The organism is Psychromonas sp. MME2 (assembly GCF_040566515.1).
Classification (GTDB): domain Bacteria; phylum Pseudomonadota; class Gammaproteobacteria; order Enterobacterales; family Psychromonadaceae; genus Psychromonas.
Map to the genome: position 1 here is coordinate 1 of NZ_JBEWXI010000010.1, position 220,165 is coordinate 220,165.

Genomic DNA, 220,165 nt, shown 5'->3' on the forward strand with positions numbered 1-220,165 from the left:
GCGTTAAAAGAAATCGTTGAATGGAAGCTTCGCGATGCTGAGTCTGATTACTTTAACTTAACCGAAGTTAAGATAGCCAAGTCGTTAAAAACTCACCAATCACCTTTAGTATTTCCCTCTCAAGAAGACTCCTCAATCCCTGATTCATACTTACGTCACTTTGAAAAATTGATGCAAGTTCAAGTTGAATTAGATGGATTTTTATCACGTTGTGTTACTCCATTTTGCTTTGAAGATGAGTGTGAATATTATTTAGACGGTGAACGCTTAGAAATGCGTAAATACACGTTTGTAGAACAACGAGCGTGGGAGCTTAATGGTAAAAAACAAAACTTAATTGATGGTTATTGGGTTATGCGAGGAGGTTTAGAATTCAAAGATAGGGGGTTGGATAAACAGTTAATCGGCTCAGTAGAAAACCATGAAGATAACCAAATTGCTTATATAAAATCACTTGGTGCATACCTTCAGCTATCAGATGTATACGGTATTGATAACGTTATTCAAACGGATAATGGCTTAAAGGTAGATGTACACCAGGTGTTGCTATCACTAGAGCTAATGATTGCATTTTATAACAAAGACTTTATTTTAGTGTTTGCTAAAAACTTACATGAAACAGGGGACTGGAAAACTTCTTTAGGGTTGTTAGCTCTCAGTGGATTAATAGACCCTAACAACCCGCAAGGTAGATTCCCTATTACGTTCTGTAATTGGAAACAAAAAGCGAAAAATATTGTTGGATGGACTGTCAGTAAAGATTTTCCTAAAGGCAATATTAACGCGGCAGAAGCAATACTCGATTTTTGGTCTCTTGATTGTAAAAAATGGTCTGCTCAACTAAAAGCCAATAATAATGACAACATACCGCAACTGACTGAAAGGCCAATCTTTAAGCTTGGTAATTACTGTGTTCAATTACCTTGGATGATGGCAGGGCAATTAACCAGCGTAAATGTGATAAATACCTTACGTCGTTTTGCAAATAAGCGTCCAGAAATTAGAAGTGAAACTCAAAGGATCGAGACTAACCTAGGTATTCAATTTAAAAAACGTGGTTTTACCGTTATCGTAGGCTATGAGCCTGATAAAAGCGATGATTTTAACCCTGGTGAGATTGATCTGATTTGTGCTCTAGATAACACAGTGATAGTGGTTGAAGTTAAATCTACATATCGAAGGACCAGTAAAAGAGAAGCGATACGTTATAAACATGCAACATTAAGAAAAGCGGGCAAGCAAATCCAACGTAAAACCGAAGCGGTGAAATACCTTTTAGTAGCTAATGAAACCTTTCGGAAACAACTAGGTATTAACAAAACAGAGTTATCTAACGTAGTAGGGTGGATAGCAGATACAAGTTTAGAATATGACCATGAGTACTTTAATGGGTATTTGAAGATCTCAGTCGAAGAGTTGCATGTCGCATTAAGAGATGAAGCTAACATGCTGGTGGATTTTATTGAATCTAAAACGCAAAGCAAAGAACACAATGCCACCGAAACAACATTATACCCAAAAGGGTTTAGTGTCGGAGCCTTACTTCGTGCAATACAAGAATCCAAAATTTGGCCAATTTAGCGTTAGAACCTCAATAAAGAACTCTGTGTAACTGTTTATTTATCATAGTTAAACTGTCCAATCGTCAAGTTTAGGGAGTTGAGGAACCAATATCATATTGGGGAAAAGCTAACCAAAAAGTATCATGATTTATGCTAAAGTGAGTTACACGATTTACTATATTTATACAAAATACTACGCCACAAGACTCTACACTTTAATCTCAACTTATTGAAAATTTTGAAATAAATACTATTCTTATAAATAAATATTTTATTTGAGGTGTGAAATGTATAAGAATAGTATGAAGCGGATAAAAAATTACAGTGAATCATTAATTGAAGGCTCTGATAATGGCCTAGAAAATTGGCTCAAAGCTATTGAAGGTAAGTTAACAAACATTTCACCTTTAATAGTGACTGAAGTATTAATTGCATTTTTAAGTGCTATTAAAGGAAATAAAAATATCAAACTACGGCTTAGTGATTCAACTGAGAGGATTTCTTTTCACATTGGAGTTCCAGTAAAAAAAGCTAACCCTGAGAGTAAAATCAAAGCAAATCCTGGACGAATATCGATTTATTTTGCAAAAGATAAAATATTATTTGGTTATCGTGTCGCTAAAACAAAAAGAAATAAGTTTCATAAAATAATGGAATCCCATAAATTGATGAAGCTCAACAAGGAAATGAAACCAAATGTATTCTCTAAGAGATCGGGGGGGAGTGATGATAGCGAAAATCACACCACTTTAATTCCGAAAGGTGTAAATACTATTGGAGATTTGTGTGATGTTTTAGATAAGCTTAAACATTCCATTTTCTTTAAAAATACAGTAACTCAAAATATCATTAACAATAGACTTATGGTTTCTCTTCGAAATATAGCAAAAGAAGCTGATAAAGAGTACTCCTGTCCAATATTGTCCAAGAAACTAACAAGTGTAATTCGTTCTGAATATGAAAGGGAAGAAAAAGAGAGAGCTCTCGTAGAAGAGTTTCATGTTTGGATAGAAGGTGAGACTAAAAGTGCCATTAATTTAGTGAAAGAGAAAAAGATAAGTTTACCCTCCAAACAACCTGTTCGTGCTGATATCGTGTTCAATAATGAATATATCATTGAAGCTAAACATTCTGGCGGTGATGGCTCTTTTTGTTCACGAGAACTTATAAGAAAAGCGTTAGGGCAAATAATTGAGTATAACTATTACGCAGTTGATAGTGATTTATCAAGGTACAAAAAGATGGGAATCCTTCTAGATTTTCCTTTAGATGCTGATGACGAAAAATATCTAAAGCGGTTAAATGAGGATTTTAAAATAAAATTAAAAGTTTGGTTTAAAGTTTCACTTGGTGAGTTTGATTCATATATAAATCACTAGCTCTACTGGCTCATCCAACTACCAAAATGCACGAAATGTGCATTTGGGTTTTATGCTGCTGGTGGGTTTAAAGTCAAAGCTCTAGTTCAACAAAGTCTCTATCAACATCATCCTGCGTAATCCCGATATATCTTAACGTAACACCTTCAGATGAGTGTCGAAGCATCTTCATTACTCGGGCAATATCTTTGGTGTTTTGGTACAGATGATAACCGCGCGTTTTACGCATGGAGTGAGTGCCTAGAGCAATACCGACTTCTTTGCCGACTCTTGCAAAGGCTTCAGATACACCTCGTCTTGTGAGTGGTTTCGGGGCCTTATAAAGAGATTGTTGATTACGGTAAGATTGAAAAAGGTAAACATGAGTAGGGTGTTGTGATTGTATCTCCTTGATAAGTATTAAGACTTTATGGTTAAGTTGTATGTTGGCAAGTTTACTTGTTTTAGCTTCTTTAATGATTAAACGATCCCCATGAATATCATCAAACTTGATTGATAACAGGTCTGATATTCGTAGCGCGAGGTTTAAGCCAATATTCCAAATATCTGCCATCTGTTTGCTATAGCGACGCTCTAATAAATGGCTAATCAATTTAACCGTTTCTAACTCTTTAACTGCTTGTACTTCTGACATAATTTAAATCCTCTGTGAGTGTATTCATGGAGGTGATATATGTCTGAAAATATTTGGAATCGAATTGGTGAAGAGTTTACAAAAAAACTCCAACAAAAAGAAATATTAACATCTAAAAATAAGGTGAAAGTGATGCCTAATTAAGTATATGAACAGACTTTAGACAATAAGCAGTTTCTAGATCAATATAACCATATACAACAAGGCAATTTTCTTTTTGATTTCAGTTTGATGTGCTAATTTAAATACAATAAATTTTATCAAAGTGACCACTAATGCCAATTCCACAATACCAGACTTATATGCGCTCTGTGCTTCAAGCTATCGACGATGGTCAAGAGCATCATGTACGTGAAATTACAGAGTTTGTTTGTAAGGAATTCAATTTTACTGACGAACAACGTAATTTGAAAATTCCAAGTGGTAAATCGACCTACGCACATGGGAGAATTGGCTGGGCTAAAACCTACTTAGTGCAAGCAGGATTAATTGAGCAACCTAGGCGTGCGTATTGTGTTATTACACAAAAAGGCTTGGATGCCTTACAAAGTAATGAAGAAATAAATAACAATTACTTAAAACGTTTTGAGCAGTTTACAGAGTTTCAACAGCGCAGTAACAAATGTGCTGACCAACCACAAAGCAATTCGACTATAGAGTCCAATGAGCAACAAACTCCCTTAGAGATGATTGGTAACAACATTAACCTCATCAATAACTCACTAACCAATGAGTTATTACAATCTATCTTAAATAGTTCACCAAAGTTCTTTGAAAACCTAGTGGTCGATTTGATGTTAGCAATGGGGTATGGCGGTTCACGCAAAGATGCAGGGCAAGCAACACAATACACGCAGGATGGTGGTATTGATGGCATTATCAAAGAAGATAAACTTGGGCTAGAGATGATTTATCTACAAGCTAAGCGTTATACAGATAAAACAGTTGGTCGACCAGAGATTCAAGCCTTTGCTGGTGCGCTTGATATGCACCGAGCTAAAAAAGGCGTGTTCATCACCACCAGTACTTTTAGTAAAGATGCGTTGGAATTCACTTCAGTAATTGAAAAGCGTATTGTGTTAATCAATGGCGAGCAATTAACGGAATTAATGCTTGAGCATAATTTAGGTGTCAGCACAAAACAGGTGTTTGAAATAAAAGCGTTAGACAGTGATTATTTTTTAGAGGAGTAATAACAATTATGAATGATATATCCTCTTCAATAGTCAATACGCTAAAAGATAAACCTGCTCAACCAGCTAGGTGTATTGCTAGATCGCTAGATATTCCTAAAAAGGTTATCAACCATCACTTACATATATTGTTAAAAGATAAAGTCACTCAAAATAGCGACTACACATGGTCAGTAAACAATAAAAGCTCAGATACAGAGCCAAAAAATGCAAGTAACCACTCAAGAGAAAAAGTAATGCCTGAAAACAATGACAATATTGAAAATAACAACTTTGCTTTTGATTCATTACAAGCAATACGTAATCGTTTATTAGATTTGACTGGTAGAAATCGTTTATTAAATTTTAAGCATGGTAGAACAGGCTTTATTCGAGTTATTGATGAGTTACCAAATCAACTAGCCGAAACAATATTAGAAGGTGATGAAGTTACCTTTGTCCCAGTTGAAGAGCCAACAAGAGATGATCTGATTGAGCATGGATATATCGTTATCAATGAAAAAGGCGTTGATGTTAAAGCGAAAACCGATCCCACAGCAAAAGAGTGGGCAAAAATTAAAGGCTTTAATACAAGTTATGAGCTTTCGCAATCAAGTGCCTCACATGAAGCAAAACACAATGATGATAATATCCAGTCGTTACTGTTTCCTCGAGAGTTAGAAGCACAACTAAGAAACATTCGCTCTAAAGCAAATACTGCAATCGAGGAGACAGGTGCAAACATTCTATATCTAGCGTTTGGTTTTTTAGAGTGGTATGAAGATGAAAATTCAGATGTAGCTCGCCAAGCACCTTTGTACTTGATCCCAGTTAAAATTGATTGTGCTTCATTAAATAAAGACTTAGGGACGTATACCTACACAATTGAGTATACGAGTGAAGACATAATCTCGAACCTTTCTCTAAGAGAAAAATTGAAACATGATTTTCATTTAGAATTGCCAGAGTTAACTGACGAATTAACGCCTGAAGAATATTTTAAATCTATTCAACAGCAGCTTCTAGGACATAAACCAAAGTGGAAACTTAAGCGTTTTGCGACTTTAGCAATGTTTGATTTTGGTAAATTATTAATGTACCTAGATCTTGATCCAGAGCGCTGGCCTCAAGGTTCAAACAATATTCAAAACCATGAAATATTACAAAAGTTCTTTGCTCGAGAAGGAAGTGACGAAGGCTCTGTTAATAGTAGTTTTGGAAATGAATATGCCATTGACTCTCTAGAGGGCGTGCATGATTTATATCCGCTAATTGATGATGCAGATAGCTCTCAACACAGTGCATTAGTAGATGCCATCAAGGGTAAAAACCTGGTTATCGAAGGGCCTCCAGGATCTGGTAAATCGCAAACTATTACCAACCTTATCGCAGCTGCAATTGCTCAAGGAAAAAAAGTCCTTTTTGTAGCAGAAAAAATGGCTGCATTACAAGTGGTGAAGTCTGGTTAGAACGAGCTGGCTTAGGTGATTTTTGTTTAGAGTTACACAGCCATAAAACGCAAAAGAAACAAGTATACGAGAATATTGGTAAACGTATTAACAAGCAGGATGAATACCGTTTTCCTGAATCAATTAATATTGATTTAAAAATGTATGAAGATAAAAAGGATAAGCTAACTTGGTATGCTGATTTAATAAATAGCAATTGGAAAAATACGGGTAGAACAATACATCAGATCTTTTCAACAGCAACACGTTACCGTGAAGAGTTTGCAGATATATCTTTAGAGCAGATAAACCCAGAGCATATTAACGGTAATATTTTTGATGAAATGTCATGTCGAAAAGTTACGGATGATTTAAAAAGATATGCCGAAGTATACCAAGAAGTAAAAGCTCAGCTAGGTCAAGGTAAGCAGTTATCTGATCATCCATGGTTTGGTGTATATAATAAATCTATTCAGTTGTTTGATAGTGACAATATTTGCAAATTATTACAGCAAAGTAATGATGCAATTAGCGAACTTTTGTCCGAGTTAACCTTAGTTAATAAACAGCTACAGACTGAAGATATAAATAGTCTTGAAAGTGTGCAAACCCTATTAAAAGACCTCGATAAATTACCTATATTAAGTGGTAATGAGATTTTGCCTTCTGTAAATAAAATTACAGCAAACAACCTGCCTGAGCTAAATAAATATTTACAAAACTATGAATACGCTAAAGAAAAGCTAACTGCTTTAGCGAACGACTTAGAGCCACATGCGCTTGTTAAAGGGGAAGAGTTTAATAAATTAGTTGAATCAAACAACGATTTATACGCAAAGTTTACAAATAGCTCAATTCGATTATCTGAAGCATATAAACAGTATGAAATACTTGTTTCATTACAAACACTAATAACCACACTTGTTGATGATGTAGCGATACTCAAAGAGCAGTTAAGTGAACTCGATGAATTATTACCAATTTCACAAAAAGGCCTAATTGAATTAAAAGAGTATTTAGGACATATCACTGAGTTAGATTCGCTATTAGTTAACAGAAGACATCAGCTGTTTGATAATGAGTTATTAGATAAACAGCTACCTGTTCTTGTAGAGATCATCGAAGAGATCACACCTATTCATAACAAGCTTAAAGAGCAGTTTGATATTGATAAGCTGCCGCCATTAGCAGAGTTAAAAGAAATGGCTGTAATTTTTGGTCAAGCAGGTTTCTTTGCTTGGTTCAATGGTGATTGGCGTGCTGCTAAAGCAAAACTGTTGACCATTGGTTTAGGACTTAAACCTAAGTTTAAAAGTTTAGTGCAGCAGCTTCCTGAGCTAATTCAATATAAACAATTACAAGATACATTAGAGTCAGGTGACTACTGTTCATTACTACAACATGAATATAAAGGTATCGAGACCCCAGTTAATGAAATAACAGCGTTAAGGACTTGGTACAAAAATACTCGAGTTTCTTATGGTATCGGCTTTGGCAAAAGAGTGGCGTTTGCTACGTCACTCCACGCAATAAGTAATGATGTATTTAAAGGAGTTAGGCACCTTGCGGAAAGTAAAACTAACGAGGAATTAACTCAGTTTTTTGAGATGGTTAAGCCACTTGAAAAAGTATTTAATAATTCAATGTTCAGCAATAAAAATCATGAGTTGATTGGTGATAAAGGGCTAGACCTGTTTGCTGAATGTTTACGCCGTAGTATTGAGTCTGTTCAGTCGAACCATATAAACGACTGTACATTAAATGAAACAAAACAGATTATTAAGAAAGCTAAGCAATTATTTAAATTAGAGCAAAAATTAGAACAGGATACAATAATTGAACCGCTGTTTGGTTCAGAACACAAGCTGACAATCAGAAACAATACAGAGCAATCATACCAAAAGATAAGCGCAACTCTGACATTAAGAAGCGCGCTTAACAACTTGGAATCTGATTTATTAAGAGAATACCTTTTTGAAAATATTGATGCTTTAAACCTGCAACAGTTAAGTGAACAGCTACATGCTGTGAAGTTAGCATATGAAAACCATTTGCAGGTATCAAAAATGTTCTCGGATAAAGTTGAGCTTGACCATGAAGCATGGTTTAACGACCAAGCGCAAACGCTAGCATCCTATTATGATCGAAACCAAAAAGCCATTACTCAACCTCGCTGGTTAAGTACCTGGGTTGATTTCATTAGGATCAGAACATCACTGTCAGAGAAAGGTCTGGAGAATTTACTACGTTACACTGAAACAGGAAAGTTAGATTTAGAGTGTATTGAACAAATATATATCTATTCTGTATTTGATATTTTAGCAAGAGAGATTATTGCAGAAAATCAAGAACTCGCTTACTTCTCTGGTGCAGAGCAGAGTGCAATACGCAAACAGTTTAAACAGTATGACAATAAGCTCAAGTCACTCCAGCAGGAGAAAATAGCGCATCAAGTAGCGCAATCTGGTTATGCTGAGATTAAATCGGGTATATCAAATGGGCGTGTATCCTCTTATACCGAAATGGGGCTAATTAACAATGAAGTCCATAAAAAAACACGGCATGTTCCGATCCGCCAGCTACTAAAAAGAGCTGGGCACTCTTTAGTATCATTAAAACCCTGTTTCATGATGGGGCCACATTCTGTTGCTCAATATTTACAACCAGGTCAAATTGAATTTGATCTTGTTGTAATGGATGAAGCATCGCAAATCAAACCTGAAGATGCATTGGGTACAATTGCCCGAGGCAAACAATTGGTTGTAGTAGGTGATCCAAAACAGCTACCACCAACCAGTTTCTTTGACAAGGCAGTGCAATCTGAAGATGAAGATACAACGGCAATTGAACAGTCAGAAAGCATACTGGATGTATCGTTACCAATGTTTAATGCAAGAAGATTACGCTGGCACTATCGTTCTCGCCATGAAAGCTTAATTGCATTCTCTAACCAAGAGTTTTATGACAATAACTTAGTGGTATTCCCATCACCATCAAGTAAAAGTGATGAGTTTGGTATCAAATTCACCCATGTAAAAAGTGGCCGATTTGTTAACCAACATAATATTGAAGAAGCGAAGGTTATTGCACAAGCGGTGTGTAAACACCTGTTACATCGACCTGAAGAGTCAATTGGCGTGGTCGCAATGAGTGCAAAACAGCGAGAGCAAATCGAGCGCTGTGTTGAAGAGCTTTCAAAAGATAACCCGCAATTCCGTGATGCATTAGCTGAAAATGCAATACTAGAAGAGCCGCTGTTTCTTAAGAACTTAGAGAACGTACAGGGTGATGAGCGTGATGTTATTTACATCTCATGCACCTATGGTCCTCAAGAAGCGGGGGCCGCACAAATGCCACAGCGCTTTGGCCCTATTAACTCCGCAGCGGGTGGAAGACGCTTAAATGTATTATTTACGCGTTCTAAAAAACGTATGCATGTATTCAGTTCAATGACAGAAGGGCATATTTTAGCAACTGAAACCTCTAGCCCTGGCGTACATGCTTTAAAAAGTTTCTTAGCCTATGCGCAAACGGGTAAATTACAGCAGCTTAAGCATACTGGTAAGCAACCTGATAGTGATTTTGAAATTGCAGTAATGGATGCATTAAAGTTACAAGGTTTTAATTGTGTCCCACAAGTGGGTGTCGCGGGATATTACATCGATTTAGCCGTGCAAGATCCTGGTCAACCAGGACGATACCTAATGGGGATTGAATGTGATGGAGCGACTTACCACTCAGCTAAGTCAGCACGAGACCGAGATAGATTACGTCAGTCAGTACTAGAGGGTTTAGGTTGGAATATCAAACGTATTTGGTCAACGGATTGGTTTAAAAACCCACAGGCGCAACTCAAACCCATTATTGAACTGTTACATCAATTAAAAACAGATATTGCAGACGTTCAAGAGCAAGAACCGGAAATTCAAGAAATTGAAGAAGTAATGACTCAAGAAGAGCATAAGTTAGAAGCAGTTGAAGAATATGTTAATTCTGAACAATCACTAGCTGAAAAACTGCAACAATATGAACAGCTTGTAATTACTAAAGCCAATGATAACATCCCTATGGCAAACAGATTGTTACGCCCTGCGATGATAGATGCACTGTGTGAGTTTACACCGATATCAAAGAATGAATTTTTAGAAGTTATTCCATCATACTTAAGATCAGCAACAAGCAAAGATCATGGGCAATACCTTGAACAGGTACTTAATATCATTGCCGAAGATGAACAAGAAATAACAAGTTAATAAACATCAATTAAAAGAACAAAAACAGGATAAACCAACATGGCACAGCCAGAAATTAAAGAAACAGCAGAACAACATAAAAAAGCATTAGAAAAACAGCTTTGGAACATTGCTAATGCGTTGCGTGGCAACATGAGTGCAGATGAGTTTCGTGATTATATTTTAGGGTTTATCTTCTACAAATATTTGTCTGAGCGTATGCACCAATATGCCGATGGTATTTTAGCGGAAGATGGCATCAAGTTTGATGGCATTGATGAAGCAACAGAGGAAGGTCAAGAGTATTTAGAAGCGATTAAAGAGGAGTCGATTGACCACTTAGGTTACTTTTTAAAACCGAGTGAGCTGTTTCATGTGATTGCTGAAAAAGGTAATAACGGCGAGTTTATTATTGAGTCATTAGGTGAAGTGCTTAACCATATTGAGCAAAGCACCATGGGCACCGCCAGTGAAGATGACTTTAACGGGCTGTTTGACGATATCGATTTAACCTCTAATAAACTGGGTAAAAGTGAAAAGGCTAAAAATGAGCTGATAACGACGGTATTAGGGCATTTAGATGAGATTGACTTCTGCCTTGATGATACCGAGATTGATGTATTAGGTGATGCGTACGAATACCTGATTGGTCAGTTTGCCAGTGGCGCGGGTAAAAAAGCGGGTGAGTTCTATACGCCTCCGATGGTCTCTAAGTTACTAGCCAAGTTAGTCACCAAAGGCAAAACACAGCTGAAATCAGTCTACGACCCTACCTGTGGCTCGGGTTCATTGTTATTACAAGTCTCACGAGAGATCAGCCGACAAGGTGGCGAAGTCAGCCAATACTTCGGGCAAGAGAAAAACCCAAGTACCTATAACCTAGCGCGTATGAACATGATTTTACATGGCGTGCATTACCGTAGTTTTGATATTCAACAGGACGATACCTTAGAAACGCCTCACCATATTGAAAAACGCTTCGAAGCCGTAGTGGCTAACCCTCCATTTTCTGTTGAATGGAGTGCTAATGAAGTATTTAAATCAGATGAGCGTTTTGCAGACTACGGAAAACTTGCACCGAAGAAGAAAGCCGATTTAGCATTTGTTCAACATATGGTATTTCAATTAGCTGAGGATGGGGCTATGGCAGTGGTATTGCCCCATGGGGCTCTATATCGTGGGGCAGCTGAAGGGCAGATTCGTAATTTTTTAATAGAAAATAAAAACATAATAGATGCTGTAATAACCTTACCAGAAAAAATCTTTTATGGGACTAGCATTCCAACATGTATTTTATTGATTAAAAAGAATAGAGACTCTAAAGATGATATTTTATTCGTTAATGGTAGTGATATGTTTGAAAAAGGGATTAATCAAAATCTTCTTTTAGATAAACATATTGATTGAATTGTGAGCCTTGTTGACTCACGCGTTTCCATTAAAGGAGTATCAGAAGTATCAAGTATTGATTTTGTCGTTAACAAGAATAAATGTAATTTGAATATTCCAAGATATATAGACATATTTGGAGACGAGGCTAAAGAAGACTTGAATCTACTCGGTAAACAACAATCAGAGCTAGAAAGTAAACTTGAAAAATTGAATATAGAGCTGAATGTTGTTTGTAGGGAATTGGGAATTGATAACTTATCTGATGCAGGAACCCTCAAAGAGCTATTTAAAGGGGCTGTATACTTTAAAGGCAAAAATGGTGAGCGCTTTCCTGAGTGGAGGAATGTTAAGATTGTAGATATGTTTGATTTTATAACGACAAACTCATTTTCTAGAGCTTTATTGAACCATACCAATGGCTCAGTTCGGAACATTCATTATGGCGATATTCATACAAAATTACCCAGCCATATTGATTTAAAACAGGTTTCATTACCTTTCATTAACCCTGATGTAGACATTAAAAAGATAGTTGGTGTTAACTATTGTAAAGATGGGGATTTAATAATCGCTGATGCCTCAGAAGACTATAAAGATATTGGTAAAGCAATTGAATTAGTCAATATTGAAGATTCAGTTGTATTGGCCGGGCTTCATACATTCTTGCTTAGGCCAAAAGAAAAGTGTGCCATCGGATATTTAGGCTATTGCTTGCAAAATTATTACGTCAGAAAGCAGATGATGAGGTTAGCTACAGGAGTTTCTGTTTTAGGATTATCAAAAACAAGCCTTTGTGAAGTCGAGATACCAATTCCTTGTTTTGAAGAACAAGAAAAAATAGTTACCTTTTTAAATTTACTTGATAAAAAAACGAAGCTTACAGACTCTGTAGTTAAGAATTCACAGCAGTTACAAAAAGGTTTGTTACAACAGATGTTTGTGTAAAAAAGTTTAATAACAGGTAGGAATTGATTTTGGCAATACAGGCAGAGCAAGTACTTGAAGATAACTTAGTTTCTCAGCTTAAAACGTTGGGTTATCAAGTTGCACAGATAACTGATGAGCAATCACTGCTGGCAAATTTAAAAGCGCAGCTTGAAAAGGTAAATCGTTTAAAAGCGCCACTAACTGACAATGAATTCAAGCAAGTGCTGAATGCATTATCTAAAGGCTCTGTGTTTGAAAAAGCGAAAACTCTGCGTGATCGCCTGCAAATCAATAAAGACAGTGCAGGTGATGGAAAAAACACTGCACTGTATATCCAGTTTTTAGCGGACAAATGGGACGATAACCAGTTTCAAGTCACCCAACAAGTGACCGTAGAGGGGCGTTATCAAAACCGTTATGACGTGACTATTTTAGTCAATGGTTTACCATTTGTGCAGATTGAGCTGAAACGCAGAGGCTTAGAGCTTAAAGAAGCCTTTAATCAAATTAACCGTTATCAGCGTCACTCTTACTGGGCAAGTTATGGTCTGTTCCAATATGTGCAAACTTTTGTGATCAGCAATGGCGTGAATACCAAATATTACGCCAACAACAAAAACCAAAGCTTTAAGCAAACCTTCTATTGGGCAGATGAAGAAAACCATCGTTATACCGAGTTATCGAAATTCGCTGATACCTTCTTACAACGTAAACAGTTGGCTACCTTGATTCAAAAGTACATTGTGCTTAATGAAACAGATCGCATTTTAATGGTGATGCGCCCATACCAAATTTATGCCACCGAAAATATTGTTGGGCGTGTTATTGAGCGTAATGAGATTGCAAATACAGGACAACGCGTTGAAAACTTCAATGGTTATATCTGGCATACTACAGGTTCTGGTAAAACGCTGACCTCTTTTAAAACCGCGCAAATACTCACAGGGCTTTCTGAGGTTCACAAAGTAGTGTTTGTGGTCGATAGAAAAGACTTGGATTATCAAACCAGCAAAGAGTTTAATAGCTTTGCTAAAGGTTGTGTGGATAGTACTGATAATACTAACTTGTTGGTCAATCAATTCACTGATGCACCTATTGCTGTAAATAAAATCAACGAACACCGCAATACCAAGCTGATTGTGACGACCATTCAGAAGCTCAATAACGCGATTAGTCATAAGCGTTATACCTCGCGTATGGAGAAGCTGAAAGATAAGTCCATCGTGTTTATTTTCGATGAATGCCATCGTAGCCAGTTTGGTGATACCCACAAACGTATTGTTAGCTTCTTTAATAATCATCAGCTATTTGGCTTTACGGGTACGCCTATTTTTGCCGATAATGCGACCAGTAAAGCGTCACGCAAAACCACCACTAAAGACCTGTTTGATGAGTGTTTACATAAATACACCATCGTTGATGCGATTAAAGATGAAAACGTGCTCAAGTTTGGTATTGAGTATGTGGGGCGCTACAAGCAAGTAGACAGTGCAAATGAGATGGATATTGATGTTGAAGGCATCGATACCAAAGAGCTATTAGAGTCTGAAGTCCGATTAAATAAAATCACCGATTACATTATTGCCAACCATAACCGCAAAACGCACAGCAAAACCTTTACGGGTATGTTCTGCGTGAGCAGTGTAGAAATGATGTGGTTCAATACTACCGGACACTACTAAAGACTTCAGTTAATATGTCTAGTAGAGGTAGATTATGAATAAGAAAAAAGTACGTCCAATTTTTACAGTTGAGTTTAAACAAAGTGCAGTAAAGTTAATTACTGAGCAGGGGTATACACGCCAAGAAGCCGCTAATAATCTTGGTGTATCGCTGAGCGCAATTACTCGCTGGGTAAGAGCCGAAACGCAAGTTGACTCAAAAGCAGGCTCAAAGCAATCAACATTAAACATATCTGAGCGAGCTGAGCTGGAGATATTACGCAAAGAAAACAACCGGTTAAAAATGGAGCGTGATATTTTAAAAAAGGCCGCAGTCTTCTTTGCGAACGAAAAAGAATAAGATTTCAGTTTATTCAGCATCATAAAGAAGACTGGCCAATTAAAGTAATGTGTCGCGTCATGCAAGTAAGTTCAAGTGCGTTTTATGCTTGGCAAAATGCGCCTACTAAACCTTTTGATGCTTTGGGTTTTAATATAGACAGTGCGGTGCAAAATACCTTTAACAGTCACAAAATGACCTTGGGTAGTCGGCGCATGGTGACAGAGTTGGCAAAGCAAGACATTACGATTGGCCGTTACAAAGCCCGCTCAATGATGCGTAAATTAGGGCTTGTGGCTCGCTATCCCAAGAAATATAAAACGACAACTGATAGTAATCACAATAATCGAATTGAACCGAATAAATTAAATAGGAAATTCACTGTTGATGAGGCTAATCGTTATTGGACGACAGACATTACTTATATCGCTACGCATCAAGGGTTTATCTATTTGGCGATTGTCATGGACTTATATTCTCGCCGTATAGTGGGTTGGTCTATTGCAGACAATATGCGTACTGAACTATGCAGTTCAGCCCTTAACATGGCTTATTGGCAGAGAAAACCAGCATCGGGGTTAATGCATCATTCCGACAGGGGAAGCCAATATACCAGCGATGATTATAGGAAATTACTTAGCAGCATGAAAATGGATGTGAGCATGAGCGGTAAAGGGGAATGCTGGGACAATGCCCCTACAGAGCGATTTTTCCGCAGTTTAAAGCATGAGCAATTAAACTATGAAACATTCAAAACAAAGAAAGCAGCAGAGCTAAGCATTTTAGATTATCTTGCTTATTACAACGGTAAACGCCCACACTCGGTTAATGGGTATTTATCACCGATTCAATATGAAAATAAAGTCGCTAAGAAAGTGTCCGGTTTTTATTGACCATTACAGAACGCTGATTAAATATTACGACCTGTTTGAAAAGAAAAAACAAGCGGGTGAGCATAACCTGCGTATTGCGACCATATTCTCTTATGCTGCTAATGAGGAAGATCCAGACGCGAATGGCTTTTTAGATGAAGGTGAAGAGATTGAACTTGATAAAGTAGCGGAGCCGAAAGTAGCCTATAACTCAGCAGTACACAGCCATAGTCGAGACAAGTTAGAGCAGTTTATTGGCGACTATAACGCCATGTTCGAAACCAGTTACACCACCAAAGACAGTGAATCGTTTTATAACTATTACAACGATATCTCCAAAAAAGTACGCGAGCGTAAAATAGATATTCTGCTGGTGGTGAATATGTTCTTAACTGGTTTTGACAGTAAACCGCTCAACACGCTATATGTTGATAAAAACTTAAAGCACCATGGACTCATTCAAGCATTCTCGCGTACCAATCGCATTCTAAACGAGCAAAAGTCGCAGGGTAATATCATTAGCTTCCGCAACCTTAAAAAGGCCACAGACGATGCGCTGACGCTATTTTCAAATAAAGATGCGAAAGAGACGGTGATCATGCCGCCTTATGAAGACTTTGTTGGTTTATTTAATGAAGCGCTCGATAAAATGAAAAACATCGCACCCGATATTGAGAGTGTGGATGACCTGCGTGATGAAGAGCAAGAACTTGAGTTTGTAAAAGCGTTTCGTGAATTGATGCGCCTTAAAAACGTATTAAGCACCTTTGCGGATTTCGATTTTGATGATGTGGCGTTAGACGAGCAAGGCTTTGAAGATTACAAAAGTAAATACCTCGACCTATATGACAAGGTGAAAACCGATAACAGCAAAGAAAAGGTTTCCATCCTTGAAGAGGTTGATTTTGAGCTTGAGCTAATTCAGCGCGATGAGATAAACGTGCGTTACATTTTACAGTTATTAGCACAGTTAAAAGGCGCAGATAACGACAAAGAATACGAGTACCAATACAAAACCATTATGCAGTTATTGGGTGGTAGCCCAGAGCTACGCTCGAAGAAAGAACTGATTGAGCAGTTTATTGCAGAGAATCTCAACAACGTTGGCTCCTCAGATGAAGTAATGAACGTGTTTGATAGCTTCTGGGAAAAAGCCAAAGTCAAAGCGGTGGATGAGATATGCCAAGAAGAATCACTGGTTTCAGATAGCTTTAAAGCTTTAGTAGACAAGATGATATACACCAACGAAGAACCACTTCGTGAAGATATAGTCGCCACAATGGAAAAAGCCCCAAGTGTATTACAACGCAAAAAAGTAATACCAAGATTGACCGAAAAGTTAAAAGCGTTTGTTAGCACGTTTTATGATGGGATGTAGTAGATGTACAAAATTAAACGCACTGCAAGTGATGAAAAGGGCACATTTTACCAACTCTTTTATGGTGACTTGTTTATCCACTATGAGTATTGCCGATCTGCTTTAGTTAAAGTTATGGATTGTTTGCAATCAGGCGAGATACTGTATGACATTCTTAGCGAAGAATTTAAGGATAAAGAGCAGAACGTTATTAATAATACGACAGAAAAGTTAAATAAGGCGGCTAGTCTCTGCGATTTTCTCGAAGTAAATATTAAACAACTTAAGCAACAACTTGAATCATTGCAGGTCAAATATGACGACTTAAAGGCTCAGAAAGAACCTTTCATACCGAATATTAAACCGTCTGTTATCACAACTAAAAACAGAAGCTATGGTTTTCGACGTGATGATTTTAATCTACAAGAGGTTCGAGAGCTCTTGAAATATTGCCTTATCTTCAAAGTGAATAAGCTAAATGCCCACTGGAACGTAAATGACCTCATAACTGATAAAGATTGCTGGGATGAGTTTCCAATAATGAGGTCAATGAATACTCATTCAAATGGTTATACAACCCCTGGTATTAGAGAAAAATACTTTGCTGTTGTTTGTGATGTATTAAATATTGATGGCGATGGTGGTTCAAAGCTTGAAAAAGCGGAACATTATTAATTCAACTACTTTTACTTTACGTGATTAATACAAAAAGAATCTACTGAGTACATTGAATTTATAAAATGTACTCATAAGCCTGCAAAACAACGTAAACCTTTCATACCACCACTTACTTTTGTTTTTATTGAATATATTTATCATTTTTTTGTGCTACATAATATTATTTTATTTATTATTTCGAGTATGATTGGCCTTCAATGTTATGATTTAAAAGAATAAAATATATAACTATCCAATTTTCTCCGACTTGTAAAAAGTACCAGCTGTATTGCCACGTTAGTGTAAGAGGGCCATACCCAGGTTAATTCACAACGTGAAAGCCTTTTCTGTACGTTTTAAGGTGGGATTTAGCTGTTAAGGAATAGCGATGAGCACAAAATATCGGTTAGTGTATTTATGGGTAGAAAAATATAAAAATATTAAAGATGTTGAAATTAACTTTACATTAGATTATCAGTTTAAAAAAAATAAAAAAGACAAGGTAATTTCATTAGATAAGTCACATTTTGGTGAGTTGAGTGAGAAAGGAAGTAACCCTCTTGCTATCTTGATATATTTACAGCATTCATCGGTGAGAATGGGGCTGGAAAGTCGAACCTAATTGAATTAATTAGCTTTATTTATACAACAGGAAGATTTCCAGAGGGAATATTAGATTCCGGCGAAGATAGCTTTTGTATTATTGAGGAAAAAAAAGAAAGTAGTTGTTTTTTCTATCTTATATCACCTAATGGCGATAAGTATGCCGAACATTATGAGCATTCTGAAAATATCGCTTTTTCAAGTAAATTATCTAATTTCAATGAGTTTGGGAAAACGCTTTTATATCATCCTTTAAATGATTTAGCTGCAGGTACTTCGTCACATGTTATTTTTAATAGCGTTAAAATAGCAGCAAATCCTTTTAAAAAGCTAATTTCTGGTGTGAGTGATAGTAAGTTAGCCGAAAGGTTTTCTGAAAATAAACGTCAGTTAAGCACGTTAACTACTTTTAAACATATATCGGAAAATCCATATAGTCGTTTTGTTATATTGTTTAGTGAGTTCAAACATAAAATTCTAAATGATCAGTCGTTTAGTATCTAATGACTGGAAGTAAGATACAGTTTTCCTGATTATAGGTTAGTTAATAATCACTCAGTAAAACATAGAGTATTGAGCGATTATCATTACTGTTACGTAGCCTTGAGATCTCCAATAAATCCAGAGCCTTTAGATGCTCCACTAATAAAGTCACTCCACCATGACATAACTTCTTGTCGTCTTTTCAGGTAATCCGTTCTGTTGTAAGCATTTCTTACTTCATTTTTGTGAATATGTGATAAACAAGACTCAATAACATCACCATCAAAACCTTGCTCATTAAGTGCAGTACTCGCGAGTGAACGCATGCCATGAGCGACCAATCTGCCTTTAAAGCCCATTCGACCTAAAGCTACGTTTGCTGTTGACTCATTTGCGTGTTTACGAGGATTACGGTCTGCAGGGAATAAGAACTCTCTATGACCGCTTATTGGCTTGATATACTCCAATATTGAAATTGCTTGATCAGTTAATGGGATAACATGTTCTCTGTTCATCTTCATACGTTCTGCAGGAATAGTCCAAAGTCTTTTATCTATGTCAATCTCTTCCCACCTTGCACCTGCTGATTCATTTGGTCGGCACATTGTGTGCAGTTGCCATTCAATTAAGCAACGAGTGATTTGTTTGATGCTAGCTAGATTAAGTGCCTGCATAAGCTCTGGGAGTTCATTTGGCTTAAGCGTTGGCATATGCTTTTTCTTTGGTACTTCAAAAGCCTTGTTGATGCCAATTAATGGATTATCACTTACTAGGCCAGTATTAAGTGCAAACACCATGATTTCGTTAATACGCTGACATAATCGTCTAACAGTTTCCAAGCTTCCTTTAGCTGCAATAGGGCGGATCACATCAATCACTTTTGGAGCTGTTAGTTTATGTAACGGTACATTACCTAGTGTTGGAAATAGGTGAAGGTCAATTGAACGCCATACATCGATAGCATAGTCAGCAGAGACTTTGGTTTTCTTCACTTCAAACCATTTCTCAGCAATATGTTTAAGCGTATTGTTATTAGCAAGATCAGCCTGGCGTTTTTGTTCATCTCGCTCATCTTTAGGATTCAAGCCTTTGGCAAGTAACTCTTTAGCTGATTCTCGTAATTTTCTTGCATCAGCTAATGAAACGGCTGGGTACGCACCAAAGCCCATTAATGCAGGTTTTTTGGTATAGGGATTGGTGTATCGCAATTGCCAAAGTTTAGAACCGTTAGGCTTTACTCTAAATTGAAGACCGCCACCATCAGCCAATAGATAGACTTTATCTTTGGGTTTAGCCTGCTTAACTTCAGTGTTTGTAAGTGGGGATACTCTAGCCATAAGTAATACCAATTAGTTGAATTAGGTGCTGGTATTATTAATAGTATTACTATTTTGCGTAGATGTCACGGGACCCTAATGGACCTTACAGGCATAAAAAAACCCGCAAAACCTTGTTTTAATAGGCTTTGCGGGTCTTTAATGGTCTTTAAAAGACCTGTAGGTGGTGGAGATGGGGGGAGTCGAACCCCCGTCCGAAAAGCCTACGTCCTCGGTACTACATGCTTAGTCCATCTTTTAGTTAACTCTCGACACTCCGACAGACAGGATTGCAAAGAGCGAGTCCGATACTATTTCGCGGTTCACCCTCGAACAAGGTTCCCTCGCTATCCAAATGTGAATGACCTTCCGAATCCCTGCCCATAGGAGAAACGTGGGTGGAAGGCTAGCTAGCCTAAGCTGCTAGAGCGTAGTTATCGTCGTTTGCAACTATAACTTTGACGGCTTTTTACGAGGCCAGCCGCCACCTCGGCATGCACCTAGGGTTTCAAGAATCTCGTCGAGTCCTAAATCATCCCCAGTACTTTATTAGACAACGTCTAATGAAATTAGTTTAACAAAGCAAACACAATCAAGATAGTATTATCTTTATTTAATTAGCTAATCGGTTGTTTATCGAACACTGTGTTTCATTGTACGTGCTTTTTCTAGCTGCCATTCTCTGCTTTTAACGTCAGCACGTTTATCATGGTCTTGTTTACCTTTGGCTAAGGCAAAGGATATTTTAACCCATGCTTTTTTCCAGTATAAAGAGATAGGTATAATGGAGTAACCTTGCCGCTCTACTTTACCGACTAAATTATCTAGTTCTCTTCTTTTTAGTAATAATTTTCGGTAACGCATAGGTTCACAAACTACGTGTGAAGAGGCTGCATTTAAAGGGGGAATAGTTGAATTTAATAGCCATGCTTCCCCATTTTTAAGGAAAATATAGCTATCGGCAATATTCGCTTTACCTGCTCGTAACGATTTTACTTCCCAACCTTGTAATTCAATGCCCGCTTCAAAGCGTTCTTCAAGATGGTACTCATGACTTGCACGTTTATTGCGTGCAATCGTATTGTCTGTGTTTTTTGATTTTTTATTTTTCATAGACTCACATTATAAAGTTAGTTTTCAAAAATGCTATTTCAATTATCTAATAATAGAAAAAATAATAAACATTTATGGATATATTTTTCTTGCCAGTAGGATAGTGTAATATGTTGTTTTTAATACGGGGAAATATGGATGGCAGAAGTATCGCGTAGCGCGTTAGTTATGTACAGCGCAGATGAAATGTATCAATTAGTGAATGATGTTGTTGCTTACCCTGAATTTTTACCGGGTTGTGTCGCTGCGAATATATTATCATCGAATACGCAGGCGATGCGTGCCTCTGTGAAAGTTTCTAAAGCGGGGATTAGTCAGTCATTTACGACAGAAAATCGCTTGGTTGAGAATAAATCGATAGAGATGAATCTTGTCGATGGCCCATTTAAGTGTTTGACGGGGGGTGGACTTTTACTCCTTTAGATGAGCAAGCCTGTAAGGTCAATTTAGATTTGCAATTTGAGTTTAGTAGTAAGGTCGTTGAATTTGCATTTGGTCGTGTATTTAATGATTTAGTGGCTTCTATGGTTAAATCTTTTTCTGCTAGAGCGAAGGTGGTGTATGGAGTTAGGTAATAACATGCGAAATGACATGATTGATATTGAAGTCGTTTATGGTTTGCCCAATAAGCAAGTTTTATTATCTTTGCCTGTGCCCGTTGGCAGTACTATCGAAGAGTGCATAAAGTTATCCGCGATTAATAAGCATTTTCCTGAAATTACTCTTAGAGAAGCTAAAGTTGGCATTTTTAGCCGTCTGGAAAGTTTGTCAACGCAAGTTAAGCAGGGGGATTGTATTGAAATTTATCGTCCTTTGATTGCTGATCCAAAGGAAATGCGTAAATTACGAGCGGCTAAGATGGGGAAAAAATAACCCTTTGTCGCAGTTAGGAACAGATACAAATTATAAATGATAATTCGTATCTGTTTTTGTTCTTTTACTTCTATTCTAAAATAGCTGGCACACCACTATCTGAGATAGAGTTTTGATCATCATTGGCGCTTTCTGCCGCAGCATTCGGTGCTTTTTTGTGTTTTGGATTGTTAATTAGTGGGTTATCCGCTATTTTTCCGCTGCTGTCTATATGTTCAAGAATGCGATTGTTAAAGGTAAACACAACTTGTTCTTGCTGAATATCTTCGCCACCCGGTTTGATATAACGAATGTAATACCATTTTGATGAATCAAATTGGTCGACTAACATCGGAGAGCCGAGTAAAAAAATAATTTGCTCCTGGGTCATTCCCAATTCGACTTGAGCCAGTTTTTCATCATCAATATAATTTCCTTGGGTTACATCGATTTGATAAACAAAGGTATTGTAAACATAGGTGCACCCGGTGAGTGAAAAGAGTAAAAAGAAGCAAGTAATAATATTTTTGATAGGCATGATTTAGTAACAACTTAATTCAAATGGTGGATAAAATAGAAAGCCGATAATACCCAAGGTCTGCATCGTTGTAAAAATATAAAGCGAGATATTTGTTAATTCTGTTCCGTTTGTTCACAGTTAAAGGAAATAAATCTGTAAAGATTGTTTTAATTTCTCTTGGTTGCATCGTTTTCTTTAAATATGCCATAAATTTCCGTAGAATTCCCTGTTTTATAATTCGTCGTTTTTACTTGCTCTGTGAATCTACTGAATGTCTCTATTTGCGTTAGGAATTAATCATCAAACTGCCCCTGTCTCATTGCGTGAAAAAATTGCTTTTTCACCTGAACGGTTGGTGGATGCTTATCAACAATTGCTAGCGTTAGATTCAATTAAAGAAGCGGTTATTATTTCAACCTGTAATAGAACGGAAATTTATTGTTATCTTAATGGCGATCTCGCTCTGCAGGTAACCGAGTGGCTCTGTTCTTATCATCAAGTTGAGCATGCTCAACTAGTTGCAAGTTTGTATTGTTATCAAGATGATCGCGCTGTACAGCATCTTTTTCGTGTCGCCTGTGGACTCGACTCATTAGTGCTTGGGGAACCGCAAATTCTTGGGCAAATAAAGCAAGCCTTTGCAACGGCGAGCCACATGGGAGCCGTGAAAAAAATCATTAATAAGTGGTTTCATTATACCTTTACTGTCGCCAAGCGAGTCAGAACAGAAACGCAAATTGGTGCCAATGCTATTTCGGTCGCTTTTGCTGCCGTACGATTGGCACAACAAATTTTTAGTGATTTATCCAAAAGTCGGGTTTTATTAATCGGGGCTGGTGAAACGATTGAGTTAGTTGGGAAATATTTAATCGATCACAATGTGCCTAATATTACCATTGCTAATCGTACACTATCGCGAGCAACAAATTTAGTTGAACAGTTTGCTGCAAAAGCGATTACCTTGGGAGAAATACCGAACCACTTAGCTGAAGCGGATATTGTTATCTCTTCAACCGCTAGTCCTCTTCCTATTATTGGTAAAGGTATGGTGGAAAGTGCGTTAAAAAAGCGCCGTTATCAACCTATGTTGTTTATTGATATAGCCGTTCCTCGCGATATCGAGTTTGAAGTGGCTGAATTACGCGACGTTTATCTTTACAGTGTCGATGATTTACACGGTATTATTGAGGAAAATAAACAGGCACGCCAAGAGGCAGCTATTGAAGCTGAAAAAATAATCGATGCGAGTATTGTTGAATTTAGTCACTGGCTAGAATCATTAAAGGCTGTAGAGAGTATTCGCTGCTATCGTCGTAACAGTGAACAATTGCGAGATCAACTATTAGCTCGTGCTCAGCTTGCCTTGCTTAATGGTGGAGATCCCGCACAATTATTAAATGAATTGGCCTATAAGCTAACCAATAAATTGATACATCATCCGAGTCAGGCATTAACAAAAGTTAGCCAGTCGGGTGATGATGACGAATTACAATTACTACGTGTAGCACTTGGTTTAATTGCACCGGAATAGTGGCATTATCGTTACTAAGCTAGCTGTTACAGAGACTGGCAAATAAAATTACATAATATAAGAGAAAAATATGAAAGCATCAATAATCACCAAATTAGAAGGGTTGGTTGAACGTTATGAGGAGGTACAAGCCTTATTGGGTGACGCCGATACGATTAACGATCAAAACAAATATCGTGAATTAACGAAAGAGTATTCCCAGTTAGAAGTGGTTGTTAACTCTTTTAAAGCATATCAAGGGGCCGTTGAAGACCTTGAAGCCGCTGAGTTAATGATTAATGATGATGATGCCGATATGCGCGAGATGGCAAAAGAGGAAGTTAAAGAAGCTAAATCTGCGCTGGAGCGATTAGCTGCTGAATTGCAAATATTACTGCTGCCAAAAGATCCCAATGATGATCGTAATTGTTATATTGAAATTAGAGCCGGCGCCGGGGGGGATGAGGCGGCAATTTTTGCGGGTAATCTATTTCGTATGTACAGCAAATACATTGATATGAAAGGTTGGCGTATTGAGGTGATGAATAGCAATGTCAGTGAGCAAGGTGGTTTTAAAGAGCTGATTGCTAAAATTGATGGCGAAGGCGCTTACGGAATCATGAAGTTTGAATCTGGTGGTCATCGTGTACAGCGTGTTCCTGAAACCGAATCGCAAGGACGTATCCATACGTCTGCCTGTACTGTGGTGGTGATGCCTGAAATTCCAGAAGCTGAAGCTATCTCAATAAACCCTGCCGATTTAAAAATAGATACTTTCCGCGCATCGGGTGCGGGTGGTCAGCACGTTAATAAAACGGATTCTGCTATTCGTATTACCCATTTGCCAACGGGAACGGTAGTAGAGTGTCAGGATCAACGGTCGCAACATAAAAATAGAGCGCAGGCAATGTCTGTGTTGCAAGCTCGTTTACAACAAGCTGAAGATGAAAAAAACAGTGCTGAAGAGCAAACTATTCGTCGCAGTCTTGTTGCAAGCGGTGACCGTAGTGAACGTATTCGCACTTATAATTATCCGCAAGGACGTGTTAGTGATCACCGTATCAATTTGACTTTATATCGCTTAAACGAAATATTAGAGGGTGATTTAGATGCCTTATTGCAACCAATTTTGCAAAGAAGATCAGGCAGATAAACTGGCTGCATTGTCACAGGGGGCATTTTAATTGCGTATCGATGATGCATTGATATGGGCGCAATATACATTAGTGAATAGCGACACGCCTTTGTTAGATGCACAGGTGCTGTTAGCTTTTGTTCTTGGTAAGGAGACCGTTTATTTACTAACATGGCCTGAGCGTGATTTAACGCGTGAGCAAAAAGAGCAATTTGAAACATTAATTAGCCAACGTGTTAATGGTGTACCCGTTGCTCATTTAACGGGCATTCGTGAATTTTGGTCTTTGCCACTGATGGTGAATAATAGTACTTTGATCCCTCGCCCTGATACAGAGGTGCTCGTTGAATCAGTATTAGCGGAATATGCGATAGAGGCAAAAATCCGCATATTAGATTTGGGCACCGGGACGGGAGCTATCATTTTAGCCTTGGCGAGTGAATTGCCTAAAGCGAGTTGTTTTGGTGTTGACTTTAGTGCTGACGCGGTTAATTTGGCGAAACAAAATGCGCAGCAGTTAGCTATCAATAATGTGCAATTTCAGAAGAGTGATTGGTTTAAAAATGTCACTGGAAAATTTGACGTTATTGTTAGTAACCCCCCCTATATAGATGCACAAGATAGACATCTACAAAAGGGGGATGTGCGTTTTGAGCCATTATCCGCATTGGTGGCTGATAATCATGGCTTAGCCGATATTCAAAGGATAGCTGAACAAGCGCCCGATTATCTAAATGATGGCGGCTATTTATTTATAGAGCATGGATATGATCAAGCTAATGCAGTTACCGCTATGTTAACAAAATTAGCTTATTCACAAATACGTACCGTGAAAGATTACGGTGATAATGACCGTATTACGGTGGCTGTTTTTAGCAAAAAACAATAATGAGAGAGTTATGTATAACATTTTAAAACATACCCATTTTACTTTTATATTACTAGCAGTGGTGCTATTTATTCTTAATTTTTACTGGTTGAAATCGGGCCATAAAAATTCACAAAAACCGATATTCAAGAAAATGCTATTGCATACACATCTCGCGATTTTAGTGTTAGGTTTATGTTTAATGGGTTATTTACATATTAATCCATTGGCAGAATCTAGTTATTGGTTACTTGAAAAAATAGTAGCATTTGCGGCTTACCTATTATTAGTTTCTGTGGCATTAAATGATAAAAAGCGAGCAGGTATGCAATATCTTGCTTTTATAGGGGCATTTGGTTGGCTGTTCTGTATAGCTGGCTTGGCATTTGGTAAACAAGCAATTATATTGGTTGGATAGAAAGTGAATATTGAGCTTAATAATAAAAATAACTATGCTGTTATTAATGAACAGTTTGATTTTGATAGTTGTTCTTTAATTGATGCAGCGATGATGGTTGAGTCTGAACTGACGGGTGTTCCCATAAAAAAATGCCAAGATGAATTAACGCTGCAACATATAGTAATTAAGTCTAAACTTTCTACTTATCAGGCTGTCGATAAAGATAAGTTACAAGCATTCTTGGAAATAATTTATAAGCAGCAAGCATTTACTGGTGATTGGCAATCATTTTTTGATGTGAAAAATGCACTCATTTCAAAGGTTTTATCGCGTCGCAAAGGTATTCCTATTAGTTTAGGGATCATACTATTAGATTTATTAGCGCATTGTGACTTCGAGGTGCAGGGGATTTGTTTCCCGAGTGGTTTTTTAATTCGTATTTGTCTTGACGATGAACTCCTCTATCTTGACCCCTTTACCGGAGAGTTACAATCCTGGGAAATGTTAGAGCTAAAACTGCGTGGGCAATTGGGCAATCATGCGCGATTAACCTTAGATTTATTAAAGCCAGATAGTAACAAAAGTATTTTAATGCGCTTAATTAATGTGACAAAGCAGCCTATATTCAAGCTGATATGTTGAATTTAGCGCTTTTATGTAGCGATATTTTACTACGTATGGAACCCAATGATGCCTACGAGGTTCGCGATTGAGGCTTTCTGTTTCAACAGTTAGATTGTTACAATTTGGCGAGTACTGATTTTCAATATTTTATAGAGCAATTTCCAGAAGATCCGCTTGCTGCGCTTTTAAAACAGCAGATAAAAAAAATGCAATTCGATCAACAGATGCAAGTGATCCACTAAACCGATAAGTGAGCAAACAATGAAACAAAAAATAGTAAAAGTTGCCAATATTGACGTCTCCAATGACACTCCATTTGTCTTATTTGGTGGCATGAATGTTTTAGAGTCCCGCGACTTGGCGATGAAAATGGTTGAAACCTATGTTGAAGTGACATCTAAGTTAAATATACCTTATGTTTTTAAAGCTTCCTTTGATAAAGCCAATCGTTCTTCTATTCATAGTTTTCGAGGCCCTGGTTTAGAAGAGGGGATACGTATCTTTGAAGAGATTAAAAAAACGTTTAATGTGCCTATTATTACTGATGTACATGAACCATACCAAGCAAAACCCGTTGCTGAAGTGGTTGATGTTATTCAATTACCTGCATTTTTAAGTCGTCAAACCGACCTGGTACAAGCAATGGCTGAAACAAATGCGGTTATTAATGTCAAAAAAGCACAATTTTTGGCGCCACATGAAATGCAGCATATTATTACCAAATTTAATGAAGCCGGTAATGATAAGATCATTTTGTGTGAACGTGGTAGTTGTTTTGGCTACAATAACCTAGTTGTTGATATGCTTGGTTTTAGTACTATGAAAGAAACTGGTTACCCGGTTATTTTTGATGTCACACACTCATTACAGAAACCGGGTGCTCGAACGGATAGTGCTGATGGTCGACGTAGTCAAGTTGTACAACTTGGTTTAGCTGGGATGTCACAGGGCATTGCAGGACTATTTTTAGAGTCTCATCCAGATCCTAGTAATGCAAAATGTGATGGCCCCTGTGCATTGCCTTTGGATAAATTAATGCCATTCCTTTCGCAAATGAAACAGATGGATGAATTGGCGAAAAGTTTAGATGTTATCGTTACTGAATAGGTGATGAGCAACTTACATACAATTAGCACTATACCAGTGATGACTCGCTGGTTTATGATTTTCGCTTCTCTGCTTGGTGCTCTGGGTGTCGCCAGTGGCGCCTATGCGAGTCATGGTTTATCTAATTGGGCGAGTCCCGAACAAGTTGATATTTTCAAAACAGCCGTGAGTTATCAGTTATTTCATACGCTTACTTTGCTCTTTGTCTGTTTATTCTCCCTTTTTTACCGATCTACCATGTTGTTGGTGAGCCAGTTTTGTTTCACCTTTGGCATTATCCTATTTAGTGGGAGCTTGTATTGTTATGTGTTCACGGGCGTTAAGGTATTAGGGGCAATAACACCCGTTGGTGGGCTGTTATTGATCTCGGCTTGGTTGTTACTTGGGCTTTTTTTAAACCATGCCAACGTTAACAAATGTTTAATAAAGATTAAACAGAGGAAAATATGTTAGGAATTTTACTATACTGCCGCCCTGGCTTTGAAAATGATTGCGCTAACGAAATACAAGATAAAGCTGCTGCATTGGAAATATTTGGTTTTATAAAAACGAAACGTAATAGTGGTTATGTCTTTTATCAATGCTACAACGGTGAAGAAGTTGAAAAGCTATTAAAGGGTCTTAATTACAAACAGTTGATTTTTGCGCGTCAATTAATTGCAGTGCAAGAGTTTGTTGATAATTTACCATTAGATGACCGCATATCACCTATTTTACAGGTAACACGTAATATGCCCTTAGGTGGCGACCTTTATGTTGAAACCCCTGAGGGCGATGAGACTAAACCATTGCTTACTTTTTGCCGTAAATTTACCGTGCCACTGCGACAAGCCCTTAAAAAGCAAAATAGTTTAACGGCCAAAGAAAATCGTAAAAAAATTTGTTATCACCTCTGTTTTTTAGATAATCAATCGGCTTTTATTGGCTTCTCTCTGCCAAATAATCGCAGCGAATTTTATATGGGTATTGCCCGTTTACGTTCACCAAGTGAAGCGCCAAGTCGCTCAACTCTGAAGCTTGATGAAGCGATTCAAATTTTCTTAACCCCTGAAGAACAAGTGGAACGTTTGCATTCAGGGATGCGAGCAGTTGATCTTGCGCTTGTCCGGTGGGTGGACATACCAGCTAGTACGTCGGGGAATGTTTGTTACTGCCATTGACAATGGTGCGATGGCACAAAGTTTAATGGATACAGGGCAAGTGACGCACTATATGGTAGATGGCTTTAAATATGAGCCAGAGCGCAAAAATATAGACTGGTTAGTTTGTGACATGATTGAAAAACCAAAACGTGTCGCAAAACTAATGGCTAAATGGCTGATTGAAGGTTGGTGCAAAGAGGCTATTTTTAACCTTAAACTTCCCATGAAAAAACGTTATCAAGAAGCTGCAGCAGATATTAAGATATTAACCGATATGATAAATGATGCGGGCTTAGAGTATGAATTGCAGGCAAAACATCTTTACCATGATCGGGAAGAAATCACTGTTCATATTAGTTTACAGGGGAATGTTTGGGGCAAACAGCTAGGTAATAGCTGAGCATGATATTTTCTCTAAAATTATGTTGAACAATATATTATGCCCTGTTGACTGCATTTGGGCATATGTATTTTTTATTTTCGGTTATCCATTGATGATTTCGAAAATCAATTAAAGTAAAAGGAATCACTTATGAAAAAATTTATATTTATAACTACTCTATCGCTTTTTTTGTCGGCTTGTGCTGGTAAACCAGATCCAGTAGTAATGGCTATGAAGTCAAATAAAAAAGCTGGTGTTGTTGATATTTCATTACTACAGTCAAATAGAATAGAATCCAGTAATAAAGCAGTGCACACTCCTACTCTAGTGCCTGCGATATGTGAATACACTGAAAACAAATTTAAAAAGAACCCTGTAATCCCTTTGGGTTTAAAATTTACAGCAATCTTAATTCCGCAAGCATATCGAGATTGGGAGTGGATAGAATCGCCCTTAAGTATCAGTTACAGTGCTTATTCCTTCTCAAATAACGCTTATACGACATTTAAAATATACCTGAAAAATAATAGTGCATCTATTTTCAATGAAAATAAATGCACTTTTTACTCCAAAACCGCTTTAAAAGGTGGAGGGTATTATAAAGAAATTTTAAACGAAGTTGGTAATCTAACCACTACATTGGAATCGATCGGTGTTGAGCATGAGCGTGACTTCTTGAGCATTATAAAAGATGAACCTTCCTCTATTTGAACTTATAAGGGTTTAATATGAACTATTCATGGATTATAAATTGTATTTTTATTGTTTTTTCATGCGGCTTGCAACTTGGATGCGCCTCTAACACAACCAAGCTGGCACAGGATTATCTTCAGGCAGATTATATTGCTGTTATAGAGGATGCTGAAAATAGTAATACCGATACATCAAATATTTCGGCCATTATGCATGCCATGATCTGTGATTCATATTTACAACTGCGTCAGTTTAATGAATTTGATAACTGTATTGACTCTGTCGTTAATAGTGGCATTAATGCTGAAGAGTTACGTAACTCATTAATTGACTCCCTCGATCCAATCAATCAAATTGATTTCGGAGGGGGATATGCTAATAACAGTGGACAAAAGGTAGATGATGAAAGAAACAACGATTCTGTATATCGCTCTTTTAAACTTAATGCGAGCCGAGCGTGCTTTTGCTTTGGGGGATGTTGATAGAGCTTATAAATTCTCTTCACAGAGCTTTAAAATGAGTGAGAGGTTGTTGGGAACAAGGTTTATAGCTCTGCACAGCAAAATTCAATTAAGAAGCCTAGGGCTGGCAGCCTATACATGTCAATTGCTATCTAACTGCCGAAATAAAAATGAGCATCAAATAATATTAAAAAATATATATAACAGTGAGCTGGATGAGGTTCAGAGAAAAGATAAGAATTTGATTACATTATGGATTATGCGCTATAACCTATTGGCATCCAAATATAAAGATAACATTGATATATACGAAGATATTAGTGATCAAACCGGATTTGAACAATCTAGTAAATTAATTTTGTTTAATCCAGTCGGGCTAGCAATGCTGTCTTCTATATCGTTGGTTTCTGGTGTCAATATGTTTGATGTTGCTGGTGAATCATTTAATCAATCTTCCCACCAAGAGCAAGCTCTCTATTATCTGCAAAAATCATATATGGGATTAGGTGAGTTAGATAAGGCATTTGCTATTCAGAAGAAGCTTATCAGCGAAATAAATCAGGCATCAATAAACTCTATCTCTTATAGTTTACTTAATGATCATGCGACAATTTTACTTTATCGTGGAGAAATAGAACAGGCGATCACCATACTTAAGAAAGCTGTTGAAATTGTAGAGGCGCAGCGAAACTCTATTAGCTCTGAAAATGGACGTATCGGATTTCTGGGGGATAAGCAGGCTGTTTATGCTAACTTAATAGATACGCTAGTTACTCAAGGTGATTTTACGGCTGCCTTTGAATACGTGGAGCGTAGTAAGTCTGAGCGTTGGTTGATATGTTGACCCAGAGAATTGATGTGTCTACAGTTGCTGATAATAAAAAATCCTATCATTCCAAGAGCTCCTTTAGTTTTGCTAAAGATGGAAATAGCAGGGGCTTAAAGCTAATTAAAACAAACAATACTACGGCTCAAGAGAAAAAATTGGTGACGTTTGGCGAGCAGATCAGCTTTAAGAAAATTAGTGAAACATTAAAAACAGGAGAAAGCTACATAGAGTTCTATGGTTATGGTGACAAATGGTATAATTTTTTGATTTCACAGCAAGGGATTAAGGCCTTCAGGCTCAACTCCGAGATCGTTAAAGATGTCTCTTTTTTTAGAGTGCTTATCGAAGAAGGTGATGTCGAAAAATTAAAGGTTGTAGCTAACCGTCTCTATAAAGAGCTTATCGAACCATTGGATCTATACTTAACGAACAAGAATTTAACCATTATTCCTCACGGTTTACTCCATTATCTACCGTTTAATGCACTGTATGATGGTAACAAATATATGGTAGATAAATTTGATATGCGTATATTGCCGAGTGCATCGGTATTGCAGTATATTATCAATAATAAAACCGATTCTGAACAGCTATTAGCTTTAGGCAACCCTGATTTGGGATATGCTGAATTATCACTCCCCTTTGCCGAAGTTGAAGTGAATGAGATTTCAAACATTATCAAAGATTCAGATATATTCGTAAAAGAACGGGCAACAGAGACTAAGGTCAAAAATAGTGCTGGTAAATATAACATGTTGCATTTTGCTTCTCACGGTACCTTTAATAGTGCAATTCCTCTGGACTCCGCGCTGTTATTAGCTAAAGACGAACAGAATGATGGAGTGCTTACGGTCAGAGAACTTTACGATATGCAGTTAAATGTAGACTTAGTTACTTTATCAGCCTGTGAGACGGCGCTAGGGCATATCGGTAATGGTGACGATGTAATTGGCTTTACCCGAGGGTTTTTATTTGCCGGAGCGAGCAGTATTGTTTCAAGCCTGTGGCAAGTGGATGATGAAGCAACGTATCAGTTGATGATTCGTTTCTATAAAAATCTCACAACGATGAATAAGCGTGAAGCGTTAGCCGAAGCCCAGAGGCAACTTAAAGCGACGTATCCGAACCCATATTACTGGTCAGCATTTCAATTAAGCGGTCTGGCTATTTAAGTTTATGTGGGGCTTTATTTCTAAAGTAAGCTCCGTATTCAGAAATAAAATAGCGGCGAATGGCAGGTCTTGTATTTTACAAGACCTTGCCTAGCACCCTAAAAAAAACAAGGCAGATATCCTGTAGGTGGACATACCAGCTAGTACGTCGGGGAATGTTTGTTACTGCCATCGACAATGGCGCGATGGCACAAAGTTTGATGGATACAGGGCAAGTGACGCACTATATGGTAGATGGCTTTAAATATGAGCCAGAGCGCAAAAATATAGACTGGCTAGTTTGTGACATGATTGAAAAACCAAAACGTGTCGCAAAACTAATGGCTAAATGGCTGATTGAAGGTTGGTGCAAAGAGGCTATTTTTAACCTTAAACTTCCCATGAAAAAACGTTATCAAGAAGCTGCAGCAGATATTAAGATATTAACCGATATGATAAATGATGCGGGCTTAGAGTATGAATTGCAGGCAAAACATCTTTACCATGATCGGGAAGAGATTACACTACATGTGCGATTGATTAATCGTGTTTGGGGTTAAAATCTAATATTAATAATTAATTGCTGTTCTTTGCCCAAATCAATCTATCTAAGCTAAGCTAGATAGATACTTATTTAATTAAAAGGGTCTATCATGAAAAAATTAGCATACTTACTTGTGTTGCTGCTTTTTACAAGCATCAGCATGGCAGATGAAATTGCCGATACGATTGCCAATTTCAAACAATCCCCCAAAGTGAGTGCCTTATTCTCTAGTGCCTATGGTTATGCGATATTTCCGACTATAGGTAAAGGGGGGATTGGTATTGGTGGTGCTTATGGTTCAGGTAGTGTTTTTAAAAAAGGCGTTAAAACAGGTGAAACATCAATGACCCAGCTGACCATAGGTTTTCAGCTTGGTGGACAGGCATTTAGTGAAGTGATTCTTTTTTAAAGATAAAAACAGTTATGACAAATTTACAAATGGAAATTTTGAATTTAGTGCGCAAGCCTCTGCTGTTGCCATTACCGCTGGCGCACAGGCGCAAACAAGTACGACGGGGAATTCTGCTGGGGCTGGAAAAGAGTCACAAAAAGGGGATTACACTAATGGCATGGCAATATATACCTACGCCATTGGTGGTTTAATGTATGAAGCTGCCATTGGTGGACAAAAGTTTTCTTTTGACCCTAAATAAGGCCAACTCGAGATAATAAATCGATAGAACATAGCGGTGACACTGTATGTTATGAAAGTTTAAAAGGGCGAGTCACTCACTCGCCGTTTTTAACAAATTACCAACTACGAACACGGCCAGTGTCAATATGTACAAAGTTACTATTAGGATAATAACCGACACCACCCGCTTTTAGTGACAATGCAGCCTTTCTAACTTTATTTAGTGAAATACCTTCGATACGAAAATCCATCGCTTTGCCTTGCATATGCATACTTTTTTTAGCAACACCATTTGATTTTGCACTGAGCATTTTATTAGTCTCAGGCGAACGATAACCAGAGATGATTTGTACTTGTTTGTTACAGCCAAGTACTTTCTGGATAGCCGATAACTGATCAAATAAGCGAGTATCCATAGCAATAATCTCATTACGACGAAAGTCGCGGCATAGATGATTTAGCTTTTGTAATTCACTAAATTGATAATGTTTACCATCAAAATATTCAGTATCAATAATTTCACCGGTGTGAAGATTATTCATGCTTAACATTCTTGGGGAGCCATTAGCCTGCGATGCAAAAGTTAAAGAGGGGAGGCAGGTTGCACCTAAAGTAACTAGGCTAGATAGAACAAATTTTCGACGATTAAAATCAGGTTTTGACATAACACTCAACGCATATAAAACAAACTAAAAAAGGTTAAAAAATAACATAAGTTGAGAAAGTACTGATTTTTTGTACGCTAGTCAAATGAGAAAAAAATCAAATATTTACCTTTAAAATGGCGTTTTCTTGTATTCTAATTGAATTGTAAGGGGTTTTAATTTTATTTATAGATAGGGAAGGATCCCATATTTGTGAGGCGTCTATGATTTAGCTTATCTTTACTGAGCACTCACTTTTAAATGTAGTCATTGTCTAGTAAGGGGATTTGGGCATTTTGTGATAGATAGGCGCGATCATATTGATAGATATCGGATCTAAATTGTGTGATGCCATTATCGTCAACCCAGACAGTTTGATAAATCGTAGAAAAGATGATCACTTCGGTTAATCCTAGCACTGTCGTCTCATCTTGTTCGCTATGTTGGCGATATGTTTCATCAGAAAAACCCGATTTTGACAGTAATAAATGGGCAAATTCACCCGCTTGTTCAACGCGAATACAACCAGAGCTAAAAGGTCTCGCTTCTTTGTTAAATAAGCTTTTTGCAGGAGTGTCGTGCAAATAAATGGATTGGTTATTTGGGGTGTTAAATTTATATTGCCCAAGAGCATTCATTGGGCCTGCTTTTTGGCGCAATTTGTATGGGAAGTTATTGGCGTTGTATGTTTGCCAATCAATATCATCAATACTAAGCGGCTTTTGGCTAGTCCAATCTGCAAATATTTCGTATTGATGTTTTTTAAAATAGTCTAAGTTCTGCAATGCATTGGGCAGAATATCTTTACGCATAATTTTGGTTGGCACTCGCCATATAGGATTGAAAATAATTGAATCGAGTTTAGCGGTTAGAATAGGCGTTTTTCTTTTATAGCGCCCCACGATCACTCTGCTTTGGAAAATTTTCTCTCCCATTTCCCAGTATTCCATGGTGTAATCTGGAATATTAACCAAGACCTGATTTCCGTTGTTTATGGCCCATAATTCAGATCGCAATGTATTTATTGCCATTAATCTAAGGCGCTCTTGCGGATGTAGGTTAAGCCAATATTGTGTTTTTCTACCTATTACGCCATCGGCCGTTAAGCCATGTCTGCGCTGAAAATTTTTAATTGTTTCTTCTAACTCAAGCGTGTAAAAATTTTTATTCGTTGTTTCAAAAGCTTTTTTTTGTTGTTCGTTGATCTCTGGCTAACAATAGGCGTGTTAATAAAAGATCTTTTTGTTCAATATTTTCACCCTTTTTAATCGTTTCTGTAAATGGTGCAACTGCCTCATTTATATCAATTGATGCATAATAGTCTAATAAATATAGGTAAAGGCGTTTATATTGCGCTGGCTTAGAGGAGATAGATTGCAAATAGTGTGTTTTTTGGGCAGATGAGTCACTGTTAAAAAAGGCATCGATAGATTGTTGTGAAGGAGGAATGAATGAAACATCCATGTTTCTTGGAGAATAGCCACTTTTTACCTTCTGTTTTTTTATGCTCCGTGTAGGCAAGATAAAAAAGTAACAAATCAGATGCTAATTGATCAAAAAGGATCGGATCATGTTGTTGTTCTGCTTTTTGCAAGGCTTGGTAAGAATTAATGAGTTGATTATCAATTCCAGCGACTATAAACACAAAAATTTGTTTTTTTAATTCACTGATTAATTCTTCATTTTGCCATAATAGCGCTATGCCATTGCCTTTGTCCTGATATATAGAGTCAATGATTTCAGGGTAACGTAACTGAGGTCGAGATAGACTCTCATTCGCTTGCACCGGATGAAAAAAATGAGTAACAAAGTATAAAATTGTTAAATAATATAAGCAGTATTGTGAAATAAAGGTTTTCATTATTGACCTTTGGTGCTCAGAGGTTATTAGATTCAATTAAGTATGGTGTAGTCTGCGTTATTACTCAAATATTATTATTGTTCAAGGTGATTGTTGTATTGCTATCAATATCGCGAATAGGTGCAAAATCATGTATAGGGAAAATTGTTACCTATTTTTGATTGGTGAATTCATTATTCATTTTAAAGGCAAATGAAGTGACATAATTTTCCATTTTTTCTATTTCTGACTCTATAGTATTTAAGTCAATTTCACTATTTTCTAATATCTCTGCTGCTGAAGCGCCATATTCCCATGCTTTCTTTTTCACATTATGTTTTTGGTAGATACTTTGTTGCCATTTTCGCTGCTCAGGCATTTCATCCAATATAAAATAAGCTGCGGTGTAAGCGATGAAGACTAAAAAGCCAGCGGTAAATAAAAATGCAGAAATAACAATTAAACGAATAAGCCATACTTCAACGGAAAAGTATTCTGCTAGACCCGCGCATACACCACCAAGTTTGCCATTGATGGGATCTCTATATAATTGTTTATTCTGATTATTCATTTTTATTGTTCCTCCATTGTGGTGCTTCTTTATCAAGAATAGCTTGCAATGAAATGATGCGTTTTTGCATTTCGTCACAACGTTCAAGTAACATTTGCAGTTTTTCCTGATCCTGTGAAGAGAGGGCTTTATTGCTATTTTTTTTATCGCGATAATGTAGAAACAACCACAACGGAGCGACAAAAACTAAAAAAATGCTTAGTGGTAGTATAAGGTAACTCATATTAATTCCTCGTCATGTATCATGGGTATAAATAGTATATACGATTGACGCTGCTCTGTACTTAACAGGTTATTTTTACCCTGCCTTTTCCTTCGGACTTAGCTACATATAATGCACTATCGGCCTGCTTTAGCAACCACTCTTCATTGAGGTTTTCATAGGACATGCCATTGCAGTCAGCGATGCCGATTGAGCAAGTTAGATTGGGGAGTGTTTCGACAATGGCGTTTTTATTGGACCATTCGCATAATAGCGGCTTCAAAAAAGATTGCTTTTGTAAACTTGATAATATACGTTGTGCCACTATTTTTGCTTGCATTTTATTTGCATTTGGGAAAATGATGACGAATTCATCCCCCCCCCCATCGAGCAACAATATCAACACTTCTGACCGAGTCTAATAACAGTTCAGAAAATTCATAAATGACTTTATCACCGATGTCGTGGCCAAGGCGATCATTAATTAACTTAAAATTATCAAGGTCAACATAGGCGAGTGCGCATTGTTGGCTAGTATCATTTTGAGCATGTAATAGCAGCTCTTGTTGTAGTCGTGAAAGTAGTGCTTGACGATTAAATAATCCTGTCAAGGGATCTGTTTGCGACATTTTTATTAAGTTTTCGTGATGATGAAGGTGTTGAATTTGGTTGCCGAGTTGGTGGCAAATTATACTGAGTATATTTTTATTTTGTTGATTTAAATAACGATTAACATTCACACATTTTAGAGTCATGGCTGCATAAAGATGCCCATCTACGAAGATTGGAAAGCTAGTAATAAAATTGTAGGTGCTTCGTTTACCATATTCACCTTGAGTATAGAAACCATTCTCTATGAATGGCTTTTTGCTATTGAATACTTGTTTTAAACAGTAATCGACCTCTGTTTGTTTGTCAGTTTCTCCGAATTGATTCCACAAACACCACTTATTGCCATTGAGATGATGGATAAAACCAATGTGTATATTAAATTTTCCACATATTAATTTAAGCGCTTCATCGGTTAACTCTTGGCTACAGTTAAAATTTTCATGCAAGCTATGCAAACGATTAATTAATTGTATTTCACGCACGTGTTGTTGTGCTTGACGGAGTTGGGTTAACTGTTTTGCACTACGTACAATTTTATTAAGCGGTAGAGGAGTCTCTGGCAGTGGAAAAAAGGTAAAATTATATGCAGAGATTGGTTGTTTGTGCCATACATGTTGTTTGAGGTTGTTAAAAATATCCCTGTAGCGTGGTATAGAAAGAGCTTCGCATAATAATAAACTGTTATCTATGAGTGAATGAGTTTTTTCCCATTCACCTTGTGCGCTATAAATTTCGAGCAATTCTAAATGGCATTTAGGTAACAGGCAGGTATCTAAATCGATAATATTTTTGAGTATGCTAGGTGCATTTTCAAAGACTTCGCGGGCCTGTTGAAGTTTATTATTTACTTTGTACAGCGAGCCTTGTAATAAAGCCCGTAAAAATTCAGCTGTTCTCGAAGGTTTAAAGGGGAGTCCTTGCATTCGTTCAAGACATTGCTCTGCATTGGCGAGTTGTTCTAGCTTTGCATGGCAGTAACCCTTTAGGCTTATGACATCGTATATGTTGCGAAATGGAAAATGGGTTATTTGCCTGATCCGACAAATTCGCACAATTTGGTCGAGTATGGTGATTGCATGTTGGTAATTATTGGTACAGAAATAGAGCCATGCAAAATTAAATAATGTGACGACCAGCTCCGAATCGTTATCTATTTGGCTAGCGATATTGAATGCGGACAAATATTCTTTTTGTGCATCCCGATATTGCTCTCGTAAGTTGTTAAAGTAGCCTTTACCATTATGAATTTTTAAACACTCGTTTTGGTCACCTATTTGAGAATGAATACGTGAGCTGACAGCAAAGCAGCGATCCGCAGCATGATAGCGATTACAGTAGGAATAGATGATGCCTTTACTGTGGTAACTCGCCGCAATTCCCTGTGTGTGTCCCATATCGCGTGCAATTTGCATTGCTAAATGTGTCACATCAACTGCAATAATAGGATCTAACTCATCGTAGAATCGTAAATAAGTATAATAATTACGTAATAGATATAAGCGAGAACAATCCATATTATGTTGTTGTAAACTAAGATCTAATCGATCAAATTCCTGCAAAGGCATAGGGGATGATGATTTGTGATGTGCGAAAAAATTTATAAATAAAGACTGTATGATCAGCTGCTCATTATTAGCTTGTTGAGCTGCTTGATAGGCTAATTCAGCATGCACAATAGCATCATCAAAGTTTTGCCTTCGTGTTAGCGTTAAGCTCAGTAAATTAAGTAGATGTATCTTTTCGTCATGGCAACTAAATTGCTCACTAAATATTTGTAACATCTCAAGTTCATTGAGTGCACTATCTAGCTGTCCATCAAATAGTAACGCTTCGGATAATCTTAAACGTAGCGTTTGTTTTAACTGTTCAGGCAGCATTGTTTTCTCTAGGAGAAACCGTGCTAACGAGATTGCTTCAGGCCATGCCATTAAAAGAATATTTTTTTCTACTAATTCAAAATTTAAAGTTTGTAGTGACTCTAGTTGAGTGCCTGTCATTGGTATTGCTTTGAAATTTGGTACTTTATGTAATAAATAAGCATCGTCAAGCCAGTCTATAAAACTTTCCCATTCTTCATCATCTTGTCGGTGCGTTAATGCATGCTGTGTATCAATAGAGATGAGCACTAACAGCGGTGCGCTTATATTATGTTTAGCTAATATTTTTAAAAGTTTAAGGTCGGAAGGGCAGGCATACTGCCAACCAATGATGGAAAATATTGTTGGTGTGGTAATTAGTATCTCAACTAATTTAATAATGGCATCGGTAAAAGCTTTGTTTTCAAAAAACAGATAATCCGTTATGAAAATCTCAGGTCGTTTGTATGGCCGTTTTTGTAAAATTGCCATTAAAGTTTTTTGTAGCGGTTTATATTGGGTCGTTTTTTCAACCGCCTCTTGCAAAGAATAGGGGGAATCTGATAATGCATTATTTAAAAATGCAAATATAAAGCTGTAGGGAGTATAAGTTGAACTAGGCAACAAACGAATAAGTTTAATTTGAGATTCTGTATGCTTAGAGAATGAACAACTAAAATAGCCAAAATTAGCTGGAGTTGATGTAGCGTAAAAGTTAAATACAGTATTATCTTGCATAACCGATTGCCATTGTAGCAATAAGCTATTATGAAATTGTTCATGCATTTGTGACATGCCTAAAATTACCTTAACTGTAAATAATTTATTGCATACGAAGCGACTGTTTATGGTCTTTTGCTAGTTAATATAGTTGTATGCTTGGTATCAATGTTATGTGAAAAATTAATACTAATTATTAGAAAAAATATTGCAAGTTGAAAAAGTCATGAATTATACCTATACGACATATCATTTTTCATGTGGTGATAGCGGTCATATTTTTTTTTAAAAAATGGTAAATAAATGAGTTGTGGTGTTGGTAATTAAAAAAAAGTTTTTTATAAAAAAATATACTAAAGAATCGTTTCTTTTTTTTCACTAAAAAAGGTAATAATTAGCCCGATTTAAAAGAATAGAAATTGGTCTTTTTATTGTAAGACCAATATCTATTGCACCGTGATTATTAATTAGTTTTTTTGGAGTTTGAAATGAGAAATGGTAGTAATAGTTCTCAGGAGTTTGATGGCGATGATGATGAAGCGGCATGGGAATTTGAAGATGATGACTGGGAAGAGGATTCAATCCATGCTCGTAAAGAACATCAAGATCATAGAGGTCGTGCGAAAGGCCATGTGCGACGCGATATTGAATATTATAAAGACAAAAAACAACTTAAAGAGTTACTTGGCGATGATTTTGATGATTAATTATGTAAAATAATGTGTAATCATCTTTTATGAATGATGGGCATATCCTTATTGCAACTAGTATTGACTGTATCTGCCCAATTTTTATGTGATTTGTTTGTTTTTATTATACAAATAATAAAATAGGTAGCGTTACGCCTCCGCTGTATATACCTATCTTACTCCAAGATGCAAAGTCACCAATACAACTAGTTACTGCAATCAATGCCTCGCTACCATCTATTTATTCCTACGCATAAATAAATCATATAATTAAAGGAATTCCTATAACATGGTATATTGAATAGCCGTAAATATGCTACTTTAGTAAAATAGTTTATACTATTCATTTAGTTACCATGCTCTACCTAGTTATTAGCTTTTAAATAGGTGGCAATCAATTCAAGCGAGTGGATTGATTTATTACTTTCAAGGATGTCATTATGAAATCATTATCAGTGCAATGGAAAATCACCCTATTATCGGGCTGTTGTCTGCTATTAGTCGCTATATCGCTAATCACTTTTGCTCTCTATTCTTCTACCGAAAATCAAAAAACAATTCAGCAGCAGAGTACTCTTTCAGTTGGCAATAAATCCGAATTACTGCTTATGAAAGAAGCAAGAGCGCAATCATCAATCGTACAAAAATATCTCGATGAAGCTGTATACCGTGCAGAAATGTTAGCGGATAGTATTAGTTTTTTACAATTTAATGCCGAAGAGAATTTTACTGGGAGTGAAGATTTAAGAAAATCCGTCTCAGAATTATTAAAACGATCTGTATTAAATTTTGACAATATGTATGCCGCCTTTACCACCTTTATTCCAAATATGTTAGATAGTGAAGATGCAAATTATGTCAATGCGGGATACGTGAGTTCAAATGAGCAAGGACGTTTTTCCCCTTACTGGTTTAAGAATACGAACAATGAAGTGACCTTAAAAATTAAAAGCGAACAACAGATAAGTGATGCTTCTCTTACTACTAGTGGCCAGCCTAATAATTTTTGGTATACCTGTAGTATTAATAATCAAGGTATTTGTGTTATTGATCCTTATTCCTATGATGAGAATGGTGAGATGCGTTTGGTGAGCACAATTACTGTGCCATTACGTAAAGAAGATACCATTATCGGAGTCATGGGGATTGATTTGAAGATTGATGTCTTGCAAAGCTATGCCAATGATGCCGACACGGCTTTATTCGATGGGGCTGGTAACTTATCTATTATAAGTAATAACGGTCTATTAGTTGCTGGTGACAGCGAGCCATCTGAAATCGGGCAATTAATGTCACCGCAAAGGGGCATGTCTGCGCAGTTACAAAATTGGCTATCTGAGGGGCATCCACAGTCGCGGTGGAGTGATGACCAACAAATTTTGACGGTATTTATGCCTATTAAACTTGCTAATACCAATTGGGGTATTGTGATCACTATGCCTAGAGAAAAAGTGTTAGGTGATGCTATCTCCTTGGATCTATTAATTGAAGAGCAAACAGCAGCAACATTTAAAACACAAATTCTTACGGGAATAGCATTGACGCTTATTGGCTTGTTTGTCATATGGATTGCTGCATTTAAATTAGTTGCACCCATTAAAGAAGTTGTTGCACGGCTACAAGATATTGCAACGGGAGAGGGGGATTTAACACAACGACTCAATGTCAGAAATAATGATGAAATTGGTGAATTGGCAAATTGGTTTAATCGTTTTTTAGACAAACTTCAGGGCATGATTAAAGAAGTGATACAGACATCAGACTCTATGAGCAAAACGTCACAAGAGGCGAGTGAGTTAGCGGTACAATTTCGTCAAGGTAGTGAAGCGCAATTTAAAGAAACTGATATGGTTGCGACTGCATCTGAAGAGATGACGCAAACATCGAGTGTGGTGGTCGATAATGCCAATCATGCGGTAAAAGTTGCCTATCAAGCCGAGCAGGCAGCCCAAACTGGGCGTGAAGTTGTTCAACAATCTGAGGATTCAATGCAACAGTTAGTGACGACAATGGCAGAGGCGGTGCCTATTGCTTTAGAGTTGCAAAATAATAGCAGTAATATTGATGCTATACTCTCAGTTATTGAAAGTATCTCTGAACAAACAAACCTGTTAGCGCTGAATGCGGCTATTGAGGCTGCTAGAGCAGGAGAGCAAGGGCGCGGTTTTGCTGTTGTTGCCGATGAAGTTAGGCTACTTGCTGGCCGGGCTCATGATTCTGCCGGACAAATAAGAGGGGTGATTGAAGAGCTGCAATCGGGAACACAAAGTGTTACTCGGGTAATATCTCAAGGTAATGACTTGGCAATTAGCGCAGCAGAACAAGTCCAAAAAGCGGTGCTGAGTTTGACGGATATTTCTGAGTTTGTGGAAGACATTCAGCGAATGAATAGTCAAATTGTTAACGCAGCGGAAGAGCAAAGATCGGTTTCAAGTGAAGTAAATATCAATGTCGCTAATATTCGTGAACTGAGTCAAAGCATTCTTGCACAATCGGAAATATCTGAAAAGGTAGGTGAAGGTATCGCCTCGTTAGCAATGCAGCAGCAGTTATTAGTTGGGCAGTTTAAAGTGAATAAGTAATTGACCGTGATTAACATGAATAATTTTAGTGGGGAGTATGTAATATGTTTTATTTAAAACCTTCTTGTAAAATAATGACTATTTTGGCGTTGTTTACCTTACATGCCCCCCTTCAGGCTGGTTGGTTAGATACAGTACAAGATCTGGCATCCGATATGAGTTCGCAGGAGAGCCCACAAGCACAATCACCGTCAATAATGACGAATGCGAGTAATAATGAAATATCAATGGCTTTTAAAGAGTCATTACAAATAGCAGCAGATAAAGTCGTTTCCCAACTCGGCATCGTTGATGGTTTTAATGCAGATAAAGCAATCCATATTCCTTTACCTCAAGAGTTTGAATCAATCCGACCAGTGTTAGGGCAAATTGGGCTAAGCGATGCTGTTGATGATCTTGAACTTAAATTAAATCGTGCAGCTGAGACGGCTACACCAAAGGCACAGGCTCTATTTGTTGAATCGATACAATCAATGACATTCAGCGATGTACAAAAAATTTATAATGGTCCTAATGATTCAGCGACCCGCTATTTTAAAAATAAAATGTCTGTCTCGTTACGTGAGGAAATGGCACCTATCGTGACCGATAGCTTGGCTGAAGTTGGTGCTATACAAGCCTATGACAATATTACTGAGCAGTTGGTGGATATTCCCTATCTTCCTGATGTAAAGGCTAATTTAACTGATTATGTGGTTACTAAAGGTATGGATGGCATCTTTTATTACATGGGAAAACAAGAGGCTGCCATTCGTGAAAACCCTGTTCAGCAAACGACAGATTTATTAAAAAAAGTGTTTGGAAATCAATAAAAAATATTGAGACATCGCTAAGTGTGGTAAACCAAGCGATGTCTCTTATTCTTTTTCATTATTCTTTTTCATTATTCTTGTTATCATTATCGGTATTGTCACTCTTATTGGGGAGATTAACTATACCCATCTGTTTAGCTGTTTTTTCTGCGCTGTCTTTCTTTATTTGTTCACCCTGTTGCTCTAACTCTTCAAAATCACGTCGTTCACCGAGATTAAACACTGCATAGCCAGCACTCACGAATTGATCCTGAGCTCGGCCTAATACCACACCATCAAAAGGTGCATAAAGTGTTTCAACATGCTCGTTAATAGGATTACTAATTGAGCCTAATAATTCACCTTTATTAACTTTTTCTCCCAATTTAACTTGGCTAATCAGAATACCTCCATGTTCAGATCTAATCCAGCTAGAGGCATAAAATATCGGCTGTGGCGCAGACCAAAAAAATGAACTAGGTAACATATCAATGGAGCTTAGGTAGCTACGAAGCGCCTTTACACCTGTTTCTACTAGCTTGATATCAAGGGTGAAAGGCCCCCCAACTTCCATTACTACCGCGGGTATACCAATGGAGGTTGCTGCACCGCGTAAACTTCCAGAAGGTGCAATACTCTGCAGAACTGAAATAGCACCAAATTGTTTCGCTACTTCCGCTACAGTTGGAATGGTTAAGTCCGCACGTAATTGAGTAATATTTTCACGATACATGGAACCTGAATGTAAATCGATAACGCTATCACAGTGGCGAATAATATTGTTAAATAGGCTATAGGCAACTCTAGATGCGGTTGAGCCCGATGGATTACCGGGAAATGCACGATTAAGATCTCGCCGATCTGACATATATCTATCTTTACGCCACAATCCATCGATATTGACCACAGGAACCGAAATTACTGTACCGTTTAATTCGCTTGCAGTTAGATTGCGCATGATACGCCGAGCTATTTCGACTCCGTTGACTTCATCACCATGAACAGCTGCCGTTAAACAGACTGTCGGGCCGGGCTCTTTGCCATGTATGATAATGACAGGCGTTGCCATTTCAAAACCGCCGGGTAAATGTCCTGAATACCATTTTACTGTCGTGCTACTGTTTATTGGAATCATCGTGTTTAAAAGTACAAATGGTTCCCAGATTTTAGTTGCATCGACTTGTTTTTCAGGGCTCTCCACTGTGGCGGCTTTAATATCCTGTAGTGTGGTAACCTCATCTATAGCTGTACTATTTTGCTCAGCGTTATTGTATGAAATGGGATTTAATGTCTCTTCATATTGCTCATCTTGTTCTGTCGCTAAAAGCGGAAGGTGGAAAAATAGAAGAGTCAAAATTGTATAAACACGCAATAGCATAATATCTCCAATAATGAGGGGTATAAACCCAGGTTACCTAAAGATGCACTGTCAGGTGATAGCGCGCCCTAGGGAAAGGAAAATAGCAGCAATCTGCTTTCTTATAAAACCGCTATGTAGAAAAACTATACGTTAATTTTATGCCTCGCATCTCGACATTTTTATCTTGTTGACTTTACATCTTGAAGTCACATAGCTATATAGATAATAGTGTAAATATTTTATTTGATGGTCGTGGAGATAATATTAAAAAAATAAAAGCCTCAAGCGATTTGAGCGATGAGGCTTTATATTAATGGCGACGATTACATTATACGTTGGCCTGGTTGTGCACCATCGTCCGGGTTTAAAATGTAAATTTCTTTGCCACCGGGGCCAGCGGCCAGCACCATCCCTTCAGATAAGCCAAATTTCATTTGACGAGGCGCAAGGTTTGCCACCATAACGGTTAATTTCCCTTCTAAATCTTCAGGGGTGTAAGCCGATTTTATGCCCGCAAAGACGGTGCGTGTTTCCCCGCCTAAATCCAAGGTTAGCTTTAATAATTTATTCGCCTTTGGAACATGTTCAGCCTTAGCAATTAATGCGACGCGTAAATCCGTTTTTGCAAAAGTATCAAAATCAATTTCCGCTGCGATTGGTTCTTTATCTAGTTCAGATTGAGAGTCATTAACCTCTGCAGCTGCTTTTGATTGAGCACTGACGATTGCCTCCTTTGAAGCTTCAACCATTGCATCGACATTCTTAGCTTCAATGCGCTGGAATAGCGCTTTAAAGTTATTGATCTTATGGTCCACAAGCGGTTTTTGAATGCTGTTCCAATCTAAAACTTCAACTAAAAAATCTTCACTACGAGCCGCTAATTTGGGCATGATAGGTTTTAAATAGGTCATCAAAACACGGAATAAATTGATACCCATTGAGCAAATATCCTGAACTTCTGCTTCATTTTCTGGTTTTTTAGCCAATGCCCATGGCGCTTTGTCATCGATATATTTATTAGCATCATCGGCAAGCGACATAATGTCGCGAATCGCACGGGCAAAATCTCGTTTTTCAAATAATTCAGCAATTTTTTCACCAGCATCAATAAAGGCTTGGTATAGTTCGGGGGCTGCAACCTTGCTAGATAGTTTACCTTCGTATTTTTTGGCAATGAAACCGGCAGTACGAGAGGCAAGATTAACCAATTTATTAACAACATCAGAGTTAACTCGCTGTGTAAAATCGTCTAAATTTAGATCGAGGTCATCAATGCGATTGGTTAGCTTTGCTGCATAATAATAACGCAAGCATTCGGGATCTAAATTATCTAAGTAAGTACTTGCCTTGATGAAAGTTCCCTTAGACTTTGACATCTTCGCGCCATTAACAGTAACGTAGCCATGTACATTGACGGCAGTTGGTTTACGGAAACCTGAACCTTCTAAAACTGCTGGCCAGAATAAACTATGGAAATTGACAATATCTTTACCGATAAAGTGGTAGAGTTCAGTGCTGCTCTCTTTTTTCCAGTATTCATCAAAATCAAGCCCATCAGTTCTATCACAAAGATTTTTGAAACTCCCCATATAACCGATTGGTGCATCCAACCAAACGTAAAAGTACTTACCAGGTGCATCGGGTATTTCAAAGCCAAAGTATGGTGCATCGCGGGTGATGTCCCACTGTTTTAAACCATGTTCAAACCATTCTCCTACTTTGTTAGCCATTTCAGTCTGTAAAGCACCTGATTTAGTCCACTCTTTTAGCATCTCTTCAAATTGAGGAAGATTGAAAAAGAAATGTTCTGTCTCTTTCATAACTGGCGTAGCCCCAGAAACGGCCGATTTTGGATTAATCATTTCGGTTGGATTATAGGTAGCCCCACAAACATCGCAATTATCGCCATATTGATCTTCTGCCTTACACTTCGGACACGTTCCTTTTACAAATCGGTCGGGTAAGAACATCGCTTTTTCAGGATCAAAAAGCTGTGATATTGTTTTTGATGCGATAAAACCATTGTCGCGTAAAGCAATATAAATTTGTGATGAGAGGAATTCATTTTCGTCGCTATGGGTACTGTGATAATTATCAAAACTGATACCAAATCCAGCAAAATCTTGTTCATGGGATGCTTTGATATCTGCAATCATCTCGGTTGGTTCGATTCCCATCTCCTGTGCTTTAAGCATAATGGGGGTGCCATGTGCATCATCGGCACAAATAAAATGGATTTTATTACCACGTAAACGCTGGAAACGAACCCAAATATCAGCCTGAACATGTTCAAGCATGTGTCCTAAATGGATTGGACCATTGGCATAGGGGAGCGCGCAGGTGACAAGGATTTTACGATCTTGATTTGCCATTTTATTTATTCTTCCTAAATTAACGAGAATGAATTTTATTATGTCTAAAATAATAGGGTTAAGCGGTTAATTCTACCCAATTAATGGTGGAAATCCCACTGTTAAATACGTTCAAGCCATGCCATATGAAGGATTAAAGCCGATGTTTTTTTGTGGATGAATTTAAATACGGCTTTGCTAAACTGCATCTATTATCTATTAATACTTATTAATCTCCTTAATTAAACGGGGCATCTATGTTTTTTAACAATAAAAGTCTATTAGAAAAAGTTTACGCTTGTTTGCTGGCGCATGATGATATGGCCGTGATGGCTAAACTTATTGACAATAATGCCGTTTCAGTTGATGAAGATAAATCACTCATCAAAATAACCTTACCCTTTTATGCGCCGCATTGGTTAGCTAATTTACAGGAACATTGCCAGCAACAATTAGGAAGTTTATTTTCTTCGCCATTCTCATGGCAAATTGATCATCAGGTTAAGGCGATGCAAAATGATGCCAGTAAATGCAGCTTAAAAAACATTAAAAACATTATTGTTATTGCCTCAGGGAAGGGCGGTGTAGGGAAATCGACCGTAACTGTTAATTTTGCATTAGCATTAGCCAAAAATGGCGCTAGTGTTGGTATTTTAGATGCCGATATTTACGGGCCATCTATCCCTTCAATGCTTGGTGTTAAAGATGCGCAACCATTAAGTGCAGACGGAAAGTTGATGTTACCAATTAAAGCGCATGATTGCGTTTGTAACAGTATTGGCTTTTTAGTTAAGGAAGAAGAGGCCATGATTTGGCGTGGCCCGATGGCAAGTAAAGCATTGCTGCAAGTACTGAATGAAACAGATTGGCCTGCGTTAGATTACCTCATTGTCGATATGCCTCCTGGAACTGGCGATATTCAACTCTCAATGTCACAAAATGTCCCTGTGAGTAGTGCATTAGTTATAACCACGCCACAAGATGTAGCATTAATTGATGCTAAAAAAGGGGTAACCATGTTCAATAAGGTCGGTGTTAATGTTGCAGGTATTATAGAAAACATGAGTGTTTATCATTGTAGTCATTGTGGGCATCAGGAGGCTATTTTTGGCACAGGAGGAGGAAAAAAGTTAGCTCAACAATATAATTTACCATTTCTAGGTGCGCTACCTTTACATATTGCTTATCGAGAAGACACGGATAAAGGGTACCCTACGGTTGCTAAAGATGCGAAAAGTCCGCTATCAACGCCTTATTTGCAACTCGCTGAAACGGTTGCAATTGACTTATATCGCAATTTAAAGCTTGCGCTAGAACAAATTTCAATTACTCAATTGCGTTAACTAATTAGCAAATAAAAGGTAAAATGACAACAGGTCATTATAAAGTGCTATTTTTCAGCGTTATTAAATAGTTACTAAATAGTTATTGCATCCTTAAGTCGTTAAATTATCATCTAAAAATCTTTATTTAGATTGCAAATATGAGCTATTGCTCAGTAATTTTTGCGTGACTAATGATACAATTAGTCACTTTATTTGACCCATGATGCACCGCGATAAATGAGCGCGATAAATTAGTGCCGTTTTTCTTAAATGTATTGGATTATATAACTATACCATCGGTATCAATGAGTAAAGTATTAACGACTCGCTTACTTACATAATTTAAACAAACATACAGAAATAACTATGACCAAACCAACTAATACTGAAAACTCAATGCCATCGAATCAATGTTCTTATTTTAATAACCCGAAGATCTTTTTTGGCGCTGCGGCTATTGCCTGTTTGTTAACGTTATTTATTGTGCCTAGGTTTGTAGAAAATAATGTACTTTTAGTAACACTGTTAATTTGTGTTGCTATCGTGATTGTCACTTATCTACTACATCAATATTTACAAGATGAACAACCGTCTTCATTTGATTTTTACAAAGTAAATTCAAAAATAGATCAACCTAATATTTTTGAATCGGATATGCTCAGCACTTCTAAACCGATGATGGATACCCCTTTTTTGATAGATGAAGATGGTCTTGATCCCTCTATTGTTTTTAATGTCGAGAAAACCGGAGCTGATATATTGATACTCCTTGAAAATATTAAGCAGGAGAATCATTTTTCTGACTATTTGACCGCTCGGGATATTTCAGTGAAATTAATTGGCTCGCCAATTGAAGGTGTTAATTTAATAGAAATGCAGTATCAAGGTTTGCAGGGATACTATCGTGTAACAAATAATGATTTATATTCCTCTGATGATGTTACCTGCAATATTGATGTTGCATTTCTTCACGATACCGATGTTTTACGTTTGCAAGTTGAAAAAGCATTATTGGATATGTTTAATGATTGTCGCCCTAATAAGGTTGTAAAATACAATGCACGTAATTATCAGGCTATGTTTAAGTTCTACACTTATGTGCAAAAATTAGCACGCCCAGAGAACCGAAGAGTTGACCATTTATGTTTTTATCAAGGTACATTTGAAATTAGTAATTCTTCCTATGTTGAGTTATATAATTGTAATTTAAAAAGTTCATTAACTTCTTGGGTCAACAAAGATGGTTTAATTCGTACAGATTATTTAGATGAAGAAGAAGAACCATTAAGTGCTAGTGAAAAGGAAGCATTACAGACAACGATTGGCTTGCCCTTTGCTAAATGCCGTCTGGTTGATATAAAGCTAATGAAAATAGCTGATGATCAGCTTACTGTGAAATTATATTTATCCTTTGCGGAGTTGTGCGATGATGAAGTCACAGGAAAGGAGAAATCGCTAACTATTGTTATGCAAGATAAAAATATTATGATATCGAGAGATGAAGAAAATAGTGATGATTTAACCTCGGTTGAGGCATATTTTCAAGAAAAAACGGTTATTCCTTTTTATCCTATTCATTAATTAGCGGGTATCAATTAATCGATAGCAGCCTAATATGGCTGCTCTGCCAAGCTGCTTATTACAGGGATAGCAATCGGAATAATTTGTAAGGTATTTTGTACTTATAAGAATAGTCGTGTGAAATGAGGTGCGCTAGTTGGGTATAGTAAAAGTGGTGGAGCTATGCGGGATCGAACCGCAGACCTCAACGCTGCCAGCGTTGCGCTCTCCCAGCTGAGCTATAGCCCCACTTTTACTTGAGTAACTGTTTGAAATGTCTAGGTATAACAAACGAGATGCATAATATGCATCTCGTTTAAAAGTGTCAATAAAAATTTCTAATTTAGTGTGAATTTTTATTGGGTAGCTTCACGTGCCGCTATAAATTCAAGCGCGCGAGTGATACGAGCAATCAATCGTTGTTTACCGATTAAACGCAAAGTAACATCTAAAGAAGGCGATTGACCTCCACCTGTAATGGCAACCCGAAGAGGCATACCCACCTTACCCATGCCAACTTCTAACTGATCCGCAGTTTCTTGAATAAGTTGATGTAGTGTATTGTCAGTCCAATCATCATTTTCTTCTAGTTTTTGTTGTACTAAAGTCAACGCCTCTTTAGCAACTGGGCGAAGATGGTTTTTAGCAGCTTTTGCTTCAAACTCTTCGTACTCTTCAAAGAAATAACGACTTGAAGCAGCCAAGTCCACTAATGTTTTCGCTCGCTCGGATAAAGCGGTGACGATTTCCGTCAGTGCCGGGCCGTTAGTTATGTCTATATTTTGCTGATTCATGTGCCATTGTAAATGTTCTGCAATATATTCAGGCGCTAATGTTTTAATATAGTGTTGATTTAACCAGATAAGTTTGTCGGTATTAAAAGCCGAAGGGGCTTTATTGATCGCATCTAAGGAAAATAGGTCCAGCATCTCTTGTTCTGAGAAAATTTCTTGGTCGCCATGTGACCAACCTAATCGTACTAAATAATTTTTTAACGCTTCCGGAAGATACCCTTCATCGCGATATTGCATGACAGAGACTGCACCATGACGTTTTGAAAGTTTTGCTCCATCGTCACCTAATATCATAGAGACATGCGCATACTCTGGTAATGGTGCTTTTAAAGCATTTAATATGTTGATTTGACGAGGTGTATTATTAATATGGTCTTCACCACGTACAACATCGGTAATGCCCATATCCCAATCATCGACTACCACACAGAAGTTATAAGTCGGTGTGCCATCTGTTCTTTGGATAATTAAATCGTCTAATTCCTTATTGGAAAATTCAATATTGCCACGTACATGATCAGCAAATTTTACACTACCTTCCTTAGGATTTTTAAAACGAACGACATAAGGCTGATCGGTGTCGGTAACTTCTATGTCACGACATTTTCCATCGTAACGAGCAGCTTCGCCCGCCTTTTCTTGGGCTTCACGTAAAGCATTAACACGTTCTTTTGTGCAATAACATTTATATGCTGTACCTTCGGCTAACATTTTATTGATTATCTCTGTATAGCGTTCAAACCGTTTTGTTTGGTAGTAGGGGCCTTCATCCCAATTTAACCCAAGCCAGCTCATACCTTCTAAAATGGCATCAACGGCTTCCTGTGAAGAGCGTTCAATGTCCGTATCTTCAATACGTAAAACAAACTTTCCACCTTGGCTTTTTGCGTGTAACCAAGAATAAAGTGCTGTACGAGCACCTCCAACATGTAAAAATCCAGTAGGACTTGGGGCAAAGCGTGTTTTAACGGTCATAAAGTGTTCCTTAAGAAATAAGTATTAACAGTAAAAAGCGTATTTTAACCAATACCAATGTAATTACATTAACTATTTATATTAATTCATTCATATATCGCAAGATGCTTTGTCAGATGTTAGCTCAGTACGTTTTGCTGATTGAGTTTGCATATTGAAATATGATGGAGGCAGACGCACTTAATACATTATTTGAGCTGACTTTGTTCGACCTTTGAGCAGTTGGACATAAAAGGAAGTTTTTATGATAAAAAGGCTTGACTGAAAAAAGGCGATCCCTATAATACGCCCCACAAACAATGTGTTGTTTTTAATTTAAAAGTAACCTTGTTAATATTTAAAGATGGGCGATTAGCTCAGTTGGGAGAGCACCGCCCTTACAAGGCGGGGGTCACTGGTTCAAGCCCAGTATCGCCCACCATCTTTAAACTTCTTGATTCAGAAGTAAAATGAATAATTAATTAGTAATTAAAGATGGGCGATTAGCTCAGTTGGGAGAGCACCGCCCTTACAAGGCGGGGGTCACTGGTTCAAGCCCAGTATCGCCCACCATCTTTAGACTTCCTAATTCAGAAGTAAAATGAATAATTAATTAGTAATTAAAGATGGGCGATTAGCTCAGTTGGGAGAGCACCGCCCTTACAAGGCGGGGGTCACTGGTTCAAGCCCAGTATCGCCCACCATCTTTAAACTTCCTAATTCAGAAGTAAAATGAATAATTAATTAGTAATTAAAGATGGGCGATTAGCTCAGTTGGGAGAGCACCGCCCTTACAAGGCGGGGGTCACTGGTTCAAGCCCAGTATCGCCCACCATCTTTAAGCTTCTTGATTCAGAAGTAAAATGAACAATTAACTAGTAATTAAAGATGGGCGATTAGCTCAGTTGGGAGAGCACCGCCCTTACAAGGCGGGGGTCACTGGTTCAAGCCCAGTATCGCCCACCATCTTTAATTGACCCTAGCATATTTCTACAATACATTTCAGATAACCCCTCTAATTACTGAACTGCTAATTTTTAAGATACAATGTCTTGAGAATCTAATTGGCTTAGATCAAACTAATGATTTAATAATGCCAATCCGCATAAATATCTGCTCTATCTTGTTGGTTAAAATAATAGACAGTAGTGCTGCTTCAATTGCAATAGAATAGTCCTCTAATACTAATCGGAGTAATAGCAATTCCGATAAATAGCTGATTTATTTTACTGGTTAAAACAACTTACTGCTGCGTTGTAATTTTCGCAAAGGGAATAACCATTTACGTCAAATTACGCCTTGAATTAAGCCATTTTTCCTGCGCAAAATTTAAATCACATAGCCAATCCGATTGGTATAATACACAATCACGCGCCTTGCTTTCCATCATTTTTCCTCAACACAATATTATGGAGAGGGGGTGGTATTTCTCTAATTTTTATTAGCTACAGATAATCGTTGTACTAGTGTTGGTGCAAACATATTGCTTGCCGATTCGAATTTCTGATTTTTTGCTAATTTAAGTGATAGTTCCGTTGCCTGGATACCCATTAGTTTAATAGGGTAGTTGATGGTGGTTAATTGTGGATGTATATAACGGGCGATTAGCCCATTATCAAAACCGATTAGTGATATTTTTTCAGGAACGGCAATATTATGTTCATTTAATGCCATTAATGCACCTGCTGCCATATAGTCGTTATATGCGAGTACAGCTGTAATAGGTAGGTTTTTCGCTAATAGTTCTGTCATTGCTGTATATCCACAGGTGTCACTAAGATGTGCATCTAGGGTATAGTCATCAGAACAAGATAGGTGGTTATCTTGTAGCGCTTTAAGGTAACCTGCTTTGCGATCATTGGCATCACTTATCTTGTGATCTGAATTAATATAAGCAATTTCTTTATGACCATGTTTGATTAGATACTCGGTTGCCATATAAGCGGCATTATAATTATCAAAGGCAATACAACGGTCAGCGAGTTCTGGAATAAAACGGTTGATCAATACCATGCCAGGTACTTCGGTTGCAAAATCGATCAATTCTTGATCACTTAGCCCTTTTGAGTGAATAATTAATGATTTACTTCTACTGTTAATCAAAATATCAATGGCCTCTCTTTCCGTTTGAGGATTATGGTAGCCATTCCCTATTAATAAGTGCATATTATTTTGACGGGCAACTTGATCAACACCTTTTAGTAATGAACCAAAAAACGGATCAGAAACATCGCTTACCAAGACGCCAATAGTATTGGTGTTTTTACTGACTAATGCGCGCGCATTTGCATTGGGACGATAGTGCAATTTTTTCATTGCGGCTTGTACAGAAGCGATTGATGCTTTACCTGCTTGAGGTGATTGATTGATCACTCTTGATACAGTTGCAATAGATACGCCAGCTTCCCTAGCTACATCTTTGATCGTTGCCATTTTTATTCTCTTTAAATATTCGAATTACATTATCTTGCTTGTAGTAAATATGATGCTAAACCTGAGATTGTAACGAATTGTAACACATGTTTGTGTTGGATCATCTGTAAACATAGCAATCAGATTACGAACGTATAGTTTGTTTACAACTTTAATTTATATATTAAACAATGGGTTATACTTTATGCCAGTGTTCAATCTATAAATAATGACGTTAAGTGATACTATAATTATTGCTTATATTTTTTATAATAAAATGAATTATACGTTACTGAAGTTATAAAATGCTAGCTATCTCTAGTTTCTAAAACGCAAATAAGAATACACTATCATGTAAACGTTTACATTACTATTTAGTGCTATCAAACGCAAGGACTAAAATGAGAAAATTTTCAGAAATTATTCAAGCCAGAGATTGGGAAAATCAACACATCACTTATTTTAATGTAATAGAAGCGCATGCTCCTTTGTATTCATATCATTCATTAAAATCAGCGATTCATAATGAATCTTCTGAATTTATGTCTTCATTAAATGGTCAATGGCGTTTTAATTTATTTTCACAACCAGAGGTTGTGCCTGCTGAATTCCGTTGAAGTGGATTTTGATGACAGTGATTGGCCTGAGATTACTGTGCCGAGTAATTGGCAGTTACAAGGTTACGATAAACCTATTTACACAAATGTAAAATATCCCTTTGTCGATAATCCTCCTTTTGTTCCAAAGGATAATCCAACGGGAATTTATCGTTGTTATTTTGATTTGCCAGTGAATTGGCAGGGGCGTCAGCAGCGTATTATCTTTGATGGTGTTAACTCAGCATTTCATCTTTGGTGTAATGGGATTTGGATTGGTTATTCTCAAGATAGTCGTTTACCTGCGGAGTTTGATCTCAGTAAACAACTAGTGTTAGGCAAAAATCAAATTACCGTGATGGTCATGCGTTGGTCAGATGGCTCATACCTTGAAGATCAAGATATGTGGTGGTTAAGCGGTATTTTTCGGGATGTATCCTTGCTAAGTAAAGCACCTATTTGTATTAATGATGTGACTGTCCGCACTAGTTTGGATGCTTGTTATAATCACGGTTCATTATATGTTAAGACCTGCTTAAGTGAGCGTAGTACTGCGCATCGAGTACAAGTTCAATTGTTTGATGCTCAATTAGGTGCTGTTACAGAGGCCATTTTGGCGCCTTTCGGTGAAAGAGTTATTGATGAAAATGGCGTAGCGTTAGATAGCGCAGAACATAACATTACCGTACCATCGGTACAGAAATGGAGCGCAGAATCTCCATATTTGTATCGAGTCGTGGTGTCTTTACTTGATGTAGATAATAAAATTATTGAAAGTGAAGCTTACCAAGTTGGTTTTCGTGCTGTGGAAATTAGTGATGGATTACTTAAGGTAAATGGTGAAGCTATTCTTATTCGCGGTGTTAACCGTCATGAACATCATCCAGAAAAAGGCCATGCAATTTCTATTGAAGACATGCTTATAGATATAAAATTACTCAAACAAAATAATTTTAATGCGGTACGTACTGCTCATTATCCCAATCATCCACGTTGGTATGATTTATGTGATCAATATGGATTGTATGTTGTTGATGAGGCGAATATTGAAACCCATGGACAAGCTCCCATGTCACGCCTATCTAATGATAGTAGTTGGTTAACCGCGTACATGCGCCGCATGACGCGAATGGTTGAACGTGATAAGAATCATCCGTCCATTATTATATGGTCTTTAGGTAATGAATCTGGTATTGGCTATAATCACCATGCCATGTATCAATGGACTAAACGTAAAGATCCAACACGAGTTGTTCAGTATGAAGGCGGGGGGGCGAACACTGCCGCTACTGATATTATTACCCCTATGTATGCTAGAGTGGACGAAGATATAACCCTAGCTAATGATGCAGACGTTGTGCCAAAATTATCGATAAAAAAATGGTTATCTATGCCTAATGAACAGCGCCCATTGATTTTATGTGAATATGCCCATGCGATGGGAAATAGTCTTGGATGCTTTGATAAATATTGGCGAGCCTTTCGTGAATATCCTCGTTTACAAGGTGGATTTATATGGGACTGGGTTGACCAAGGTTTGACAATGACTGATTTCAATGGACAACATTTTTGGGGCTATGGTGGTGATTTTGGTGATCACATTAATGACCGACAATTTTGTATTAATGGTTTGCTTTTTCCTGATTGTAGTTTTCATCCAACCCTAGTTGAAGCAAAAAAAGCACAGCAATTTTACCAGTTTAAGAAAGTGCCAGGCCAATCATTACAAATTGAGATTCATAATGAAAATCTATTTATTGAAACGGTCAATGAGGCGTTACATTGGACCATAACAGAAGATGGTAATGAAGTAGCATCGGGCAATTTTGCTTTAGAGATAGCAGCTAAAAGTAAGCAAATATTAACGTTACTGGAAATCTACCCTACACAGAAGGTTGGGTGTGATTATTTTCTCAATTTAGAAATTGTATTAAATAAAGATAAACCATGGGCATCGCAGGGGTTTGTTGTGGCCACTGATCAAATTAAACTAGATTCTATAATGCAATTAGCCCCCCCTGCGATATCGGCGAATAGGGCTCCCGATGTATTAGAAACAGAGGATAGCATTAAAATAAGTGGTGCTAATTTTGCTATTACTATCGATAAAAACAGAGGTGTTATTAGTCATTGGTTGGTGCAAGCTAAAGAACAGATGCTATTGGGGCCATTAGATAATTTTTATCGTGCTCCATTAGATAATGATATCGGTACTAGTCAAGCGGATTGTGTTGATCCCAATGCTTGGGTGACGCGTTGGGAGGGGGGTTTATCTGGTTTACAGCGTAAATGTCGTTATTTTGAAACAGTAAAAATGGCACATCATATATTGGTTAATATTGAATTTGAGTATTACTCTAATGATAAGTTGCTAATTACTACTAGATGGCAATATAGCATCGATATTAATGGTCTGGTGCTTATTAATGTCGATGTCAATGTAGCGAAATCTTTACCTGCATTAGCTCGAATTGGAATGACTTTAGTGCTGCAAAATAATGATGATAATGTGCATTGGTTCGGTCGCGGCCCCCATGAAAATTATCCAGATCGGCTTTCTTCTGCACATATTGGGCGTTATTGCCGATCTGTTGATGAAATGCATACCCCGTATATTTTTCCATCGGAAAACGGTTTACGTTGTGATGTTAAAGAGTTACAGATTGGCACCTTAGAAGTAGTTGGGCAGTTTCATTTTGGTGTGAGTCGTTATAGTCAAAAAAACCTTGCACAGGCGAAACACTCCGAAAGAATTGATTGATGAAGGGAGACTTTATGTTAATTTAGATGCATTTCATATGGGAGTAGGTGGAGATGACTCATGGAGTCCAAGTGTTCATAAGGAATTTTTGTTGGATAGAGAACATTACCATTACCAAATAGCACTGACTTTTAACACTGATAAGTTTTAAGCCATATTGCCCATCCTTAGTGAAACAGATAGGATTACAAATTAGTAGCATTGGAATTACTTGGTATTATCTGTTTTGCGCCGATAAAAATAAAAAGACAAAGCAAAAGCTTTGTCTTTTTTGATTGTTTAAATTACTTTTAAATTGTTAACATAATTTAAAATGTTTCACCACTTCAATGAGTTGTGATTTGCTTTTCTCAATTTCTGTCACACTATTTAATGTCTCGGTTCCATTTGCTTCTAGCTCACCTATCATCGTTTGAATCATCGTCATATTGCGGGATATTTCATTAGTGGTGACACTTTGTTGCTCAGCTGCGGCAGCTATTTGTGTGTTAAGAGAACTTATTTCTGCAATAGAGTCTGTCATTGTATTCAATGAATGTGTGCTCTTTTCTGTTGCCTTTGCTGAGGCTTGGCAACCTTGTTTAGTATTTTCCATTGCGCTAACAACAGAAGAGGTACCTGATTGGAGTTTTAAGAGCATAGCATTAATCTCTTTGGTAGAGTCCTGTGTACGACTAGCAAGCGAGCGAACTTCATCGGCGACAACAGCAAAACCTCTGCCTTGCTCTCCGGCTCGTGCTGCTTCTATCGCGGCATTTAATGCCAGTAAGTTAGTTTGTTCAGCAATACCACCAATCACACTTAACACTTTACCTATATTGGTAATATCGTTATTAAGCGTAAAAATAGATGTAGACATATCTTCAACATCGTTGATTAATGCTTCGATGCTGGTCACTGAGTTTCGTACTAGCCCCTTGCATAGTTCAGCTTGTTGAGATGAATCTTCAGTTAATTGCGATGCGGTTAGTGCACTTTCTGCCACTGAATCAGCCGTCGCACTCATCTCCGTAATGGCACTGACGGCTTGTTCGGTTTCCTTAGCATGAGCATCCATTAAGTCATGATTGAGGGCTGCTTTATCTGATATTTGTGTCACTCGATCACCTAAATTCTCTGTTGTTTTTGCTACATCGAGCATCAGCCCTTGCAAATTTTCAGTGAATTTATTAATACCCGAGGCGATAAGGCCGAGGTCATCATTGCTATCTACTTGTAAACGTTTGGTTAAATCAGCTTCGCCACTGGCAAGATCAATGACTACTTCACGTAAATGTACAATTGGTAAATAGGCAATGCGCACGAGAATAACACTTAAGGCAATCAAGACAATGCCTGCTATGAATAATGCTAATGTAATCGAGCCATTTAGCGCGTTGGTCTGATGTTCTATGTATGACTTGTCAATATAACCTGTTAGATTCCATGAATTGTTACCGACAAGAATTTCATGCTGTACCTTGATCAAGTCGCCATCAATTTTATTACTAAATAGGATATTGTTAGCCGCATCTGTTAATTCAATATAGCTACCTTGGGTCACTGAATTTTCTAATAACGTTTTAATATCGGTTAGATCGACAAAAAAGATATTCCCACGGCCATTTTTTCCGGGAATAGTCACGGTCATAATTGGTTTATCATTTTCACTAATAATATCACTAACGGTAATATTTTCTCCTGCATCAGTGAGTATTTTCAATGTTTTTTCTTTAATGCTTGGATCGTTTTCAGTGCCGTGATCCGTAAAAATGATGCCCTGAATAATTTTATTGATACGAAAGAATCCAGACTCTTTTTGTAATACTTCAAGGCTAGCTGAGCCAGTATCAATATTTTTAGCTAGTAATATTTTATTGGCAATATCATTGCTTAATTTGTCATTAACTAAGGCAAGTTGACTCGTTGTATTTTTAACACTGGTATCGTAAATGTAATGGCTAATATAATGGTTTGCACTGAGGTACGAGGTGACGATTGCTAAAACGACGATAAATCCGAAAAGTGTAAATATTTTGCCTTTGAAAGATATATTCATTATAAACATCCTTGTAAAGTTAAAAAAGACAAAGCGGTTTCCCGTTTTGTCTTTCATATGAAATTACATCTGTTGTATCGTTATTTTTTGTTTGCGTATTTCATCGAATCTAGCGCTACCGCAAAAATAATAATACTACCTTTAATGATGTACTGCCAGTATGGACTTACACCAATATAGGTCATCCCATAATTTATGACTGTGAAAATTAATACACCGGTCACAACACCGAGTACACTTCCTACTCCACCCGCGAATGATACGCCTCCTACAACACAGGCAGCAATCGCATCAAGCTCATACATAAAGCCAAGGTTATTGGTTGCACTGCCAATACGACCTGCTTCTAACATTCCGCCAAAGGCATAAAATATACCGGATAGAGTGTAAATTTTAAGTAGAGTAATGGGCACGTTTACACCAGATACTTTTGCTGCTTCTGGATTACCACCGATTGCAAAAATATTTTTACCAAATACTGTTTTGTTCCAGATAACCCAGACAATCCCAATCGAGATTGCAGCATAGAAGGTTAAATAGGATAGTTTAAATCCCCCTAGCTTGATATAGCCCTGTGCAAACTCTGAGAAGCCTGTATCAAAGCCTGCTATTGGAGATGCGCCAACTGTATCGAAATAAAGAGAGTTGATACCATAAACAATAATCATGGTACCTAAGGTCGCAATAAAAGGGGTTACTTTTAAATAGGCAACAATAATACCGTTTATTAAACCAATGATTGCCCCTACAGCACAAACCACAAGAATAACCACGACTAGAGGTATCTCCCCAAGGTCTGGGAATACCCTGTTAACGTTGTCCAGTGCCTGCAATAGAGTAGCTGACAATACTGCGGCTAAACCAACCTGACGACCAGCAGAAAGGTCCGTACCTTGTGTGACAATTAATCCGGCAACACCTAGTGCAATAATAATACGGACCGATGATTGTGTAAGGATATTACTTAAATTTCGCAAGCTTAGAAAAGAGGGTTCTTGAATCACGATAATAGCTAATAGTATGAATAGTACAACATAAATACCACCTTCTTTAAGGTAGCGAGTTAGCATAAGTTTTTTCAGAGTGTCCATGTTAATTCCTTAATTCCTTAATTTATTATAAGTACAGAGCAGCTAGCTCTAAAATTTCATTCTGAGTAGTCTCTTTTGTATTAACAATGCCTGCCACGCGACCATTACTCATAACTAATATACAATCCGTTGTACCAAGCAATTCTGGCATCTCCGATGAAATCATGATGATACCTTTATCTTTATTCGCTAAATTGAGCATTAGTTGATAAATTTCAAATTTAGCCCCAACATCGATACCTCGCGTTGGTTCATCTAGCATTAAAATTTCTGGATTCGTTAACAGCCATCGACCTATAATAACTTTTTGTTGATTGCCTCCGGAAAGTGAGCCTATATTGGTTTGATGGGAAGGGGTTTTTACACTCATAGAGTCAATAACCCACTGGGTATCACTTTTCATTTTCTTATTACTAAGCAGGCCAGATTTACTTTTATATTGACTCACATTGGCAACGAGAGAGTTAAAAGTGATGTCTAAATTACTGTAGATACCCGTTGCGCGGCGTTCCTCTGTGACCAATGCAAGACCACTATTAATAGCATCATGTGCATCATGTATGGCAAGATGCTTACCATGAAGAATAATTTCACCCGTTCTGCGCTCTCGGATGCCAAACAAGGTCTCAACAATATCGGTTCGCTTTGCGCCAACCAATCCGGCAATACCTAATATTTCACCTTTGTGTAGATCGAAGCTAATATCTTTAATTGAAGGTTGATTTGCTGCTGTTAAATTTTTAACTTCGAGAATAACTTCTTTAACCACATTGTTTTTTTCTGGAAAACGGTGTGTTAGATCACGGCCAACCATCATGTTGATGATCTTATCCATGTCAAGTCCTTTTAAAGGACGGGTTTCTATCCATACCCCATCGCGGAGAATGGTAATTTCATCGCAAATGGTAAAGATCTCTTCCATTTTATGAGAGATATAGACGATACCGCAGCCTTTATCTTTTAACTTATTAATTATTTTGAAAAGATGACTAACTTCTTTTTCACTTAGCGAAGAGGTCGGTTCATCCATAATGACTATTTTTGCGTTGTAAGAGAATGCCTTGGCAATTTCTAGCATTTGCATTTGTGATACTGATAAAGTGGCAACTTTTACTTTTGGATCTATATCAATGTCTAACTCTTCAAAAATGGCTTTGGTATCGGTATACATTTTGTCATGGTCGACAAAAAAGCCTTTTACCGGGTATCTGCCAAGCCAAATATTATCCATTACAGTGCGTTGTAATACCTGATTAAGCTCTTGATGCACCATAGATACGCCAGACTCTAGCGCTTCTTTTGACGATTCAAAATTAACCTCTTTTCCGAGGAAAACAATCTTACCTTCGTCTTGTTGGTAAATGCCAAAAAGGCACTTTAATAATGTAGATTTACCTGCGCCATTTTCACCCATCAAAGCATGAATTGAATGTGGACGAACTTTTAAATTGACATTGTCCAGTGCTTTTACACCAGGAAACTCTTTACTGATCCCTGTCATTTCTAATAGAAATTCATTTTCTAATCGTGTAGTCATAATTATATTTCCGTTGCAGTTAAAATTGGGGAAGCTTATTTCACTTCCCCATTCCATTTAAGCAACCTTATTTAAGGTTGCTTTTATCTACACCGACATAAGGAACACGTACCACGCGATCAACTAACTTCCATTGCGTACCTTCAGCAGCAGGGCGACCCTCTGCTAAATTGCGCGTTAAGTCAAAAGTTGCTTTAGCTTGGTTTTCTGCATCATTTAACACTGTGCCAGCCATTTGTCCTGATTTAACCATTGCTAGGGCTTCGGTTAATGCATCAACACCAAATACAGGTAATTTTGTTTTACCATTAGCTTTCAGTGATTCTACTGCACCCATCGCCATGCCATCATTGTTGGCGATAACTACTTCAATTTTTTCACCGTTAGGACCAGATACCCAAGCATCCATTTTGTCTTTTGCCATAGCGGTATCCCACATTGCGGTGTCTAAATGCAATTCCTCTGTTTTGTAGCCCCTATCATTTAAGGTGCTAACAACATAGCTTGAGCGCGCTTCTGCATCTGGGTGACCAGGTTCGCCTTTTAATAATACATATTGAATCACACCATCACCATTTAGGTCCCATTGTGGATTTGCGGCCCACTGTTTAGCAATTAATTCTGCTTGAATAATACCTGCATCTTTGGAAACAGTGCCGACAAAGTAAGCTTTGTCGTATGATGCTAAATCTTTAGCGGAGGGCTCTTTATTGTAAAATACAACGGGAATATCTTCTTCTTGTGCTTTTTTAATAACAACTGGTGCGGCCGCTGGGTCAACTAAGTTGATAGCGAGGGCCTTAACACCACGAGCGAGTAAAACATCAATTTGATCATTTTGCATTGATTGGCTATTTTGTGAATCATTCATCAGTAAGTTAATTTCGGGATATTGAGCGGCTTCTGTTTCAATTGCTTGGCGAACTACCGCCATGAAATTGTCATCATATTTGTATACAGTAAAACCTAATTTTGTTTCTGCTATAGCTGAATTACCAAACGCGATACCAGCACATAATGTTGCTAACATAGTCAATTTTTTCATCGATATTTCCCTTTCAGTCAATAGTTAATATGTATCATGCATAAATGGTCAGATATGTTGTTATATAACCTTGCCATTGCTAAGAAGAATACATCAAGAACTGTTAAATATTTGTGATCAACTCAGCAAAATGTAAACGTTTACATAGATTTTTATCATTTTATAAAAAGAAGAAGTAAATAAAGTATATGGGAGCTGAATTTGCGTTGAATAATTAAACGTTGAGTAATCCATTAGATATATTATGCTTAAGGACGTAGCTGTGAAATCTTGAATTCATTTGACTTATCTAATTGTAATGTAAGCCTTAGTTTATGTAGGTCATGAAACTTACAGAGTAATTGGCTGTTACTTTTTATTATTAAAGGCAGAGTACATATATGGACTATAAATCAAAATCGTTATGTAAAATAAGAACCATCACTAGCTTTTTAGTACTAGATAGCGATCGCTCGGCGTGGCCCTTAGTAATTAAGCGAGCCGTTGATTTTTGTCTTTCTCTAAGTGCTCAATTCGTCAATAATGGTTATCAAGTACAGTCAATGCGTATTGTGACGAACCCATTCGGTGAGTATTTAAATACCAATAATATTGATAGCGCCAAAGTCGATCTTGCTTATATTTCGGAAATATTAAATAGCGCCAATGCATCGCCATTACGTATACGATTTGCAATTGGTGAAGCAACAACGCCCCATGAAATTGCATTATTACCTGAATTAATCCAATGCTATGGCGATTTATGTAATGCTTGCGTTAATATTTCAATGGATGATCAAGATGTGCTGGATAATGTGTTGATAGAACAGGCTGCGAAAACGGTTATTAATATTAGTCGAATGACTTTGCGAGGCGAGGGGAATTTCAATTTTACGGTTAATTTTAACTGTAAGCCTCTTATCCCTTATTTTCCTGCTAGTTTTCATCAAAAGAAGCTTGGTAATCTCTATGTATTAGGGCTTGAAACTCCAGATCTATTAATGCATGTTTTACATGAATTTAATGAAGTAAATATATTTCTCGATCATCAACACCGTTTTAAAAATTATTATCGATTAATGCGTGAAGCTCTTCAATATCACGTTGATCTTATTAAGAAAATAAATGATGATTTTATGGCTACTCATTCCTCTGATTTTGTTTTTGCTGGCTTAGATAGTTCAGCAGCACCCAGTAAAAACTGCACTAGCATGGTGGAGATCTACAAGCAGTTAGGTGTCGATTATTTTGGTGCAGCAGGGACGGTCGAGGCATCTTCACTATTAACCCGCGTGTTTAAATCCATTAAAGGGATGCCATTAGTGGGGTTTTCAGGATTAATGCTGGCAGTGACCGAAGATGAGGGGTTAGCGCAGGGCTCGATTGATGCGGATTACGATATTCGAACACTGTTAACCAATAGTGCTGTCTGTGGTATTGGCTTAGACACTGTGCCTATCCCAGGTGACACGAGCATTGATAAAATCAGCGCTTTAATGCGGGATACGGGGACGTTGGCATTTCGTTTAAATAAACCGCTAACCGTGCGTTTATTTCCTGTTCCGACTTGCAAGCGGGTCAATTAACTCAGTTTGAAAGCGATGATTTGTGTAATTGTGCGGTATTATCTGTATGTTAGCAGGGAATTAAAAAGGGCTAATATATAGCCCTTTGGTTGGCGATAATCTGTGATAAAAATGATTTAATTTAAGATGCGTTCATAGATGCGGTAGTGTTTATAGTCTTTTCCACCAATGGATTCAATAATGTTACGCATTCCCGAATTATCCTCTAAAATCCATGATAATTCGATATCCTTTGCGCCATTGTTGTGTAGCTGTTGTCGTACCGCATCAATAATTAAGAACGCAATGCCTGCACCTAGGCGGGTATTTTGATATTCACTTCTCACTCCCATCAAAGGGACTCGTGCGCTGGTTAATTTACTGACTTTTAAGCGCCACAATAATTTAAGCCAACCAAAAGGCAATAATTTACCATTAAGGCCTTTAATCGCTTCGTTGATATTTGGCATGGCCACAATAAATGCGATAGCCTTGCCATCAATTTCTGCAATTTGTATAAATTCTGCTGCAATTAGAAAACGTAAATTTTTCCCAAGCTCTTCAAATTCAGCTTCAGTAAAGGGAACAAATCCCCAGTTATCGGCCCATGAATCGTTAAAAATATCGCGTAAGAGCTTTATTTCTTGATCATATTTCTTCTTGTTAATTGGTCTTACCTTAACCCGTAGAGCCGTTTTTTCCATTATTTTTTTCATGACCGGAGGGGCATCGAAATTTGGCGCTATCATATAGGCGATGGTATCTTTTACTTTGCCATAACCACTTGCTTCGATTTGCTTAGCATAATAGGGAAGCGCATGACTCATCATAAAGACAGGGGAGGTCTCAAAACCTTTAATGAGTAATCCCATCTCTTCATTAATAGATAAATTAAAGGGGCCTCTGACACGAATAATACCTTTATCTGCTAGCCATTGTTCAGCCGTCTTGATTAATGTTTGGAATGTTTCTAAATTATCTTCAGCATCAAGTAGTCCAAAGAAACCTGTTGCATCATTGTAACGTTCAATATGAAGAGTATCTATCTGTGCACTAATTCGACCGACGGGGTTTCCATCGCGTAGGGCAACCCATGCTTGCCATTGAGCGTGTTGGAAATAGGGGTTATGTTTGGGAGATAGATGCATTCTCCTTTCAACCATTAATGGCGCTACCCATGTAGGATCATTTCTAAAAATAGTCGTTGGAACGCGAATAAATAGGTCTAAATCTTCCTTACTCACGACAGGAATGATTTTTAATGAAGAAAGTCCATTTGTTTCAATACTCATAATAAAAGTAAACCTTTATCTAGTGTTAAATATAAGCTCTTAAAATTTAAAGGGTTACAATCATTATTTACGAGCCGACCTTAACCTTGCTTTAAAATAAAGAATATACGTAGTTTCCTGATAAAGATAAAGCATTGGTCGTAACGAAAGTGATGGCAACGTTATTTAATCGCTTGTATCTGTTATTGGTTTTGTTTTTGAATATATAAAAATCAAACAGAAAGAGTTGCAGAGTCATTTAATAGTCATAAAAAGTCACTGTTTTTTAAATAATTACTGATTCTTAGGCATGTAGCATCCTGTTATTATTAGTCGGTCACACAATTCATTATAAGTATGCAATGAGTTGAGGTATTGAGTTTGCATCAACATAGCTGGTATGTATAATGCAGCGGTTTAATACTGCTATCGTGAGGTCATGGATGAATTCATATAACGCTAACCATGTTCAAAACCCTTGCCATAAATTAAGATCAAAAATTGTCTACTACTAAATTAGAAATAGCGCTTACTGGCGCGACCGGATTTATCGGAAGCCGGCTTATCTCCTTGCTTGTACATAGGGGCTGGCATGTGCGTGCCCTGTATCGCCCTAAAAAAGGACGGACTCAGCCAAAATTGCCCGGAGTAACCTGGGTTGCAGGCGATTTGAGCAATCCGCAATTATTGCGTGATTTTGTCAAAGGTACGCATACCGTTATTCATTGTGCGGGTGTGGTAAGGGGGGCTACTCAGGAAGATTTTGATAAGGTAAATGAACAGGGGGCTTTAAATGTAGCCGAAGCTGCAGCGGAGCAAAGCATTGCGCCTCGTTTTCTACTTATTTCATCATTAGCAGCACGTGAGTCACAATTATCTTATTACGCAGGCAGCAAATGGCGTGGAGAGTGCGCGCTAAAAAAGGTAGCAAAAAATTTACGCTGGACAATATTACGACCGCCTGCGGTATATGGACCGGGGGATAAAGAGTTATTGCCACTATTTCGCAGTATCGCGAATGGCTTTGCCCCTACGCCAGCAGTGAAAAATAGCAGTATATCGATGATTTATGTTGATGATTTAGCGCTGGCTATAATCGCTTGGTTAGAAGCGGACAGCGGCTATGGTCAGACATTTGAGCTAGACGATGGTTTTCAAGGTGGCTATAACTGGGCTAACATCCTTGAAATTGGTAGCCGCGTGTTACGTGATGGTGGTAAAGTCCGGCGGATACAGATCCCTATATTTATTTTTAATATAGTCGCGAAGATTAATTTGTTCGCTGCAACATTGTTTTCCTATGCGCCAATGTTAACGCCTGGTAAGGTAAGAGAAATTATCCACCCTGATTGGTTAGCAGATAATAAAGCATTCCGTCAGGTGATTGACTGGCAACCGCAATATAATTTGCAACGTGGTTTGGCAACTATCTTCAATAAAGATGATAAATCTAAAGGGGGCTAAATGGAACAGCAAAGTTTGCTTGCTTATGTGTGTAACGCCCTCGCATTACGAACAGAAAAATATTTAGAAATAGATGAAAACACTGATTTAGTTAAACAATTACAATTGGATTCTTTGCATATCATGGAATTGATACTGGACGTAGAAGATTATTATGAGATATCAATTCCAGTTAGTGTTTTAAAAAACGTAAAGACCGTCAAGGATCTTGTGATACAAATAGAAAAAATTACAGCTGGTGAGATATGAGCATTTTTACAAAATTCAACGCTATTTTAGAGAAACGCCAACAACTTGAAATGTTAGGAATCGATCCCTTTGGCATCCAGGTTGAAAAAATGAATAGCCCAACGGAGGGGATTATTCGCGGGCGAAAAACGATTTTAGCGGGCACAAATAATTACTTAGGTCTGACATTTGATAAAGACTGCCTTGACGCTGCATACAATGCATTAGAATTCGAAGGGACTGGGACAACTGGTTCGCGTATGGCTAATGGGAGTTATTCTGGCCACCGAAATTTAGAGTTGGAATTGGCTGCATTTTATCAAAAAAGGGATTGTATTGTATTTTCTACGGGGTATTTAGCTAATTTAGGCATGTTATCAACACTTGCCGGCCCGATGATACCGTCATATTAGATGCTGATTGCCATGCCAGCATCTACGATGGCTGCCGTTTAGGTGGAACAAAAACGTTACGTTTCCGTCATAATGATCCTGAACATTTAGCAAAACGTTTGCAACGCCTTGGTGACAAAGCCTCTGAGGCTTTGATTGTCGTTGAAGGTATCTACAGCATGCTTGGTGACCACGCATTATTAAATGAGTTCATTGCCGTAAAACGTGAATATGGTGGTTACTTATTTGTAGATGAAGCACACTCCCTAGGCGTACTCGGTGAACGAGGCAGTGGTTTAGCTGAGGAACTTGGTGTATTGGATGATATTGATTTTATCGTTGGTACTTTTAGTAAGAGTCTTGGCGCTGCTGGTGGTTACTGTGTGAGTAACCACCCTGAATTAGATCTTATTCGCTATTCAAGTCGTCCCTATATTTTTACGGCATCGCCTTCACCATCAACGATTGCCACAACGAGGGCGGCATTAGTTAAGGTCGCTGAGGGGAAAGATTTGCGTGCGCGATTGCATTACAATGCAAGGCGCTTACATGCAGGGCTTAGTGCGTTAGGTTATACCTTGGGCGCGCCTGCAAGTCCTGTGGTTGCGGTGGTTTTCAAAGATAAAATGGAAGTGCTTACCTTCTGGGATAATCTTCTTGAAATGGGGGTCTACACTAACTTGATGATACCGCCTGCGACACCTAATGGTGCTTTCTTAATTCGTTGTAGCGTTAGTGCTGCACATACGGATCAACAGATTGACACTATTTGTGACATATTTGCTACGTTAGGTAAAAAATTACAACTGCAACTACGTGCGTCATAAACATCAATGAGAAAAATAGTATTCAATAAGTGATGCTTATTATGATAAAAGGAAGTGCACGTGAGTAGTGCTAAAGCGATATCTCCCGTGCAAAGTCCAATGCGTAGAGTGTTAAGTAATTTTTTGCTGCTTGCTCGCGGACGAGTGGTTGCCGCCTTGATGTTATTTGGTGTTACGGCTCTACTTGCCAGAGTACTTGGGCCTGTTGAGTTTGGTATGATAGTGTTGATCGAAACCTATGCATTACTGACTCGAGGCCTGCTTAATTTTAAACTTTTTGATGCCATTGTTCGATTTGGTGTGCCTGCCTATGATGCTAAAGATACCCGTACATTACGTCGTTTAATTCAGATTTGTTGGCGTCTTGACCTTATCACAACTGCGAGTGGGGCGATCATTGCGATATTGTTAGCACCCGTCGTTGGCCCTCACATGGGAATGGATAGTAACCACGTTTTTTTTCTCACCCTATATAGTTTTGTTATTTTCGCTTCGATAGGCAATGGCACCTCTCGAGGTCTTCTGCGATTATTTGATAAATTTGATATTATCGGCAAACAAATGTCAGTTGGACCACTCGTTCGTTTTGTAGGTGTTTGTATTGCATGGTGGTTTGATGCTTCATTTGCTGTGTTTATTTCTATCTTAGCAATTGGTTCAATAAGTGAAGATCTCTACCTAAATTTTTATGGGTGGCGTGAATACCGTAAAAAAATCGGGCCTGCTGAAAATTCACAAGATACACATAATATGCGAGTTGACGAATTCACAGGGCTACGCCATTTTATTTGGGTGACCTATTGGCAAGCTAATGTCGATATGGTTCCTAAACGTATCACAGTGATGTTGGCTGGTTACTTATTGGGAGCATCAGAAGCGGGTTTATTACGTCTAGCACGGCAGTTTTCTAGTTTACTTTCACAGCCTGCGGCACTGATTCGTCAAGTGGTCTTTCTTGATTTAACGCGTAGTTGGAATCAGGGCAGTAGTGACTTTAAAGTCGTGGCCTATCGAACGGCCATGCTAGGTGCATTATTTGGCCTTGTCTTTGTCGTTGTCGCTCTTTTCTTTGGAGAGGCATTGCTACAACTTACTGTCGGTCAAGAGTATATTGCAGCAGCACCAGTACTGGCACTATTATTGTTTGCATCTACCTTAGATTTGACGGCCTCGTCATTACGTTCGGCATCTTATGCGATTGGTCATGCTGGTTTAGTTTTGCGTGTTTATACGCTATCTGCACTGCTTTATTTAGTGATGTTTTTTGCGTTGACTTCATTTTTTAGTTTGATTGGTGCAGGAATAGCAGCTTGTGTTGGTGCGGCAATTCCTCCCATGGTTATGTTAAATTTAATCCATAAAAGTATATTAACTATTCCTGTGGTGAAGAAAAAGAGCAAGTAGTTTGCTATTCATACCAATTGCTATTACACCACTGTAGTTTACTGTTTGGACGGATCCAATGTGTTGTTATCCCAAAAAAGGGAATACCGACATAGCCTCTTACTTCGAGCTCCCCTTGGTCAGTAAGCTCGATAGTACTGCGGTAGGTATCACCATCGCTCGGGTTATAAATCGTTCCATCGCGCCAATGGTTTTTATCAACGGCAGTAAATCCAGAGAGTATGGTCAAGCCACAACGAGGAGTATTTCGTCGTGCTTTGTCTGGATTTTTGCTATCAAGTTTAGGTTTACCATCTTTCTTATAAGGCTTTTTCAACCAGACTATTTTTCCGCATAACTGTCCCTGACAATCCTCAACCAATACCGCCACTTTTTGTTTATCACGTTCGAGCCAAAGACCATAAACCTCGCCTTTACCCTCTGTTGATAACGGCAGGCCAAAGGCATTTGCCGCAACGCATAGCGAAAAACATAGTGGGAGTTTATATTTCAATGTCATGGCTATCTTTTATTGGCGCTTATTGTGATATTGAGCGATAGCTTGTAAGGCCGCCTCTAAGACTTCTTGATAGGGCGCTCGGGAATCGATATCGCAAATCTGTACGCCATTAAATGTTAAGCGTGGCATCACTGAAATTTTATCACGTAACTCTACGATGTTATGGTCTGGTTTGCGAGAATAGGCGGTATCCGCATCTATGTTAAGGCGAATGATGAGATCCGGTTTGTGACAAGCCATCCATTCATAGAGTCGTTGTTCACGCTCTGCAAGTTTACGAATTAGTAAGTTATTGGTTCTATTTACGGTTAAACCTGGACCATCATAATGAAAACCGGCTATTTCAGCTTGAGGATAACGATCTGCAATAACTTGTATTCCTTTACGTGACAATCGACGAACTTTGAGTAGTTGCAGTGCACGCCACCAAGAGAGGATGTACATAATGATTGAGGTGGTTGTACCGGGTAAATTTTTCTTGATATCTTGCGCACGTTGCGCTTTAGCATTGAGATAGCGTTCTAATCTAACACCAAAAAATGGGATATATTTTATTTTGTCACCCATTTCACCCGAAATAGTGCCTAAATAACGTCTTTCAACGCGACCATTAGCCCGTAGATGAGTGAGTAAATCTGCCGTTAGGGTAGATTTTCCTGTACCATCGCAACCGACAACGGCGACGACCCCGATCAGAGGTGTATCGATTCTTTTTTATTGCGTTTAAATTCAAACATGTAAAACTCAGTTAATAATATTAATAACAAGGATAGCTAAAAATTAAGCATACGCCGGTTATTTAGGGGATTAAAATCTATTACGGGTTAATTTTTGGTTGATTTTTGTTAAGGCGGTATCTAGCACCTGCTGGTAAGGAGAGGTACCATCTAATTCGAGAATATCCGCACCATTGAAAGTGAGGGTTGGAATAACCGACACTTTGGCTTCTAACATTTTTAATTTATGGTCGGGTTTACGATCGTGTGCCGTTTGTGCATCAATATTAAGTCGTATTAATAGTGTCGGAATATGGCTGGCCATCCATTCATACAGTTTTTGCTCTCGAGCTGCTAATTTACGCACTAACCAACTATTGTGATTTAATCCACCGAGCCCTGTGCCATCGAAGTAAAACCCTGCCGTCTCAGCCTGAGGATAACGATCCGTGATCACTAATGTGCCTTTACGGGTAAGTGATAACATGCGCCGAAACTTATGTGCTCGCCATAGGGAGAGCAGATATATTACGATTGTGGTCGCTGTATCGGGTGATTTGCTCTCTTTGCTATGAGCACCTTTAGCCTTGTTTTTTAAGTAGCGACTCAATGACGGGCCAATGAATGGACGGCTTTTTATCCAATCGCCAATATTGCCGGATGATTGCCCTAAATAGAGTAGCTCAACAGGGGCATGTGATTGTAATTGTGTCAGTAAATCAGCGGTTAGTGTCGATTTTCCTGAGCCGTCACAGCCAATTACGGCAATGACATTGCTAAGAACCTGCTCTTTTTGTGGATATGAAGATTTCAAATTAAACTCGTATATATGTCGGGATATTAATGCTCTGTACTTTTCATTAACTGGAATTTTTGCGTGTAGCTTTCTAAGCGTACTTTTATCTCAGCTGGTATTGGAAAAGTATCCTCAAAATATTTTTCAGGATCTGCGAACTTAGTGATAATCAGATCATCATGAAAGCTGCCCATCATACCATTTATTGTACTAAGATATTCAGAGATCTTGTTGTGGTACTGTGATGGATAAAGAACTTTGAGATTGTCGTAAAGAGCAACTTGACGGCTAATGACTTTTCTCGTTTCATGAAACTCTTTTCCGGTCACTTCAGATTGCTTAAGGTGTAAACGTATAAAATCAATTTCACTATGTATATAGTGTTGAAACGTTTCCGTGCTACTTGCTTTAAAGTGCTCCACTTCCCTTGTTATAAATCTATAAACAAAGGGGGTAAGTAATATGCGTAATCGATTAACGGCCCATTTCATGTTGCTATATTTTTTATTTTTAAACGCATCCTGAAATTTCCCCATCTTTCTAGTTAAATTACTAAAAAGGTTAGGGTATGTATGATTCTCTCCACAGGTCACATAGGCAAAGCGAAGGTGTTTGAATTTAGCTCGGATATCTTTATAGACCTCCTGTTCAGCAGGGTCAAGTTGGTGTTGTCGGTATATTTTGAAAATCAGTGCTTTTAAGGTTTGCCGTTGTACACCGAGTTCCCAAAGTTGTAGGCATAGTTGATAGCATTGATTAAGTTGTGCTTGACTATAGTTTAGGTGGATTTCATCGGGAAGCGTTGCATTTGGATAGATATCGTCATGTACAAGCACAGCTGCAAAAAGTTTTTCACACTGTTCCCTAGTAAATGGTAACGGCTGATCTATAGTGGTATTGGTGGCAAAACTTTTGTCAGCTTCCGATTTCATAGATGATCCTGAATTTATAAATAATGATTGCTAAGCGCTATAACTGTTAGGCATTGTATGTTTTATCCGTTGTTAAGGTCAATGTGTGACAACCTTTAAAGTGTAAATCACAAAAAAGGGTATTAACGGTAACAAATATCCCATCGAATTGATGATGTGATATTATGCGTAACTATTTTATTCAGTTGCGCATCATGCGGCTAAATAGTTATAAATTATCAATATTTTAAAATGTTAAAGGGTTATAAATGTCAGCCAATGAAAAAAAACTAGCACCGATGATAGCGATAGTCGGTTGTGATGGTTCAGGGAAATCAACCGTTGTCGAACAAGCTTTGGTATGGGCACAAAGTTATGGTCCTGCAGCAAGTGCACATTTAGGTAAGCAAGGGGGCAACCTTGGGCGAGCCTTAAATAATTTACCATTGATTGGCAAATGGATTGAACGAGTTCAAGAAAGTAAAGCGGTAAAGGTGCATAAAGCTTATGACGCCGACAAAACACCGGAATTTTTACCGTCATTAGTTATCTATTTACTGACTCTAAGACGCCTGCGCCGGTATCATCGTATGATGAAATTACGCAGTAAAGGGTTAATTATTATTACCGATCGCTATCCGCAAAATGAATATACTAAAGCGATTGATGGTCCAGGATTATCGATTACGGCCAAGGGGAGCTCTATTGTACGTTGGTTAGCCAAGCAAGAGCATAAAGCTTTTCAATGGATGACCAGTTATACCCCTGATTTAGTGATTAGACTGAATGTTGATTTGGATACTGCCTGTGCACGTAAGCCAGACCACAAAAGAGATTCATTAGAGAAAAAAATTAAAGTTGTCCCGCAACTTACCTTTAATGGCGCACCTATTGCAGAAATAGACACAGTACAACCGTTAGAGGATGTATTAGCGGAGGTAAGAGAGGTTATATCACAATCATTAACTGAACGTGGATATGATAAACATACCTGTTAATTATGATGCCTATTTTAGATGAAATGGGCTAAATCTCTTCAACAAAAAGGAGTTTGTTATGTTTTCTCGTTATATCGGTTCTTTTTTAATATTAATGGTTTCAACCATTCCCGTTGCGCATGCCTTAAGTGATAAGAAATGGGAGAACATCAGTGACATCGGTGTTTATTCTTTACTTGGTACTGCCTTAGCGTTGCCGGCAGTACGTGATGACTGGGAAGGTACCCGTCAAGCAGGCTATAGTATTCTTTTAGCTAGTGGAGTTACTTTTGTTGGTAAAGCGCTAATCAATGAGGAACGCCCTGATAAGAGTGATAATGATAGTTTTCCTTCTGGCCATACAACAAGGGCCTTTGCTTCAGCGACAACGCTACATCGTCGTTACGGTTGGGAAATTGGATTCCCTGCCTATGCCGTAGCGTCGCTTACTGGTGGGGCTCGTGTCGCTGCAGATAAACACTATTGGCATGATGTGTTAGCGGGCGCCGCTATCGGCATTGCAAGTGGTTGGTTTTTTACTGATGCTTATGATGATCAAGTACAGTTAACACCTTGGGTCGATACCCAAGGTGTTGGGCTTAACTTGACAATGTATTGGTAGTATGTGGAGCTGAGCTGCAACTACTGCTCAGTTTCTTCGCTAGTGGGAGGTGTAGCCTGCCACCCTCCACCAAGTGATTTAATTAATGTCACACTTGCTAGTAGGCGACGCCCTAGAATTTTTAATGCTTCGCGCTCATTGGAGAGGGCCGAGGCCTGCGCAATAATGATCGATTGGTAGTTTGTAACACCAGCGTTATATTGATTATTGGTCACCTTCACGACTTCACGTAATGCAGTTAATGCATTGTTTTGAGAGTGAGATACTTCCTCTAGTAGTTGCAATTCGACCATGCTGTCTTCCACCTCTTTAAAACTATTAAGTATGGTTTGACGATAATTGGCGACAACGGATTCATATTCAGCCTTTGCAGAGCTGCTTAATGCGTCAATTGCACCTGCAGAATAGAGTGGTACCTCTCCTTTTGCACCTCCTATTAAACCACGCGAGATAGTGGCTCCTGCAAATAGGCTAACCTCTGGGTATGCTTGTGCCATGGCAACCCCAATTTTTGCACTAGCTTCCGCCATGCGTCTTTCTGCAGCAACAATATCGGGGCGGCGTTCAGTAGGTCTGCGGGTAAGGTTTCAGGAATGATCGGTACTTGTATAGCAAAAGATTTTGCTGGAAGTGAAAAATCACTAGGTGCTTTGCCCGTTAGTATTGCAAGACTGTGTTCAAGTTGCGCGCGTGTTATTTGCGCATTAAATAATTGAACTTTTGCGCTGCTTAATTGACCCTGTGCTTGCGCAATATTATCGCTATTAGCGACGCCAGCATCATATTGATTACGGGTGATCTGTAAAGAACTTTCATAGGAAAAGACGGTATTTTGTAATAGCGATAGCTCTTCATCTTGCACTCTTAACAGAAAATAGTTTTTTGCAAGTTGTGCCTGTAATGATAATTTGGCAGCCGCAAGGTCCGCTTGACTTGCTGCAACAAAGGCTTCATTGGCTTCAATGTTACGTTGCAGTTTGCCCCATAAATCGAGCTCCCAATTCATTAAAATCCCCAAATCATTGCTACCACCGGCAACAACGGTTGGTGATTTCCCCGCTTGAGCGATATTCGCTAATGCGGTCGCCTGTGATAATTTGGCTGCCATGCTTTGTAATGAATAATTATTTAGTTCCACTTGAGAAAGTAGTTGATCAAAGATCCGAATCGTTATAAACCAACCACCAAGCAGCGTTATTTGTTACTTTGAAATTGGATAACTGATTATTATCAGCGCTTTCTTTATAGGCATCGGGTATATCCATGCTTGGGCGCTCATAATCAGGGCCAACAACGGTACAACCAATACTAAAGGTGGCCAATGAGATGCAAATAAGTTTGCTTAATATATTTTTTTGTAGAGGGGCTATCATTATTTTAAATCCTCCACCACGTTTGTGATATCCGTGGTGCGATGAACAGGGCGGCGTAATTGCTTTAACCAATGGCTGAACTTATCTAGGTAAAGATAAACAACGGGGGTGGTATAGAGTGTTAATAATTGGCTCATAATTAATCCTCCACCAATGGCTATGCCAAGTGGTTGGCGCATTTCAGCGCCATCTCCTTGACCGATAGCTAATGGAATAGCTGCAAGTAATGCAGCAAGCGAGGTCATTAATATTGGTCTAAATCGCAATATACAAGCTTCATAGATCGCCTTTTCCGGTGTAATTGATGATTGACGTTGTGCCGCGAGAGCGAAATCAATCATCATGATCGCATTTTTCATTACAATTCCGATCAGCATAAAAATACCAATCATGGCAATGACATTAAAATCGGTCTCAAAAAAGAGTAGGGCTAAGAGTGCGCCAACTCCCGCAGATGGGAGTGTTGATAATATTGTTAATGGATGAATTAAGCTTTCATAGAGCATACCTAAAACAATATAAAGTGTTAAGAAAGCGGCGAGTAGTAAAATAGGCTGTTCATCAAGCATTTTTTTAAATGCTTTTGCTGAGCCTTGAAAACTACCGCGAATCGCACTGGGTACGCCAATATCCTCCATTGCAGCCTTAATGGCATTAGTCGCCTGAGATAAAGAGACGCCGGGAGCGCGATTAAAGGAGATATTGATAGCAGGGAGCAAGCCATGGTGCTCAACTCTTAATCCAGAAACGCTTTGCTGATAGGTCGCAATCATGGAAAGCGGGACCTGTCCGCCATCAGCCGATTTAAGGTAGATATGATCCAGTGATTGTGGTGATTGTGCATATTCAGCCGCTAATCCCATGACCACCTGATATTGATTCAATGGTTCATAAATAGTTGCTACAGATCGTTGTGCAAAGGCATGGTTAAGCAGTGTATTTATCTGTTTAATGGTAATACCATAGCGAGCGGCTGCATCTCTATCAATGACTAACTCCGTCTGTATCCCTTTATTTTGCTCATCGGTATCAACGTCAATTAATTCAGGGACTTTTGCGAGAGCGTTACGGATCCTAGGCTCCCATTCCCTGAGAATATCAAGGTCATCGGATTGCAGGGTGTATTCGTAGGAAGAGCGGCTACGACGGCCACCCATACGAATATCTTGTACAGGTTTTAGGGTCAATAGCGCACCGGGAATGTTATCAATTTGTGGGCGTAGCCGTTCTACAATTTCAAATGCGGTAACGCCGCGGTCCGCCAAAGGTTTGAGCATAATAAATAGCTCACCTCTATTACTTTGACCCCCTCCGGTAAATCCGACCACACTATCTACGCCTGGATCGGCACTAATTAGTTCGATATATTGCTTTAGTTTACTTTCCATTACCTTGAATGAGGCGCTTTGGTCACCCTCAATCCTGCCGGTTATTTGTCCTGTATCTTGTTCAGGGAAATAGCCCTTAGGCACTATCACATAAAGGTAGACATTGAAAAATATCGTTGCCAGTAGCATCAGCATGGTAAATTTAGGGCGCTTAAGTACCCACTGTAAACTGACATCATAACCACGTAACAGCGCTGTAAAACCGCGTTCGCTCCATTGGTAGAGTTTGTTGTGTTTAGGTATTGCATCAGCGGATTTTAGTAATTGTGCACACATCATAGGCGCAGTTGTTAATGCAACAATTAAGGAAATGATGATAGCAACGGCTAATGTAACGGCAAATTCACGTACAAATAATCCGACATAGCCTCCCATTAATAGCATGGGTAAAAATACGGCAATCAAAACTAGGGTCATGGTCAGTATAGTTGAACTCACTTCCTTGGCACCCACTAAGGCGGCCGCACGAGGAGATAAACCATTTTCGATGTGGCGCATTACATTTTCAAGTACCACAATGGTGTCATCAACGACGAAGCCAACGACAATGGTTAATGCCATTAACGATAAATTATCTAAGTTGTAATCGAGCAGATACATCATGGAAAAAGTTGCGATTAAAGATACCGGAACCGCTACAATCGGAACCAGTGCCGCTCGCCAATTACGTAAGAATAAAAGTACAACTAAGGTGACTAATATAACGGCTATGATAAGCGTTTCACCCGCATCGTGCATCGAAGCGCGAACAGTTGATGTCCGTTCCATCATAACATCAACGTCGAGCGCATTAGGTAATGAGGCTTGCAGAGTGGGCAGTAGTTGGTTGACGCTTTCAACGGTCTCAATGATGTTTGCATTAGGGGCGCGCCTGATTAATACGAGCACCGCTGGCTTTTCATTTGCTAATCCGGCATGGCGTAAATCTTTAACGGAATCAACCACATTGGCGGCATCTTTAAGTTGTAAACTGGCTCCTGATTGATTGTAACCAATGATGATTGGCATATACGCTTGCGCATTACTCGCTTCGCTATTGACCGATAATTGCCAGCGTTTATCACCTTCCTCTAATGCACCCTGTGGTTGGTATGAGTTGGTAGCCGCGATGGCGTTACGCACATCTTTAAATTCAATTGCATATTGATTAAGGACATGGGGATTTAACTCAATTCGTACAGCAGGGGGGAGCCTCCACCGATTTCAACATCGCCAACGCCTTTTAATTGCGATAATTTCTGCGCAATGATGGTCGAGGCTACATCATAGATTTGCCCTGAAGTCATGGTATCCGATGTCAGCCCAAGTATCATGACAGGGGCGTCAGCCGGATCGACTTTACGATAACTCGGATTACTTGCAAGGCCGGCAGGCAGCGATCCTTGTGCCGCATTTAGCGCGGCTTGCACATCCCGTGCGGCACCGTTTACATCGCGTGAAAAATCAAATTGTAAAACAATATTTGCCGTACCAAGGGTACTGGTTGATGTCATCTCTGTAATACCAGATATGCGTCCCAAGGATCGTTCCAGCGGCGTTGTGACGGCTGCTGCCATTGTTTCTGGGCTTGCTCCGGGTAATGAAGCCTTTACTTTGATGGTCGGAATATCAACCTTTGGTAAAGGAGCAACGGGAAGCAAGTACAGGGCAACCGCACCGACCAACATCATACCAATAGTGAGTAATGTGGTTGCGACGGGACGATCGATGAATGGTTTAGAGAAATTCATAGATATTCACTTATTCATTATCATCGGTCATTTTATTACGATGTCCGAGTCGCTCAAATAGAAGATATATAACAGGCGTGGTGAACAGCGTTAGCATTTGGCTGACAATCAAGCCCCCGACTAAGGTTACACCAAGCGGATGGCGTAACTCGGAGCCATTTCCCCAACCAAGCATTAATGGTAGAGCAGCCAGTAGTGTCGCCATCGATGTCATGATGATTGGACGAAAACGCAGTAGTGACGCTTTAAATATTGCATCTCTTGCGCTGATACCTTCATCTCGCTGTGCCTCTAGTGCGAAGTCGATCATCATAATGGCATTTTTCATGACGATGCCAATTAATAAAATAATCCCGATAATAGAGATAACATTGAGCTCATTACCCGTCATCATCAAAGCAAGTAACGCTCCAATACCTGCAGAGGGTAAGCTTGATAGAATAGTAATTGGGTGGATATAGCTCTCGTAAAGAACACCTAATACAATATAAACGGTGATGATTGCAGCGAGAATTAATAACAGCTGACTTGTTAATGAGCTTTTGAAGGCTTGGGCAGAGCCTTGCAGTTTTAGCTGCATGCTGGCGGGTAATTGCAAATCATGTTGTGCAATCTCTATTGCCTCCAGCGCTGCATCCAAGGACGCTCCTTCTGCAAGGTTGAAGGAAATCGTGATTGCCGGGAACTGGCCGATACGATTAATCGCTAAAGGTGCACTGCGTTCAGTGATTTCTGCTATGGAAGTTAGCAGTATTTGCTTATCAGGCTTACTGCCATTGGCAACACTGATATAGACATTATTCAATGCTTCAATACCCTTGCTAAATTCAGGTTTAACTTCGAGAACCACATGTTGCTGACTAGTTGTTGTAAATAGAGTGGCAACTTGTCGCTGGCCAAAGGCATTATAAAGCGTGTTATTGACCGCCTGCGCAGTGACACCTAATCGGCCTGCTAAATCGCGATTTATCTCTATGTGGGCTTCTAACCCGGCATCAAGTTGATTGCTGGTTACATCTGCTAACGTTGATGATTGCTGTAATCGTGAAACAATACGGGGTACCCATTGACGTAATAAATCACCATCAGCATCTTCGATGGAAAGTTGATACTGTGTACGGCTCACTTGATATTCAATGGTGAGATCTTGTACAGGTTGCATAAATAATTCGATTCCCGGTATTTTTTGTGCCGCTGTTTGCAGGCGTCGAATAACCGCTTGAACACCGGCATCTCTATCTGCTAATGGTTTTAAATTGATAGTGAAACGGCCACTATTAAGTGTCGGATTACTACTATCGACACCAATAAAAGAGGAGATGCTTTGCACCGCAGGATCTTCGAGTATGATCGCTCCTAATGCCTGTTGTCGTTCAGCCATTGCTGTAAATGAGATGCTCTCTGGTGCTTGAGAAATACCTTGAATTGCGCCTGTATCTTGTACTGGGAAAAACCCCTTTGGAATCAAAACGTATAATACAAAGGTCAGTAGTAAGGTTGCCAATGCGACCATTAATGTTAACATTTGTCGAGCAAGTACCCACTCTAACAGCTTTCCATAGCGTCGCGTCAGGCGCTCAAACCAACTATTACTATCGTGAAATTGTTGTGCTTGATTTTTAGTCGGATCGTGTTTTAGTAAACGAGCGCACATCATCGGTGTTAAGGTCAAAGAGACTAACGCTGAAATTAAGATGGCCACGGAAAGAGTAATTGCAAATTCGCTAAATAATCGCCCTATAACATCCCCCATAAAGAGTAAAGGGATCATGACGGCGATTAATGAAACGGTTAAGGAAATAATGGTGAAACCAATTTGTTTCGATCCTTTTAATGCAGCGACGAGTGGCGGCTCACCGGCTTCTATATGACGCATGATATTTTCAATCATAACGATCGCATCATCGACCACAAATCCCGTCGCAATAATCATTGCCATCAGAGTAAGGTTATTAATAGAAAAACCGGCAAGATACATAACGGCAAAGGTGCCAACAAGTGAGAGTGGTACAGCGACACTTGGAATAATTGTCGCAGGGATATTACGTAAAAACAGAAATATCACCATCACGACTAAGGCAATCGAAATAAATAGCTCAAACTGTACATCACGTACCGAGGAGCGGATCATTTCGGTTCTATCCGATAAAGTAGCAACATTGACGCCCTGTGGTAGAGAGGCTTGTAATTCAGGGAGTAATGTTTTGATGTTGTCGACTACCCGGATAACATTGGCATCGGGTTGGCGTTGAATATTTATAATTAATGCAGCCGATTTATTTGCCCAAGCGGCAAGGTGGGTATCTTCAATGCCATCACTTACATCGGCAACATCTGACATGCGAATAGGGGAGCCATCACGATAAGCAATAATCATCGACTTGAATTCATCAATCGATTTAAGCTGATCATTAGCATTAATTATTGAAGCTTGAGTTGGGCCGTCAAATCCCCCATTGGGTAAGTTCGAGTTCGCGTTGCCAATGGCTATACGTAAATCATCAAGGGAAAGTTTGTAAGCCGCTAATGCATTTGGATTGGCTTGGATTCTAACAGCAGGTCGCTGTCCGCCACTGATACTGACCAGTCCAACGCCGGATACTTGAGCAATTTTAGCTGTTAACCGTGTTTCAGCTAATTGTTGTAATAAGGATAAAGGTAATGTATCGGAGGTGAGTGCCAAGGTGATAATTGCCGGATCAGCCGGATTAATTTTATTGTAAATAGGAAACTGAGGCAGATCCCTTGGTAGTGCACTGACTGCGCCATTGATTGCCAATTGTACATCTTGTTCAGCAATATCTAATGGCAGATCAAGATTAAACTGTAAGGTGATAATGGAGGCACCGCCTGAACTGGTCGATGACATCTGATTTAAACCGGGAATACGCCCAAACTGCCGCTCTAAGGGGGCGGTAATTGTTGAGGTGATAACTTTTGGACTAGCCCCTGGGTATAATGTGACTACTTGGATGATTGGATAATCAAACTTAGGCAAAGCCGATAGTGGCAACAAACGGTAAGCAAAAATGCCCACTAGCATAATTGCCACCATTAACAGTGATGTTGCAACGGGTCTTAGGATAAAGGGACGTGAAATATTCATAGACAACCCTGTTGTGAATTAAAATGGACAAACATCAGGGGGGATGTCAGTGGATTTTTTTTGGTGATGTCAGTTTTAATTTTTGTAGATGGCATCGCATTACTGAGCATCGTTATCACTCATATTTTCATCATTGCTTATTATTTTAACTTTTGCATTCGCTTTTAGCCTATCTCCCCCCTGCGTGACAACTAAAGCGCCACTTGGGATTGCAGTGCTAATCGCGCTAACTTCACCCTGAGTTGCGCTGATCGCTATCTTGGTGACACGGGCAAGATTATCGGCATCGACCAGATAAACAAAGGTTCCCTGTGTACCGCGTTGTATTGCAGAGGTGGGGATTAATGTTGTCTGTGGGTATGTCTCAACTATCATTGATACATTAACAAATTGATTGGCGTAAAACTGACCATTACTATTATTAAGTTGCGCTTTAAGTTTTACGGTGCCAGTGTGGGGATCTATTTGGTTATCAACGGCTAATAATTGTCCCGTAGCCATTTTTTTGTGCATGGCCCGATCATAAATATCAACGGATATATTGTCATTAAGCTGCATCTGTTTGAGTACCTTAGGTAAGGTATCTTCAGGAATTGAGAAAACAATGGCAATCGGATCTATCTGTGTGATTGTCACGATACCTTTAGCTGAAGTGGGGCTAACTGCATTGCCTATATCCACTTGTCGAAAACCTAGTCGACCACTGATAGGCGCAACAATATCAGTGTATTGTAATTGTAATTGAGCACGGGTAACGGCCGCTTCATCTGCTGCTACGGTAGCTTTATATTGCTGTAAAAGCGACTCTTTAGCTTCGAGCGTCTGTTTTGATGTCGACTTTTGGCTAAGTAATAATGTATAGCGCTCTACGTCTGCCTTGGCATTTTCCAGTAGCGCTTTACTTAATTGTAATTGTCCTTCGGCAAGTTTTAGCTGAGCGGCAAATGGTTTTGGATCCAGTTGAGCTAATAGTTCGCCAGCCTTAATCATTTTGCCCTCTACAAAGGCGATATTAATCAACTGGCCTGCTACGCGACTTTTTACATCAACAACATTTATCGGGGTAACGGTGCCCAATGCGAACTGAGCAATATTAAAATTATCTTGGCGAACTGGGGCGACAACGACAGCAGTTGCTGAGGGATCGTTTTCGTTGCTCATACCTTGAATAGCGGTTAAAGGCGCTTCTTGCCTTTGATAGGTGCTATATACTAGAACGAGTATCAAAACAGCTAGCATTAACAGAATTTTTTTCACAGTTGCTCGTTGCATTAACCACAGCCTTAATGTTAAATGTTGACGTAAAACGCCGAGAAGAAAGAGCATATAAAATAGCAGATCTATTTTACAGGTTGAAATCACTTCCATATTAGTTGTAAGTTTCGTGAAGGGAATACCTATTCACATATACTCACACCTCTAACTCAAGCGTCTCTTTCTGTGTAAAATTGAGATCTGATACTTAATCCTATCGCTATTAATTATTCACTTAGATGGTCAGTAATTTTATTCACGTAATGCAAATAACCTATAAACATCAAAAATTTAAATAATTATTCTATAGTATAGATAGCGCTCATTTTTATTCAAAAATACCTCTTAAATAGTACACGCAGCTTCTATTAAGATCATTAAAAATTTAAATCCAGCCTCGCTTTTTTACAAACTAAGTTGTTGATCGAAACTCTTCGATATTTTATTGCCCTAGAAAAGCAGCGTTGCAATGATATATAGTATTATACCAATCGGAGTAAATAGCTGATTGATTTTGCGGATTAAAATAACTTACTTTTTTGTTGTAAGTTTCGTAAAGGGAGCAACCATTTACGTCAACTTACGCCTCAAATTAAGCCATTTTTCCTGCGCAAAATTTAGATACATACTTAATCCGATTGGTATTACTTTGTATCTGGCTATTTGAAGTGCAGATCAAATAAGTGTCGGTGGGGATAATAAGGGGGCATAGCTTGCTATGGCGTGCCGTTTATTCGCTCATTTATGTTTGTTAAAAATGAGCGAATATAGCCATGTTACTTCAAGCTGCAAAGTCAGCGCTAAAAAGATTGCCTGACAAAGCATCTTGAGGTGACATGGGGATTTATGCTGACACTATTTTATTCTTTACCAAATACATTGTTTTCTTGCTCAAGAACACGAATAAATGTGGTACGTTTTGAAAGTTGTTTTAAAGTTGATGCGCCGACATAGGTACAGGTTGAGCGAACACCTCCCATAATATCTTGAATTGTTTCTGATACACCACCACGATAAGGTAACAAAACGGTTTTACCTTCCGCAGCACGGTAATTAGCGACACCACCTGAGTGTTTTTCCATGGCGCTTTTAGAGGACATTCCATAAAATTTCATGAACTTCTCGCCCTCTTTTTCTATCACTTCACCACCACTTTCGCTATGCCCTGCAAGCATACCGCCAAGCATGATAAAGTCAGCGCCGCCGCCAAAGCCTTTTGCAACATCACCAGCACAGCTACAACCGCCATCGCCAATAATACAGCCGCCAAGACCGTGTGCTGCATCGGCACATTCTATAATGGCAGAAAGTTGAGGGTAGCCAACACCTGTTTTAACACGCGTTGTACAAACAGAGCCAGGGCCGATACCGACTTTTACAATATCAGCTCCAGCCAAAATAAGTTCTTCACACATATCGCCTGTAACAACGTTCCCCGCTGTGATCACTTTATCAGGAAATGCCGCACGCACTTGTTCAACATATTCAACAAGGTGTTCAGAGTAGCCGTTAGCAATGTCAATGCAGATGAAAATCAAGTCATCAGATAGGGCCATAATATCTTTGGTTTTTTGGAAATCTTTTTCAGATGTTCCCGTTGATACCATGACGTTATTTAATACTGAAGCGGTATTTTCTTTAACAAATCCAGCCCAATCGTCCACGGTGTAATGTTTGTGAATGGCTGTTAATACTGAGAACTCAGAAAGGGATTTAGCCATGTTAAAGCTACCTACTGAATCCATATTTGCGGCAATTATTGGAACTCCTTTCCACTTACGACCGCTATGCTTGAACGTATATTCACGGGATAAATCTACCTGTGAGCGACTCTTTAAAGTCGAACGTTTTGGACGGAAAAGGACATCTTTAAAACCTAATTTTAGATCTTGTTCAATACGCATAACTGTTTCCTACTAAATGGATAGCAAAATGGTTAACAAATGGGTTTTGATTTACAGGCATAAACGGCAGGCAAAAAAAACCGGGGCACTTTTTTCAAGCGCCCCGGTTGAAAATAGTATAGGGATTAATTTTTTTTTTTGCAATAGAATAAAAGTCAATTGTAGATATTTTACATTTCGTAATTTGATTATATTGAGATAATTTCAATGGGGGTAAAATAGCCGGTTATTGGGTTCTATTTTTACTCATTGCCGATGCTCGCATTCTCGTGGCGTTTGGGTATAATACGGGCTGTTTCATTCCCCCCATTTATTGCGCGAGAGTCATTATGTTAAGTTACTTTATCCCCACCGCTAAAGGTTTAGCCCCACTGCTTGAAGTTGAGCTGAAAGAGATGGGTATTGAAAATTGCAAACAGATGAATGGTGGTGTGGCCTTCGATGGCACCTTAGAGCAAGGGTATCAAGTTTGTTTATGGTCTCGTTTTGCTTCGCGAGTACTATTAAAATTGAGTGAATTCAAAGTATTAAATTCCCTTGACCTATATTTAGGTTGTAGCAACATCCCCTGGGAAGACCATTTTGATGTTAGCAACACATTCTCTATTGATTTCTCTGGAAGCAACGATGACATCCGTAATACTCAATTTGGTGCATTAAAAATTAAAGATGCAATCGTTGACCGTTTTCGTAAAAAATTCGATGATCGCCCAAATGTTGAAAAGCGCGATGCGGATATTCGTTTCAATGGCCGCTTGTGGAAGGATAAAGCAACAATTTATTTAGATCTATCTGGCTCACCCTTGCATTTGCGAGGCTATCGCACTATCGCAGGAGAAGCGCCAATGCGTGAAACGCTTGCTGCAGGGATTTTAAAACGCAGTGGCTGGCAGGGGAAGCGTTGCTTGATCCTATGTGTGGTTCCGGCACCATTGTCATCGAAGCAGCAATGATGGCTCTTAACATTGCACCAGGTACACTACGTACCCGCTTTGGTTTTGAAAACTGGAAAAAACATGACAACGACTCTTGGCAAACACTAAAAACGTCAGCACAAGTGTATGCAAAACGCGCTGTTAATAAATGTGAAACACGTTTTTACGCCTCTGATTTAAGTCGAGATATGATTGAAATTGCGCGAAAAAATGCGCAAAGAGCAGGGGTTCTTGAGGTTATTGAGTTCTCCGTTAAGGATGCTAAAAAAGTATTACCTCCCGAGGAGTTAGAAACCGGTATTATTGTGACTAACCCCCCTTATGGAGAGCGCTTAGGTGGATTTAGCGATACGATTACGCTTTATACGGAGTTAGGTCACCATTTCAAAGATGCCTTTGCCGGTTGGAATTTATCCATGTTTGCCGTGGATACCGAGCTGCTTAGCTGTTTAGGGATGCGTGCAGGTAAAAGTTTTAAATTTTTTAATGGCCCAATAGAATGTGTCCTTAAAAATTATCGTATTTCTCCCAAACGTGATATCGCACCGCAGATACCTGATGTTAGCACTGAATCACAACCGATAAACCCTTGGACAATGGGGCGTGGCGGTGATCCACTTGTCGCTCAAGATGAAAGTGAATCAGCGATAGTTTTTAAAGAAGCGAAACAGATTAAACCCGCAATATATTCAGAAGCCTTCGCCAATCGTTTGACTAAAAACATGAAAAAATTAGAAAAATGGGCTCGACGGGAAAATGTTCAATGTTATCGTCTGTATGATGCTGATTTGCCTGAATATAATGTCGCTATTGACCGTTATGATGATTATATTATTATCCAAGAATACCGCGCACCTAAGGAGATTGATGCAGGGAAAGTACGTCGTCGCTTCTTAGATATCGTCTCTACTGTACGTTATATGTTGGATCTTTCCGATGATAAACTCGTTATCAAAGTGCGTGAACGTCAAAAAGGACGTCAGCAATATGAAAAATTGGCGAGTAAAAAACAATCTTTAGTGGTACAAGAAGGTGCTGCAAAGTTAATTGTTAACTTACAAGATTATCTCGATACGGGGCTCTTTTTAGATCACCGCCCAACGCGTTTGCGTATAGCACAAATGGCGAAGGGGAAAGATTTCCTTAATCTATTTTGTTACACCGCAACGGCTTCTGTCCATGCCGCGCTAGGTGGTGCCAAATCGACTACGAGTGTCGATATGTCAAAAACCTATTTAGCTTGGGGGGAAGATAACTTTGCCGAAAATGGTATTAAAGGAAAACATCAATTCATTCAGCAAGATTGTATCAAATGGTTACAACACGCCCATGAGATGTTCGACCTTATCTTTATTGATCCTCCCACGTTCTCCAATTCTAAACGAATGAGTGATGTGTTTGACGTGCAAGAAGACCATGTTGCATTACTTACTTCTGCTAGTGACCGTTTAAACCCGCGTGGGGAAATTATATTTTCTAATAATAAACGTGGATTTAAATTAGATGCAGAAGCAATTAAAGCATTAGGATTTGCGATTAAGGACGTTTCTCAGGCTTCGATTCCCGAAGACTTTAAACGTAATAGTAAAATTCATCAATGTTGGATTTTAACAAAGCATGACTAATGGCGCGCCATTGCTGTTATATTTTACGGATGGTTGTCATTTGTGTGATGATGCCGTCAGAATATTGCAACAAGCAAATACCCCTTATACAAAAATCGATATCATCCACTCTCAAGCGTTAGTGGATCGATACGGTTATTTCATTCCAGTGCTGGAAGATGAGCGTGGAAATAGTTTGTACTGGCCATTTGATTTAAAGCTATTAAACGATTTTCTACACATTGAATCTAATAAAAATTGAAACCTAATAAAAAGAGACCTTAAGTGGCATTATTAACTTTACACAATGCAGAACTCGCCTTTGGTGATAACCCATTATTAAATAAATCTAATCTAGTTATTGAAGCTAACGAACGCGTTTGTTTGGTAGGTCGTAACGGTGCAGGTAAATCAACATTATTAAAAGTATTGGATGGCCGTATTCAATTAGATGATGGCAGCTTACTGATTAATAACGATGTTAAAGTTGCGCGTTTAGAGCAGGATCCTCCGACGGCGAATACCATGAGTGCCTATGACTTTGTTGCTTCAGGCATGGAAAATGCCGGGGAAATATTAAAGGCATATCACCATCAATTACATGTTATTTCTGAAGATTGTAGTGAGAAAGAGTTAAATAAATTACAAAAATTACAAGAGCAAATAGATCAGCTCGATGCGTGGCAGTTAGACAGTAAAATCAATCAAATTTTAGATCGTTTGGCGATCGATCCCGATACATCATTAGATCAATTGTCAGGTGGTTGGTTACGTAAAGTGGCCTTAGCAAAAGCGCTGGTCAATGATCCTGATTTATTATTACTTGATGAACCAACCAATCACTTGGATGTGGGGACTATTGAATGGTTAGAGCAATTTTTAATGAGCTTTCAAGGTTCAATTGTTTTCATAAGTCATGACCGTGAATTTATTCGTCGCTTAGCAACACGTATTGTTGATATCGATCGAGGTCAGTTAAGTTCATGGCCTGGTGGTTATGATGAATACTTAGTGGCTAAGGAAGAAGCGTTACGCGTTGAAGAGGAGCAAAACTCTGAATTTGATCGCAAACTTGCTATTGAAGAAAAGTGGATTCGTCAAGGCATTAAAGCCCGTCGTACCCGTAATGAAGGGCGGGTACGTGCTTTAAAAGCATTACGCAACGAACGTTCTGAACACAGAATGTGGTCGGTAAAGCTAAAATCAATATTGATGTTGCAAGCCGCTCAGGAAAAATTATTTTCGAAGCTGAAAATGTGGCTTACAGCTACGATGATTTATCCATCGTACGCGACTTTTCATGTACTATCATGCGTGGTGATAAAATCGCTTTAGTTGGTCGCAACGGTTGCGGTAAAAGTACCTTATTGAAATTACTTTTACAGCAATTACAACCAGATTCAGGCACCCTAAAATGTGGTACAAAACTGGAAGTGGCTTATTTTGATCAATACCGTGATACCTTGGATCCCGAAAAATCGGTGATGGATAATCTTGCGGAAGGTAAGCAAGAGGTTGAAGTGAATGGTGTTAAACGCCATGCATTAGGCTATTTACAAGACTTTTTATTCCATCCTGTGCGTGCTCGTACGCCCGTAAAAGCGCTCTCTGGCGGTGAAAAAAATCGTTTATTATTGGCTAAAATTTTCCTAAAACCTAATAACTTGTTGATTCTAGATGAACCAACCATGATTTCTTGATGTCGAAACCTTGGAATTACTCGAAGAACTATTGGCAAATTATCAAGGCACTCTACTATTAGTTAGTCATGACCGTAGTTTTGTCGATAATACCGTAACTAATACTTGGTTCTTTGACGGAAACGGACATATTGAACAGTATGTAGGTGGTTATGGTGATGCTGTACGCCACAGAGATTCAGAGTACAAGTAATCAGAAGCCTGTTGGTATAGCAAAAAAAGAGAAAGTGCCAGCTAATACCGCAAAGCAAGTAGATAAACAACTTAAAAAGAAGAAGCTATCTTATAAACTGCAACTTGAATTAGATGCTTTACCTCGTCAGTTAGAGGAGCTCGAAGCGAAAGTTGCAACGCTACAAGAAAGTATTAATGCACCTGAATTTTTTACTAAAAATAGAAATGAAGCAGACCAATTCCTAGCCGAACTTGCTAAAACAGAAGAACAACTAGAAATCGCATTTATGCGTTGGGAAGAGCTAGAAGAATTACAAAATGGGGAAAATTGATAGATGAAATATAAAGTTACCTTGGCGACTGCTGTTTTCTTATTAGCAGGTAATAGTTGGGCGAATCAACAGCCTTATTATACATTTGAAGAACTTAATGTTAGTGCGGATGGGGCTAAATATGGGCCATTCCCGTCGGCAATGACCGAGGATGGAGCTTATCGCCTTTAACTCATTGAAAGCGAATTTAGTGAGTAATATCGATATCGGTTTACCTTTCACCTTTAATCGTGAGTGTCAATGGGACACGATCGTTTGTAAGTTACAGTTCTATGGCTCAGAAACTGCAGGGCAGGCAAGTTATCAAAATGCTTATCAAGCATGGCGAAATGCGATGGCGAATGCTGCTTTAGATGGCTATAGTAGTTATTTTATGGCTAACACTCTATTAAATGGTAGCGATCAAATACAAATACCCTACGCGCTTAGCGATAGTAGTAGTGATGTTAGTGTGACGGATGTCAGTAATTCATTAACGGTGCAAGATGGTATTGATTATGTGGTTGGCTATGCTTCTGCACCCTATATTGACAATGAACGTGAATTTGTTCGCCGTGCTTTTATCAAAGAAAATTTTTCACAGGCTATTCAATTACTGCCAAATTTTATGACCAATGGCGGTTTTAGTAGTGCCTATAAAGTGCAGGATGTAACCTACGCAAACGGAGAGAGTAAAACACTTGTTGTTGGTGCCGCTAGTGTCTCTTACCCCCGTAATAATGACGATTATTTTAACGATTGTTATTTCAGTGATCAAAATGATAATAGATACTCTTTAAATGATTTAGTTTATTGCCCTGGTTTCGATACTCAGGCATGGGCATGGGATGTAACTAACGCGCTTGATAGTGAGACTGAACTGTCCGGTTATGCACTAGCGACTCACTGGTTAGATGACAATAACAGCAATGAAAATAAACGTAACACATACAGTGCCAGCGCATTAGATATCAATAGTTCAGGTATTGCTGTTGGTATGTCTACTTTTAGAAGAAACAATAATAGTGAAGGTGGACGCGGCCGGGCGATTATAATGACACCTGATGGTGAGGGCATTTATGGCAAACCGGTTGAGATGAAACGAGTTTATGATGACCTCGATGATGGTAATGAACATGCTCAAAATATGTTGTATAACAGCTGGGCGCAAGCTATTACTGATAATAATATCGTGATTGGTAATCGTGAATACGACTCTTCGAAATCGGTAAATTTACCAACGGAATTTTTTGTTTATGACATCAATAGCGCTTCCATTAAAGTGCCGCTTTTAGATAAAAAAGTATTAAGTACGAAGCAGCGCTTAGCTGGCAACAGCGGTGAAAAACGTGGTGCAAATAGCTTGGCTTATGATATTAATGAGCATGGACTTATTGTTGGCGAAGCCGATGATTATGATCAAGTGGCGCCTGTTAGAAATGGCATTCCTCGTACTCAAAGTGCATTTTTATATGATAACAATAGCGGCGAAAGCTGGTTTATTAATGATTTGCTCTGTACTGAAAGCGATGGGGTGGTAACTTCTCCATTTGTACGAATTCGTAGTGCTCGCGTTATTAATAATGATGGCATCATTTTAGCGGAAGGTTATAAATATCAGAGTGCAGATGATTATCGAAATAAAGTCAATGCTACCCAAGTTGCCTTTAAATTAATCGCTACTGCAGAGATGACGCCTAATGATAGCCCGAATTGTTGGGATTCTGAATTGTTACAGGATCTTGAAACACCGAATAAACGTTCTGGCGCGGCAAGTTTTTGGATGTGGATTTTCGCATTACCCTTATTGTTGATTCGTCGTTATTCTAAAACCATATTATAATGTGGTAGCCATTTTCTGATATTTCAGATGGCTTAAAAAGATAAAAAAGGCTTGTAATAAACAAGCCTTTTTTATTGTTGATAAGAGTTTATTGTTAATGGTCTGTGATGCCGATTTGATTACGGCCAGAATTTTTAGCAATGTATAGACCTAAATCGGCCGTTTTTATCCAGCTATGATAATTAGGGGTGTTACCTGTGATGTGGGCAACGCCAAAACTCGCAGTAACTTTTACTGGTGTGCCTTCATAAACGAACTCAATGGCCTCGATAGATTGCCTGATACGTTCTGCAACCAACGTCGCACCATTTAGATCGGTATCAACAAGAATTAGGGTAAATTCCTCACCACCATAACGGCCTGCGATGTCAGTATCCCGCATATTTTTTCGTAAACTATTCGCCACCTCTCTAATCACTTCGTCACCAAAGGGGTGTCCATAGGTATCATTTACTTTCTTGAAATGGTCAATGTCAAACATGATCAGACTAGAAGGTTGCTGAGTACGTGTATGGCGTTTAAATTCTTGGTGGCACCGTTCGCGCCAAAAACCTTGATTATGTAACTGTGTTAATGAATCGGTATGACTTAAATGCTCTAACTTTTGATTGGCATCTTGAAATGCCATTTTATTAAGTGCGATATCCGTTACATCATAAATAATCATACATATTTGCGTCACATTTTGGCTAATGTCAGTTAAAGGCAAAAATGTAATGTTTTGATACATAAATTCGGCACTGCTGGTAATTGGCCGATAACTTTTAAATTTAAAAAGAAAAGGTCGTTGTTCCCAAGTGGTGAAAGCCTTGTTTTTTAATAAGCAGACGCTATTTATTTTTTGCTGTAGCCACTCTTTGGGAATATCAGTAAATAATTCATTCAGTTTTTTGTCTACAATATGCGCGGTTAGCAAGCCAGAATGATTTTCCATAAAACCATTCCACACTTTTACTTTCATATCAAGGTCGATCACAACGAGGCCGACATCAATATTTTGAATCATATCGAACAGCCAATGGATATCCTTTAGGTTAATATTACTCATTCTTTTAACAGGTATCCTATTTTGTTAGTTAATGTTTCAATAGAGTCTTCCGTAAATAAAAGCAACAAATCGCATTTAATATTGTAGTTTTCAATGCCATAGTTAACTTCAATGGTCAGTGTTTTTTGCCAATGGTTTTTTCTATCTTTAATCAAATCATCAACGCGACAATGCTGGCCGAGAACGTTTGGTTGACCTTGGTTAAAATTAATGTCGAGCTGTTCAGCTAACCCATTTAAAAACGCACCTATCAGTATATTTGATATGTCATTCATTACCTCAATATTAATATTTTCCGCCAAAATATCTTGGTGGCGTAGTAATTTTGCCATATCAGTAAAGCTTGAATCATGAAAAATAATGATTGCTTCACCACTGATTCCTGAACTGATAAATCCTTGTGAAACGGCAGAAACATTATCGTCATGGGCAATCGAGGTGAATGCCATTTGTAATTCACTGGTTTCAATCATATTGACATAGGGGATCGGTAATAAAACAAACACATCGAGTAGACGGGCAAGTAAATCCCCCGCACGACCCATGGCAATATTAGAGACCTCTTGCAATGCATCGCGTAATGCCAGATTGTCTTGCTTTATGTTTTGTAGGTCACCTTTTATTTCAGCCTTAACTTCATCTTTTACGGCATGACTCGCATTCGCTTTATAGATTCCGTAGGTATCCAATAAATTGATTAAAACCTTTTCTTCAATGGGTTTTTTTATAAAATCAAGGGCACCTAATTCACGGACTTTTTTATGCGCTTGCGGCTGAATATCACCAGAAATGACGATCACTAATGCAGGTAAATCTTCGCTATGGATCGTTTGTAAAACTTGGTAGCCATCCATGACAGGCATATTTAAATCAAGGAAAACAAGATCGCCTTTTCCCTGTCTAATGGCATCAAGACCTAACGCACCATTTTCAGCAAAGCTTATATCGATATCCCAATCTTTGGGTAGTGAACGTGCAATTGCTTTGCGTGCCATTGCCGAATCGTCACAAATTAAAACAGGTAGAGACATACTGCTCCTAAAAAAATACAACCATAAAAAACTAAGATAGATCATAAATGATTCAGGATATTCAATATATCAATTATTTCCTATAAAGAGAGGTTACACGGATATTTTTTGTGGGATATCGTTGCTAATCTCTTTTTACTTGCCAATTAGGTTGTTTTGCCATTTTAGCGATATCAAAGGGGCTAAAAATCAATGCGTTGCTGTGAATAGATAAATCTAACTGCACTTAACTCTATTGTGTTAGCGCTTCCATGATTAGCTCTGTATCTTTTATGCTACGAATTTGATTGAATAACGCATGAGATTCAGGATATTGTTTAGTAATATATTTAAACCATTGCTTTAAGCGCTGTGGAAAATACTTCTCTCTATCGCCGATTGTCTCGAAACCACCGTAATCAATCATCAATTGTTTAACATCAGCCCAAGGCATTATCGCCGCACCTTTAATATGCTGAGCAAGATTAGGAATGGTAACTGCACCACGACCAATCATAATATCATCACAACCACTGATTGCTTGGCAACGTAGATAATCATCCTTATTCCAGACCTCTCCATTAGCAATAATGTTTAAGTTAGTTGAGTCTTTGATTAACTTAATATATTGCCAATGAGCAGGGGGCTTATAGCCTTCCTCCTTTGTTCTGGCGTGGACAGTTAATTCATTTGCGCCAGCCGCTTCAATGGCCTGAGCTATCTCCACACATTGCGATTTACAATCCCAACCTAAGCGCATTTTTGCTGAAACAGTTTGGTAAGCAGGCACCGTTTCCCTTACTTTTTTAACTATTTGGTAAATAGTTTCAGGTTCACGTAGTAAAGATGCGCCACCTTTGTTTTTGTTGACGGTGCGAGATGGGCAACCAAAATTGATGTCTATGCCGTGAGAGCCTAAACGAATGGCTCTATCAGCGTTTTCCGCCATCCAGTTAGGCTCTTGACCAAGTAACTGAATTCGTACTGGTGTACCTGATTCTGTCTGGCAATCATTATCGAGCTCTGGGCAGATGCGATAAAAAACGCGTTTTGGTAGTTTCATATCGACAATACGTATAAATTCACTAATACATAAATCAAAACCGCCTTGATTTGTTAATAGTCTGCGCATTGATGCATCTGCGACACCTTCCATCGGTGCTAATATAATTCTCATAATCACCCCACCATTTTTTGCACATAATATAGAAATTAGAGAAAGTTGGTATCGGAATAATGGCCATTTTTTTATTAATTGTTCTATACACACCTAAACTTAGCGGTTTAGTCAGGAATCTAGCCCCAACAGAGGAGGCCAAATAGCCCCCAGCTGTTTTGTTATAAAATAGTTAGACTCCTATTTTATGCCTCGCAACTCGGCACGCTTCTTGTTGCTGACTTTGGATCTTGAAGTATCATGAGTATAACGGGAGAATTTGGTGTAGTATTAGCGTTAATTATAATGTTATTTTCAATAGTTGAGCCAAGCGCTTGCACAACGGCTGACAACTAATTAATCTTAGCCATAATATTTATTAAAGAGTAATTATCAATGACTTCCAGTACCCAACAGCTTATAAAAAAGAGTATTAAAACCATTCCTGATTACCCCATTCCTGGTGTTATGTTTCGTGATGTGACCAGTTTAATCGAAAATGGAGAGGCATTTTCAGCAACCATTAAACTATTCGTAGAGCGCTATAAAAATATGCATATAGATAAAATAGTAGGTACTGAGGCGCGTGGTTTTATCTTTGGTGCACCATTGGCTGCTGCGATAGGTGTTGGTTTTGTGCCTGTGCGTAAACCGGGTAAATTACCCCGTGAAACAATTGAAGAAAGTTACCAACTTGAGTATGGAACAGATACCTTGCATGTTCATCACGATGCCATAAAACCCGGTGAAAAAGTTTTATTAGTGGATGATTTATTAGCGACGGGTGGGACAGCCGCAGCGTCTGTTAAATTAATTCAACGCTCAGGTGGAGAGGTGGTGGAATCCGCTTTTGTTATTGAATTACCAGCTCTACAGGGCGGGAAAAAACTCGCTGAATTAGGTGTTGCACATTTTTCTTTAATTGAATTTGAAGGCGAGTAATTTAGTGAGTTATCAAGTATTAGCACGAAAATGGCGGCCACGAAATTTCCAAGAGGTGATTGGGCAATCTCATGTGTTAACCGCGCTGTCGAATGGCTTAGCAAGAAATAGGGTGCATCATGCATACCTGTTTAGCGGCACGCGAGGCGTCGGTAAAACAACCATTGCCCGCATATTGTCGAAAAGTTTGAACTGTGAGCAGGGCGTGACAGCGACGCCCTGTGGACAGTGCGTCAATTGCCAAGCGATTGATCAGGGGCGTTTTGTTGATCTGCTTGAGATTGATGCGGCCTCGCGTACTAAAGTTGATGATACACGCGAATTACTCGATAACGTTCAATATAAACCAGCTCAAGGGCGCTATAAAGTCTATTTAATTGATGAAGTACATATGTTGTCTAAACATAGTTTCAATGCGTTATTGAAGACATTAGAAGAGCCCCCTGAGTACGTTAAGTTTTTGTTAGCGACGACCGACCCACAAAAATTACCCATAACGGTGTTGTCTCGCTGTTTACAATTTCATTTAAAAGCGCTCCTGCCCGATGAGATTGAAAAACAGCTCAATTTTATTTTGCAACAGGAGCAAGCTGTCTATGAGCATGCTGCTATTACCGTTATTGCTAAAGCTGCCGATGGCAGTATGCGTGATGCCTTAAGTTTAACGGATCAAGCACTGGCTTTTGGTGCAGGTAATATAGAGTATCAATCGGTGTTAAAGATGCTCGGTACCATTGATAATGCCCACTTAGTTTATTTATTGCATTTCATTGTTTCAGGCAATACGCAAAAAGTGTTTCAGAAAATTGAAGAGTTTGTCCATTTAGGGGCAGATTTTGCGAAATTGCATCAGGAACTCGCTGGATTATGCCATCAGCTTGCACTATTACAGATGCAAGGGAAAAAACATGATAGTAACAAAACGGCGATGCAATTATTAGCGGAGCGTTTAAGTCCAGAGGAGGTGCAACTTTATTATCAAATTGCACTGCAGGGTTATAAAGATTATCCCTATGCCCCTAATGGTAAAATTGCATTAGAAATGACAGTGATGCGTTTATTAGCTTTTAAACCTGCAAATTATATTGCCGTCGATGAAACTCAATTAGACAGCGCAGTATTAGCGAAGACCCCTGAACCCAAAACAACCACGTTCGCCCCGGTATCCGATGAAATAGCTATTCATCAATCTGAACAGAGCGAAGCTTCATTGCCAGCGGACACGGCATTAGCCGAATCACCATCCAATGAAACAGCACGCGCTGCCGATGCGTCGCTTGCTGAGGATGCTTTGCCAGATGCAACGCATCACAATCTGCCTGAAAATAATGTAGTAGAAGAGCCGTATGAGCAACAATCTGTTCAGCAAGTAACGCATTCGCGTAATATGTTACGTAGTCATCGACAAAAGCGAGAAGAAGCAAAAAAGTCACAGGCGGCAACGAATAGTCCGATTATCGCAGACGTTGTCGCTCAACCGCAGGATAGTTTCCCTCAGGTTAACCTGCCGGAAACAGAAAAAAATCAGGAAAAAGCGCCGGCCCCAGTCGTTCAACAAACGCTTGCTGAAAATGCGCTTAGCTCATCTGAGATGCCCGAAGAGGAACTTCCACCTATTGATAGTTACTTATCCGATGAGATGCGTGTTGGGACTTCTAATGAGGCTGATTTACCATCGCCACTGGAAAATGATAACGGTTCAGATTTGAACAGTCACGACGCGTTTACAAATAACCATCATGGAGAGCAACCGCTTGCGGCAATCCAGAGCAATACAGAGCATGAAGAAGTGCTCCTCTGTGAACAGTTAATCGAAACGCCTACGATTGATATTGCAAAATATGTTGAGGATAAGATAAGTGATTCATGGTCTCTTGCCATTCAGCAAATGCAATTACTGGGGTTAGTTAAACTCTTAGCTAAAAATAGTGTCATGCAGCAAGTGGATAAAAAAATGATACTCACCTTGAAAGCAGAACAGCAACATTTACTGAATGACCATACATTATGTGAGCAACTACAAGAGAGTTTAAAAGCCCACTATGGGAATGATCGGACCATGTATATCGAAGTGGGGGATGTTGCTGGGGCGATGACACCCATTGAGTATGAATTTGCATTGTTTCAACAGTATCTTGATGCAGCCAAACAGGCGATTAAGGAAGATAAATTAGTTAAAATATTGCAAAAAGAGTATGCGGCAAAAATCTATGAAAATAGTATTATACCGTTATAATTAAATTTTTTTACAGCAAGACTAAAAGAGAGATAATATGTTTAATAAAGCAGGCATGGGCGATTTAATGAAAAAAGCGCAAGAGATGCAAGCAAATATGCAAAAAGCACAGGCAGATATAGCGAATACCGAAGTAACGGGTGAGTCGGGAGCCGGGCTTGTAAAAATCACATTACTTGGTAATCACAATGTGCGTAAAGTCGATATCGATGCAAGTTTAATGGAAGACGATAAAGAGATGTTAGAAGATCTTATCGCAGCAGCAATGAATGATGCAGTGCGTCGTGTTGAGGAAATGAGTAAAAGTAAAATGAGTGGCTTAACGGGGGGGATGGAATTACCACCTGGCTTTAAAATGCCGTTCTAGGTTTTATTTAAAATAAACTCAATAGCTTGTTGTTTGTTTAACCTTCGGGGTAGGCAGAGGCAAGCTTTTTTTGTATCTGCAATTTGTAAAAAAAACAGCCAATGAATACGGATTTTTTGAGTAAAAGGGTGGGATTAATTTTACTTGTACGACAATTATTTCAAGGGCAACGGTTAGAGCTCCTCAGGATCCATACAAATTAACGGGATGGATGTCCGCGTTTGTTGCACAAAAATGAGATAGGTGGCGCAGAGTTTTGCGTCACCGTGCAGGTTATATTTGTTAACATTCTAATTTGCTTTATAAATTAGTTGGTTAGGACATGATTTCAAAAAGGTGATAGGTGGCAGTGTCATACCTATCTCAGAAGGTGTTATGTTACAAATCAGGCTTAACCAATTGAATTTAATGGTCATTTTGCTATTTTTTAGCGTTTTCAAAAATGAGATAGGTGGCGCAGAGTTTTACCTCACCGTGCAGGTTATATTTGTTAACATTCTAATTTGCTATATAAATTAGTGGGTTAGGGCATGATTTCAAAAAGGTGATAGGTGCCAGTGTCATACCTATCTCAGAAGGTGTTATGATTATAAATCAGGCTTAACCAATTGAATTTAATGGTTATTTTCCTGTTTTTTATGGTTTTCAAAAATGAGATAGGTGGCGTTGAGTTTTACGTCACCGTGCAGGTTATATTTGTTAACATTCTAATTTGCATTATAAATTAGTGGTTTAGGGCATGATTTCAAAAAGGTGATAGGTGGCAGTGTCATACCTATCTCAGAAGGTGTTATGTTATAAATCAGGCTTAACCAATTGAATTTAATGGTGATTTTCCTGTTTTTTATGGTTTTCAAAAATGAGATAGGTGGCGTTGAGTTTTACGTCACCGTGCAGGTTATATTTGTTAACATTCTAATTTGCTTTATAAATTAGTTGGTTAGGGCATGATTTCAAAAAGGTGATAGGTGGCAGTGTCATACCTATCTCAAATCAAAGTTTTTACAAATAGTTAGCGAACTGATTGATTACATGATGATTAATAGATAATGTGATGATTATTTTAAATAAGATAAGTGGCGCGGTGCATTACATCATGCCATTTATAAAGCTGTTATGTTTTTAAGGAGTATTTGTGAGATTAATTATACTGATACCTTTTGTTCTTTTTTTGAGTGCTTGTAGCAATACTGGCGTTATCAAAATGGAAAAGAATAAATATATGGTATCTGTTAAAAGTGCAAAGGTAGGTTTTGTGAATGCCGCAGAAGAAAAAGTTGAGGCTTACAAAGAGGCTAATATTTTCTGTCAAAAACAAGACAAAGAAGTTGAAACTATTAACCTTGAATTACGCGATTCAGGCTTTGCAAAATCAGCTAGTGCTACGCTTGAGTTCAAGTGTGTAGAGCCAACCAAAACATAACAAGTCGTTTAAACGGAATAAAAACAGTTGGTTATCGCTACGCGATTTTAACCAACCATTTTTATCCGCTTAACGAGGCGTTAGAGGCAATCAAACTTGAAATATCTGTCTATCCTATTTTTATTACTTGTTTCTTCTAAAGTATTTTCAGGTTCGTGTTTAGGGATCTCAAATTTTGAAGAAGTTATTTCTTCAAATAACACTTTGATACATGTAAAAGTAATTAGAACGGGTAGTCCATTTGAAGTGGACTTTGAAGTTTTGACTGTTTATAAAGGTAGCGATTTACCTAAGGTTATCACTGCCAAGTCAGTCCCAATGCAATTAACAGTTATATCGCCTTCAAACATGAAAATGAGCAGTGAATATATAGTGGCGCTAACGGCTTGGGAGTCCGGTTTTCAATTACCTATTTGTGGTAATAACGCTGCCTTAGTAAAAAATAATAATCTCTATCTTCGCGATATGAGTGTTCGGGATAAGTTGAAGTTTGACTTCTATATGCCCCTTATAGAATTTTCGGCTATGTTTAGCCTCTAACAAACCAAAGCAGTTCATGCCCGCTAAAAACAGTGTTCCGCTGCGGGCATTGGACTGTAAACTCGCCACTGTTTAGGGGCGTTAAATTTCGCTCCGCATTATGAAATGTAGAAATTGTAAATGGGTTGGTTTGGTGTTTTACACGATCCAATCCTGAGCGAGTTTGCTAATTGGGTTTCTGAATCGTAGTTGGAAAAGGGGCAATATTGAAGTTGAGTTTGTGCTAAACGGGCTTGCTTAATTCACCTTGTTTTCCAATTTTATGATTTACGTTTTGTTGTTGGCAGTTGGGCTACTTCGTTGATTTAAATCTTTTTTAAATCAACGTTTTTTGTTTCAAGTTACAACAAAATCAAGCATTAATTGTCTTGTAGGCTAAGAGCAAACAAGTCGCTAAAAATTAACAAGGCAATTAAATCGGACGCATAACGGCTGTCGCGATTTTTGCTAAAAACAAAAGCAGCAAAAATAGCGCCAACCTACGCGCCGTTTATTGCAGCGTTAAATTTCGCTCCGCATTATGAAATGTAGAAATTGTAAATGGGTTGGTTTGGTGTTTTACACGATCCAATCTGAGTGAGTTTGCTAATTGGGTTTCTGAATCGTAGTTGGAAGTGGGGCAATATTTCGGTTGAGTTTGTGCTAAACGGGTTTGCTTAATTCTCCTTATTTTCCAATTTTATGATTTAAGTTTTGTTGTTGGCAGTTGGGCTACTTCGTTGAATTAAAACTGTTTTAAATAAACGTTTTTTGTTTCAAGTTACAACAAAATCAAGCATTAAGTGTATTGTAGGCGAACAGCAAACAAGTCGCTAAAAATTAACAAGGCAATTAAATCGGACGCATAACGGCTGTCGCGATTTTTGCTAAAAACAAAAAACAGCAAAAACAGCGCCAACCTACGCGCCGTTTATTGCAGCGTTAGCATGCAATGTCCCCTCATCCATTATTTAGTTGTAATATATGATAAAAAGTCAAAACTGTGTTTATTGTGGAATCAAAATAAAAAAATCACAGAATGCCGATGATGGTCGATCTGTTGAGCATATGATTCCACAAATAGCTGTTAGTAAGACAAGAACAAATGCTCAAGGTGATTTCCATGTGTGCCGTAAATGCAATACTAAAAAAAGCAGAATAGATGAACTTTTTGGACTAATTTCAAGAATAAACTCTCCAAATGAGAATGGAGACATAGCTGTTAGTAAACTGGCTAAAATGGCGGGGAAAGGAAATAATGCCGTTTTAAAAATGATAAAAAGTGTTAAAAAAACAACCGAAGGCATCCAATTAAAACTCCCATTTAACGGTGAAGATATATATGAATATGGTGTATTCCTTACAAAGGGGAATATTTTAAAAAACATGGAAGTTTATTAAATATCACACATAAAATTGTATTTGTTAAGTGGGGAAGTCCGCATTTAATTAAAGTTATGTTGACGAAATATAGAGAAATTCATGGTGCCAATGTCTTTGGCGATTTAGCCTGCAATCGTAATGTTGAAAATATCTTTAACGAATGCTTTATTATTGCTGGTGAAAATAATGATGAATTTGTATTTATTTTCAATCAGGCATATCTATTAATTACAGAGGTAGTTGATTGCACCAAAGATAATGAATTAGAAGAAGCATGAGAAACAAGCTTGCTTTAATAGCTGGTTTTTCTAAAAACGAGAGAAGTAAATATTGTGTATAAGCAGCAATATTTAAAGCATGCTAACAAACAAGAATAGGTGTTGCGCAGCCGACACCTTATTCGGGTGTTGAACAAGCCCGATCGGGAATTGCTTCTCTTTATAGTAAATAGTGGATTTTGCTGAAGGCTAAATTTAATTTGTCACTTTTCTTTAGGCGAGTTTCGCTAATATACAATTGATAGTTCAATTATATCAATCTGTTATCTTTTTTGGTTGAATGCCAATACACCTCTTTTTATTCGCTTTCTGTTATGAATTCTTCGTAGAAGATCACGCGTGATAACACGCTAATTTCTCAGTCGCTTTATACCTACAAAACTCATTTCATGCTGACAACATGGGCAGATGTAGACGGTTTTTTTTCGTTTTGGTGTTATTGCCACCGTGCTTAAATGACTCCCTAGTATCAGCATGATTTGCAAGCGAAGTTGTTTAGCATTACCTCTCAAGAAACCGTAATCACGAACGCGCTGCAGGCCTTTTGGTAATACATGTTGTAAGATTAACCATAAGAATTTAAGTACGGGTAATGTTCGCTTTTTGATAATATCTGTTCCTCCTTCTTTATATCTAAAGGTCACTGTTTTTTCGCTGACATTAATAATGTCTTTATCGGGTAACACGCCACGGTACAGGTAACGAGATAAATACTGGAATGATGACAAACCAAATCCGACCTTGCGACAATCAACGACCCATTTTTTAGCAATATCATTGGGCATAGCTAACTCGGGGGTGGTGATTGATTGCATCAATCACTCTTGCTCGCCATACCTTGGCGAGTGCCAATTCATTAAAGAGATATTTCTTATCATTTTTATGCCACTGCTTGTTCGTTGCATCATAGCTTCCACTGGGCACGATGATATGTAGATGAGGATGACATTCTCTTTTACGATTATGTGTGTGTAATACGCTGGTAAAACCTAAGTCACCTTTATTCTGTCGTGAGGCAAAGTCTTTTAATATGTTTGATGTTACTTGAAACATCAATTTATATAGCGCCTTCGGTTTTTTATGAGCAAGGGCTCTAAATTGATAGGGTAAGGTAAACGTGACCATAAAATAGTGCACAGGTAGTAATTTATTAGTTTGTTTGGCTAGCCAATTCGATGTGGTTTGATGCAAACATTGTGGGCAACTTCGGTTTCCACAGGATGCGGGATGTTGTTGGTCATGCTGACAGTGTCCGCAGTGCCATTGTGTGGTGCGGGTTGTATCATTTTTACAGTGCAACATATCGGTAATGGCGCGGCGAATATCTTGATTTAATAATCCACCATATTGTTGCTCTAGTTGCTCATGGTAGCGTTCAAGTAATGCAATAAATTGGCTCATAAAGCCTCCCATTGAATCGGTAATTTATCGGTTAGTTGGTTAAGGGCTGCCACATTGTCTTTTTGTTTAAGCGTGGTGAGTTGTGTGTATTTTGCTGTGGTATTGAGGCTATGATGGCCTAATAATATTTGCAGAGAGCGTAGGTCAATACCTTGCTCTAACAAGTGTGTTGCAAAGCAATGTCGCAGTGAATGTGGACTTATATTTTTCTTAATCCCTAACTCAGCCATTACTTTCTTCAAGGCTTTTTGGACGCTTCCTTTATCCATGGGTACATGTTTGTTTTGACCAAAACGAGGAAATAATAAGACCGGGTGACGGTGTGTATTCCAGTAACAGCGCAAAGCCTGTAAGGTTCGTTTGGGAAGGGGGATTAAGCGATCTTTCCCGCCTTTTCCCTCACGGATATGAACTTGCATAGTTTGGCTATCAATGTCGTTGACGGTTAAATGAAGGGCTTCACCTAACCGTAATCCCATGCTGTACAGGACAAGAAAAAACACCTGATAGCGTAAAGCACGCGTCGCGCTAATTAACATGCCAACCTGCTTGTTGGTGATGACATCAGGAATGCGTTTTACTTGTGGTGGTTTGACAATATTTAACCATTCCCACTGGCGTTCAAGGGTATGCTTGTAGAAAAACTGCAACCCATTACGGTCTAATTTGATGGTACTCCAAGAGTGAGTTTGAATGAGTTGCGCAAAGTAGCATTTCAAATCAGCTTTAGTGAGGGTGTCAGGTGTGCGGTCAAAAAAAGTAGTTATCCTACGCACAGCACGAGAATAAGCATCAATAGTGGCAGGTCTCATGCCCTGTAATGCTAAGTTGGTCAAGTGTTGTTGATATAAAAGGTTAAAGTGTTTTTGTTCTGAGGTGTTCATCGCTTATACTCCTATTAGACATCACCGAAAAGTGATGCAAATATAAGTATGCGTGTTGGTTCATATTTTGTTTTTCTGCCGCACAGCGGCTTCGTTCAACAAGCACTTTAAACGGAACAAAAACAGTTGGCTACGTTTCGCTCCGCTACACATTATAGCCAACAATTTTTGTCCGCTTAAGTGGGCGTTATATGATAAGTCACTACGGTAGTAGTTTGAATATCTATATTATTTGAAGGAAGCAAGATGGAAAGCAAAGGTTCAGAATGGAATAGATGGGATTTACATTTTCATACTCCTTCATCATATGACTATAAAGACAAGGCAATTTCCAACGCTGAAATAATTCAGGAAATGAAGCGAAATTCAATTTCAGTATTTGCGATTACAGACCACCATGTTATTGATATTGATAGATATCGTGAATTGAAAGAACTTGGTGAAAAAGAGAGTATTACAGTTTTGCCTGGCATTGAATTTCTCTCTGATGCTAGAGGAAAAGATCCTGTTCATTTTATTGGTATATTTTCTGAGAACACTAATTTAGAGCATGTATGGGGTCAGATTAAACACAAGACAGATATTAACAAAGTTGATTCGGAAGGACTCAGGGAGAATCAGGTTTATTGTGATTTAATTGATACTATAAAATTAGTAAAGAGTTTGGGTGGGATAGTAACAATTCACGCTGGTGAAAAGAGCGGTTCTGTTGAAAATATTACACATTCACTTCCTCACGGAACTGCCCAGAAGACAGAGATAGCTAAAGCAGTTGATATTTATGAGCTTGGAAAGGAAGCGGATCAGGAAGGGTATAGGAAATTTGTTTTTCCAAATATTGGGAAAACTATCCCTATGATTATCTGCTCTGATAATCACAACATAAAGAAATACACGATTAAACAAAAATTATGGATTAAGGGTGAACCTTCATTCGCAGGTCTAAAATACGCCCTAAACGAGCCAGAAAGCAGGTTTTACATCGGTGAAGAGCCAAGTGTTCTTAAGAGAGTAAGAGAAAATAAAACTAAATATATTAAAACGCTTAATATAAAGAGAACAGGTAAAAATGATAATGATTCAATTTGGTTTGAGGATTTAGCAATACCGCTAAACAGTGAGCTTGTCACTATCATAGGCCATAAAGGAAGTGGAAAGAGAAAAATAATGCAGGACAGCCACATCTTTTTGACTAAATTGAATATTGTACCTACTATATAAACAGTGTTTTTGTTTACAGTTGTGGAGTTTGGTATGACACAATCACGTGCTTCGTTAATTTCTCTTGTGGACACGCCTTATTATCATTGCATTTCTCGATGTGTTCGCCGTGCATTTTTGTGTGGCGAAGATAATTACAGCGGTAAAAACTATTCACATCGCCGGCAATGGATGGTCGATCGTATTCGGCAATTAAGTGATATCTTTGCCATTGATGTTTGCGCTTATTCGATTATGTCTAATCACTATCACCTTGTTTTACATGCTAATGAAGCCGAGATTAGCGCCTGTAGCGATGAAGAAGTTTGCCGACGTTGGTATCAACTTTATTCCGGCTCAGAAATAGTTTCGCGATGGCGCAAAGGGGAGCTGACTTGCGCAGGTCAAATAGAGGTGGCGCTTGAGATAATCAGCAAATGGCGTCATCGCCTGCTTGATATCTCTTGGTTCATGCGTGCGTTAAATGAATTTATTGCCCGCAAAGCGAACGCCGAAGATAACTGTAAAGGACGCTTTTGGGAAGGGCGCTTTAAGTCGCAAGCATTGCTTGATGAAAAAGCACTATTAACTTGTATGGCTTATGTTGATTTAAACCCCGTGCGGGCAAAAATGTCAGAGAGTGTGGAAACATCGGAATTTACGTCCATATTTGAGCGTATCCACAGTAAATGTAGTCACGATGAAGCGTTGCATTGCCATGATAACAGTAAACCCTTATTTGGTTTTGTAGCGGCAGAATGTGATGCGCCCCACGAAGGTATTCCCTATGCCTTGCTCGATTATTTAGAGCTTGTTGATTGGACTGGGCGAGCGATTCGAGAGGATAAGCGCGGCGTGATTTCGAGCCAACTGCCAAGCTTATTAAGTACCCTTGGTTTAGAGAGTGACACGTGGTTAGCCTTAGCCGTGAGTTTTGGTAAAGATTACCATGGTGCAGTGGGCTCACTTGAAGAGCTGACATTATTTGCCGAGCATACAGGCCGATGTTGGGTATCTGGGCAAAACAAACTAAGTTGTATGCTGCATTAACTCCCCATCATTTATTTTTTATTAACTATTAACACTGCGTTAAGGGGGGGGTGTGCGTTGATTTTAATAAAATTTGATTAAACAGATTGAATTGAGTATCAAGTGTGGGAATTTAAGTATTTAAATACAGCAAAGCGCTGATTAAGATTATTTTTAAAAAGAATGGCTATTATATTTTTATAAATGAAAAGATATGGATGTCCTCGTTCGTTACTCAAAGATATGGATGTCCTCGTTCGTTAGTTTAGACAATGTTACATTTTCAAAAAGTATTAGCTCAATTAATGGCTTATTTTTATTAGTGAAGTTAAATAAAAAATCCCGACTATATCGGGATTTTTATCTGCCATTACTGCGATTTTATGCGCTACGTTTACGTAACAAACCTAAACCGAACAGACCTAGACCAAGAATACCTAACGTAGCTGGCGCAGGAACGGTAATTGATGTTCTAAATGCTGCAATGTTCTCTGTTTTATCACTGAAGTTATTTTCAGTCCATAACCATTTTGCATCGGAGCTTATTTCACCTAAAAGTTTATTACCCCAAATACCGGTTCCATTGCGTGCCCACTCAGTAGCAGAAACGAAATCAACACCATTCGTTGTAACATCCCAAGCACTTGAAGAGACGTTGATATTGCCATCCCATAAAATTTCCGCGAGTAAACCTGCTGGATTACCTGTACTACCGATACCAAAATTATTAACAACAAAACCAAACTCATAGGTTCCTGGTGCTAAATCAAGCGTAAATGAATCTGCATTTTGCCAGTTACTTACGTTTGCTCCTGTGGAAAATAAGGTAGAAAAATTAGTAGGGTTTGTTAGGTCAGTACATCCCGTATTGGCACAAAGACCTAAATGTAGCATGGTATTGTCTACGGTATAGTTGATGGTAACTGGTTTTGCTTGTACGGTATTGATTGCAAATGCTGATGCGAGCATAACTATTTTAGTGATACCTTTCACGTTTACTTCCTTAAAATAAAAATTTTGATATAAAATCATTTAAAAGCAAAAAGTACGCCAAAATAATAAAGCCGTTGTTTATCAATGATTTACTTTATTTTTGTTGTTGTGGGTAATCGTCTGTGTAAAAAAAACTGACACTTGCAATTAGAGGCTGGAATATTAATGTATAGATAATTATAGGATTTGTTATTACGGTGCAGAGAGTAATGCGATTATTGCTGTGCCAGTTACCACGCTAATTTACTCCATAACTGTTGCTGTTCTCGATCCATAAATAGTGAATATAGGCGTGAGCGAATCATTGCCTATGTTGTCAAATCAGAAACGAATCGCTTTAACATTTTTATTTTGTCTATATGAATCTGGTATAAGAGGATAGTGATGGTATAGATAGCGTATTTATATCTGCGACAAATCAAAGTTTTTCAAAAATACTATAGAATCATTTGATTAGCAGATGATTAATAGATAGTGTGATTATTAATAAAAATGAAAGGAGTGGTTCTGCGTGTTATCTGTACGAGTATTTTTATACTAGAGTTTATGCATTTTTTAATCGAGAGTCTTAGGTAATCAAGATATCTAATAGTGAAGTGAAAGGTTTGTTGATAAGGTCGTCAAATAAGATTGGTGCACATGTTTTTTACTGTTATCGCGGGTAAAAAATTAACTCTGGAAGCGTAAATGTGAAAAAAACATTTCTGTTGTTAATAACAATCTCATTATTCAGCGCCATAGTATTTTCTGAACCGCTATCTTTAAAATATTTTCAAACCGATGAGCGTTACGACTACCGTATTAATCTGCTTAAACTTGCCATGGATAAAACAATAGAAAGTGACGGACCTTATTCGCTTGCGCCTCTCGACATAAAAATGCCACAGAGCAGAGGCCTTCGTTTTCTGGCTAAAGGGGAAAAAGTAAATGTAGTTTTTTTGCCGACAAACCGAGAAAGAGAATCAACATTTTTAGCTGTTAAAATTCCGATTCTCAGGGGGTTGCTCGGTTATCGAATATCTATAATTAGAAAACAGAGTTTACCTGATTTTGCTAAAATTGAATCAATTGATCAGTTAATAGCAGAATATAAAGCGGGCTTTGGTAATCAATGGGCTGATATGGATATTCTCAGAATTAACAACATACCTACAGTCGGAACCACTGAATATGAAAATTTATTTAGCATGTTGGATGCTAAAAGGTTTGATTATTTCCCAAGAGGAGTCAATGAAGCGTGGCATGAAATATCTCAGAGAGAGAAGAGATTCCCAGCACTTACCGTTGATCCCTACATTGCTCTTTACTATCCTTATCCCGTCTATTTTTTTGTTAATAAATCTAATCTGAAGCTTGCCGACAGAATTGAGCGAGGCTTGAATCTTGCGCTTCAAGATGGAACTTTTAAAGCGCTTTTTTTAAAGCATCATGCGGCTATTATTGAGCAGGCTGCATTGCATAACAGAAAAATATTTATATTAAAAAATCCTACCCTTTCTGAGGGAACAGAAGATCCTGATTCAAGTTGGTGGTTAAAAGACAAATAGGATTTTCAACCACGTTAGCGTCGTGTAGTACAGGCCGTAACCTTTCTGTTATCTTTTTGGTCCTTGCTTATTTGTCTCGCGATGATCTTAGAAAGCTATTTTTTGGCACTACTAATCCTTCGATTGTCCCTCCGTTAAGGCTTTATCTAAGGCATCAACGCGTACCTGTGGTGAGTGGCTGAGATGGCCAACTAATGAATATAAACTCGGTACAATAAATAATGTCACTAGCGTCGCTAATAACATGCCTCCGAAGAGTACAACACCAACAGCAAATCGAGTTTCAGCACCGGATCCCGATGCAATAAGCATGGGAACAGCCCCTAAAAGTGTGGTGATTGTCGTCATTAATATTGGTCTCAGGCGTTGTTCTGCTGCATTAATAACCGCTTCTTTTACTCGCTGTCCTTGCCCTCGTAATTGATTGGCAAACTCAACAATTAAGATCCCGTTTTTAGTTGCCATACCAATTAACATTAACATGGCTAATTGGCTGTATAAGTTAAAGGTTTCACCTGCGAGTAAAACGGCTAATAGTCCCCCTAATAGTCCGATTGGTACGGTTAACATCACCACAGCAGGGCTCACAAAGCTTTCAAACTGAGCAGCTAAAACGAGGTAACAAACGAATAAAGCCATTACAAACAAAAGCCAAACTTCCCTTTGATTGTCATAATAAGATTTTGATTCACCAGAGTAATCATAGGTATAGCCAGTCGGTAACAATTTATTTGCCTGCCCATTTAAATATTCTAATGCTTCTCCCAAACTCGCATCATTAATTAAACTGGCTTTGAGTGTTATCGCTTTTTTCTTCTGAAAGTGAAATAAGCCACGAGCAGAAGCTCTTTCTTCCGTCGTTATCAAGGTATCAAGTGAAACTAATGTCCCTTCTTTTGACCGTAAATATATTTTGCTTAAATCATTTGCTGCATTGAAATATCTTTCATTGGCTTTAAGGTATACGTCATACTCTTCACCACGCTCTTCAAAGCGAGTTTGGCTTTGCCCTCCTAAAAACACCTCTAACGCGGTTGCAATTTCGCTCACACTGATACCTAACTCTCTTGCAACTAAGCGATTAACATGTACGATTATTTCGGGGGTTGTGGGGTTGTAATCCAACTTAACGCCATCCATCAGTCCACTTTGTTCAGCATCACGTTGTAACGCGAGCGCATAAGTATAGAGTGCATCATAATCCTCGCCCTGCACCACGAAGGCAACAGGCTCACTAGAGTTACCGCCCATACCAGGTACGTAAGGGTGAACTTGTACATCCGTTATATCATGGGTTAATGATCTAATTTTATCAACGACAGAAGCGGCGCTCATGGTGCGATCTGCCCAATCTTTCAAACGGATAATAAAGTAGCCTTGGTGGTCTGCCCATGAACCAAATGCAGGTGCAGAATAATTAAGAGAATCAATAGGGCCATCATCAGTGGCAAGTGGCAATAATTTTGAATTGATTTGTTCCATACTTTTTATCATTCTATCGTAGCTAGTCGCTTCTGTGCCGCCGACATAAATATTAATCACACCTCTGTCTTCGGTGGGGGCTAATGCTAATTGCTGTGCTTGATAACTGTAAAAAAGTGCGACAAAACAGAGTAGCATTACCATGAACGAGAGGTAATGTCGTTTAAGTAAAAAATGTAATGTCAGACGATATAAACGGCCTAACACTAACATCGCCTTATCGATAATGGCGCATAATTTACTTGGCTGGGCGGAATAGAGGGGGCTTGCTAATATTTTTTCAGCGAGTACAGGCACAATTGTTAATGCCAATATAGATGAAATAATAATTGCTGCAGAAAGTAGTACCGCAAATTCAGTGAAGAGTTCTCCAATTTTTCCATCCATGAAAATGAGTGGCAAAAATACCATTACTAATACCACCGTGGTTGCAATCACAGCGAAGTTTAGTTCTTTGGCACCTTTAAAGGCTGCTATCATTGGTGATTCACCGAGCTGCCGATGACGGATAATGTTTTCAACAACGACAATCGCATCATCGACTACCAGCCCAATCGCTAAAATTAACGCCATTAAGGTTACTAGGTTAATGCTGTATCCAAATAGGTAAGCAACAGAAAAGGCCGCAACTAAGGAAATGGGAACCGTTAGCGCCGGAATAATGGTGGTGGCAAGTCGGCCTAAAAATAGGTATAGCACTGCAATCACTAACAACGCGGTGATCAGTAATGTTTGATAAACTTCTTTTATTGCGGCGTCAATGAATACGGTACTATCATAATCAACCTGTAACGTTGTTCCTTCTGGTAAGAAGTTTTGCAAATGGGTTAACTCTTGCTTCACTGCTTTAGAGACATCCAGCGGGTTGGCTTGTGACATCGCGATTATGCCCAAACCGAGACTGTCGATATTATTCGCTTTAAATGTAGTGGTTTCCTGCTTTGCACCGACATAAATATTGGCCACGTCGGATAAGAAAACAGCGCTACCGCCAATCTCAGTCACTTTAAGGTTATAAAAATCCTCAGCGTGTTGATATAAACGTTCCATACGTACAACAAGGTTAAGGCTATCATTACGCACATAGCCCGCAGGTAGTTGTATGTTTTCTTCCTGTAATGCATGGGTAATATCATTCGTTGTTAACCCCCGTGCAGCTAATTCAATGGGGTTAAGCTCGATATATAAAACGCGTTCTACACCACCGGACATATTTATCGTACTCACACCCGGTAATAAACTTAATCGTTCGACTAAAACGCGCTCGGCATAATCACTTAATGCAACACGATCTATTTTGCTGCTGGTTAGATTCAGCCACATCATCGGCGCACCATCACTGTCGTTTTTACGTACTACGGGTTCATCTACATCATCTGGTAAACGATTTCGTGCTCGATTGACTGCATCACGAACATCACTGACGGCTTCAATCATGTCATGACCTTGCTTAAATGCGATGTTAATACCAGACCAGCCATCCCACGACGATGACCAGATATAGTCAATCCCGTCTATTCCACTGAGCTCATTTTCAATCGGTTTTGTTATTTGTGTTTCAACGATAGACGAAGCACTTCCTCTATAGGGGGTGCCAATTGAAACGATTGGACTTTCGATATCTGGCATTTCACGAACTGGTAATAAGTCAAAACCTACCATTCCAAATAGCACTAATAAAATGCTTAATACAATTGCCGAAATAGGCCTATACATTGCAAAATCAGAGATTCTCATGATTTTATAACAACTTTTGCGCCATCCTGCAGTTTGACTGTGCCTTTATAAACAATGCTATCGTTAGGTGATAAACCCGTTAATGCTTGTACTTTTTTGCCATTTCGCTCACCCAGTGTCACTTCTACTTTTTCTGCGATATTGTTGGCGATACGGTAGACAAAGCGTTGGTGTCCTTGATAAACGATTGATTGCAGTGGTATCAATAACTCTGCAGGTTTATTGAGCAGGATGTCAGCCGTCACCAAACTACCCGGTGTCAGTGCCATGTCACTATTATCAATGTTAAATTGAAGGTAAACATTGAGGTTATGATTTTTTACGCGACTATCGATACTGCTTAGTATGGCTATTTTATCTTCAGCAGTTAGTTCTGTGCTGCTGATTTTAACTTGTTGTTTTTCTTTTAGTAAATTAATGTGGCGAGCTGCGATAGGTACGTTAAGACGTAATTGTGACGCATCATCAAGGGTGGTTAATACCGTATTCGGTGTAACCAATTGACCGCGACTTAAATCAACTAAGCCTAGTTTCCCAGAAAAGGGTGCTACGATGGTTTTATCTTGTAAAGCTGCTTTTGCTAATGACAATTCGGCTTGTTGAATAAGCCATTGTGTTTCAGCACTTTCTAGTGTTGCTTGTGTTACCGCCCCGGTTTTAAAAAGGGCCCGATAGTTGTTATATTGGCGTTGGTAGTCAACTAAGCGCGCCTGCTCACGATTGACAACAGCAAGTTGGTGGCGATCATCGAGTTCCACCATCACACTGCCTTTTTCTATCATTTGACCAGATTTAACATGAATCGATTTTATTTTCCCTTCGGATTCAGGTTTAACCTCGATGGAATTAATCGCAAATACCGTCCCTAATAGGGGGACTTTTTCATGTAATACCTGTTTATCAACGCGTACGACTTCCACGGAATGTGTTGGCGAAGCGGTGTTGGTTTGCTTGTTTTTATTTTCACCATCTTGGTTATTGATAAGGGTCCATCCTATTAAAAACAATGCGATTATCACTGTTAATAAAAGGTATTTTTTCATGCTTTGCTCTTGCTGTTTATAAATGATGCTTAGCGATAGCCCGGTTAATGTAATGGGGGGATGCTAAGTAGAAAATTGAGTGAAATATAAAAGGTATTTCTCTGCCTTTATGTTATCTCAAAGGGGGGATTTATAGAAGTAAAATAGTGTCCTGAACAGAGATTCCCATCTTACCTCGGTATGCCTTGTCAGTGGCAATCATCCATTTATTTCCCTCACTTAAATTGGTCATATCGTTAAAGGCATGACTACTATTAACCCGCGACTGTTTAATAAATGTGAAGCAAACATCACTGATTGTAATGCTCGATGTTACTGCCCATAAAAAGATCATCAAGTAAAAGGGCGTTGCGTCCATGAAATTATAAAATTTTACTTAGTTGCTAAGCATTGATTGACTTGGACGTCTAGACGTCTTACTATCGGTTTTTATTTATGTACTCATGTCCCGCTTTGCGATGATGACAAACATAACAGTAATCGACTCTTAATTAAATTCAGGACATTTGATGATAGAAATAAAAAGTGTAAATAAAGTTTTTTATCAGGGAGATAAAGCTATCCATGCGCTTAGCGATATTAATCTTAATATCGCTGAAGGTTGTATATATGGCGTTATTGGCTCCTCTGGTGCAGGTAAAAGTACTTTAATTCGTTGTGTGAATTTATTAGAGCGGCCAAGTAGTGGTCAGGTTATCGTCGATGGGATTGATTTAACTGCACTTTCTAATCAGCAATTGACATTAACGCGTCGTAAAATAGGCATGATATTTCAACATTTTAACCTGCTTTCATCATGTACTGTTTTTGATAATATTAGCCTCCCTTTAAAATTGGCGGGGGTAAATAAAAAAACGATAAAGGCTAAGGTCGAGAGCCTGTTGGCGCTGGTGGGGCTGAGTGATAAGCGTGATACCTATCCTGCTAATTTAAGTGGAGGGCAAAAACAACGTGTTGCGATTGCCCGCGCTTTAGCCTCTGATCCTAAAGTATTACTTTGCGATGAGGCAACCAGTGCGCTTGATCCCGCGACGACACAGTCCATATTAGAGCTTCTTAAAAAGATCAATAAAGAATTAAACCTGACTATTTTACTCATCACGCATGAGATGGCCGTGGTCAAAGGAATTTGTAGTGAAGTTGCCATTATTGGCGGTGGCAAATTAGTTGAACAGGGCGCGGTTGGCGATATTTTCGCCCACCCAAAAAGTGCTTTAGCACGTGATTTTATTCGTTCGACATTAGATTTTTCGATACCTATCGATTACAGCGAACGCCTATTAGCAGCTCGTACTGAAAATAGTTACCCATTAGTCCGTTTAGAATTTACAGGCGCTTCCGTTGATGCGCCATTGATCAGCCAAGTTGCGCGACTATTTAATATTGATATTAGTATTCTTAGTTCAAATATGGATTACGTTGGTGGGGTTAAATTTGGTCTTATGTTAGCGGAATTTTTCGGCACAGAAGAAGATGCAGATAAAGCAATCGCTTTTCTTAAAGAGCACAACATAGAAATAGAGGTATTAGGATATGTCGCTTGATTCAATTTTTAGCTGGTGGGCTAACAATGATCGCCTTATCGCACTATTAGTGGACGCGCTAGGGCAAACATTAGCCATGGTGTTTACTTCTGGATTCGTGGGTTTTTTATTTGGTATTCCGCTCGGTATTTTATTACATTTAAGTAAAAAATCAGGCCTATTAGAAAATCATGCGCTTAATAAAATATTGTCAACCGTGGTTAATATGGGGCGTTCTATCCCCTTTATTATTTTGTTGGTCGCTATTATTCCGTTTACTCGTTTTCTGGTTGGTAGCTCAATTGGCACGGCAGCGGCGATTGTCCCTCTCACTATTGCTGCGATTCCATTCATTGCGCGTCTTGTTGAAGGGGCGTTACTTGAGGTGCCGTCGGGGTTGATTGAAGCAGCTCAGGCGATGGGCGCTAAACCTGCGCAGATTATCACTAAAGTACTATTACCAGAGGCGCTTCCCGGTATCATTAATGCAGCGACGATCACCCTCGTTACGTTAGTAGGTTATTCGGCGATGGCGGGAACGGTTGGTGGCGGTGGCCTTGGTGACGTTGGTATTCGTTACGGTTACCAACGCTTTGATGGCTCAGTGATGCTGATAACCGTTGTTATTTTGGTGATTTTGGTACAACTCATTCAATCTGTCGGTGATTATTTAGTTAAGCATGTTGATCATCGCTAAGCGCTTTTATTACAACTAAAACTACAAAAATAGGGTATACCCTAAAAGGAGCAACACTATGAATTTTAATCTTAAAAGCATTTTTACCGTGCTAGGTTTAGCATCGACATTAGCACTTACGGGATGTGGCGAGAAAGAGTCGGCAGAGCCCGTGGTCGATCATTCTAAAATTACGGTGGGGGTTATTGCTGGCTCAGAGGCACAAGTTGCAGAAGTGGCAGCAAAAGTGGCCAAGGAGAAATATGGTTTAGACGTTAAACTAATTATTTTTTCTGATTATATTACGCCCAATGCAGCATTAGATGAAGGTTCAATTGATGTTAATGCATTTCAACATAAACCTTATCTTGATCAGCAAATTAAAGATCGTGGTTACAAATTTGCGGTGGCGGGTAATACCTTCGTTTACCCTATTGCGGGTTATACAAACAAAATCAAATCACTCGATGAATTAATTGAAGGTGACAAAATTGCAGTGCCAAGTGATCCAAGTAATTTAGCGCGTTCTTTGATGTTGCTTGAGCAACAAGGATTGCTTAAATTGAAAGAGGATGCGGATTTAACTGCAACCGTACTTGATATCGTAAGTAGCCCTAAAAATTTGAAAATTATTGAGCTAGAAGCGGCACAACTACCGCGTGCTCTTGATGATGTTAGTATCGCAATTATCAACACAACCTATGCAAGTAGTATTGATCTAAATCCTACTGACGATGGTCTTTTCGTTGAAGATAAAGAGTCTCCTTATGTTAACTTAATTGTGGCACGTGAAGACAATCTAACTGCTGAAAATGTACAAAACTTTGTTAAGGCGTACCAGTCAGAAGAAGTTTATCAAGCGGCACTCGCAACATTCAAAGGTGGTGTTGTTAAAGGTTGGTAGTTTTTTTCGTTTCTTTTAAAGCGACCTAAATACGATGACAATTTAAAAGGCCCAGTGAATTCGCTGGGCTTTTTTGATCTGTTTTATCATCGCTATATAGTGATTATACCAATTCCGATAAATAGCTGATCTATTTTACTGGTTAAAACAACTTACTGCTGCGTTGTAATTTTCGCAAAGGGAATAACCATTTACGTCAAATTACGCCTTGAATTAAGCTGTTTTTCCTGCGCAAAATCTAGATCACATACTTACCGGAATTGGTATTATTTTGCTAACGGTTTCACGGCTTGAATGCGAATTGTTGCGACATCGAATTTATTTACGTGACCATTTTGACCGCCACTCTCTATATAGCTTGTATTACTTGCTAGGTAGCTCATATTGTAGAAGTCCGTTACGGCTAATGAATAGATGCCAATGCTAAGATGAGCGGCCAGCGGGGTTGAGTAAACGAGAGGTTTTTTAGCCTCTTCAATGAGCGCATGAGGCATCTGAATAACGCCCTCTGCAACCACATCACCAAGACTATTTTTAACTTGTAGCCATTTCACCCCATTAGTAATTCCAAGGTTAATCGCATTAAAGTTATTATGGTAGTGCAGCTGAATGGCATAATTACCATCCATTGTTATGGCGATATTATTAACCTCTAGGGTGTCGTTCAATGCCCCCCAATTGTTGAGATATGGTTGGCTGATAAACTCATCGGCAGCTGTAATATTGATGTTTGATATCACGCGCTTATCGCTAACTGAAATATTTTGGGCCGAGGCAAAACAGACGGGGGCACTGTGGTGAGAGTAATTATTGCTTGCGTTATAAACGGCCTCTATAGCGTAACAATTACCTTGATTATTTTCAGAAGTGTTTGTGTCCGTTACAATTCCTTGTTCGACATCAGTTTTTATAAGAACGCCGTTACAATATAGGTTATAGGTAATATCTCCCTTCTGTGTATCACTAAACTCTACGGCAAGTTGACCATTATCTTGACTAAATACGCCTGTTATTAGCGGTTCTTTCGGTGCAAATACGGCAGGGTCGTCGGTACTGAGTGGATCTGCGGTTACCTTGGTTATTGCACTGCTGCCAGCAACGATATCAGCTAAGGTGATGACCAGATTATTCGTTTCAACAAGATCGGCCCAAGCAATAAACTGATCGGTTATATGACCGTTGACAGTAACACCTTGTACTGTGTAATAGCCCGTTTCTTCGGATGTTTGTGGTAACTCTATTTGCAGATTCACGACTTTATTTTGCAGCCTTAACCCTTGTAATTTTATATTGCTAGCATCTGCAAATTGTTGTTGACGTAGCTTAGTCGTAATAAATGGTTTTAAGTTAATGCCTTGATCGCTAGTCGTCACCCCAAATACATTTTCGATTACCATGCCAACATAGGCAGCAACCGACCAAAGTTGACGTTGTGAGTTAATCACAGGGCCAGACAATTCTGGGTGAGTAAAATCTAACAGGTTAGGTTTAAGTGAGAGCCATTCCAGATTTTCCATATTGGAAAGGTTAAGTGCAGCACTGCGCAATAAGGTTTGGTAAGCGGCGTTAGCGACGGCTGTATTACCGATTTGTGCCGCTGCTTTTAAACCGTAAGCGGTAACAAATGGCCAGATAGCACGGTTATGGTAGATAGGCACATCGGGTTGTTGTGGGAATATTACGGGTGCGCCCATGTCGCTATGTGGATAATTCGCTACTATTTTATGCGCACGTGTTGTATCGGCAATACCGGTAATAATTGCGAGTGATTGACCTAACCAATCAAATTTATGGAGCGCCGCTAAATCTTGATGTCCTGCAGTCAGGCTACTATACATCCCCATATCCTCTAGCCAGAAGCGGTGATTGATAGCCATTTTAAGCTGATTTGCCCAGTTTTGATATTTCGAGGCAATATCTGGCTCACCTTGTTCTATGGCTAGTTTGGCGGTTAATGATAGTGCTTGGTAATGTGCGACGTTAGTAGAAAGCGCTTTGGCACTGCCCATACTGGCGATATCTTTTGTTATCCAAATGGGGTAACTTTGTTCACGCCAATCAAGGAATGATTGCTCACCATTATATAAGCCATCAACTTTGTCGTAAGCCGCTTTACGATCGTTTTCAACGGTATTAATTAATGCGTTATAGGCTTTTACTGCAAATGCACTTCGCGTTTCACCAGTTAGGTTTTGTAGTGCTTTTTCGGCTCCAAATGCCCAAGTGACACGGTCGGTACTGATCGGCCAGCTACCGCCTGAACCGGTATCTTGTACAATTTGCAGGCCACTATCATCACCCGCAGCTTGAATTGGTTTACTGACACCATCACGATAACCTGAAAGCTTGAACTCTAGTGAGGTTTTAACACGTTCAGGATCAAGCAGAGCGAGTCCTAAATTTGCTGCGTAAGCCAGATCACGCGTCCAAACATAGTGCCATTTCGCACCTGTTTCAAAACAGTCGCAAGCAATCGCTTGACCGTTGTTATAACTACCATCTTTAATTTCAGAAACACTATTTTGTTCGCTTTCATTAATGGCTAAAGAGAATAGAGCATCAAAGGCAAGGTTGCCGGTACGAATGGTGGGGTGTCCCGCTTTCTCTTGATAGAGCAGATAATCATCACTGGAATCACGTAAACCTTGAGTCGTCGATTGGGCGTAGTGGCGATATTGAGCAGCCTCGTTTTCAGCAGAAAAAGTGGCAAATTCTTCTTTTTTATCATAGGTTGTGAATGTCAATGTGTGTATGTTTTTACGAGATTTATGTGGATTCACTTTCACTCCTTCACTGCCATCAGTTGTAATGCTATGTGTATATTTCTATGTTACCTCAGATGCTTTGTCTGGCGCTAGCTTGATGCCTTATCAAGGTAATAAGTATTATCTTTAAATGTTAATATGAGTCTAGAGGCTCCGTAACTTGTGCTTTTTATTAATACAAAGGCTGCTCTGTACGGCGAAATAGCTTCTCGCCGTACTAATTGTGTTTATGGATTGTTCTCTGGCAAATGAGATTTTATGATTTCATATAAGCGTGGACGGTATTGAGCTATCTCTTCACTAGAAAGTCCTTCAAGAGAGTGTGGGTATTTTAACCATGCCTCGGTCTCATGAATGTAATAGTCTGGTGTAAGCTCTGTTTTATTACGAGCTGGCTTGTAATAGGGGACCGCAACTCTCACCTCTTCAGGCATATTAAGCCGAGTCTTCTTCTGTAACTCATTAATAATTGCTTCAATTGAGCGACCTGTATCGAATACATCATCCACCAGTAAGAGTTTGTCGTGACGTTGGATATTCTTAACCAAATAGTTAAGCCCGTGAACTCTGACTTGTTTTGCTTGTTGATCGATTTCTGCTGCGTAGGAAGAGGTTCTGATAGCAATATGATCTGATTTAATGCCATGTACGCTTAAGAATTCTTGTACGGCGATGCCGATAGGTGCACCACCACGCCAGATGGCTACGATAAAGGTCGGTTTAAAGTTACTATCAAGAACTTTGCGTGCTAATGTATATGAATCTTCTAATAAAGATTGGGCTGTTAAGTACTGTTTCTCTGCCATCTTGATTCCAGTTGAATATGGATAGAAAGCCGCTAAACCTTGAACAAATATCTCGTTTATGTTCTAATTCGCGACTCAAATAACTACAAATATACCACATTAAGTTGGTGATTTATTGGTAAAAGATCGTGAAAAAAATATTTTTAGATGAAGACTCATTAATCGAAGAGTCATTTCAATTAGCAACCCAAATATTGGCAAGCGATTTTAAACCTACTTTTATTGTTGGTCTATGGCGCGGAGGCAGTTCGGTTGGGATTTATGTGCAAGAATGTCTGCAGACGTTAGGGGTTAAAACGGATCACATCTCTATTCGCACTTCATACGGCGGTTTTGACAGTTACCAACAAAAAACAGAGAATGAACAGCCGATTCGCGTTCATGGACTTACTTATTTAATTAAGAACTTAAATGTCGGCGATAAATTGCTTATCGTTGATGATATGTACCGGACTGGAAAAAATTCACAAGCTGTCATTGATGAGCTGCAAAAAAGGCTTAAACGCAATATGCCATCCGATGTTAGGATTGCGACTGTTTGGAAAAAAGCCAGCATAGCGAATAACAAAACCCCTGACTATTTTGTTCATGAAACCGATGACTGGGTTGTTTTTCCCTATGAACTTCAAGGATTATCGCTCAAAGAAATAAAGCAATATAAATCTTTTGCTTATCATTCTATTGATGCGCAATTATTCACTAACAATTAATTGTTTCATATTATATCTATCTTTATTAGCGATAAGTGTTAAAGCAAACTCAAAAGTATTGGGCCACTTCATGATGCCGAAATGAAGTGGCCCTCTTACTTCCTTTTGTCGTTAATCTTGTAAATCTTCTGGTAGTACCAAATTCAATATAATCGCCGTGATCCCGCCAGCTGCCATTCCTGAGGATAGGATGCTTTTTACCCAATCAGGCATAAACTGTAGAATTTCAGGGTGCTGTCCAATACCCAGTCCCATTGAAAATGACAGTGCCATTATCAAAATAGCACGGCGGTTTAATTCGCAACGGGAGATAATACGGATTCCTGAAGCCGCAATTGTACCGAACATGACAATAGTTGCACCGCCTAATACTGGCTCAGGAATCAGCTGCACTAAGTTCGCAACACCTGGAAATAGGCCAAGTAGTACTAGCATACCCGCAACGAAGTAACCGATATAGCGACTAGCTACGCCTGTGAGTTGAATAATACCGTTATTTTGACTGAAGGTTGAATTAGGAAAGCTATTGAGTACTGATGCTAATGCTGAGTTTAGACCGTCAGCGAGTACTCCCCCCTTGATACGTTTTACATAAATTGGGCCTGTTACGGGTTGCTCAGAGGTTTCTGATGTTGCGGTTATGTCACCGATAGCTTCTAGTGAAGTGATGGCGAAAACGATGATCAGTGGGATTAGTAATCCCCAGTCAAATCCTAATCCATATTGCATCGGCATAGGAATCGCAATTAATGCACTTTCTGTTGCTTTTGATGTGTCCAGCATGCCAGTAAACCAAGCTAACAATGTACCGACTGCCATAGCAATAACAATCGATGAAACGCGCAGGTAGGGATTTTTTAGCCGGTTAGAAAAACGATTAAACCTAATACGGTACCCGCTAGCATTAAGTTGTCTAAACTGCCGAAGCTACCATCTCCAATGGCTGCATAACCGCCCCCCATGGAGGTTAAACCAATTTGAATCAAGGTTAGGCCTATTAGAGTTACTACAATACCTGAGACTAATGGGGTAATAATACGGTGAGTATGTTGTAGTATTCGTGAAATAAATACTTCAGTCAAAGAGGCCAGTAGTATTGTACCGAAAATTGCTGCCATCATGGTTGGCACATCAGCTCCGCCTGCTTTTAATGCTAAGCCAGCCCCAATGATAGGACCTAGGAAGTTAAAGCTAGTACCTTGAATCGATAATAAGCCAGAGCCTACTGGACCAAAGGTACGAATTTGGATGAATGAGGCAAGTCCTGAAGCAAATAGTGACATGCTGACAATAGTATTGGTATCGCTAGCTGGTAGGCCTAGTGCTTGACAAATAATCAGTGACGGGGTGATCACCGCAACAAACATTGCCAATAGGTGTTGGGTCGCTGCAAAAAGCGTTTCAGGCAGTGGCGGTCGGTCTTCTAAACGGTAGATTAGATCAGAACGACGTGGTGTTTCAATTTTGCGATGTTGCTGGGTCATGGTTGTTGTTTCCTTGGTTTTTAGCAACCTTATTAATTGTTTGAACTAATCCGCTCGTCAAAATTGAGTTACCGTAGATTGCAATAGACTGGCTATTATCATGCAATCTTCAATTGTTATGAGCATAACTTGATCATTCATTTAAGGCGGCTACGTTGACTTCTTGATCCTTATTAGATGCGCTGAATGGGCATAAATATGTGAAAGCTAGATAGTTCTGTGATTGCTGTTACTCAGATCTAGACCAACACTCGAAGAAGTTTTAGTGGATGAAATTGGGGCGTTATTGTAAATATCTTTCTATAAATAGCAAACAAATGCGTTTTTGCTCCCGATTTTTTTTATTAAGATCAATAAAATGTCATCACAATGCTATGCTTTTTGTTCTAGCAACTACGAATAATGAACTAGTATTCTTCTAATAAAGGATGTGGGATGCAGTGATTGCATGCCGAGTGAACAATCGTTATTGTTGTGCGATTTTTTAATTAAATAGCTGTACCTGAAAGGGATTGTTATGGAACAGAATATTGATTTACGACAAATGATCATGGCCATAGAAACAGCCGTTTCATTAGTCGGTATGAATGATACAAATCACGGCAAACGAGTCGCTTATATTGCAGTTCAATTCGGCAATGAACTCGGTTTTAGTGACCGAGATCTACAATACGTATTTGAGTTAGGGTTACTACATGATTGTGGTGTGTCGACTGCGCAAATGCATTCTAGCTTAGTAAACCATTTTGATTGGCAAGATGCTCATATACATTGCAATATTGGTTATCAGTTACTCCACTCTTTTAAGCCCTTAGCTAAATTCGCTGTGCCAATTCTTCATCATCATACCCTCTGGGCTGATTTATCTAACTTTGATATCAGCATTGATGATGCGCGTATGGCAAATTTAATTTTCATTGCGGATCGAATAGATGTGTTAGCCGCTGCTCACTACGGGACTGATATACTGCTTGCGAAAGCCGAAATTGTACAATCAATTGTCAGCTATTCAGGTCGTTATTTTGATCCCGAACTGGTAAACGCTTTTCAAAAAATAGAGCGTTCAGAGGCATTTTGGATTGCCTTAGAAGATAGGCATATTACCCGTTATACATGGGATATGGGCAGGCTACCTTGTACTCAATCACTGACACTGGAAGAAATTAAGTATCTTGCGTTAATCATGTCATATATTGTGGATCAAAAGAGTCCTTTTACGGCTCAACATTCTGTTAGGGTTGCTGACTTAGCGAAATTTATTGCATCTTCCTATGGTTTATCGTTGCAACAATGTCAAAAGATTGAAATTGCTGGTTTGCTGCATGATTTAGGTAAATTACATATACCCGATAATATTCTTGAGAAACATGGGGCCTTGGATGTGATTGAACGTGCAATCATGAATCAACACAGTTATGAAACCTATGAAATTTTACGTCATATTGAAGGATTAGCCGATATTGCTCAATGGGCAGCGTTTCATCATGAAGGCATTAATGGTGCAGGATATCCATTTCATCCTAAACAGAGTGAAATAAGTGTGGAAGCGAGAATTCTTGCTGTAGCTGATGTATTTCAAGCGCTTGTCCAACAACGCCCCTATAGAAAGGGAATGAAAATGGAAAAGGTGCTTACTATTATTAGTGAGCAGGCAGAGAGCGGAAAATTAGATAAAGAAATCGTTAAGCATGTCATTCAGTTTGCAACCCCTTGTTATGACATTGCCAAAGGCGTCGATCCAATTAATAATCAAACGTGCTTGGAATTGTTTTCAGAGTGATGCTTAGCGACTAGGGGTAGCCCATTGTATTGTCTTAAAGTGCATATCGAAGGTTCTGTCGCCATGAGACCTTAAAAAGGCGGGCGAGGGGACGTGCTTTTCCTCTCTATAACTATACCTTAGTAGCAAAAATCGATTAATTTGGTCGCATATTAACTGTGTTTATATACCATAGCTTTTTCAGCTATTATTTATTGAGGTTTTTATGTTAGCCAAATTATTCTCCTATTTCACCTCACGCCCATATTGGATTGCGCTATTAATTGTTATTGGCTTAGTGTTTTGGATGTTTTCTAAAAAAGAAGTAGATCAGTCGACCATCAATAATGTTGTAAGCGCTTCCGAACAGCAAAAAATTGCAACCGTACAAACAACGCACTTTATTCCGCAAAAAATGACCAAAATATTAACTCTTTATGGTCGCAGTGAAGCCAACACTCGAGCTGTTATTCGTGCTGAAGTAGCTGGGAAAGTGACCGTTATAGCAACGCAAAAAGGGCGCTCAGTGACGTATGGGACAAAGTTGGCGGAGTTAGATAAAAATGAACTGCCTGAACGTCTTGAAGAGGCAAAGGCTTTGCTTAATGAACGTTTATTAAACTACAACGCGGTAAAATCACTTAATGATAAAGGATTGCAGGGGCGAGTGCGTTTAGCTGAAATGAAGAGTTTATTACTCGCGGCACAAACGAACGTTAAATATCTACAATTGCAGTTACTACGAACGGAAGTTAAAGCCCCCTTTGCGGGCATTTTACAGGAACAATATGCTGAAAAAGGGGATTATGTTAAAGTTGGTGATGCAATTTTTAGTTTAGAAAATATCGATCCTATTGTTATTCGCGGCGATGCGACCGAGCATCATATTAATCAATTGAAGTTAGGGGAGGCCATCACTGCCACCTTGCTTTCAGGCGAAAAAATTACTGGTAAGATAACTTACATTGCCTCGCTAGCCAATCCACAAAGTAGTACTTTCCGTATCGAAGCTGAATTTCCTAACCCTAATTTGCAACTATTTTCGGGTATTAGTGCAAAGCTAGCTATTCCTCTTTACCCTATTGACGCCATTTATATTTCTCCTTCAGCATTAGCCATTGATGAAGAAGGGAATTTAGGGGTGAAGGCGGTACGTGATGGTGTAGTGCAATTCAAAGCGATTAAATTGCTCGAAGCTGATAACGAAGGTGCATGGGTATCGGGGGTGGCTGAACCCATTGATATTATTACTTTAGGGCAAGGTTTCGTTAAACCGGGTGATCCTGTGCATGCTGTCCCTGCGGAGAAATAGTCATGAAAACGATCATTGATGGCGCGCTATCACGTAAACGTGCAGTATTAATGTTGTTGGCCTTTTTATTGATTGCTGGATTTGTGGCTTATATGCAGATTCCTAAAGAGTCAGATCCTGATATTCCAATTCCATTTATCTATGTTTCTACTAGCCATGAGGGGATTCTCCTGAAGATGCCGAGCGTTTATTGTTACGTCCATTAGAACAAGAGTTGAGAGGAATTGAAGGCATTAAAGAGATGAAATCGACAGCGAGCTCGGGTCATGCCTCGATTGTAATTGAGTTTTATATTGATATCGATATCAAAGATGCGCTCAATGATGTTCACGAAAAAGTCGATCAGGCAAAGGGTAAATTGCCACAAGAGACCGATGATCCGATCGTTAAACAGGTAACCTTGGCCACGGAAAATCCTGCGCTTACTATCTTATTATCTGGCAATGTCCCAGAACGAGCGCTGGTGACCTTAGCACGTGAAATGCAAGATAAGTTAGAAAGTATTGCCGATATTTTAGAGGTAAACATAGGTGGTGACCGAGAAGATATGGTGGAGATATTAGTTGATCCATTGATGATGGAAAGTTACCAACTCAATATGAATGATATTTATAGTTTAATTTCACGCAATAATCGATTAGTCGCTGCTGGGGTGATGGACAACGGTAAAGGACGTTTTCCGATAAAAGTGCCTGCGGTATTTTCGACCATTAAAGATGTATTAACCATGCCGATTAAAGTATCTGGCGATAAGGTGATTACCTTTGCCGATGTTGCGCAGATCCGTCGTACTTTCAAAGATCCGAGTAGTTTTGTGCGTGTCAATGGTTTGCCGACTATCTCCTTGGAAGTGATCAAACGTCCGGGTAAAAATATTATAGATACCGTTGATAAGGTTAAAAATTTAATCGAGGAAAATAGGGCTTTTTGGCCAAAAAACATTCAAGTGACTTATGCTGGAGATAACTCCAAGAACGTTAAAATCATGCTTAATGATTTACAAAACAACGTTTTTAGTGCCGTATTGTTAGTGATCATTGTCATTATTGCGATACTTGGGGTACGCAGTGCCTTTTTGGTGGGCATTGCTATTCCAGGCTCCTTTTTATCGGGGATTTTAGTCCTCTGGACATCGGGTATTACGGTTAATGTGGTGGTTTTATTTGCATTAATTATGGCTGTTGGCATGTTAGTAGATGGCGCGATTGTGGTAACTGAGTTTGCGGATCGTGAAATGAGTGCTGGTATTAAACGCCATAAAGCTTATCTTCATGCTGCAAAACGGATGGCATGGCCGATCATCGCATCGACAGCAACGACCTTAGCCGCTTTTGCGCCTCTGCTATTTTGGCCCGGTATTACCGGCGAATTTATGAAGTATCTACCCTTAACACTGATTGCGACGTTAACGGCTTCATTGTTGATGGCATTGATTTTTATTCCTGTATTGGGGAGTGTCTTTGGTAAACCGCGTGTACTTTCAGAAAAACAAAAAAACAATGTGATGCTTGCTGAAAGTGGTGATCTACTTGCTCTATCTGGTTTTACTGGTTTGTATGTTAATACGTTGAATCGCGCAGTAAAAAGTCCTTGGTTGGTTTTATTGTTGACGATAATTATTGCGTTTTCTGGTGTGTTTATGTTTGCCAAGTCAAATTTAGGGGTGGAATTTTTCCCCGATGTTGAACCCAATGGCATCAATGTCAAAGTGCGTTCCTATGGTGATTTTTCTGTCTATGAACAGGATCAAATCATGACGGATATTGAATCGAAGGTATTACCCTTAGCCGATGAAATCGATACCCTTTACGTGAAGACTGGGGATGCAAGTGATGAATTAATCGGCACAATGCGTATCAATTTGCAGGAGTGGCAAGAAAGGCGTAGTGCTAATGAGATCATTGCCGATATTCAACAACGTACTGAAAATTTACCAGGGGTAGAAATTGAGTTGAAGAAAGATAAGCGGGGCCTCCGACGGGTAAAGATTTGCAAATTGAAATCAGTTCGCGTTTCCCCCACTTATTGCAAGCCGCCGCGGATACGTTACGCCATAAATTACAAAGTAAAAAGTACTTTATCAATATTGAAGATGATAGTGCTAAACCGGGTGTGGAATGGCAATTTCAGATCAATCGAGCCGATGCTGCTCGCTATGGTGCTGATGCGACTTTGCTCGGTAGTGGCGTGCAGTTGTTAACTAATGGGTTGATGTTAGGTACCTATCGGCCCGATGATGTTGATGATGAGTTAGATATTCGCGTTCGTTATCCAGAGTCTGAACGTAGTTTGAGTAAGTTATCTGAGTTGCGTTTACAAACAGCAGCAGGGCAAGTACCAGTGAGTCACTTTGTTGAATTGATCGCAACGGCAAAACAATCATCTATCAAAAAAGTAGATGGGCGCATTGTGATGACGGTCAGTGCCGATATGGCCGTCGGCACAAATTTAAGTTTAATTTTGCCAGAACTTAAAGAGGAATTTAAAAGTTTAAATCTGGATCCTCGTGTGAGCTTAAAATTGCGTGGTGAAAATGAAGATCAACAGGAAGCTGAGGAATTTCTAAAAAATGCATTTATGGTGGCGTTGGCGGTGATGGCATTAATATTACTGCTGCAATTTAACTCATTTTATCAGGCGTTATTAATTTTAAGTGCAGTAGTATTCTCGACGGCTGGTGTATTTATTGGCCTTTACATAACGCAAAGTGCCTTTGGTATTGTTATGTCTGGGATTGGTGTCATCGCCTTAGCTGGTATTGTTGTTAACAACAATATTGTGCTTATTGACACCTATAATATTTTGAAGCAACAGGGGGTAAACACGCGAGAAGCTATTTTACGCACAGGCGCGCAGCGTATTCGACCCGTTTTACTGACCACGGTGACAACGATTTTAGGATTGCTGCCGATGGTATTAAAACTCAATATCGATTTCTTTGCACAAACGGTTGAATATAATGCGCCGTCAACGCAGTGGTGGGCGCAATTGGCCACGGCAATTGCGGGTGGGTTAACCTTTGCGACCTTATTAACCTTGATATTAACACCTTGCTTACTCATGATCGGTGAAAATGTTAGCCGCTTCATTACTGGTATTGTATCTGTTGGGGAGTCTTAAATGACTGAAAAACAAAAAATGTTAGCCGGGGAGTTTTACGATCCTAGTGAGCCAGAGCTAGTAGATTTAAGGCTTAAAGCGCGTTTATTAACGGAAAAATTGAATCAAACTAGCGTTGCTTACCAAGAAGAAAGAACAAAAATTATAAAGTCACTATTTGGTTCAACGGGGGAAAATATCCATATTGAGTCCTCTTTTAATTGTGATTATGGTGAGAACATTCACGTTGGCGAAAATTTTTATAGCAATTTTGGCTGTGTCATTTTAGATGTCGCAGAAGTGCGCATTGGTGATAACTGTTTTATAGCACCTCAAGTCGGGATATATACGGCCACGCATCCGATTGATCCGAACGAGAGAATTAGCGGTTTAGAGTATGCTAAACCGATATTGATCGGCAATAATTGTTGGATCGGTGGTCACGCAACGATCAATCCGGGCGTTAAGTTAGGGGATAATGTTGTGGTGGCATCTGGTGCCGTTGTGACAAAAAGTTTTGCTAATAATGTGGTTATCGGTGGTAATCCTGCTCGTGTACTAAAGGAAATTCCCTAGCTAATTAATCTACTCGGTTATAAATAGGAAAGATATTCTCCGCTAGTATTTATTGTAAAGACAGCGAATAAGAGTCATGTATAATCGCCATTTTTATTAACTGGGTCGCAATCATGTTACAGAGCTTTATCTATTTTTCAGATCTATTAGGTGTGATTGTCTGTGCTATATCGGGAGTGTTAGTCGCTACTCGTTTGCGTATGGACCCCTTTGGTATTATTGTCCTAGCGGGGGTTACGGGGATTGGTGGTGGCACCTTACGCGATATGATAATGGGCGCTACTCCGGTCTTTTGGATTGTTGATAATACTTACATTTACGCTATTTTATTAACCGCATTTATTTCAGTTTTATGGCTGCACCATATTCATCGTTTACCTAGTTATTTATTGCCAATTCTTGATGCCTTTGGACTGGCTATTTTTACCATCGTTGGTGCGCAAAAGGCCTTAGCATTTGGCTTTAGTGGCCCCGTTGCTATTGTAATGGGGTGCATGACCGGTGTTGTTGGTGGGATGATCCGTGATTTATTAAGTGGGCAGATCCCTTTCGTTTTACAAAAAGAGATATATGCCACGGCCTCTATTCTTGGCGCAATACTCTATGTAATATGCCATTACTTCGGTTTTGAGGCTATTTTTTCTATGTTAATTGCAATGCTTGGCACCCTATCTTTGCGTCTATCTGCCATTTATTGGCACCTTTCATTGCCTGTTTTTACTGATAATAGAGATGTGTAATGTATTACGATAAATGGTTTTTTTACATTCAGCCAGCTAACTCTATACTTATAAATTGATATTATGGTCACAGATTGACGGAGATAAAATGTTTACAACGACAAATGGAAAACCAGACAAACTAGGCGTAACGCTTAGCGGTAAAGGGGCAAATTTTTGTGTCTTCGCACCATCTGCAAAATCTGTTGAATTGCTTTTTTTTAGTGATAAAGATGCCGCTGAGCCTAGCCATACGTTTATACTTTCTGAAACGAAAAATCGAACTGCCTATTATTGGCATATTTTTATTAGCAATGTTAAAGCGGCACAACTCTACGCTTTTCGTGTCAATGGCCCTTATCGCCCCAAGCAAGGTATCTGTTTCTATCCACAAAAAGTGTTATTAGATCCCTACTCATTTTTGATCGCCCGTGGAGATAATTTTTCTCGAGAAGCGGCAATAGGCGATGTTGCTAATACTGATAGTTGTCTTAAAAGCGTTGTTGTGGATATTGATGATTATGATTGGGAAGATGATAAACGTCCTTGTCACCGCTTTGAAAAATCAATTATATATGAGATGCATGTAAAGGGATTTACTCAACATGAAAGCTCTGGGGTTACAGCAAATAAAAGAGGTACCTATGCTGGTCTGATAGAAAAAATACCCTATCTTAAAGAGTTGGGAATTACAGCCGTTGAATTGATGCCCGTTTATCAATTTGATCCCGACGAACATAGCAATGAACTCGCCAACTATTGGGGCTATAGCCCGATTTCATTTTTTTCAGTGCATAGAGAATATAGTTCAGATCAGTCACTACTTGGTCCGATCAATGAATTTAGAGATATGGTGAAGGCGCTACATGCCGCTGACATTGAGGTAATTTTAGATGTGGTATATAACCACACAAGTGAAGGCGATGAAACTGGCCCAATCTATTCATTTCGTGGTTATGATCATAGTGTTTATTACATCCTCAGTGAGGATAAAAAATATTATATGAACTACAGTGGTTGCGGTAACACATTAAACGGAACGCATTCTGTTGTAAGGCGCATGATCATCGACAGCTTACATTTTTGGGTTGAAAAAATGCACGTTGATGGGTTTAGATTTGATCTTGCCTCAATCTTATCGCGAGATGAACTAGGGAAACCAATGATCAGCCCGCCAACATTATGGAGCATTGATACCGACCCTACGTTGTCATCGGTGAAACTAATTGCTGAAGCATGGGATGCCGGTGGTTTGTATCAAGTTGGCAGCCTTGCGGGCAAGCGTTGGCGTGAATGGAATGGGCAATTTCGCGATGATGTTCGCCGCTTTATTAAGGGCGATCAAGGTATGCTCAGTAAATTTGTCTCGCGTTTGATAGGTAGCCCTGATATTTATGGCGACCATGATGTCGAACCTGAAAAATCGGTTAATTTTATCACCTGTCATGATGGTTTTACCCTTTATGATTTAGTCAGTTATAACGAAAAACATAATTTAGCGAATGGTGAAAATAACCGTGACGGTACGGATGCCAATTTTAGTTGGAATCATGGTGTAGAAGGTGACACCGATGACCCGCAAATTTTGCAGTTTCGTTATCAGCAAATGAAAAACTTTCTGACGATTAATATTATGTCATTAGGTACCCCCATGATATTGATGGGCGATGAAGTTGCCCGGACACAAAGAGGCAATAATAATGGCTACTGTCAAGATAATGCCGATTTTTGGTTGGATTGGACTCTACTTGAAAAGAACCCTTCACTGTTTCGTTTTACCAAAGCACTGATTGCCCAACAGATAAATCGAGCAACGGATGGGGTGAATGGTGTTCGTCGAGATTCATTACTTAATATTATCAAGAAAGCAGGTATTCGTTGGCACGGTGTTAAATTGAATCAACCTGATTGGAGTGATAGTTCACATGCGATTGCATTCGAGAGTACAAATACACATTCGCAACGTATTACTTATACCATAGTCAACGCATTCAGTGAGCCATTAAATTTTGAAATACCTAAAACGTCGAATCGAAAATGGTTGCGTGTTGTTGATACCTCATTGACAGATAATAATGATATCTATGTTGAAGGTGATACAAAAACATGGGTTAAAGATGAGTACCGCGCGGCTGCGCATTCTATTGTTATTTTATTTGGTTAAAACGTTACTAATTGCTAATATTCCTCCTTTATATTTATGTGTTGAATAAACAGGGATACAAATGGAAGTTGCACAAAATTCACAAGATTTAGTTAATTGGTTTCGTAGCTCAGCGCCCTATATTAATGCTCACCGCCATAAAACATTTGTATTAATGGTTGGTGGTGAGGCATTAGAAACGGATAATTTTCAGCATATTATTAATGATATCGCACTATTAAGTAGCCTCGGTGTGAAGCTTGTCTTAGTACACGGTGTTCGACCGCAAATTCAAAAGCAACTAGCGATACATGGTCACGAGAGTGAATTTATTAATGATATTCGTATTACTGATGATAAAAGTTTGGCTCTCATTAAACAGGCCGTTGGCGCGGTACAAATTGAACTACAAGCTCGTTTATCGATGGGATTAGCTAATTCTCCCATGCAAGGGGCGAGTATTCGCACCGTTGTTAGTAATGTCGTAATGGCACAGCCTATTGGTGTTAAAGATGGTATTGATTATTGCCATGCTGGTAAAGTACGACGAATTGATGTAGATGGTATCCGAACACACCTCGCGTCAGGTGCGATTCCTATCATTTCGCCTTTAGGATTTTCAGTAACTGGTGAGGTTTTTAATTTACTTGCCGAAGAGGTCGCGACGCAGGTGGCGATTGGATTACAAGCGGATAAATTGATCGGTTTTTGTTCTAATACCGGAGTTTTAGATGAGCAGGGCCAGGTTATCTCCGAATTGTTGCCGGAAATAGCCAACCAGCACATTGATATTATGGAAAATGACTCTGATAATGCATCTGGGACATTAAGGTTTTTACGTGCCGCTGTTGCTGCTTGTAAAGCGGGGGTAACACGTAGCCATTTGATTAGTTACTATCAAGATGGAGCGTTACTAAAAGAACTTTTTACACGAGATGGTGTCGGTTCTCAAATTGTTAAAGAGAGTTATGAACGCATCCGTACTGCAAATATCGATGATATCGGAGGTTTATTAGAACTAATTGAGCCGTTAGAAAAACAAGGGGTATTAGTTAAACGCTCCCGTGAATTGCTGGAAAATGAAATATCTCATTTTCAGATTGTCGAGCGAGATGGCATGGTTATCGGCTGTGCTGCGCTTTATCCTTTTGTGTCAGAAAAAATGGGCGAGTTAGCTTGTTTGGTGAGTCATCCACAATATCGTCGTAGTGCGCGAGCTGATAATTTAATGAATTATGTTGAGAAAAAAGCAAGGGAGTTAGGATTAGAATATATTTTTGTCTTGACCACTCAGAGTATTCATTGGTTTAGAGAGAGGGGCTTCCAGTCTGCAGATATAAGTGATTTACCGGCTGCAAAAAAAGAGATGTATAACCTTAAACGTAACTCTAAGGTGTTGATTAGAAAAATTCGTTGAGGCTTTATGAACGGTTAGTAAATGCTTGAAGATATTGCGCTTACTAACCGATAAATTTATGATCGGTTATTTGTGGTTACAAACGCCATCAATAGGTTCACCGTATAAATAGAGGCTATGGCTTGAAAGCTTTATGCCATGTTGTTGGGCAATTTTATGTTGTAGCTTTTCTATAGAATCATCTGTAAATTCAATTACTTCACCACATTTCAAGCAAATAAGATGATCATGATGGTGTTGGTTGGCTAATTCAAACAGTGATTTTCCACCTTCAAAATGGTGTCGAGTGAGAAGACCTGCTTCATCAAATTGATTTAATACCCGGTAAACTGTTGCAACGCCAACACTACCTGAAACGTTATCATCCTGACCTTCAAGTAACTTTTTATAGAGATCCTCTGCACTGATATGTTGGTTATCTTCTAGTTGCAGTAAACCTAATATTTTTACACGTTGGGCTGTTGCCTTTAATCCGGCATTTTTAATTATTTTTTTTAATGCTTCTTTTTTGATTGCTTCTTTTGCATCATTATTGAAAGGCATAATTATTTCTCAACGTTTGTCTATTTATATTTAATCAGCTAACTCTGCTAAACACATTTCGTTATAAATTTGTTTTGCCCATGTTTGTACACGTGAAGCCGTTAATTCTGGTTGGCGATCTTCATCAATACCTAAACCGATAAAGTGATTATCATCAACCAATGCTTTTGATGCTTCAAAATCGTATCCATCTGTTGGCCAATGACCGACTATAATGGCACCTTTGCTTTCAACAATAGAGCCAAGTTGTCCCATCGCATCAAGGAAATATTCAGCATAGTCTTCTTGATTGCCACAACCAAAAATGGCGACTAATTTATCTGTAAAATCAATATCTTCTAGGTCTGGAAAAAAGTCATCCCAGTCACATTGTGCTTCACCGTAATACCAGGTTGGGATTCCAAATAGTAATAAGCTAAATTCTGCAATATCTTCTTTGCTACTTTTCGCGATATCTTTAACTTCGACTAAGTGCTTCCCTAACTCTTTTTGTAGCATATTCGCAACTGCTTCTGTATTGCCTGTATCACTACCAAAAAAAATACCTACGCTTGACATATATATACCTTGTATTTATTTATTTACTTGTGCATGCAGTAACTGATTAATGAGTTCAGCACGGCTAATGTTCTGTTTTTTCGATAGCGCATTTAATTGTTCAAATAACTGCTTATCAACTTTTAGTTCAATACGCTTTAAGCCTTTTAGCTTATCTCGTTGTACTTGTTTTTGCTTATTAATTCTAAGCTGTATTTGCCGAGAGTGCGGATTGCTTTTAGGTCTTCCAATACGTACCTCATCAGCAAAAAGATCGTGGGTAATACGATCAAATGATTCTTTTGCCATTTTTTCACCTAAAAGGGTTTATTGTGATTTTTTCTATTTAATACCAGCGGTGTTCCATATTATTTCAATAATTGCTTTGGCGATAAAGCCCGTACAGCCAAAAAATAGTACGGCCCAGACAACATTGCGACCATATTTAGGTACATTACCACGTTTTAATACATCTTGAATTGAAAAACCTATCAATAAAAAGAGTGCGAGGTAAAAACCATAAAGTCCAACCACCTCTATTTGTTCTGTATATTCTTGTAACATAGATTAGGGGTCATTAAAAAAAGAGAAATATAGCATAAAGGTTAAATGCAAGCCACTCGCATTTACCTTAAAAAATCTAATACAGCTACTTGTGCGTTTTGAGAACGGGGAGCTTATACACTAAAAAATTTCCCAACCAAACGATTAAAAATGTCTGGTTTTTCTGCATGTAGCCAATGTCCTGTATTTTCGATTATTTTTCCAGATGCATTAGGGAATAAACGCTGAATAACAGGTTGTGATTGAGTATTAATATAATCGGAATTAGCTCCTTTAATAAATAGTGTCTGATTAACAAAAGCGCTGCTGTATTCTGGCCAGCTGCAGATATGGTCATAATTTCGCGAGAGTGCATCAAGGTTGAATTGAAAATCGTACTGGTTGTTTTTTAGGCGTAATGATTTTAGCAAAAATTGGCGAACTCCGGCTTCTTTCACGTATTGACTTAATATTATATCTGCCTCTTGCTTATTTTCTATTTTGCAATTACGGATGGCATTTAATCCTGCAAAAACGCTGCTGTGCTTATTGTCATAGCTAACAGGGGCAATATCAGCGATAACTAATTTATTGACTCGTTGTGGTTGTTGCAGTGCACAACTCATGGCAACTTTCCCTCCCATGGAATGCCCTATGATGGAAAAATGCTCTATATCAAGATGATCTGCGAGCGTAAATATATCATTGGCCATTGCGTCATAGGTCATTATTTTACTGTGTTGGCTATTGCCATGATTACGTAAATCAACACAGATAGTTTGTTGTCTGCTAGCTAATGATTTTGCCAAGGGGGATAAGTTGGATAAGCTGCCAAATAAACCATGTAATATAAAAATATTACCATGTTTTTGATCTGTTTCATTTAAAGCTTGCGGTTTTAGTAGGTAATTAAGTAGCATAAGAATCTATTTTAAGTGAAAATATAAAATATAAAAATATTTAAGATATATCTAGATAATAGCGCTAAGTTTAACATATATGTCACATTAGCTGGCGTTTTTTTACAATATTGAGCGGGGAATAAATGAAAGTAATTGAAATTGAAGATGACCTTTACAGATATATTCTAACTAATATAGAAGCGTTTGGTGAAACACCCTCACAAATTTTGCGTCGTTTACTTTCAATACCTGCACCTGCAGCTAAGACTGATATGGTAGAGCATCATGAAGTTGCAATTGATAATCCTGATACAACGATCAGTGAGCCTAGCGACGAAATTATTTGTCCTGCCGCTGAACCCTCATTACCTGACGCACTCGCACATGGTGTTGAGGCGCTAATGGGACACGCTTCTTTTCAAAATGAAGCTATTGTCACGAATAAATTTAAGATGCTGCTGACGGCGATGTACTATGAAAAAACGAGTGCTTTTGTTGAAGCGGCAAAAGTGGTAAAGGGACGTTCTCGAGACTACTTAGGGCAAAATTTAGAAGCATTATTAGCTTCTGACAATGAAGAGGAGGTTGCATTGTTGGTAGCAAGCAAACCGAGGGATATTCCTTTTACCCCTTTTTGGGTGGTTACTAATGCTAATACTGGCAGAAAACGTATTATTTTAACGCAGATGATGAGCGCGATGGACTATGATCCAGATTTAATTGCGCGTATCCAAGACGAAATTTAATTTTTATTTATACTTTGAGGTAGTGATATTATGGCAATTCATCCACGTGCAGGCCTGCACGCACAAGCAAGCGATTTAGTCGATATTCCAAAGCTAGTTTCAGCTTATTATATCAATCTTCCTGATGTTACCGTGGCAAGTGAGCAAGTTGCTTTTGGTACTTCAGGGCATCGCGGTAGTTCATTTAAAAATGCTTTTACTGAATTGCATATTTTAGCAATTAGCCAAGCATTGGCCGAATATCGTAAAGAGAAAGGCTATACAGGACCAATGTTCATTGGTAAGGATACACACGCATTATCTGAACCTGCATTTGCCTCAGCAGTACAAGTTTTAGTTGCCAACGGCATTAAAGTTGTTGTGCAAGCCGGTGGTGGGTATACACCAACTCCCGTTATTTCTCATGCTATTTTGCAACATAATAAAGCGCATCCAGATAACTTAGCAGATGGTATTGTTATTACACCATCACATAATCCACCAGAAGATGGTGGTTTTAAATATAACCCACCTAATGGCGGGCCAGCTGACAGCGATGTGACAAAAATCATTCAAGATCGCGCCAATGAAATTCTTAATGACAATTATGATGATATTTTACAAGAAGACTTTGCCGAAGCAATGGCCTCTGATTTTGTTGAAGAATATGATTATATTCAACCCTATGTCGATGATTTAAAAAATGTATTAAATCTTGATGCGATAGCTAAAGCAGGATTGAAAATTGGCGTGGATACATTAGGTGGATCTGGTGCTGCATACTGGCCTGTTATCGCAAAAACTTACGGCTTAAACATTGAAGTCGTTAACGATCGAATTGATCCTACTTTCTCATTTATGACGCTAGACAAAGATGGCAAGATCCGTATGGATTGTTCATCTCCCTATGCGATGGCTGGGCTGATCAAATTAAAAGATAGATTTGATGTTGCTATTGCCAATGATCCTGATTATGACCGTCATGGTATTGTAACGAAGAGTCATGGATTACTAAATCCAAACCATTACTTAGCGGTAGCAATTAATTATCTATTTACTCATCGCCCTGAGTGGTCTGCGAATGCCAAAGTAGGTAAAACATTGGTATCTAGCTCAATGATTGATCGCGTTGTTGGTCAGTTAGGCCGTGAGATGTCTGAAGTACCCGTTGGCTTTAAATGGTTTGTTGATGGTTTATTTGACGGCTCCTTTGGTTTTGGTGGTGAAGAGAGTGCTGGAGCATCATTTTTGCGTAAAGATGGTGGTGTATGGAGTACCGATAAAGATGGTATTATTTTGGCGTTATTAGCCGCTGAAATAATCGCCGTAACCGGTCGCGATCCTGGTGAACATTATGCGGAATTTGCGGAAAAATTTGGTGCGCCAGTTTATACCCGTTTTGATGCACCTGCTTCACCAGAGCAAAAAGCGGTATTGGCAAATCTAACTCCCGATCTAGTTGAAGCGGAAACCTTAGCGGGTGAAAAAATCACCGCTAAATTAACCCATGCGCCAGGAAACGGAGCGGCTATTGGTGGTCTTAAAGTGACCACTGAAAATGGTTGGTTTGCAGCTCGTCCTTCTGGTACAGAAAACATCTACAAAATATACTCTGAATCCTTTTTAGGTGAAGAACATATCGCGTTAATTCAAAAAGAAGCGCAAGAAATTGTTGCGCAAGCATTTGCAAAAGCAGGTTTGTAATTTGCCGTAAAATTGAGCTTCCCCTCTTAAAAGGGGAGGCTTAGTTAGCGCATTTAGGTATTAGAAGCCTTATTCCCCTTATTTTTTTATTATATTTTCCAATCACTGAATGTGATCTCCATCACTACTTGCTAATAAATACCTTTCTATTAATGTTGTTTTAATTGTGACATGAGTACGAGTAAACATAGTAATTACCTACACTTGAGTCGAAAATCGCTTAAAAAAATAGTTAACTAGTAGGGGGGGCGTAGAAAAAAGGAGGAGGACTAAGGGGGGCTGTTTCATTATTGTTATACCTGTTTTTAAAGGATAATAATTACTTGAAAAGCGAATAATGGTAAAGGTAGTTCGGTAAGTATCATTTAATACTAACGTTATCATTCGAAATTTTACAGTAATGAGTAATCAGTTCATGATTCTCTTGCTACTAATTAATTAATACAAACGTAGGTACATTATGTCTAGTAAAAAGACCCAAGCAGTAAAAAGTAAAAATGACGTAGCTGAATGCACAAGTGCACAGATGCAACAATCAATACTTGACCGTTTACAAAAAGGTCTAGGTACAGATCCTCAAAAAGCGAATAATAAAGCTTGGTGGAATGCGACTTGTCATGCCGTTAATGAAATGGTGTTTGATAAACTGACACAGACTCAACAAAATCATTCATCTAAAGACGTTCGTTCTGTAAATTACCTTTCTCTTGAATTTTTAATGGGACGTTTACTTTCTAATAATCTACATAACTTAGAATTATTTAGAGTGGCAGAAGATGCACTTAAAGCACTTGGTAAAGATATTTACGAAGTATGTGATGAAGAGCCAGATATGGCTCTTGGTAATGGTGGTTTAGGTCGTCTAGCTGCTTGTTTTATCGATTCACTAGCAACGCTAGGGTACCCAGCAATTGGTTACGGTATCCATTATGAAAATGGTTTGTTTGCACAATCATTCCAAGATGGTCGTCAAATTGAACGTCCAGATACATGGCGCGAATACGGTAACCCATGGGAAATTTGTCGTCCAGAGTCAATTCAAGAAGTACCTCTATTTGGTTATGTTGAAACTGTATTTGACGAAGATGGAAGTTCACATAAAGTTTGGCATGCAGGTCAAAAACTTAAGGGTGTGCCATGGGATGTGCCAATTGTTGGTTACGGTGCTAAAACAGTTAACGTTCTACGTTTATGGGAAAGTCGTGCTCATGAAGCATTTGACTGGGACGTATTTAATGCCGGTGGTTATGTTGATGCACAAACTGAAAAATCAAAAGCAGAAACAGTGTCAAAAGTACTTTATCCAAACGACACAACACAAGAAGGTAAAGAGTTACGTTTAGTTCAACAATACTTCTTCTGTGCATGTTCAGTAAAAGATATTTTACGTCGCTTCAAGCGTCACAACAGCGATTGGAACAAATTGCCTGAAAAAGTTGCGATTCAATTAAATGATACACATCCAACTATCGCAATTCCTGAATTAATGCGTATTTTAGTGGATGAAGAGCGTTTAGAGTGGAGCTTCGCTTGGTCAATCTGTCAAAAAGTGTTTGCTTACACAAACCACACTCTATTGCCTGAAGCATTAGAAAAATGGTCTGTTAGCCTATTTGAAAAAGTATTACCTCGTCACCTTGAAATTATTTTTGAAATCAACCGTCAATTCCTTGAATTAGTTGAAGAAAAATGGCCTGGCGACAATGATAAGAAAGCAAAACTATCTATCATTGAAGAAGGTCATGATCGTAAAGTTTGTATGGCTAACCTATGTGTTGTTACATCATACAAAGTAAATGGTGTTGCTGCGGTTCACTCTGAACTTGTAAAAACAGATCTATTCCCAGAGTACCATGAGCTATTCCCAACTAAATTAGTTAACGTAACAAATGGTGTTACACCACGTCGTTGGTTAAAAGCATGTAATCCAAAACTAGCTGGATTATATGATGATGAAGTGGGTACAGATTGGGTTGTTAATCTTGATAAACTACGTGGCGTACTACCAAAAGCAAAAGATGTAGCTTTGCAAAAACGCTTCATGGATATCAAAAAAGATAACAAACTAGAACTTGCTCGAATCATTAAAAATCTAACGGGTGTTGAAGTTTCTGCTGATGCAATCTTTGATATTCAAATTAAACGTCTACACGAGTACAAACGTCAACAATTGAATCTGATTCATATCTTGACTCTATACAAACGTTTATTAGATAACCCAGATTACGATATGGTTCCTCGTGTATTTATCTTTGGCGCTAAAGCAGCACCAGGTTACTACATGGCTAAACAAATCATATTTGCACTAAACAAAATTGCAGATAAAGTGAATAACGACGCGCGTGTTAAAGGTAAATTAAAAGTTGTATTCTTACCAAACTACCGTGTATCACTAGCAGAGAAATTATTCCCAGCTGCGGATATCTCTGAGCAAATCTCTACAGCAGGCCTAGAAGCATCAGGTACTGGTAACATGAAATTTGCAATCAATGGTGCATTAACTGTTGGTACAATGGATGGCGCAAACATCGAAATGGCAGAAGAGATTGGTGCAGAGCACATGTTTATCTTCGGTCTAAGTGTTGATGAAGTGAAAGCATTGAAAGATAAAGGATATAATCCTTTTGATTACTACTACAGCAACCCAGAGCTAAAATCAGTGCTTGATTGGTTAGATTCTGATTTCTTCACACCTGGTCAACCTGGTGCGCTATCAGATATCAAGCGTACGCTACTAGAAGGTGGTGATGAGTATCTATGTCTAGCTGATTACGCATCTTACTGTGCTGCACATCAACGTGTTGACGTAATGTACCGTGACCAAGCAACATGGGCTGAGAAAGTGATTCTTAACTCTGGCGCGATGGGTAAATTTAACTCTGACCGTTCAATTGAAGATTACTCTGCTACTATTTGGAACTTAGACAAGTACCCATTAGCATGATCTGTTAAGTAACAAATGATACTGAAAAGGCGATAATTAATTATCGCCTTTTTTTTTATTTAAAGCGCAGTATAATCAGTGACAAGTTTTCTTTAATACGACCGAGGAGGTTGTGATGTCTCAAGATAAAATTAATAATGATGTATGTGAAGCTTGTGGTACCATCGTTGAGTTAGGTAGTGTCATTCATGAAGATGATACACTATTGATATTACCTTTTTCAGGTGCAGATAAAGCAGCCGTTGCACAACTTGCGCAAAAATATATCGATGCAGCTAAAGCACGATTTGCAAGTGTTGAAGTGACAACTAAAGAAACGGTAAATGCCGATAGCGTTGACCTAGAAGTAACTCTTCATTTTGAATGTACAGCTGAAAAATTGATTTTCGAAATGGGGATGAGTGCAATATAGTCTGTAATACTATCCACTATCTAGCATGAATCTAATTTAGATAGTGGATAAATGGTCACAATTTTATTTTTATCTCATTCTTCATTTCTTCTTTTCTTGCTTAATCGTTATACTACTTACCTATGATTTTATTTTATCGCTTTGGAGCATGCTTTGCTGATTGAAGATTTACCGGTTGATTGCCGCTTAATTATTTCGTTATCTCACCTTGGATTTAGCGAAGCTACGAAAATTCAAGCACAGGCAGTCCCTGTTGCGGTTGCAGGAAAGGACTTACTTGCATCATCGAAAACAGGATCAGGTAAAACATTGGCTTATCTATTGCCTGCAATGCAACGTGTTTTGAAAACACGTGCCTTAACGAAACGCGATCCCCGCGTTTTGATTTTAACGCCTACCCGAGAATTGGCTAAGCAAGTATATTCACAGCTGCGCTTATTGGTCGCCAATACGAGCTTAAAATCTACCTTGGTATTAGGCGGTGAGAATTTTAATGAGCAGGTTAAGCAACTAGATAAAGATCCACAATTTGTTGTTGGTACACCTGGACGTATTGTTGATCATTTAAAAAAGGGGCTTTTGCATCTACATGGATTAGAGTTACTCATCTTAGATGAAGCGGATCGTATGCTCGACTTGGGGTTTGCTGAACAGCTTAAAGCAATTAATGATGAAGCGAACCATCGTCTGCGTCAAACCCTGCTCTTTTCTGCAACACTTGGCCATGCCGAGGTCAATGAGTTTGCTGCCAATATGCTAAAAGCGCCGGTGCGTATCTCTGTTGGTGAAGAAAATCAGCAGCATAGCGAAATTACACAACGATTTTATTTGGCCGATAACTTAAATCAGAAAGAGAAATTACTGTTTCATTTTATTAATGATGCCGCAATTAAGCAGGCCATCATTTTTACTGCAACACGAAGTGATACAGAACGTTTAAGTGAAACGCTGATTGCTAAAGGGTACAGTGCAAGTGCATTACACGGTGATTTAACACAGAGCAACCGTAATCAAATAATGGATGATTTTGCGCGTGGTAAAAAAGCGATTCTTGTCACCACCGATATTGCCTCGCGTGGATTAGATCTACTTAATGTCAGTCATGTTATTAATTTTGATATTCCCAAACATAGTGAAGAGTACATTCACCGTATCGGGCGCACTGGTCGAGCTGGGGAAAAGGGTGATGCTATTTCTATTGTTGGCCCTAAAGATTGGCTAAACTTTAAAAAAGTGGAAGCTTTTGTTCAGCAAATAATAACCTTTGATTGTGTCGAAGGTATTCAGCCTAAGTTTAAGGGAATTAAAGAAGTACAGGCTAAAGTCGCCGACAACAAAGGGGCTATGGTTGAAGGTAAGCATAAAGTTGCCAAGAAAAAAGTAAAAGTTAAAAAAGCTGTTAATAAAATATTCCATGAAGCACAGGAGATTGGTTTTACGCCAATGCGTCGTAAAAAGAAAGATTAGCTTATTATATTAGCCCTCTTGTCGTTATTCTCGACGTTGTTATATAACAGCGTTGAGATTTTTAAGGCCATTTTTGAATAAATCATCATAAGTGCCTTGAAAAAGAAATCACTATCCCCATCTATCTATTATCGTTTAAACCCCAGTCTTGTTTAGGCTAATTAAAAGAGAAATAGATATTATGGAACATCAACAAAATCATACTTTTAGTGCTGATACTGGCAAACTTCTTAAATTAATGATCCACTCACTGTATTCTAATAAAGAAATTTTCTTACGTGAGCTTGTTTCTAATGCTGCCGATGCAGCGGATAAATTGCGTTTTAAAGCGTTATCAGATGGCTCTCTTTTTGAAAATGATGGTGACTTACGTGTTCGTTTGAGTTTTGATGCCGATTTAAAAACCATCACCATTAGTGATAATGGTATCGGTATGACGCGTGATGAAGTGATCGAACATCTAGGTACTATTGCTAAATCTGGTACAAGTGATTTCTTTGCACAATTATCGGGCGATCAAGTTAAGGACTCACAACTCATTGGTCAATTCGGTGTTGGTTTTTACTCGGCGTTTATCGTTGCCGATAAAGTGACAGTAAATACACGCAAAGCGGGCGAAGATGCATCACAGGGTACATGCTGGGAATCTAACGGTGAATCCGATTACACTGTCGCTGATATTGTAAAAGCAGACCGTGGTACGGAAATTATTCTTCATCTTCGTGATGATGAAACTGAATTTTTAAATGATTATAAATTACGTGGTATTGTTGCTAAATATTCAGATCATATCAGTATTCCAGTGCAAATGTTTAAAGAAGCAACTCCTGAAACAGAAGGTCCTGACGGTGAAAAAATCCCAGGTAGCGAAGCTGTTTGGGAATCTGTTAATAAAGCGACTGCGCTATGGAGTTGTGCTAAATCTGACCTTAAAGACGAAGAGTATAAAGAGTTCTATAAGCATATTGCCAATGATTTTGAAGACCCATTAACTTGGAGTCATAATAAAGTTGAAGGTGAGCAAGAGTACACAAGCCTATTATATATCCCTAAACGTGCACCATTTGACCTATGGAATCGTGAAAAGGCGCATGGCTTAAAACTTTATGTACAACGTGTATTCATTATGGATGACGCTGAACAGTTTATGCCGACCTACTTGCGTTTTGTAAAAGGTGTCTTAGATTCAAATGATCTACCACTTAACGTGTCTCGTGAAATTCTACAAGATACCCGTATTACTGCTAAATTGCGTAGTGCTTGTACTAAACGTGTTCTTTCTATGCTGGCGAAATTTGCATCGAATAACGAAGAAGAGTACAACAAGTTTTGGAAAGAGTTTGGTCAAGTATTAAAAGAAGGGCCTGCAGAAGACTTTAGCAACAAAGAAAAAATTGCTAAATTATTGCGTTTCTCTTCAACACAGACAGATGCTGCTGAGCAGACAGTTTCACTGGATGCTTACATTAGTCGTATGGTTGAAGGCCAATATAAAATTTACTACATCACAGCTGATAGCTTTAATGCCGCTAAGAATAGCCCTCATCTCGAAGTGCTACGTAAAAAAGGTATCGAAGTACTATTAATGTCTGACCGTATTGATGAGTGGTTCTTAAGTCATTTGACCGAGTACGATGGTAAGAAATTTACTTCTGTTACACAGGGCGATTTAGATTTAGGTAAACTTGATAGCGAAGAAGATAAAAAGAGCAAGAAAAGCAAGAAACTGAATTTGCTAGCTTTATTGAGCGAGTTAAAACGGTGTTAGGTGATAAAGTTAAAGAAGTACGCTTAACGCACCGTTTAACCACAACACCCTCTTGTATTGTTGCTGATAATGATGATATGAGCACTCAAATGGCCAAGTTAATGGCGCAAATGGGGCAACCTGTTCCCGATAGCAAGCCTATTTTTGAGATTAATCCAGAGCATGAGTTGATTGTTAAATTAGCTGATATGGCCGATGAAGAGTTGTTTGCACAATGGGCTGAATTGCTCCTTGAACAAGCGACACTATCAGAAAAGGGTAGCCTTGATGATCCATCTGCATTTGTAAGTCGTATCAATAAGCTATTACTCGCTTAATCATATTAATATGTACTATAAAGGTCGGCTTATGTCGGCCTTTTTTTATTTATAAACTTGAGAAATTAGGCGTAAACGTGTAAATTTCTTTTTCAATTTTTTAATCATGAAGGATGCAATATGCGCATTATCTTATTAGGTGCTCCAGGTGCTGGTAAAGGTACACAAGCTCAATTTATAATGGATAAATACGGGATCCCACAAATTTCCACAGGGGATATGTTGAGAGCTGCAGCAAAAGCAGGTACTGAACTTGGTCTGAAAGCGAAAGAGCTAATGGATGCAGGGCAACTTGTTTCTGATGAGTTAATTATTGGATTAGTTAAAGAGCGTATTGCACAAGCTGATTGCGCAAAAGGTTTTCTATTAGATGGCTTCCCTCGTACAATTCCTCAGGCAGATGCCATGAAAGCAGCTGGTGTAATTGTTGATTTCGTTCTTGAATTTGATGTGCCAGATGAAGAAATTGTTAAACGTATGGCTGGCCGTCGAGTTCATTCTGGCTCTGGTCGTACCTATCATATCGTTTACAATCCACCTGCCGTTGAAGGTAAGGATGATGTTACCGGTGATGATTTAGTGATTAGACCTGATGATGAAGAAGCTACTGTACGTAAACGTTTAGATATTTATCATGCGCAAACTGAGCCTCTTGTCGCTTACTATCAAAATGAAGCCGCACAGGGTAATGGTGCGCATTGCAAATTTGATGGCACTAAAGCCGTTGATACAATCAGTGCTGAATTAACGGCTATCCTTGGTTAATCGGTTCTATTACTATACTTCTATGTTATCTCTAGCATCTGGGCACTATTGTCCTTGCTGACTTTACATATATAGATCGTATGAAGGGGCATTTAGCCCCTTTTTTTATAGCTTAAGGGAGTCTATATGGATAAGAGACGTGCTGTATTGTTGGTTAATTTAGGTACGCCTGCAATGCCGACTAAAAAAGGTGTTAAGCAGTTTTTAAAAGCGTTTTTATCGGATAAACGCGTTGTTGATCAACCTCGCTGGTTTTGGTTACCTCTGCTTAATTTTATTATTCTTCCAATTCGCACCGCAAAAGTGACTAAGTTATATCAAAGTATTTGGACTAAAGATGGTTCGCCATTGCGTTTTTACACACAACGACAAACTGAAAAACTTGCTCTTCAATTAAATCAGCAGAACATTATGGTTGATTATGCAATGACCTACGGCAATCCTTCTATTGCTTCTCAAATAGAAAAATTTGTTCAACAAGGGGTCACTGAGCTAACCGTATTACCTCTATATCCACAATATTCTGTATCAACTACCGCGCCGATATTTGATCAAATTGCGGCCGCTTTTAAAAATAAGTTTAACTTTCCCGCACTCACATTTATTCATGATTACCATGACCATCCTTTATATATTGAAGCGCTAGTTGACTCCATTAAAAATCATTGGCAAACCCACGGACAAGCTGAATTGCTTGTTTTCTCCTTTCACGGTATTCCTAAACGCTATGTGAGCCTAGGTGACGTTTATCAACAGCAGGTAGAGGGGACTGTTGCGCGAGTTGTTGCCGCATTAGGATTGCGTGATAAGCAATATCAACTTTGCTATCAATCCAGAGTAGGACGAGAAGAGTGGTTAACTCCATATCTTGACCTCTCATTAGCAGAGTTTGCTCGTTCTGGTGTTAAATCAGTTGATATTATTAGTCCAGCATTTGCCTGTGATTGTTTAGAGACCATTGAAGAGTTAGCCGTTGAAAATCGCGCATTATTTTTAGCTAATGGAGGTGATCAATATCACTATATAAAATGCTTAAATGACAATGACTCGCAAATTTCTTTATTTAATGCGATCATAAACAATAAGTAATTAAAAGATCATTTTGTTGGCTGTTTAGCAGGGACTGCAGTAATGACTAAAAGGCTAAAGGGTACAGTCGTATGAAATATTCATTAACCAAGATATTGAATAAAAATATTCAAGTTGAATGGGTTTATACATCCGTTATTCTGGGGTTGTTGTTTTTCATTTTATTGCACAATGAATTAACCCAAAATAGTTCTATATTTGCTCTATTGCTTTTTGCGCTGTTCTTTTCTATTTATATGCTTTATCAGATAAATATAAAAAGAAAAGTATATCGAAAATTACAATATTTGTTCGATGTGAGTAATGAAATACCCTTGAATAAGGTAAATCAAGAGAACTTACAATATTTTGAGCTTAACAAAATATTGGATAATCTCTGTGATGCTTATAAGAATGAAGAGGCGTACCGTAAACAGATAGAAGCTAAAAACAGTGAATTACGACAAATCATCGACCTTGTTCCCATAAAATATTTGCCAAAGATAGACATGGGAGATTTATATTGGTTAATAAAGCAACGGCTGCTGGTTATGGGTTAACAGCAGAGCAAATGGAAGGCAAAAACCATTTGCAATTACACGATAAAAGTGGAACTTATCCTGTAGAAGAAGTGCAAGCATTCTTAAGTGATGATTTAGAGGTTATTAATAATAATAGGATGAAGTTTATTCCTGAAGAGGAGAATCATGAGTTTGACGGTAGTGTAAAGATCATGCAAACGACCAAAATACCGTTCAAAAGTGCTTCTTCCGATGAACTCGCCATGTTGGGTATCGCTATTGATATCACTGATACTAAAGAAAGAGAAATAGAATTTGAAAAGCAGTATTCACAATTACAAAAACATAGTATTGAAATAGATTATCTCAATTTAGAGCTTGAAGAGTTTCAGCATGAAATTGCTGATGTTATGCTCAATATGTTAGAAATTCATGACCCTTATACCAAAGGGCATTCAGAAAATGTTGCTAATCTTGGCAGAAGTATCGCTATTGAGTTAGGGCTATCAGAGGAAGATATCCAACATACTTATTGGGCTGGTATTTTACACGATATAGGCAAAACCGTTGTGCCTAAAGAGATCCTAAATAAAAAAGGCAAACTCTGCGAGAAAGAGTATGCGTTAATACAGAATCATTCCTATTGGGGTTACCAAGTATTAAGGAATTCTAAACAGTTAAACAAATTTGCAAAATATGTGTTATATCACCATGAGCGTTGGGATTCTCAAGGTTATCCAATGGGATTGGAAAGCGAAGAGATTCCGCTAATCGCACAAATTTTATCCGTGGCAGATTTTTGGGATGCCTTGACCTCAGATCGCTCTTATCGATTAGCGCTTTCCGATGAAGAGGCGCTTGTTGAGTTGAAACTTCGCAGCGGTACATGTTTTAATCCTGAAATAGTTTCCGTATTTTTACAGATGAAGTCGAAGGAAGATAATAGTCTATTCGCTTTAGACTCCTGTTGTACAGAAGTTAATTAAGAGCGTTATTGAGCCTATTTCTAGCATGGTGATATAGAAAAGCAGTTCTATCATTTTGCAGTGTGACTTGTTAGGATCGCTTTTTTGATTGTTGTTAGGTAATTGTTTTGACCATGTCCGTTTCTACTTTAAAAAAACACCTTAAAAGTGCTTTATATAAAGACCAATTTCGTTTCTCTCGCCGTATTGATGGTGCGCTAAAAAATAGTGACCCAGACAAAGTTGAGAATGCCTTAACAAAAATTGCCTGTGATATACAAAATTCGATTGATAAACGTAGCTACCGTTTACAACATTTGCCAAAAGTTAGTTACCCTGATCTGCCCGTTTGTGAAAAGAAAACTGAAATAGCAGAGGCGATACGTGACCATCAAGTTGTTATCATTGCTGGGGAAACTGGTTCTGGTAAAACCACCCAAATTCCAAAAATATGCATTGAATTAGGGCGTGGTGTTAGCGGTTTAATTGCCCATACTCAGCCAAGACGTTTAGCAGCGCGTACCGTTGCATCCCGTATTGCCGAAGAACTCGATTCTCCCTTAGGCGAAGCCGTTGGTTATCGAGTACGTTTTACCGATAAAGTGAGTGAAAACACTTATATTAAATTAATGACCGATGGTATTTTGTTAGCGGAAATTCAAAATGACCGCTTTCTCAGTCAATATGACACTATTATTATCGATGAAGCACATGAGCGTAGTTTAAATATCGATTTTTTATTAGGGTATTTAAAACGTCTCTTACCACGTCGTCCTGATCTCAAAGTTATTATCACTTCTGCCACCATCGATCCCGAGCGTTTCGCACATCATTTTGTCGATAAAAGTGGGCAGCATGCACCTATTATCGAAGTATCTGGTCGAACTTTTCCCGTTGAAACATTATATCGCCCCTTGGAGGAGTATGCTGGTGGCGATCAAATTGAGGGTATTTTCAACGCCGTCGATGAACTGCAGCGCATGGGACGTGGCGACATTCTTATTTTTATGAATGGTGAACGTGAAATACGTGATACAGCGGAAGCATTAAATCGTCGTAATTTGCGCGATACTGAAGTTTTACCCCTGTTTGCACGTTTAAGTGTTGCCGAACAAAATCGTATTTTTCAGTCGCATCGAGGTCAACGTATTGTATTAGCCACCAATGTTGCGGAAACCTCATTAACCATTCCTGGTATTAAATATGTCATTGATACGGGAACGGTGCGTATCAGTCGCTATAGTTATCGTACTAAGGTGCAGCGCTTACCCATAGAGCCAATTTCACAGGCCAGTGCCAATCAGCGTAAAGGTCGTTGTGGACGTGTGAGTGATGGTGTTTGTATTCGTCTTTATGGTGAAGATGATTTCCTTTCTCGCCCTGAATTTACCGATCCGGAAATTTTACGTACCAACCTATCATCAGTGATCTTACAGATGCTGGCGCTTGGCCTTGGTGAGATTAATCAGTTTCCCTTTGTAGAGCCTCCGCAAGATCGTAATATTAAAGATGGCTTTACCCTATTAGAAGAGTTAGGTGCGGTTAATCTCGCGGTTAAAGATCCACGTAAAAAATTGACCCCTCTTGGGCGTAATTTAGCCAAATTACCCGTTGATCCGCGTTTGGCACGTATGATACTTGCTGCAAGCGAATTTGGCTGCGTTCATGAAGTGATGGTCATCAGTGCTGCATTAAGTATCCAAGATCCTCGTGAAAGACCTTTAGATAAACAGCAGGCTTCCGACGAAAAGCATCGACGTTTCTATGATAAAGACTCCGATTACATCGCCTTTGTTAATCTTTGGAATTACCTTAATGAACAACGTAGCGAACTTTCTAGTAATCAATTTAGAAATATGTGCCAGAAAGAGTTTTTAGCTTATATGCGTGTCAGAGAGTGGCAAGATATTTATACACAAATTAAGCAGGTTAGTGATGAATTAGGGATCAAGATAAATTCACAACCAGCTAATTTTGATGATATACACCAAGCTTTATTAGCAGGGCTATTATCGCATATTGGTTTTAAAGATAAGGATGCGGAGTATTTAGGCGCGCGCAACAGTAAATTTTTGATTTTTCCTGGGTCTAGTTTGTTTAAAAAACAACCCAAATGGATCATGTCAGCCGAATTAGTTGAAACCTCAAAGTTATTTGCTCGTATTATTGCCCGTATTAAACCTGAATGGGTCGAAGCGCAGGGACAGCATTTAATTAAGCGGAGTTATTCAGAGCCCCATTGGCAGAAAAAATCAGGCGTGGTAATGGCCTTTGAGAATCAAACCTTGTATGGCTTACCCATTGTAGTGAGAAGAAAAGTCACCTATACCAACATTGACCCGATACTCTGTAGAGAGCTATTTATTCGTCATGCACTGGTTGAAGGGGAATTTATCACGGGTCATCAATTTTTTACCCAAAATCAAGCATTACTTAATGATATTGAAGAGTTAGAGCATAAATCTCGGCGTCGCGATATATTAGTTGATGATGAAACGCTGTTCTATTTTTACGATAAACATATTCCAAATAATGTAGCGAGTAGCAAACAGTTTGATAGCTGGTGGAATCGAGAAAAGAAAAATAACCCTGATTTATTAGATTATCAACGTGCAGATTTAATGGCGCACGATGCCGATAATATTACAATAAATGCTTATCCTGATTTTTGGCAGCAGGGCGATTTTAAATTTCGATTAAGCTATGCCTTTGAACCTGGTAGTGCACAGGATGGGGTCACGGTTGATATTCCCTTAGCATTACTCAATCAAGTACAAAACAGCGGCTTTGATTGGCAAATTCCCGCACTGCGTAATGAATTGTTAATTGCACTGATTAAAACTTTACCTAAAACCTTACGTCGTAATTTTGTACCCGCTCCTAATTATGCGGAGGCAGCCTTAGCCGCGATGCAACCATTACAGGGAGATTTGCTCAGTAGCTTTGCTAAGCAATTGTTGCGCATGACTGGTGTACAAATTCCTGCCGATGCATGGGACATTTCAGCTCTCGCTACTCATTTAAAAATGAAGTTTAATGTTATTGACGATAAGCGTAAAAGTGTCGCCTTAGGCACTGATTTGGCGTTATTACAACATCAATTAAAGGGCGAGGTTAAACAGACGCTATCGAAAGTTTCGAAACAGGGCATTGAAAAAAGTAATTTAGTAGAGTGGGACTTTGGTAAGTTACCGCGATCTTTTAGTAAAGATCATGGAGGTTATGAAGTAAAAGCGTTTCCAGCTTTGGTTGATAAAAATAAAAGCGTTGCCATTGAGTTATTTGACAATGAACAAAAAGCGTTGCGTGTTAATCAAGCGGGTATACGACGCCTAGTTTTGTTAAATGTTCCTTCGCCGATTAAATATTTACAGCAGAGTCTGCCAAATAAAGCGAAGTTGGGTTTGTACTTTACCCCATTCGGTCAAGTTAAAGATCTCATCGATGACTGTATTGCTTGTGCTGTTGATGCGATTTTAACGGGACAAGATAATGTTCGAACGGCAGCGCAGTTTGAAATTCAAAAAGAGCTGGTACGCGCTGAATTAGCTGAACGGACCTTACTTATTACGCAATTAGTCGAGCAGATTCTAACGTTGGCACATGGTATTAATAAACGTTTAAAAGGTAAGGTAGATCTCACCATGTTAGTGGCGCAGGGGGATATTAAATCGCAGTTACAGCGACTTATTTTTCCCGGTTTTGCCTGCCAAATAGGTGAAAAGAAATTACCTGATTTAAAACGATATTTACAGGCATTAGATAAACGATTAGAAAAATTACCGCTTAACCCTAATCAAGATCGTTTACATACCATTGCCTTACATGAATTAGAAGCTCGCTATATGGCATTGTGTAAAACAATGATGAGTAATGAAAAAGAGAACCATGACTTAGCTGAAATTTACTGGATGATGGAAGAATTGCGAGTCTCTCTTTTTGCTCAACAGTTAGGGACAGCTTTTCCTGTTTCAGAGAAGCGGGTAAAAATAAAACTAGCGGAGTTGAAAGGTTAATCGGCGATATTGACAGTTATTGCATTAAGTCTGTGATCTTAATTAACGGATCACTTTTATTTCCATAAACTCTTGTTGTAACTGTTTTTGGCGTTTGGCGTGTTCGCTGGGTAGCCGGGTATTATTTAGCAAATTGAAATTTTTTTGGCAATGATGTAGTAAATCGACCTGCTGGTTATCCTTCGCAATTTTGATTAATTCAAGGTGCACCTGTATACAGTTAAGTAATGCACCGGAATTCAATGGTTCAAGTTGCAGTGCCTGATTGAAATGAGTCAGAGCACTTTCATAAAGATGTTGAGAAAAAGCTTGGATGCCTAATGTATTATATTTTTTAAATGTACTCATGCGGGCTTTCAGTGCACTACCGGTTTGTTTATTAATTGCTGTTTGCATGGTTGAATCGATGATATCGCGTTGTTTAATTTCCTTTAAAAAGGGGGCTGCATAATCAAACTCACCGATATCTAATAGTGAAAAAAAGTGCTTCGCATAATAGAGTTGTTTCAAATTCTTCAGGTTTTTTATCATTTTGTTCTAGCGTACTTAGCAATTTCCGTTTCGCTTTTAATGGTTCATTTAGAGCAAAGAATACTTTAGATTGGCAAATTTCATCAAAGCAGTTGAAGTCAAAATCTTTATTTCTCCCCTCTTCAAAACGGCTTTGGTAGAGTGCTGAGCTGACTTGTTTTAAAATGATTTTTCGATCAATTAAATCATCTTCGGAAAGAGCATACTCAAGAATACAACGGATATAGTTAGCGAGGTGACAAGGATTTGGGTAAAAAGAGTTACGACTCAGTTGTAAAATCGCCGAATAACTACTGATCACGAGTTTATGCTCGTTCATTTCATTGGCTAAGATAGCCACTTCTTGATGCCGTTCAATACTATGATTGGTTATACTAGCAGCATAGCTAAGTGTTGCTAGCGCTTTCTCTAGTTCACCATTTTTTTTATAGGTGCGTGATAGCCACTGATAGGCTTCTATCTGTAAGGGGGAATTTTGTATTACTATGTTTAATAAATTAATCGCCTCTGATAGCTTATCCTGTAAATAATAAGCTTTACCTAAACTGATGCTCGCTCTTATTAGTGGTCTGTTTTCTACGAGCGGTTTAAGAATTCGTTCTGCATCTTCGTATTTCTCTATTTCTATGTAGATATCAGCTAAGAGGGCTTTACATAATTTTCTGTAATCAGCGCTTTGATTAATTTTTTCTTTGCATAATGCAATGGCCTGTGAATATTCTTGTTTTTGTAAGGCATCAAAAATATCAACGACTACCTCTTTTTTTTGTGCGGCTTTACGCAGTCGATTAAGTAGTTGTGTTTGAGAAAAGGGCTTCATTAAATAATCATCGGGTGACTTTTCAAGCGCGGTAAGTACCATCCCTTTATTATTATCACCGGTGATAATAAAACATATTGCATGATTGGTGATTAACTCTTTTTGACGTAGAAAATCAATAAGTTGTACGCCATTTTTGCCCGACCCTAAATTGTAATCCACAAGAAATAGGTCAAAAGTTTTTTTCTCTGCTAATTTCACAGCGCCTTCAGCATTTTCAGCAAAGGAAATCTTTTGTGCACTAGCCCCCTGATTAGTGAGCATATTACGCAGCATGATATGGAATGCTTTTTGATCATCAACAATTAAAATATTTTTGTCTTTATAATTAAACATTGTTTATTGATCTTCACTTTTATTTGAGAATGAGCGTAATGTACTTAATTGTAGATAATAATAAGCTAGGATGTAGTGCAAAACGATTATTTTACGTACTTTGTATAGTAAAACAAATATTCTATGAAGGGAAAGACTTTCAGGGGAGTGAAATGGTGGAGGGAGGTGGATTCGAACCACCGAAGCTTACGCGGCAGATTTACAATCTGCTCCCTTTGGCCACTCGGGAACCCCTCCGTTATTTCGCGGGCAATAATAGCAGATAATAGAGGCATGTGAAGTTAAAAAAATAAAAAAACATTAAATAAAATCAGTTTGTTGCCGATAACACTTTATATCGGAGATAAAACAATGAAAATGTATGAATAGTAAACAGCTAGATAACAATTTATTGATAAATGAGTGGCAATTAGGGCAGCAATTAAATGCTGCTGTACACAATGGCACGCGTGACAAATTTAATTTGTTACTCAGTTTTTTATCCGATGACGCAAGAGATTTTGCACAATTTGATTTAGCGGCAAAAAAAGAAGTGGCTTTAGAGACAACCGCATCGTTACGCCAACAGTTTCAACTTCCTCCTGCTCAACCCCTTGTTAACGGAGGTGTTACCCTTGAGCAAGCATGTAATATGAATGCTGATTTACATAATAACCATTTTCGTACAATTCGTTTAAAGCAATTATTGCATAATGAAGCACTGCTAGCTCGCCCTGAGCAAGGTGAATTTAGTGATGACATTGTTGATAATATATCCTTAGTTGCACAGCAGCGCCTTTCTGCCTCATTAGGCAATTCGTCTATTCAATTCACCTCAACCGGTGTTACAAATGAGCTCATGAATCGCTATCAAGAATTGGATTTAGATAATAAACCAATTAAAGTGAACTATATGTAATGGTTAATGGAATGGTCTACGCGCTATTTCATATTTTTGAGGAAGAATAATGGCAACGGGTTTTTTTGCTGTGTTTGATGATATTGCTGCTTTGTTAGATGATGCGGCAATGATGAGTAAAGTCGCGACTAAAAAAACCGCGGGTGTATTGGGTGATGACTTGGCTGTGGGGGCTGAAAAAGCATCTGGATTTTCTTCAAGCAGAGAGTTGCCTGTGTTATGGGCAATAGCGAAGGGCTCTTTACGTAATAAATTGATCATTTTACCCGTTGCTTTTCTATTGAGTGCCTTTGCTAATTGGCTGATTATCCCTATTTTAATGGTAGGAGGGATATATCTTGCCTTTGAAGGTGCAGAGAAAATATTTGAGTATCTTCAAAAAAAAGAGAGTCGGCCGATCAACACCATACTCGAAGATGACCAAGATTTTTTGAATTATGAAGCAAAAAAAAATAAAATCAGCGATACTGACTGACTTTATTCTCTCCATTGAAATTATCGTTTTAGCCCTCGGTACAGTCATGCAAGAGCCTTTAATATTACAAATTATTGTTGTTTCATTTGTGGCTCTGTTGGCGACAGTGGGTGTTTATGGCTTTGTGGCACTTTTGGTTCGCATGGATGATGTCGGCTTTAAATTAATAGCGTTAGCAGAGCAGAAAAATAACCTTTTAAAATTTATCGGTGAGTTACTTGTTGCGGCATTACCGAAAGTTATTCGCCTATTAACTATTGTCGGTACGTTAGCTATGTTACTCGTTGCCGGAGGCATATTTGTGCACAATGTGCATGCTATTGCTGATTATTTATTATTTATGCCGACGATGTTAGCTGAATTATTGGTAGGGCTTATGGTTGGACTAATAACGTTAATGGTCGAGAAGGGTATTGCTAAGATTGGGGTAAGCATTAATAGACGTTAATTGTAAAACCTATTAATGCTTTTATTGCCATACTATTCAAAAACAACCGTACGGTTTGCGTAGACGAACACTTTATCATTTAATACTTGTTGTAGGGCTTTACTTAATACTGAGCGTTCAACATCTCGCCCTGTTTTAGCGAGGTCTTCTGCGCTGTAAGCATGATCAATATGGGCGACATCTTGGGTGATGATTGGCCCTTCATCTAAGTCATTATTAACAAAATGGGCCGTTGCACCAATAATTTTTACGCCACGGTCGAATGCTTGTTGATAGGGTTTCGCACCGATAAATGCAGGTAAAAATGAGTGGTGTATATTAATCAATTTATTACTATATTGTTCAACAAATTTAGGCGTTAAAATGCGCATATATTTAGCTAAAATCACATAATCAGGAGTATAAGGCGCTATCGCATCTAATACTTTTTGTTCATGCTCTTCACGTGATAAACCTTCATGGCTTATGGTGTGGTAAGGAATATCAAATTTGCTTACTAATTCTTCCAGTTTGTCATAATTCCCGATCACCGCAGCAACTTCAACATCAATGCCGCCGTAAGTGCTTTTCATTAAAATATCACCCACGCAGTGTGCTTCTTTTGTTACTAAAATAACAATACGCTTACGTTTTTGTGATACCAATGAGCGGTAAGAGCCAGCAGGTAAATTAAAGTCAAGGTCAGCAAGTAATGTCTGATCGTTAAAGTATCCTTCAAGCTCAGTACGCATAAAGAAGCGGCCATGTTGATGGTCTACAAACTCATTATTTTTAATAATATTCAGCTGATGTTTTTGACAGATATTGGTAATCTGCGCAATCAGACCTTTGCTATCGGGGCAATCGGTTAATAAAACTTTCTTTTCCATTTTTATCTCTATTAATTAGCGCAACATTTTTTAAATTTTTTGCCACTAGCACATGGGCAGGGCTCATTGCGTGCTATCTTACCTGATTTTTGCTCAGGATAAATCTCTCCATCACAATAAAGCCATTGTTCATGATCTTTAACAAAATTAGAGCGTTCATGGTGGCAAGATAATAGCCCATTATCGATAAACCAAGCTTTAAACTCGACAAAACCTCGGTTAGTTAATGTTTCGGTTGCTATAATTTGTAAATTTTTCCATTCTACCGTTTTTTCTGCCAGTTGCTTAGGTGTCAGACTCCCTCGATAATCAGCGTGGTAGGTAGTAAAAAGGTACTGGCCTAATTGCAACACAAAGGCACTATAACGCGAGCGCATAAGTGCTTCACAAGAGTTGGCTTGTTGTTGATTATTATGCAAAGGCAAACAACAGGTTTGATAGCTTTTACCACTTTTACATGGGCAAGGCTGTCCGTGTAAATCATTCATTTTCTTCTCAAAAAAAAAGCGTTCAACGTGAACGCTTATTTTATTCTTTAATAAATAGTATTACTATTTTTGTTGGTAAGCATCATTATGGATACCCGCAGCACGACCTGATGGATCCGCATTTTTTAGGAAACTTTCATCCCAAGCCAAAGCTTCAACCGTTGAACAGGCGACAGATTTACCATGAGGTACACATTCAGCAGCACTATCAAGTGGGAAGTGTTCTGCAAAAATGCTACGGTAGAAGTACGCTTCTTTGGTATCTGGTGTATTGATTGGGAACTTAAATTTAGCATTCGCTAATTGTTGATCCGATACCTGTGTTTCGATATGTTCTTTTAACGAATCAATCCAGTTGTAACCAACGCCATCAGAGAATTGTTCTTTTTGACGCCATAATACTTCATCGAGTAATTTACCATCAAATGCTTGACGAAGGATATTTTTCTCAATACGCCCATCTTTGATTATTTTTAGTTCAGGATTAGTACGCATTGCCACATCCATGAACTCTTTATCTAGGAAAGGTACGCGTGCTTCAATTCCCCAAGCTGCCATTGATTTGTTTGCGCGTAGACAGTCAAACATGTGTAGTTTGTTTAGTTTACGGTTTAACTCTTCGTGAAGCTCTTTTGCATTTGGTGCTTTATGGAAGTATAGGTAGCCTGCAAATATTTCATCAGCACCTTCACCTGAAAGAACCATTTTGATGCCCATTGCTTTAATTTTACGTGCCATTAAATACATCGGTGTTGAAGCGCGGATAGTGGTTACATCATAGGTTTCAATGTGGTAAATAACTTCGCGTAATGCATCTATACCATTTTGTACGGTAAAAATAATGGGGTGATGTACAGTCCCGAGAGAATCAGCTACTTTTTGTGCCGCTGCAAGGTCTGGTGAACCCTCTAGACCCACTGAAAATGAGTGAAGTTGAGGCCACCATGCACCAGTTTGATCATCATCTTCAACACGTTGCTTAGCAAATTTTTGCGTAACCGCGGAGATAACTGAAGAGTCTAAACCACCTGATAGCAATACACCATAAGGTACATCACACATTAACTGGCGTTTTACTGACGCTTCTAACGCTGCACCGATCTCTTCTGGGCTGCCGCCATTATCTTTAACCCCTTCGTAAGTCATCCAATCACGAGTATAATATTTTGTTAATTCACCAATTTCGCTATCTAGAAAATGACCTGGAGGGAATTCTTGTACTTTGGTACAAATAGGCGTTAATGCTTTCATTTCTGAAGCAACATAGAAGTTACCATGCTCATCCCAGCCCATATATAGAGGAATGATACCCATGTGGTCACGACCGATTAAGTATCTATCTTTTTCTGCATCATATAAGCAGAAGGCGAAAATACCATTTAGGTCGTCTAAAAATGCATTACCTTTTTCTTCGTATAAACCAAGAATAATTTCACAATCAGATTTTGTTTTAAATTGATAACCACAAGTTAACTCTTTTTCTAAATCTTTATGGTTATATATTTCGCCATTTACCGCTAGGATATGTGTATTATTTTGATTGTATAAAGGCTGTGCACCTGTATTAACATCTACGATAGAAAGACGCTCATGAACAAGAATTGCTTTCTCAGAAGAATAGACTCCAGACCAATCTGGGCCACGGTGACGAAGCAGTTTAGACATTTCAATTGCTTGTTGGCGCAAGGCGAAGGGATCGCTTTTAATGTCGAGCACACCAAAAATAGAACACATAACGTTACCTTTTATTGAAAACGAATATTCAAAATGATTCGTTTTGTATTAACAATATTTTTCCATTTGCACAAGTTGAGCAAAAAGAGAACGATTTAAATTGATAAATATGAGTAGAACATTTTTGCAGAATAATCAATAAAAGTCACACTAAATCAGAGTATTTTCACTATAAATCATCGCTAAACGCTTTTATTTCATTTCATAATTCATGTTTATAGTGACTTTTATTCAAAATCAGTTTCAGTTCAGAACAAACATGCCGAGCAAAACCTGATCCAGCTTCTTCATACATATTGTAAACAGGGCTTACACCAAGGTCATAGAGATCCTGCTGATCCTCTTTAAAATGAGCTATTGCAGCAACTTTAAAACTATCGCTGTTGATTTTTTTCAGTTGTTCTGCGGCAAAATGGTTACCATTATGATTAGGCATAGTTAATAAAATTAATTTTATATTGTCAGTAAGCTGGAGTTTGTTCCAAAAATCGGAGTCAATGGCATCACCCGTAATGACTCGACGCCCTAAGTTTCTATGTTGTAGCGTAGTTTGGTGGTTATAATCGATGCCCATTACCCGTTCACCAAAGGTTAATTTTAACGCATCGTAAGCACGGTTCCAATCCGCCCCATTCCCATCACTAAAATTTGCGCATCGCCAACACGAACTGGACGATCGTCTTTATGTAAGCGAGTAGATTGAAAACGTTTCAAGGAAAGTGTATATCGGCTATAAATTTGATCACCATACTTATTGAGTATGGATGCGATAATAAAACTTAATGAAACTGCAATCGCGGTAATAATGAGCCAATCCTGACTGAGCCAACCTTTATAGGTAGCTAGAGACGCTACGATTAATCCAAATTCACTATAATTAGCTAAGGAAAATGAAGCAAATAGGGCGGTGCGCGAACGAAGTTTAAATTTGGTCAGGGTGAGAAAATAAAGGGCTATTTTCACTAAAAGCAATAAAGATAAGATGCCTGCAATCATTACATGATCAAGATGAGGCAAACCGCCTAGACCTATCGTTAAAAAGAAGCAAATTAAAAAGAGCTCCTTAAGATTAAATAATGCATTGGCCATGTTCTTCGCACTTGGGTGGGCCGCTAATAGCATCCCGGCAATTAAAGCCCCTAAATCGGCTTTCATTCCGACAGATTCAAATAAACCTGCGCCCACAACTAATGCCAGGAAAAAACCATATAGTACTAATAACTCCCCGTGACCCGCACGATCTAATAATTTGAATAAAAGGGGCCGGATAAGTGGCAATGCACATAATGCTAAGGCCCAAATGGAAGGGATCTTGGCGACAGATATAGATAAAAATAACACCGCAAAAATATCTTGCATAATCAAGATGCCAATGGCGATGCGTCCATACAACGAGTTAGTTTCGCTTTTTTCTTCTAATATTTTCACTGCAAAAACGGTACTGGAAAAACTTAACGCAAATGAGATAAGTAATAGCCCATAGATATTTAATTCAGAAAAAAAGGAAAACTGGATTTGTTTTAATGCAAATAAGAGTAGGGTATAAAAAATAATACACGCAGCTATATGTATGCTTGCTCCCCCCCAAACCTCTGCTTTAAATAGGGTCCGGAGGTCGAGTTTCAGACCAATCGTGAAAAGTAGTAAGGTTACCCCTAAGTTGGCAATGGCAATTAATCCTTCACTAGATTCAAACCCCCATAAATTAAGCGCAAAACCAGCTAATAGAAAACCAATCATTGGCGGTAAGCCGATAAAGTTAATAATCATACCAAAAGTAAAAGCTGTACCAATAAAAAATAGTAGTGTTGTATCCATGTAAACGCTTCTCTGTTAGCTAATGGTAAGGAGAGATTGATCCAATATACCTATGGTACTTTAAGATATAAAATCAGCAAGCAAAAAGTACCGAGATGTGAGGTATAAAACAGAACTCTATGTAAATGATTTTATGGTATAAAAGTAGAGAGAACAATTTTTTTGTCTTTGTCTATACATTGAAATAGCGCGATGATAATAGTCATCGGCGACTAATTTCATTTATTCTGTGGGGGATGTTGGTTCAACATAGCTATATGTTACATAGGTGGTTGTATCTGGCCACTCGCGATTGATGAGCAGTTCAATGTTGTCATGTAACAGCCAAACAAAACTAATTTTTCCGTGGCTATAATCGATACCATTGATATCATCACTATCTTGCTCTGTGCTGAATGAATCAGGAATACCGTACTTCTCAGTAAATTCATTTTTAAGTTGTGCAATAAGTTGTGGTTTATCGCGACCTATATAGGTGTATTTGGCCTGTGCGAATTGCGCATGCTGAGTATATGTTACCGCCAGCTGACTTGTCCCTGATATTGTCGCGCCAGTAAAGTAAAGGTCAACGAAATCCTGATCATTCTCGTTAATAGGGCGGATACCTGTGGCTTTGATTTTTTCTCTGATAGTGTCGCGCTGGCTACAAGCAATGGCTATATCAAAAAGAAAAGTTGTTGCATTTTTAAAGCATTGTTGGCTTTTTTGTAAATCTTTAAGGCGCTGTATTGCCCATGGTTCAGTGGTTTTTTGATATAGCGTGATGGCTTTATGTAAATCCGAGGGAAAAACAATACCTTTTTCATAGAAGTAGGCTAAGCGTGCGTTGGCTAAATGATAATTAAGTTGCGACGCATGTAGATAGTATTCTGCGGCTTTATTTTTATTTTTAGGTAAAATGAATTTGCCACTTTGATCATGGATGCCATGTTCATAAATCACCCCTAGTTGATAGAGCGATTGAGCATGATTTTGAGCAGCTGCGCTATTATACCAAGTCAGTGCCGTGTTCATATTTTGCTTATTGATGGTTGCGTTTTGATATATTTGCCCAAGTTTAAATTGTGCTGCAGCACTCCCTTTAGCGGCTGCTCGTGTGTACCAGGTTATCGCATTTTTCAAATCTACGGCTTCACCTTTACCTTGTTCATAAAATTCGGCAATTTTATAGGCTGACGGGGCATAATTATTTTCAGATGATTTTAGGTAGAGTGTTTTAGCTTGTTGATAATTTTGCGGGACACCTCGGCCATACTCATGCATTTGTGCCAATAGGTATTGCGCTAATGCATTACCTTGTGTTGCTGCTTTATCATACCATTCTATCGCCAGCTGGTAGTCCTGTTGCACAACTCGGCCATTTTGATAAATTGTGCCTAAGCTAATTTGTGCATTGAGATGTCCTTGCGCAGCGGCTTTACTAAACCACAGAAAGCTTTCGTCATCATTTTGTTTAACACCATTGCCTTTTTTAAAATGGTCCCCCATTTGATACTGTGCAATTGCATCACCTTGTTGTGCAGCCTTCAGATACCATTTTACCGCTTCACTTGGATTGACATCGACACCTTGTCCATTATCGTACATGGTTGCGAGTATATATTGTGCGGCTACATGATTTTGTTCCGCCGCTTTTGTGTACCATTGTATCGCTTGCTGGAGATTTTTCTCGACACCCTGTCCACTTTCATACAACCAACCAATGGCATACTGAGCAGCCGGATCGCCATTAACTGCAAGGTGTAACCATAAATCATGGGCTAGTCTATAATTTCCTGCCTCAATTGCTTTATAAGCTTTATCAAAATTGGGGTTTGCATAAGCAGTCGTATTATGTAAGCCAATTATTGTAAAAATGAGGTTGAGAGAGAGTAATCGTAATGTATAGCCCATTATGTTATATGATCCTCTTCCTGAGTATGGTAATTGATATTTTCCGTAAATATCTATAATAAATCGCATTAGCATTGTAATGTTTATTGTACAATTTTAATGTGATTGATTTAGTTATATTTAATGAATGCAACCTAGCTATCTATTATTTTAAGCAATTAGATATTCATGTGGATTGTATTAATATCTCAACGCTTTGTTGAGTGCTGCTACAGCAGGTTAATATTTCATTATCGCGGCAGTAGGCCAGTGGAAAGTTATTATAATTAACTTCTCCACGGATGAGTTGGCATCGACAAGCACCACAATGTCCATCGCGACAGTGAAATTCTGTCGCGATATTTTGTGCTTCTAAATTTTCCAACAATGTTTTGTTGGTATTGAGGGGGTACTCAATACCGTTAACGGTTAATATTTTTGTCATTTAGCAAAATTCGCTGAATTATAATTTAAAAGAGCTAAGCTCCTCGCTGTCAACTTTACTATTAATTTGCCCGACTAGGTATGAACTTATTTCCGCTTCTTGAGGGGCAACTTGAACGTTGTCACTGACTAACCAATGATTAATCCATGGAATAGGATTGTTGCTTACCTTGAAGGGCGCTTCATAGCCAATTGCTTGCATTCGCTGGTTAGTAATATATTCAACATATTGGCATAAAATTTGTTCATTCAAACCAATCATTGAGCCATCTTTAAAGAGGTATTTAGCCCACTCTTTTTCTTGCTCTGCAGCATTTAAAAATATATCGCGCCCCTGTGCAAAACACTCAACGGCAATTTCAGCCATTTCCGGATCATCTTTACCATCGGCCCAAAGATTTAATATTTGCTGTGTGGAGTTTAGGTGTAGTGCTTCATCGCGCGCTATCAATTTGATTATTTTAGCATTTCCTTCTAATAAATCGCGCTCAGCAAAGGCAAATGAGCAAGCAAAGGAGACATAGAATCGAATGGCTTCTAATGCATTGATAGAGCAGATACAGAGGTATAATTTTTTCTTCAGCGAACGGAGAGTTAAGGTTTCCTTCTCTCCATGTAGGTTAATATAAGCAACCTCACTTTGTGCTAATCCATGTAATTGGAAAAACTGTGTCGCATGAATCAATTCATCATAATAGCCTGAAATATCAATAGCACGTTTCAAAATTTCTTCATTAGTGACAATATCTTCAAACACTGTGCTAGGTTCAGTAAATAAATTGCGGATAATGTGTGTGTAACTCCGACTATGGATTGTTTCAGAAAAACTCCATGTCTCTATCCATGTTTCTAATTCAGGTAATGAGACAATCGGTAGTAGAGCGATATTAGGGCTACGGCCTTGGATTGAATCGAGCAAAGTTTGATATTTTAAATTTGATATGAAGATATGTTGCTCATGATCGGGTAAATTAATAAAGTCAATACGATCGCGATTTACATCTATCTCTTCTGGTCGCCAGAAAAAACTCAGCTGCTTCTCAATTAACTTCTCAAATACATCAAAACGTTGTTGATCATAACGAGCGACATTGACCGGATTACCAAAAAACATCGGCTCTTTAAGCGCATTATTAGGAATGGTTGAGAAAGTAGTATAAGCCATATGCTTCTCCATAGTGCATTAGCATCTCACCGGAGTGAGGAATAGAAAATATTAAAAACTAAAAACCCATTCGATTGAATGGGCATAACAAAATGCGGGTTAAATTTTGCACGCACCACCGGCACAGTCTTCTTCGATTACCTTTTCATCATCTGCGCCATCTCGCGTATTATGATAATAAAGCGTTTTGACTCCCATTTTATAGGCGACCAATAGATCTTTCAAGAGGTTAGTCATTGGTACTTTATTATCGTCGAAACGTTTTGGATCATAATTAGTATTCGCTGAGATAGCCTGATCAACAAATTTTTGCATAATGCCAACGAGTTCTAAGTAACCTTGGTTATTTGGAATGTTCCATAGTAACTCATAATTTTCTTTGTATTTATCAAATTCAGGAACAACCTGTTTTAAAATACCATCTTTACTCGCTTTTATGCTAATAAATCCACGTGGTGGTTCAATGCCATTGGTCGCATTAGAAATCTGGCTTGAGGTTTCTGATGGCATTAATGCTGACAAGGTTGAGTTACGTAAACCGTCTCGAACAATATCCGCACGCAGTGTTTCCCAATCTAAATGGTAGGGTTCATCACAGATTGCGTCCAATGAATTTTTATATGTGTCAATGGGTAAAATGCCTTGGGAATAGCGAGTTTCATTAAATTTAGGACAAGCCCCACGCTCTTTTGCCAGCACATTTGAAGCTTTCAATAGATAGTATTGGATCGCTTCAAAACTTTTATGGGTTAGATTGTTGGCACTGCCATCGGAGTATTTAACGCCATTTTTAGCGAGGTAATAAGCATAGTTGATCACACCAATCCCAAGAGTACGACGCGCCATGCTGCTGTTTTCTGCTGCTTTAATTGGGTAATCTTGATAATCGAGTAGATTATCTAATGCACGAACCGTTAATTCAGCAATTTCTTCTAACTCATCGAGAGATTCAATCGCACCTAAGTTTAAGGCTGACAAGGTACAGAGTGCAATTTCACCCTCTTCATCCATAATATGTTGCAGTGGTTTAGTGGGTAGCGCTATTTCAAGACATAAGTTACTTTGACGAATGGGGGCAACTTTGCTATCAAAGGGACTATGCGTATTACAGTGATCAACGTTTTGAATATAAATACGACCAGTACTTGCACGTTCTTGCATTAATATTGAAAACAGTTCGACGGAAGGAATGCTTTTCTGACGGATGTCAGGATCGCCTTCATAAACATCATAAAGACGCTCAAATTCATCTTGGTCTTCAAAAAAAGCATCGTATAAACCAGGGACATCGGACGGACTGAAGAGTGTGATATTTTTTCGTTCGATTAAGCGTTGATAAAATAAACGGCTTAATTGCACACCATAATCCATGTGACGAACACGGTTTGATTCAATCCCTCGGTTATTTTTAAGCACCAATAAACTTTCTACTTCCAAGTGCCACAGTGGGTAGAAAACCGTTGCAGCACCGCCACGGACACCGCCCTGCGAACAGGATTTTACGGCAGTTTGAAAGTATTTATAGAAGGGAATACAACCTGTATGGAATGCTTCACCACCGCGGATTGTGCTACCTAAGGCGCGAATTCGCCCTGCATTAATACCAATGCCTGCACGTTGTGAAACATATTTTACAATAGAGCTCGCAGTGGCATTGATGGAGTCGAGGCTATCACCGGCTTCGATTAATACGCAGGAACTAAATTGGCGAGTAGGCGTACGCACCCCAGACATAATTGGTGTTGGTAGGGAAATTTTAAATTGCGAAGTGGCATCATAGAAGCGGCGTACATAATCCATACGAATGGACTTGTCGTAATCTGAAAAAAGGCATGCTGCTACTAATAAATAAAGAAATTGTGCACTTTCGTATATATCACCAGTTACACGATTTTGAATTAAATATTTACCTTCAAGTTGTTTTACCGCCGCATAGGAAAAATTTAAATCGCGGTTATGGTCAATAAAGGTATCCATCTCTTCAAATTCTTGTTTTGTATAATCTTCAAGAAGGTGTGCATCATATTTGCCCTTTGAACACATTTTACTAACATGTTCAAATACGCTTGGTGGCGTGAATCGCTGATAGGCTTTTTTGCGTAGATGGAATACGGCAAGATGGGCTGCTAAATATTGATAATCTGGTGATTCTTCAGAAATAAGATCCGCTGCTGCTTTGATAATGGTTTCGTGAATATCTTCGGTACGAATGCCATCATAAAACTGAATATGTGAATTTAGTTCAACCTGCGAGACTGAAACATTGTCAAGACCTTCCGCCGCCCAAGTAATAACACGGTGGATTTTCTCGAGGTCGATGTTTTCTCTTTTGCCATTACGTTTGGTGACAAACAGGTTTTTATTCATGTGGGATTACCTTATTTCTGGCGACAATGCTTGTTAGCAAGAGGCTGTCAGTTATCGGATGCATAATTTTTAAAAACACTACATATTGTGCTTTGCAAGTTTAGTTGGCACAAGATAAAGCTTTTTTTGTTTTTATCAAGTGAATATTTTTATTCATTAAGTGGATAAGATTGTGGATAAATAGCAGTTCCAAAAACAAGTTTGTGTTCACTAACATCAACCTTTAAGTTTTTAGCGTGAGTTGTGAATTGCAATGATTTTTTATACTTTTTTTTATCTGCAGTAGTAAGAATAAATAAAGAGAAAAAGATTATCTAAAACCCGATTCTCCTCATGTTTTTTATATTTAATTGTTAGATTTTTAGTGGGGGGGAAAGTGCAGGAGTTAACGTTTCACACAATGAAGCATGTAATTGACATCAACATTATTCGTGATCCTAAATTCGCCTGAAAAGAGATTATATTCAACACCACATAACGCTTCACAATGTAGACTCGTCTTATCTACCGCTGATAATAATTGTGATGGGCGAATAAATTTTTCGTAGCTATGAGTGCCCTTAGGTACCCATTTTAAAACGTGTTCAGCACCGAGTATCATCATGACGTAAGCTTTAAATGTTTTATTGATTGTTGAAAAATAGACGCTTCCCCCGGGTTTTACCATGTCACAGCAAGCCTTGATAACGGAAGCGGGATCGGGGACATGTTCTAACATTTCCATGCAGGTAACCACATCAAATTGTTCAAAGTGGGTGAGTGCGAATTGTTCTGCCGTTGTTTTTTGATAGTCAATTTGTTGTTGCGTTTCTAATGCATGCAGGCGGGCAATTTGTAGCGATGCGTGTGCCATATCAATGCCTGTAACAGTCGCTCCTTGTTTAGCCATACTTTCTGCTAAGATGCCTCCGCCACAGCCAACGTCAACAATCTTTTTAGCAAATATACCATCAACGCCTTCTTCTATATAGGCTAACCGTGTTGGGTTGAGCATATGCAAGGGTTTAAAGTCCCCTTCAAGATCCCACCACTGCTCGGCCATTGCTGAAAATTTTTCTATCTCATCGTTATCAACATTGTTTACCACTAAAGCTCTATTTACCTGCATCCCTTAACACCGAATTAATTGAAATAATGCATTATAACGAGTTTAACCTCGCAGTTTAATGTTTTAATTATTTTTTACTGAAGTAATTTTGCTTATATCATATGCGTAGTAAATTTGCTGTTATCATATTCGTAGTAAATTTGCTGTGAATGCGTTTCTTCATCGCTATTTTGTGTTAGTATGCGCAACTCACTAAAATTCAATCGATATTCTATTAAATTAAGGATTTAGGTCTCTATGAGCGAATTTGCCTCTGACGTTTCTCCAATCAACATTGAAGATGAATTAAAGAACTCTTATCTTGATTATGCCATGAGCGTAATTGTTGGGCGTGCATTGCCCGATGTACGTGATGGTCTTAAGCCGGTTCATCGCCGTGTTTTATTTGCAATGAACGTGTTGCGCAATGACTGGAATAAACCCTATAAAAAATCAGCACGTGTTGTTGGTGATGTTATCGGTAAATATCATCCACATGGCGATACAGCCGTATACGATACTATTGTCCGTATGGCTCAGCCTTTCTCATTACGTTATATGCTTGTTGACGGCCAAGGTAACTTTGGTTTGTGGATGGTGATAGTGCTGCTGCAATGCGTTATACGGAAATCCGTATGGACAAAATTGCCCATGAATTACTTGCTGACCTAGATAAAGAGACGGTTGATTATGTTCCCAACTATGACGGCACAGAGTTTATTCCTGAAGTTTTGCCGACTAAAGTACCCAATCTGTTAATCAATGGTTCATCGGGTATTGCCGTTGGGATGGCGACCAATATACCACCACACAATCTGGGTGAAGTGGTCGATGGCTGTTTAGCATTAATTGATAATGCTGATATTACCATTAACGAACTGATTGAACTGATCCCTGGCCCTGATTTTCCAACGGCAGGTATCATTAATGGCCGTAAAGGGATCATTGATGCTTACCATACTGGTCGCGGTAAAGTTAAAATTCGCGCTAAAGCGGATATCGAAGTTAACGAAAAAAGGGCCGTGAAACCATTGTTGTTCATGAACTGCCATATCAAGTTAACAAAGCTCGCCTAATTGAAAAAATAGCAGAGTTAGTTAAAGAGAAAAAAATAGAAGGCATTAGTGCTCTGCGTGACGAGTCTGATAAAGACGGTATGCGTATGGTCGTTGAAGTTAAGCGTGGTGATGTTGGAGAGGTCATTCTAAATAACCTTTACGCACAAACGCAAATGCAAGTTTCATTTGGTATTAATGCCGTTGCATTGGACCATGGGCAACCAAAACTGTTTAACTTAAAAATGATGCTCGAAGCCTTTATTCTGCATCGTCGAGAAGTGGTAACACGCCGTACCGTATTTGAACTGCGCAAAGCACGTGATAGAGCGCATATCCTTGAAGGCTTAGCAATTTCTTTAGTTAATATCGAACCAATTATTGAGTTGATTCGAAATTCAGCGACACCTGCCGAAGCGAAAATCGGTTTACAGTCACAGGGCTGGGAACTCGGTAACGTCGTTGTTATGCTTGAAGCTGCAGGGGTAAATGCTGCGCGTCCAGATGGTTTGCCGATTGAATTTGGTGTACGTGATAATCACTATTACATGACTGAAGTTCAAGCTCAGGCGATTCTAGATTTACGTTTACATAAGTTAACGGGTTTAGAGCATGAGAAAATATTAAGCGAATATAAAGAGCTATTAGAAATAATTGCCGGGTTACTGCATATTCTAGCGAGTCCTGCTCGATTAATGGAAGTTATTCGCGAAGAGTTGGAAGAAATTCGTGCAAACTTTGGCGATGCTCGCCGCACAGAAATCACTGCCAATGAAAGTGATCTTTGTATGGAAGATTTGATCACCGAAGAAGATGTGGTTGTTACGCTTTCCCACGAAGGCTATGTTAAATATCAACCTTTGACTGATTACGAAGCACAACGACGTGGTGGTAAAGGTAAATCTGCTACGAAGATGAAAGATGAAGATTTCATTGAGAAGTTACTCGTTGCCAGTACCCATGATACGATCCTCTGTTTCTCAACCCGTGGTCGACTCTATTGGTTAAAAGTGTTCCAACTGCCACTTGCTTCACGTCAAGCGCGTGGACGTCCAATTGTGAATATTTTGCCGCTTGAAGAGGGTGAACGTATCACCGCGATTCTACCGGTTCGTGAATATGAAGATGATAAATTTGTATTTATGGCAACAGCTAATGGTACGGTTAAGAAAACAGCACTAAGTGCTTATAGTCGTCCTCGTGCAAGTGGTTTGATTGCGATTAACTTAACAGATGATAACGAGTTAATTGGCGCGCAAATCACCAATGGAGAGAACGAAATAATGATCTTCTCCGATGCGGGCAAAGTCGTACGCTTTAAAGAAGCGGAAGAAATACCTGCAGTTGATGAAGACGGCAAGCCAATTCTTGATGAAAACGGCGAGCAAGAGATCAAGTTCAAAGGGGTTCGTCCAATGGGACGAACGGCAACGGGGGTTCGTGGTATAAAACTCAAAGATGGTGAGCGAGTTGTGTCGTTAATCGTTCCTAATGAAACAGGGCACATATTAACGACTACCGAAAATGGCTACGGTAAACGTACTCCACTTGAAGATTATTCGCCGAAGAGTCGTGCAACACAAGGTGTGATTTCAATTAAAGTCAGTGCCCGTAATGGTAAAGTCGTTGGCGCGGTGCAAGTTGATGAAAATGATGAAATTATGTTGATTTCTAACAAAGGGACTCTGGTACGTACACCTGTTAGTGGCGTTTCTATTGTTGGCCGTAATACTCAAGGTGTTACGTTAATCAAGACCCGTGACGATGAAAAAATCGTGGCATTACAACGTATCGAAGAGATAAAAGATCAGCCTGTTTATGACGAAGAGGATGAAGGAGTAGAAAGTAGCAACCAACAGGTGGTGCCTGATAGTGTTGTTGATGTGCAATCAGATGACTCCTCTGAGCCACAGGATTAAATTATTATTATATTAAAATAAGCGGCTTTTGCCGCTTATTTTGTTTTAAGAGATGAACAATATTATGACTAAAATATTTAACTTTTGTGCAGGGCCTGCGATGTTACCAGAAGCAGTTATGCAAAAAGCACAACAGGAATTTTGTAATTGGCAGGGAATGGGTGTTTCTGTCATGGAGATAAGCCACCGCAGCCCTGAATATGTTGCGATGGCCGCGGAGGCAGAACAAGATCTACGTGATTTAATGGAAATTCCGGATAATTACAAAGTCTTATTTTGTCATGGTGGTGGTCGAGGGCAATTTGCCGCAGTACCATTAAATTTATTAGCTGATAAATTAGATGTCGATTATCTGCTGACGGGGGAGTGGTCTAAGTATGCTGCCGCAGAGGCGAAGAAACATGCGCGTGTTAATGAAACCAATATCATGGAGCAAACGGTTGCTGGTAAAAAAACGGTGCAGGCGTGTAGCGATTGGCTCATTAATGCAGGTGCGGCCTATGCCCATTACTGTCCGAATGAAACCATTGAAGGTATTGAAATCTTTGATGTGCCAGAAACTGGCGTCGTTCCTTTAGTAGCGGATATGAGCTCAATGATTTTATCGCGTCCAATCGATGTCTCTAAGTTTGGTATTATTTATGCTGGCGCTCAAAAAAATATCGGTCCATCGGGGTTAGCTATTGTCATTGTTCGTGAAGATTTGATTGGTAAAGCGCGTACCGCGATCCCCTCTATTTTTGATTATCAGATCCAAGCCAATGCAGATTCTATGTACAACACGCCGCCTACCTATGCGTGGTATCTAGCTGGGCTGGTCTTTAAGTGGCTTAAAGAGCAAGGTGGTCTAGCTGAAATGGAAAAGCAAAATATTGCTAAAGCAGAGCTACTTTATAATTATATTGATAACTCACCATTTTATGCGAATAACATCGCGGATGAAGTTCGTAGTCGTATGAATATACCTTTTACACTGGCTAACGATGCCTTAAGTGAAACCTTCTTAAAAGAGTCTAAGGCAGCTGGGCTTTTAACTTTGAAGGGGCATAAATTAGTCGGTGGTATGCGAGCGAGTATTTATAATGCGATGCCAATGGAAGGCGTACAAGCGTTAGTTGATTTTATGTCTGCATTTGAAAAAAAATATGCTTAAGTAGGGATAATAGATGAGTTGTGATTTTTTAAATATAGCGAATACAGGCGTGCAAAAACTGCACCCTTATCAAGCTGGTAAACCGATAGAAGAGTTAGAGCGTGAGCTAGGTATTAGCAATATTGTTAAGCTCGCTTCTAATGAAAATCCATTAGGCTTAAGCCCCATGGTGAAAGCCGCTCTAGTGAAAGAGCTCGAACAGTTAACGCGTTATCCTGATGCTAATGGTTACTACTTAAAAGCAGCGCTAGCAGAAAAATACGCGGTAGATATTAAGCAAATTACACTAGGTAATGGATCGAATGATCTACTTGAATTAGTGGCGCGTGCCTTTGTTGATAATAGCAATGAAGTGATATTTGCTGAGCATGCCTTTGTGGTTTACCCTATTGTGACACAGGCTATTGGCGCACAGGCAGTGGTTGTTGCCGCTAAAAATTATGGCCATGACTTAACGGCTATGGCTGCCGCGGTAACTGACAAAACCGCACTGATTTTTATCGCCAATCCAAACAATCCAACGGGTACTTTTTTGCAGCAAGATGAAATCGTTGCTTTCCTAAAAAAAGTGCCTGAACATGTGATTGTTGTCTTAGACGAAGCCTATTTTGAATATGCGCCTGCATCGCTCCGCGGTAATGCGATTGCCTGGATTAATGAGTTCCCGAATTTAGTGGTTTCTCGCACCTTTTCAAAGGCTTATGGTTTAGCTGGTTTACGTGTTGGTTACACGATATCTAATCCACAAGTTGCTGATATATTAAACCGTGTTCGTCAGCCATTTAATTGTAATAGCTTAGCCCTTAAAGCCGCCGAAACCGTTCTGCAAGATGAACAATATCTAGCCAATGGCGTTGCGTTAAACGCGCAGGGTATGGCAGATTTAACCGCATTCTTTGAAGGTCACAAGCTTGATTATATTCCTTCTATGGGCAATTTTATTACCGTAAATGTGGGAAAGAGTGGCGATGAAGTATATCAAGATTTATTACGTGAAGGTGTCATTGTTCGTCCGATCACGGGCTATGGTTTAGCCAATCATTTGCGTATTAGTATAGGCACACAAACAGAAAATCAGCGTTTTAAAGACGCTTTGATTAAAGTACTCGAATTGTAAGAGAATATTATGGAACAACTATTATTAAATCCAATTGCAAAAGTCGATGGAGATATCAATCTTCCCGGTTCAAAAAGTCTCTCTAATCGAGCTTTGTTATTAGCCGCATTAGCGCAGGGCACAACCACATTAACCAACCTATTGGACAGTGATGATATTCGCCACATGTTAAACGCGCTAACAAAATTAGGCGTTAAATATCATCTTTCCGACGATAAAAAACAGTGCGTAGTGGAAGGGCTTGGGCGTGCCTTTAATACCAGCGAGCTTGGTTGCTTAGAACTATTTCTAGGTAATGCTGGAACGGCTATGCGCCCACTTTGTGCTGCATTATGTTTAGGGCAAGGTGAATATATATTAACGGGTGAACCACGCATGTTTGAACGTCCAATTGGTAGTTTAGTGGATGCACTACAACAGGCAGGGGCTGAGGTTAGTTACCTGAAGAACGAAAATTATCCCCCACTTAAAATCAAAGGAACCTGTCTAAAAGGCGGTACGATTCAAATTGATGGAAGTGTTTCAAGTCAGTTTTTAACAGCATTTTTGATGTCAGCACCGCTGGCTCAAGAAGATACCGTGATTGAAATCGTCGGTGAATTAGTTTCAAAACCTTATATCAAAATTACCTTGCAAATAATGCAGGATTTTGGTGTTGTCGTTGATAACGTAGATGGTCAATATCAACGCTTTATTATTAAAGCGGGGCAAACCTACCGCGCTCCAGGGGAATATCTTGTGGAAGGCGATGCTTCGTCAGCATCTTACTTTTTAGCTGCCGCTGCCATTGGTGGTGGAAGTATTAAAGTGACCGGTATTGGCCGAAAATCAGTGCAGGGAGATATTCAATTTGCCGATGCATTAGAGGCAATGGGCGCACAAATTGAATGGGGAGATGATTTTATCAAAGCAAGCCGTGGTAAGCTAAAGGCGATTGATATGGATATGAATCATATTCCCGATGCGGCCATGACAATTGCCGTCGCCGCGCTGTTTGCAGAAGGTACGACAACCATCCGTAATGTCTATAATTGGCGAGTGAAAGAGACTGACCGTTTATTTGCAATGGCGACAGAGTTGCGTAAAGTAGGGGCAACTGTTGTAGAGGGGCATGATTTTATTAGCGTGACTCCCCCTGTACAGCTCAAACATGCCGCTATTGATACCTATGATGATCATCGTATGGCGATGTGTTTTTCTTTAGTTGCGTTAAGTGATACAGCGGTCACTATTAATGACCCTAAATGTACCTCTAAGACATTTCCTGACTACTTTGAAAAATTAGCGTCGGTAAGTCATTAAGTCGATAAAGGCAGGTATTTGTTGCTAAGCATACAAACTATTAAACGCATAATGACTTTGTGTATGGTCACAGGGATTATGTTGGTTATTGTTGGAGTCAGTTTAGCAACCTTTACCGACCTCACCGTATCCATGGGAACGGATGGGGTTTTGATGATTGGTCTGATTATTGGTTTAGGTTTATTGCTACTTATTCCAAGTAAAATTTACTTAACTTTATTGTTGTTACAAAAAAACGATTGGGGTGGATAAGCGCTGTTTTCTCAAAGGTCTCTGGATTTACTTCTGTTTTTATCCGTTTGTCAGATTTTAATATGAAAATTAGACTAACTACCTATGCTATTTTTTTCTTGAGTTTATTGTGCTCATTGTTCTGCTTCTTAGCTGTATCTGGAGCCGTGCTTCCTTATCAAGATGCAACTCAATATATGCTAATAGAGCAAGCAAAAGAAATTAAGTTTTGGGAGTTTTCTCTTTTAGGCAGTTCGCTGATAAGTTTAATTAGTAGCATAGCTCTTTGGAAAAGCGTTCGTAAGAAAAAACTTTTGCTGAAAAACAATAGTTAAAGACCTAACAAGTTAAATTTACAAGGAGTAAAAAAAGGTGGGTTATCGTCCACAGCTCGCTCATTTTAGCCCACAATTTTTAGCTTATTATTATGGGCGTTATATAAAGTAACGCCGGCGTAAAAAATAAATGTGAACAGTATAATAGTGGAGGTGAAATTCCAGTTGTTTTTATTGTTCATTTTCTACCCATATCGTGTGCAAAATCGCACGGTAAGCACTATTATTGCTGCTATTCGCTTTCTTTTCTTGATGAATTTTAGGCGTGTTGTTAAAGTATGCTTCCTATTTTGTTTTAGTTATTTTGGAAAACTTTTATGTTTAAAATGTTTCGAGGTATGTTCTCCAACGATTTATCAATCGATTTGGGAACCGCAAACACACTTATTTATGTAAAAGGTCAAGGCATAGTCTTAAATGAGCCTTCAGTTGTTGCTATTCGTTTAGATAAAAATGGTGCTGGTAAGAGTGTTGCTGCAGTCGGACATGAAGCCAAATTAATGCTTGGTAAAACACCGGGTAATATTCAAGCTATTCGCCCCATGAAAGATGGCGTAATTGCTGATTTTTATATTACTGAAAAAATGTTACAGCACTTTATTAAACAAGTGCACAATAATAGCTTTTTACGCCCTAGCCCACGTGTTTTAGTCTGTGTTCCCTGTGGTTCAACACAGGTTGAGCGACGTGCTATTCGCGAATCTGCTCAGGGAGCTGGTGCCCGCGATGTATTTTTAATCGATGAACCAATGGCCGCTGCAATTGGTGCCGGTATGCCAGTTTCCGAAGCGAAAGGTTCAATGGTTGTCGATATCGGCGGTGGTACAACGGAAGTTGCTGTTATCTCACTAAATGGTATCGTTTATTCTGCTTCTGTACGTATTGGTGGTGACAAATTTGATGAGGCGATCATCAATTATGTGCGTCGTAATTATGGCTGCACTATTGGTGAAATAACAGCTGAGCGTATTAAACACAGCATTGCGATTGCCCATCCTATTAATGATGTTCGTGAAATAGAAGTACGCGGCGTAAACGTCGCAGAAGGTGTACCTCGTAGTTTTACACTTAATAGCAATGAAATTTTAGAAGCACTGCAAGAACCTTTAAGTGGCATTGTTACTGCCGTGATGTTGGCGTTAGAAAAAACCCCACCGGAATTAGCTGCTGATATCGCTGAGCGCGGTATGGTGTTAACGGGGGCGGGGCGTTACTCTGTGAATTAGATCGCTTACTTTCAGAAGAGTCAGGTATACCTGTTATTGTGGCTGATGATCCGCTAACTTGTGTTGCTCGTGGTGGTGGTATGGCACTGGATATGATCGATATGTATGGTGGTGATTTGTTCAACGCAGATTAGTTTCAACATTTAATGCTCTGCGTAAGTCGGGCATTATTTTATTTATTTGAACGGTAATAATGAAAACAATTTTTACGCGTGGCCCATCGCTTTTATTAAGGCTATCCTTAGTGATAGCCTTTTGCATTCTTCTTTTATTAGCAGATAGTCAATTTAACCTATTTGCATCATCTCGAATATACCTTAACTCCTTAGTTAGCCCTGTCCAATATGTAGCTGATGCGCCACAGAAGCTATTTAGTTCATTATCAGAAAATTTAATGACTCGCCAGGAATTGAAAGAGCGTAATTTACAATTAGAAAAAGATAATCTTTTATTAAAAGCAGATCGTTTACTATTAACGCAAATGCAAAAAGACAATGAACAATTAAGAAAATTATTAAACTCACAAAAAAGCTACACACACAAAAGAATGATTGCAGAAGTGATGAGCTTACGGTCAGATCCATTCACTCATCAATTGCTAATCGACAAGGGCGCTTTAGATGGTGTATATCTGGGACAGCCAGTTATCAACGAACAAGGTGTTGTTGGGCAAATATCGCAAGTTGGCAGTACAACAAGCCGTGTATTACTCATTGTTGATGCAAGCCATGGTATCCCAGTTCGAGTAGAGCGTAATGATATGGTTGCTATTGTGCATGGCAGTGGTGCATGGAATAAATTAAATGTTCCATTTATTCGCAGTAATGCCGATTTGCAACCCGGTGATTTGCTGGTTACATCGGGATTAGGAGGGCGATTTCCTCCGGGCTATCCAGTGGCAACCGTGAGTCAATTTGATTATCAAGAGGGGGCGCATTATGCGCGCGTTTCTGCCACACCAACGGCTCTCTTAGATCGCAGTCGCTACTTACTGTTATTGTGGGGTGATAAGCCAGCAAAGGATAATGATACCTTATTGGCTCCTGTTGGGGACAACGATGTCGACATTCAATAGTTATAGGATTATCTATTGTACTTTTTTTATTAGTTTAATTGGTGCAATTTTTCCCTTGCCTTTATTTCTTAATGCATTTCGTCCTGATTGGATGATGTTGGTTATTTTTTATTGGGTATTAGCCTTGCCCCATAGAGTGAGTATTTTCCATGCTTTTATACTTGGGGTTTTATTAGATTCTGTTATTAGGCTCAATATTAGGCATGCATGCTTTAGTCTTTTCTATTTTGGCCTATATTGTGAGTATTAATTATCAACGCTTTCGACATTTCACATTAGTACAAACAACATTAATCGTTGGTTTTTTTGTTTTAATTTCTAAGATTCTGTTATATTTTGTTGCATCAAACTTGCAAGATATTGTTTTACATAAACATTATTTTTGGTCTGTGTTTACATCAATGCTTGTCTGGCCTTGGTTTTTTCTTTTTATGCGTTTTATTCGCATTCATTTTAGGGTTGTATAAGTATGATCTATTTAGCTTCTAACTCACCAAGGCGTGCAGAATTGTTGCAACAAATTAATGTGCCATTCAAGCGGGTAAAGGGGGATATTGAAGAGCAAAGAGCTAACTCTGAAACAACGGAGAATTACGTATTACGCTTGGCTTTACAAAAGGCGCAAGCAGGCTTTAACAATAGTGATCAAACTAGGCCCGTACTGGGTGCCGATACCATCGTGGTGGTTGATCATGAAATATTAGAAAAGCCACAAAATCAAGCCCATGCTATGAGCATGTTACAGTTATTATCTGGGCGTACACATCAAGTTTTTACAGCCATAGCAATTGTCTCTAGGGAGACATTTAAAACACAACTGGTTAAAACCGATGTGACTTTTAAACTATTAACAGAGCAGGAAATGGAAGCGTATTGGTTAACTGGCGAGCCAATAGATAAAGCTGGCGGATATGGCATTCAGGGGTATGCGGGTAAGTTTGTATCTCATATAAATGGTAGTTACAGTGCAGTGGTTGGGTTGCCTCTATATGAAACAGACCAACTCATTAATGAATTTTATAGGATTTGAAAAATGTCAGTTGAATTATTAATGAATATTACCCCTAGTGAAACACGTGTTGCATTAATTGAAGCAGGTGTTTTACAAGAGTTACATATAGAACGTGATGCCACTAAGGGGATTGTTGGCAATATTTACAAAGGTAAAGTCAGTCGCGTTTTGCCGGGAATGCAAGCTGCATTTGTCAATATCGGTTTAGAAAAGGCGGCTTTTTTACATGCCTCTGATATCGTGCCCCATACCGAATGTGTGGCACAAACTGAAAAAGCACAATTTAAAGTCGCAGATATCTCTGAGTTAGTACGTCAAGGCCAAGATATTATGGTGCAGGTGATTAAAGATCCCTTGGGCACTAAAGGTGCTCGCCTCACCACCGATATTACAGTGCCTTCGCGTTATTTGGTTTTTATGCCAGGCAGTCAGCATGTAGGGGTTTCACAACGCATTGAAAGTTCAGAAGAGCGGGAACGTTTAAAAAGCATCACTCAACAATATGTGAGTGAGTTAGGCGGCTATATTATTCGTACGGCAGCCGAAGGGGCGCCTGAAAATGAATTGAAACAGGATGCCGCATTCTTACAGCGTGTTTGGGCCAAAGTATTAGTACGTCGACAGCGCCCAAAAACGAAAAATTGTCTGTTATATAAAGATTTACGTTTAGCATTTAGGATTCTTAGGGATTTCGTAGGCAGTGAAATTGATAGAGTACGCATCGATTCTAAACTTACCTACAATGAAATTAAAGCGTTCACTCAAGAGTTTGTGCCTGAGCTTGAGGACAAAATAGAGTACTATTCAGGCGAAAGTCCTATTTTTGACCTCTTTGATGTTGAAAATGAGGTACAGCGCGCACTAGATCGAAAAGTAGAGCTCAAGTCCGGCGGATATTTAATTATTGACCAGACGGAAGCGATGACCACTGTTGATATTAATACCGGCGCATTTGTCGGCCACCGTAATCTCGAAGAGACTATCTTCAATACCAATATCGAGGCGACACAGGCAATTGCAAGGCAGTTACGTTTACGTAATTTGGGGGGATTATTATTCTCGATTTTATTGATATGAAGTCTAAAGATCATAGACGACGTGTCTTTAGCAGTTTAGAGCAAGCCTTAGCTAAGGATAGGGTTAAAACACATATCAATGATTTCTCTCCATTGGGGTTGATTGAGATGACCCGTAAGCGAACACAGGAAAGTTTAGAACACATTTTTTGTGGTGAATGTGCAGAGTGCCATGGTCGCGGTTATGTTAAAACCGTTGAAACTGTCTGTTATGAGGTGCTACGTGAAATTTTGCGCGTGAATCGTGCCTATGATGTTGAACGGTTTATTGTTTATACTTCACCTGCGGTAGCCGAAGCGTTGCAGGGCGATGAGTCATATAGTTTGGGGGAGTTGATTTTATTCATGTCAAAACGGGTAGAGATACATGCAGAGCCATTATATGGGCAAGAGCAATTTGATGTTGTTATGATGTAATTAGGCTGAAAATTGAAGCTGTTTTTATGGAAATGGACAAAGCGATTATGGGCATTGCTTGCAATAAAACTTTTTATTATTGCAACATGTTTAACTTTAGTGCGGATATTATTTGTCCGCATTGAATACTATAAGGAAGATGTTACTAATTGGCTTGCTAGTGAATACAATATTAATGTATCCGTTGATAATATCTCAGCTGGCATTGATTTTTCTGGCTTAGTTTTTATCCTCAACAATACAAAATTAATCGACTCCGCAGAGCAACCCGTCTATTTCGCTTCAGATTACCTTTTTCTACACTTAGATTTTTGGAATTCAGTAACACAAAAGCATTTAAGCTTTAATAAAATAACACTAAAAGGTGTTGATTTACGCTTCAACGAAAGCGCTCAAGGTAATCACTATAGCGAACAAGAAACGTTGACCTTCGAAAGATTGCAGCAGGTTTTTTTACAACAGTTTAAACAATTTTCAGTCACAGATGGACGTGTTCATTTCAAAAACCCATTGGGTCAAGAGAAAACCATTGTCATTGAAAAATTACACTGGCTAAATGCTAAAAACAGACACCAAGGCGTGGGTAGTGCCTCCTTCGGTACCGCTTTGAAGGGAAAACCACTGCAGTTTGTTATCGATTTGTCGCCACCTCAGAATGATAGCAGTTCCTATATCGGGCAGCTTTATGCAGAAGCCGATAACCTTGACCTAAGTGGTTATTTGGCGGCGCATGTCAATCCTAATGCGCAAATATCAAAAGCGATGATAGGTTTGCAAGTTTGGGCCGATTTCACGCTTGATAAACTACAACAAATCCAGATTAAATTTAATAATAGTGATTTCGCATGGTCTCAAGCGGGAAAAAATCATGATTGGCAGGTTAACAGTGGTGTATTGCAGTTAACGAATGGTGAGCACAACTGGCTACTTGATACCTATAATATTGATGCCTACTATGATAAACACCCACTCAAAGATCTTGCTATCGCAGCGACTGGCACGATGCGACACGCTTCCGTTTTATTTAAGGGAGTTAATGTCAATGCATTATTGCCCTTGTATTTGCTAAATTCCGATTTATCCACCCCTGACATTTTACAAATTGAAAAACTTGACGTCGATGCCAAGTTAAGCAGTTTGATGATTAATCAAGATTTAGAGAACAGGATTATTTTTGATGTTGCTATTAAACAGTTGAAAAATAAACCCGTTGGTGCCATACCTGGTTTGAGCCATGCAAATATTTATATTAGTGGTGCTGTGGATCAGGGGGATATGCTAATTGAGTTAGACAAGCAGGACCTCTATTTTGATGAGCAATTTAATCGGCCTATGCCCATTGAGGCTGCACAATTAAACCTACAATGGCAGACGCTTAAAAATGGTATTAAATTATCCAGTGAACAGAGTGTAATAACAACAACTGATGTCGATACAATAACGGAATTTTCACTGCTTATCCCCAATGAAAAATCCAATAGTCAATCACCATTTTTGAGTCTGTACAGCTATGCTTCATTAAATGATGCTAGCAAAGCACAGCATTACTTCCCGATTAAAGAATTGGGGCAAGAGGTTTTTGATTATCTTCAGCCAACCTTCAAAAAAGGTCACGTGGATGGAGCGAAGATCCTCTGGTATGGTGCATTGAGTGACTATCCATATAGAGAAAATAATGGCATTTTTCAAGCTTGGGTGCCGTTAAGGGATGCCGAATATGACTTCTACGGTCAATGGCAGGGATTGAGCAACTTAGATTTAAATCTACATTTTGAAAATGATTGGCTAAAAATGGAGGCTTTGCGTGCCTCTTTAGGTGATGTTCAGGTTGCAAAACTTAGTGCTAACATTGACACCCTTAGCCCGGATGGTGTATTGACTATTGCTGCAAACATTGCAGATAAAGCGCAGAGTATTGCTACTTATTTAAAAACCTCCCCGCTTAAGGAGAGTGTTGGTAGTACGTTGCATATTATTGATGTTCAAAAGCAATTGTCGGGTAAATTGGAGATTTCTGTTCCCTTTGCCGATGAAACTGAAATTACTGGGCAAGTGGTACTTGCTGATAATGATATCAATATTCACATCAATGATGACGTTATTATTCCCTTGAACCATGTGCAGGGAGAATTCTCTTTTGTAAATGGTAATTTAACGGGTAATAATTTAACTGCACAACTTTTCAAACATCCTCTACAATTTTCCTTTAACGCTTTAGAGAAAACAGATAAATATGAAGTAGATGTAGATTTATCTGGACAATGGGATGCAGAGAAATTAGCTGCTATTCATAGCGATATTGCAGCATTGAATTTATCCGGTTCATTAGCGTGGCAGGGGAAAATTGATTTTGACTATTTTTATGAAAATGAAGAGTTTCACTACAAGGGGGCACTCGACTCTATGACGCAAGGCTTGCAAGTCGCCTTGCCAGCACCGTTTAATAAAAATTCCTTGCAATCATGGCCAATGAAATTTTCTGTTTCGGGTGATAAAGATGCGAGTTTATTTAGTCTTAATATTGCAGATAAATTAGATTTGCAAGGCAAGCTCGATTATCAAGGTGCAGACCTAAAAGTCCCCTATGCCACATTAAATATTGGTATGCACAAAATAGATCAGATAGATAGCGATAAGCAAGTGGTTAATATTGACTTAGATAAGCTCGATATTGCCCCTTGGTATTCACAGTGGCGCAAACTGCAAAGTCACCAAGCGCAATTTTCCCAGGGGAATAGTTCGCAACTTATCAAATTAGATACGCTTGATATCCATGTTAAAGAGGCTCAACTCTTTGAGCAAGCAATCAATGAGTTACAAATTAATAGTATTAATATCGATAACAAATGGTCCATTAAGTACGTTGCAGATAATTTGCAAGGGAATATTGAATACCGTTTAGGAATGCCTGATCGCATTGACCTTGATATTAATAAAATGGAATTTAAGGATATCAATATCGCCGCTTATCACTCATTAGAAAATGTACAGAGTAAAGATACCTCCTCTATTAGCACAAATTTACTTGCAGATTACCCTGAAGTATTTGCCTCCTGTGAACGCTGCCTTATCGCAGAGTATGATTTCTCTCCCTTAGCATTGCATATTTTTCCAACTAAATCGCGCCTGAATATTGATTATATTAAGTTGGGCGATGAAACCGAGTTTACAAAATTATCAGGTGTTTGGGATCAACGGCGCAGTAATATGATCATCGATTCCTTAGCTAATGATAAACAGAGTATCTTGAATCGGATGGGCTATGTGGGGCCGATTGTTTTTCAGAAAGCTGAGTTAACCGGAGCGGTGAATTGGTTAGGGGCACCATGGGAATTTAATTATGCATCTTTAAATGGTGTACTCTCTATGCAGATTGATAATGGTTCTATTACGGATGTCAGTGATAAAGGTGCGAGACTGTTAAGCCTTTTTAGTTTAGATGCGATAAGACGTTCTTTAAACCTTGAATTTAATAACGTATTCGCGAAAGGGTTTAACTTTAATAAAATGACATTATCGGCCAACGTAAATAATGGTATCGCTAACAATGATGATTTTTATTTAGATGGTGCAGCCGGTAAAATAGTTGGTAAGGGGATCATTGACTTACCTAATCAAGAGACGAATTATAAATTTAGTTATAGCCCTGCAGTAACATCAAGTCTGCCTGTTTTAACCGCATTTGCTATTAATCCTATTACCGGGGCCGCGGTGTTATTGATGAGTAAATTATTTGAACCCGTTGTCGACACCGTTGTGAGGGTTGATTTTTCGGTCAAAGGTTCATTTAATGATCCGCAAGTAAAAATGGTTAGTCGTGAACGGGGTCAAGTTGAATTACAAAACAGTGAAGTGTTGGAAAAAATCAATGAGGAGCATTTAAATGATAAAAGCGGCCAACCCTAAACGCTTTAATTTATCTGCATTACAAATGGTTAGTGTAGCTGAGCCTGAACAAAATATCGCAACCATTGAACGTTTATTATCTGACCTTGAACCGATACCTAATCAACTTGTTTTGTTACCAGAAAATGCACTAAGTTTTGCTAATAAAGCGGCTTATTTAACATTAGCAGAGCAGATTGGAGAGGGGGTTTTACAATCACAATTAGCTTGCCTTGCTGCACGTTACCAATGCTATTTAGTCTGTGGCAGCTTTCCAATTCGGCCTGAACAAAGTCAACCGCAACAGAGTGGAATTTATACAACCAGTTTGGTTTTTTCACCGCAGGGGAGATTAATCAGCCATTACCACAAAATCCACCTGTTTGATGCGCTAGTGAGTGATGCGAAAGGTTTATATAAAGAATCCGATACTTTTTTAGCCGGGCAAGATTTACAATTGTTTGATTGGAAAAATGGTAATAAATCAGTCAAAGTGGGTTTAGCTATCTGTTATGATCTCCGTTTTCCCTCTCTGTTTCAGGCATTACGAGATAATGGAGCCGAAGTCATATTAGTACCTGCCGCATTTACACAGCCGACAGGTTACGCGCATTGGCTACCCTTATTACAGGCAAGAGCGATAGAAAATCAGTGTTATGTCGTTGCCGCTAACCAAGGTGGAACGCACCCCTGTGGTCGACAGACCTATGGTCACTCTATGATCATATCGCCTTGGGGGAAAGTGTTAACAGAGTGCTATTCAGGGGATGCTTTCATTGTTAGTGAGTTTGAAAAAAAATTAATTGATGAGATCCGTATGGCGATGCCCGTCTCACAACATAACCGTTTTATTACAACCTTAATCAGCGAGTCGTAAACCATAAATAGGCGGCTTTTTATAATTTAAAGGAACAACTATGTCTTTCGATCAAGTTTGTGAGCGCTTTTTAGCACCCGCACAATTACAGCTTAACGATCTAGAACAACAGCTAGGGCGTATTTGCATGCCGCAAATTGATTATGCTGATTTCTATTTCCAAGCCAGTCGTCATGAATCGTGGTTGTTAGAAGATGGTATTGTTAAGGATGCCAGTTATAACATCGAGAAAGGCGTTGGTATACGCGCTGTTGCTGGGGAAAAAACGGGATTTGCCTACTCTGATCAAATATCAAAAAGAGCTATTGTGGAAGCTGTTAATGCTGCTCGCAGTATCACTAAAAGTGGTCAAGAAAGAGAAGTTAAATTATCTTTATCACCGCCGCCTAAACTGGTATATATGCCATCCGATCCTCTTGCTAGCTTATCAGAAGATAAAAAAATAACGCTTTTAAAACAAGTCGATATTTTCACTCGTGCACTTGAGCCAATGGTCTGTGAAGTTAATGTTTCTTTAAATGCCGTTTATGAAGAAATTCTAGTTGTTGCAAGTGATGGCACATTAGCCTCAGATATTCGTCCATTAGTCCGCTTTGGCTGCTCCGTGCTGATTGAAAAAAATGGTAAAAGAGAGCGTGGCAGTGCTGGTGGTGGGGGACGATTTGACCTTGATTACTTTACCGACAGCCAAGAGGGAGAAGCAATGGCTTTTTCCTATGCGCGAGAAGCTGTCCGTCAAGCAATGGTCAATATTGATGCCGTTGCAGCGCCGGCAGGTTCTATGCCTGTTATTTTAGGAGCAGGATGGCCTGGTGTGCTTTTACATGAAGCTGTTGGCCATGGGCTAGAAGGTGATTTTAATCGCAAGGGCTCCTCTGCGTATTCGGGTTGTATCGGACAGCAAGTTGCCTCTAAATACTGTACTGTGATTGACGATGGTACAATCAAAGATCAACGTGGCTCAATTAATATTGATGATGAAGGCACTGTTGGGCAACGTAATGTGTTAATTGAAAATGGTGTTTTAAAAGGATATATGCAGGATAAGCTTAATGCCCGATTAATGGGATCTAATCCGACCGGAAATGGTCGCCGCGAATCCTATGCTCATTTGCCTTTACCACGAATGACCAATACCTACATGCTCAATGGTGAGAGTGAACATGATGAACTAATTGAGAGTGTTAAAAAAGGAATTTATGCCCCCAATTTTGGTGGTGGGCAGGTTGATATTACTTCGGGTAAATTTGTATTTTCTGCTTCTGAAGCCTATTTAATTGAAGATGGTAAAATTACCGCTCCGATTAAAGGTGCCACCCTTATCGGTAATGGCTTTGATGCAATGAAAAAAATCTCAATGGTCGCTAATAATCTGTCCCTTGATCCCGGTGTTGGTGTTTGTGGCAAAGAGGGGCAAAGTGTCCCAGTTGGGGTCGGGCAGCCATCCTTGAAAATAGATCAATTGACAGTCGGTGGAACAAATTAATTCACTTATATAGAAAAGGTGCCGTTAGGCACCTTTATTTACTATAAAGATCTAAAGTAAGCTAGTCGCTTACATTTCAGGATTGCTTTTAGTACAGCACTGCCTTCGGTAGTAAATACATCTACACCGAATTTTTCACGTGAGTAAGAGTGGTCAAGACCACCTAAATCTTTTGAATTACCCATGTGTACAATAAATTTGAACTCTTTCCAATCAGCACTTTTAAGTGGTACAACGTAGTATGCGCCGTATTTATCTGAAACACCTGTTAGAGGGAATGCATCGTACCAGCTAGTTTCTTCAACTACATCACCAGACCAAAGGTGTAGACCCCAGTCCGTATAATCGTTGTCAGCACGTTTGTAGTAGATCACAGCTTGATCTGGAGCTGGTGTATATAAACCAGGGATATTAGTTTCGCCAGCATCGGCAACAACTGCTGTTTCAGCTGCAGCTTGATCATTATTTGCTGGAGTAGAAGAACAGCCTACCACTGCGATTGCGGCGAAGCCTGCGAGTAAATGTTTAAAAGTCATAATATTTCCTTATAATATTTATGTTTTATTTTGTTAAAAGAGAAACCCTTAACAAATCTATAGTTATTATTGTTAGTGCTATAGCTATATATTTGCTTGCTTAATGACTACAACACCTTGTTTTTATGCAAACAATGCTAGGGTAATTTAAATTTCACTTAGACACAAAATAACATTGATTAATTTTTAAGAAATAGTGAGCGAAGACCTATTTTTAATAATTGCATGTTAATTTTTTAGGATGTATGACTTACTTAGCAGAATATTTTTAAAATAGGTAATTATTAGCAATAGACATAAATAACGGGCCTATTTAATAGGCAAAATCACGCACTTACTCTTTGTCAGTTTCGCAAAGGATATCGATAATTTACGCTTCTCATTGATCGTTTCTTTCTGTGTAAAATTCATAACCCATACTTCATTTCATCGCTATTGTGTGCTGTGTGTTGAATTTTCAGTTAATAAGATTTACTCCCTTAGTTATTTAATAGATGATTATAGTAGTGATTTTAAATTGATTTATTTTAATAACCTGTAACATTCACACTATGATTGTTGCTAAATAGCCATTTTTAGCTGTTTTGATAGAGAGATTGAGTATGCAAATAAACAAATCTAATAAAAAGAATATAATGGCCGACAAAATACCCTTTTTTCAATGGAGGTGTGACTTATCAACGGGAAAGTTAACTTGTGATGCGCAGTTATTAGATTTTTTAGGCTATGACAAAAAGGTTCAGCTTACTCTAGATAGTATTTGTAAAAGCTTCGGTGAAAAACAGACGATTGAACTACAGCAGCAGATTAAAAACACTTTAGTTAGCCAGCAAAGTAGTACAAATACCTTTTTATCTACGCTATTGAATGACGAGTACCTTATTGAGTTTTATGTTAATTTTGAAGATAAAAAGCAGGCTAATTTGGCGCTAGTAGGGCATATAAAACTATTAAAAAAATACGCCTATGCAGCACAAATAAATGAAGCCTTGATATTAACATTTACCCATTCTCAAAAGGCGTTAATGCTTGCCGATGCTGATCACTATATTATAAAGGTCAATGACGCTTACTGTAGCGAAACAGGTTATTTAGAGCATGAATTGCTTGGGAAACATGCTCGTCTATTAAAACCGGGACATTATGGGGCTGATTTTTATCGAAAAATATGGTCTAAGGTCGATGAGTGCAAAGTGTGGCGCGGTGAAATATTAGCTAAGAATAAACAGGCTGAAATTTATACCCACGATATTATCTTGCGCCGGTTAGATTTGAACTCTGGTGAACATTTTTATTTTGTAGAGAGTACCAAACTGGATGTATCTACGGACATCTTCACGGGTAGTGATTTAAACGACAGTAAATTATATATTCCAGATAAAATTACATTTACAAAAGAGCTTGAGAATGCATATAGCTGCCTTAGTCCAAATAAAACTATTGTTTTTGTTGCATTCACTGCTCAATCATTACAAAAGATAAACAGCTCATTAATACAGTGGTTAATAATGCAACGTTTTAACATTGCAGGCCAACACGGTCATCTAGGTTTGATTAGCCATTCAATTTTTGGCGCATATTGGGTGATGAATAAAGATGCCGATAAAATTAACCTTTTATTACAAAAAGTGAAAAATACCTTAGAAGCGATGGGCGACGACCAATCGCTATCTAGTATCAATATCAATTTACATATTAATATGGGGGCATCGATTCTCTTTGCTGATGCCAATAGTCATGGACAATTGATGACCCATAGTATGCAAACATTAATAGCGAACCCGCGCAATAATGAGGGCGCTATTTATTATTTCGATCGCCTCTTTACAAAACGTTTCGACAAGAAACAGGTGCTAGCTAAGTTATTAAAAGCCGCTTTAATAAATGACCAAATAGAAGTTAATTACCAACCTATTATCGATATGAACAGCATGCGTATTAATAAATTTGAGGCTCTACTTCGAATCAAATTAGATACAGCATTGAGCTACACGACGCAAGAATTAATCAATATAGCTGAAGAGCATGATTGGGTAGATGAAATCGATCGTAAAGTGACCAGAAAAGCATTAAAGGCACTCCCTTTATTACAAAAACACTTTCAATGCGAAGAGATTGGCATGGCAATTAATCGATCCTTAGCGAATGATCGCGTCTCTAAATGTTGTCTTGAGGAAACCATTGAAATTTTACAGCATTCAGGTGCTGACTTAAGTAAAGTGACCATTGAACTCACAGAATCAGCTTTCTTTGATAATATTGAAAGACAAAAAATATGGGTAGAAAAGTTACAAAAACAGGGGGTTCAGGTTGCACTTGACGACTTTGGCACGGGGTATTCTGCTTTTTCGTATCTTAAAAATTTATCTGTTAACATTCTCAAAATCGATAAATCCTTTATTACAGGGCTAACGACAGATAGTAATGAATATACTATGATAGTCATGCTAACTAAATTAGCCCACCAAATGGGGGTCAAGGTCGTCGCGGAAGGTGTTGAAAATATTGATGAATTTAAATTGTTATCGCGTATTAAAGTAGATTTGATACAGGGGTATTTGATTAACAAAGCACAAAGCCTAGAAAAAATACTATCTTCTTCTTCTAATCCCGTTCGCCAAGAACTATTCAGCTTAGTTTATCAACGACCATTGATTACCGTTAGCCGCATAATGAATAGTCAATATGGTCGAATTTCACCCGATCAACGCTTATTTGATGCAAAGAGATTATTTTCCGGACAAATCGATAATTACATTTTGGTTATGAATGAAGGTCAATGTATTGGTATTTTAAGATCCAAAGATATGTTTGCTGCATTAAGCCCTTATCTTGATACGGAAGGGGAGCAAAAAAGAGATCTTTTAACCCTCGAAAAACGAGTTCACCAGGTGATGAATCGGGCCTTTTCTCGGCTGACATTAACTAGCCACGTTGCTGATCTTGATGAGATATTTTTACAGGATCCTGAAGCCATCGTCGTAGTACAAAATGAACAATCAACAGGATGTCTCGGCGTGGTCACAATTCATGAGTTATTAAAATATAAGCTGATTGAACAAGATAATGATGTTAGCGATGAGTAATCAGCTAAAAAGCCGTTTAGGTTTGCTAAACGGCTAAGTTACACTGGAAATAATTACAATCTATTAGCAACTATATGATGGAGAATGGGATCACAACATGGAATTTTACGTCTTTCTCTGACGAGAACATGTTTGGATAAGCCCAATCACCTAGGTCATCTTGCTTGTTGGTGTAATCAGTATAGTGCAGTTTAAATAATGTCCCTTTTAGGTAGCCATCTTGCACTGTATACATTACATCAACGTTATAGGCGTACTCTTTACCGTTAGTTAGAGAGCCATCACCATTTTCAGCATCCCAACCGTAGGCACCAGAAAGACCAACTGCCCAACCTTTTGCGTCAACTAAATCATCCAGTGTACGCGTTACACCAGTAAAAACAGCCTTTTCATTATTGTGATTCCAGTCAGATCGAGAATCCCACCAAATTTCCAATGCACCCTGCGAGTTTCCGTAACCCTTAGTCATACGAGGTAGATAGTTACCTGAGTCACCTTCCGCCTTAACATATGTTCCCTCTAAACGGTAGCTATATGCACCTTGGGTGGTGCCTAAGGTAATTGCATGTAATTGTGCTAAACCATCGTAGAAATTATCATTAGTTTCTGAACCATAGAATTGGTAGCTTGTATTTAAACCACCCATAATATCGAAGGTGTGTGCTACTTTAGCAAAATAGCTATCCATCCAGCCTTCAGATTGACCATATGATGCAGTTAACGTTGGACCACCGTCAATAGTATAACGAGCTGCTAGACCGTGAATGTAGTCAATTTCATTTTCGCTCGTTAACGAACCCCATGCTTGTGCTTTGTAGAACTTGCCAGTTTGTTTAAACCATGGTGCTTTATATTCATTAGCGTATGCATAGGTTACATAAAGTGGACCAAAATTACCTTCCACTTGTCCACCTTGGTAAGTACCTGGTTGATAAGACCAGTTCACGCCAATGATCCCCGGTACATAGAGTTGCGTATGACCGGCTTTCGCTGTCATCGCACCATCAAACATTTTTAACTTAAGCGCAGCAGTTGTAATGCTGTAGCCATTTGCAGGTGTACCATCATTACCTGATTTATAATTGTCACCAAATTTAGAGGCAGCAAAGGAGAATTCATTTTCTTGATTGACAGGGTTACTTTCATCAACGGCCAAGTCATAGGCAGTAAAACCAGCTAAATCTAGACCGACCATATCCCATGCATATCCTGAGTTATAGTTCAGTGCTAGCTGTGTGGTTGTGTGGCTTAGATTTGAATGATATTTACCATCTTGATCGGGTTTACCTTGCATACGGTCACGACCACGTTGGAAATAGAACAAACCGCCGCTTAATTTGTGATCTTCAACAAATTTCTCATAGCCAGCTTTATATTCTGGGCTGACGTCATCTGCTGCAACGGCTTGTCCTGTCATCGCACATGTTGCGATTGCTGTAATCACTGCTGCACTGACTGATGCGCGTTTAAAAATCCGAGTTTTCATTTGTACTGCTCCTATTTATCGACTTGACTACCAGCAATTAAGTATCTCTGTTTGGTTGCTTGGTAATAAATTAGTGTCAAACACTATGTTTATTTGTTACGCAAAATAACTTTTTAACAACTAAATAGTACTTTTGCGCCGCGAAATAACAACTTCTATTTTTGTTTTGTGGTTGAAAATATGAGCTACTTCAAACTATAAATGCCAGCCGTGCTTGTTTGTATGTTTTTTAGATCTTGAGCATGTTTTTGTGGGTTGTTAGATGTTGTTCGTGATGTTTCGTATTTTTAGTTTTATTCTGTGAATTTTAAAGTTGTTTTAAAACAGTGGCTTGTTGTGTTGCTGTTGCTGTTTGTTGTCTGTGCTTTAACTGTTACTCTGTAAGTTGTTTTTAGTTATTTTTTGGCTGGTGTGGTTTCTTTGTGGTCAATAATGTTTTGCATTGCCAGTGCGTGCTGTTGAATTTTTGATCTAATTAATTTTCATCGATCATTAAGTGTTATTGTTTGTCGCTTTGAAATAACATTTTTATATCTTTAAGTGATAAAAATCACGCTTCTGATTTGTTTAATTTGCATCGCGAAATAATTCTTTTATTCTGAATTCAAGGTTTGAGGCTTATCTGTTTAATCTAACTTAAACAAATACGTTTCACTGTGCTAAGCAATGATTGATTTTTATATCATTATTTACTGAGTGTTAATGGCTTATTGGCTGCCATTATTATTTTGTAACGTATGCAGGGAAGCTGCATAAGATTTGTCTTGGTGAGTGGAGCATAGAGCTGCTTTCATACATATTCGCTAAATTTATTGCCGATATTGAACAGCAACCGTTTATGTGAACAAACATAGATAGCCTTCCTCTGATATTACTAGTTGGTCCAGGATTGGGGCCGTTAATAACCAACAAGATGAGAGCACCGTTATGAAGTTGAAATATTCTCTATTAGCTATCGCCATGTCTGCAGCGCAGGTTTCTTTTGTACAAGCAGCTTCTAGTCAGCAGTCTGTTGTTGATTCATTGGCTGATAATTTGATTGTAAAATATGAAGTTGTTAGCAATGATGGCGCTGCCGCTGGCATCGATTGTCAGGCATTAGCAAGTGAGTGGGCTGCTTGTGGTATAGCGAAGTTACACCTTACTAATACTGGCATTGATGTAACCTCAAAAGAATGGAGTATCTATATTTCTTCTATTCGTCGCATTCAACGTGTTGATAATGAACAATTTGATATTCAGCACGTTACAGGTGATCTTTACCGTTTGACTCCGACTGAAAAATTCGCTGGATTTAATAAAGATAATACAGTAGAAATTCCGTTAGTCGTTGAGTATTGGGTATTATTCGAATCTGACATTATGCCAAACTGGTATGTTGCAGCTGAAGGTGCTACGCCTAAAGTTATTGCAAGTATGACGGATATTGACGATGCAAGCAGCTACGAAAAACCGATGCCAAAAGATGGCTGGAAGCGTAATGCTGGTGATAACAATATATTAATGAATAGTGAAACACGCTACCAAGCTAACCTTAGCAGCAGCCATCTTGCAGCTAATGCGATTGATGATCTGATTTTACCTACACCGTTACAGCAAAAAATTCTTGCGGGTCCTCAAGTTGATCTATCTTCTGTAAAACTATCTGTTAAAGGTTTGCCAGATGATCGTATTGCTGCCATCAAAGATTCATTAACAGCACTGGGTGTATCGTTATCTGATCAAGGTTATCCGGTCATTATCAGACTCGGTAGCAAAATTGAACAGAGTGAAGGTTATGATTTAAGTATTACTCAAAAAGGTGCAGTGATTAAAGGCCATGATGTAGATGGGGCTTTCTGGGGCGCGCAATCACTTATCTCTTTACTTGGTGTAAACGATCATATGGTTAGCCCAATGGTTGTTGAAGATGCGCCTCGATTCCCTTATCGTGGTATGCAAACTGACGTCGCACGTCACTTCCGTAGCCTTGATACGCTTTACAAATTAGTGGATCAAATGGCGGCGATGAAACTTAACAAACTTCACTTAGGATTAACTAATGACGAAGGGTGGCGCATAGAAATACCTGGTTTACCAGAACTGACGGATGTCGGTAGTCAGCGTTGTCATGATGAAAGTGAAACGACATGTTTAATGCCGCAATTGGGATCTGGCCCTGATACGAATAACCAAGGCTCTGGATTCTATAGTAAAAACGACTATATTTCGCTAGTCAAATATGCGCAAGCTCGCGGTGTAACGGTGATTCCTGAAATCAATATGCCAGCGCATGCCCGTGCAGCGGTTGTTTCAATGGAAGCACGATATAAACGTTTGATGGAAAAAGGTAACGAGAAGGCCGCCAATGAATATCGTCTGACGGATCCTAAGGACAGATCAAATGTTACAACGATCCAATTCTACGATAAGCTATCCTTTATTAACCCTTGCCAACCTGGTTCAACGGCATTTGTTAAAAAAGTAATGAGTGAGATGGCGGCGATGCATAAAGCGGCTGGACAGCCTCTAAGTGCATGGCACTACGGTGGTGATGAATTTAAAAACATCATGCAAGGTGGTGGTTATCAAGATCCGAACGTCACAAAAGCAGAAGATTTAGTGGGATGGCGTGGTAATGTAGATTCTAGCAAGCAAGATGTACCGTTTGGTAAATCACCGATGTGCGCTAAATTAATTGCCGATGGAAAAATTGCTAATCTGCAAGATATGCCTTCCTATTTTGCTAAAGAAGTCAGCAAGCTTGTCAATGATAAAGGTATTTCAACGTTACAGGCGTGGGAAGATGGCTTGAAATATGCTGCTGGTCCAGAGGATTTTGCAACCAAAGATACAACCGTGAACTTCTGGGAAACGCTCTTCTGGGGTGGCCATAACGAAGCTTACAAATGGGCGAATAAAGGATATAAAGTAGTATTATCAAATCCTGATTACTTGTACTTCGATTTCCCTAATGAAGTGCATCCAGCAGAGCGTGGATATTACTGGGCAACTCGCTTTAACGATACACGCAAAGTATTTGCATTTGCACCAGAAAATATTCAGCAAAATGCGGAAACATCGGTTGATCGTGATGGCAATAGCTTCACGGCAAAAGCAGAGCAACCCGTTGCCAAATTTCATGGTATCTCTGGTCAACAGTGGAGTGAAACAGTACGTACCGATGCCCAATATGAATATATGGTTTACCCACGTATTTTCTCTGTTGCAGAGCGTGCTTGGCATAAAGGTGGTTTCGAATTAGATTATGTGCAAGGGCGTGAGTTCTCAGGTGATACTGATTTTGTTAATAAAGATCTATTACAACAAGAGTGGAATAATTTTGCGAATCTAATTGGTCAACGCCAATTAGAGAAATTAGAAGCTCACAATGTTGAATACCGTCTATCTGTACCTGGTGCAATTATTGCCGATGGTGTGCTTGAAGCGAATGTTGATTTACCTGGGTTACCGATTCAATACAGCACAGATGGTAAAAACTGGTTAAGTTATGATCAAGCTAATAAACCTAAGGTTTCTGGTAAAATTTACCTACGCACCAGTAGTTTCGATGGAACACGCTTTAGCCGAGTAACAACAATTAACTAAACATTGTAATTAACATTGCATTGCTAAAAGGTGGGTCGCAAGAGTCACCTTTTTTTGTTTCTTTTACCGCGATATGTTGTAGCAATTAAGGCTGCTTTTATATCTGATAGTAATTGCTATGTGTAGGGGGAATAAATTCAATGGGGTATAGAGATGGGGGGGAAATAAAATGCACTTTATAAAAAAGTACATTTTATGGTTATAACATTTCTATTTCGGCTATAGTTATAACGTTTCTATTTCTGCTAATGCATGTGTTAATTCATCTAAATCAATTTCCAGATCACTTTCTTCACCTAGCCAATTAATGCCAATGACAATATCATCTTCAACAAGGTCTGCCACCCAAAACTCTAACCATTCAGCTAGTGAAATTGCAGCCGGGAGATACGCTGACCATTCTTCAGTACAGTGTTGCTGTGCAAGTTCTGCGCTAGACCAGAGAGGCATTACTTCGGTTTCTTGATAATGGAGAGAATCAAGGACGACCCAATCTTCACTCTCTTTATCTTGCAATGCCCATAATTGTTGAGTTGGTTTTATTTCAGTTAAAAATTCACTCAGTATTGGATTGATGTCGCTCATTATTTGTCTCAGTTAGTTATATGTATGCTGGCAGTATACTGCATTAACAGTAAATATACCCATGTTACCTCAGATGCTTTGTCAGACGTTCCCTAGGGTAGCAGAGCAAGACGTAACATAAGGTCATTGTTATAAACAAGTTGGTTTTAAGTAGGCAAATAGCTCTTTAACCGTTTTTAATGGCTTTTCTTGTTTTATCTCTTTATTTGCCTGACGTACCAGCTGACGCAATTTTTGTCGCTCGAGTTGTGGGAAATCGGCTAATAATTGGTTAATTTTAGGATCCCCCTGTGCAACTAAATCATCGCATAATTGCTCTAACTTCTGTGAGGCATGAGTTAACTGTTGATGTTTATTGTTTAATTTATCAATGGTTGCGGTGATTGCTTCGATATCTTCACTGCGTAATACCTTACCAATATATTGCATTTGACGACGCAGCGCTTCATGTTTGCCTACTATTTTATGGGCGACGGAAATTGCATGTAATAATAGTTCACTAGCAGGTATTTGCGCTAACTGTTTTTTATTCAAAGCGACTAATTGATGGCCGACTAACTTTAAGGCTTCAGCTTCACGTTTTATTTGTGATTTACTGATCTCATCTTCTTCTTGGATTTCTTCTACTTTGTGGTTCATAGGGTTCTTTTCTATAACGATTGAGGAAAAATAGTGCAATGATTTTAGCGCATTCACAGCGAAGTGCATGGCATCGACTCATAATTATGCATATCATAGCATCTTCACAGGAAGCTTGTACTAAAGCATGTTATTCTTTGCTTATATATTTTAATTTTAGTGGTGTATTACTTATGATTGAACAGAAACAACAGCTCGAAGAGGCTGTACAGGAAGCGTTAACTATTGCCAAACAATTAGGGGTTGATCAAGCTGAAGTTGCATTAGGTAAAACAGCAGGCATTTCTGTAAATACGCGCTTGGGTGAAGTTGAAAATATTGAGTTCAATAATGATGGCGCCATGGGCATCAGTGTTTATGTTAATCATTGTAAGGGCAGTGCTTCGACAGCCGACCTTAGTTCAGAGGCGATTCACGCATCAGTCAAAGCAGCGGTTAATATTGCTAAATATACCAGTGTTGATAAATACGCGGGATTACTTGATGAGCAATATTTGGAGAGAAATCCACAGGATTTAGATCTCTACCACCCCAATACCCATAATACGGATTACTTATTGGCTATTGCCAAGGAGTGCGAAGATTTAGCCTTAGGCGGCGACAAACGCATTGTCAATTCCGATGGTGCACAGGTAAATAGCCATTCCAGTATTAAAGTTTATGGCAATACCCATGGTTTTTTAAATAGCTATGCAAGCAGTCGCCATAGTCTAAGCTGCATGCTGATTGCGCAGCAAGAACAAGAGATGCAACGCGATTATAGCTACACCAGTGGGCGAGATATTCAGGATCTATTTTCTGCAAAATGGGTCGCAGAGGATGCCATCAAACGAGCCGTGAATCGTTTAGGCGCGCAGAAAATAAAAACCCAGCAAGCTCCGGTTATTTTTGCACCGGAAGTTGCAAGTAGTTTATTTGGTCACTTAGTGGGGGCCATTAGCGGCACCAATCTTTACAAAAAATCGAGCTTTTTACTTGATAGCTTAGAGACGCAAATATTTCCTGAGTGGCTTGAAATTGCAGAGAAACCACATTTGTCTAAGGGCATTGCCAGTGCTCCCTTTGATCAAGAAGGTGGTAAAACGATTACCCGTAATATTGTAGAGCAGGGCGTTTTGCAAACTTATTTATTGACGGGGTATGCAGCACGTAAAATGAACATGGACAGTACCGGGCATGCAGGCGGTATCCACAATTGGTTTGTTAATGGCAGTGGTTTAGATCGCGCGGCGCTGTTCAAGCAGATGGGCTCAGGTCTTTTTATTACTGAGTTAATGGGGCAGGGCGTTAACATGGTGACGGGAGACTATTCCCGTGGTGCGGCTGGCTTTTGGATTGAAAATGGCATAATTGCTTACCCTGTTCATGAGATAACTATTGCTGGTAATTTAAAAGAGATGTTTATGGATATTGAAGCGATTGCCGATGATATCGACCCACGTAGTAGTTTGAAAACGGGCTCTATTTTAATCAAAAAAATGAAAATAGCGGGGCAGTGATTACGTTAATTTAATTAAATCGGAATACCTTTAAAGGCGGCCGGTGTATTTGGGAGAATGTCATGATTGTTGCACATCGAGGCGCATCAAAGGATGCACCTGAAAATACGCTGGCAGCTTTTGAGCTCGCTTGGCAACAGCAAGCGGATGCCATTGAAGGCGATTTCCAATTAACTAAAGATGGATTTATAGTCTGTTTTCACGACACAAACACAGAACGTATTACTAATATAAACAGCGATATTGCTCAGTCAACATTAGCAGCATTGCGTAAACTTGATGTTGGCTCGCATCATAGCCGTTGTTACCAAAACTGTTTGATGCCAACACTTGCCGAAGTGTTGCGTACTATTCCTGTGTCAAAAAAGATATATATTGAGATCAAATCAGGTCTTGAAATTATTCCAACATTACTTGAGGAGGTTAAAAAGTCGCATCTCACTGCGCAGCAGGTGGTATTTCTCTGTTTTTCTATTGAAGTGGTGCAGGCCTTAAAGTCTCAGGCAAGTCATTTTCATGTTTTTTGGCTTTGTGATGTCATACTTAACGCGCAAGGCGAATTATCACCCTCACTGGCCGACACGCTACAACAGTTGCAGCGATGCCAAGCCGATGGTTTTAGCAGTAATTGTGAATATATTAATGAAGCCTTTGTTACTGGGATCATTAATAATGGCTATGAATATCATGTTTGGACCATTGATGATTTGCAAACCGCGCAACGTTTTATTCGCTGGGGAGCTAAATCGATAACCACGAATGTGCCTGGATATTTGCGTAATAATACCAATTCCGATAAATAGCTGATCTATTTTACTGGTTAAAACAACTTACTGCTGCGTTGTAATTTTCGCAAAGGGAATAACCATTTACGTCAAATTACGCCTTGAATTAAGCTGTTTTTCCTACGCAAAATTGGGATCACATACTTAATCCGATGGGTATTATTTTAAGGTTGTTTTTGCTTAATAATAAATGCACTAGGGTGTACAACGCGTATTTTTTTAAGTATTTCTTGTGCTTTTAATGCACTATTGAATGGACCTAAACGCAGTTTATATTTGTTATCGCCCTCTATTATTTGATGCTTTGCTTGGTAAAGCTGCGCATTTTTTTGGCCTTGCTGCTGTGCCTTATCCTGTTGTGAAGTCACCAAATATTGGACATAAAACTCTTCGCCAATATGATCCTCTAAATTTTCTTCCTGAGGAAAGTGCAGTAATGTAATAGCCACATCGGCAGTCCCTGCATTTAACATATCCAACTTATCTGCAGCCGCATAGGAGAGGTCAATAATTCGTCCTTCGTGGAAAGGACCGCGGTCATTTACCCGCACTATCACTTGTTTATTGTTTTTTAAGTTGGTCACTTTTACATAGCTAGGTAAAGGGAGATTTTTGTGCGCAGCACTCATGGCGAACATATTATAACGTTCGCCATTGGAGGTAAGGTGGCCGTGGAATTTTTTACCATACCATGAAGCCTTACCTGACTCGTTAAATTCGCTAATATTCTTGAGCACTTTATATTTAATTCCGCGTACCGTGTAATCGCTATTCCCCCCACGAGAATAGGGTTCATAACGAGGTGTTGCATCTTCAACATGGGCGAGTGGTGGGATTTCAGCTGGTTTATGGTCATCCTTTATTTTATAACGATTGTTTGAACTAGAGCAGCTGATTAGTAGTGAGCTAAGGGCTATCAGTAAAATGGTAAAATTAAATCGTCTCATTATTCCTTTATTTCCCTTATTTTCTGTTGAAGCGTTTGTGAGTGTTAATCGACATTAGCACACCAAAACCTGCGAGTAATGTCACTATAGAGGTTCCACCAAAACTGATTAATGGCAGAGGCACACCAACGACGGGTAAAATGCCACTAACCATCCCAATATTAACAAAAATATAGACAAAAAATGTTAATATAATTGAGCCTGCAACGGCACGAGTGAAAGCATTTTGTGCTTGATTAGCTATCCATAGTCCGCGTGCAATAATTAAAATATAGATTGTTAATAATACCAGTATACCGACGAAGCCAAATTCTTCGGAAAAAACAGAAAATATAAAATCGGTATGTCGTTCAGGCAAAAACTCCAATTGGGATTGGGTGCCTTGTAACCAACCTTTACCCCATAAACCACCAGAGCCAATGGCTATTTTCGATTGAATAATGTGGTAGCCTGTACCAAGAGGATCTGCTTCAGGATTAAGTAATGTTAAGACGCGGCCTCGTTGATAGTCATGCATTAAATAAAACCATAGAATAGGGATAAACGCTAAAATTGCTGCCGTCGCCACTCCAATATATAACCATGATACACCGGATAAAAAGAGCACAAAAATACCCGATGAAGCAATTAAAATTGATGTGCCTAAATCGGGTTGTTTCGCAATCAATAAGGTTGGAATAATAATAATAGTAATAGCAATAAAGATTTGTTTAATGCGCGGTGGAAGTGTGTATTGGCTGATATAATAGGCCACCATGAAGGGCATAATAAGCTTCATGACTTCTGATGGTTGGAATTTTGTAAAGCCGAGATCTAACCAGCGCTGTGCACCTTTACCTGTATGTCCAACAACTAAAACGGCAATCAATAATAAGACGCAAATGATAAAGATAGCCGGTGTCCAGCGTTCATAAATTTCTGGTGATATTTGGGCTAATACTAGCATTACCGTAAAAGCGATAGTTAAACGAACAACCTGTCTATTTAACATCTCCATCCCTCCCACGGAATAGAGAATAGCTAAACTCATTGCCATTAAAGTAAAAATACCCAACAACAGGAATGGGTCAATATGCAAACGATAGAAAATACTCTTTTGAGCTTGTGTACTAACCATAATTAAAACCTCAATGATTGAGAATTTACTGCTTTATTATTGAAATACTCATCAAGCATTGTTCTTGCAATGGGTGCCGCGTGTGAGCTTCCGCCTCCCGCATTTTCTAAGATGACAGTGACAACGACTTCTGGAGAGTCAAAGGGGGCAAAGGCAACAAACATGGCGTTATCTCGGTGGTGTTCTTTCATGGTGCTAGCATCATATTTTTCATCTTCTTTCATGTTGACGACTTGCGCTGTACCCGATTTCCCCGCAACCGTATAGGCTGTATCAGCAAAGGCTCTATGCGCAGTACCTGTTTGTTCACTGGTTACTCCTCGCATTGCATTTAGTGCGATATCCCAATAGTGGGGATTATTTACTTGAATAGGTTGTTTCGTTTCACTGATTGGTGAAAAAGAGCCCTTTGCAGAGATTATCGATTTTAAAATACGTGGTTCGACAATCTCCCCTCGGCGAGCTAAAATTGTTGTGGCTTTAGTTAATTGAATAGGCGTTACTGTCCAGTAACCTTGGCCAATACCGATAGATATAGTGTCACCGTCATACCACGGTTGGCGAAAACGAGCTTGTTTCCATTCTCGGGAAGGCATTATTGCTTTGGTTTCTTCGGAAATATCCAAACCACTGTACTGACCAAAGCCAAAACTTTCCATAAATGGGTTAATGCGATCAATGCCAATTTTATAGGAGGCGTCGTAGAAAAAAGTGTCGCAACTTTGCTCTATTGCATGTTTAACATCGACCTTTCCATGCCCCCAACGTTTCCAGTCTCTAAAACGACGTTTTGTACCTGGTACAATCCACCATCCCGGATCGTTAATCACAGTGTTTTCGGTAATAACATCTGTATTTAATGCCACCAATGCCATTTGCGGTTTGATTGTTGAGGCCGGAGGATAACGACCCTGTGTTGCCCTATTGATGAGAGGGCGATCGGTCGAATTGATCAGCGCTTGATAGTTTTTGTTGCTAATTCCTTGAACAAAAAGGTTAGGGTCATAACTCGGGGTGGAAATAAGGGTTAAAATGCCGCCCGTTTTTGCATTCATTACTATCACGCTGCCACGTTGATTTCCTAAAAGTTCCTGTGCCTTTAGTTGTAATTTTATATCGATATTTAGTTTTAAATCTTTACCGGGTATGGGGGCTGTGTAATCAAGGGTACGGATCACTTTACCCCAACTATCAACCTCCACTTGTCGTTGTCCTGGAGAACCATGCAAGATATCTTCGTAATACCTTTCAATGCCGAGTTTTCCGATATATTTAGTACCACGATAAACTGAGCTTTCACCACGCTGTTCAATATTTTTTAAATCGCGACTATTGATTTTGGCAATATAACCAAGAACATGGGTAAAGGCATCACCAAAGGGATAAAAACGTTTTAGGCTTGCTTGGATAGAAAAGCCGACAAACTTATGTTGGTTTACAGTGAATAAGGCGACTTCTTTTTCTGTTAATTGCTCTTTGATGGTGATTGATTTGTAAGATCTTGCATGGCGGTTATTACGATAAAAATGTTCAATATCTTGATCGGTTAATGATAGGAGCTTTTGCAATTCCAACAAATTGGCTTTAAGATTTTTTGTTTTATTAACAATAACATCAAGACTGTAAACAGGTCGGTTCTCAGCTAAAATTATGCCATTTCTATCATAAATTAAGCCGCGATTAGGCGGAATAGTTTGTACGCTAATACGGTTTGAATTTGAACGTGTTTGATAACTTTCAAAGGAATTGATCTGTAAGTAATAAAGGTTACTAATTAAAATACCAATAGCGATAATAATAAAGATAAACACCACAATGTTCGGCGCATAAATAGTGCTGACTCTGCGGAGTGATTTCTTATGTTAATTTTTTTCTTTACCACGAATTACTCACGGTGATAGGGGTGATTAATGGTTAATGTATAAGCCCTATATAAACTTTCAGCAACAATGATACGCACTAATGGATGGGGAAGAGTTAGTGCAGAAAGAGACCAACGTTGTTCGGATTTTTCGATACACTCCGGTGCTAATCCTTCAGGACCTCCGATTAACAAACTAATATTTCGTGCATCGAGTTGCCACTTTACCATCTCTTGGGCGAGTTGTTCGGTTGTCCACGCTTTACCGGTCACTTCTAGGGTGACTATCTTATTACCCTTGGGGATGGCAGCGAGGGTTAATTCCCCCTCTTTTTTTAAAATGCGCTTTATGTCCGCATTTTTGCCGCGTTTACCCGCGTTTATTTCTAACAATTCCAGTTGCATATCGTTAGGAAATCGACGCGCGTACTCTTGATATCCTTTTTCAACCCAGTCAGGCATTTTAGTACCGACTGCGATTAACTGAATTTTCATTAAGCTGACTGTTCCCAAAGTTTTTCTAATTGGTAGAACTGACGAGTTTCGTCTTGCATGACATGTAGTACGACATTTCCTAGGTCAACGAGTACCCATTCACTGCCTTCTAGTCCTTCTATCCCTAATGGAGCTTCGCCTTCTTTTTTAGCAGCGAGGGCGGTTTGTTCTGCTACTGAGCGGACGTGACGTTTAGAGTTACCAGTACAAATGATCATTGTGTTGGTGACATCTGATGTTTCTGATACGTCAACGACAGTAATATCTTTCGCTTTCATGTCTTCAATTTGTTGTAACACAAACGCTTTTAATTGTTGCTCTTGCAAAGGATGTTCCTTTATTAAATGGATAAAAAATTTTATAAGCTGGGCAGTATAACATGCTCACACAGTAGATGAACAAATTTGATGTTAATTTCACATGTGGCTTTTTGTTTTGTTTTTTATAAAAAACAAATAAACGTAAATTTTTTTTTGAGATATAGCGCAGATAAATTTACTTCCCTTGACTTGCAATAATTAGCGACTTTATTACACTTGCAACACTAAATGTGGTAAAAAGTGTTTAAATGTGGATTTTTGTGTCATAATTTTTGAATTTTAACGACTCAGAGCGTGGAAGCTAATTAATGTTGCGTGGTGCGAGTGCTATTAATCTTGATAGTAAAGGAAGAATTGCTATTCCAACGCGGTATCGCGAATGGTTGGGCGATACTTGCCAAGGGCAATTTGTCTGCACTATCGATTTGCAATCACCTTGTCTATTGCTCTATCCCATTAATGAGTGGTTATTAATAGAAAACAAATTGCGCTTGTTATCCAGTACCGATCCACAGGAAAGACGTTTACAACGATTAATTTTGGGATACGCAACTGAGTGTGAATTAGATGCAGGTGGACGTACCTTAATAGCCCCCACATTAAGGCAACATGCACAGCTACAAAAAAAAACGATGTTAGTGGGCCAATTAAATAAATTTGAACTCTGGGATGAAGCGATGTGGCATCAACAAGTACAACAAGATTTGCAACAGGGTTTACCTTCAAACGATGAATTGAGCGAACGACTAAAAGGATTTTCACTGTAATGGCTGAACATATCACGGTATTGCTCGACGAAGCAGTTAATGGCTTAGCACTTAACAAAGCGGGTATCTATGTAGATGGCACATTTGGTAGAGGTGGCCATTCTCGTCATATTTTAAAACAACTCGGTGAAAATGGTCGATTAATTGCGATCGATAGGGATCCTCGTGCAATCGCTGCGGGGGAGGCGCTGATGTTAGAAGATCCGCGTTTTACCATTATTCATGGGCCATTCTCAGGTCTAGCTGACTATATCAAAGCATTAGGTCTAGAAGGTAAAATTGATGGCGTGCTTTTAGATCTCGGAGTCTCTTCGCCACAGCTTGATGATGCCGAGCGTGGATTTAGCTTCATGCGAGATGGCCCCTTAGATATGCGCATGGATCCAACATCGGGTATCAGTGCGGCAGATTGGTTAGCAAAAGCGGATGTTGATGATATTGGCTGGGTGTTAAAAACATTTGGCGAAGAAAAATTCGCCTACCGCATTGCTCGAGCCATTGTCGAGGATCGCAAAGAAACTCCTTTTGTACGTACCTTGCAATTAGCAAAATTGATTGAACGTCTTTGCCCTAAAAAGAGAGAAAAATAAACACCCTGCAACACGTGCCTTTCAAGGGATACGAATTTATATCAATAGTGAATTAGAAGAAATTCAAAAAGTATTAGAAGGGGCGTTAGATATTCTTGCTATTGGCGGACACTTATCTGTTATTAGTTTTCATTCACTTGAGGACAGAATTGTAAAACGCTTTATTCGTAAGCAAGAGAAAGGTCGCGAATACCCATCTGGTTTACCATTGACAGAAGCACAAATGCAACATGGAAAAACCTTAAAAGCAGTCGGAAAGGCATTAAAACCTTCGCCACAAGAAATTAGTGAGAATGTGCGAGCACGTAGTTCTGTTTTACGCGTTGCCCAAAAAATAGCAGAGCCTGAGAGAAATTAAATTGAGTGAAGCTCGTGATAGTTTGCTGCTTTTGATTTTAGCAGACCTACGTAGAAATGGATTAGCGATCATTATCGCTTTGAGCATTTTACTTAGTGCTTTTTATAACATCTATATCACCCATCAAACGCGTGAATTAGTGACCTTAAAAGAGCAATTATCACAGTACAAAGATAATTTAATGATTGAGAAACGTAATCTTTTACTTGAAGAGCATACTTTGGATGAACATAGTCGCATCCGGCGTATAGCAAACAAAAAATTATCGATGTCACAACCGACTAAGCACAATAGCGTATTAGTGGAACTCCCATGAATAATAAGAAACGGATTTCAATAAAAAGTAAAAAGAGTCAACAGATTAAGAAGAACAAAGTATACGCCAACTTTTCATCGTGGCGTTATATTACTGTGTCTGTCATTATTTCTTTGATTGCGCTTTTACTTATTAGTCGTCTAGCCTACTTACAAGTTGTAGAGCCAGAATATTTAGCGAATGAAGCGGATAAACGCAGCTTACGAGTGACAAATTCTATTGCTCATCGAGGTGATATTTCAGACCGTCATGGTGAAGAGCTCGCGATTAGTGTGCCTGCCTATGCAATTTGGGTCATCCAAAGGCGGTCAAGGATAAATATGCATTTACAAAAGAAGAATGGTTACAAAGTGTTGAAATAAACCCTCGTACAGGCAAAGAAATTCATACTAAAAACTATTTTTATGAATCAAAAAAATGGCCTGCATTAGCGGAAGTCTTAGATATCGACATGAAAAGCTTAGCGGCGATTATCGAAAAACCTAATTCACGATTTGCCTACCTTAAACGGCAAGTTAATAATTCGGTTGTACAATACATTGATAAATTAAATTTAGCGGGCATTGCAAAACAGGTTGAATCACATCGTTATTATCCCACTGGCGAGATTAATGCCAATATCTTGGGGTTGACTGACCTTGATGCACAAGGTATTGAAGGCATTGAGAAAAGTTATAACGACTATCTGCAAGGACAAAATGGTTCGAAACGGGTGCGTAAGGATAGGCTTGGTAATGTTATTGATAATATTGAAATATTAAAAGAAAGAAAAGCAGCGGGTAATTTACAACTGAGCATTGATCAACGAATTCAAGCTGAGGCCTATAGCCAATTAAAGCTTGCCGTTGAAATTAATGAAGCAACTTCCGGATCGATTGTCGTGATTGATGTGAAGTCCGGAGAAATATATGCGATGGCAAACTACCCCTCTTTTAATCCCAATGATCGTGAACAATACCAACCCTATAAATTAAGAAATAGAGCCATTACCGATACCTTTGAACCAGGGTCGACTGTTAAGCCATTGGTCGTGGCAAGTGCGTTAGTCAATGGTAAGGCTGATATTGATGAAGTGATTGATACCTCTCCTGGGTGGATGCACATAGGTGGTAGACGTGTACGTGATGGTAAAAACCTAGGTAAAATTGATTTAGCAATGATTCTGAAAAAGTCGAGTAATATTGGAGTGAGTAAATTAGCGTTACGATTACAACCGGATCAATTGCAGCAAACCTTTGCAAATTTCGGCTTTGGTAATGACACGGGTATCGCCTTAATTGGTGAAAGTGTTGGACGTTTACCGTTGCGTAAACGTTGGTCTGATTTTGAACTTGCGACGATGTCCTTTGGCTATGGTATTACCACGACAACACTACAATTAGCAAAAGCCTACGCTATCTTAGGCAGTGGTGGTGTTGAATATCCTATTTCAATATTGAAAAACACCTCGCCAGCAGTTGGTGAACAGGTTATTCCTCGTCAAATTGCCCGTGAAGTTGTTGCGATGATGGAAGGGGTAAGTCAAAAGGGCGGCACCGCACCGCAGGCTAAGGTAGAGGGGTATCGTATTGCCGGTAAAACAGGGACATCACGTAAAGCTGAAGCTGGTGGGTATGGTGATGACTATGTTGCGGTATTTGCAGGATTAGCACCTATTAGCAACCCACGTTTTGCAATTGCAGTGATGATTAATGAACCGCAAGGTGATCGCTATTACGCTGGCGATGTTGCGGCACCTGTTTTTTCCGCAGTGATGAAGAGTGCACTGTTATTGACGCACATTCGACCTGATGATGAAAATGAACGTTATACCCTATTGGAGTAATATTAATGATGGGCCATACATGCCATAAAATACCTTTAGATAAATTATTAACACCTTGGTTTGTATGTGATTTTGATTCTATATATGTGTCAGGGATAACCCTTGATAGTCGTGAAATAGTTGCCGATAACCTTTTTGTTGCATTACAAGGGGCCAAACTAGATGGGCGTGCTTATATTGACAACGCGATAGCTCAAGGGGCTTGCGCTGTTTTATCGGAGACTAAACAGCCTAACGAACACGGTCATATTACCCTTAATGGGGCCGTACCTATTATCAGTATCTACCAACTTAGTGCCATCCTAAGTGGACTCGCCTACCGTTTTCATTTTCAAGAAAAACCCTTGCATAAGGTTATCGCTGTTACGGGCACCAATGGCAAAACTACCATAGCCAGTTTATTAGCTAACGCCTTTACCTTATTAGGCTTGCAAAGTGCACAAATGGGGACCATTGGTAATGGGCTGTTTGGAAAGCTAAAAAGTAGTGAAAATACGACACTGGATGCACTTTCTGTTTTTGCTCAATTAAATTGCTATCAAAGTAGTGGTGTCGATTATACGGTGATGGAGGTTTCATCCCATGGTTTAGCACAGGATCGCGTTTCTGCTCTGCCTTTCCATAGTGCTATTTTTACTAATTTGTCGCGTGATCACCTCGACTATCATGAAACCATGGAAAATTATGCAGCTACCAAAAAGCGCTTGTTCACGGAATACCCGTTAACGCATCGCATTATAAATGGTGATGATCTCGTTGGCCGAACATGGCTAAGCGAGTTTCCCGATGCGATAGTCTATGGATTTAATGCTAGTGACTTTGCCCAGCTGCACAGATATTTACAGATCACAAATGTTGAATATTTAGCAAAAGGTATCACTTTTTCATTTACCTCTTCCTGGGGAAAAGGCAATATTAGCGCCCCGTTTTATGGTGATTTTAATGTTGCTAATTTAGCCGCGGTATTAACACAATTATTGGCTGAAAATTTTCCAGTATCAGTGCTTGAGGCACTTTTTACTAAGTTAAGTGCCGTACCCGGTCGTATGGAGCAGTACCTTTTTGCAAAGCAAAAAGTGACCTTTGTTGTCGATTATGCACATACCCCAGATGCCTTGGAAAAAGCACTCGTCGCCTTACAAAAACATAAATCGTCGGGGCGTTTGATTGCAGTATTCGGCTGTGGGGGCGATAGAGATAAGGGTAAACGTGCTGAAATGGCTAAAATAGCAGAGACGTTTGCCCAAAAAGTAGTATTAGTTGATGATAATCCCCGTAGTGAGCCCGCTAGTGAGATTATGAAAGATATTCTAAGCGGTTTTACTAAACCCGATGAAGTAGAGGTTATTCATGACAGAGAACAAGCTATTTTATCTTTATTAGCAACAAGCCAGCCCAATGATATTATATTGCTTGCGGGGAAAGGCCATGAAGATTATCAAATTATTGCCGATAAACGCTATGACTACAGCGATAGAAAAGTATTAGCCGAATTACAAAAACAATATAATAGGATAGATGAATGTTAAGTTTAAGTGTTGCTGAAATTGCATTGGCAACGGGAGGGGATATTTTTAATGAACCGGCGAGCGAGTTGGTGATCGACTCGGTTTGTACTGATAGCCGTAATGTTAACATGAACTCTCTATTTATTGCTTTACAGGGCGCGTCATTTGATGCACATGCGTTTATTGATGACGTTGAAAGTCGTGCTGCTCTATTGTTAGTGCATAGAAAAGTTAATACAGGATTACCTTATATTTTAGTGAAAGACACGCGTATTGCCCTGGGGCTTTTAGGTGCCTATGTCAGAGATAAAATTGAAGGGCTTAAGTGCGCAGCGATCACCGGTAGTAATGGTAAAACCACAACGAAAGAGTTATTGAGTCAAATATTACGGCAGCATGATCCAGCGAAAGATGCCGTGTTGGCGACAGCTGGCAATTTTAATAATGATATTGGTTTACCTTTAACACTATTACGTTTAAGCCAATCGAACCATTTCGCTGTTGTAGAGCTAGGGGCAAATCACCCTGGTGAAATTGCCTATACAGCAAAGCTTGCTAAACCTGATGTAGCGCTGATTAATAATGTTATGCCAGCTCATTTAGAAGGGTTTGGAATCGCTTGCCGGGGTTGCAAAAGCCAAGGGAGAAATTTGGCAAAGTTTATCTGCACAAGGTATTGCTGTACTTAACCTTGATGCTGATTTTGTTAATGATTATCAGCAGCAGATTGAACAGCAAGGCAATAAAATAATTACATTTTCCATAAGTAATGCTTGCGCTAATTTATTTGCGAGTAATATTCGCTATGATGCAATGGGCAATGGCCGTTTTACTTTAAATATAGAATACGATAATGAACATCAGATGGTTGACATCCAATTAAATATAGCCGGTCAACATAATGTAAGTAATGCACTTGCTGCTGCGAGTATGGCGATTGCTTTAGGATGTGATATTGATGCTATCCAATTAGGGCTTAACGCTTTGCATGCGGTATCAGGCAGAGTCAACTGTACTGCGATTAATGAGTTTATTTCGTTGATAGATGATACCTATAATGCAAATTCGGCATCCGTTAAAGCTGCTATTGATCTATTGGCTTTGCAGGAAGGGGCAACTTTACTTATTTTAGGTGATATGGCGGAGTTAGGGCAATATAGCGAGCAGGAGCATATTGCTGTTGGAGAGTATGCGGCATTGAAAAATATCGAACAGCTATTGACCGTTGGTATATTGAGCGAAAAAACATCAATTGCATATAATGAATCTACCGATAAAAACGCAATACATTTTACGAATAAACAAGCACTTAATGATTATTTACGAGAACATATTCTATCTAATCGAACAAAAGTTACTATTTTGGTTAAAGGCTCTCGTGGCGCAAAAATGGAAGACGCTGTGGCATTTATTAAACAGGCGTCACATTAACTTTTAGTCGATATTGTAATCATATTTTAATAAATTTATTAACAGGAAAAAACATGATTGTTTGGTTAGCAGAATTACTTTCAAGTTATTTTACATTCTTTAATGTATTGACCTACCTTTCAGTTCGTACCGTGATGGCGGTACTGACCGCATTGGCATTTTCGTTATGGTTCGGCCCTAAACTTATCCGATTTTTGCAACGAATGCAGATAGGTCAAGTAGTGCGTAATGATGGTCCCGAATCCCACTTTAGTAAGGCTGGCACCCCAACGATGGGCGGGATTATGATCCTAGCAGCTATCTGTTTATCAATATTACTCTGGGCGCGTTTAGATAATTATTATGTGTGGATTGTGCTCTTTACTACGCTTGCCTTTGGTGGTATCGGTTTTATGGATGATTATTTAAAAGTCGTACGTAAGCATCCCGATGGATTAATTGCACGTTGGAAATACTTTTGGCAATCTATAACGGCATTATTGTTAGGTGCAGTGCTAATGTATAGTGCATCTAGCCCTGCTGAAATGACCTTTGTGGTGCCCTTTTTTAAACAATATATGCCTTACCTGGGATTGCTATTTATTCCTCTGGTTTATTTCACTATCGTTGGTAGCAGTAATGCGGTAAACCTAACCGATGGTTTGGATGGTTTAGCTATTATGCCAACTGTAATGGTAGCTGCGGCCTTTGCTCTTATTGCTTATTTGACCAGCCATGTTAATTATGCCCACTATTTATATATACCTTATATCCCCAAGGCGAGTGAATTGGTTATTGTTTGTGGAACGATTGTCGGTGCGGGTTTAGGTTTCCTATGGTTTAACACCTATCCTGCGCAAGTGTTTATGGGTGATGTGGGCTCTCTTGCTTTAGGGGCATTGCTTGGGATCATTGCCGTATTAGTACGCCAAGAAATATTATTGGTGATCATGGGAGGGATTTTTGTGATTGAAACGCTGTCAGTCATTCTCCAGGTTGGTTCCTATAAAATGCGTAAACAACGAATCTTTCGTATGGCCCCCATACACCATCATTATGAAAAGAAAGGATGGCCAGAGCCGCGTGTGATTGTACGTTTTTGGATTATTACCATTGTCATGGTATTGATTGGTCTTGTCACATTAAAGGTTCGTTAATATGGATAAACAACAGGTTGGAGTGATTGGATTAGGGGTAACGGGGGTATCTTGTGTCGATTTTTTGCATGCACAAGGATACCGGGTCACCGTATTTGATACCCGTGATTGCCCACCTGAGGTCGATAAGCTAAATGGTGACGTTACTCTTCTCCTTGGCCCTTTAACTGGAACGGAATTAGCAAAATTCCCACTGCTTGTGGTGAGCCCTGGCTTGCCACTTAGCTTACCTGCAATACAGTTTGCCATTGAACAGGGTGTTGAAGTCATCGGCGATATAGAATTATTTGCGAGGCAGCTACAAACGCAACCATATCAACATGCAAAGCTTGTTACAATCACCGGCTCTAATGGAAAAAGTACCGTAACAACGCTACTTGGCGAAATGGCAAAGCAAGACAATATTAATGTTGCCGTTGGTGGTAATATTGGCATTCCTGCATTACAACTGCTTGCGCCAAATATTGACTTATATATTCTTGAGTTATCTAGCTTTCAATTGGAAACAACCCATTCATTACTTGCTGATGTTGCGACTATTTTAAACATTAGTGAAGATCATTTAGATAGATATGACTCTTTTCAACATTACGCGCAAACCAAACAATTTATTTATACGCAAAGCAAAAAGGCACTCTATAACCGAGATGACCTTTTAACTTTACCAGTAAACGAAGCACAACCCCAAAATAGCTTTGGTTTCGATGAGCGAGACTACGGCATAGTAAAGGATGAACAGGGCAATATCTGCTTAGCTCACCAAGGCGCGCCATTTTTTGCCGTACAACAGCTGAAGTTAAGTGGTAAACATAACTGGTTGAACGCACTCGCCGCCTTTGCATTAGGGGAAGCGGTTGGCATCAGTAAAAAGGCGATGTTAACGACACTAAAAAACTATTCCGGATTAAGGCATCGTTGTGAATTTATTGCTGATATTAATGGTGTACGTTGGATAAATGACTCGAAAGCGACCAATGTAGGTGCTACACAGGCGGCCTTGATGGGGCTATCTGCGACCATTGCAGGTAAGGTTCATGTTATTTTAGGCGGCGAAGGAAAGGGGGCTGATTTTAGCGAGCTAACTGCAGTGCTACAGGAAGTGGAAGGGTTAATAGTCTGTTTTGGTAAAGATGCAGAGCAAATTATGGCTGTCAGTGGGCGTGCTCAGCGTGTCAACAACTTAGATGAAGCCGTGCAATTAATTGCAGCAAACAGTGACCGTGGTGATTTAGTTATTTTAAGTCCAGCCTGTGCCAGTCTTGATATGTATCGTAATTTCATGGCTGAGGGGATCATTTTAAGGCGTTGGTGAGCGCCATGGAAGCACAAGGATGACCTGGTTTTATAAACTATTTGCCATTGATCCTAAGCAACAAGCTTATGATAAGCCACTGCTTATTATTGTCTTAATTTTAATGTCAATTGGTATGGTTATTGTGGCATCGGCTTCAATTCATGAGGGGATTGCCATTGATGATGATCCCTTTCGCTTTCTTAAGCGTCAGTTCTTATATATCATGGTCTGTTTCGTGATACTCGCCGTTGTTGTTTCTATTCCGATGCACAAATGGTATGAAAAACAAAATTTATTTTTAATGGGGGCGTTGTTAGGTTTACTGGCCGTTATCTTTGTCGGTACGGAAGTAAATGGCGCACATCGCTGGTTGAGAGTTGGCCCATTAAATATACAGCCTTCTGAATTTGCTAAGTTATCTATTATTCTTTTTCTAGCGAGTTACCTTGTTCGTCGTCAAGCTGAGGTTGTTGATACCATCAAGGGATTTGTTAAGCCTTTAGTGTTGTTAAGTGTTTTTGCGCTTCTTTTGTTGTTGCAACCAGACCTTGGTTCGACCGTGGTGATCGTAGTCGTTATGATGGGAATGCTATTCATTGCTGATGCTAAATTGATCTCCTTTATTGGTATTGCCGTCTCTTTATTAGCCGTTATTGTAATGCTGATTGTCACTTCTCCCTATCGAATGGCGCGCGTATTTGGTTTTTTAGATCCTTGGGCAGATCCCTTTGGTCGCAGCTATCAATTAACACAATCTTTAATGGCTTTTGGGCGTGGCGGTTGGTTTGGTCAGGGATTGGGTAATTCAGTACAAAAGCTGGAATATTTACCGGAAGCACATACCGATTTTATTATGGCTATACTCGCTGAAGAGTTGGGGTTCGTTGGTGTTACAATTGTTATCCTGTTGGAGTTTGTTTTAGTTTACAAAGCCTTTTCTATTGGTAAAAAAGCCCTATTGATCTCGAATATCTTTTCTGGCTATGTTGCCATTGGCATTGCTATCTGGTTTGCATTTCAAACCGCTGTTAATGTTGGTGCTGCATCGGGCATCGCCCCAACTAAGGGATTAACATTACCTTTGGTTAGCTACGGGGGCTCTAGTTTGGTCACGATTGCGATTGGGGTTGGACTACTGTTACGGATTGACTTTGAGACGCGGCAAGCCTCTTCACAGGTGCGCATGAGTAATAAAAAACAACGCAACAAAGCAACAATAAAAGAAGAAATTGATGAATAATAAGTCACTTTTAGTCATGGCAGGAGGGACTGGCGGTCATGTGTTTCCTGGGTTGGCAGTCGCAGACAAACTACAACAACAAGGTTGGCATGTATACTGGCTTGGCACGGCTGACCGTATGGAAGCTCAACTGGTGCCTGAGTATGGTTACCCCATTGATTTTATTGATATTGCAGGTGTCCGAGGGAATGGTTTAAAGCGTATGCTACTCGCTCCCTTTAAAATCATTAAATCGATTAGACAGGCGCGTCAGGTTTTAAAACAACGTAATATAAAATTGGTCTTAGGTATGGGCGGCTTTGCTAGTGGTCCGGGGGGGATAGCCGCATGGAGTATGGGAATTCCCGTTGTTTTACATGAACAAAATGCCGCCATGGGGCTAACAAATAAAATATTATCTCATTTTGCTAAAAAAGTGTTGCTGGGTTTTGCGAGTGATATTAAAGCGGCGAATGCGCAATTAGTAGGCAATCCTGTCCGTGAAAAATTGATTAATCTGCCAGCAAAAAAAATATCAGATAAAGCAATGCCGTTAAAGGTACTGATTGTTGGTGGTAGCTTAGGCGCCAAGGCATTAAATGAGTTATTACCGAAAGTTGCTCGCCATTTTAGTGAATCACAAATAACGATTATTCATCAAACGGGCAAGATGCACTATCAGAGCGTGAAACAAGCTTATCAAGAATACAACTCAGCCTCTGACGTACACGTGCGTTTATTACGGACATGGATGAAGTATACAGTTGGGCCGATTTAATTATTTGCCGTGCAGGGGCGTTAACGGTTGCTGAAATTGCGGTGGTTGGTTTACCCGCTATTTTTGTTCCACTACCCTATGCCGTAGATGACCACCAAACTAAAAATGCACAACAATTAGTTGATTTACAAGCAGCTGTGTTGATACCTCAAAAAGAACTCAATGACGATTTATTGAGTGATTATTTGCGTAAATTCAGCGAGAATAGAGAGTTGCTTAAAGTGATGTCTAATAATTGCAGAAAAGCAGCCATTACAGATGCGACCGAGCGCGTTGCGACTATCTGTAATCAACTTATTACATTAACAAAAAAAGATTAGTGATTTATTATGACAAAAATTGAACTCGCACAAATACGTACCATTATTCCTGAAATGCGTCGCGTTAAACAGATTCATTTTATCGGAGTGGGTGGTGCCGGTATGGGCGGGATCGCCGAAGTACTTGCCTATGAAGGTTACCATATTACCGGATCGGATATTGCTGAGAATGCGGTTGTTAAGCGTCTGCGTGCTATCGGCGCTGATATTTTTATCGGCCATAAGCAGGAAAATATCTATGGCGCATCGGTAGTGGTCGTATCTACGGCTATCGCTGCCGACAATGCCGAGTTGTTGGCGGCTCAACAGGCGCGTATTCCCGTTGTGCGTCGCGCTGAAATGTTAGCTGAATTAATGCGCTATCGACATGGTGTTGCCATCGCTGGGACACATGGTAAAACAACCACGACAAGCTTAATTGCGAGTATTTATGGACAAGCGAATTTAGATCCTACTTTTGTTATTGGAGGATTACTCAATAGCGCAGGCACCAACGCAAAGTTAGGCCAAAGCCGCTATTTGATAGCTGAAGCCGATGAAAGTGATGCATCATTCTTACATTTACAACCAATGGTATCAGTGATCACCAATATTGAAGCTGATCATATGGATACGTATCAGGGGAATTTTGAAGTATTAAAAGATACTTTTGTGCAATTTATACAAAACTTACCTTTTTACGGCACAGCCGTTGTTTGCCTAGATGATAAAGTGATAGAGTCATTAATACCTCGCTTTGCGCGGCAATGTATCACCTATGGTTTTCATGAGCAGGCCGATGTAAGAATCTCTGATTTTAAACAGACAGTGACACGCAGTGAGTTTGTTGTACATCGAGTGAATAGGGAAGCATTAACCATTCAACTTAATTTACCCGGCAAACATAATGCTTTAAATGCAGCGGCGGCGATTGCCGTTGCCATGGAAGATAATATCGATGATAGTGATATTCTCAATGCACTTAATGAGTTTCAAGGTATTGGGCGTCGTTTTGAGCAGTATGGTGAATTTGAAACCGGACGTGGTAAAGCGATGCTTATTGACGATTATGGGCACCATCCAACGGAGGTACTTGCCACCATTAACGCCATTAAAGAAGCTTGGCCAGAAAAACGGCTATTAATGGCATATCAACCTCATCGCTATACCCGTACACGGGATCTTTATGAAGATTTTTCGCAGGTATTAGCACAGGTTGATCAGCTCTTTTTACTAGATGTTTACGCTGCCGGAGAAGCGCCTATACCGGGCGCTGACAGCCGTTCATTATGCCAACAATTCGCCTTAGTAGTGGTAAAGAGCCCATTTTTGTCCCGACCCCTGAAGCGCTACCGATGATGTTGGCACAAATAATTGGTGATGGTGACATTGTCTTAACACAAGGTGCGGGTAATATTGGTGGTGTAGTAAAATTACTTGCAGAATTACAATTAGACATACAAAAAATGCAACAAGTAGGAAATGAATAATGAGTGTTGATTTTGGTAAAGTTGCTGTTTTATTAGGGGGAAATAGTGCCGAGCGTGAGGTTTCGTTGCGCTCTGGTCGTGCAGTACTCGATGCCTTATTACGTCAGGGGTTGATGCCATTGGCGTGGATCCTAAACATGATGATATTACGCAATTAAAAACGGGGATTGATCGTGTCTTTATCGCTTTGCATGGTAGAGGCGGTGAAGATGGCTGCATCCAAGGATTTTTAACCACGCTGCAAATTCCTTTTACGGGAAGCGATGTGCTTAGTTCTGCGATTGCAATGGATAAATCTAAAAGTAAACAAATTTGGCAAAGTTCGCAATTGCCCACTGCTCATTATCAACTAATTGTCAAAGATCACTTTAACCCTGAACACGCAGAGGATATACTTGCCAAGTTATCGGGAACTGTCATGGTTAAACCTGTTAATGAAGGTTCCAGTATTGGCATGGCAAAAGCTACAAATGTTAATGAATTACTTGCGGCACTAACGCAAGCGTTTACATTTGATAATAAAGTGCTATTAGAAACGTGGATTACTGGGCAAGAATACACGGTAACTATATTAAATGGTCAAGCTTTACCTGCAATTCGCATGCAAACAGCCAACATATTCTATGATTATCAAGCTAAATACCAATCTACGGATACCCAGTATTTTTGTCCCTGTGGATTAGACCCGCAAAAATTAGCGCAATTAAATGACCTTGCCGTTAGCGCATTTGCTGCGATTGGTTGCAGTGGTTGGGGACGGGTAGATTTTATGTTGGATACGCAAGGAAATTGGTATCTCCTTGAAGTAAATACCGTACCTGGTATGACTGAAACAAGTTTAGTACCCAAAGCAGCAAAGCAAGCTGGTCTTGAGTTCGATGAAATTGTTTTAGAAATATTGAAGCAAACATTATAATTATTATGTGGGATAAATTAAAGCAGGTGAAATTTGGTAAATTAGTTAGTTTACTGTTTTTTATTACTTTAATTTATTTCCTTCAGTATGGTTATTTTAGAGTAAGTGCTTGGTTAACTGATCAGCAATCGATGCCATTGAGCTCATTGATTTTAACGGGTAATATTAAGCACATTGCCGTAAATGATGTACGTAAAATTCTTATTGCACAGCAAAACAGATTGAATTTTTTTACATTAGAAATTGCAGAAATACAGCAGGAAATAGAAAATCTGCCATGGGTTTATTCTGCCTCGATTCGTAAACGTTGGCCGGATACATTAAAAATTCATATTGTTGAGCAATCAATTGTTGCAATATGGAATGATAAAACGCTATTAAATCGTTTTGGTGAGATAATTACGGTTTCACCCGATACCACGGATGATAAATTAGCGACACTTTACGGCGAAGATCAGTTTGCGGGTGATATATTAACTGATTATATGAAAATTAATCGCTTACTGAAGGTGAATAAATTTAAAATAGCCTCTTTAACAAGTGATAAACGTCATTCAAGTGACGTTACGTTAGATAATGGAATCGCATTACGTTTAGGTCAGGAGCAACAACTTGATCGTATTCAACGTTTCTTAAGTGTGTATCCTTTACTTGAAAAAGAATATGATATAACAACAATCGATTATATTGATTTGCGTTATGATACTGGTTTCGCAATCGGTTGGAAAAATAAGTTAAAATGAGATTAATCAAAATTGCAGAATTTAACTGCTTTTCACTAAAAAACAGATGGTAAAACGTGAGCATGGAAACGAGTTACACAGTTGGATTAGATATTGGTAGCAGCAAAATCGTACTGCTTATCGGTGAAGAGCTTGCCGATAACACCATTAATATTGTTGGTATTGGCGAGTCTACTTCGAAAGGAGTGGATAAAGGCTTAGTTATTGATTTGAATTCTGTCGTAGAGGCGATTAAAACGGCTCTGAACGAGCAGAGAAAATGGCAGACTGCTCAGTTTCATCGGTTAACCTAAATGTGTCTGGCTCTCATATTGAATCATTAAATGAATCAGGAACATGGGCAATTGAGGATCATGAAGTCAGCACATATGATGTGGAGAGTGTTTTACACAACGCTCGCTCTGTGAAAATTCGTGATGACCAACGTCTTTTAGATGTGATACCACAGGAGTTTTCTATCGACTCTCAGGGGCATATTAAAAACCCATTGGGGCTATCGGGAGTAAAATTAAAAGCAGACGTTCATTTAATAACTTGTCATAACGATTTAGTGAAAAATTTAGAAAAAGCCGTAGAACGATGTGGCTTGGTTATTAATCAGCTTACCTTTTCAGGTGTCGCTTCAAGCTGTTCAATTTTAAGTGAAGATGAAAAAGAGTTAGGTGTCTGCGTTGTTGATATGGGGAGCGGTACCATGGATATCTCCATTTATGTTGCAGGGGCGCTAAAATACAGTTTAGTACTTGATTACGCAGGAAATTCGGTGACGAATGATATTGCCATTGCTTTTAGTGCTCCGCCCAGTTCTGCGGAGGAGATCAAGGTTAAACATGGCAGTTTGAATTTAGATCAAATAGATGATGATAGATGATTGAGTTGCCGAGTGTCGGTGGTCGAGATATGCGTCGTTTACCCCGAAAGACATTAATCAACGTGATCGAGCCGCGCTATAGTGAATTAC

At 38.9% G+C, this 220,165-nt stretch carries 170 protein-coding genes, 7 tRNA genes, 1 other RNA gene and 21 pseudogenes; 125 read left to right on the forward strand and 74 right to left on the reverse strand.

The window, feature by feature from the left end:
- Together AB1A03_RS08470 and AB1A03_RS08475 are read left to right on the forward strand one after the other, a co-directional pair.
- Positions 1 to 1,581, forward strand: a 1,581-nt coding sequence (locus AB1A03_RS08470; RefSeq protein WP_354624247.1) for a hypothetical protein, incomplete at its 5' end; no start/stop codon positions are given.
- Between the two features lie 268 nt (positions 1,582 to 1,849).
- Positions 1,850 to 2,941: a hypothetical protein gene (locus AB1A03_RS08475; RefSeq protein WP_354624248.1), complete on the forward strand. Its 1,092-nt coding sequence runs from the start codon at positions 1,850 to 1,852 to the stop codon at positions 2,939 to 2,941.
- Positions 2,942 to 3,014: 73 nt separating this feature from the next.
- Here AB1A03_RS08475 and AB1A03_RS08480 read toward each other — a convergent pair whose 3' ends face one another.
- Positions 3,015 to 3,575 (reverse strand): tyrosine-type recombinase/integrase, encoded by a 561-nt coding sequence (locus AB1A03_RS08480; protein ID WP_354624250.1) that lies wholly within the window; start codon positions 3,573 to 3,575, stop codon positions 3,015 to 3,017.
- A gap of 275 nt (positions 3,576 to 3,850) precedes the next feature.
- On the opposite strand from AB1A03_RS08480, the gene AB1A03_RS08485 reads away from it, so the two are divergent.
- The 12 genes from AB1A03_RS08485 to AB1A03_RS08540 all read left to right on the forward strand — a co-directional run bounded on the left by AB1A03_RS08485 (position 3,851) and on the right by AB1A03_RS08540 (position 18,740).
- Positions 3,851 to 4,768 (forward strand): restriction endonuclease, encoded by a 918-nt coding sequence (locus AB1A03_RS08485; protein WP_354624251.1) that lies wholly within the window; start codon positions 3,851 to 3,853, stop codon positions 4,766 to 4,768.
- Between the two features lie 8 nt (positions 4,769 to 4,776).
- On the forward strand, positions 4,777 to 6,216 hold the full coding sequence (locus AB1A03_RS08490; RefSeq protein WP_354624252.1) for a DUF4011 domain-containing protein: 1,440 nt from the start codon (positions 4,777 to 4,779) through the stop codon (positions 6,214 to 6,216).
- Positions 6,217 to 6,356: 140 nt separating this feature from the next.
- A complete protein-coding gene (locus AB1A03_RS08495) occupies positions 6,357 to 10,448 on the forward strand; it encodes a PDDEXK-like endonuclease domain-containing protein (RefSeq protein ID WP_354624253.1) in 4,092 nt (1,363 codons plus the stop codon).
- Between the two features lie 39 nt (positions 10,449 to 10,487).
- Entirely contained in the window at positions 10,488 to 11,834 is a 1,347-nt protein-coding gene (locus tag AB1A03_RS08500; protein WP_354624254.1) for a type I restriction-modification system subunit M, read from the forward strand.
- A gap of 3 nt (positions 11,835 to 11,837) precedes the next feature.
- A complete protein-coding gene (locus AB1A03_RS08505; protein ID WP_354624255.1) occupies positions 11,838 to 12,764 on the forward strand; it encodes a restriction endonuclease subunit S in 927 nt (308 codons plus the stop codon).
- Positions 12,765 to 12,793: 29 nt separating this feature from the next.
- Positions 12,794 to 14,428, forward strand: a complete 1,635-nt coding sequence (locus AB1A03_RS08510; protein WP_354624256.1) for a type I restriction endonuclease subunit R — start codon at positions 12,794 to 12,796, stop codon at positions 14,426 to 14,428.
- A 34-nt stretch (positions 14,429 to 14,462) separates the two neighbouring features.
- Positions 14,463 to 14,768: a transposase gene (locus AB1A03_RS08515; protein ID WP_354622597.1), complete on the forward strand. Its 306-nt coding sequence runs from the start codon at positions 14,463 to 14,465 to the stop codon at positions 14,766 to 14,768.
- A gap of 11 nt (positions 14,769 to 14,779) precedes the next feature.
- On the forward strand, positions 14,780 to 15,640 hold the full coding sequence (locus AB1A03_RS08520; RefSeq protein ID WP_354624429.1) for an IS3 family transposase: 861 nt from the start codon (positions 14,780 to 14,782) through the stop codon (positions 15,638 to 15,640).
- Positions 15,600 to 16,997, forward strand: a complete 1,398-nt coding sequence (locus tag AB1A03_RS08525) for a type I restriction endonuclease subunit R, EcoR124 family (protein ID WP_354624257.1) — start codon at positions 15,600 to 15,602, stop codon at positions 16,995 to 16,997. Before AB1A03_RS08520 ends, AB1A03_RS08525 begins: the two co-directional genes overlap by 41 nt.
- A 3-nt stretch (positions 16,998 to 17,000) precedes the next feature.
- Positions 17,001 to 17,651, forward strand: coding sequence for a hypothetical protein (locus tag AB1A03_RS08530; RefSeq protein WP_354624258.1), 651 nt, complete (start codon positions 17,001 to 17,003; stop codon positions 17,649 to 17,651).
- A gap of 370 nt (positions 17,652 to 18,021) precedes the next feature.
- Complete coding sequence (locus AB1A03_RS08535; RefSeq protein ID WP_354624259.1) at positions 18,022 to 18,255, forward strand: hypothetical protein; 234 nt, start codon at positions 18,022 to 18,024, stop codon at positions 18,253 to 18,255.
- Positions 18,256 to 18,263: 8 nt separating this feature from the next.
- The gene (locus AB1A03_RS08540; protein ID WP_354624431.1) at positions 18,264 to 18,740 is read left to right on the forward strand and encodes a hypothetical protein; all 477 of its coding nucleotides are present in this window, start codon (positions 18,264 to 18,266) and stop codon (positions 18,738 to 18,740) included.
- Between the two features lie 89 nt (positions 18,741 to 18,829).
- On the opposite strand, the gene AB1A03_RS08545 is transcribed toward AB1A03_RS08540, so the two are convergent.
- The 3 genes from AB1A03_RS08545 to smpB all read right to left on the reverse strand — a co-directional run bounded on the left by AB1A03_RS08545 (position 18,830) and on the right by smpB (position 21,148).
- Positions 18,830 to 20,056, reverse strand: coding sequence for an integrase domain-containing protein (locus tag AB1A03_RS08545; protein WP_354624260.1), 1,227 nt, complete (start codon positions 20,054 to 20,056; stop codon positions 18,830 to 18,832).
- 164 nt (positions 20,057 to 20,220) lie between these two features.
- Positions 20,221 to 20,575: a transfer-messenger RNA gene (gene ssrA / locus AB1A03_RS08550) on the reverse strand.
- 93 nt (positions 20,576 to 20,668) lie between these two features.
- A complete protein-coding gene (smpB, locus tag AB1A03_RS08555) occupies positions 20,669 to 21,148 on the reverse strand; it encodes an SsrA-binding protein SmpB (RefSeq protein WP_354624261.1) in 480 nt (159 codons plus the stop codon).
- 138 nt (positions 21,149 to 21,286) lie between these two features.
- Between smpB and AB1A03_RS08560 the strand changes: the two are divergent.
- Both AB1A03_RS08560 and AB1A03_RS08565 read left to right on the forward strand, forming a co-directional pair.
- A pseudogene (locus AB1A03_RS08560) lies at positions 21,287 to 21,723 on the forward strand (SRPBCC family protein).
- A complete protein-coding gene (locus tag AB1A03_RS08565; RefSeq protein ID WP_354624262.1) occupies positions 21,710 to 22,021 on the forward strand; it encodes an RnfH family protein in 312 nt (103 codons plus the stop codon). Before AB1A03_RS08560 ends, AB1A03_RS08565 begins: the two are co-directional and overlap by 14 nt.
- A 70-nt stretch (positions 22,022 to 22,091) precedes the next feature.
- Here AB1A03_RS08565 and AB1A03_RS08570 read toward each other — a convergent pair whose 3' ends face one another.
- A complete protein-coding gene (locus tag AB1A03_RS08570; RefSeq protein ID WP_354624263.1) occupies positions 22,092 to 22,538 on the reverse strand; it encodes an outer membrane protein assembly factor BamE in 447 nt (148 codons plus the stop codon).
- Positions 22,539 to 22,791: 253 nt separating this feature from the next.
- Here AB1A03_RS08570 and hemA point away from each other — a divergent pair, with 253 nt between their 5' ends.
- From hemA to AB1A03_RS08640, 14 genes and pseudogenes are all read left to right on the forward strand, one after another.
- Complete coding sequence (gene hemA / locus AB1A03_RS08575) at positions 22,792 to 24,051, forward strand: glutamyl-tRNA reductase (protein ID WP_354624264.1); 1,260 nt, start codon at positions 22,792 to 22,794, stop codon at positions 24,049 to 24,051.
- Positions 24,052 to 24,121: 70 nt separating this feature from the next.
- Positions 24,122 to 25,214: pseudogene (gene prfA, locus AB1A03_RS08580) on the forward strand (peptide chain release factor 1).
- On the forward strand, positions 25,215 to 26,054 hold the full coding sequence (prmC, locus tag AB1A03_RS08585; RefSeq protein WP_354624265.1) for a peptide chain release factor N(5)-glutamine methyltransferase: 840 nt from the start codon (positions 25,215 to 25,217) through the stop codon (positions 26,052 to 26,054).
- Positions 26,055 to 26,064: 10 nt separating this feature from the next.
- Positions 26,065 to 26,451: a SirB2 family protein gene (locus tag AB1A03_RS08590; protein ID WP_354624266.1), complete on the forward strand. Its 387-nt coding sequence runs from the start codon at positions 26,065 to 26,067 to the stop codon at positions 26,449 to 26,451.
- A 3-nt stretch (positions 26,452 to 26,454) separates the two neighbouring features.
- The gene (locus AB1A03_RS08595; RefSeq protein ID WP_354624267.1) at positions 26,455 to 27,075 is read left to right on the forward strand and encodes a transglutaminase family protein; all 621 of its coding nucleotides are present in this window, start codon (positions 26,455 to 26,457) and stop codon (positions 27,073 to 27,075) included.
- Between the two features lie 243 nt (positions 27,076 to 27,318).
- The gene (gene kdsA / locus AB1A03_RS08600) at positions 27,319 to 28,164 is read left to right on the forward strand and encodes a 3-deoxy-8-phosphooctulonate synthase (RefSeq protein ID WP_354624268.1); all 846 of its coding nucleotides are present in this window, start codon (positions 27,319 to 27,321) and stop codon (positions 28,162 to 28,164) included.
- Positions 28,165 to 28,167: 3 nt separating this feature from the next.
- Entirely contained in the window at positions 28,168 to 28,617 is a 450-nt protein-coding gene (locus tag AB1A03_RS08605) for a DUF423 domain-containing protein (protein WP_354624269.1), read from the forward strand.
- Positions 28,611 to 29,706 (forward strand): annotated as a pseudogene (gene rlmM, locus AB1A03_RS08610) (23S rRNA (cytidine(2498)-2'-O)-methyltransferase RlmM). The gene AB1A03_RS08605 and the pseudogene rlmM (AB1A03_RS08610) overlap by 7 nt, the downstream one beginning before the upstream one ends.
- A 132-nt stretch (positions 29,707 to 29,838) precedes the next feature.
- Positions 29,839 to 30,399, forward strand: coding sequence for a hypothetical protein (locus AB1A03_RS08615; protein ID WP_354624270.1), 561 nt, complete (start codon positions 29,839 to 29,841; stop codon positions 30,397 to 30,399).
- Positions 30,400 to 30,416: 17 nt separating this feature from the next.
- The gene (locus AB1A03_RS08620; protein WP_354624271.1) at positions 30,417 to 30,863 is read left to right on the forward strand and encodes a hypothetical protein; all 447 of its coding nucleotides are present in this window, start codon (positions 30,417 to 30,419) and stop codon (positions 30,861 to 30,863) included.
- A complete protein-coding gene (locus AB1A03_RS08625) occupies positions 30,784 to 31,686 on the forward strand; it encodes a hypothetical protein (RefSeq protein ID WP_354624273.1) in 903 nt (300 codons plus the stop codon). Before AB1A03_RS08620 ends, AB1A03_RS08625 begins: the two co-directional genes overlap by 80 nt.
- A gap of 14 nt (positions 31,687 to 31,700) precedes the next feature.
- A complete protein-coding gene (locus AB1A03_RS08630) occupies positions 31,701 to 32,843 on the forward strand; it encodes a CHAT domain-containing protein (RefSeq protein WP_354624274.1) in 1,143 nt (380 codons plus the stop codon).
- Between the two features lie 128 nt (positions 32,844 to 32,971).
- Positions 32,972 to 33,382, forward strand: a pseudogene (rlmM, locus tag AB1A03_RS08635) (23S rRNA (cytidine(2498)-2'-O)-methyltransferase RlmM); the annotation flags it as partial.
- 93 nt (positions 33,383 to 33,475) lie between these two features.
- Positions 33,476 to 34,019 (forward strand): annotated as a pseudogene (locus AB1A03_RS08640) (YSC84-related protein).
- Positions 34,020 to 34,116: 97 nt separating this feature from the next.
- Here the strand turns inward: AB1A03_RS08640 and mepK are convergent.
- The 8 genes and pseudogenes from mepK to AB1A03_RS08680 all read right to left on the reverse strand — a co-directional run bounded on the left by mepK (position 34,117) and on the right by AB1A03_RS08680 (position 40,520).
- Positions 34,117 to 34,665 (reverse strand): peptidoglycan L,D-endopeptidase MepK, encoded by a 549-nt coding sequence (mepK, locus tag AB1A03_RS08645; protein ID WP_354624275.1) that lies wholly within the window; start codon positions 34,663 to 34,665, stop codon positions 34,117 to 34,119.
- 236 nt (positions 34,666 to 34,901) lie between these two features.
- A complete protein-coding gene (locus tag AB1A03_RS08650; RefSeq protein WP_354624276.1) occupies positions 34,902 to 35,618 on the reverse strand; it encodes a L,D-transpeptidase family protein in 717 nt (238 codons plus the stop codon).
- Between the two features lie 102 nt (positions 35,619 to 35,720).
- Positions 35,721 to 35,849 (reverse strand): annotated as a pseudogene (locus AB1A03_RS08655) (peptidoglycan-binding protein); the annotation flags it as partial.
- Positions 35,850 to 36,055: 206 nt separating this feature from the next.
- Positions 36,056 to 36,505 (reverse strand): hypothetical protein, encoded by a 450-nt coding sequence (locus AB1A03_RS08660; protein ID WP_354624277.1) that lies wholly within the window; start codon positions 36,503 to 36,505, stop codon positions 36,056 to 36,058.
- A 151-nt stretch (positions 36,506 to 36,656) separates the two neighbouring features.
- Positions 36,657 to 37,055 (reverse strand): envelope stress response membrane protein PspC, encoded by a 399-nt coding sequence (gene pspC / locus AB1A03_RS08665; protein WP_354624278.1) that lies wholly within the window; start codon positions 37,053 to 37,055, stop codon positions 36,657 to 36,659.
- Positions 37,048 to 37,278: an envelope stress response membrane protein PspB gene (pspB, locus tag AB1A03_RS08670; protein WP_354624279.1), complete on the reverse strand. Its 231-nt coding sequence runs from the start codon at positions 37,276 to 37,278 to the stop codon at positions 37,048 to 37,050. Before pspB ends, pspC begins: the two co-directional genes overlap by 8 nt.
- A gap of 61 nt (positions 37,279 to 37,339) precedes the next feature.
- A complete protein-coding gene (locus AB1A03_RS08675) occupies positions 37,340 to 37,597 on the reverse strand; it encodes a nucleotidyl cyclase domain-containing protein (protein ID WP_354624280.1) in 258 nt (85 codons plus the stop codon).
- A 31-nt stretch (positions 37,598 to 37,628) separates the two neighbouring features.
- Positions 37,629 to 40,520: a tetratricopeptide repeat-containing diguanylate cyclase gene (locus tag AB1A03_RS08680; protein ID WP_354624281.1), complete on the reverse strand. Its 2,892-nt coding sequence runs from the start codon at positions 40,518 to 40,520 to the stop codon at positions 37,629 to 37,631.
- Positions 40,521 to 40,933: 413 nt separating this feature from the next.
- Between AB1A03_RS08680 and AB1A03_RS08685 the strand changes: the two genes are divergently transcribed.
- The 3 genes from AB1A03_RS08685 to AB1A03_RS08695 all read left to right on the forward strand — a co-directional run bounded on the left by AB1A03_RS08685 (position 40,934) and on the right by AB1A03_RS08695 (position 44,528).
- Positions 40,934 to 41,152, forward strand: coding sequence for a hypothetical protein (locus tag AB1A03_RS08685; protein ID WP_354624282.1), 219 nt, complete (start codon positions 40,934 to 40,936; stop codon positions 41,150 to 41,152).
- Positions 41,153 to 41,574: 422 nt separating this feature from the next.
- Positions 41,575 to 43,716 carry a methyl-accepting chemotaxis protein gene (locus AB1A03_RS08690; protein ID WP_354624283.1) on the forward strand — a complete coding sequence of 714 codons (2,142 nt, stop codon included), beginning with the start codon at positions 41,575 to 41,577 and terminating at the stop codon, positions 43,714 to 43,716.
- A gap of 44 nt (positions 43,717 to 43,760) precedes the next feature.
- Positions 43,761 to 44,528, forward strand: coding sequence for a DUF4197 domain-containing protein (locus AB1A03_RS08695; protein ID WP_354624284.1), 768 nt, complete (start codon positions 43,761 to 43,763; stop codon positions 44,526 to 44,528).
- Between the two features lie 58 nt (positions 44,529 to 44,586).
- Here the strand turns inward: AB1A03_RS08695 and AB1A03_RS08700 are convergent, their stop codons facing one another.
- Positions 44,587 to 45,885, reverse strand: coding sequence for a succinylglutamate desuccinylase/aspartoacylase family protein (locus AB1A03_RS08700; protein WP_354624285.1), 1,299 nt, complete (start codon positions 45,883 to 45,885; stop codon positions 44,587 to 44,589).
- Between the two features lie 305 nt (positions 45,886 to 46,190).
- Positions 46,191 to 48,239: a methionine--tRNA ligase gene (gene metG / locus AB1A03_RS08705; RefSeq protein WP_354624286.1), complete on the reverse strand. Its 2,049-nt coding sequence runs from the start codon at positions 48,237 to 48,239 to the stop codon at positions 46,191 to 46,193.
- A gap of 236 nt (positions 48,240 to 48,475) precedes the next feature.
- On the opposite strand from metG, the gene apbC reads away from it, so the two are divergent.
- Positions 48,476 to 49,561 carry an iron-sulfur cluster carrier protein ApbC gene (gene apbC, locus AB1A03_RS08710; RefSeq protein ID WP_354624287.1) on the forward strand — a complete coding sequence of 362 codons (1,086 nt, stop codon included), beginning with the start codon at positions 48,476 to 48,478 and terminating at the stop codon, positions 49,559 to 49,561.
- 348 nt (positions 49,562 to 49,909) lie between these two features.
- The gene (locus AB1A03_RS08715; RefSeq protein WP_354624288.1) at positions 49,910 to 51,124 is read left to right on the forward strand and encodes a hypothetical protein; all 1,215 of its coding nucleotides are present in this window, start codon (positions 49,910 to 49,912) and stop codon (positions 51,122 to 51,124) included.
- A 152-nt stretch (positions 51,125 to 51,276) separates the two neighbouring features.
- Here the strand turns inward: AB1A03_RS08715 and AB1A03_RS08720 are convergent.
- A tRNA-Ala gene (locus AB1A03_RS08720) sits at positions 51,277 to 51,352 on the reverse strand.
- A gap of 107 nt (positions 51,353 to 51,459) precedes the next feature.
- Complete coding sequence (gene gltX, locus AB1A03_RS08725) at positions 51,460 to 52,872, reverse strand: glutamate--tRNA ligase (protein WP_354624289.1); 1,413 nt, start codon at positions 52,870 to 52,872, stop codon at positions 51,460 to 51,462.
- A gap of 345 nt (positions 52,873 to 53,217) precedes the next feature.
- Between gltX and AB1A03_RS08730 the strand changes: the two genes are divergently transcribed.
- The 5 genes from AB1A03_RS08730 to AB1A03_RS08750 all read left to right on the forward strand — a co-directional run bounded on the left by AB1A03_RS08730 (position 53,218) and on the right by AB1A03_RS08750 (position 53,817).
- Positions 53,218 to 53,293, forward strand: a tRNA-Val gene (locus AB1A03_RS08730).
- Between the two features lie 55 nt (positions 53,294 to 53,348).
- Positions 53,349 to 53,424 (forward strand) — tRNA-Val (locus AB1A03_RS08735).
- Positions 53,425 to 53,479: 55 nt separating this feature from the next.
- Positions 53,480 to 53,555 (forward strand) — tRNA-Val (locus AB1A03_RS08740).
- 55 nt (positions 53,556 to 53,610) lie between these two features.
- Positions 53,611 to 53,686: transfer RNA gene (locus AB1A03_RS08745), tRNA-Val, on the forward strand.
- Between the two features lie 55 nt (positions 53,687 to 53,741).
- Positions 53,742 to 53,817, forward strand: a tRNA-Val gene (locus tag AB1A03_RS08750).
- A 465-nt stretch (positions 53,818 to 54,282) separates the two neighbouring features.
- Here the strand turns inward: AB1A03_RS08750 and AB1A03_RS08755 are convergent.
- Positions 54,283 to 55,284: a substrate-binding domain-containing protein gene (locus AB1A03_RS08755; protein ID WP_354624290.1), complete on the reverse strand. Its 1,002-nt coding sequence runs from the start codon at positions 55,282 to 55,284 to the stop codon at positions 54,283 to 54,285.
- 380 nt (positions 55,285 to 55,664) lie between these two features.
- Here AB1A03_RS08755 and AB1A03_RS08765 point away from each other — a divergent pair.
- A pseudogene (locus tag AB1A03_RS08765) lies at positions 55,665 to 58,771 on the forward strand (beta-galactosidase).
- Positions 58,772 to 58,918: 147 nt separating this feature from the next.
- Here the strand turns inward: AB1A03_RS08765 and AB1A03_RS08775 are convergent.
- From AB1A03_RS08775 to mglB, 4 genes are all read right to left on the reverse strand, one after another.
- Positions 58,919 to 60,658, reverse strand: a complete 1,740-nt coding sequence (locus AB1A03_RS08775; RefSeq protein ID WP_354624294.1) for a methyl-accepting chemotaxis protein — start codon at positions 60,656 to 60,658, stop codon at positions 58,919 to 58,921.
- A gap of 80 nt (positions 60,659 to 60,738) precedes the next feature.
- Positions 60,739 to 61,749 (reverse strand): galactose/methyl galactoside ABC transporter permease MglC, encoded by a 1,011-nt coding sequence (gene mglC, locus AB1A03_RS08780; protein WP_354624295.1) that lies wholly within the window; start codon positions 61,747 to 61,749, stop codon positions 60,739 to 60,741.
- 25 nt (positions 61,750 to 61,774) lie between these two features.
- Positions 61,775 to 63,286: a galactose/methyl galactoside ABC transporter ATP-binding protein MglA gene (mglA, locus tag AB1A03_RS08785; RefSeq protein ID WP_354624296.1), complete on the reverse strand. Its 1,512-nt coding sequence runs from the start codon at positions 63,284 to 63,286 to the stop codon at positions 61,775 to 61,777.
- A 67-nt stretch (positions 63,287 to 63,353) separates the two neighbouring features.
- The gene (gene mglB / locus AB1A03_RS08790) at positions 63,354 to 64,331 is read right to left on the reverse strand and encodes a galactose/glucose ABC transporter substrate-binding protein MglB (RefSeq protein ID WP_354624297.1); all 978 of its coding nucleotides are present in this window, start codon (positions 64,329 to 64,331) and stop codon (positions 63,354 to 63,356) included.
- A gap of 380 nt (positions 64,332 to 64,711) precedes the next feature.
- On the opposite strand from mglB, the gene AB1A03_RS08795 reads away from it, so the two are divergent.
- Complete coding sequence (locus AB1A03_RS08795; protein WP_354624298.1) at positions 64,712 to 65,896, forward strand: DUF711 family protein; 1,185 nt, start codon at positions 64,712 to 64,714, stop codon at positions 65,894 to 65,896.
- Between the two features lie 116 nt (positions 65,897 to 66,012).
- Here the strand turns inward: AB1A03_RS08795 and AB1A03_RS08800 are convergent, their stop codons facing one another.
- Positions 66,013 to 67,167 carry a hypothetical protein gene (locus tag AB1A03_RS08800; RefSeq protein WP_354624299.1) on the reverse strand — a complete coding sequence of 385 codons (1,155 nt, stop codon included), beginning with the start codon at positions 67,165 to 67,167 and terminating at the stop codon, positions 66,013 to 66,015.
- Positions 67,168 to 67,647: 480 nt separating this feature from the next.
- Here AB1A03_RS08800 and AB1A03_RS08805 point away from each other — a divergent pair, with 480 nt between their 5' ends.
- From AB1A03_RS08805 to AB1A03_RS08825, 5 genes are read left to right on the forward strand one after another with little or no spacing between them, the layout of a single operon-like run.
- Positions 67,648 to 68,610, forward strand: coding sequence for an NAD-dependent epimerase/dehydratase family protein (locus AB1A03_RS08805; protein ID WP_354624300.1), 963 nt, complete (start codon positions 67,648 to 67,650; stop codon positions 68,608 to 68,610).
- Positions 68,611 to 68,859, forward strand: a complete 249-nt coding sequence (locus AB1A03_RS08810; RefSeq protein ID WP_354624301.1) for an acyl carrier protein — start codon at positions 68,611 to 68,613, stop codon at positions 68,857 to 68,859.
- Positions 68,856 to 69,251 carry an aminotransferase class I/II-fold pyridoxal phosphate-dependent enzyme gene (locus tag AB1A03_RS08815; protein WP_354624302.1) on the forward strand — a complete coding sequence of 132 codons (396 nt, stop codon included), beginning with the start codon at positions 68,856 to 68,858 and terminating at the stop codon, positions 69,249 to 69,251. The genes AB1A03_RS08810 and AB1A03_RS08815 overlap by 4 nt, the downstream gene beginning before the upstream one ends.
- Positions 69,252 to 69,271: 20 nt before the next feature.
- Complete coding sequence (locus AB1A03_RS08820) at positions 69,272 to 70,057, forward strand: aminotransferase class I/II-fold pyridoxal phosphate-dependent enzyme (RefSeq protein WP_354624432.1); 786 nt, start codon at positions 69,272 to 69,274, stop codon at positions 70,055 to 70,057.
- 60 nt (positions 70,058 to 70,117) lie between these two features.
- On the forward strand, positions 70,118 to 71,461 hold the full coding sequence (locus tag AB1A03_RS08825; protein WP_354624303.1) for a lipopolysaccharide biosynthesis protein: 1,344 nt from the start codon (positions 70,118 to 70,120) through the stop codon (positions 71,459 to 71,461).
- A 4-nt stretch (positions 71,462 to 71,465) separates the two neighbouring features.
- Here the strand turns inward: AB1A03_RS08825 and AB1A03_RS08830 are convergent, their stop codons facing one another.
- The 4 genes from AB1A03_RS08830 to AB1A03_RS08845 form a co-directional block, all read right to left on the reverse strand.
- Positions 71,466 to 71,960, reverse strand: coding sequence for a DUF2147 domain-containing protein (locus AB1A03_RS08830; RefSeq protein ID WP_354624304.1), 495 nt, complete (start codon positions 71,958 to 71,960; stop codon positions 71,466 to 71,468).
- A gap of 9 nt (positions 71,961 to 71,969) precedes the next feature.
- Positions 71,970 to 72,527 carry a nucleoside/nucleotide kinase family protein gene (locus AB1A03_RS08835; protein ID WP_354624305.1) on the reverse strand — a complete coding sequence of 186 codons (558 nt, stop codon included), beginning with the start codon at positions 72,525 to 72,527 and terminating at the stop codon, positions 71,970 to 71,972.
- Positions 72,528 to 72,767: 240 nt separating this feature from the next.
- A complete protein-coding gene (locus tag AB1A03_RS08840; protein ID WP_354624306.1) occupies positions 72,768 to 73,490 on the reverse strand; it encodes a nucleoside/nucleotide kinase family protein in 723 nt (240 codons plus the stop codon).
- Positions 73,491 to 73,516: 26 nt separating this feature from the next.
- Positions 73,517 to 74,404, reverse strand: a complete 888-nt coding sequence (locus AB1A03_RS08845; protein WP_354624307.1) for a hypothetical protein — start codon at positions 74,402 to 74,404, stop codon at positions 73,517 to 73,519.
- Between the two features lie 248 nt (positions 74,405 to 74,652).
- Between AB1A03_RS08845 and AB1A03_RS08850 the strand changes: the two genes are divergently transcribed.
- Both AB1A03_RS08850 and AB1A03_RS08855 read left to right on the forward strand, forming a co-directional pair.
- On the forward strand, positions 74,653 to 75,381 hold the full coding sequence (locus AB1A03_RS08850) for a nucleoside/nucleotide kinase family protein (protein ID WP_354624308.1): 729 nt from the start codon (positions 74,653 to 74,655) through the stop codon (positions 75,379 to 75,381).
- Positions 75,382 to 75,439: 58 nt separating this feature from the next.
- Positions 75,440 to 75,982: a phosphatase PAP2 family protein gene (locus AB1A03_RS08855; protein ID WP_354624309.1), complete on the forward strand. Its 543-nt coding sequence runs from the start codon at positions 75,440 to 75,442 to the stop codon at positions 75,980 to 75,982.
- Between the two features lie 20 nt (positions 75,983 to 76,002).
- Here AB1A03_RS08855 and AB1A03_RS08860 read toward each other — a convergent pair whose 3' ends face one another.
- From AB1A03_RS08860 to AB1A03_RS08895, 8 genes are all read right to left on the reverse strand, one after another.
- Complete coding sequence (locus tag AB1A03_RS08860; RefSeq protein WP_354624310.1) at positions 76,003 to 76,512, reverse strand: TolC family protein; 510 nt, start codon at positions 76,510 to 76,512, stop codon at positions 76,003 to 76,005.
- Positions 76,419 to 77,120 (reverse strand): TolC family protein, encoded by a 702-nt coding sequence (locus AB1A03_RS08865; protein ID WP_502945936.1) that lies wholly within the window; start codon positions 77,118 to 77,120, stop codon positions 76,419 to 76,421. The genes AB1A03_RS08860 and AB1A03_RS08865 overlap by 94 nt, the downstream gene beginning before the upstream one ends.
- Positions 77,121 to 77,136: 16 nt before the next feature.
- On the reverse strand, positions 77,137 to 77,355 hold the full coding sequence (locus tag AB1A03_RS08870; RefSeq protein WP_354624312.1) for a hypothetical protein: 219 nt from the start codon (positions 77,353 to 77,355) through the stop codon (positions 77,137 to 77,139).
- Entirely contained in the window at positions 77,355 to 79,916 is a 2,562-nt protein-coding gene (locus tag AB1A03_RS08875) for an efflux RND transporter permease subunit (protein ID WP_354624433.1), read from the reverse strand. Before AB1A03_RS08875 ends, AB1A03_RS08870 begins: the two co-directional genes overlap by 1 nt.
- Entirely contained in the window at positions 79,907 to 80,473 is a 567-nt protein-coding gene (locus AB1A03_RS08880; RefSeq protein ID WP_354624314.1) for an efflux RND transporter permease subunit, read from the reverse strand. Before AB1A03_RS08880 ends, AB1A03_RS08875 begins: the two co-directional genes overlap by 10 nt.
- Positions 80,474 to 80,483: 10 nt before the next feature.
- Positions 80,484 to 83,579 (reverse strand): multidrug efflux RND transporter permease subunit, encoded by a 3,096-nt coding sequence (locus AB1A03_RS08885; protein ID WP_354624315.1) that lies wholly within the window; start codon positions 83,577 to 83,579, stop codon positions 80,484 to 80,486.
- A gap of 99 nt (positions 83,580 to 83,678) precedes the next feature.
- Positions 83,679 to 84,851 (reverse strand): efflux RND transporter periplasmic adaptor subunit, encoded by a 1,173-nt coding sequence (locus tag AB1A03_RS08890; protein WP_354624316.1) that lies wholly within the window; start codon positions 84,849 to 84,851, stop codon positions 83,679 to 83,681.
- 842 nt (positions 84,852 to 85,693) lie between these two features.
- Entirely contained in the window at positions 85,694 to 86,737 is a 1,044-nt protein-coding gene (locus AB1A03_RS08895; RefSeq protein ID WP_354624317.1) for a GMP reductase, read from the reverse strand.
- A 395-nt stretch (positions 86,738 to 87,132) separates the two neighbouring features.
- On the opposite strand from AB1A03_RS08895, the pseudogene rlmKL reads away from it, so the two are divergent.
- The 5 genes and pseudogenes from rlmKL to AB1A03_RS08920 all read left to right on the forward strand — a co-directional run bounded on the left by rlmKL (position 87,133) and on the right by AB1A03_RS08920 (position 93,304).
- A pseudogene (rlmKL, locus tag AB1A03_RS08900) lies at positions 87,133 to 89,297 on the forward strand (bifunctional 23S rRNA (guanine(2069)-N(7))-methyltransferase RlmK/23S rRNA (guanine(2445)-N(2))-methyltransferase RlmL).
- A complete protein-coding gene (locus tag AB1A03_RS08905) occupies positions 89,290 to 89,538 on the forward strand; it encodes a glutaredoxin family protein (RefSeq protein ID WP_354624318.1) in 249 nt (82 codons plus the stop codon). The pseudogene rlmKL and the gene AB1A03_RS08905 overlap by 8 nt, the downstream one beginning before the upstream one ends.
- Positions 89,539 to 89,561: 23 nt before the next feature.
- Positions 89,562 to 91,482 (forward strand): annotated as a pseudogene (uup, locus tag AB1A03_RS08910) (ATP-binding cassette ATPase Uup).
- 3 nt (positions 91,483 to 91,485) lie between these two features.
- Positions 91,486 to 91,653, forward strand: a complete 168-nt coding sequence (locus AB1A03_RS08915; protein ID WP_354624319.1) for a hypothetical protein — start codon at positions 91,486 to 91,488, stop codon at positions 91,651 to 91,653.
- Positions 91,654 to 91,672: 19 nt separating this feature from the next.
- Positions 91,673 to 93,304: a DUF3466 family protein gene (locus tag AB1A03_RS08920; protein ID WP_354624320.1), complete on the forward strand. Its 1,632-nt coding sequence runs from the start codon at positions 91,673 to 91,675 to the stop codon at positions 93,302 to 93,304.
- Positions 93,305 to 93,398: 94 nt separating this feature from the next.
- Here AB1A03_RS08920 and AB1A03_RS08925 read toward each other — a convergent pair whose 3' ends face one another.
- The 3 genes from AB1A03_RS08925 to AB1A03_RS08935 form a co-directional block, all read right to left on the reverse strand.
- Entirely contained in the window at positions 93,399 to 94,352 is a 954-nt protein-coding gene (locus tag AB1A03_RS08925) for a sensor domain-containing diguanylate cyclase (RefSeq protein WP_354624321.1), read from the reverse strand.
- The gene (locus AB1A03_RS08930; protein WP_354624322.1) at positions 94,349 to 95,383 is read right to left on the reverse strand and encodes a response regulator; all 1,035 of its coding nucleotides are present in this window, start codon (positions 95,381 to 95,383) and stop codon (positions 94,349 to 94,351) included. The genes AB1A03_RS08925 and AB1A03_RS08930 overlap by 4 nt, the downstream gene beginning before the upstream one ends.
- 232 nt (positions 95,384 to 95,615) lie before the next feature.
- Complete coding sequence (locus AB1A03_RS08935; protein ID WP_354624323.1) at positions 95,616 to 96,539, reverse strand: tRNA-dihydrouridine synthase; 924 nt, start codon at positions 96,537 to 96,539, stop codon at positions 95,616 to 95,618.
- A 375-nt stretch (positions 96,540 to 96,914) separates the two neighbouring features.
- On the opposite strand from AB1A03_RS08935, the gene apt reads away from it, so the two are divergent.
- From apt to AB1A03_RS08970, 7 genes are all read left to right on the forward strand, one after another.
- Positions 96,915 to 97,460, forward strand: coding sequence for an adenine phosphoribosyltransferase (apt, locus tag AB1A03_RS08940; protein WP_354624324.1), 546 nt, complete (start codon positions 96,915 to 96,917; stop codon positions 97,458 to 97,460).
- Between the two features lie 4 nt (positions 97,461 to 97,464).
- Positions 97,465 to 99,696, forward strand: coding sequence for a DNA polymerase III subunit gamma/tau (gene dnaX, locus AB1A03_RS08945; protein WP_354624326.1), 2,232 nt, complete (start codon positions 97,465 to 97,467; stop codon positions 99,694 to 99,696).
- A gap of 37 nt (positions 99,697 to 99,733) precedes the next feature.
- Positions 99,734 to 100,063, forward strand: a complete 330-nt coding sequence (locus tag AB1A03_RS08950) for a YbaB/EbfC family nucleoid-associated protein (protein WP_354624327.1) — start codon at positions 99,734 to 99,736, stop codon at positions 100,061 to 100,063.
- A 1,135-nt stretch (positions 100,064 to 101,198) separates the two neighbouring features.
- Positions 101,199 to 101,486: a hypothetical protein gene (locus AB1A03_RS08955; protein ID WP_354624328.1), complete on the forward strand. Its 288-nt coding sequence runs from the start codon at positions 101,199 to 101,201 to the stop codon at positions 101,484 to 101,486.
- A gap of 96 nt (positions 101,487 to 101,582) precedes the next feature.
- Positions 101,583 to 102,026 (forward strand): hypothetical protein, encoded by a 444-nt coding sequence (locus AB1A03_RS08960; RefSeq protein WP_354624329.1) that lies wholly within the window; start codon positions 101,583 to 101,585, stop codon positions 102,024 to 102,026.
- 963 nt (positions 102,027 to 102,989) lie between these two features.
- Positions 102,990 to 103,406: a hypothetical protein gene (locus AB1A03_RS08965; RefSeq protein ID WP_354624331.1), complete on the forward strand. Its 417-nt coding sequence runs from the start codon at positions 102,990 to 102,992 to the stop codon at positions 103,404 to 103,406.
- A gap of 56 nt (positions 103,407 to 103,462) precedes the next feature.
- A complete protein-coding gene (locus tag AB1A03_RS08970) occupies positions 103,463 to 103,666 on the forward strand; it encodes a hypothetical protein (protein ID WP_354624333.1) in 204 nt (67 codons plus the stop codon).
- A gap of 350 nt (positions 103,667 to 104,016) precedes the next feature.
- On the opposite strand, the pseudogene AB1A03_RS17350 reads toward AB1A03_RS08970, so the two are convergent.
- Together AB1A03_RS17350 and AB1A03_RS08985 are read right to left on the reverse strand one after the other, a co-directional pair.
- A pseudogene (locus AB1A03_RS17350) lies at positions 104,017 to 105,067 on the reverse strand (IS91 family transposase).
- Positions 105,064 to 105,951: a tyrosine-type recombinase/integrase gene (locus AB1A03_RS08985; RefSeq protein WP_354624336.1), complete on the reverse strand. Its 888-nt coding sequence runs from the start codon at positions 105,949 to 105,951 to the stop codon at positions 105,064 to 105,066. The pseudogene AB1A03_RS17350 and the gene AB1A03_RS08985 overlap by 4 nt, the downstream one beginning before the upstream one ends.
- 246 nt (positions 105,952 to 106,197) lie before the next feature.
- Between AB1A03_RS08985 and AB1A03_RS08990 the strand changes: the two are divergent.
- Both AB1A03_RS08990 and AB1A03_RS08995 read left to right on the forward strand, forming a co-directional pair.
- Positions 106,198 to 107,109: pseudogene (locus AB1A03_RS08990) on the forward strand (PHP domain-containing protein); the annotation flags it as partial.
- A 96-nt stretch (positions 107,110 to 107,205) separates the two neighbouring features.
- Positions 107,206 to 108,201 carry a hypothetical protein gene (locus AB1A03_RS08995; RefSeq protein ID WP_354624337.1) on the forward strand — a complete coding sequence of 332 codons (996 nt, stop codon included), beginning with the start codon at positions 107,206 to 107,208 and terminating at the stop codon, positions 108,199 to 108,201.
- A 360-nt stretch (positions 108,202 to 108,561) separates the two neighbouring features.
- Here AB1A03_RS08995 and AB1A03_RS09000 read toward each other — a convergent pair whose 3' ends face one another.
- The gene (locus AB1A03_RS09000; RefSeq protein ID WP_354624338.1) at positions 108,562 to 109,173 is read right to left on the reverse strand and encodes a PEP-CTERM sorting domain-containing protein; all 612 of its coding nucleotides are present in this window, start codon (positions 109,171 to 109,173) and stop codon (positions 108,562 to 108,564) included.
- 689 nt (positions 109,174 to 109,862) lie between these two features.
- Here AB1A03_RS09000 and AB1A03_RS09005 point away from each other — a divergent pair.
- Positions 109,863 to 110,720, forward strand: a complete 858-nt coding sequence (locus AB1A03_RS09005) for a transporter substrate-binding domain-containing protein (RefSeq protein WP_354624339.1) — start codon at positions 109,863 to 109,865, stop codon at positions 110,718 to 110,720.
- Positions 110,721 to 110,831: 111 nt separating this feature from the next.
- Here AB1A03_RS09005 and AB1A03_RS09010 read toward each other — a convergent pair whose 3' ends face one another.
- The gene (locus tag AB1A03_RS09010; protein ID WP_354624340.1) at positions 110,832 to 113,939 is read right to left on the reverse strand and encodes an efflux RND transporter permease subunit; all 3,108 of its coding nucleotides are present in this window, start codon (positions 113,937 to 113,939) and stop codon (positions 110,832 to 110,834) included.
- The gene (locus AB1A03_RS09015) at positions 113,936 to 114,982 is read right to left on the reverse strand and encodes an efflux RND transporter periplasmic adaptor subunit (RefSeq protein ID WP_354624341.1); all 1,047 of its coding nucleotides are present in this window, start codon (positions 114,980 to 114,982) and stop codon (positions 113,936 to 113,938) included. Before AB1A03_RS09015 ends, AB1A03_RS09010 begins: the two co-directional genes overlap by 4 nt.
- A 509-nt stretch (positions 114,983 to 115,491) precedes the next feature.
- Between AB1A03_RS09015 and metN the strand changes: the two genes are divergently transcribed.
- Genes metN through AB1A03_RS09030 form a run of 3 tightly spaced genes read left to right on the forward strand, consistent with a single transcriptional unit; the run spans position 115,492 to position 118,085 of the window.
- Positions 115,492 to 116,526, forward strand: a complete 1,035-nt coding sequence (metN, locus tag AB1A03_RS09020; RefSeq protein ID WP_354624342.1) for a methionine ABC transporter ATP-binding protein MetN — start codon at positions 115,492 to 115,494, stop codon at positions 116,524 to 116,526.
- Positions 116,516 to 117,202 (forward strand): methionine ABC transporter permease, encoded by a 687-nt coding sequence (locus tag AB1A03_RS09025; RefSeq protein WP_354624344.1) that lies wholly within the window; start codon positions 116,516 to 116,518, stop codon positions 117,200 to 117,202. Before metN ends, AB1A03_RS09025 begins: the two co-directional genes overlap by 11 nt.
- A gap of 58 nt (positions 117,203 to 117,260) precedes the next feature.
- Positions 117,261 to 118,085, forward strand: coding sequence for a MetQ/NlpA family lipoprotein (locus tag AB1A03_RS09030; RefSeq protein WP_354624345.1), 825 nt, complete (start codon positions 117,261 to 117,263; stop codon positions 118,083 to 118,085).
- 266 nt (positions 118,086 to 118,351) lie between these two features.
- Here AB1A03_RS09030 and AB1A03_RS09035 read toward each other — a convergent pair whose 3' ends face one another.
- Both AB1A03_RS09035 and AB1A03_RS09040 read right to left on the reverse strand, forming a co-directional pair.
- Positions 118,352 to 120,865 carry an MGH1-like glycoside hydrolase domain-containing protein gene (locus AB1A03_RS09035; RefSeq protein ID WP_354624347.1) on the reverse strand — a complete coding sequence of 838 codons (2,514 nt, stop codon included), beginning with the start codon at positions 120,863 to 120,865 and terminating at the stop codon, positions 118,352 to 118,354.
- A 212-nt stretch (positions 120,866 to 121,077) separates the two neighbouring features.
- Positions 121,078 to 121,656, reverse strand: coding sequence for a phosphoribosyltransferase (locus AB1A03_RS09040; RefSeq protein WP_354624348.1), 579 nt, complete (start codon positions 121,654 to 121,656; stop codon positions 121,078 to 121,080).
- Between the two features lie 128 nt (positions 121,657 to 121,784).
- On the opposite strand from AB1A03_RS09040, the gene AB1A03_RS09045 reads away from it, so the two are divergent.
- Positions 121,785 to 122,366 (forward strand): phosphoribosyltransferase, encoded by a 582-nt coding sequence (locus AB1A03_RS09045; protein WP_354624349.1) that lies wholly within the window; start codon positions 121,785 to 121,787, stop codon positions 122,364 to 122,366.
- 111 nt (positions 122,367 to 122,477) lie between these two features.
- Here AB1A03_RS09045 and AB1A03_RS09050 read toward each other — a convergent pair whose 3' ends face one another.
- Positions 122,478 to 123,185 (reverse strand): uracil-xanthine permease family protein, encoded by a 708-nt coding sequence (locus AB1A03_RS09050; protein WP_354624350.1) that lies wholly within the window; start codon positions 123,183 to 123,185, stop codon positions 122,478 to 122,480.
- Positions 123,186 to 123,223: 38 nt separating this feature from the next.
- Positions 123,224 to 123,850: a solute carrier family 23 protein gene (locus AB1A03_RS09055; protein WP_354624351.1), complete on the reverse strand. Its 627-nt coding sequence runs from the start codon at positions 123,848 to 123,850 to the stop codon at positions 123,224 to 123,226.
- A 517-nt stretch (positions 123,851 to 124,367) separates the two neighbouring features.
- Between AB1A03_RS09055 and AB1A03_RS09060 the strand changes: the two genes are divergently transcribed.
- The 7 genes and pseudogenes from AB1A03_RS09060 to argA all read left to right on the forward strand — a co-directional run bounded on the left by AB1A03_RS09060 (position 124,368) and on the right by argA (position 134,875).
- Entirely contained in the window at positions 124,368 to 125,630 is a 1,263-nt protein-coding gene (locus AB1A03_RS09060; RefSeq protein WP_354624352.1) for an HD domain-containing phosphohydrolase, read from the forward strand.
- A gap of 205 nt (positions 125,631 to 125,835) precedes the next feature.
- Entirely contained in the window at positions 125,836 to 126,921 is a 1,086-nt protein-coding gene (locus tag AB1A03_RS09065) for an efflux RND transporter periplasmic adaptor subunit (protein ID WP_354624353.1), read from the forward strand.
- Between the two features lie 2 nt (positions 126,922 to 126,923).
- A pseudogene (locus AB1A03_RS09070) lies at positions 126,924 to 130,041 on the forward strand (efflux RND transporter permease subunit).
- Positions 130,042 to 130,596: a sugar O-acetyltransferase gene (locus tag AB1A03_RS09075; protein ID WP_354624354.1), complete on the forward strand. Its 555-nt coding sequence runs from the start codon at positions 130,042 to 130,044 to the stop codon at positions 130,594 to 130,596.
- A gap of 113 nt (positions 130,597 to 130,709) precedes the next feature.
- A complete protein-coding gene (locus tag AB1A03_RS09080) occupies positions 130,710 to 131,336 on the forward strand; it encodes a trimeric intracellular cation channel family protein (RefSeq protein ID WP_354624355.1) in 627 nt (208 codons plus the stop codon).
- 88 nt (positions 131,337 to 131,424) lie between these two features.
- Positions 131,425 to 133,479, forward strand: coding sequence for a glycogen debranching protein GlgX (gene glgX / locus AB1A03_RS09085; protein ID WP_354624356.1), 2,055 nt, complete (start codon positions 131,425 to 131,427; stop codon positions 133,477 to 133,479).
- Positions 133,480 to 133,540: 61 nt separating this feature from the next.
- Positions 133,541 to 134,875: an amino-acid N-acetyltransferase gene (gene argA / locus AB1A03_RS09090; RefSeq protein WP_354624357.1), complete on the forward strand. Its 1,335-nt coding sequence runs from the start codon at positions 133,541 to 133,543 to the stop codon at positions 134,873 to 134,875.
- Between the two features lie 66 nt (positions 134,876 to 134,941).
- Here argA and fur read toward each other — a convergent pair whose 3' ends face one another.
- The 5 genes from fur to AB1A03_RS09115 form a co-directional block, all read right to left on the reverse strand.
- Positions 134,942 to 135,418, reverse strand: coding sequence for a ferric iron uptake transcriptional regulator (gene fur, locus AB1A03_RS09095; protein WP_354624358.1), 477 nt, complete (start codon positions 135,416 to 135,418; stop codon positions 134,942 to 134,944).
- Positions 135,419 to 135,448: 30 nt separating this feature from the next.
- On the reverse strand, positions 135,449 to 135,976 hold the full coding sequence (fldA, locus tag AB1A03_RS09100; protein ID WP_354624360.1) for a flavodoxin FldA: 528 nt from the start codon (positions 135,974 to 135,976) through the stop codon (positions 135,449 to 135,451).
- 15 nt (positions 135,977 to 135,991) lie between these two features.
- A complete protein-coding gene (gene ybfE, locus AB1A03_RS09105; protein ID WP_354624361.1) occupies positions 135,992 to 136,264 on the reverse strand; it encodes a LexA regulated protein in 273 nt (90 codons plus the stop codon).
- Positions 136,265 to 136,297: 33 nt separating this feature from the next.
- Positions 136,298 to 136,519, reverse strand: coding sequence for a DUF2788 domain-containing protein (locus tag AB1A03_RS09110; RefSeq protein WP_354624362.1), 222 nt, complete (start codon positions 136,517 to 136,519; stop codon positions 136,298 to 136,300).
- A 113-nt stretch (positions 136,520 to 136,632) separates the two neighbouring features.
- On the reverse strand, positions 136,633 to 137,418 hold the full coding sequence (locus AB1A03_RS09115; protein WP_354624363.1) for an alpha/beta fold hydrolase: 786 nt from the start codon (positions 137,416 to 137,418) through the stop codon (positions 136,633 to 136,635).
- 125 nt (positions 137,419 to 137,543) lie between these two features.
- On the opposite strand from AB1A03_RS09115, the gene AB1A03_RS09120 reads away from it, so the two are divergent.
- The 11 genes and pseudogenes from AB1A03_RS09120 (at position 137,544) to hrpA (ending at position 154,072) form a co-directional block, all read left to right on the forward strand.
- On the forward strand, positions 137,544 to 138,146 hold the full coding sequence (locus tag AB1A03_RS09120; protein WP_354624364.1) for a replication initiation regulator SeqA: 603 nt from the start codon (positions 137,544 to 137,546) through the stop codon (positions 138,144 to 138,146).
- A 30-nt stretch (positions 138,147 to 138,176) separates the two neighbouring features.
- Entirely contained in the window at positions 138,177 to 139,829 is a 1,653-nt protein-coding gene (gene pgm / locus AB1A03_RS09125; protein ID WP_354624365.1) for a phosphoglucomutase (alpha-D-glucose-1,6-bisphosphate-dependent), read from the forward strand.
- Positions 139,830 to 140,289: 460 nt separating this feature from the next.
- Positions 140,290 to 142,773 (forward strand): glycogen/starch/alpha-glucan phosphorylase, encoded by a 2,484-nt coding sequence (locus tag AB1A03_RS09130; RefSeq protein ID WP_354624366.1) that lies wholly within the window; start codon positions 140,290 to 140,292, stop codon positions 142,771 to 142,773.
- Positions 142,774 to 142,888: 115 nt separating this feature from the next.
- Positions 142,889 to 143,185: a DUF406 family protein gene (locus AB1A03_RS09135; protein ID WP_354624367.1), complete on the forward strand. Its 297-nt coding sequence runs from the start codon at positions 142,889 to 142,891 to the stop codon at positions 143,183 to 143,185.
- Positions 143,186 to 143,338: 153 nt separating this feature from the next.
- Positions 143,339 to 144,652: a DEAD/DEAH box helicase gene (locus AB1A03_RS09140; protein WP_354624368.1), complete on the forward strand. Its 1,314-nt coding sequence runs from the start codon at positions 143,339 to 143,341 to the stop codon at positions 144,650 to 144,652.
- Positions 144,653 to 144,833: 181 nt separating this feature from the next.
- A pseudogene (gene htpG / locus AB1A03_RS09145) lies at positions 144,834 to 146,737 on the forward strand (molecular chaperone HtpG).
- A gap of 120 nt (positions 146,738 to 146,857) precedes the next feature.
- Positions 146,858 to 147,502, forward strand: coding sequence for an adenylate kinase (gene adk, locus AB1A03_RS09150; protein WP_354624369.1), 645 nt, complete (start codon positions 146,858 to 146,860; stop codon positions 147,500 to 147,502).
- Positions 147,503 to 147,628: 126 nt separating this feature from the next.
- Positions 147,629 to 148,591: a ferrochelatase gene (gene hemH, locus AB1A03_RS09155; protein ID WP_354624371.1), complete on the forward strand. Its 963-nt coding sequence runs from the start codon at positions 147,629 to 147,631 to the stop codon at positions 148,589 to 148,591.
- A 71-nt stretch (positions 148,592 to 148,662) separates the two neighbouring features.
- Entirely contained in the window at positions 148,663 to 149,130 is a 468-nt protein-coding gene (locus AB1A03_RS09160) for a hypothetical protein (RefSeq protein ID WP_354624373.1), read from the forward strand.
- Entirely contained in the window at positions 149,094 to 150,077 is a 984-nt protein-coding gene (locus AB1A03_RS09165; RefSeq protein WP_354624374.1) for an HD domain-containing phosphohydrolase, read from the forward strand. The genes AB1A03_RS09160 and AB1A03_RS09165 overlap by 37 nt, the downstream gene beginning before the upstream one ends.
- A 113-nt stretch (positions 150,078 to 150,190) precedes the next feature.
- Positions 150,191 to 154,072: an ATP-dependent RNA helicase HrpA gene (gene hrpA / locus AB1A03_RS09170; protein ID WP_354624375.1), complete on the forward strand. Its 3,882-nt coding sequence runs from the start codon at positions 150,191 to 150,193 to the stop codon at positions 154,070 to 154,072.
- 42 nt (positions 154,073 to 154,114) lie between these two features.
- On the opposite strand, the gene AB1A03_RS09175 is transcribed toward hrpA, so the two are convergent.
- The 3 genes from AB1A03_RS09175 to AB1A03_RS09185 all read right to left on the reverse strand — a co-directional run bounded on the left by AB1A03_RS09175 (position 154,115) and on the right by AB1A03_RS09185 (position 155,996).
- Entirely contained in the window at positions 154,115 to 154,582 is a 468-nt protein-coding gene (locus tag AB1A03_RS09175; RefSeq protein ID WP_354624376.1) for a tetratricopeptide repeat protein, read from the reverse strand.
- Complete coding sequence (locus tag AB1A03_RS09180; RefSeq protein ID WP_354624377.1) at positions 154,530 to 155,759, reverse strand: response regulator; 1,230 nt, start codon at positions 155,757 to 155,759, stop codon at positions 154,530 to 154,532. The genes AB1A03_RS09175 and AB1A03_RS09180 overlap by 53 nt, the downstream gene beginning before the upstream one ends.
- Before the next feature lie 153 nt (positions 155,760 to 155,912).
- Positions 155,913 to 155,996: transfer RNA gene (locus tag AB1A03_RS09185), tRNA-Tyr, on the reverse strand.
- A 124-nt stretch (positions 155,997 to 156,120) separates the two neighbouring features.
- Here AB1A03_RS09185 and AB1A03_RS09190 point away from each other — a divergent pair.
- The 3 genes from AB1A03_RS09190 to AB1A03_RS09200 are packed head-to-tail and all read left to right on the forward strand — an operon-like array spanning position 156,121 to position 157,580.
- The gene (locus AB1A03_RS09190) at positions 156,121 to 156,657 is read left to right on the forward strand and encodes a VC2046/SO_2500 family protein (RefSeq protein WP_354624378.1); all 537 of its coding nucleotides are present in this window, start codon (positions 156,121 to 156,123) and stop codon (positions 156,655 to 156,657) included.
- A 49-nt stretch (positions 156,658 to 156,706) separates the two neighbouring features.
- Positions 156,707 to 157,132 (forward strand): DUF808 family protein, encoded by a 426-nt coding sequence (locus AB1A03_RS09195; protein WP_354624379.1) that lies wholly within the window; start codon positions 156,707 to 156,709, stop codon positions 157,130 to 157,132.
- On the forward strand, positions 157,095 to 157,580 hold the full coding sequence (locus AB1A03_RS09200) for a DUF808 family protein (protein WP_354624380.1): 486 nt from the start codon (positions 157,095 to 157,097) through the stop codon (positions 157,578 to 157,580). Before AB1A03_RS09195 ends, AB1A03_RS09200 begins: the two co-directional genes overlap by 38 nt.
- Positions 157,581 to 157,612: 32 nt before the next feature.
- Here the strand turns inward: AB1A03_RS09200 and purU are convergent, their stop codons facing one another.
- The 10 genes from purU to ubiG all read right to left on the reverse strand — a co-directional run bounded on the left by purU (position 157,613) and on the right by ubiG (position 169,445).
- A complete protein-coding gene (purU, locus tag AB1A03_RS09205) occupies positions 157,613 to 158,449 on the reverse strand; it encodes a formyltetrahydrofolate deformylase (protein ID WP_354624381.1) in 837 nt (278 codons plus the stop codon).
- 11 nt (positions 158,450 to 158,460) lie between these two features.
- Complete coding sequence (locus AB1A03_RS09210) at positions 158,461 to 158,937, reverse strand: YchJ family protein (RefSeq protein ID WP_354624382.1); 477 nt, start codon at positions 158,935 to 158,937, stop codon at positions 158,461 to 158,463.
- Positions 158,938 to 159,000: 63 nt separating this feature from the next.
- Positions 159,001 to 160,671: an asparagine synthase B gene (gene asnB, locus AB1A03_RS09215; RefSeq protein ID WP_354624383.1), complete on the reverse strand. Its 1,671-nt coding sequence runs from the start codon at positions 160,669 to 160,671 to the stop codon at positions 159,001 to 159,003.
- Positions 160,672 to 160,873: 202 nt separating this feature from the next.
- Complete coding sequence (locus tag AB1A03_RS09220; protein ID WP_354624384.1) at positions 160,874 to 161,245, reverse strand: NAD-binding protein; 372 nt, start codon at positions 161,243 to 161,245, stop codon at positions 160,874 to 160,876.
- A 23-nt stretch (positions 161,246 to 161,268) separates the two neighbouring features.
- Positions 161,269 to 162,489: a cation:proton antiporter domain-containing protein gene (locus AB1A03_RS09225; RefSeq protein ID WP_354624385.1), complete on the reverse strand. Its 1,221-nt coding sequence runs from the start codon at positions 162,487 to 162,489 to the stop codon at positions 161,269 to 161,271.
- A 222-nt stretch (positions 162,490 to 162,711) separates the two neighbouring features.
- Complete coding sequence (locus tag AB1A03_RS09230) at positions 162,712 to 164,382, reverse strand: SEL1-like repeat protein (protein WP_354624386.1); 1,671 nt, start codon at positions 164,380 to 164,382, stop codon at positions 162,712 to 162,714.
- A 166-nt stretch (positions 164,383 to 164,548) separates the two neighbouring features.
- The gene (gene yfaE / locus AB1A03_RS09235; RefSeq protein WP_354624387.1) at positions 164,549 to 164,806 is read right to left on the reverse strand and encodes a class I ribonucleotide reductase maintenance protein YfaE; all 258 of its coding nucleotides are present in this window, start codon (positions 164,804 to 164,806) and stop codon (positions 164,549 to 164,551) included.
- 18 nt (positions 164,807 to 164,824) lie between these two features.
- On the reverse strand, positions 164,825 to 165,970 hold the full coding sequence (nrdB, locus tag AB1A03_RS09240; RefSeq protein ID WP_354624388.1) for a class Ia ribonucleoside-diphosphate reductase subunit beta: 1,146 nt from the start codon (positions 165,968 to 165,970) through the stop codon (positions 164,825 to 164,827).
- A gap of 99 nt (positions 165,971 to 166,069) precedes the next feature.
- Positions 166,070 to 168,337, reverse strand: coding sequence for a class 1a ribonucleoside-diphosphate reductase subunit alpha (nrdA, locus tag AB1A03_RS09245; protein WP_354624389.1), 2,268 nt, complete (start codon positions 168,335 to 168,337; stop codon positions 166,070 to 166,072).
- A 385-nt stretch (positions 168,338 to 168,722) separates the two neighbouring features.
- A complete protein-coding gene (gene ubiG, locus AB1A03_RS09250; protein WP_354624390.1) occupies positions 168,723 to 169,445 on the reverse strand; it encodes a bifunctional 2-polyprenyl-6-hydroxyphenol methylase/3-demethylubiquinol 3-O-methyltransferase UbiG in 723 nt (240 codons plus the stop codon).
- A 237-nt stretch (positions 169,446 to 169,682) separates the two neighbouring features.
- Between ubiG and gyrA the strand changes: the two are divergent.
- The 15 genes and pseudogenes from gyrA (at position 169,683) to tldD (ending at position 187,590) form a co-directional block, all read left to right on the forward strand.
- Positions 169,683 to 172,398: pseudogene (gene gyrA / locus AB1A03_RS09255) on the forward strand (DNA topoisomerase (ATP-hydrolyzing) subunit A).
- Between the two features lie 64 nt (positions 172,399 to 172,462).
- The gene (serC, locus tag AB1A03_RS09260) at positions 172,463 to 173,551 is read left to right on the forward strand and encodes a 3-phosphoserine/phosphohydroxythreonine transaminase (protein ID WP_354624391.1); all 1,089 of its coding nucleotides are present in this window, start codon (positions 172,463 to 172,465) and stop codon (positions 173,549 to 173,551) included.
- Between the two features lie 13 nt (positions 173,552 to 173,564).
- Positions 173,565 to 174,668 (forward strand): histidinol-phosphate transaminase, encoded by a 1,104-nt coding sequence (gene hisC / locus AB1A03_RS09265; protein WP_354624392.1) that lies wholly within the window; start codon positions 173,565 to 173,567, stop codon positions 174,666 to 174,668.
- A gap of 9 nt (positions 174,669 to 174,677) precedes the next feature.
- Positions 174,678 to 175,970, forward strand: coding sequence for a 3-phosphoshikimate 1-carboxyvinyltransferase (gene aroA, locus AB1A03_RS09270; protein WP_354624393.1), 1,293 nt, complete (start codon positions 174,678 to 174,680; stop codon positions 175,968 to 175,970).
- Positions 175,971 to 176,033: 63 nt separating this feature from the next.
- Positions 176,034 to 176,222: a hypothetical protein gene (locus AB1A03_RS09275; protein ID WP_354624394.1), complete on the forward strand. Its 189-nt coding sequence runs from the start codon at positions 176,034 to 176,036 to the stop codon at positions 176,220 to 176,222.
- Positions 176,223 to 176,284: 62 nt separating this feature from the next.
- Complete coding sequence (locus AB1A03_RS09280; protein WP_354624395.1) at positions 176,285 to 176,536, forward strand: hypothetical protein; 252 nt, start codon at positions 176,285 to 176,287, stop codon at positions 176,534 to 176,536.
- 317 nt (positions 176,537 to 176,853) lie between these two features.
- Positions 176,854 to 177,896: pseudogene (locus AB1A03_RS09285) on the forward strand (rod shape-determining protein).
- Positions 177,897 to 177,955: 59 nt separating this feature from the next.
- Positions 177,956 to 178,837, forward strand: coding sequence for a rod shape-determining protein MreC (mreC, locus tag AB1A03_RS09290; RefSeq protein WP_354624396.1), 882 nt, complete (start codon positions 177,956 to 177,958; stop codon positions 178,835 to 178,837).
- The gene (gene mreD, locus AB1A03_RS09295; RefSeq protein ID WP_354624397.1) at positions 178,821 to 179,087 is read left to right on the forward strand and encodes a rod shape-determining protein MreD; all 267 of its coding nucleotides are present in this window, start codon (positions 178,821 to 178,823) and stop codon (positions 179,085 to 179,087) included. The genes mreC and mreD (AB1A03_RS09295) overlap by 17 nt, the downstream gene beginning before the upstream one ends.
- On the forward strand, positions 179,041 to 179,304 hold the full coding sequence (gene mreD, locus AB1A03_RS09300) for a rod shape-determining protein MreD (protein ID WP_354624398.1): 264 nt from the start codon (positions 179,041 to 179,043) through the stop codon (positions 179,302 to 179,304). Before mreD (AB1A03_RS09295) ends, mreD (AB1A03_RS09300) begins: the two co-directional genes overlap by 47 nt.
- A 2-nt stretch (positions 179,305 to 179,306) precedes the next feature.
- Positions 179,307 to 179,867, forward strand: a complete 561-nt coding sequence (locus tag AB1A03_RS09305; protein WP_354624399.1) for a Maf family protein — start codon at positions 179,307 to 179,309, stop codon at positions 179,865 to 179,867.
- Between the two features lie 3 nt (positions 179,868 to 179,870).
- Positions 179,871 to 181,342: pseudogene (gene rng / locus AB1A03_RS09310) on the forward strand (ribonuclease G).
- 12 nt (positions 181,343 to 181,354) lie between these two features.
- A complete protein-coding gene (locus AB1A03_RS09315) occupies positions 181,355 to 185,248 on the forward strand; it encodes a YhdP family protein (protein WP_354624400.1) in 3,894 nt (1,297 codons plus the stop codon).
- Complete coding sequence (locus AB1A03_RS09320) at positions 185,226 to 186,104, forward strand: carbon-nitrogen hydrolase family protein (RefSeq protein WP_354624401.1); 879 nt, start codon at positions 185,226 to 185,228, stop codon at positions 186,102 to 186,104. The genes AB1A03_RS09315 and AB1A03_RS09320 overlap by 23 nt, the downstream gene beginning before the upstream one ends.
- A gap of 40 nt (positions 186,105 to 186,144) precedes the next feature.
- Complete coding sequence (gene tldD / locus AB1A03_RS09325; RefSeq protein WP_354624402.1) at positions 186,145 to 187,590, forward strand: metalloprotease TldD; 1,446 nt, start codon at positions 186,145 to 186,147, stop codon at positions 187,588 to 187,590.
- A gap of 41 nt (positions 187,591 to 187,631) precedes the next feature.
- On the opposite strand, the gene AB1A03_RS09330 is transcribed toward tldD, so the two are convergent.
- A complete protein-coding gene (locus AB1A03_RS09330) occupies positions 187,632 to 188,126 on the reverse strand; it encodes a pullulanase-associated domain-containing protein (RefSeq protein ID WP_354624403.1) in 495 nt (164 codons plus the stop codon).
- Between the two features lie 635 nt (positions 188,127 to 188,761).
- Here AB1A03_RS09330 and AB1A03_RS09335 point away from each other — a divergent pair.
- On the forward strand, positions 188,762 to 191,212 hold the full coding sequence (locus AB1A03_RS09335) for an EAL domain-containing protein (RefSeq protein WP_354624404.1): 2,451 nt from the start codon (positions 188,762 to 188,764) through the stop codon (positions 191,210 to 191,212).
- Between the two features lie 70 nt (positions 191,213 to 191,282).
- Here the strand turns inward: AB1A03_RS09335 and AB1A03_RS09340 are convergent, their stop codons facing one another.
- Complete coding sequence (locus AB1A03_RS09340) at positions 191,283 to 192,698, reverse strand: OprD family porin (protein ID WP_354624405.1); 1,416 nt, start codon at positions 192,696 to 192,698, stop codon at positions 191,283 to 191,285.
- Between the two features lie 927 nt (positions 192,699 to 193,625).
- Here AB1A03_RS09340 and AB1A03_RS09345 point away from each other — a divergent pair.
- A complete protein-coding gene (locus AB1A03_RS09345) occupies positions 193,626 to 196,286 on the forward strand; it encodes a beta-N-acetylhexosaminidase (protein WP_354624406.1) in 2,661 nt (886 codons plus the stop codon).
- A gap of 225 nt (positions 196,287 to 196,511) precedes the next feature.
- Here AB1A03_RS09345 and AB1A03_RS09350 read toward each other — a convergent pair whose 3' ends face one another.
- Positions 196,512 to 196,871, reverse strand: coding sequence for a DUF2750 domain-containing protein (locus tag AB1A03_RS09350; protein ID WP_354624407.1), 360 nt, complete (start codon positions 196,869 to 196,871; stop codon positions 196,512 to 196,514).
- Positions 196,872 to 197,000: 129 nt separating this feature from the next.
- Positions 197,001 to 197,510, reverse strand: a complete 510-nt coding sequence (gene yjgA / locus AB1A03_RS09355) for a ribosome biogenesis factor YjgA (protein ID WP_354624408.1) — start codon at positions 197,508 to 197,510, stop codon at positions 197,001 to 197,003.
- A 173-nt stretch (positions 197,511 to 197,683) separates the two neighbouring features.
- On the opposite strand from yjgA, the gene pmbA reads away from it, so the two are divergent.
- Positions 197,684 to 199,009, forward strand: coding sequence for a metalloprotease PmbA (pmbA, locus tag AB1A03_RS09360; protein WP_354624410.1), 1,326 nt, complete (start codon positions 197,684 to 197,686; stop codon positions 199,007 to 199,009).
- Positions 199,010 to 199,071: 62 nt separating this feature from the next.
- Positions 199,072 to 199,812 (forward strand): glycerophosphodiester phosphodiesterase, encoded by a 741-nt coding sequence (locus tag AB1A03_RS09365; protein WP_354624411.1) that lies wholly within the window; start codon positions 199,072 to 199,074, stop codon positions 199,810 to 199,812.
- 146 nt (positions 199,813 to 199,958) lie between these two features.
- Here the strand turns inward: AB1A03_RS09365 and AB1A03_RS09370 are convergent, their stop codons facing one another.
- The 5 genes and pseudogenes from AB1A03_RS09370 to rsfS form a co-directional block, all read right to left on the reverse strand.
- Positions 199,959 to 200,741, reverse strand: coding sequence for a septal ring lytic transglycosylase RlpA family protein (locus AB1A03_RS09370; protein ID WP_354624412.1), 783 nt, complete (start codon positions 200,739 to 200,741; stop codon positions 199,959 to 199,961).
- Between the two features lie 16 nt (positions 200,742 to 200,757).
- On the reverse strand, positions 200,758 to 201,858 hold the full coding sequence (rodA, locus tag AB1A03_RS09375) for a rod shape-determining protein RodA (protein WP_354624413.1): 1,101 nt from the start codon (positions 201,856 to 201,858) through the stop codon (positions 200,758 to 200,760).
- A gap of 2 nt (positions 201,859 to 201,860) precedes the next feature.
- A pseudogene (gene mrdA / locus AB1A03_RS09380) lies at positions 201,861 to 203,740 on the reverse strand (penicillin-binding protein 2).
- Positions 203,741 to 203,743: 3 nt separating this feature from the next.
- A complete protein-coding gene (gene rlmH / locus AB1A03_RS09385) occupies positions 203,744 to 204,214 on the reverse strand; it encodes a 23S rRNA (pseudouridine(1915)-N(3))-methyltransferase RlmH (RefSeq protein WP_354624414.1) in 471 nt (156 codons plus the stop codon).
- The gene (gene rsfS / locus AB1A03_RS09390) at positions 204,214 to 204,540 is read right to left on the reverse strand and encodes a ribosome silencing factor (RefSeq protein ID WP_354624415.1); all 327 of its coding nucleotides are present in this window, start codon (positions 204,538 to 204,540) and stop codon (positions 204,214 to 204,216) included. Before rsfS ends, rlmH begins: the two co-directional genes overlap by 1 nt.
- 302 nt (positions 204,541 to 204,842) lie before the next feature.
- On the opposite strand from rsfS, the gene mraZ reads away from it, so the two are divergent.
- The 17 genes and pseudogenes from mraZ (at position 204,843) to ftsA (ending at position 220,075) form a co-directional block, all read left to right on the forward strand.
- Positions 204,843 to 205,301, forward strand: a complete 459-nt coding sequence (gene mraZ, locus AB1A03_RS09395) for a division/cell wall cluster transcriptional repressor MraZ (RefSeq protein WP_354624416.1) — start codon at positions 204,843 to 204,845, stop codon at positions 205,299 to 205,301.
- Positions 205,301 to 206,249, forward strand: a pseudogene (gene rsmH, locus AB1A03_RS09400) (16S rRNA (cytosine(1402)-N(4))-methyltransferase RsmH). Before mraZ ends, rsmH begins: the two are co-directional and overlap by 1 nt.
- Position 206,250: 1 nt before the next feature.
- The gene (gene ftsL, locus AB1A03_RS09405) at positions 206,251 to 206,565 is read left to right on the forward strand and encodes a cell division protein FtsL (RefSeq protein ID WP_354624417.1); all 315 of its coding nucleotides are present in this window, start codon (positions 206,251 to 206,253) and stop codon (positions 206,563 to 206,565) included.
- A complete protein-coding gene (locus AB1A03_RS09410; RefSeq protein WP_354624418.1) occupies positions 206,562 to 206,927 on the forward strand; it encodes a hypothetical protein in 366 nt (121 codons plus the stop codon). The genes ftsL and AB1A03_RS09410 overlap by 4 nt, the downstream gene beginning before the upstream one ends.
- Entirely contained in the window at positions 206,855 to 208,390 is a 1,536-nt protein-coding gene (locus AB1A03_RS09415) for a peptidoglycan D,D-transpeptidase FtsI family protein (RefSeq protein WP_354624419.1), read from the forward strand. The genes AB1A03_RS09410 and AB1A03_RS09415 overlap by 73 nt, the downstream gene beginning before the upstream one ends.
- Positions 208,391 to 208,395: 5 nt before the next feature.
- On the forward strand, positions 208,396 to 209,919 hold the full coding sequence (gene murE, locus AB1A03_RS09420) for a UDP-N-acetylmuramoyl-L-alanyl-D-glutamate--2,6-diaminopimelate ligase (protein ID WP_354624420.1): 1,524 nt from the start codon (positions 208,396 to 208,398) through the stop codon (positions 209,917 to 209,919).
- Positions 209,913 to 210,587, forward strand: a complete 675-nt coding sequence (locus AB1A03_RS09425; protein WP_354624421.1) for a UDP-N-acetylmuramoyl-tripeptide--D-alanyl-D-alanine ligase — start codon at positions 209,913 to 209,915, stop codon at positions 210,585 to 210,587. The genes murE and AB1A03_RS09425 overlap by 7 nt, the downstream gene beginning before the upstream one ends.
- The gene (locus tag AB1A03_RS09430; RefSeq protein ID WP_354624422.1) at positions 210,508 to 211,329 is read left to right on the forward strand and encodes a Mur ligase family protein; all 822 of its coding nucleotides are present in this window, start codon (positions 210,508 to 210,510) and stop codon (positions 211,327 to 211,329) included. Before AB1A03_RS09425 ends, AB1A03_RS09430 begins: the two co-directional genes overlap by 80 nt.
- Positions 211,330 to 211,382: 53 nt before the next feature.
- On the forward strand, positions 211,383 to 212,465 hold the full coding sequence (gene mraY / locus AB1A03_RS09435) for a phospho-N-acetylmuramoyl-pentapeptide-transferase (RefSeq protein WP_354624423.1): 1,083 nt from the start codon (positions 211,383 to 211,385) through the stop codon (positions 212,463 to 212,465).
- Position 212,466: 1 nt separating this feature from the next.
- The gene (gene murD, locus AB1A03_RS09440) at positions 212,467 to 213,777 is read left to right on the forward strand and encodes a UDP-N-acetylmuramoyl-L-alanine--D-glutamate ligase (protein WP_354624424.1); all 1,311 of its coding nucleotides are present in this window, start codon (positions 212,467 to 212,469) and stop codon (positions 213,775 to 213,777) included.
- A 19-nt stretch (positions 213,778 to 213,796) separates the two neighbouring features.
- Positions 213,797 to 214,999: a putative lipid II flippase FtsW gene (ftsW, locus tag AB1A03_RS09445; RefSeq protein WP_354624425.1), complete on the forward strand. Its 1,203-nt coding sequence runs from the start codon at positions 213,797 to 213,799 to the stop codon at positions 214,997 to 214,999.
- A pseudogene (gene murG / locus AB1A03_RS09450) lies at positions 214,992 to 216,076 on the forward strand (undecaprenyldiphospho-muramoylpentapeptide beta-N-acetylglucosaminyltransferase). The gene ftsW and the pseudogene murG overlap by 8 nt, the downstream one beginning before the upstream one ends.
- A gap of 9 nt (positions 216,077 to 216,085) precedes the next feature.
- Positions 216,086 to 217,545, forward strand: a pseudogene (gene murC / locus AB1A03_RS09455) (UDP-N-acetylmuramate--L-alanine ligase).
- Positions 217,545 to 218,461, forward strand: a pseudogene (locus AB1A03_RS09460) (D-alanine--D-alanine ligase). Before murC ends, AB1A03_RS09460 begins: the two co-directional pseudogenes overlap by 1 nt.
- Positions 218,462 to 218,466: 5 nt before the next feature.
- The gene (locus AB1A03_RS09465) at positions 218,467 to 219,204 is read left to right on the forward strand and encodes a cell division protein FtsQ/DivIB (RefSeq protein WP_354624426.1); all 738 of its coding nucleotides are present in this window, start codon (positions 218,467 to 218,469) and stop codon (positions 219,202 to 219,204) included.
- A gap of 62 nt (positions 219,205 to 219,266) precedes the next feature.
- Entirely contained in the window at positions 219,267 to 219,497 is a 231-nt protein-coding gene (locus tag AB1A03_RS09470; protein ID WP_354624427.1) for a hypothetical protein, read from the forward strand.
- Entirely contained in the window at positions 219,464 to 220,075 is a 612-nt protein-coding gene (ftsA, locus tag AB1A03_RS09475) for a cell division protein FtsA (RefSeq protein WP_354624428.1), read from the forward strand. The genes AB1A03_RS09470 and ftsA overlap by 34 nt, the downstream gene beginning before the upstream one ends.
- Positions 220,076 to 220,165 lie beyond the last annotated feature (90 nt).

Bases quoted from the DNA above. Each gene is read 5' to 3' on its own strand.
- AB1A03_RS09465 (WP_354624426.1), top strand. From the start codon at position 218,467: ATGTGGGATAAATTAAAGCAGGTGAAATTTGGTAAATTAGTTAGTTTA.
- mglC (WP_354624295.1), bottom strand. From the start codon at position 61,749: ATGGACACTCTGAAAAAACTTATGCTAACTCGCTACCTTAAAGAAGGT.
- AB1A03_RS09010 (WP_354624340.1), bottom strand. From the start codon at position 113,939: ATGAGAATCTCTGATTTTGCAATGTATAGGCCTATTTCGGCAATTGTA.
- aroA (WP_354624393.1), top strand. From the start codon at position 174,678: ATGGAACAACTATTATTAAATCCAATTGCAAAAGTCGATGGAGATATC.
- ybfE (WP_354624361.1), bottom strand. From the start codon at position 136,264: ATGGCAAAAGAATCATTTGATCGTATTACCCACGATCTTTTTGCTGAT.
- AB1A03_RS08500 (WP_354624254.1), top strand. From the start codon at position 10,488: ATGGCACAGCCAGAAATTAAAGAAACAGCAGAACAACATAAAAAAGCA.
- AB1A03_RS08810 (WP_354624301.1), top strand. From the start codon at position 68,611: ATGGAACAGCAAAGTTTGCTTGCTTATGTGTGTAACGCCCTCGCATTA.
- AB1A03_RS08690 (WP_354624283.1), top strand. From the start codon at position 41,575: ATGAAATCATTATCAGTGCAATGGAAAATCACCCTATTATCGGGCTGT.
- AB1A03_RS09115 (WP_354624363.1), bottom strand. From the start codon at position 137,418: ATGCTACTTAATTACCTACTAAAACCGCAAGCTTTAAATGAAACAGAT.
- fur (WP_354624358.1), bottom strand. From the start codon at position 135,418: ATGCCTTTCAATAATGATGCAAAAGAAGCAATCAAAAAAGAAGCATTA.
- AB1A03_RS09230 (WP_354624386.1), bottom strand. From the start codon at position 164,382: ATGGGCTATACATTACGATTACTCTCTCTCAACCTCATTTTTACAATA.
- AB1A03_RS09030 (WP_354624345.1), top strand. From the start codon at position 117,261: ATGAATTTTAATCTTAAAAGCATTTTTACCGTGCTAGGTTTAGCATCG.
- AB1A03_RS08895 (WP_354624317.1), bottom strand. From the start codon at position 86,737: ATGCGTATTGAACAAGATCTAAAATTAGGTTTTAAAGATGTCCTTTTC.
- AB1A03_RS08700 (WP_354624285.1), bottom strand. From the start codon at position 45,885: ATGCTATTGCGTGTTTATACAATTTTGACTCTTCTATTTTTCCACCTT.
- AB1A03_RS08590 (WP_354624266.1), top strand. From the start codon at position 26,065: ATGTATAACATTTTAAAACATACCCATTTTACTTTTATATTACTAGCA.
- fldA (WP_354624360.1), bottom strand. From the start codon at position 135,976: ATGTCAAGCGTAGGTATTTTTTTTGGTAGTGATACAGGCAATACAGAA.
- AB1A03_RS09370 (WP_354624412.1), bottom strand. From the start codon at position 200,741: ATGAGACGATTTAATTTTACCATTTTACTGATAGCCCTTAGCTCACTA.
- metG (WP_354624286.1), bottom strand. From the start codon at position 48,239: ATGGCAAATCAAGATCGTAAAATCCTTGTCACCTGCGCGCTCCCCTAT.
- mglB (WP_354624297.1), bottom strand. From the start codon at position 64,331: ATGAAAAAATTGACTATGTTAGCAACATTATGTGCTGGTATCGCGTTT.
- AB1A03_RS09130 (WP_354624366.1), top strand. From the start codon at position 140,290: ATGTCTAGTAAAAAGACCCAAGCAGTAAAAAGTAAAAATGACGTAGCT.
- mreD (WP_354624397.1), top strand. From the start codon at position 178,821: ATGTCGACATTCAATAGTTATAGGATTATCTATTGTACTTTTTTTATT.
- AB1A03_RS08830 (WP_354624304.1), bottom strand. From the start codon at position 71,960: ATGACATTGAAATATAAACTCCCACTATGTTTTTCGCTATGCGTTGCG.
- AB1A03_RS08475 (WP_354624248.1), top strand. From the start codon at position 1,850: ATGTATAAGAATAGTATGAAGCGGATAAAAAATTACAGTGAATCATTA.
- AB1A03_RS08485 (WP_354624251.1), top strand. From the start codon at position 3,851: ATGCCAATTCCACAATACCAGACTTATATGCGCTCTGTGCTTCAAGCT.
- smpB (WP_354624261.1), bottom strand. From the start codon at position 21,148: ATGAAAAATAAAAAATCAAAAAACACAGACAATACGATTGCACGCAAT.
- murD (WP_354624424.1), top strand. From the start codon at position 212,467: ATGGATAAACAACAGGTTGGAGTGATTGGATTAGGGGTAACGGGGGTA.
- AB1A03_RS08775 (WP_354624294.1), bottom strand. From the start codon at position 60,658: ATGAATATATCTTTCAAAGGCAAAATATTTACACTTTTCGGATTTATC.
- AB1A03_RS08480 (WP_354624250.1), bottom strand. From the start codon at position 3,575: ATGTCAGAAGTACAAGCAGTTAAAGAGTTAGAAACGGTTAAATTGATT.
- AB1A03_RS08950 (WP_354624327.1), top strand. From the start codon at position 99,734: ATGTTTAATAAAGCAGGCATGGGCGATTTAATGAAAAAAGCGCAAGAG.
- mreC (WP_354624396.1), top strand. From the start codon at position 177,956: ATGAAAACAATTTTTACGCGTGGCCCATCGCTTTTATTAAGGCTATCC.
- AB1A03_RS09195 (WP_354624379.1), top strand. From the start codon at position 156,707: ATGGCAACGGGTTTTTTTGCTGTGTTTGATGATATTGCTGCTTTGTTA.
- purU (WP_354624381.1), bottom strand. From the start codon at position 158,449: ATGGAAAAGAAAGTTTTATTAACCGATTGCCCCGATAGCAAAGGTCTG.
- AB1A03_RS08715 (WP_354624288.1), top strand. From the start codon at position 49,910: ATGACCAAACCAACTAATACTGAAAACTCAATGCCATCGAATCAATGT.
- AB1A03_RS08565 (WP_354624262.1), top strand. From the start codon at position 21,710: ATGGAGTTAGGTAATAACATGCGAAATGACATGATTGATATTGAAGTC.
- AB1A03_RS08660 (WP_354624277.1), bottom strand. From the start codon at position 36,505: ATGAAAACCTTTATTTCACAATACTGCTTATATTATTTAACAATTTTA.
- AB1A03_RS08535 (WP_354624259.1), top strand. From the start codon at position 18,022: ATGAGCACAAAATATCGGTTAGTGTATTTATGGGTAGAAAAATATAAA.
- AB1A03_RS08795 (WP_354624298.1), top strand. From the start codon at position 64,712: ATGGACTATAAATCAAAATCGTTATGTAAAATAAGAACCATCACTAGC.
- AB1A03_RS09040 (WP_354624348.1), bottom strand. From the start codon at position 121,656: ATGGCAGAGAAACAGTACTTAACAGCCCAATCTTTATTAGAAGATTCA.
- ftsW (WP_354624425.1), top strand. From the start codon at position 213,797: ATGACCTGGTTTTATAAACTATTTGCCATTGATCCTAAGCAACAAGCT.
- AB1A03_RS09080 (WP_354624355.1), top strand. From the start codon at position 130,710: ATGTTACAGAGCTTTATCTATTTTTCAGATCTATTAGGTGTGATTGTC.
- hrpA (WP_354624375.1), top strand. From the start codon at position 150,191: ATGTCCGTTTCTACTTTAAAAAAACACCTTAAAAGTGCTTTATATAAA.
- AB1A03_RS08930 (WP_354624322.1), bottom strand. From the start codon at position 95,383: ATGTCTCTACCTGTTTTAATTTGTGACGATTCGGCAATGGCACGCAAA.
- AB1A03_RS08890 (WP_354624316.1), bottom strand. From the start codon at position 84,851: ATGCAACGAGCAACTGTGAAAAAAATTCTGTTAATGCTAGCTGTTTTG.
- yjgA (WP_354624408.1), bottom strand. From the start codon at position 197,510: ATGAACCACAAAGTAGAAGAAATCCAAGAAGAAGATGAGATCAGTAAA.
- AB1A03_RS08490 (WP_354624252.1), top strand. From the start codon at position 4,777: ATGAATGATATATCCTCTTCAATAGTCAATACGCTAAAAGATAAACCT.
- argA (WP_354624357.1), top strand. From the start codon at position 133,541: ATGGAAGTTGCACAAAATTCACAAGATTTAGTTAATTGGTTTCGTAGC.
- AB1A03_RS09180 (WP_354624377.1), bottom strand. From the start codon at position 155,759: ATGTTTAATTATAAAGACAAAAATATTTTAATTGTTGATGATCAAAAA.
- AB1A03_RS09345 (WP_354624406.1), top strand. From the start codon at position 193,626: ATGAAGTTGAAATATTCTCTATTAGCTATCGCCATGTCTGCAGCGCAG.
- AB1A03_RS08570 (WP_354624263.1), bottom strand. From the start codon at position 22,538: ATGCCTATCAAAAATATTATTACTTGCTTCTTTTTACTCTTTTCACTC.
- AB1A03_RS08880 (WP_354624314.1), bottom strand. From the start codon at position 80,473: ATGAATTTCTCTAAACCATTCATCGATCGTCCCGTCGCAACCACATTA.
- AB1A03_RS08815 (WP_354624302.1), top strand. From the start codon at position 68,856: ATGAGCATTTTTACAAAATTCAACGCTATTTTAGAGAAACGCCAACAA.
- mreD (WP_354624398.1), top strand. From the start codon at position 179,041: ATGCATGCTTTAGTCTTTTCTATTTTGGCCTATATTGTGAGTATTAAT.
- AB1A03_RS08675 (WP_354624280.1), bottom strand. From the start codon at position 37,597: ATGCAAGCAAAAATAGTGGCACAACGTATATTATCAAGTTTACAAAAG.
- AB1A03_RS08755 (WP_354624290.1), bottom strand. From the start codon at position 55,284: ATGGCAACGATCAAAGATGTAGCTAGGGAAGCTGGCGTATCTATTGCA.
- AB1A03_RS08800 (WP_354624299.1), bottom strand. From the start codon at position 67,167: ATGAGTATTGAAACAAATGGACTTTCTTCATTAAAAATCATTCCTGTC.
- AB1A03_RS08985 (WP_354624336.1), bottom strand. From the start codon at position 105,951: ATGAACACCTCAGAACAAAAACACTTTAACCTTTTATATCAACAACAC.
- AB1A03_RS09160 (WP_354624373.1), top strand. From the start codon at position 148,663: ATGAAATATTCATTAACCAAGATATTGAATAAAAATATTCAAGTTGAA.
- mraY (WP_354624423.1), top strand. From the start codon at position 211,383: ATGATTGTTTGGTTAGCAGAATTACTTTCAAGTTATTTTACATTCTTT.
- AB1A03_RS08545 (WP_354624260.1), bottom strand. From the start codon at position 20,056: ATGGCTAGAGTATCCCCACTTACAAACACTGAAGTTAAGCAGGCTAAA.
- AB1A03_RS08530 (WP_354624258.1), top strand. From the start codon at position 17,001: ATGTACAAAATTAAACGCACTGCAAGTGATGAAAAGGGCACATTTTAC.
- asnB (WP_354624383.1), bottom strand. From the start codon at position 160,671: ATGTGTTCTATTTTTGGTGTGCTCGACATTAAAAGCGATCCCTTCGCC.
- metN (WP_354624342.1), top strand. From the start codon at position 115,492: ATGATAGAAATAAAAAGTGTAAATAAAGTTTTTTATCAGGGAGATAAA.
- AB1A03_RS09335 (WP_354624404.1), top strand. From the start codon at position 188,762: ATGGCCGACAAAATACCCTTTTTTCAATGGAGGTGTGACTTATCAACG.
- apbC (WP_354624287.1), top strand. From the start codon at position 48,476: ATGTTTTTTAACAATAAAAGTCTATTAGAAAAAGTTTACGCTTGTTTG.
- murE (WP_354624420.1), top strand. From the start codon at position 208,396: ATGATGGGCCATACATGCCATAAAATACCTTTAGATAAATTATTAACA.
- adk (WP_354624369.1), top strand. From the start codon at position 146,858: ATGCGCATTATCTTATTAGGTGCTCCAGGTGCTGGTAAAGGTACACAA.
- AB1A03_RS08885 (WP_354624315.1), bottom strand. From the start codon at position 83,579: ATGAATATTTCACGTCCCTTTATCCTAAGACCCGTTGCAACATCACTG.
- AB1A03_RS09275 (WP_354624394.1), top strand. From the start codon at position 176,034: ATGGTCACAGGGATTATGTTGGTTATTGTTGGAGTCAGTTTAGCAACC.
- AB1A03_RS08515 (WP_354622597.1), top strand. From the start codon at position 14,463: ATGAATAAGAAAAAAGTACGTCCAATTTTTACAGTTGAGTTTAAACAA.
- AB1A03_RS09220 (WP_354624384.1), bottom strand. From the start codon at position 161,245: ATGGGCATCGATTATAACCACCAAACTACGCTACAACATAGAAACTTA.
- hemH (WP_354624371.1), top strand. From the start codon at position 147,629: ATGGATAAGAGACGTGCTGTATTGTTGGTTAATTTAGGTACGCCTGCA.
- AB1A03_RS09110 (WP_354624362.1), bottom strand. From the start codon at position 136,519: ATGTTACAAGAATATACAGAACAAATAGAGGTGGTTGGACTTTATGGT.
- AB1A03_RS08620 (WP_354624271.1), top strand. From the start codon at position 30,417: ATGAACTATTCATGGATTATAAATTGTATTTTTATTGTTTTTTCATGC.
- AB1A03_RS08850 (WP_354624308.1), top strand. From the start codon at position 74,653: ATGTCAGCCAATGAAAAAAAACTAGCACCGATGATAGCGATAGTCGGT.
- AB1A03_RS09225 (WP_354624385.1), bottom strand. From the start codon at position 162,489: ATGGATACAACACTACTATTTTTTATTGGTACAGCTTTTACTTTTGGT.
- pgm (WP_354624365.1), top strand. From the start codon at position 138,177: ATGGCAATTCATCCACGTGCAGGCCTGCACGCACAAGCAAGCGATTTA.
- AB1A03_RS08935 (WP_354624323.1), bottom strand. From the start codon at position 96,539: ATGAGAATTATATTAGCACCGATGGAAGGTGTCGCAGATGCATCAATG.
- AB1A03_RS08870 (WP_354624312.1), bottom strand. From the start codon at position 77,355: ATGATAGCCCCTCTACAAAAAAATATATTAAGCAAACTTATTTGCATC.
- pmbA (WP_354624410.1), top strand. From the start codon at position 197,684: ATGATTGAACAGAAACAACAGCTCGAAGAGGCTGTACAGGAAGCGTTA.
- AB1A03_RS08860 (WP_354624310.1), bottom strand. From the start codon at position 76,512: ATGGCGGAAGCTAGTGCAAAAATTGGGGTTGCCATGGCACAAGCATAC.
- AB1A03_RS08695 (WP_354624284.1), top strand. From the start codon at position 43,761: ATGTTTTATTTAAAACCTTCTTGTAAAATAATGACTATTTTGGCGTTG.
- AB1A03_RS08685 (WP_354624282.1), top strand. From the start codon at position 40,934: ATGAGAAATGGTAGTAATAGTTCTCAGGAGTTTGATGGCGATGATGAT.
- AB1A03_RS09350 (WP_354624407.1), bottom strand. From the start codon at position 196,871: ATGAGCGACATCAATCCAATACTGAGTGAATTTTTAACTGAAATAAAA.
- mepK (WP_354624275.1), bottom strand. From the start codon at position 34,665: ATGTCAAAACCTGATTTTAATCGTCGAAAATTTGTTCTATCTAGCCTA.
- tldD (WP_354624402.1), top strand. From the start codon at position 186,145: ATGTCTTTCGATCAAGTTTGTGAGCGCTTTTTAGCACCCGCACAATTA.
- pspB (WP_354624279.1), bottom strand. From the start codon at position 37,278: ATGAGTTACCTTATACTACCACTAAGCATTTTTTTAGTTTTTGTCGCT.
- AB1A03_RS08605 (WP_354624269.1), top strand. From the start codon at position 28,168: ATGAGCAACTTACATACAATTAGCACTATACCAGTGATGACTCGCTGG.
- AB1A03_RS08680 (WP_354624281.1), bottom strand. From the start codon at position 40,520: ATGTCACAAATGCATGAACAATTTCATAATAGCTTATTGCTACAATGG.
- AB1A03_RS08845 (WP_354624307.1), bottom strand. From the start codon at position 74,404: ATGAAATCGGAAGCTGACAAAAGTTTTGCCACCAATACCACTATAGAT.
- AB1A03_RS08965 (WP_354624331.1), top strand. From the start codon at position 102,990: ATGATAAAAAGTCAAAACTGTGTTTATTGTGGAATCAAAATAAAAAAA.
- mglA (WP_354624296.1), bottom strand. From the start codon at position 63,286: ATGACTACACGATTAGAAAATGAATTTCTATTAGAAATGACAGGGATC.
- AB1A03_RS08925 (WP_354624321.1), bottom strand. From the start codon at position 94,352: ATGAGTAATATTAACCTAAAGGATATCCATTGGCTGTTCGATATGATT.
- nrdA (WP_354624389.1), bottom strand. From the start codon at position 168,337: ATGAATAAAAACCTGTTTGTCACCAAACGTAATGGCAAAAGAGAAAAC.
- AB1A03_RS09365 (WP_354624411.1), top strand. From the start codon at position 199,072: ATGATTGTTGCACATCGAGGCGCATCAAAGGATGCACCTGAAAATACG.
- AB1A03_RS09425 (WP_354624421.1), top strand. From the start codon at position 209,913: ATGTTAAGTTTAAGTGTTGCTGAAATTGCATTGGCAACGGGAGGGGAT.
- AB1A03_RS09305 (WP_354624399.1), top strand. From the start codon at position 179,307: ATGATCTATTTAGCTTCTAACTCACCAAGGCGTGCAGAATTGTTGCAA.
- AB1A03_RS08995 (WP_354624337.1), top strand. From the start codon at position 107,206: ATGACACAATCACGTGCTTCGTTAATTTCTCTTGTGGACACGCCTTAT.
- ftsA (WP_354624428.1), top strand. From the start codon at position 219,464: ATGGCAGACTGCTCAGTTTCATCGGTTAACCTAAATGTGTCTGGCTCT.
- glgX (WP_354624356.1), top strand. From the start codon at position 131,425: ATGTTTACAACGACAAATGGAAAACCAGACAAACTAGGCGTAACGCTT.
- AB1A03_RS09190 (WP_354624378.1), top strand. From the start codon at position 156,121: ATGAATAGTAAACAGCTAGATAACAATTTATTGATAAATGAGTGGCAA.
- AB1A03_RS09470 (WP_354624427.1), top strand. From the start codon at position 219,267: ATGGAAACGAGTTACACAGTTGGATTAGATATTGGTAGCAGCAAAATC.
- AB1A03_RS09050 (WP_354624350.1), bottom strand. From the start codon at position 123,185: ATGGCAGTCGGTACATTGTTAGCTTGGTTTACTGGCATGCTGGACACA.
- AB1A03_RS09060 (WP_354624352.1), top strand. From the start codon at position 124,368: ATGGAACAGAATATTGATTTACGACAAATGATCATGGCCATAGAAACA.
- AB1A03_RS09135 (WP_354624367.1), top strand. From the start codon at position 142,889: ATGTCTCAAGATAAAATTAATAATGATGTATGTGAAGCTTGTGGTACC.
- AB1A03_RS09200 (WP_354624380.1), top strand. From the start codon at position 157,095: ATGAAGCAAAAAAAAATAAAATCAGCGATACTGACTGACTTTATTCTC.
- AB1A03_RS08525 (WP_354624257.1), top strand. From the start codon at position 15,600: ATGAAAATAAAGTCGCTAAGAAAGTGTCCGGTTTTTATTGACCATTAC.
- AB1A03_RS08495 (WP_354624253.1), top strand. From the start codon at position 6,357: ATGTATGAAGATAAAAAGGATAAGCTAACTTGGTATGCTGATTTAATA.
- AB1A03_RS08970 (WP_354624333.1), top strand. From the start codon at position 103,463: ATGTTGACGAAATATAGAGAAATTCATGGTGCCAATGTCTTTGGCGAT.
- AB1A03_RS09025 (WP_354624344.1), top strand. From the start codon at position 116,516: ATGTCGCTTGATTCAATTTTTAGCTGGTGGGCTAACAATGATCGCCTT.
- AB1A03_RS09210 (WP_354624382.1), bottom strand. From the start codon at position 158,937: ATGAATGATTTACACGGACAGCCTTGCCCATGTAAAAGTGGTAAAAGC.
- rlmH (WP_354624414.1), bottom strand. From the start codon at position 204,214: ATGAAAATTCAGTTAATCGCAGTCGGTACTAAAATGCCTGACTGGGTT.
- AB1A03_RS09320 (WP_354624401.1), top strand. From the start codon at position 185,226: ATGATAAAAGCGGCCAACCCTAAACGCTTTAATTTATCTGCATTACAA.
- AB1A03_RS08915 (WP_354624319.1), top strand. From the start codon at position 91,486: ATGAAATATAAAGTTACCTTGGCGACTGCTGTTTTCTTATTAGCAGGT.
- AB1A03_RS09120 (WP_354624364.1), top strand. From the start codon at position 137,544: ATGAAAGTAATTGAAATTGAAGATGACCTTTACAGATATATTCTAACT.
- AB1A03_RS08835 (WP_354624305.1), bottom strand. From the start codon at position 72,527: ATGGGTGACAAAATAAAATATATCCCATTTTTTGGTGTTAGATTAGAA.
- AB1A03_RS09330 (WP_354624403.1), bottom strand. From the start codon at position 188,126: ATGACTTTTAAACATTTACTCGCAGGCTTCGCCGCAATCGCAGTGGTA.
- apt (WP_354624324.1), top strand. From the start codon at position 96,915: ATGACTTCCAGTACCCAACAGCTTATAAAAAAGAGTATTAAAACCATT.
- AB1A03_RS09340 (WP_354624405.1), bottom strand. From the start codon at position 192,698: ATGAAAACTCGGATTTTTAAACGCGCATCAGTCAGTGCAGCAGTGATT.
- serC (WP_354624391.1), top strand. From the start codon at position 172,463: ATGACTAAAATATTTAACTTTTGTGCAGGGCCTGCGATGTTACCAGAA.
- mraZ (WP_354624416.1), top strand. From the start codon at position 204,843: ATGTTGCGTGGTGCGAGTGCTATTAATCTTGATAGTAAAGGAAGAATT.
- AB1A03_RS09065 (WP_354624353.1), top strand. From the start codon at position 125,836: ATGTTAGCCAAATTATTCTCCTATTTCACCTCACGCCCATATTGGATT.
- AB1A03_RS09075 (WP_354624354.1), top strand. From the start codon at position 130,042: ATGACTGAAAAACAAAAAATGTTAGCCGGGGAGTTTTACGATCCTAGT.
- pspC (WP_354624278.1), bottom strand. From the start codon at position 37,055: ATGAATAATCAGAATAAACAATTATATAGAGATCCCATCAATGGCAAA.
- AB1A03_RS08855 (WP_354624309.1), top strand. From the start codon at position 75,440: ATGTTTTCTCGTTATATCGGTTCTTTTTTAATATTAATGGTTTCAACC.
- ubiG (WP_354624390.1), bottom strand. From the start codon at position 169,445: ATGCAGGTAAATAGAGCTTTAGTGGTAAACAATGTTGATAACGATGAG.
- nrdB (WP_354624388.1), bottom strand. From the start codon at position 165,970: ATGGCTTATACTACTTTCTCAACCATTCCTAATAATGCGCTTAAAGAG.
- AB1A03_RS09410 (WP_354624418.1), top strand. From the start codon at position 206,562: ATGAATAATAAGAAACGGATTTCAATAAAAAGTAAAAAGAGTCAACAG.
- yfaE (WP_354624387.1), bottom strand. From the start codon at position 164,806: ATGACAAAAATATTAACCGTTAACGGTATTGAGTACCCCCTCAATACC.
- AB1A03_RS09055 (WP_354624351.1), bottom strand. From the start codon at position 123,850: ATGACCCAGCAACATCGCAAAATTGAAACACCACGTCGTTCTGATCTA.
- hemA (WP_354624264.1), top strand. From the start codon at position 22,792: ATGTCTCTATTTGCGTTAGGAATTAATCATCAAACTGCCCCTGTCTCA.
- AB1A03_RS08625 (WP_354624273.1), top strand. From the start codon at position 30,784: ATGAAAGAAACAACGATTCTGTATATCGCTCTTTTAAACTTAATGCGA.
- AB1A03_RS09015 (WP_354624341.1), bottom strand. From the start codon at position 114,982: ATGAAAAAATACCTTTTATTAACAGTGATAATCGCATTGTTTTTAATA.
- rodA (WP_354624413.1), bottom strand. From the start codon at position 201,858: ATGGTTAGTACACAAGCTCAAAAGAGTATTTTCTATCGTTTGCATATT.
- AB1A03_RS09280 (WP_354624395.1), top strand. From the start codon at position 176,285: ATGAAAATTAGACTAACTACCTATGCTATTTTTTTCTTGAGTTTATTG.
- gltX (WP_354624289.1), bottom strand. From the start codon at position 52,872: ATGACCGTTAAAACACGCTTTGCCCCAAGTCCTACTGGATTTTTACAT.
- AB1A03_RS08615 (WP_354624270.1), top strand. From the start codon at position 29,839: ATGAAAAAATTTATATTTATAACTACTCTATCGCTTTTTTTGTCGGCT.
- AB1A03_RS08905 (WP_354624318.1), top strand. From the start codon at position 89,290: ATGACTAATGGCGCGCCATTGCTGTTATATTTTACGGATGGTTGTCAT.
- hisC (WP_354624392.1), top strand. From the start codon at position 173,565: ATGAGTTGTGATTTTTTAAATATAGCGAATACAGGCGTGCAAAAACTG.
- kdsA (WP_354624268.1), top strand. From the start codon at position 27,319: ATGAAACAAAAAATAGTAAAAGTTGCCAATATTGACGTCTCCAATGAC.